This is a genomic window from Marinobacter sp. ATCH36 (assembly GCF_023555055.1).
Taxonomy (GTDB): Bacteria; Pseudomonadota; Gammaproteobacteria; order Pseudomonadales; family Oleiphilaceae; genus Marinobacter.
The window spans coordinates 1,209,396-1,440,081 of record NZ_JAMJPL010000001.1 but is presented as its reverse complement, the minus strand read 5'-3'; the positions used below and the strand labels follow the sequence as shown (position 1 = coordinate 1,440,081).

212 protein-coding genes, 1 tRNA gene and 1 pseudogene (2 of these 214 only partly in view) are annotated in these 230,686 nt (G+C 57.2%); 102 read left to right on the top strand and 112 right to left on the bottom strand.

The genetic code is table 11. The features are described from left to right. On the bottom strand, window positions 1-63 hold the start of the coding sequence (gene urtA / locus M8010_RS06460) for an urea ABC transporter substrate-binding protein (protein ID WP_250089742.1). The gene continues 1,239 nt to the left of window position 1, outside the view; 63 of the gene's 1,302 nt are visible here — the first part of the coding sequence; its start codon is at window positions 61-63; its stop codon lies beyond the left edge, outside the window. 351 nt (window positions 64-414) lie between these two features. Between urtA and atzF the strand changes: the two genes are divergently transcribed. The 8 genes from atzF to M8010_RS06420 all read left to right on the top strand — a co-directional run bounded on the left by atzF (window position 415) and on the right by M8010_RS06420 (window position 11,790). Next, entirely contained in the window at window positions 415-2,265 is a 1,851-nt protein-coding gene (atzF, locus tag M8010_RS06455; protein WP_250089741.1) for an allophanate hydrolase, read from the top strand. 209 nt (window positions 2,266-2,474) lie between these two features. Continuing rightward, window positions 2,475-6,107, top strand: coding sequence for an urea carboxylase (gene uca / locus M8010_RS06450; protein WP_250089739.1), 3,633 nt, complete (start codon window positions 2,475-2,477; stop codon window positions 6,105-6,107). Window positions 6,108-6,548: 441 nt separating this feature from the next. Further along, window positions 6,549-7,274, top strand: a complete 726-nt coding sequence (locus tag M8010_RS06445) for a GntR family transcriptional regulator (protein WP_250089738.1) — start codon at window positions 6,549-6,551, stop codon at window positions 7,272-7,274. 329 nt (window positions 7,275-7,603) lie between these two features. Further along, window positions 7,604-7,873: a ComEA family DNA-binding protein gene (locus M8010_RS06440; RefSeq protein WP_349666089.1), complete on the top strand. Its 270-nt coding sequence runs from the start codon at window positions 7,604-7,606 to the stop codon at window positions 7,871-7,873. A gap of 128 nt (window positions 7,874-8,001) precedes the next feature. Next, window positions 8,002-8,781: a (Fe-S)-binding protein gene (locus M8010_RS06435; protein WP_250089737.1), complete on the top strand. Its 780-nt coding sequence runs from the start codon at window positions 8,002-8,004 to the stop codon at window positions 8,779-8,781. Further along, the gene (locus M8010_RS06430; protein WP_250089736.1) at window positions 8,778-10,217 is read left to right on the top strand and encodes a LutB/LldF family L-lactate oxidation iron-sulfur protein; all 1,440 of its coding nucleotides are present in this window, start codon (window positions 8,778-8,780) and stop codon (window positions 10,215-10,217) included. Before M8010_RS06435 ends, M8010_RS06430 begins: the two co-directional genes overlap by 4 nt. Beyond that, window positions 10,214-10,873 (top strand): LutC/YkgG family protein, encoded by a 660-nt coding sequence (locus M8010_RS06425; RefSeq protein ID WP_250089735.1) that lies wholly within the window; start codon window positions 10,214-10,216, stop codon window positions 10,871-10,873. Before M8010_RS06430 ends, M8010_RS06425 begins: the two co-directional genes overlap by 4 nt. Further along, window positions 10,870-11,790 (top strand): DMT family transporter, encoded by a 921-nt coding sequence (locus M8010_RS06420; protein ID WP_250089734.1) that lies wholly within the window; start codon window positions 10,870-10,872, stop codon window positions 11,788-11,790. Before M8010_RS06425 ends, M8010_RS06420 begins: the two co-directional genes overlap by 4 nt. Before the next feature lie 6 nt (window positions 11,791-11,796). On the opposite strand, the gene gloA is transcribed toward M8010_RS06420, so the two are convergent. The 5 genes from gloA to M8010_RS06395 all read right to left on the bottom strand — a co-directional run bounded on the left by gloA (window position 11,797) and on the right by M8010_RS06395 (window position 17,204). Further along, a complete protein-coding gene (gene gloA, locus M8010_RS06415) occupies window positions 11,797-12,354 on the bottom strand; it encodes a lactoylglutathione lyase (protein WP_250089733.1) in 558 nt (185 codons plus the stop codon). Window positions 12,355-12,432: 78 nt separating this feature from the next. Further along, window positions 12,433-13,569, bottom strand: a complete 1,137-nt coding sequence (locus tag M8010_RS06410) for an alkane 1-monooxygenase (RefSeq protein WP_349666088.1) — start codon at window positions 13,567-13,569, stop codon at window positions 12,433-12,435. A 119-nt stretch (window positions 13,570-13,688) separates the two neighbouring features. Then, a complete protein-coding gene (locus M8010_RS06405; RefSeq protein WP_250089732.1) occupies window positions 13,689-15,713 on the bottom strand; it encodes a TRAP transporter permease in 2,025 nt (674 codons plus the stop codon). Continuing rightward, window positions 15,710-16,138, bottom strand: coding sequence for a DUF1850 domain-containing protein (locus M8010_RS06400; RefSeq protein ID WP_250089731.1), 429 nt, complete (start codon window positions 16,136-16,138; stop codon window positions 15,710-15,712). The genes M8010_RS06405 and M8010_RS06400 overlap by 4 nt, the downstream gene beginning before the upstream one ends. 106 nt (window positions 16,139-16,244) lie before the next feature. After that, window positions 16,245-17,204, bottom strand: a complete 960-nt coding sequence (locus tag M8010_RS06395; RefSeq protein ID WP_250089730.1) for a TAXI family TRAP transporter solute-binding subunit — start codon at window positions 17,202-17,204, stop codon at window positions 16,245-16,247. 173 nt (window positions 17,205-17,377) lie between these two features. Between M8010_RS06395 and M8010_RS06390 the strand changes: the two genes are divergently transcribed. From M8010_RS06390 to M8010_RS20025, 4 genes are all read left to right on the top strand, one after another. Continuing rightward, the gene (locus M8010_RS06390; RefSeq protein ID WP_250089729.1) at window positions 17,378-18,043 is read left to right on the top strand and encodes a GntR family transcriptional regulator; all 666 of its coding nucleotides are present in this window, start codon (window positions 17,378-17,380) and stop codon (window positions 18,041-18,043) included. After that, the gene (locus M8010_RS06385) at window positions 18,040-19,098 is read left to right on the top strand and encodes a lysylphosphatidylglycerol synthase transmembrane domain-containing protein (protein WP_250089728.1); all 1,059 of its coding nucleotides are present in this window, start codon (window positions 18,040-18,042) and stop codon (window positions 19,096-19,098) included. Before M8010_RS06390 ends, M8010_RS06385 begins: the two co-directional genes overlap by 4 nt. Next, window positions 19,095-21,311, top strand: coding sequence for a glycosyltransferase (locus tag M8010_RS06380; RefSeq protein ID WP_250089727.1), 2,217 nt, complete (start codon window positions 19,095-19,097; stop codon window positions 21,309-21,311). The genes M8010_RS06385 and M8010_RS06380 overlap by 4 nt, the downstream gene beginning before the upstream one ends. Window positions 21,312-21,417: 106 nt before the next feature. After that, window positions 21,418-22,365, top strand: coding sequence for a YbgA family protein (locus tag M8010_RS20025; RefSeq protein WP_250089726.1), 948 nt, complete (start codon window positions 21,418-21,420; stop codon window positions 22,363-22,365). 12 nt (window positions 22,366-22,377) lie between these two features. Here the strand turns inward: M8010_RS20025 and M8010_RS06370 are convergent, their stop codons facing one another. The 3 genes from M8010_RS06370 to M8010_RS06360 all read right to left on the bottom strand — a co-directional run bounded on the left by M8010_RS06370 (window position 22,378) and on the right by M8010_RS06360 (window position 24,987). Further along, on the bottom strand, window positions 22,378-23,109 hold the full coding sequence (locus M8010_RS06370) for a DUF481 domain-containing protein (RefSeq protein WP_250089725.1): 732 nt from the start codon (window positions 23,107-23,109) through the stop codon (window positions 22,378-22,380). A gap of 21 nt (window positions 23,110-23,130) precedes the next feature. Further along, window positions 23,131-24,141 (bottom strand): oxygen-dependent tRNA uridine(34) hydroxylase TrhO, encoded by a 1,011-nt coding sequence (trhO, locus tag M8010_RS06365; protein WP_250089724.1) that lies wholly within the window; start codon window positions 24,139-24,141, stop codon window positions 23,131-23,133. Window positions 24,142-24,264: 123 nt separating this feature from the next. Continuing rightward, entirely contained in the window at window positions 24,265-24,987 is a 723-nt protein-coding gene (locus M8010_RS06360; protein WP_250089723.1) for a DsbA family protein, read from the bottom strand. Between the two features lie 108 nt (window positions 24,988-25,095). Here M8010_RS06360 and M8010_RS06355 point away from each other — a divergent pair, with 108 nt between their 5' ends. Continuing rightward, on the top strand, window positions 25,096-26,061 hold the full coding sequence (locus M8010_RS06355) for an NAD(P)H-dependent flavin oxidoreductase (protein WP_250089722.1): 966 nt from the start codon (window positions 25,096-25,098) through the stop codon (window positions 26,059-26,061). Window positions 26,062-26,129: 68 nt separating this feature from the next. On the opposite strand, the gene M8010_RS06350 is transcribed toward M8010_RS06355, so the two are convergent. The 4 genes from M8010_RS06350 to M8010_RS06335 all read right to left on the bottom strand — a co-directional run bounded on the left by M8010_RS06350 (window position 26,130) and on the right by M8010_RS06335 (window position 30,532). Further along, window positions 26,130-27,704, bottom strand: a complete 1,575-nt coding sequence (locus M8010_RS06350; protein WP_250089721.1) for a DUF5666 domain-containing protein — start codon at window positions 27,702-27,704, stop codon at window positions 26,130-26,132. A 38-nt stretch (window positions 27,705-27,742) separates the two neighbouring features. Continuing rightward, on the bottom strand, window positions 27,743-28,138 hold the full coding sequence (locus tag M8010_RS06345; RefSeq protein ID WP_250089720.1) for a hypothetical protein: 396 nt from the start codon (window positions 28,136-28,138) through the stop codon (window positions 27,743-27,745). Continuing rightward, a complete protein-coding gene (locus M8010_RS06340) occupies window positions 28,135-28,992 on the bottom strand; it encodes a DUF6502 family protein (RefSeq protein ID WP_250089719.1) in 858 nt (285 codons plus the stop codon). Before M8010_RS06340 ends, M8010_RS06345 begins: the two co-directional genes overlap by 4 nt. Window positions 28,993-29,074: 82 nt before the next feature. Then, complete coding sequence (locus M8010_RS06335) at window positions 29,075-30,532, bottom strand: DUF5666 domain-containing protein (RefSeq protein WP_250089718.1); 1,458 nt, start codon at window positions 30,530-30,532, stop codon at window positions 29,075-29,077. Between the two features lie 214 nt (window positions 30,533-30,746). Between M8010_RS06335 and M8010_RS06330 the strand changes: the two genes are divergently transcribed. Continuing rightward, a complete protein-coding gene (locus M8010_RS06330; protein ID WP_250089717.1) occupies window positions 30,747-30,917 on the top strand; it encodes a DUF6435 family protein in 171 nt (56 codons plus the stop codon). A gap of 135 nt (window positions 30,918-31,052) precedes the next feature. Here the strand turns inward: M8010_RS06330 and M8010_RS06325 are convergent, their stop codons facing one another. Then, window positions 31,053-31,397, bottom strand: a complete 345-nt coding sequence (locus M8010_RS06325) for a chaperone modulator CbpM (protein ID WP_250089716.1) — start codon at window positions 31,395-31,397, stop codon at window positions 31,053-31,055. Between the two features lie 13 nt (window positions 31,398-31,410). Then, complete coding sequence (locus M8010_RS06320) at window positions 31,411-32,394, bottom strand: DnaJ C-terminal domain-containing protein (protein WP_250089715.1); 984 nt, start codon at window positions 32,392-32,394, stop codon at window positions 31,411-31,413. 233 nt (window positions 32,395-32,627) lie between these two features. On the opposite strand from M8010_RS06320, the gene M8010_RS06315 reads away from it, so the two are divergent. Together M8010_RS06315 and M8010_RS06310 are read left to right on the top strand one after the other, a co-directional pair. Beyond that, window positions 32,628-33,380, top strand: a complete 753-nt coding sequence (locus M8010_RS06315; protein WP_250089714.1) for a TVP38/TMEM64 family protein — start codon at window positions 32,628-32,630, stop codon at window positions 33,378-33,380. A gap of 5 nt (window positions 33,381-33,385) precedes the next feature. Next, window positions 33,386-35,605 (top strand): hypothetical protein, encoded by a 2,220-nt coding sequence (locus M8010_RS06310; RefSeq protein WP_250090144.1) that lies wholly within the window; start codon window positions 33,386-33,388, stop codon window positions 35,603-35,605. A gap of 183 nt (window positions 35,606-35,788) precedes the next feature. Here M8010_RS06310 and fba read toward each other — a convergent pair whose 3' ends face one another. The 4 genes from fba to tkt all read right to left on the bottom strand — a co-directional run bounded on the left by fba (window position 35,789) and on the right by tkt (window position 41,321). Beyond that, on the bottom strand, window positions 35,789-36,853 hold the full coding sequence (gene fba, locus M8010_RS06305; protein ID WP_250089713.1) for a class II fructose-bisphosphate aldolase: 1,065 nt from the start codon (window positions 36,851-36,853) through the stop codon (window positions 35,789-35,791). 184 nt (window positions 36,854-37,037) lie between these two features. Continuing rightward, a complete protein-coding gene (locus M8010_RS06300) occupies window positions 37,038-38,198 on the bottom strand; it encodes a phosphoglycerate kinase (protein WP_250089712.1) in 1,161 nt (386 codons plus the stop codon). Between the two features lie 88 nt (window positions 38,199-38,286). Next, on the bottom strand, window positions 38,287-39,321 hold the full coding sequence (gap, locus tag M8010_RS06295) for a type I glyceraldehyde-3-phosphate dehydrogenase (protein WP_250089710.1): 1,035 nt from the start codon (window positions 39,319-39,321) through the stop codon (window positions 38,287-38,289). Beyond that, window positions 39,321-41,321: a transketolase gene (gene tkt / locus M8010_RS06290; RefSeq protein ID WP_250089709.1), complete on the bottom strand. Its 2,001-nt coding sequence runs from the start codon at window positions 41,319-41,321 to the stop codon at window positions 39,321-39,323. Before tkt ends, gap begins: the two co-directional genes overlap by 1 nt. Before the next feature lie 234 nt (window positions 41,322-41,555). On the opposite strand from tkt, the gene M8010_RS06285 reads away from it, so the two are divergent. The 11 genes from M8010_RS06285 to M8010_RS06235 all read left to right on the top strand — a co-directional run bounded on the left by M8010_RS06285 (window position 41,556) and on the right by M8010_RS06235 (window position 53,497). Then, window positions 41,556-42,557, top strand: a complete 1,002-nt coding sequence (locus M8010_RS06285; RefSeq protein WP_250089707.1) for an ArsR/SmtB family transcription factor — start codon at window positions 41,556-41,558, stop codon at window positions 42,555-42,557. Window positions 42,558-42,706: 149 nt separating this feature from the next. Then, complete coding sequence (gene metK / locus M8010_RS06280; RefSeq protein WP_250089706.1) at window positions 42,707-43,897, top strand: methionine adenosyltransferase; 1,191 nt, start codon at window positions 42,707-42,709, stop codon at window positions 43,895-43,897. A 217-nt stretch (window positions 43,898-44,114) separates the two neighbouring features. After that, entirely contained in the window at window positions 44,115-45,509 is a 1,395-nt protein-coding gene (ahcY, locus tag M8010_RS06275; RefSeq protein WP_250089705.1) for an adenosylhomocysteinase, read from the top strand. A 12-nt stretch (window positions 45,510-45,521) separates the two neighbouring features. After that, window positions 45,522-46,391 carry a methylenetetrahydrofolate reductase [NAD(P)H] gene (gene metF, locus M8010_RS06270; RefSeq protein WP_250089704.1) on the top strand — a complete coding sequence of 290 codons (870 nt, stop codon included), beginning with the start codon at window positions 45,522-45,524 and terminating at the stop codon, window positions 46,389-46,391. 259 nt (window positions 46,392-46,650) lie between these two features. After that, a complete protein-coding gene (locus M8010_RS06265) occupies window positions 46,651-47,409 on the top strand; it encodes a transporter substrate-binding domain-containing protein (protein WP_250089703.1) in 759 nt (252 codons plus the stop codon). A gap of 69 nt (window positions 47,410-47,478) precedes the next feature. Beyond that, window positions 47,479-48,150, top strand: coding sequence for an amino acid ABC transporter permease (locus M8010_RS06260; RefSeq protein WP_250089702.1), 672 nt, complete (start codon window positions 47,479-47,481; stop codon window positions 48,148-48,150). A gap of 13 nt (window positions 48,151-48,163) precedes the next feature. Further along, complete coding sequence (locus M8010_RS06255; RefSeq protein WP_250089701.1) at window positions 48,164-48,910, top strand: amino acid ABC transporter ATP-binding protein; 747 nt, start codon at window positions 48,164-48,166, stop codon at window positions 48,908-48,910. 101 nt (window positions 48,911-49,011) lie between these two features. Continuing rightward, window positions 49,012-50,364, top strand: coding sequence for an adenosylmethionine--8-amino-7-oxononanoate transaminase (locus M8010_RS06250; protein WP_250089698.1), 1,353 nt, complete (start codon window positions 49,012-49,014; stop codon window positions 50,362-50,364). Between the two features lie 9 nt (window positions 50,365-50,373). Then, window positions 50,374-51,105, top strand: a complete 732-nt coding sequence (locus M8010_RS06245; RefSeq protein WP_250089697.1) for a 16S rRNA (uracil(1498)-N(3))-methyltransferase — start codon at window positions 50,374-50,376, stop codon at window positions 51,103-51,105. Beyond that, a complete protein-coding gene (locus tag M8010_RS06240) occupies window positions 51,102-52,331 on the top strand; it encodes a DUF445 domain-containing protein (RefSeq protein WP_250089695.1) in 1,230 nt (409 codons plus the stop codon). Before M8010_RS06245 ends, M8010_RS06240 begins: the two co-directional genes overlap by 4 nt. Before the next feature lie 125 nt (window positions 52,332-52,456). Beyond that, complete coding sequence (locus M8010_RS06235; RefSeq protein WP_250089694.1) at window positions 52,457-53,497, top strand: HDOD domain-containing protein; 1,041 nt, start codon at window positions 52,457-52,459, stop codon at window positions 53,495-53,497. On the opposite strand, the gene M8010_RS06230 is transcribed toward M8010_RS06235, so the two are convergent. Beyond that, entirely contained in the window at window positions 53,494-54,816 is a 1,323-nt protein-coding gene (locus M8010_RS06230) for a YihY/virulence factor BrkB family protein (protein ID WP_250089693.1), read from the bottom strand. The two genes, M8010_RS06235 and M8010_RS06230, sit on opposite strands and share 4 nt — an antisense overlap. Before the next feature lie 59 nt (window positions 54,817-54,875). Further along, window positions 54,876-55,808 carry a D-2-hydroxyacid dehydrogenase gene (locus tag M8010_RS06225; protein ID WP_250089692.1) on the bottom strand — a complete coding sequence of 311 codons (933 nt, stop codon included), beginning with the start codon at window positions 55,806-55,808 and terminating at the stop codon, window positions 54,876-54,878. 97 nt (window positions 55,809-55,905) lie between these two features. On the opposite strand from M8010_RS06225, the gene tmpT reads away from it, so the two are divergent. From tmpT to M8010_RS06205, 4 genes are all read left to right on the top strand, one after another. Continuing rightward, window positions 55,906-56,559, top strand: a complete 654-nt coding sequence (gene tmpT, locus M8010_RS06220) for a thiopurine S-methyltransferase (protein WP_250089691.1) — start codon at window positions 55,906-55,908, stop codon at window positions 56,557-56,559. Between the two features lie 235 nt (window positions 56,560-56,794). After that, window positions 56,795-58,717, top strand: a complete 1,923-nt coding sequence (locus M8010_RS06215) for a PrkA family serine protein kinase (RefSeq protein WP_250089690.1) — start codon at window positions 56,795-56,797, stop codon at window positions 58,715-58,717. 39 nt (window positions 58,718-58,756) lie between these two features. Further along, window positions 58,757-60,046, top strand: a complete 1,290-nt coding sequence (locus M8010_RS06210; RefSeq protein ID WP_250089689.1) for a YeaH/YhbH family protein — start codon at window positions 58,757-58,759, stop codon at window positions 60,044-60,046. Then, on the top strand, window positions 60,043-61,587 hold the full coding sequence (locus M8010_RS06205) for a SpoVR family protein (protein ID WP_250089688.1): 1,545 nt from the start codon (window positions 60,043-60,045) through the stop codon (window positions 61,585-61,587). The genes M8010_RS06210 and M8010_RS06205 overlap by 4 nt, the downstream gene beginning before the upstream one ends. A gap of 26 nt (window positions 61,588-61,613) precedes the next feature. Here the strand turns inward: M8010_RS06205 and M8010_RS06200 are convergent, their stop codons facing one another. The 5 genes from M8010_RS06200 to M8010_RS06180 all read right to left on the bottom strand — a co-directional run bounded on the left by M8010_RS06200 (window position 61,614) and on the right by M8010_RS06180 (window position 67,202). After that, window positions 61,614-62,972: a TrpB-like pyridoxal phosphate-dependent enzyme gene (locus M8010_RS06200; protein WP_250089687.1), complete on the bottom strand. Its 1,359-nt coding sequence runs from the start codon at window positions 62,970-62,972 to the stop codon at window positions 61,614-61,616. Between the two features lie 37 nt (window positions 62,973-63,009). Beyond that, window positions 63,010-65,058 (bottom strand): TonB-dependent receptor family protein, encoded by a 2,049-nt coding sequence (locus tag M8010_RS06195; RefSeq protein WP_250089686.1) that lies wholly within the window; start codon window positions 65,056-65,058, stop codon window positions 63,010-63,012. 149 nt (window positions 65,059-65,207) lie between these two features. Beyond that, the gene (locus M8010_RS06190) at window positions 65,208-65,933 is read right to left on the bottom strand and encodes an LrgB family protein (RefSeq protein WP_250089685.1); all 726 of its coding nucleotides are present in this window, start codon (window positions 65,931-65,933) and stop codon (window positions 65,208-65,210) included. Next, window positions 65,926-66,306, bottom strand: coding sequence for a CidA/LrgA family protein (locus tag M8010_RS06185; protein ID WP_250089683.1), 381 nt, complete (start codon window positions 66,304-66,306; stop codon window positions 65,926-65,928). The genes M8010_RS06190 and M8010_RS06185 overlap by 8 nt, the downstream gene beginning before the upstream one ends. 2 nt (window positions 66,307-66,308) lie before the next feature. After that, the gene (locus M8010_RS06180; RefSeq protein WP_250089682.1) at window positions 66,309-67,202 is read right to left on the bottom strand and encodes a bile acid:sodium symporter family protein; all 894 of its coding nucleotides are present in this window, start codon (window positions 67,200-67,202) and stop codon (window positions 66,309-66,311) included. 200 nt (window positions 67,203-67,402) lie between these two features. Here M8010_RS06180 and M8010_RS06175 point away from each other — a divergent pair, with 200 nt between their 5' ends. Next, window positions 67,403-68,887, top strand: a complete 1,485-nt coding sequence (locus tag M8010_RS06175; RefSeq protein ID WP_250089680.1) for a WS/DGAT/MGAT family O-acyltransferase — start codon at window positions 67,403-67,405, stop codon at window positions 68,885-68,887. Between the two features lie 28 nt (window positions 68,888-68,915). Here M8010_RS06175 and M8010_RS06170 read toward each other — a convergent pair whose 3' ends face one another. Further along, window positions 68,916-69,608, bottom strand: a complete 693-nt coding sequence (locus M8010_RS06170) for a Crp/Fnr family transcriptional regulator (protein WP_250089679.1) — start codon at window positions 69,606-69,608, stop codon at window positions 68,916-68,918. Between the two features lie 84 nt (window positions 69,609-69,692). On the opposite strand from M8010_RS06170, the gene M8010_RS06165 reads away from it, so the two are divergent. Further along, a complete protein-coding gene (locus tag M8010_RS06165) occupies window positions 69,693-70,286 on the top strand; it encodes an HD domain-containing protein (protein WP_250089677.1) in 594 nt (197 codons plus the stop codon). Window positions 70,287-70,324: 38 nt separating this feature from the next. Continuing rightward, the gene (locus M8010_RS06160; protein WP_250089675.1) at window positions 70,325-71,701 is read left to right on the top strand and encodes a GntP family permease; all 1,377 of its coding nucleotides are present in this window, start codon (window positions 70,325-70,327) and stop codon (window positions 71,699-71,701) included. A 21-nt stretch (window positions 71,702-71,722) separates the two neighbouring features. Here M8010_RS06160 and M8010_RS06155 read toward each other — a convergent pair whose 3' ends face one another. After that, a complete protein-coding gene (locus tag M8010_RS06155; RefSeq protein WP_250089674.1) occupies window positions 71,723-72,349 on the bottom strand; it encodes a TetR family transcriptional regulator in 627 nt (208 codons plus the stop codon). 182 nt (window positions 72,350-72,531) lie between these two features. On the opposite strand from M8010_RS06155, the gene M8010_RS06150 reads away from it, so the two are divergent. Further along, on the top strand, window positions 72,532-73,632 hold the full coding sequence (locus tag M8010_RS06150) for a ferredoxin reductase (protein WP_250089673.1): 1,101 nt from the start codon (window positions 72,532-72,534) through the stop codon (window positions 73,630-73,632). 69 nt (window positions 73,633-73,701) lie between these two features. After that, entirely contained in the window at window positions 73,702-74,799 is a 1,098-nt protein-coding gene (locus tag M8010_RS06145) for a fatty acid desaturase family protein (protein WP_250089671.1), read from the top strand. A 39-nt stretch (window positions 74,800-74,838) separates the two neighbouring features. Here the strand turns inward: M8010_RS06145 and M8010_RS06140 are convergent, their stop codons facing one another. From M8010_RS06140 to M8010_RS06130, 3 genes are all read right to left on the bottom strand, one after another. Next, on the bottom strand, window positions 74,839-75,276 hold the full coding sequence (locus tag M8010_RS06140) for an RrF2 family transcriptional regulator (protein WP_027833056.1): 438 nt from the start codon (window positions 75,274-75,276) through the stop codon (window positions 74,839-74,841). A 29-nt stretch (window positions 75,277-75,305) separates the two neighbouring features. After that, window positions 75,306-75,674, bottom strand: coding sequence for a YbaN family protein (locus M8010_RS06135; protein WP_250089670.1), 369 nt, complete (start codon window positions 75,672-75,674; stop codon window positions 75,306-75,308). Between the two features lie 74 nt (window positions 75,675-75,748). Further along, window positions 75,749-75,964 (bottom strand): hypothetical protein, encoded by a 216-nt coding sequence (locus M8010_RS06130; protein ID WP_250089668.1) that lies wholly within the window; start codon window positions 75,962-75,964, stop codon window positions 75,749-75,751. A 220-nt stretch (window positions 75,965-76,184) separates the two neighbouring features. On the opposite strand from M8010_RS06130, the gene M8010_RS06125 reads away from it, so the two are divergent. Together M8010_RS06125 and moaA are read left to right on the top strand one after the other, a co-directional pair. Beyond that, window positions 76,185-78,467 (top strand): nitric-oxide reductase large subunit, encoded by a 2,283-nt coding sequence (locus M8010_RS06125; protein ID WP_250089667.1) that lies wholly within the window; start codon window positions 76,185-76,187, stop codon window positions 78,465-78,467. A gap of 146 nt (window positions 78,468-78,613) precedes the next feature. Then, complete coding sequence (gene moaA, locus M8010_RS06120) at window positions 78,614-79,606, top strand: GTP 3',8-cyclase MoaA (protein WP_250089665.1); 993 nt, start codon at window positions 78,614-78,616, stop codon at window positions 79,604-79,606. A gap of 164 nt (window positions 79,607-79,770) precedes the next feature. Here the strand turns inward: moaA and M8010_RS06115 are convergent, their stop codons facing one another. The 14 genes from M8010_RS06115 to M8010_RS06050 all read right to left on the bottom strand — a co-directional run bounded on the left by M8010_RS06115 (window position 79,771) and on the right by M8010_RS06050 (window position 98,263). Continuing rightward, complete coding sequence (locus M8010_RS06115; RefSeq protein WP_250089664.1) at window positions 79,771-80,334, bottom strand: nitrous oxide reductase accessory protein NosL; 564 nt, start codon at window positions 80,332-80,334, stop codon at window positions 79,771-79,773. A gap of 13 nt (window positions 80,335-80,347) precedes the next feature. Further along, window positions 80,348-81,178: an ABC transporter permease gene (locus M8010_RS06110; RefSeq protein WP_250089663.1), complete on the bottom strand. Its 831-nt coding sequence runs from the start codon at window positions 81,176-81,178 to the stop codon at window positions 80,348-80,350. Then, on the bottom strand, window positions 81,175-82,107 hold the full coding sequence (locus tag M8010_RS06105; protein WP_250089662.1) for an ABC transporter ATP-binding protein: 933 nt from the start codon (window positions 82,105-82,107) through the stop codon (window positions 81,175-81,177). The genes M8010_RS06110 and M8010_RS06105 overlap by 4 nt, the downstream gene beginning before the upstream one ends. After that, entirely contained in the window at window positions 82,107-83,372 is a 1,266-nt protein-coding gene (locus tag M8010_RS06100; protein ID WP_250089661.1) for a nitrous oxide reductase family maturation protein NosD, read from the bottom strand. Before M8010_RS06100 ends, M8010_RS06105 begins: the two co-directional genes overlap by 1 nt. A gap of 222 nt (window positions 83,373-83,594) precedes the next feature. Then, window positions 83,595-85,484: a TAT-dependent nitrous-oxide reductase gene (gene nosZ / locus M8010_RS06095; protein WP_250089660.1), complete on the bottom strand. Its 1,890-nt coding sequence runs from the start codon at window positions 85,482-85,484 to the stop codon at window positions 83,595-83,597. A 56-nt stretch (window positions 85,485-85,540) separates the two neighbouring features. After that, window positions 85,541-87,625: a transcriptional regulator NosR gene (gene nosR / locus M8010_RS06090; protein ID WP_250090142.1), complete on the bottom strand. Its 2,085-nt coding sequence runs from the start codon at window positions 87,623-87,625 to the stop codon at window positions 85,541-85,543. A gap of 126 nt (window positions 87,626-87,751) precedes the next feature. Continuing rightward, window positions 87,752-88,153 (bottom strand): ribonucleotide reductase subunit alpha, encoded by a 402-nt coding sequence (locus M8010_RS06085; RefSeq protein WP_250089659.1) that lies wholly within the window; start codon window positions 88,151-88,153, stop codon window positions 87,752-87,754. Between the two features lie 22 nt (window positions 88,154-88,175). Continuing rightward, complete coding sequence (locus M8010_RS06080) at window positions 88,176-88,925, bottom strand: Crp/Fnr family transcriptional regulator (protein ID WP_250089658.1); 750 nt, start codon at window positions 88,923-88,925, stop codon at window positions 88,176-88,178. A gap of 348 nt (window positions 88,926-89,273) precedes the next feature. After that, on the bottom strand, window positions 89,274-90,080 hold the full coding sequence (locus M8010_RS06075) for a peptidylprolyl isomerase (protein ID WP_349666095.1): 807 nt from the start codon (window positions 90,078-90,080) through the stop codon (window positions 89,274-89,276). Between the two features lie 11 nt (window positions 90,081-90,091). Next, window positions 90,092-90,769, bottom strand: coding sequence for a respiratory nitrate reductase subunit gamma (narI, locus tag M8010_RS06070; protein ID WP_250089656.1), 678 nt, complete (start codon window positions 90,767-90,769; stop codon window positions 90,092-90,094). Between the two features lie 20 nt (window positions 90,770-90,789). Continuing rightward, entirely contained in the window at window positions 90,790-91,530 is a 741-nt protein-coding gene (gene narJ / locus M8010_RS06065) for a nitrate reductase molybdenum cofactor assembly chaperone (RefSeq protein ID WP_250089655.1), read from the bottom strand. A gap of 10 nt (window positions 91,531-91,540) precedes the next feature. Then, window positions 91,541-93,115 carry a nitrate reductase subunit beta gene (gene narH / locus M8010_RS06060; RefSeq protein WP_250089654.1) on the bottom strand — a complete coding sequence of 525 codons (1,575 nt, stop codon included), beginning with the start codon at window positions 93,113-93,115 and terminating at the stop codon, window positions 91,541-91,543. After that, window positions 93,112-96,855, bottom strand: a complete 3,744-nt coding sequence (locus M8010_RS06055) for a nitrate reductase subunit alpha (protein ID WP_250089653.1) — start codon at window positions 96,853-96,855, stop codon at window positions 93,112-93,114. The genes narH and M8010_RS06055 overlap by 4 nt, the downstream gene beginning before the upstream one ends. A 130-nt stretch (window positions 96,856-96,985) precedes the next feature. Further along, window positions 96,986-98,263: an MFS transporter gene (locus tag M8010_RS06050; RefSeq protein ID WP_250089652.1), complete on the bottom strand. Its 1,278-nt coding sequence runs from the start codon at window positions 98,261-98,263 to the stop codon at window positions 96,986-96,988. 155 nt (window positions 98,264-98,418) lie between these two features. Between M8010_RS06050 and M8010_RS06045 the strand changes: the two genes are divergently transcribed. From M8010_RS06045 to M8010_RS06010, 8 genes are all read left to right on the top strand, one after another. Further along, window positions 98,419-100,278, top strand: coding sequence for a histidine kinase (locus tag M8010_RS06045; protein WP_250089651.1), 1,860 nt, complete (start codon window positions 98,419-98,421; stop codon window positions 100,276-100,278). A 35-nt stretch (window positions 100,279-100,313) separates the two neighbouring features. Further along, window positions 100,314-100,973 carry a two-component system response regulator NarL gene (gene narL / locus M8010_RS06040; RefSeq protein WP_250089650.1) on the top strand — a complete coding sequence of 220 codons (660 nt, stop codon included), beginning with the start codon at window positions 100,314-100,316 and terminating at the stop codon, window positions 100,971-100,973. Window positions 100,974-101,042: 69 nt separating this feature from the next. Beyond that, window positions 101,043-101,519, top strand: a complete 477-nt coding sequence (ubiT, locus tag M8010_RS06035) for a ubiquinone anaerobic biosynthesis accessory factor UbiT (protein ID WP_250089648.1) — start codon at window positions 101,043-101,045, stop codon at window positions 101,517-101,519. Between the two features lie 327 nt (window positions 101,520-101,846). Beyond that, a complete protein-coding gene (locus M8010_RS06030; protein ID WP_250089647.1) occupies window positions 101,847-102,326 on the top strand; it encodes a hemerythrin domain-containing protein in 480 nt (159 codons plus the stop codon). Window positions 102,327-102,341: 15 nt separating this feature from the next. After that, window positions 102,342-102,800, top strand: coding sequence for a hypothetical protein (locus M8010_RS06025; protein ID WP_250089646.1), 459 nt, complete (start codon window positions 102,342-102,344; stop codon window positions 102,798-102,800). 189 nt (window positions 102,801-102,989) lie between these two features. After that, a complete protein-coding gene (locus M8010_RS06020; protein ID WP_250089645.1) occupies window positions 102,990-103,703 on the top strand; it encodes a succinate dehydrogenase iron-sulfur subunit in 714 nt (237 codons plus the stop codon). 120 nt (window positions 103,704-103,823) lie between these two features. Next, on the top strand, window positions 103,824-105,011 hold the full coding sequence (locus M8010_RS06015; protein WP_250089644.1) for a cytochrome P450: 1,188 nt from the start codon (window positions 103,824-103,826) through the stop codon (window positions 105,009-105,011). Window positions 105,012-105,094: 83 nt separating this feature from the next. Continuing rightward, a complete protein-coding gene (locus tag M8010_RS06010) occupies window positions 105,095-105,421 on the top strand; it encodes a carboxymuconolactone decarboxylase family protein (RefSeq protein ID WP_250089643.1) in 327 nt (108 codons plus the stop codon). Window positions 105,422-105,547: 126 nt separating this feature from the next. Here the strand turns inward: M8010_RS06010 and M8010_RS06005 are convergent, their stop codons facing one another. The 3 genes from M8010_RS06005 to ubiU form a co-directional block, all read right to left on the bottom strand. Next, window positions 105,548-105,862: a hexameric tyrosine-coordinated heme protein gene (locus M8010_RS06005; protein ID WP_250089642.1), complete on the bottom strand. Its 315-nt coding sequence runs from the start codon at window positions 105,860-105,862 to the stop codon at window positions 105,548-105,550. 156 nt (window positions 105,863-106,018) lie between these two features. Then, window positions 106,019-106,912, bottom strand: a complete 894-nt coding sequence (locus M8010_RS06000; RefSeq protein ID WP_250089641.1) for a U32 family peptidase — start codon at window positions 106,910-106,912, stop codon at window positions 106,019-106,021. A 13-nt stretch (window positions 106,913-106,925) separates the two neighbouring features. Continuing rightward, window positions 106,926-107,921, bottom strand: coding sequence for a ubiquinone anaerobic biosynthesis protein UbiU (ubiU, locus tag M8010_RS05995; protein ID WP_250089640.1), 996 nt, complete (start codon window positions 107,919-107,921; stop codon window positions 106,926-106,928). 286 nt (window positions 107,922-108,207) lie between these two features. Between ubiU and M8010_RS05990 the strand changes: the two genes are divergently transcribed. The 4 genes from M8010_RS05990 (at window position 108,208) to M8010_RS05975 (ending at window position 114,267) form a co-directional block, all read left to right on the top strand. Further along, window positions 108,208-110,235, top strand: a complete 2,028-nt coding sequence (locus M8010_RS05990; RefSeq protein ID WP_250089639.1) for a methyl-accepting chemotaxis protein — start codon at window positions 108,208-108,210, stop codon at window positions 110,233-110,235. A 48-nt stretch (window positions 110,236-110,283) separates the two neighbouring features. Next, window positions 110,284-111,069, top strand: coding sequence for a response regulator (locus M8010_RS05985; RefSeq protein ID WP_250089637.1), 786 nt, complete (start codon window positions 110,284-110,286; stop codon window positions 111,067-111,069). A gap of 17 nt (window positions 111,070-111,086) precedes the next feature. Further along, window positions 111,087-113,174 (top strand): hybrid sensor histidine kinase/response regulator, encoded by a 2,088-nt coding sequence (locus M8010_RS05980; RefSeq protein WP_250089636.1) that lies wholly within the window; start codon window positions 111,087-111,089, stop codon window positions 113,172-113,174. Window positions 113,175-113,334: 160 nt separating this feature from the next. Next, entirely contained in the window at window positions 113,335-114,267 is a 933-nt protein-coding gene (locus M8010_RS05975) for a hypothetical protein (RefSeq protein ID WP_250089635.1), read from the top strand. 79 nt (window positions 114,268-114,346) lie between these two features. Here the strand turns inward: M8010_RS05975 and hemN are convergent, their stop codons facing one another. Further along, window positions 114,347-115,765, bottom strand: a complete 1,419-nt coding sequence (gene hemN, locus M8010_RS05970) for an oxygen-independent coproporphyrinogen III oxidase (RefSeq protein ID WP_250089634.1) — start codon at window positions 115,763-115,765, stop codon at window positions 114,347-114,349. 351 nt (window positions 115,766-116,116) lie between these two features. Between hemN and M8010_RS05965 the strand changes: the two genes are divergently transcribed. Then, window positions 116,117-117,649 carry a cryptochrome/photolyase family protein gene (locus tag M8010_RS05965; protein WP_250089633.1) on the top strand — a complete coding sequence of 511 codons (1,533 nt, stop codon included), beginning with the start codon at window positions 116,117-116,119 and terminating at the stop codon, window positions 117,647-117,649. Between the two features lie 21 nt (window positions 117,650-117,670). Here M8010_RS05965 and M8010_RS05960 read toward each other — a convergent pair whose 3' ends face one another. The 8 genes from M8010_RS05960 to M8010_RS05925 all read right to left on the bottom strand — a co-directional run bounded on the left by M8010_RS05960 (window position 117,671) and on the right by M8010_RS05925 (window position 127,426). Further along, window positions 117,671-118,786 carry an ABC transporter ATP-binding protein gene (locus M8010_RS05960; protein WP_250089632.1) on the bottom strand — a complete coding sequence of 372 codons (1,116 nt, stop codon included), beginning with the start codon at window positions 118,784-118,786 and terminating at the stop codon, window positions 117,671-117,673. A 7-nt stretch (window positions 118,787-118,793) separates the two neighbouring features. Then, window positions 118,794-119,663 (bottom strand): carbohydrate ABC transporter permease, encoded by an 870-nt coding sequence (locus tag M8010_RS05955; protein WP_250089631.1) that lies wholly within the window; start codon window positions 119,661-119,663, stop codon window positions 118,794-118,796. After that, on the bottom strand, window positions 119,656-120,582 hold the full coding sequence (locus tag M8010_RS05950) for a carbohydrate ABC transporter permease (RefSeq protein ID WP_250089630.1): 927 nt from the start codon (window positions 120,580-120,582) through the stop codon (window positions 119,656-119,658). Before M8010_RS05950 ends, M8010_RS05955 begins: the two co-directional genes overlap by 8 nt. 54 nt (window positions 120,583-120,636) lie before the next feature. After that, entirely contained in the window at window positions 120,637-121,896 is a 1,260-nt protein-coding gene (locus tag M8010_RS05945) for an ABC transporter substrate-binding protein (RefSeq protein WP_250089628.1), read from the bottom strand. A gap of 39 nt (window positions 121,897-121,935) precedes the next feature. After that, window positions 121,936-123,369 carry a carbohydrate porin gene (locus M8010_RS05940; protein WP_250089627.1) on the bottom strand — a complete coding sequence of 478 codons (1,434 nt, stop codon included), beginning with the start codon at window positions 123,367-123,369 and terminating at the stop codon, window positions 121,936-121,938. 110 nt (window positions 123,370-123,479) lie between these two features. Beyond that, entirely contained in the window at window positions 123,480-124,949 is a 1,470-nt protein-coding gene (locus tag M8010_RS05935) for an ATP-binding protein (protein WP_284047944.1), read from the bottom strand. Beyond that, entirely contained in the window at window positions 124,936-125,652 is a 717-nt protein-coding gene (locus M8010_RS05930) for a response regulator (RefSeq protein ID WP_250089626.1), read from the bottom strand. Before M8010_RS05930 ends, M8010_RS05935 begins: the two co-directional genes overlap by 14 nt. Before the next feature lie 85 nt (window positions 125,653-125,737). Next, window positions 125,738-127,426, bottom strand: a complete 1,689-nt coding sequence (locus M8010_RS05925; RefSeq protein WP_250089625.1) for an HAD family hydrolase — start codon at window positions 127,424-127,426, stop codon at window positions 125,738-125,740. A 64-nt stretch (window positions 127,427-127,490) separates the two neighbouring features. Here M8010_RS05925 and M8010_RS20020 point away from each other — a divergent pair, with 64 nt between their 5' ends. Then, complete coding sequence (locus M8010_RS20020; protein ID WP_349666086.1) at window positions 127,491-127,634, top strand: DUF2256 domain-containing protein; 144 nt, start codon at window positions 127,491-127,493, stop codon at window positions 127,632-127,634. Beyond that, entirely contained in the window at window positions 127,631-129,148 is a 1,518-nt protein-coding gene (locus M8010_RS05915) for an FAD-binding domain-containing protein (protein ID WP_250089623.1), read from the top strand. Before M8010_RS20020 ends, M8010_RS05915 begins: the two co-directional genes overlap by 4 nt. Window positions 129,149-129,228: 80 nt before the next feature. Here M8010_RS05915 and M8010_RS05910 read toward each other — a convergent pair whose 3' ends face one another. The 10 genes from M8010_RS05910 to M8010_RS05865 form a co-directional block, all read right to left on the bottom strand. Then, window positions 129,229-130,083 carry a YihY/virulence factor BrkB family protein gene (locus M8010_RS05910; protein WP_250089622.1) on the bottom strand — a complete coding sequence of 285 codons (855 nt, stop codon included), beginning with the start codon at window positions 130,081-130,083 and terminating at the stop codon, window positions 129,229-129,231. Window positions 130,084-130,178: 95 nt separating this feature from the next. Continuing rightward, entirely contained in the window at window positions 130,179-131,666 is a 1,488-nt protein-coding gene (locus M8010_RS05905) for a complex I subunit 5 family protein (protein WP_250089621.1), read from the bottom strand. Further along, on the bottom strand, window positions 131,663-133,159 hold the full coding sequence (locus M8010_RS05900) for a complex I subunit 5 family protein (RefSeq protein ID WP_250089620.1): 1,497 nt from the start codon (window positions 133,157-133,159) through the stop codon (window positions 131,663-131,665). The genes M8010_RS05905 and M8010_RS05900 overlap by 4 nt, the downstream gene beginning before the upstream one ends. Continuing rightward, entirely contained in the window at window positions 133,156-134,625 is a 1,470-nt protein-coding gene (locus M8010_RS05895; RefSeq protein ID WP_250089619.1) for a complex I subunit 5 family protein, read from the bottom strand. The genes M8010_RS05900 and M8010_RS05895 overlap by 4 nt, the downstream gene beginning before the upstream one ends. Then, window positions 134,622-134,942, bottom strand: a complete 321-nt coding sequence (locus tag M8010_RS05890) for a cation:proton antiporter subunit C (RefSeq protein WP_250089618.1) — start codon at window positions 134,940-134,942, stop codon at window positions 134,622-134,624. Before M8010_RS05890 ends, M8010_RS05895 begins: the two co-directional genes overlap by 4 nt. Next, the gene (locus M8010_RS05885) at window positions 134,939-135,640 is read right to left on the bottom strand and encodes an MnhB domain-containing protein (RefSeq protein ID WP_250089617.1); all 702 of its coding nucleotides are present in this window, start codon (window positions 135,638-135,640) and stop codon (window positions 134,939-134,941) included. The genes M8010_RS05890 and M8010_RS05885 overlap by 4 nt, the downstream gene beginning before the upstream one ends. Beyond that, window positions 135,637-135,912: a Na(+)/H(+) antiporter subunit B gene (locus M8010_RS05880; RefSeq protein WP_250089616.1), complete on the bottom strand. Its 276-nt coding sequence runs from the start codon at window positions 135,910-135,912 to the stop codon at window positions 135,637-135,639. Before M8010_RS05880 ends, M8010_RS05885 begins: the two co-directional genes overlap by 4 nt. Continuing rightward, window positions 135,905-136,222 carry a cation:proton antiporter gene (locus tag M8010_RS05875; protein WP_250089615.1) on the bottom strand — a complete coding sequence of 106 codons (318 nt, stop codon included), beginning with the start codon at window positions 136,220-136,222 and terminating at the stop codon, window positions 135,905-135,907. The genes M8010_RS05880 and M8010_RS05875 overlap by 8 nt, the downstream gene beginning before the upstream one ends. Continuing rightward, window positions 136,219-136,488, bottom strand: a complete 270-nt coding sequence (locus M8010_RS05870; RefSeq protein ID WP_250089614.1) for an MrpF/PhaF family protein — start codon at window positions 136,486-136,488, stop codon at window positions 136,219-136,221. Before M8010_RS05870 ends, M8010_RS05875 begins: the two co-directional genes overlap by 4 nt. Beyond that, window positions 136,485-136,994 (bottom strand): Na+/H+ antiporter subunit E, encoded by a 510-nt coding sequence (locus M8010_RS05865; RefSeq protein WP_250089613.1) that lies wholly within the window; start codon window positions 136,992-136,994, stop codon window positions 136,485-136,487. Before M8010_RS05865 ends, M8010_RS05870 begins: the two co-directional genes overlap by 4 nt. A gap of 176 nt (window positions 136,995-137,170) precedes the next feature. On the opposite strand from M8010_RS05865, the gene thpD reads away from it, so the two are divergent. Next, window positions 137,171-138,076, top strand: a complete 906-nt coding sequence (gene thpD, locus M8010_RS05860; RefSeq protein ID WP_250089612.1) for an ectoine hydroxylase — start codon at window positions 137,171-137,173, stop codon at window positions 138,074-138,076. Window positions 138,077-138,113: 37 nt separating this feature from the next. On the opposite strand, the gene M8010_RS05855 is transcribed toward thpD, so the two are convergent. Next, window positions 138,114-138,596 carry a hypothetical protein gene (locus tag M8010_RS05855; protein WP_250089611.1) on the bottom strand — a complete coding sequence of 161 codons (483 nt, stop codon included), beginning with the start codon at window positions 138,594-138,596 and terminating at the stop codon, window positions 138,114-138,116. Between the two features lie 135 nt (window positions 138,597-138,731). Next, window positions 138,732-139,157 (bottom strand): copper resistance protein B, encoded by a 426-nt coding sequence (locus tag M8010_RS05850; protein WP_349666085.1) that lies wholly within the window; start codon window positions 139,155-139,157, stop codon window positions 138,732-138,734. A 25-nt stretch (window positions 139,158-139,182) separates the two neighbouring features. On the opposite strand from M8010_RS05850, the gene M8010_RS05845 reads away from it, so the two are divergent. The 5 genes from M8010_RS05845 to M8010_RS05825 all read left to right on the top strand — a co-directional run bounded on the left by M8010_RS05845 (window position 139,183) and on the right by M8010_RS05825 (window position 145,341). Next, window positions 139,183-139,443, top strand: a complete 261-nt coding sequence (locus M8010_RS05845; protein ID WP_250089610.1) for an ATP-binding protein — start codon at window positions 139,183-139,185, stop codon at window positions 139,441-139,443. Continuing rightward, complete coding sequence (gene cadR, locus M8010_RS05840; RefSeq protein WP_250089609.1) at window positions 139,440-139,898, top strand: Cd(II)/Pb(II)-responsive transcriptional regulator; 459 nt, start codon at window positions 139,440-139,442, stop codon at window positions 139,896-139,898. The genes M8010_RS05845 and cadR overlap by 4 nt, the downstream gene beginning before the upstream one ends. A 236-nt stretch (window positions 139,899-140,134) precedes the next feature. Next, window positions 140,135-142,393: a copper amine oxidase gene (locus M8010_RS05835; protein ID WP_250089608.1), complete on the top strand. Its 2,259-nt coding sequence runs from the start codon at window positions 140,135-140,137 to the stop codon at window positions 142,391-142,393. 90 nt (window positions 142,394-142,483) lie between these two features. After that, entirely contained in the window at window positions 142,484-143,824 is a 1,341-nt protein-coding gene (locus tag M8010_RS05830; protein ID WP_284047942.1) for an alginate export family protein, read from the top strand. A gap of 107 nt (window positions 143,825-143,931) precedes the next feature. Continuing rightward, window positions 143,932-145,341 (top strand): aldehyde dehydrogenase family protein, encoded by a 1,410-nt coding sequence (locus M8010_RS05825; protein WP_250089607.1) that lies wholly within the window; start codon window positions 143,932-143,934, stop codon window positions 145,339-145,341. Here M8010_RS05825 and feaR read toward each other — a convergent pair. Continuing rightward, window positions 145,331-146,254: a transcriptional regulator FeaR gene (gene feaR, locus M8010_RS05820; RefSeq protein WP_250089606.1), complete on the bottom strand. Its 924-nt coding sequence runs from the start codon at window positions 146,252-146,254 to the stop codon at window positions 145,331-145,333. The genes M8010_RS05825 and feaR overlap by 11 nt on opposite strands. A gap of 260 nt (window positions 146,255-146,514) precedes the next feature. On the opposite strand from feaR, the gene M8010_RS05815 reads away from it, so the two are divergent. Next, on the top strand, window positions 146,515-147,180 hold the full coding sequence (locus M8010_RS05815; protein ID WP_250089605.1) for a cation efflux transmembrane domain-containing protein: 666 nt from the start codon (window positions 146,515-146,517) through the stop codon (window positions 147,178-147,180). Here M8010_RS05815 and M8010_RS05810 read toward each other — a convergent pair. Next, complete coding sequence (locus tag M8010_RS05810; protein WP_250089604.1) at window positions 147,146-148,066, bottom strand: AEC family transporter; 921 nt, start codon at window positions 148,064-148,066, stop codon at window positions 147,146-147,148. The two genes, M8010_RS05815 and M8010_RS05810, sit on opposite strands and share 35 nt — an antisense overlap. Before the next feature lie 167 nt (window positions 148,067-148,233). Between M8010_RS05810 and M8010_RS05805 the strand changes: the two genes are divergently transcribed. Then, on the top strand, window positions 148,234-148,944 hold the full coding sequence (locus tag M8010_RS05805; RefSeq protein WP_250089603.1) for a Crp/Fnr family transcriptional regulator: 711 nt from the start codon (window positions 148,234-148,236) through the stop codon (window positions 148,942-148,944). A gap of 45 nt (window positions 148,945-148,989) precedes the next feature. Here M8010_RS05805 and wrbA read toward each other — a convergent pair whose 3' ends face one another. Further along, window positions 148,990-149,589 carry an NAD(P)H:quinone oxidoreductase gene (gene wrbA, locus M8010_RS05800; protein WP_250089601.1) on the bottom strand — a complete coding sequence of 200 codons (600 nt, stop codon included), beginning with the start codon at window positions 149,587-149,589 and terminating at the stop codon, window positions 148,990-148,992. 196 nt (window positions 149,590-149,785) lie between these two features. On the opposite strand from wrbA, the gene trhA reads away from it, so the two are divergent. Beyond that, window positions 149,786-150,451: a PAQR family membrane homeostasis protein TrhA gene (gene trhA, locus M8010_RS05795; RefSeq protein ID WP_250089600.1), complete on the top strand. Its 666-nt coding sequence runs from the start codon at window positions 149,786-149,788 to the stop codon at window positions 150,449-150,451. Here trhA and M8010_RS05790 read toward each other — a convergent pair whose 3' ends face one another. Next, entirely contained in the window at window positions 150,452-151,015 is a 564-nt protein-coding gene (locus tag M8010_RS05790) for a YIP1 family protein (protein ID WP_250089599.1), read from the bottom strand. It lies immediately after the preceding gene. Between the two features lie 73 nt (window positions 151,016-151,088). Here M8010_RS05790 and M8010_RS05785 point away from each other — a divergent pair, with 73 nt between their 5' ends. Both M8010_RS05785 and M8010_RS05780 read left to right on the top strand, forming a co-directional pair. After that, on the top strand, window positions 151,089-151,550 hold the full coding sequence (locus M8010_RS05785; protein WP_250089597.1) for an NnrS family protein: 462 nt from the start codon (window positions 151,089-151,091) through the stop codon (window positions 151,548-151,550). A gap of 412 nt (window positions 151,551-151,962) precedes the next feature. Next, window positions 151,963-153,555 (top strand): MFS transporter, encoded by a 1,593-nt coding sequence (locus M8010_RS05780; RefSeq protein ID WP_250089596.1) that lies wholly within the window; start codon window positions 151,963-151,965, stop codon window positions 153,553-153,555. A 52-nt stretch (window positions 153,556-153,607) separates the two neighbouring features. Here the strand turns inward: M8010_RS05780 and M8010_RS05775 are convergent, their stop codons facing one another. The 3 genes from M8010_RS05775 to M8010_RS05765 all read right to left on the bottom strand — a co-directional run bounded on the left by M8010_RS05775 (window position 153,608) and on the right by M8010_RS05765 (window position 156,043). Further along, window positions 153,608-153,976, bottom strand: coding sequence for an ankyrin repeat domain-containing protein (locus tag M8010_RS05775; RefSeq protein ID WP_349666094.1), 369 nt, complete (start codon window positions 153,974-153,976; stop codon window positions 153,608-153,610). A gap of 74 nt (window positions 153,977-154,050) precedes the next feature. Then, the gene (locus M8010_RS05770) at window positions 154,051-155,553 is read right to left on the bottom strand and encodes an MFS transporter (RefSeq protein WP_250089594.1); all 1,503 of its coding nucleotides are present in this window, start codon (window positions 155,551-155,553) and stop codon (window positions 154,051-154,053) included. A gap of 28 nt (window positions 155,554-155,581) precedes the next feature. Continuing rightward, a complete protein-coding gene (locus tag M8010_RS05765) occupies window positions 155,582-156,043 on the bottom strand; it encodes a universal stress protein (protein ID WP_250089593.1) in 462 nt (153 codons plus the stop codon). Between the two features lie 314 nt (window positions 156,044-156,357). On the opposite strand from M8010_RS05765, the gene M8010_RS05760 reads away from it, so the two are divergent. Further along, complete coding sequence (locus M8010_RS05760) at window positions 156,358-157,719, top strand: MFS transporter (RefSeq protein WP_250089592.1); 1,362 nt, start codon at window positions 156,358-156,360, stop codon at window positions 157,717-157,719. Between the two features lie 146 nt (window positions 157,720-157,865). Continuing rightward, the gene (locus M8010_RS05755) at window positions 157,866-158,696 is read left to right on the top strand and encodes an ion transporter (RefSeq protein ID WP_250089591.1); all 831 of its coding nucleotides are present in this window, start codon (window positions 157,866-157,868) and stop codon (window positions 158,694-158,696) included. Between the two features lie 18 nt (window positions 158,697-158,714). Here M8010_RS05755 and M8010_RS05750 read toward each other — a convergent pair whose 3' ends face one another. Next, complete coding sequence (locus M8010_RS05750; RefSeq protein WP_250089590.1) at window positions 158,715-159,086, bottom strand: SirB2 family protein; 372 nt, start codon at window positions 159,084-159,086, stop codon at window positions 158,715-158,717. A gap of 129 nt (window positions 159,087-159,215) precedes the next feature. Here M8010_RS05750 and M8010_RS05745 point away from each other — a divergent pair, with 129 nt between their 5' ends. The 3 genes from M8010_RS05745 (at window position 159,216) to fabB (ending at window position 162,251) form a co-directional block, all read left to right on the top strand. Then, complete coding sequence (locus M8010_RS05745) at window positions 159,216-160,400, top strand: NnrS family protein (protein ID WP_250089588.1); 1,185 nt, start codon at window positions 159,216-159,218, stop codon at window positions 160,398-160,400. Window positions 160,401-160,519: 119 nt separating this feature from the next. Continuing rightward, window positions 160,520-161,029: a bifunctional 3-hydroxydecanoyl-ACP dehydratase/trans-2-decenoyl-ACP isomerase gene (fabA, locus tag M8010_RS05740; protein ID WP_250089587.1), complete on the top strand. Its 510-nt coding sequence runs from the start codon at window positions 160,520-160,522 to the stop codon at window positions 161,027-161,029. 10 nt (window positions 161,030-161,039) lie between these two features. After that, a complete protein-coding gene (gene fabB / locus M8010_RS05735; RefSeq protein ID WP_250089586.1) occupies window positions 161,040-162,251 on the top strand; it encodes a beta-ketoacyl-ACP synthase I in 1,212 nt (403 codons plus the stop codon). A 61-nt stretch (window positions 162,252-162,312) separates the two neighbouring features. Here the strand turns inward: fabB and M8010_RS05730 are convergent, their stop codons facing one another. Beyond that, window positions 162,313-162,666 (bottom strand): helix-turn-helix transcriptional regulator, encoded by a 354-nt coding sequence (locus M8010_RS05730; RefSeq protein WP_250089585.1) that lies wholly within the window; start codon window positions 162,664-162,666, stop codon window positions 162,313-162,315. Window positions 162,667-162,844: 178 nt separating this feature from the next. Here M8010_RS05730 and trhP point away from each other — a divergent pair, with 178 nt between their 5' ends. The 8 genes from trhP (at window position 162,845) to M8010_RS05690 (ending at window position 171,354) form a co-directional block, all read left to right on the top strand. Then, entirely contained in the window at window positions 162,845-164,149 is a 1,305-nt protein-coding gene (gene trhP, locus M8010_RS05725) for a prephenate-dependent tRNA uridine(34) hydroxylase TrhP (RefSeq protein ID WP_250089584.1), read from the top strand. A 469-nt stretch (window positions 164,150-164,618) separates the two neighbouring features. Next, window positions 164,619-166,067, top strand: coding sequence for a Fe-S cluster assembly protein SufB (gene sufB / locus M8010_RS05720; protein ID WP_250089583.1), 1,449 nt, complete (start codon window positions 164,619-164,621; stop codon window positions 166,065-166,067). 400 nt (window positions 166,068-166,467) lie between these two features. Next, the gene (sufC, locus tag M8010_RS05715; RefSeq protein WP_250089582.1) at window positions 166,468-167,241 is read left to right on the top strand and encodes a Fe-S cluster assembly ATPase SufC; all 774 of its coding nucleotides are present in this window, start codon (window positions 166,468-166,470) and stop codon (window positions 167,239-167,241) included. A gap of 12 nt (window positions 167,242-167,253) precedes the next feature. After that, entirely contained in the window at window positions 167,254-168,540 is a 1,287-nt protein-coding gene (gene sufD, locus M8010_RS05710; protein WP_250089581.1) for a Fe-S cluster assembly protein SufD, read from the top strand. A 6-nt stretch (window positions 168,541-168,546) separates the two neighbouring features. Further along, window positions 168,547-169,800, top strand: coding sequence for an aminotransferase class V-fold PLP-dependent enzyme (locus M8010_RS05705; RefSeq protein ID WP_250089579.1), 1,254 nt, complete (start codon window positions 168,547-168,549; stop codon window positions 169,798-169,800). Between the two features lie 13 nt (window positions 169,801-169,813). Next, a complete protein-coding gene (locus M8010_RS05700) occupies window positions 169,814-170,167 on the top strand; it encodes a HesB/IscA family protein (RefSeq protein ID WP_250089578.1) in 354 nt (117 codons plus the stop codon). Between the two features lie 182 nt (window positions 170,168-170,349). After that, complete coding sequence (sufT, locus tag M8010_RS05695) at window positions 170,350-170,892, top strand: putative Fe-S cluster assembly protein SufT (protein ID WP_250089576.1); 543 nt, start codon at window positions 170,350-170,352, stop codon at window positions 170,890-170,892. Next, complete coding sequence (locus tag M8010_RS05690; RefSeq protein ID WP_250089574.1) at window positions 170,893-171,354, top strand: SufE family protein; 462 nt, start codon at window positions 170,893-170,895, stop codon at window positions 171,352-171,354. It begins immediately after the preceding gene. Window positions 171,355-171,372: 18 nt separating this feature from the next. Here M8010_RS05690 and M8010_RS05685 read toward each other — a convergent pair whose 3' ends face one another. Together M8010_RS05685 and M8010_RS05680 are read right to left on the bottom strand one after the other, a co-directional pair. Further along, window positions 171,373-172,563: a flagella assembly protein FlgT gene (locus M8010_RS05685; protein ID WP_250089572.1), complete on the bottom strand. Its 1,191-nt coding sequence runs from the start codon at window positions 172,561-172,563 to the stop codon at window positions 171,373-171,375. A 14-nt stretch (window positions 172,564-172,577) separates the two neighbouring features. Further along, window positions 172,578-173,120, bottom strand: a complete 543-nt coding sequence (locus tag M8010_RS05680) for an LPP20 family lipoprotein (protein ID WP_250089571.1) — start codon at window positions 173,118-173,120, stop codon at window positions 172,578-172,580. Between the two features lie 254 nt (window positions 173,121-173,374). On the opposite strand from M8010_RS05680, the gene traF reads away from it, so the two are divergent. From traF to M8010_RS05650, 6 genes are all read left to right on the top strand, one after another. Beyond that, window positions 173,375-174,634 carry a conjugal transfer protein TraF gene (traF, locus tag M8010_RS05675; protein WP_250089570.1) on the top strand — a complete coding sequence of 420 codons (1,260 nt, stop codon included), beginning with the start codon at window positions 173,375-173,377 and terminating at the stop codon, window positions 174,632-174,634. A gap of 133 nt (window positions 174,635-174,767) precedes the next feature. Beyond that, window positions 174,768-175,877 carry a tRNA nucleotidyltransferase/poly(A) polymerase-related protein gene (locus tag M8010_RS05670; RefSeq protein WP_250089569.1) on the top strand — a complete coding sequence of 370 codons (1,110 nt, stop codon included), beginning with the start codon at window positions 174,768-174,770 and terminating at the stop codon, window positions 175,875-175,877. Between the two features lie 8 nt (window positions 175,878-175,885). Beyond that, window positions 175,886-176,632: a pteridine reductase gene (locus M8010_RS05665; protein WP_250089568.1), complete on the top strand. Its 747-nt coding sequence runs from the start codon at window positions 175,886-175,888 to the stop codon at window positions 176,630-176,632. Window positions 176,633-176,721: 89 nt separating this feature from the next. Next, the gene (locus M8010_RS05660) at window positions 176,722-177,900 is read left to right on the top strand and encodes an acetyl-CoA C-acetyltransferase (RefSeq protein WP_250089567.1); all 1,179 of its coding nucleotides are present in this window, start codon (window positions 176,722-176,724) and stop codon (window positions 177,898-177,900) included. 7 nt (window positions 177,901-177,907) lie between these two features. Continuing rightward, entirely contained in the window at window positions 177,908-178,372 is a 465-nt protein-coding gene (trmL, locus tag M8010_RS05655; protein ID WP_250089566.1) for a tRNA (uridine(34)/cytosine(34)/5-carboxymethylaminomethyluridine(34)-2'-O)-methyltransferase TrmL, read from the top strand. Beyond that, the gene (locus M8010_RS05650) at window positions 178,350-179,111 is read left to right on the top strand and encodes a transporter substrate-binding domain-containing protein (protein WP_250089565.1); all 762 of its coding nucleotides are present in this window, start codon (window positions 178,350-178,352) and stop codon (window positions 179,109-179,111) included. The genes trmL and M8010_RS05650 overlap by 23 nt, the downstream gene beginning before the upstream one ends. A gap of 57 nt (window positions 179,112-179,168) precedes the next feature. Here M8010_RS05650 and secB read toward each other — a convergent pair whose 3' ends face one another. Continuing rightward, entirely contained in the window at window positions 179,169-179,669 is a 501-nt protein-coding gene (secB, locus tag M8010_RS05645; RefSeq protein WP_250089564.1) for a protein-export chaperone SecB, read from the bottom strand. A gap of 95 nt (window positions 179,670-179,764) precedes the next feature. Beyond that, window positions 179,765-180,181 (bottom strand): rhodanese-like domain-containing protein, encoded by a 417-nt coding sequence (locus M8010_RS05640; protein WP_250089563.1) that lies wholly within the window; start codon window positions 180,179-180,181, stop codon window positions 179,765-179,767. A gap of 146 nt (window positions 180,182-180,327) precedes the next feature. On the opposite strand from M8010_RS05640, the gene gpmM reads away from it, so the two are divergent. The 4 genes from gpmM to M8010_RS05620 all read left to right on the top strand — a co-directional run bounded on the left by gpmM (window position 180,328) and on the right by M8010_RS05620 (window position 185,329). Further along, a complete protein-coding gene (gene gpmM, locus M8010_RS05635) occupies window positions 180,328-181,875 on the top strand; it encodes a 2,3-bisphosphoglycerate-independent phosphoglycerate mutase (protein ID WP_250089561.1) in 1,548 nt (515 codons plus the stop codon). Further along, entirely contained in the window at window positions 181,875-183,014 is a 1,140-nt protein-coding gene (locus tag M8010_RS05630) for a murein hydrolase activator EnvC family protein (protein WP_250090134.1), read from the top strand. Before gpmM ends, M8010_RS05630 begins: the two co-directional genes overlap by 1 nt. Window positions 183,015-183,119: 105 nt before the next feature. Next, the gene (locus tag M8010_RS05625; RefSeq protein ID WP_250089560.1) at window positions 183,120-184,511 is read left to right on the top strand and encodes a S41 family peptidase; all 1,392 of its coding nucleotides are present in this window, start codon (window positions 183,120-183,122) and stop codon (window positions 184,509-184,511) included. Continuing rightward, a complete protein-coding gene (locus tag M8010_RS05620) occupies window positions 184,508-185,329 on the top strand; it encodes a divergent polysaccharide deacetylase family protein (protein WP_284047941.1) in 822 nt (273 codons plus the stop codon). The genes M8010_RS05625 and M8010_RS05620 overlap by 4 nt, the downstream gene beginning before the upstream one ends. Before the next feature lie 4 nt (window positions 185,330-185,333). On the opposite strand, the gene hisF is transcribed toward M8010_RS05620, so the two are convergent. From hisF to M8010_RS05595, 5 genes are all read right to left on the bottom strand, one after another. Next, window positions 185,334-186,107 carry an imidazole glycerol phosphate synthase subunit HisF gene (gene hisF / locus M8010_RS05615; RefSeq protein ID WP_250089559.1) on the bottom strand — a complete coding sequence of 258 codons (774 nt, stop codon included), beginning with the start codon at window positions 186,105-186,107 and terminating at the stop codon, window positions 185,334-185,336. A gap of 8 nt (window positions 186,108-186,115) precedes the next feature. Further along, window positions 186,116-186,853: a 1-(5-phosphoribosyl)-5-[(5-phosphoribosylamino)methylideneamino]imidazole-4-carboxamide isomerase gene (gene hisA / locus M8010_RS05610; protein ID WP_250089558.1), complete on the bottom strand. Its 738-nt coding sequence runs from the start codon at window positions 186,851-186,853 to the stop codon at window positions 186,116-186,118. Further along, the gene (gene hisH / locus M8010_RS05605; protein WP_250089557.1) at window positions 186,847-187,488 is read right to left on the bottom strand and encodes an imidazole glycerol phosphate synthase subunit HisH; all 642 of its coding nucleotides are present in this window, start codon (window positions 187,486-187,488) and stop codon (window positions 186,847-186,849) included. Before hisH ends, hisA begins: the two co-directional genes overlap by 7 nt. A 28-nt stretch (window positions 187,489-187,516) precedes the next feature. Next, a complete protein-coding gene (hisB, locus tag M8010_RS05600; RefSeq protein WP_250089556.1) occupies window positions 187,517-188,110 on the bottom strand; it encodes an imidazoleglycerol-phosphate dehydratase HisB in 594 nt (197 codons plus the stop codon). A 113-nt stretch (window positions 188,111-188,223) separates the two neighbouring features. Beyond that, the gene (locus M8010_RS05595; RefSeq protein WP_250089555.1) at window positions 188,224-188,685 is read right to left on the bottom strand and encodes an SRPBCC family protein; all 462 of its coding nucleotides are present in this window, start codon (window positions 188,683-188,685) and stop codon (window positions 188,224-188,226) included. A gap of 196 nt (window positions 188,686-188,881) precedes the next feature. Between M8010_RS05595 and M8010_RS05590 the strand changes: the two genes are divergently transcribed. From M8010_RS05590 to M8010_RS05575, 4 genes are all read left to right on the top strand, one after another. Then, the gene (locus M8010_RS05590; RefSeq protein WP_250089554.1) at window positions 188,882-191,065 is read left to right on the top strand and encodes an AsmA family protein; all 2,184 of its coding nucleotides are present in this window, start codon (window positions 188,882-188,884) and stop codon (window positions 191,063-191,065) included. Beyond that, complete coding sequence (gene mutY / locus M8010_RS05585) at window positions 191,062-192,126, top strand: A/G-specific adenine glycosylase (RefSeq protein WP_250089553.1); 1,065 nt, start codon at window positions 191,062-191,064, stop codon at window positions 192,124-192,126. Before M8010_RS05590 ends, mutY begins: the two co-directional genes overlap by 4 nt. An 88-nt stretch (window positions 192,127-192,214) precedes the next feature. Continuing rightward, window positions 192,215-192,487, top strand: coding sequence for an oxidative damage protection protein (locus tag M8010_RS05580; protein WP_250089552.1), 273 nt, complete (start codon window positions 192,215-192,217; stop codon window positions 192,485-192,487). Window positions 192,488-192,594: 107 nt separating this feature from the next. Then, a tRNA-Phe gene (locus tag M8010_RS05575) sits at window positions 192,595-192,670 on the top strand. A 143-nt stretch (window positions 192,671-192,813) separates the two neighbouring features. Here the strand turns inward: M8010_RS05575 and M8010_RS05570 are convergent. The 4 genes and pseudogenes from M8010_RS05570 to M8010_RS20100 form a co-directional block, all read right to left on the bottom strand. After that, window positions 192,814-193,161, bottom strand: coding sequence for a hypothetical protein (locus tag M8010_RS05570; protein WP_250089550.1), 348 nt, complete (start codon window positions 193,159-193,161; stop codon window positions 192,814-192,816). A 57-nt stretch (window positions 193,162-193,218) separates the two neighbouring features. Beyond that, complete coding sequence (locus tag M8010_RS05565) at window positions 193,219-193,503, bottom strand: BrnT family toxin (RefSeq protein WP_250089549.1); 285 nt, start codon at window positions 193,501-193,503, stop codon at window positions 193,219-193,221. A 244-nt stretch (window positions 193,504-193,747) separates the two neighbouring features. After that, window positions 193,748-194,005: an HNH endonuclease gene (locus M8010_RS05560; RefSeq protein ID WP_250090130.1), complete on the bottom strand. Its 258-nt coding sequence runs from the start codon at window positions 194,003-194,005 to the stop codon at window positions 193,748-193,750. A 554-nt stretch (window positions 194,006-194,559) separates the two neighbouring features. Further along, window positions 194,560-194,724: pseudogene (locus M8010_RS20100) on the bottom strand (NYN domain-containing protein); the annotation flags it as partial. A 169-nt stretch (window positions 194,725-194,893) separates the two neighbouring features. Between M8010_RS20100 and M8010_RS05550 the strand changes: the two are divergent. Both M8010_RS05550 and M8010_RS20095 read left to right on the top strand, forming a co-directional pair. Beyond that, window positions 194,894-195,547 (top strand): DUF4172 domain-containing protein, encoded by a 654-nt coding sequence (locus tag M8010_RS05550; protein WP_502846192.1) that lies wholly within the window; start codon window positions 194,894-194,896, stop codon window positions 195,545-195,547. Further along, window positions 195,501-195,719, top strand: coding sequence for a DeoR family transcriptional regulator (locus M8010_RS20095; protein ID WP_502846191.1), 219 nt, complete (start codon window positions 195,501-195,503; stop codon window positions 195,717-195,719). The genes M8010_RS05550 and M8010_RS20095 overlap by 47 nt, the downstream gene beginning before the upstream one ends. 111 nt (window positions 195,720-195,830) lie before the next feature. Here the strand turns inward: M8010_RS20095 and M8010_RS05545 are convergent, their stop codons facing one another. The 5 genes from M8010_RS05545 to M8010_RS05525 all read right to left on the bottom strand — a co-directional run bounded on the left by M8010_RS05545 (window position 195,831) and on the right by M8010_RS05525 (window position 202,208). Then, window positions 195,831-197,468: a BCCT family transporter gene (locus M8010_RS05545; RefSeq protein WP_250089548.1), complete on the bottom strand. Its 1,638-nt coding sequence runs from the start codon at window positions 197,466-197,468 to the stop codon at window positions 195,831-195,833. A gap of 87 nt (window positions 197,469-197,555) precedes the next feature. Then, a complete protein-coding gene (arcC, locus tag M8010_RS05540) occupies window positions 197,556-198,461 on the bottom strand; it encodes a carbamate kinase (RefSeq protein WP_250089546.1) in 906 nt (301 codons plus the stop codon). 15 nt (window positions 198,462-198,476) lie between these two features. Then, a complete protein-coding gene (gene argF / locus M8010_RS05535; RefSeq protein WP_250089545.1) occupies window positions 198,477-199,478 on the bottom strand; it encodes an ornithine carbamoyltransferase in 1,002 nt (333 codons plus the stop codon). A gap of 18 nt (window positions 199,479-199,496) precedes the next feature. Then, on the bottom strand, window positions 199,497-200,726 hold the full coding sequence (locus tag M8010_RS05530; RefSeq protein WP_250089544.1) for an arginine deiminase: 1,230 nt from the start codon (window positions 200,724-200,726) through the stop codon (window positions 199,497-199,499). Between the two features lie 36 nt (window positions 200,727-200,762). Next, on the bottom strand, window positions 200,763-202,208 hold the full coding sequence (locus tag M8010_RS05525) for a YfcC family protein (RefSeq protein ID WP_250089543.1): 1,446 nt from the start codon (window positions 202,206-202,208) through the stop codon (window positions 200,763-200,765). Window positions 202,209-202,409: 201 nt separating this feature from the next. Between M8010_RS05525 and M8010_RS05520 the strand changes: the two genes are divergently transcribed. Further along, complete coding sequence (locus M8010_RS05520) at window positions 202,410-203,381, top strand: calcium/sodium antiporter (protein WP_250089542.1); 972 nt, start codon at window positions 202,410-202,412, stop codon at window positions 203,379-203,381. 24 nt (window positions 203,382-203,405) lie between these two features. On the opposite strand, the gene M8010_RS05515 is transcribed toward M8010_RS05520, so the two are convergent. The 8 genes from M8010_RS05515 to dctP form a co-directional block, all read right to left on the bottom strand. After that, window positions 203,406-203,852: a DUF4124 domain-containing protein gene (locus M8010_RS05515; protein WP_250089540.1), complete on the bottom strand. Its 447-nt coding sequence runs from the start codon at window positions 203,850-203,852 to the stop codon at window positions 203,406-203,408. A gap of 83 nt (window positions 203,853-203,935) precedes the next feature. Further along, window positions 203,936-205,144, bottom strand: a complete 1,209-nt coding sequence (gene glcF, locus M8010_RS05510) for a glycolate oxidase subunit GlcF (RefSeq protein ID WP_250089539.1) — start codon at window positions 205,142-205,144, stop codon at window positions 203,936-203,938. 306 nt (window positions 205,145-205,450) lie between these two features. Next, entirely contained in the window at window positions 205,451-206,515 is a 1,065-nt protein-coding gene (gene glcE, locus M8010_RS05505; RefSeq protein ID WP_250089538.1) for a glycolate oxidase subunit GlcE, read from the bottom strand. After that, window positions 206,508-207,980, bottom strand: coding sequence for an FAD-linked oxidase C-terminal domain-containing protein (locus M8010_RS05500; RefSeq protein ID WP_250089537.1), 1,473 nt, complete (start codon window positions 207,978-207,980; stop codon window positions 206,508-206,510). Before M8010_RS05500 ends, glcE begins: the two co-directional genes overlap by 8 nt. Before the next feature lie 39 nt (window positions 207,981-208,019). Then, window positions 208,020-208,445 carry a GlcG/HbpS family heme-binding protein gene (locus M8010_RS05495; protein WP_250089536.1) on the bottom strand — a complete coding sequence of 142 codons (426 nt, stop codon included), beginning with the start codon at window positions 208,443-208,445 and terminating at the stop codon, window positions 208,020-208,022. 18 nt (window positions 208,446-208,463) lie between these two features. Next, window positions 208,464-210,002, bottom strand: a complete 1,539-nt coding sequence (locus tag M8010_RS05490; protein ID WP_250089535.1) for a TRAP transporter large permease — start codon at window positions 210,000-210,002, stop codon at window positions 208,464-208,466. After that, complete coding sequence (locus M8010_RS05485) at window positions 209,999-210,712, bottom strand: TRAP transporter small permease subunit (protein ID WP_250089534.1); 714 nt, start codon at window positions 210,710-210,712, stop codon at window positions 209,999-210,001. The genes M8010_RS05490 and M8010_RS05485 overlap by 4 nt, the downstream gene beginning before the upstream one ends. Window positions 210,713-210,810: 98 nt before the next feature. Continuing rightward, window positions 210,811-211,923 carry a TRAP transporter substrate-binding protein DctP gene (gene dctP, locus M8010_RS05480; protein WP_250089533.1) on the bottom strand — a complete coding sequence of 371 codons (1,113 nt, stop codon included), beginning with the start codon at window positions 211,921-211,923 and terminating at the stop codon, window positions 210,811-210,813. A gap of 249 nt (window positions 211,924-212,172) precedes the next feature. Here dctP and M8010_RS05475 point away from each other — a divergent pair, with 249 nt between their 5' ends. The 6 genes from M8010_RS05475 to astE all read left to right on the top strand — a co-directional run bounded on the left by M8010_RS05475 (window position 212,173) and on the right by astE (window position 217,200). Beyond that, window positions 212,173-212,931, top strand: coding sequence for an FCD domain-containing protein (locus M8010_RS05475; protein ID WP_250089532.1), 759 nt, complete (start codon window positions 212,173-212,175; stop codon window positions 212,929-212,931). Between the two features lie 113 nt (window positions 212,932-213,044). Beyond that, complete coding sequence (locus M8010_RS05470) at window positions 213,045-213,815, top strand: ABC transporter ATP-binding protein (RefSeq protein WP_250089531.1); 771 nt, start codon at window positions 213,045-213,047, stop codon at window positions 213,813-213,815. Window positions 213,816-213,894: 79 nt separating this feature from the next. Beyond that, window positions 213,895-214,647: a transporter substrate-binding domain-containing protein gene (locus M8010_RS05465; protein WP_250089530.1), complete on the top strand. Its 753-nt coding sequence runs from the start codon at window positions 213,895-213,897 to the stop codon at window positions 214,645-214,647. A 51-nt stretch (window positions 214,648-214,698) separates the two neighbouring features. Beyond that, a complete protein-coding gene (locus M8010_RS05460) occupies window positions 214,699-215,403 on the top strand; it encodes an ABC transporter permease (RefSeq protein ID WP_250089529.1) in 705 nt (234 codons plus the stop codon). 3 nt (window positions 215,404-215,406) lie between these two features. Beyond that, on the top strand, window positions 215,407-216,129 hold the full coding sequence (locus M8010_RS05455) for an ABC transporter permease (protein WP_250089528.1): 723 nt from the start codon (window positions 215,407-215,409) through the stop codon (window positions 216,127-216,129). Window positions 216,130-216,165: 36 nt separating this feature from the next. Then, window positions 216,166-217,200 (top strand): succinylglutamate desuccinylase, encoded by a 1,035-nt coding sequence (gene astE / locus M8010_RS05450; RefSeq protein WP_250089527.1) that lies wholly within the window; start codon window positions 216,166-216,168, stop codon window positions 217,198-217,200. On the opposite strand, the gene M8010_RS05445 is transcribed toward astE, so the two are convergent. Both M8010_RS05445 and M8010_RS05440 read right to left on the bottom strand, forming a co-directional pair. Next, a complete protein-coding gene (locus M8010_RS05445) occupies window positions 217,197-220,226 on the bottom strand; it encodes an efflux RND transporter permease subunit (RefSeq protein WP_250089526.1) in 3,030 nt (1,009 codons plus the stop codon). The two genes, astE and M8010_RS05445, sit on opposite strands and share 4 nt — an antisense overlap. Then, window positions 220,226-221,305 (bottom strand): efflux RND transporter periplasmic adaptor subunit, encoded by a 1,080-nt coding sequence (locus M8010_RS05440; protein ID WP_250089525.1) that lies wholly within the window; start codon window positions 221,303-221,305, stop codon window positions 220,226-220,228. Before M8010_RS05440 ends, M8010_RS05445 begins: the two co-directional genes overlap by 1 nt. 165 nt (window positions 221,306-221,470) lie before the next feature. Between M8010_RS05440 and M8010_RS05435 the strand changes: the two genes are divergently transcribed. Next, entirely contained in the window at window positions 221,471-222,112 is a 642-nt protein-coding gene (locus tag M8010_RS05435) for a TetR/AcrR family transcriptional regulator (protein WP_250089524.1), read from the top strand. A 14-nt stretch (window positions 222,113-222,126) separates the two neighbouring features. Here the strand turns inward: M8010_RS05435 and astB are convergent, their stop codons facing one another. Genes astB through M8010_RS05405 form a run of 6 tightly spaced genes read right to left on the bottom strand, consistent with a single transcriptional unit; the run spans window position 222,127 to window position 229,803 of the window. Continuing rightward, the gene (gene astB / locus M8010_RS05430; protein WP_250089523.1) at window positions 222,127-223,467 is read right to left on the bottom strand and encodes an N-succinylarginine dihydrolase; all 1,341 of its coding nucleotides are present in this window, start codon (window positions 223,465-223,467) and stop codon (window positions 222,127-222,129) included. 13 nt (window positions 223,468-223,480) lie between these two features. Beyond that, window positions 223,481-224,956 (bottom strand): succinylglutamate-semialdehyde dehydrogenase, encoded by a 1,476-nt coding sequence (gene astD / locus M8010_RS05425; RefSeq protein ID WP_250089522.1) that lies wholly within the window; start codon window positions 224,954-224,956, stop codon window positions 223,481-223,483. A 5-nt stretch (window positions 224,957-224,961) separates the two neighbouring features. Continuing rightward, window positions 224,962-226,008: an arginine N-succinyltransferase gene (gene astA, locus M8010_RS05420; RefSeq protein WP_250089521.1), complete on the bottom strand. Its 1,047-nt coding sequence runs from the start codon at window positions 226,006-226,008 to the stop codon at window positions 224,962-224,964. A 28-nt stretch (window positions 226,009-226,036) separates the two neighbouring features. After that, complete coding sequence (locus tag M8010_RS05415) at window positions 226,037-227,053, bottom strand: arginine N-succinyltransferase (protein WP_250089520.1); 1,017 nt, start codon at window positions 227,051-227,053, stop codon at window positions 226,037-226,039. A 31-nt stretch (window positions 227,054-227,084) separates the two neighbouring features. Continuing rightward, window positions 227,085-228,302, bottom strand: coding sequence for an aspartate aminotransferase family protein (locus M8010_RS05410; protein ID WP_250089519.1), 1,218 nt, complete (start codon window positions 228,300-228,302; stop codon window positions 227,085-227,087). Between the two features lie 49 nt (window positions 228,303-228,351). Beyond that, window positions 228,352-229,803 (bottom strand): exonuclease domain-containing protein, encoded by a 1,452-nt coding sequence (locus M8010_RS05405; RefSeq protein ID WP_250089516.1) that lies wholly within the window; start codon window positions 229,801-229,803, stop codon window positions 228,352-228,354. Between the two features lie 206 nt (window positions 229,804-230,009). Here M8010_RS05405 and M8010_RS05400 point away from each other — a divergent pair, with 206 nt between their 5' ends. Further along, window positions 230,010-230,686: the 5' portion of a DcaP family trimeric outer membrane transporter gene (locus M8010_RS05400; protein ID WP_250089515.1), read on the top strand. Its footprint extends 466 nt past the window's final position; the window shows 677 of its 1,143 coding nt (coding positions 1-677); its start codon is at window positions 230,010-230,012; the stop codon falls past the right edge of the window.

Genomic DNA, 230,686 nt, shown 5'->3' with positions numbered 1-230,686 from the left:
GTTAAGGGAGACAGAGAGGGCCAGCGCTGAGAGGCCAAGTTTCACGTGTTTTTTAATGGTCATGTTGTGCGTCCTTGTTTACGGGTTGGTTCGTGCCATTCGCTTTGAGTAAACGCACCCCTCCCATTGCATCTGCCGTTCCAGCTTCCATCAATTCCCAGTTAAAACAGCTATTTATCTAGTATACAAGCTGCCGGAACAGGCCTTTCCTGTGTCCCCGGGCCTGTTAATTCCGGCTTTCACGGCCTTTTTCTGGTGCGTATGCCCACCCATGGTGCGCACTGAAAATGTCCACTTCTTCGACATAGAATCCTATCTATCTGTTTATATTGATTATTTTTTATTGGTCGCCGAATGGCACGGGCATTGCCATTGCTCATGTATACAAGTTGACAACGCACATGAGGACGAACCATGCCCGCGACACTCGGATGGACCATTGAGGAATGGCAAAAGGCCTACCAATCGGGCGCTACGCCCGAGGACCTGCTTGGCGAACTGGTCGCCAGCCTGGATAAAACCGATAACGCCTGGATTGCACAAATAAGCAGCACGCAGCTTCATGCAGCCCTGTTCGATCTGGCGGGTTCCCTTAGCAAGGTAGGTGACGATATCAGCCGTTTACCGCTTTACGGCGTGCCGTTCGCCGTGAAGGACAACATTGATGCCACCGGGTTTGAGACCACCGCCGGTTGCCCTGCCTACGCCTACCAACCGAAACAGGACGCCAACACCGTCGCCCGGCTGAAGGCCGCCGGCGCTGTACTGATCGGCAAGACCAACCTGGACCAGTTCGCCACCGGGCTGGTGGGCACCCGCTCGCCTCACGGTGCGGTAGCGAACAGCTTCAAGCCGGAAGTGGTGAGCGGCGGTTCCAGCTCCGGCTCCGCCTCGGTGGTGGCCCGTGGCCTGGTGCCTTTTGCATTGGGTACGGACACGGCTGGCTCCGGCCGGGTGCCTGCCGGGCTGAACAATCTGGTGGGGCTGAAGCCCACCCGTGGGCTGTTCAGCATCCAGGGCGTGGTGCCGGCCTGCCGCTCCCTGGATTGCGTGTCCGTGTTTGCGCTGACCGTGAACGATGCCGGGCTGGTAGCCGATGCCATGGCTGGGTTTGATGCCGACGATGCGTTTTCCCGCAGGGCTCCCTATGCCCTGCCTTTGAACGGCCCTGCGATTCGGCGGCCGGGCCCGGTGAAACGCCTGGCCATTCCAGAGCACCCGCAATGGTTTGGTGACCAGCAGGCAGAAGCAGCCTGGAACACGGCCATCAGCCTGTGGCGGCAGCAGAATGTTGAGCTGGTAGCGCTGGATTTCAGCCCGATGCTGGAACTGGCGGCCCTGCTTTATGAAGGCCCCTGGGTGGCGGAACGCCACGCTGCGGTGGAATCCTTCATGGCCAGCCATGGCGACGACATGAATCCGGTGGTGAGAGGCATCATCGAAAAGGCCGGCAACTTCAGCGCCACCGACACCTTCAAGGCCCAGTACCGCAAGGAAGAGCTGCTGCGCCAGATTGATGAACTACTGGCCGATGTGGATGCCCTTCTGGTGCCCACCGCACCCACGGCGCCCACGATTGAAGCGGTCAATAATGACCCGGTCACCCTCAACAGCCAGTTGGGCACCTACACCAACTTTGTAAACCTGGCAGATTTCTGTGCCCTGGCTATTCCTGCCGGTTTCCGCGACGACGGCCTGCCCTTCGGCGTGACCCTGATCAGCGGCGCCTGGAAAGACACCGAGCTGCAACACTTGGCCTGCCAATGGCTTAATGCCCACCCCACCCCACTAGGCGCCACAGACAAGCCAAGGCCGGAAGACACGCCCGGCGCAGAAATTTCCACGCCCACGATTCAAGTGGCCGTGGTCGGCGCCCACCTCAGTGGCATGCCTTTAAACACCCAACTCACCGAGCGCTGCTCCGTTCTGCTGGAGCAGACCACCACCTCTGCCAACTACCGGCTATACGCCCTGCCCAACACCACACCGCCCAAACCCGGCCTGAAACGCGTCGGCTCTGGCGAAGGCCGCGAACTCATCGTGGAAGTCTGGGAAATGCCCGCCTCCGCATTTGGCTCGTTTGTGGACCTGATTCCCGCGCCGTTGGGTATTGGCAACGTCGAACTGGCGGATGGGCGTTGGGTTAATGGGTTTATTTGTGAGGGGTACGGGTTTGAGGGGGCCCGGGACGTGACTGAGTTTGGGGGTTGGCGGGCTTTTGTTCGCGGTCTGCAGGGGTCTGACCCTGCGGGTCTGACCCCATAAAAATTGACCGAGTTACATCTACCACGGGGCCAGACCCTGGAGCAAAACCGAGTTCTCGAGTTGACGCGGCCTGGTCAGAAATTTTGGGGTCAGACCCGCAGGGTCAGACCCCGGGGGCAGACCCCGGAGTTAGCCGCAAAGGTCAGCGCATCGGGGTCAGACCCGGCGGGTCTGACCCCACAAACTCCAGCTGAAGGAGACACAAGAACATGTTCACCAAAGTCCTAATCGCCAACCGAGGCGAAATCGCCGTCCGCACCATCCGCACGCTGAAAGCCATGGGCGTAGCCAGCGTGGCGGTGTATTCCCATGAAGACCGCCACAGCCTGCACGTTGAAAACGCCGACGAGGCGGTGGCGCTCACAGGCAATGGCGCCAGCGAAACCTATCTCGACAAGGCCCAGATCCTGGCGGCCGCCAAACAGACCGGCGCTGAGGCCATTATTCCGGGCTACGGTTTCCTTTCTGAAAACGCCGATTTTGCCGAGGCCTGTGAAGCAGAAGGCATCGTGTTCATCGGCCCCACGCCCACCCAGATGCGCGAGTTCGGCCTGAAGCACCGGGCGCGGGAACTGGCGGAAGCAGCTGGCGTGCCTCTCGCCCCGGGCAGTGGCTTGCTGGACAGTCTGGATGAAGCGGTGAGTACGGCCAATAAACTGGGCTACCCGGTGATGCTGAAAAGCACCGCCGGCGGTGGTGGCATTGGCCTGACCCGCTGCAACAGTGAGGCCGAGCTGCGGGATGCTTTTGAAACCGTGCGCCGTCAGGGCCAGAGCTTCTTTAACGACAGCGGCGTGTTCCTGGAGCGCTTCATCGCCCGGGCCCGCCATGTGGAAGTGCAGATGTTTGGCGACGGCGAGGGCAATGTGGTCGCCCTGGGCGAGCGGGACTGTTCGCTGCAGCGCCGCAACCAGAAGGTGGTGGAGGAAACCCCTGCCCCGAATCTGCCAACGGCCACACGGCAGAAGATGCTGGATGCTGCCGTCTCTCTGGGCGAGTCGGTAAACTACCGTTCCGCCGGCACCGTGGAATACATTTACGACGCCGACCGGGATGAATTCTACTTCCTGGAAGTGAATACCCGCTTACAGGTTGAGCACCCGGTGACCGAATCTGTCACCGGCCTGGACCTGATCGAGTGGATGCTGAAGATTGCCGCCGGCGAAAGCCCGGATCTGGCCAATTTCGTGCCGGAACTGAACGGCGCTTCTATGGAAGTGCGCATCTACGCCGAAGACCCCCTGAAAGACTTTCAACCGTCCCCCGGAGAACTGACCGATGTGTACTGGCCGGAAGACGACGTGCGCATCGATACCTGGGTGGAAAACGGCAGCGAAGTTTCCGCTCATTACGACCCGATGATCGCCAAGCTGATTGTGCACGGCGAAGACCGCGCCGATGCCCTGGCGAAACTGAAAGCCGCCCTCGGCGAAACCCGCTTGATGGGCATTGCCACCAACCTGGATTACCTGCGCCAGGTGGTAGCCCAACAGAGCTTTGCAGAGGGCAAGGTTTCCACTCGCGCACTGGAGAGCTTCGAGTTCAAACCGTCGGTGGCTGAAGTGGTGAAACCCGGCACTTACACCACCGTGCAGGATTATCCCGGCCGCGTGGGTTACTGGAATATCGGCGTTCCGCCCAGTGGCCCCATGGACGATTACGCTTTCCGCATTGCCAACCGCATTGTCGGCAACCACCAGGAAGCAGCCGGCCTGGAAGCCACCTTGATCGGCCCCAGCCTGAAGTTCCATAAGGATTCCGTGGTGGCGCTGACCGGTGCACTCACCGAAGCCACCCTGGACGACAAGGCGGTGGAATTCTGGAAGCCTATCCACGTGAAAGCAGGACAGGTGCTCGCCGTTGGCAAAGCCATTAAAGGCTGCCGCACCTACCTCGCCGTGCGCGGCGGATTTGATGTGCCGGTGTACCTGGGCAGCCGTTCCACCTTCGCGCTGGGTCAATTCGGCGGCCACGGCGGCCGGCCCTTGCGCCCCGGTGACATGCTGGGCATCAGCCAGATCAGCCTGCCCGCCTGCACCACCACCGCGCCGACCCACGACCCGGCCCCGGCCGACCCGGACCTGATCCCGGACTACCCCGATCATTGGGAAATCGGCGTGCTCTATGGGCCCCACGGCGCCCCGGATTTCTTCACGGAAAAGTCCATCGAGAAATTCTTCCAGCAGGACTGGGAGGTGCACTACAACTCCAACCGCCTGGGCATCCGCCTGAACGGCCCCAAGCCGGAATTCACCCGGGAAGACGGCGGCGAGGCCGGCCTGCATCCGTCCAACATTCACGACTGCGAATACGCCATTGGCTCCATCAACTTCACCGGCGACATGCCCGTGATTCTGACGAAGGATGGCCCCAGCCTGGGCGGCTTCGTATGCCCGGTCACCATCGCCAAGGCGGAGCTGTGGAAAGTCGGCCAGGTCAAACCCGGCGATACCATTCGTTTTGTGGCCATCGACAACGACACCGCCGTCAAACTTTCCAAACGCCAGGAACTGACCATCAACAGCCTGATGGCGCCACCGGTGCCAAAGCTGGTCGCACCGGACCTTGCGCCCCTGAACGGCCTGTCCGCCACTATCCTCGCCCATCTGGAAGAAACCGACGGTCGCCCGGAAGTGGCTTACCGCCAGGCCGGTGACCAGTACATCCTGCTGGAATACGGCCCCAACGTAATGGACCTGGGCGTACGTATGCGCATTCATGCGCTGATGGAAGCCATCGCCGACGTACAGCCCGCTGGCCTGCTGGAGCTGTCACCCGGCGTGCGCTCCCTGCAGCTGCGCTACGACGCCCGCATCCTGCCGCAGCAGGCGCTAATGGAATACCTGCTGGACCTGGAAGCCACCCTGCCGCCGACAGATGAACTGAAAGTCCGCAGCCGGGTTATCCACCTGCCCATGGCCTTCGAAGACACCGCCACCCTGGAAGCCGTGGACAAATACCGCCAGTCCGTGCGCGACACCGCGCCCTGGCTGCCAAACAACGTTGACTTCATGCAACGCATCAACGGCCTGCCCACGCGGGAAGAAGTGCGAGATATCCTGTTCTCGGCACGATACCTGGTACTGGGCCTGGGCGACGTCTACCTCGGCGCCCCCTGCGCCGTGCCCCTGGACCCACACCACCGGATGCTCACCTCCAAATACAACCCGGCCCGGACCTACACCGCCGAAGGCACCGTAGGCATTGGCGGCGTCTACATGTGCATCTACGGCATGGACTCCCCCGGCGGCTACCAGCTGGTGGGCCGCACGGTGCCCATCTGGAACAAATACCTAAAAAACAAACAGTTCGCCGAAGGCGCCCCCTGGCTGCTGCGGTTCTTCGACCAGGTGTGCTACTACCCGGTCACTGAAGACGAGCTGACCGAAATGCGGGACCAGTTCCGCGCTGGCAAGCTGGAAGTGAAAATCGAGGAAGAAACCTTCGACCTGAAATCCCATCAGGCGTTTCTTGATGCCAACGCCGACTCAATCGCTGAGTTCCGCAAAGCCCAGCAGGCGGCCTATGCGAAGGAAGTGGCCCTGTGGAAAGACAGCGAAGCAGCCGCCCTGGACGAACTCGCCAAAGCCCCGCCAGTACCGGATGCGTCAGACCTGGCAAAATTCGGCGAGCTGGTGAGTGCGGAGATTGCCGGTAACATCTGGAAGTGTCTGGTTAAAACCGGCGATACGGTATCCGAGGGTGATCCGTTGGTAATCGTCGAGGCCATGAAGATGGAGTTCGAGATCAATGCGACCCACAGCGGCGAGATCAGCGCTCTGCATGTTGAGCCCGGTAAGGCCGTTACTCCTGGGGAGCCTTTGTTGAGCATCAAGGTCTGAGGATTGGGAGTTTTCTTCCACTAGCCTCAGGCTTCGGAGTAACGCCGCTGGGGGAAGGGGTGTCCCAGACACGCCGTGAACCCATCCATGGGGGCTTGAGCGCAGCATCCTTGCTGTGCACAGTCTGGGACACCCCTTCCCCCAGCGGCTCCTCGGACTTGAGGTTAATGCGGTTTGAGAAAAACAAAGTGTTTGTTCCTGATAGAGACTGCAATCAAACCCGACTTCATCAGACCTTGCGCTCAGGCTTCCTCGCGGGCAGCGGGAGTCGGGGCCGGGTGTTGGGTGGGGCTATTCAAAAGTATGCGCAGCAGGGATGCTGCGCTCAAGTCCCCATGGATGGGTTCACGACGTCTTTTGAATAGCCCCACCCAACAGCCGGCCCCAGCGCCAAGCACCCAACCAAGAGGCCCCGTAACCAGAGGGAAACAGGGAAAAACGATGGCAACAAACACCAAAAGAAAAGAGTCCATGGCAGACAGGGTCTATGACGCCCTGAAGGACGACATCTTTGAGTTTCGGTTGATCCCCGGGGACAAGTTCAGCGAGGGGGATGTGGGAACGCGGCTGAATGCCAGCCGGACGCCGGTTCGGGAAGCCCTGTACCGGTTGCAGCGCGAAGGCTTTGTGGAGGTGCTGTTTCGCAGTGGCTGGCAGGTGAAGCCGTTTGATTTTCAGCAGGTCGAAGAGCTCTACGACCTGCGGATTACCCTGGAACGGGCCGCCATGCACAAGATCTGTCAGTTGCCCGAACAGCCCCAGGCCGTCCGAACCCTTACCGCCATCTGGAACCCCGACCACCCCTCCGAGCGCGCCGTCGGCAGTACCGTGCGGGCGCTGGATGAGAGTTTTCATTGTGATCTGGTCGCCGCGGCCGGCAACCGGGAGATGACGCGGATTCACCGGGAGATCACCGACCGCCTGCGGATAATCCGGCGGCTGGACTTTACCCGTGATGACCGGATAGACGCCACCTATCGGGAACACGCTGAGATACTCGAGGCCATTCGTGCCGGCCATGCCGTGGAGGCAGCGGACCGGTTAACGAATCATATCCGTATCAGCCAGAAGGCTGTTCGGGAAATCACCATGGAGAAGATTCGTGAGGCCGCTGAGGCTCATCAGCTAGCGCTCAGGACCAGCCTGGAAAGTTCTGCAAAAACATGAACCTATATTCAGTTATGACATGTCGGATCAGATTACAAAGCTGTAAGAGATGTCGCACAGATCACGGAGCGAATGTCCGATTTTTTGAGAACTGATCCCAAGTAAGATGGTGACCGTCAAGGATGAGAAGCCGGCAAGGACAGCTGGCTCAGGGAAGACGTGCACAGGATGGTGCGCAGCCTGAAGGATCAGGCATGGGGTCAGCCACGGACCTTGGAGCACATGGAATGTGTTCAGGTCCGTGCACTCTTCCACTCCAACCAGCTCCGCCGCTTTTACGTCCTGACGAATAATCAGAAACGTAAAACTACTTTCAGGAGCAAAAATCAATGAAGCGCACCCCTATAATGGCCATGATGGTCCTTTTGTTCAGCCTGTTCGCCGGTTTCGCACACGCTGAGCCCGCCGCCATCAACATCAATACCGCCAATATCGAAACCCTGGCCAACCTCGACGGTATCGGGCAAAGCAAGGCCGAAGCCATCGTGGCCTATCGCGATGCCAACGGCCCTTTCCAGTCCAGCGAGGACCTCGCCAACGTCAAGGGTATTGGTGAGCGCACGGTTGCAAAGAACGCCGAGCGTCTTACTGTGGAATAAGCCTGCCGGGCGGTGGCTGGCGCCGCTGCCCGACATACTCTCCCTTCCCATAAAGTCGTCTGGTAACAACTGGCTCGCCACCCTATTATTGTGAGTTACTAACAATGATAAGGATGAGTGGCAGCGCAATGGTTGATCCCATCAAGGTATATCCGGCCAAACCTTCCAAGGTCTATTTCTACGGCACCTGCCTGGTGGATATGTTTTTCCCGGACGCAGGTATGGCCGGCATTCAGTTACTGGAACGCGAAGGCATCGAGGTGATCTACCCCGAAGATCAGACCTGTTGCGGCCAGCCGGCCTATACCTCCGGTTACCATGACGAAGCCCGTGCGGTCGCGAAAGCCCAGCTTGGGCTGTTCCCGGAAGACTGGCCCATCGTGGTGCCCTCCGGTTCCTGTGGCGGCATGATGCGCAAACACTACCCCGCCCTGTTCAAAGACACGGTCAATGACGTGAAGGCCGCCGAAATTGCCGGGCGGATCTGGGAGCTGACGGATTTCCTGGTGAATGTCTGCCACATCAAGCTGGACGACCTGGGCGAGCCCACCACCGTGGCGATGCATACCTCCTGCTCTGCGCGCCGGGAAATGGGCGTGGCGGAAGTCGGCCCCAAGCTGCTGGGACAACTGAAGAACGTCAATCTGGTTGAACAGGTACGGGCCGAGGAATGCTGCGGTTTTGGCGGCACTTTTGCGGTGCGCCACCCGGAGATTTCCGGCGCCATGGTCAGTGAAAAAGTGGATACCCTGGTGAACACGGGCGCGAAAGAATTTGTCACCACGGATTGCGGCTGCCTGATGAATATTGACGGTTACGCCGAGAAAAACCACAAGCCCGTGACCGGGCAGCACATTCTCAGCTTCCTCTGGGAACGCACCAACGGCGATGGGGGCAAACGCTCATGAGCGAGACAGAACAACACCCAGCCCATCACATCGATGTAAAGGAATTCCACCCGCGCGCCAGGGCAGCCATACACAACCCGCAGATTCGCCAGAATTTCCGCAAGGCGATGGACGGGCTGATGACCAAGCGCAAGTCCGCGTTCGAGGGCTGGGAGCTGGAAACCCTGAGGGATCTGGGCGCCAACATTCGTCTGCGGGCACTGGCCAACCTTCCGGATTTGCTGGAGCAACTGGAACAGAAGCTGACCGAAAACGGCATCAAGGTGCACTGGGCAGACGATGGCGACGAGGCCTGCGAGATTGTGCGGGATATCTGTACAGCCCGGAACGCCAAAACCGTGATCAAGGGCAAGTCCATGGTGTCCGAGGAAATGGAGCTGAACCATTACCTCGAGGAACAGGGCATCGAGGCGCTGGAGTCGGACCTGGGCGAATACATCGTGCAACTGGCCGAGGAAACGCCGTCTCATATCATCATGCCGGCGATTCACAAGAACACCGAAGAGATTTCCCAGCTGCTGCACGACAAGACCGGCACCGACCTGTCCCACGACGTGGAATACCTGACCGCCAGCGCCCGTTTGCAGCTACGTGAAAAGTTCATGAATGCGGATGTAGGTGTATCCGGCGTGAATTTCGCTGTTGCTGAAACCGGCACCCTTTGCCTGGTGGAGAACGAAGGCAACGGGCGTATGACCACCACCGTGCCGCCCTGCCACATTGCCGTGACCGGTATCGAGAAAGTGGTGCCCAACCTGGAGGACGTAACCGCCCTGTTGGCGCTGCTGACCCGCTCCGCCACCGGCCAGCACATCACCACTTACTTCAACATGATTTCCGGCCCCCGCAAGACCAACGAGCTGGATGGCCCGGAGGAAGTCCATGTGGTGCTGGTCGACAATGGCCGCTCCACCATCTACCAGGACGACGAACTGCTGGACACATTGCGCTGCATCCGTTGCGGCGCCTGCATGAACCATTGCCCTGTGTATACCCGCGTGGGTGGCCATGCCTATGGCACCACCTACCCCGGCCCCATCGGCAAGATTCTGATGCCCCACATGGTGGGCCTGGATGAGGGGCGGCACCTGCCCACGGCCTCCAGTCTGTGCGGTGCCTGCGGCGAAGTCTGCCCGGTGAAGATTCCCATTCCGGACCTGCTGGTTCGCCTGCGCCAGGAAGCCGTGGACGGCGACAAGCTGCATCCGGCCAGGGTTCGTGGCCACGGGGCCAAGCGCGGCGCCGTGGAGGCCATGATCTGGAAGGGATGGAGCTGGATGCATGCACGGCCAGGGCTGTACCGAATGGGCACCGGCCTGGGCGCACGCTTCCGTAAACTACAGCCGGGTAAACTCGGCGGCTGGACACAGTACCGTACGGCTCCGAAACTGGCTGCCAAAACCCTCCACGAACGGATGAAGGAGCGTAACCAGTGAGTTCCCGGGACAAAATTCTCCAGCGCCTCCGCAACCGTAGCGGGGGCGAACTGACTGCTCCGGAATGCGATTTTTCGGTTCTCAACCGGCCCGAGTGGAGCACGGCTGAGAAGCTGGACATGTTCGAACAGACCATCGAATCGGTTCATGGCGAAGTTCACCGCACCACCGAGTCCGGCTGGATTGACCGGCTGGCGGAGATCCTGCAATCCCGGGGCGCCCAGACCCTGTTGATTGCGAAGGATCATCAGATCGGCAAAGCACTGCAAAGTGCCACCAAAGGCCGTGATGACCTGCCGCAACTACTGATCTACGACGAGCCAGTGGAAAGCTGGCAGGAAGCGCTATTTAGCGAAGTGGACGCCGGTATTACCTCCACCCGTGGCGGCATTGCTGAAACCGGGTCACTGATCCTGTGGCCCTCGGTGGATGAACCGCGGCTGATGAGCCTGGTGCCGCCCATTCACATCGCGGTGCTGAAAGCCAGCGAGCTTTACACCACCTTCCACGATGCCATGCAGTCCCAGAACTGGACCGCTGGCATGCCAACCAATGCGCTGTTAATCTCCGGTCCTTCGAAGACCGCTGATATCGAGCAGACCCTTGCCTACGGTGTTCACGGTCCCAAGGAACTGATCGTACTGGTAATTGAATGATCCGAGGCGCATTACTGATTGCCCTGGCTGCCCTGCTCTGGGCGACCACGGGTATTGTTGCAAAATTTCTGTTCACCGGTACCGACTTGCAGGCGGTCACCCTGGCCTTTCTGCGCCTGGCCGTTGCCCTGCCTTTTTTCTTTGTGCTGATGCGCAGGGAGCAGCGTACCCTCGCCCGTAGCGCTGCCCCGTTACCGAAGTTTACCCGCAAGGCATTGATTCCGCTGGTCGCCCTGGGTTTCTTCCAATCCGTGTACCAGGGCAGTTACCTGTTGGCGGTGGATATGACCGGTGCCGGAATTGCCACACTGATTGCCCTGTGCCTTGCGCCTGTTCTGGTCGCAATCATGGCGGCGCCGCTGTTGGGCGAAAAACCCGGACTGGTAACGGTGCTGGCCCTGGTTGCCGCCATAGCAGGGACCGCCATGCTGGTGGTCAGCGACATCGACAGTGCGGGCACACTGCGCCTTGGCGGTATTCTGATGGCGGTTCTGGCAGCCCTGGTGTATGCCGGCTTCACCCTGACCAGTCGCCATACCTCCACCGGCACCCCCGTGTTCACCACTGCTTTTATCTGCTTTTTTACCGCCGCACTGATCCTGCTGCCCGTTGTGGCCATTAGCGGTGGTTTCGAGGGGCTGCAAAGTCTCGGGTTCAGGCACTGGCTGATGGTGGCCTATGTTGGCGTCGTGCCCACGTGCCTGGGCTACCTGAGTTTCTTCACGGGCATGAAAACGACACCGGCAACGCTTTCCAGCATCATCGTGACTCTGGAGCCGCTGTTTGTTGCCTTACTGGCGTGGATGATTCTGGGGGAGCAACTCGGGGTTATCGGTATGGTGGGGGCGCTGATTCTGACAGCGGCTGTTATCGTGGCATCGCAGAGCAGTGCCGGGAAGAAACCCGGCACTGCCTGAGCCGGCTTACGCTTCTTCTGCTCCACGGCGCTGCTTTTCAAGCATGTCCGGCTGCAGGATTTCGATCCAGTAGCCGTCCGGGTCCCTGATAAACGCCAGGCCTTTCATCTTGCCATCGTCCGGTTTCTTGGCGAATTCCACACCCAGTTTTTCCAGGCGGTCACAGGCGCTGTAGACGTCTGGCACGGCCACACCAATATGGCCAAAGCCCTGGGGCTCGTCGTTACCGTTGTGGTAGCTGAAATCTTCCTCGTTTTCAGTGCCCCAGTTATGAGTGAGCTCCAGCATGGCTTCACGGCCGAAGGTGAACGTGGTGCGGTGAGCGTCGTCGTGGGGCACCATGTTGGCCTGGCGGTCATCAAGATAGGCCAGGAAGTAGAGAGTGAATTTCATTTCCGGGAAATCGAGTTTTCTGACCAGGCGCATGCCCATCACCCGGGTGTAGAAGTCCATGGAGCGCTCTGGGTCTTTGATGCGCATCATGGTCTGGTTGAAGACGTAGCCTTCGGTTTCGGGCACTGACGCTTCGTGCAGGCCAGGGGCTTGTTCGAAGTGCTTGGGCATGGGTTACTCCCTATTTTATGCGTTCAGGTATCAAACATTATACCTGAGTGCGTTGCAGGGAGATTTCAAGGTTCGACTTTAAACCAACTGATGCTCTTCGCCTTCGTAATACGCTTCCACTCTTGGATTCATGACCTTCTTCCACAGCGGCGGAATCATCGCCAGGACCACCATGGCAGCGTAGCCGGCGGGTAGTTGCGGGGCGACGTCGTGGTGGCGGAGCACCTGATAGCGGCGTTTGGCCCAGGCGTGGTGGTCGCTGTGGCGCTGGAGGTGGAAGAGGAACACGTTGGTGAGGAAGTAGTTGGAGTTCCAGCTGTGTTCCGGGCCGGTGCGTTCGTAGCGGCCGTTTTCGAGTTTGCGGCGGTGGAGGCCGTAATGCTCGAGGTAGTTGACGATTTCCAGCAGGTTGAGGGCGATGAAACTCTGGCCCAGGAAGAAGGCGGCGCCAAGCCAGCCGAAGGCGACGGTGAAGGCGGCCAGTGCCAGCGCGCTGATGCTATACCACCAGATGAGTTCGTTGCGCCAGTTGAAGGCTTTGTGGCCCTTTTTCCGCAGGCGCCTGGCTTCCAGCTTCCAGGCGTTCATGAAGTTGCGGGCGTAGGCCTGGGGCAGGAAGTTATACAGGGACTGGTTATAACGCGATGAGGAGGCGTCTTCCGGGGTGGAGACGTGAACGTGGTGACCACGCAGGTGTTCGACCTTGAAGCCGGCGTAGCACACCAGCGACAGCAGGAAGCCGCCAGCCCAGGTTTCCAGTTTGCCATCTTTGTGGATGAGCTCGTGGGCGACGTTGATGCCCAGGCCACCGACAATGCCGATGGAAAATATCCAGCCGATGCCGCCGGCCACACTGAACATGCCTGAGGCCAGCTCGAACATGCTCCAGACCAGTAGCACCGCAAAAGCGGCAACCCAGCCCAGAGTAATGAATTTGTAGAACACTTCGGTGTTCATGCGGGGCGTGTCCACTTCCTCATCGGGGTTGAGGGCGTCTTTGCCCAGTAGCAGATCGAGAATGGGGATGATGCCGAAAACGACGACAGGCACACCCCAGGCGAACAGGTTTACCCAGCCGGTGGCCTGCCCGGCCGCCAACAACAAGGGTGGCAGCGCCAGGGGCAGCATGGCGATCAGATAGCTGTATTTTTTGAGTGTCAGCAACACCTTTCGGCGTGCGGATTCAGTGCCCAGGGTCAATGGTTTGGTATTCACGGGTCTTACCTCATTGGCTGTTGCATTGGATCTTGGTGATCACTTATTGTCGACTGCATTATTGTTCGACAATATTTCAGTAGTCAATAGGGGAGAGACACTTTTTGATCAACACGGACTTACAGTCGGGAATCGCTCCCAGCTGATTCGCCGGCGCGACGCTGCATATAGTTCACTGCCAGCAGCAACAGCATGGTCAGGACACCCGCGACTTCCACGTAGACGTCGGGATAGAAAACCGCGATAACCCCGCCACACAGCAAGATTCGCATCCACGCCTTCATGCTGGTGAACAGGAAGCCTTCCAGTGCCGCTGCAAAGGCAGCCAGGGCGAGAATGGCGAGGAACCCGTTCCATAGCAGCACAGGCCACGGGCCGCCTTCTATGATTACGGGGTTGAACACCATGAACAGTGGAATGAGGTAAAGGCCCTTGGCGAACTTCCAGGCCTGGATACTGGTCTCCATGGTTTTGCTGCCTGCGATCGCCGCCCCCGCAAACGCAGCCAACGCCACCGGGGGCGTAACATTGGAGTCCTGCGAGTACCAGAACACCAGCAGGTGGGCCACCAACAGTGGGATACCAAACTCATTGGTCAACGCCGGCCCCACCAGCACAATCAACACGATGTAGCTGGCGGTGACCGGCAGCCCCAGCCCCAGGATCAGGCTTGCAATGACCACCAGAAGCAGCGCCAACAGGATGTTGCCGTCTGCGAACGCGATCATCATTGAGGAAAACTTGAGGCCCAGCCCGGTCAGACCGACAACCGCCACCACGATGCCGGCAATCGCGCAGGCAATGCTGACGGGCACCGCGTTGCGCGCGCCAAGCTCTAGCCCCTGCAAGAGTTTCACGACACCTTCACGCAGCGCATGCATCAACGCTTTGCCGAGCTGGTTCTCGGCACGCCCCTGTTTGTAGGCGAGGTAAAGGCCATTCAGCCCGGCGATGCCAATGATGCCGACCACGGCGTAGAACCCGACTCGCATGGGCGAGATCCCGATAACCAGCAGGTACACCAACATGATGATTGGCAACAGGAAGTACCAGCCTGCGGCCATAACATCCCTGAGCTGGGGAAGATCGCTGGCGGGCAGGCCCTTCATACCCTGCTTTACCGCACAGATGTGAACCAGCAGGTACACCGTGGCGAAGTAGAGCAGAGCCGGAAACACGCTCACCTTGACGATTTCCACATACGGAACCCGGGTGTACTCCGCAATCAGAAAGGCGCCAGCACCCATCAGGGGCGGCATTATCTGTCCACCCGTACTGGCGGCAGCCTCGATACCACCGGCCTGGGCAGGGCGGAAGCCCAGTTTTTTCATCAACGGGATCGTAAATGCGCCCGTGGTGACCACGTTGGCGATGGAACTGCCGGAGATGGACCCCATACTCGCCGACGCCAATACCGCAGCCTTGGCCGGGCCTCCGCGCTGGCGACCGGTCGCAGCAAAGGCCAGGTCGATAAAGAAGCGGCCAGCGCCGGTGACTTCCAGCATGGCGCCAAACAGCACGAAGATGAAGACGAACGTCGCCGCGACACCCAGTGGCAGGCCGAAAATGCCTTCCTGCCCGAGGTATAACTGGGCGCCGATTCGATCCAGGGAATAGCCGCGATGGTTGAGAATGCCGGGCAACCACTCACCCAGTTCCGACAGCGGCCCACGCTGGCCACTCATGGCGTAAAGGATGGCAACAACACCGATCACGGTCAGGCCGGCGCCCACTGCGCGGCGGCTGGCTTCAAGCAGAGCGATTGTGCAGACCCAGGCCATGACGATGTCGGTCTGGTTCCAGAATCCCGCCCGGCCGGTAATCTCATCCAGAAACCAGACCAGATAGAAGCCGGAGGCGGCGGAGGCAATCAGAAAAACGGTGTCGATCAGTGCCGTTATCGTGCCACGGGATTTGCCGGGGCGCGGCCCGAACAGCAGGAAACACAGCACCATCACCAACGCCAGGTGAATGCCTCGTTGATAGAATAATCCGAGCGGCTGGATGCCCGCAGTATAGAGCTGGAACAGCGAGAGAGCGATACCGACCAGGGCAATAAGCCAGAGCAGAGGCCGGGGCCCGCTCAGTCTGGTCGGCTGCCAATCGCCATTGGTTTTCAGAAAAAGGGCCGTTTGTTGACTCATTGAAGCTGGTTTCCTGTATCGCCTGCGGGCTGGACTCGAATCTCAACCAGCGTGTCTGCAGCCAGACGGCTGAGACTGACCACCTGCGATCCCGCCCTAATGCGGTGATTCACTGAAAGAGCGCCAACGCGCAACCAGAGATGATTACCGGAGATGGGAACCTGCATTTCAACGATGCGGTAACCGTGTTCGTCGTCAGACTCCAATGTTCCCCGCCCTTCCGTGTGGCCGAGGCCGGCGGCGAAGTCTGGTGTGTGACTGCTGTCCAGCATCAGTTGGCCGTCTTGCATCTGGAAGCAGTCGGTAACCGGGAACCCCTGCACCGAATGATTCCAGACCAGGCACCACCGCCCTCCCTCGGGCAGACTGATCTCGGCCAGCGAGGTTTGGTTAGCATCCGATACCGACAGTTGCCAGGCTGGCATGCCCTGCGAGCTGCCTGCTGTGGGCAATAACACCCACAGCAGTGATCCAGCCAGACAACAGGCCCGGTACGCAACGCGCCGAGACATGATGGCTGTCAGGGCCCGTTTACTGACGCAGTTTATCCGGCACTGTTGCGCCGACTTCCTCGTAATACCTGATGGCACCCGGATGGAGCGGAATGGGTGTGGACTCAAGACTGAACTCCACGGTGGTGTCGTCGGCAGCCGGGTGAATCGCCCGCAGAGCGTCCACTTTTTCAAACAGCAGCTTGGTGATCTGGTAGGCAAGCTCGTCCGACATGGCGTTGTTAACCGTGAGCACGTTTGGAATGCCAATCGTTGAAATGGCTGAATCAACACCCTCATAGGCACCGGCACGCAACTTGTAAGGTGCAAATACCGGAACTTCCGCCCTGGCATTGGCGATTTCGGTCTCTGAGAGTGATATCAGTGCGATATCGCGGGTGGTGGCAAGACTGACGATGGAGCTCGTTGGCGGGCCCACGCTCCAGAATCCGGCGTCGATGTCACCATCACGCAGGGCATCCGCAGTCTCGTTGAAGTTCAGGCGGCGAGCGTCGAAGTCGTCGAAGCTTATTCCGTTCGCCTCCAGCAAAGACTTGGCGTTGACTTCGGTACCGCTGCCGGGCGCCCCGACAGACACATTCTTACCCGCGAGATCAGCGAGCGACGTGATACCCGAGTCCGCCAACGTGACGATCTGAACCGCATTCGGGTAGAGAGAGGCAATGGCCAGCACATCCAGCTTATTGCCATTGAAGCGTTCGCCACCGTTGTGCGCTTGATGCACCGTATCAGCCAGCGCGATGGCCAGGTCGGAATCCTGGCGATGAACCAGCCCCATGTTTTCAACCGAGGCGCCCGTTACCTCCGCCACTGCGCTGTAGCCCTCAATATGATTACTGATTAATTCAGCAAGCCCGCCACCCAGGGGGTAGTAGGTACCGCCGGTGCCACCCGTGGCGATGGAGAGATTCGTATCCGCATGGGCGGAGGAGACACCGATCAGCGCGGTCGCGCTCAGTGCCAGAAATAACTTACGCATGTTAATCACCTCATTTTTGTTGGAATTGCGTCGGGACACGTGATTGCCGTGGACGTTTTAATAGGATAGCAGCCAATTGCCAACTACTGATTCTTCCTGCAAATAAGGTTAAGATCTGACAGGCATTTCCCAGAGCCATCATGGTTCTGAACGTTAAAAGCAGGCTTCAATCAATGGACTTCCAGGTTCCCAACACCCTTGCCGAGCAAATCGCCAACTACCTGGCCGAGCGCATCATGACGGGCCAGATCAGGCCTGGTGAACGGTTGCATGAGGCCACCACCGCCAATGAACTGAAGGTCAGCCGGGCTTCAGTGAAGGAGGCGCTGTACACACTCGAACGCTGGCACCTGGTCGAGATCACCCCACGCAAAGGCGCATCCGCCACCCAACTGGATGCTGCGCACGCTTCCGAGCTTTACGACGTTTACATGCACTTGCTGATCATGCTGGCGCGGCGACTGTGCGAGCGTTGGCAGGAGGCAGACAAGGCAGATTTGTTGCAGGCGGTAGAAACAGTGACCACCCGGATGCAACGGAAGAATGCCAATATCACGGCGATCGTGGAGGCCAGTTTCGGGGTGATGGAGGTATGCTGTAAGGTAGTGGCCAATCCTTACCTCACTGAGGCATTGACCAACTTCAAGCCGGCTGTCAGCCGGGCCTACTACCTCAGTGCAGATCGCTACCGGCAGGATCTGGACCGCACCGGGCTGTTCTTCAGCCGCCTGACCAAAGCTATCCTGGCGCGGGACGCCAATGAATCTGAGGCCCTGGTGGCTGAGTTTGGCGCCCACCAGAAAGCACTTATCCAGCAGGCGCTGGCGGTCAGTTCATGACCAATCCCCCGGATCAGGATTATCAACAGCGCGCGTCCTGGCGCAGGCTGACGGTTTTCAGCCTGATCTTCATTGCCATGACGGCAGCCGGGCTCTATGCCGTGTACGACCAGTTCGCCGGCCGCAGCGTTACTTTTGATCAGCGCCTGCTTGCGCCTCGAACCCTCGTTTCAGTCATTGCGCTGCTTGTGATTTACTTTGTCGCTGACGGTCTGAGGTTGCACTTCACCCTGCGGGCACTGGGACACCGTTTGTCCTTCCCGGTGATTTTCCGGCTGGTGTTCATTAATCTGTTTTTCTCCAATGTTACCCCCATGGCTACCGGCGGCGGCTTTGCGCAGATCTGGTACCTGCAGCATCATGGGGTACCGGTGGGCCGTGCCACGGCAGCGACCACCATCCGGACCGTGATCGCGGTGATCTTTATCTTCTCGCTCACCCCGGTTTTCCTACTGACGCTCGACGCCCTCGAGAATCAGCCCCTCGTGGGAGAACTGGGGCCGATACTGGCGGTGCTAATCCTCCTCTACCTCGGTTTTTTCATGGTCGTCCTGTTCCGCACCCGCTGGCTTATCGCACCCCTGGGGAGACTGCTGAGTGTGTTGCACCGTTTCCACCTTATCAGTGAGCGCAGGCACCATCGCTGGCAATTCAAGGCCAGGCGGGAAATGCTGCGGTTTTCCCACAGCTTCGGCGATTATCTCAACGGCCCGAAACGGTTCGTTGCGTTATCGGTACTGTTCACTTTTATATTCCTGCTAAGCCTGTTCAGCTTCCCGGCGCTGCTGATATCGGCACTGGATTACCAGGTAGACTACGTTGTGAGCACCGGCCTGCTGGTGGTGACCACGTTTGTGATGTATTTTTCACCAACACCCGGCGCGTCCGGCATATCGGAAGGGGTGTTCGGTAGTTTCTTCCGGGACATACTCACGGCCAATCACCTGGTTCTGGTAACTATCGCCTGGCGATTCATCACGATTTATCTGGGCATGCTGGCCGGTCTGGTAATCCTGCAGAGGGAACTGGTTAGGAACAGGAAGGAAGCCCCATGAAAAGCCGCCATCCGTTAAAACTGCTGTTCTACATCAACCTGTCGATTTTGTTGCTGCTGATTGGGTACAAGGGTTACCTCAACCTGTTCGCGCCCGAGTTCGAGGCCCTGCACACAGAGCAGGTAGCCCGGATCAGCGACAATCTGGCGGACTCCGGTGGTTTCAGTTTTGCGGTTGTGGGCAACATCAACAATTCCGTTGGTGTCTTCGAAGAACGGATGATCCCGGTACTCAACCAGTCTGGCCTGGACTTTGTAGTGTCCGCCGGAAACGCTGTCAGCGGGGGCGGCGAAGACAAGTACCGTGCCATTCAGGGCACCCTGTCCAATCTGGACATTCCCTACCTGCTGACCTTTGGCGACAACGAGTACGAGAATTTCGGCAGCTACCGGTTCTACGACCACTTCGGCCCACATTTTTTCAGTATCAAGGCCGGTGACGCACGGCTGATCTTTCTGGACAGTACCGGCAAAACCCCCTGGCAATGGCAGATCCGCTGGCTGAACGACCTGTTGAGCCAGGAGCCCAACAGAGTGCGTTTTCTGTTCGTCGGTCACCCGCTGCTGGAACCGGAACAGGATGCGCCCTTCGAGGAGGATGACGATTTCCTCGAGCCTCCGGAATTCCGTCAGGCCCTGCTTGAGGCCATTGCCAGGCACGATGTGGATATGGTGTTCTCGGCCAATCTGTCCCTGTATTCGGATCAGGTAGAGGGTAATACACGATTCATCACCACCGGTGGAGCCGGGGGACTGGTGCTCAATAATGACACCAGTTTTTACCATTACGTGCGGGTGAATGTGAGCGAAGATGGCGAGATCAGCCATTCAATGGAACGGCTGGAAGCCGGGCAGAACCCGATACTGAGTACCCTGGAATCCCTCTGGTTCTTTGTCTACTCCCTGTTCTATGTGGGCTACGTGAACTTCATCCTGCTGGTGGCCGTGTTTGTGCTGATCAGCATCAAGCTTTACACCGCCATTTTCGTGGAGAAAGACTACTATCCGGATTACGATCTGGACCCACAGCCCTGGCTTTCCCGACCGTTAAGGGTTGCCATGTTCACCAACAACTACCTGCCGTTCATTGGCGGTGTACCTATCTCCATCGAGCGCCTGAGAAAAGGCCTGGAAACTCTCGGCGACGTCATCCTGATTGTGTGCCCTCGATATCGTGACCAGCCCCGGCAGGAAAGCAACGTGGTGCGGGTGCCATCCCTTTTATCCATGGGCGAGAATCGGGAATTCCGGCTGGCCAACATATTCCTGCCGCGGATCCGCCAGCGGCTGCGAGCGTTCAAACCAGACATCATCCACCTGCACCACCCCATCTGGCTGGGTTCGCTGGGAATGTTCATCGCCCGGCGCCTGAAGGTGCCGGCGGTTTACACCTATCACACCCGCCTGGAACATTACGCGCACTTCGTACCCCTGCCGGGCAACCTGTTCCGCAACCTGATCTCTCATGAGCTGATCAAACGGTTTGCCAACAAGTGCGACGGCGTCATCGTGCCCACCTACTCCACCGAGGAGTACCTGCGGATGATTGGCGTCAAGAGCCCGGTGTTTGTTCAACCCACTGGTATCGAGTACCAGCGATTCCAGGAGGTTGACGATGAAGATGTCCGCAAGCTGCGGGAATCCCTGAATATTGGTGATGAGACCGTATTCGTCAGCGTGTCCCGGCTTTCCAACGAAAAGAATATCGATTTCATGATCGATGCCATTGATGAACTACGCAGGCGCACCGACCGCCCCTTCCGTTTCCTGATGATTGGTGAAGGCCACCAGCATGAGCGCCTGCAGCAGCGTATCGATGAGCTTGACTTACAAGATCACTTCACACTGGTCGGCTCCATCCCTCCGGATGATATGGCCACCTGGTATCACCTTGGCGATGCTTTCCTGTTCGCCTCCAAATCTGAAACCCAGGGCATGGTAATACTGGAAGCCATGGCCGCCGGGCTGCCGGTGGTTGCAGTACGCTCCAGTGGCATTGACGATGTGGTGCGCGACGGCTTCAACGGCTTCAAGACACCGGAAAAGCAGGACCAGTGGTGTGCACGGGTGCAACAGCTGCTGGAAGACGACGGGCTTCGTGAGGAACTGGCCGCCCACGCCCTGGAGTTTGCCGCGGATTATTCGGTGGAGCAGTTTGCCCGTGATATGCGTGAGATCTACGCCCTTACCCTGGTGCGATCGTCCTCCCGATAACCCGATCAACGGCACACCTCCAACGCATTACTTTCACCAACAGAGATGATCGGTTTAGACTGTGAAAACGTACCTATCAGGTACCTTTTCAATCCGGAGACAGACTGTGACAGGCATTCCCGTTGGTATCAGCACCTGCCTGCTGGGCAAGGAAGTTCGCCATGACGGCGGCCACAAACATTCCCGCTTCTGCACCCAGGTACTCTCCCGTCATTTTGATTTCCGCTCCATCTGCCCGGAACTGGAGGCGGGGCTCGGCGTGCCCAGGCCCGCTATCCACCTGCGCGAATACCAGGACGGGCTCAAACTGATCGAATCCAAAGGCACGGCGGACCATACCGATGCCATGCAGGAGTTCATCGACCAGGTAATGCCGACACTGGCAGACCTTCGGGGGTACATCCTGATGGCGAAGTCACCGAGTTGTGGCATGGAACGGATCAAGGTACACAACGCTGACGGCAATGTGATTCGCCGCGACGGCCGTGGCCTGTTTGCCGAGGCACTCATGCGCCAGTACCCGCTGATGCCGGTGGAGGAAGAGGGCCGGCTGAACGATGACACGCTGCGGGAGAATTTCATTGAACGCGTGTTTGCCTACGACGACTGGATGCAGAACGTCGCCGGTGAAAACCTCACTGCCCGCGCCCTGATCGAGTTCCACACCCGCCACAAATTCCAGCTGCTGGCTCACTCCGAGAGAATCTACCGCCAGCTCGGCCCGATGCTTGGGGATCTGAAATCGGAACCGTTGAAAGACATCGCCGACCGATACATCACTGCGTTCATGGAAGCAATGGCCCAGCGGGTCAGCCGTGGCTCACACGTCAATGCCATGCAGCATCTGATGGGCTACCTGCGGGATTCCATGGCGAATGAGGACCGCAAGGTACTGATGGAGCAGGTCGAGGCTTACCACCGGGGCGAAATACCGTTGGTCGTGCCGATGACGCTGCTGCGGATGGCCCAGCGGCGGGAGCCGGTGGACTACCTGCATACCCAGAAGTACCTGACGCCTTACCCGGACGAGCTGGGGCTCAGGAACCGGGTCTAGCGCCAGCCCACATCAGAAACCGTACAGCAGTGACAGCGAGATTTCGGTATCGGTGTCGTCTGAACCCTCAGGCTCATCCGATACATGCTGTACCAGGTAGGCCACTTTCATTGACAGGTTACCGACAACCGTCGCCTGAACAGAGGTTTCAGACTCTGTGACGGTGTTGTTTTCATCCAGGCCGATTTCAGTGCTCAGCTTCTGACGAAACAGGGCATTTTCAGACAGGCCATAGTCGAACTGGCCCGCCAGCCGGGCGATGGCTTCTTCTTCGTCCCGGTTGCCGTCTGAATCAGGCTCTTCCAATTTGTTGAACCGGTAACCAAGACCGGCTGAAAGATCGAGGAAGGAGCGGTCGCCGCGCTGCCATACCCGGTTACCGTAACCGGTGGTCAGGGTTGACTGAAAATCATACCCGGAGAAGCGATCATCCTCGTAGGCGCCCCGGACAAAAAGGTACTGGCTGCCCTCGAACTTGTAGTCGGATTGCAGATTACCCCGGTATTTCTCGGCCGTCGTCTCATCGTCTGATTCCGAATAGGCAGAGCGGAACTCGCCGGAGTGACGCCACTCGGCTTCCTCGTACATCAGCGCGAGACGGCTATTAATGTTGGTTTCCTCGGTGTTGCCGGAGGTTATCAGAACACCAGCTTCGCCTTCGCCTTCCCAGCCATCAAAATCCTCGGCGAACACCATCGGTGACAGGGCCAGCAATACAATCGCAGGGGTCGTTCTGAACCGCATGAAATCTCCCAGTTTTTATGATCAGGATTTGGCACCACGCTCGCCCATGGCGCTTTTTCGGGCCTGCTGTTCGCGCTCTGCCTTTTTTCGGGCCTTTCGCTCCGCAATGATCAGCGCAGCTTCGCCACCCACATGCGCTTCGCCCCGCTTCTCGGCCAGTCGCATCTGGCGCTCACGCTCGGCAAAGCGGGCTTTCTGCTCTGCCGTCAGCGAATCGATACAGCGATGGCAGCTCACGCCCTGCTCGTACTCCGGGCGCTGCTTATCTTCCTCGGTAATTGGCCGGCGGCAGGCATGGCACTGGTCGTACTCACCCCGCTCCAGCTTATGATTCACCGTTACCCGGTCATCAAACACGAAGCACTCACCGTGCCACAGGCTCTCTGCTTCCGGAACTTCTTCCAGGTACCGGAGGATGCCACCCCTGAGGTGATAAACCTCATCAAAGCCCTGCTCTTTCAGAAATGCCGTGGACTTTTCGCACCGGATGCCCCCGGTACAGAACATCGCCACTTTTCTGTGTTTTGACGGGTCCAGGTTTTCTTTCACGTATTCCGGGAACTCCCGGAACGTATCCGTGGCCGGGTTTCTGGCATTCCTGAATGTTCCGATTTCTACTTCATACTGGTTGCGGGTATCGACAACCATTACGTCCGGGTCGGAGATCAGATCATTCCACTCTTTCGGATCCACATAAGTGCCCACAATGCGCTTCGGATCAATGCCTTCCACGCCCATGGTGACAATCTCTTTTTTCAGCTTCACCTTGGTGCGCTTGAAAGGCTGGATATCCACGAAGGACTCCTTGTAATCAATACCCTCAAACCGCTCATCGGCATCCAGCCAATTCCTTATCGCATCCACACCCTCACGGCTGCCTGCGATAGTACCGTTGATGCCTTCGCGGGCCAGCAGCAAGGTGCCGTGCACGTCTTTCTCAAGCATCAGCTCCAGCAGCGGCTGGCGAAGGGTTTTGTAATCATTCAGAACTGCGAACTTGTATAGCGCGCAGACAACAACATCCTGGCTCATGTGTCTGGTTTCTCCAGCGGGCCGGACCGTAAATCCGGAGCATGGTTAATAATCGCCCAAAGGCGCGAGGCCGCCATTCTAACGAATTCGGCCCCGGGAGAGTATTACAGGGAGTTACTGCGCTTAATCGGACAGCTCACGCTCAACGACGGCTGACAACTGCCCCCAGCCCGGTCGGGTCAGGCGTATGTTATCGACGAGCACGGTTGGCGTGCTGGTGACACGGAGTTGCATGGCTACGCGCCGGCTCTGCTCGATGTCTTCAACGTGAAGGTCGGTAGTCATACAACGGCGGAACCTGCGCTCTTCCAGCCCCAGATCATTGGCGTAGCGGCTGAAGGTATCCACTGGGCTGCCGGACCCACTCCATTCTGTTTGCATATCAAACAGCTGGTCGTGCATTTCCCAGTAGGCGCCCTGGTCGCCGGCACAGCGGGCTGCCTGGGCTGCCGGGACGGCATTGTCATGTTGTTGCAGAGGCAGGTCGAAGTATACAAAGCGTACCTTTCCTGACTCGACGTACTCCTGTTTCAGTTGCTGGCTGGCGTCTGAGAATCGAGCACAGGCAGGACATTGGTAGTCTGCGAATTCCCGCACCACCACAGGGGCATCGTCGCTACCCACTGAGACACCAAAGCGATCCAGCTGCGCCGGAAAGGGATCGGCATTGGCTGCTGCAACCGGAAGCTCATCCGATGACGGATCCGGGCTTGCGGTCAGGAAAAAGACACCAACTGCAACGAAAACCAGAACAATAACGCCAATACCGGCATAAAGTGGCTTGCGATCTCTCTGCTTGCGGGGAGGTGGCGCACCGGTTTCCTTTCTTCTTTTTGCTTCACCCATGGTGGAGCTCCTTGTTGTTTATTCGTTTCTAATCATTTTCAGGCGGTAGTGAGCACGCTAAGATCCTTTATATCGTACAAAAGTTCCAACTAAAACTGAGGAATTCTCATGGCGTTACCTGAATCACTGAAGTCGTCGCTGAGTCTGCCACTGGTGGCAGCCCCCATGTTCCTGATCTCCGGGCCGGAGATGGCGCTTGCCTGCTGCAAGCAGGGCATCGTCGGCAGTTTCCCCGCCTTGAACCAGCGCACCAGTGAAGCGTTTGAAGAGTGGGTGATTCAGATGAACGAGGGACTGGAGGACCTCCGCCAGACCCACCCGGACCAGAAAATTGCACCCTACGCCGTAAACCTGATCGTTCACCGCACCAACCCACGTTGGGAAGCGGACCTGGAGCTTTGCGTGAAACACCAGGTGCCCATTGTGATCACTTCTCTCGGTGCTGCAACCCGCGTAACTGAAGCCGTGCACAGCTATGGCGGCCTGGTGTTCCACGACGTAACCAACCAGAAACACGCCCGCAAGGCGGCGGAAGCCGGAGTGGACGGCATTATCGCAGTTTCAGCGGGCGCAGGCGGCCACGCCGGCACCATCAACCCGTTCGTGTTGGTGCATGAAATTCGCGAAGTGTTCGACGGAGTTATCCTGCTTGCCGGCGGGCTCTCCAAAGGCGAAGACATTCTCGCCGCCCAGGCTATGGGTGCTGACCTGTGCTACATGGGCACCCGATTCATCAACACCACGGAATCCAAGGCGGAAGCGGCTTACCAGAACATGATTATTGAGGCGGTCTCCGGCGACATCATTCACACCCCGGCAGTTTCGGGCATACCCGCCAACTTCATGCGCCAGAGCCTGGAAGCGGCCGGCTACCCGATGGACAAGCTGAACGAGGCCGGCAAGCTCGACTACGGTGAAAAACTCAAGCCGGTGAATGACGAGGCAAAGGCCTGGAAGACGGTTTGGTCGGCTGGCCAGGGGGTGAGCCAGATTACGGACGTTGTTCCTGTCAATGAGCTAGTTGAGAGGATTACCAAGGAGTACAAGGAGGCGCGCTCCCGGCTTGATGTGTAGGGCGATTTTAGTCGGCATTTGCGCCGGCTGCCCCTTGGGGCAACCGGTGCATAGCTCTTTGATTACTATCAATCATCGTCATTTTCGTCGTCTTCTGTGAGTTCGATGTCCGTAGCTCTGTATGGATACGGTCCTACATTGGCTGGCTCATAGTCTACCTCAACAATCGGAAACTCATCGGTTAGTGGGTTAAATAATTCCTCGATTTTTGACCGGTCGTTGTCCTCAAATGCATTGCTCTCTGCGAACATCCTTACGCCGAGTACGGTGATTGAATTGAAATCGATGTCTCGAACTTTCCCTTTCAGCTCAAAACCATCGGACTCATCGCCATCACCCTCGTTGTCATCCTCTTCCTCACGCTCGATTCTGAGGGCTTCGAGAAACACATTCTCATTGTTGCTTCGCTCTATCCGCTCAATCCCTTCAATTTCCAACTCGTCACCGTCGAAGAGGTCGCCGAGCGTAATTCGTGGGTCGTCGTCATCATTTTCATCATCAGAAATAATCGTTAAAGGCGTCACCCGAATTTCTACACCGCCTACCTCAAAAGATCGCGTCATCAGGTTTATCGACCCATCCGTGATTACACCTTCCACTTCAGCATTGGCCTCACGCAGCTCAATTTCTTCTGCCACGACATTGCCGGCAGAATCGAACTGTCCCTCCACCTGCACAAGGATTCCCTCTGTAAGATCGCTGGGAGTGAGCCCATCCTCAAACTCAGTTTCATCGGAAACCTGAACCGTCAGGCCGCTGGCAGAGAACTCACCGATCTGATTTCCGCCTCCGGATGACACGAACGGTTGCTGAATCGTACCGGTAAACTCAATATCCCCCTCACTGCTACCCTGCTGGTACCGTCGAAAATCGTCTCTATCGATCTGTCGCGCCAGAAGGACTCCTGATGAGAAATCCCCCTCAACTTCAAAAAATACGCCTTCTTGGAGGTCATCCGGAGAGAGACCGCCTTCAAAATCAACAGCAGCATCGTAGTTTATTTCGACACCATTGATGGTAAAGCGGCCGTCCTCAATTGAGTTCTGGTCAATGGCTCCTTCGAGTTCAACATCTTCTGCCGTATCCGCAATAACACCGAGATAACTTGCACGGAATTTGCCGTCGACCTGGCGCCATGCACTGACCCTGATGCTGGTCTCTTCACCATTACCCTGAAGAAGCTGATCGAAAGTCATCCCCTCAATGACGGTTCGTCTTGTAACAACGACTGTCTGGGCAAGCACCGTTAATTCTACAAGTTCATCAGTGCTCGAGGTTCCCAAAGACACATCATCAATAACACCCCGAAGCGTATCGTCATACTCGACCTCGTCCGCCGTACCCTGATCATCCTCGCGCCATTCGCCCTCTATGCGCAGAATCATTCCCTCGCTGAGCTCATCTTCTATCGTGATGCCGTCATCGCTTGTGACGTTGCCATCCGTTTCAAACCGAACCCCATTCACAAACACACTACCAAACCCGGAAACCGGCCCAACGCTGGAACCAGTCCCGCGGATGCCGCCATCGGCGACACCAATGCTGTCCCCACTTCCACCGCCTCCGCCGCAGGCCGCAAGGACGCCAATCGCCAATGCGCTCAACGAGAATCGGGTAGCTGATTGGATGGATTTCGGGTTCATGTATGTTTCTCCCTGGCCAGCGACGGGGCCAACATTATTTATATTTGATCGTTACGGCGTCTGCGAGGAGCCACTTCCGGCTCTTCTGTCATTGCGAAGGCATCGCCCTTATATGGCAGGTCCGGAACATAGGCGCTGCGGCGTAGCAGAAGGCAGCCACTTTCATGCTGTTCGACAATTCCCTTACGAAGTAATTCATTAAAAATGACAGCCGGCGCAAGGTCACAATTCACCTGGTTGACGAGAGCCGTAAAACCAGTCTTTTCTGTACTTGCCGTGGACAGAAGCGTGGGTTCGTTATTGGCATCCAGAAACCGATTGCAGCTGATCCATTGTCGGACCACTTCTCTTGCGCTGGCGGATAGAAGCGTAATGACCAGCTCGGTTGGCTGCCAGCAGTGTCCGGTGTGTGAACAGACTCCGGAATTTGTCATTTCTGTTCTCCATCGATATCTGGCTGAACCGGTTCTTCAAAGTAGAAAATTCCCACTCCGGTTCTTACCGCATCCCCCTCGGACTTGCCTTCGCCATGGCTGGCGATGTCCCGGTCATGGGGACCAAGCCATTTGTCCATCTGCTCGAGCATGGACTGGGCCTGTTGCGCCGCGAAACGGCGCCAGCGTGCCATGACTTCCGGAGGTATGTTGTTGTATACCAGTGTTCTCTGAAACAGGGGCTGGCTGTCGGCTTCGCTCCCTGTGAGATTATGATCAATGGTCGCTATAAGATCGGATACGTCCTCGCCGAAGATCTGGAGCATTTCTTCGCTGTCACCGATCGGCACATAGGCCCTTTGGCGCAACTCCAGATGTCCCGAACCTTCCGTTGCCACAACACCTACCCGAAGTAGCTCTTCCAGAACCGCCCGTGGCGTCATATCTCCGCTGTAGCGTTTTACCAGTTCGCTGAAGCTCAGCGGGCCGTCAAACGGCAATTGTGCAGGCTGGCCATCACTGGTCTGGAATGCGGCGTCGTGAACCCAACCGGAAACCACCCGTGAAGCACGATTTTCATGCCTCGCACCACGATTACCTTCATGTTCACCTGCCAAAATCTCACGCTGTTTTTTCACTTCCTTGCGGGTAAGCCCCGTCATTACCGCTGCGCGGGAATCCGTCGGCTTTTTGCGCTGGTCAGAGAAATCTTCCATGGCGGCATCCACATACGCACGCTTGACCAGTTCCGCAAACTCGGCAAACGGAATGCCGTTGCGGAGCAGCAAGCGTGCCATGGGGCGCAGAATGCGATACAGCGCCCGATGCAGGGGATTGGTGTTGGACTTTGTCATATTTGGGATTGTATTCCCATAGCGACGTCAAAAGCCAGAAGGTCAGGCCGGAGTTTCCCGGCCTGACTCAACGGTTTAGTGATCAATTATCATCATCGTCGTCATCGTCGTCGCTATCATCATCGACATCGACGTTGTCGGTAAGCTCGTACTGGCCACCACTGGTTCCGCGGTACTCCACTTCCACTTCATCGCCAACCTTTGCACCCGAGGTGCTGTACCCATTCAGGAGGATCTCCAGGTTCATAATAGAGATGGAGTTTGAGCCAATTGCGCTCGCCCGGGCTTCGAGCTCGTACTCATCGTCATCGTCGTCGTCACGTTCAATGTTGAGCGCCTCAAGGAAGCCTCCGTTGGAACTCCGCTGGCGACCTTCAATTTCCAGGTAATCACCTACCCGCAAGTCCTGAATGTCCTCAGCCCGGCTGCGGCGATCATCGTCATCATCGTCCTCAATCAGGGTATTGGCATTGATCTGCACCCGAACGCCGCTGACTACCAGGGATTCATCAGTCAGATCAATGGATTCGATGCGGCCTTCCAATTCAGCGTCTGATTCGCGGCCCTCAATCTCTTCTGCCACCAGAATGCCATTACGGAAATTGCCCTCAACTTCGACATAAAGACCATCAGCCAGACTGCTTTCACGCAGGTCATCAAACTCGGTGCCACCAGTAATCTGAACCGTTACTCCATTGAGAGAGAACTGACGGTTTGACGAGTCGTAGTCGTAAATGCTGCCAGAAATCTCGACATCGTCATCGTCGTCATACCAGTCATCTTCGTCTTCAATTTCATCAGCGAGAATGACGCCGTTGCTCAGACGACCCTCAACTTCTACAACGATTCCGTTGGCCAGATCACTCAGAGAAAAGTCGTCATCTCCTACAGCACTGGTGTAGTCGATCTGGAATCCGTTGATGGTGAAGGTTTCTGCGCTTGTGTCCAGGTTGGCTACAACGCCCTCAATCTCGACCTCGTTGTCGTCATCAAATTCAACATCGATAGCCCGGGCACCAACGAAGCTGGCGCGGAAGCTGCCATCATCCAGTCGCCAGGCACTGACGCGCACGTGGTAGCCCTGAGGGTTGCTGGCAAGCTCGGCAGGCGTTGCACCACGAAAGACGGTGCGACCGTCCAACTCAATGTTCTGGCCAAGCATGGCAAGGGTTCCGGTACGGTCGGTCTCGTTCCAGCTCATGCCGGCAACAGGCCCACGGAGTGTGTCGTCATAGCTGACCTTGTCTGCTCGGCCCTCGCCCCGGTCATCCCAGTCGCCTTTGACCTGGAGAATCATGCCTTTTTCCAGCTGATCTTCCCGCTCAATGCCGTCGTCACTGTCGACATTGCCGCTGGTCTCGAACCGGGTGCCGTTTACAAACACACTGCCAAAACCGGTAACCGCACCGACGCTGGTACCAGTGGACGTAGAGTCACTACCAGACGAGCCAGAACCACCGCCGCCACAGGCAGCCAGGGACCCTGCAATCGCGCCGGTCAGGGCGAGTTTTACAGCGTTTGCCAAAGGATTGCGCTTCATCGTTGTTCTCCTTTCATTCTTTCCGGAATACCGGCCGCGGAGTGCAGCCGGTTGGTAATATTTTTCTTTATTGGGATTATTTTCCCAAACTGCTAATTGGGAATTTATTCCCATTTTTAAGATTTGTCCAGTTTTTGATCATGAAGTTTTTGTGAACTTTCCGGCCAGACAGGCGTAAGCTACTGAACACACGAACGAAAACAGGTGAGAAAAAATGCTGGGATTCTTGAAAGGTGATCCGAAGAAAAAACTTCAGAAAGAATATGAGGCTAAGTTGCAGAAAGCGCTGCACGCCCAGCGTAATGGCGACCTACGCACTCATGGGACGTTGATGGAAGAAGCAGAGAAGATTTATGCGGAACTGCAGAAAATCGGCAAGGAGTAGTTTTTAGCATGGCGGGTGGGTCGGCTGGCACACCCCTGCTCAAAACACGCCCGTAAACACGTCCCTGTAGGGCTCGGTCGCGCCATCCCTGGCGCTCCACGGTTTTGAGCAGGGGTGTGCCAACCGACCTTCTGACTATGTTTCGCCTAAGAACTGCCGGAGCTGCCGGTTTAACCGATCGACTTCACGTCGCATCTCCTGGACTTCATCAAGAAGTTCAAGAGACATGGCGAGGCCCGGTAGATTCATTTTCAGGTCGCGCTGCAAACGCTGGGCCTTGTGCAAACGTGCGAGAGCCTCGAGATCAAACTGCCATTGCCGGGTCTCCGGTGACTCTTCCACCGGCGCAATGACACCGTAGCTCACCAGTTTAATGACGAACTCGGCATGGCAATCCCCACGCTCGCAGATCTCCCGCAAGGTGAATGTAGCGGTTGGTTCCACCAGTTCGACGCTCAGAGCATGGTCTTTGTCAGTCATCCGTCACCCCCGCTCACACATGCAGCTTACTGCGTGGATTGAAGCCTTTTTCTGCCTCGGCCAGCTTCCTGTATAGCTCCTCGGCACCTTCAGAATGCCGTTCGGGCATCACGATCTGCAATACCACCAACTGGTCTCCCGGATGCTTGCCGGGCAGCCCCTTTCCTTTCAGCCGCAGTTTGCGACCACTGGAAGAGCCCTTGGGCACCTTTACGTTCACCTTCGAACCAACGGTGGGTACCGTGATAGAGGCACCAAGAGCGGCTTCCCAGGGTGCAATTGGAACCGTCACCATGATATCCCGGCCTTCAATCGTGAACAGGGGATGCGGTGCGTACTCCACCTCAATAAACAGGTCGCCGTTTTCCCCACCACCGATGCCGGGAGCACCCTGGCCTTTCAGGCGGATGTGCTGCCCTTCCTTCATACCGGCCGGTATCTTCACATTCAGGGTTTTCTGGCGCGGCATTATCCGGCCCTGAGCGTCGGCCTCCTGGACATTGAACGACACCTGCTTCTCGCAGCCGTGGAAGGCTTCCTCCAGGAACAACGCCAGCCGGGCATGAACGTCTTCACCCCGCATGCGCATGGAATTGCGCTGGCCACCGAAGCCACCAGAGAACCCGGCCCGGTGACCGGGCCCTTTGCGACGGTCGCCACCGAAAACCTCCTCAAAGAAGTCACTGAACTGCCGCGCATCGGCCTCGGTATATCCACCGCCACCAAAGCCGGACCCGCTCTGCCAGCCGGGAGGCGGCTGGAACGACCCGTCTTTCCGGGCGCCATACTTCTTGATTTCGTCGTATTCGGCGCGTTTTTCGGGGTCTTTCAGTACTTCATAAGCCTCGCCGACGTCTTTGAATTTGTTGTCGGCATTATCTTCCTTACTGACGTCCGGATGGTATTTCCGAGCCAGCTTGCGGTAGGCCTTTTTGATGTCCTCGGGGGAGGCAGACTCGCTCACACCGAGCACGGCGTAATAGTCTTTGAAGTCCATTCTTTCCCTCACACCTGTTCTTAACAATGGGCATTGTTGCCCGGTTATTACCTCTATATTTGATGAGGAAGCTCAAATTACAAGGTGTGGCTGCATCAGAATTGATGCGCATACCGGCACCCTTGTTTTCACCCCATGGCCTACCATAGTGTATGGAGGCTGATTTAAACGCCCAAATCAGGGTCGATCACCCGTTTTTATTGTAGCTGTCACGCAGGAGGACACTTCCAATTATGCAAGAAGGAGAGCTGGAACGAAGGGCCGGCTGGAAAAGCTCCCCGATTCTGGGAATGTTGGCCAGCATCACTTTCGTCGGCGTTATTCTTGCGATTCTCTTTTCTCTCGGCATCCATGAACGGGTTGTGGAGATGCTTCGCTGGTTTGAAGCTCAGGGAGCCTGGGCGGCCCTGCTGTTTATTGTGCTGATGACGGTTACGGTAGTCGCGTTGCTACCGGGCTTTCTGTTCACTACCGGCGCGGGTTTCGTATTCGGGGTATTCGAAGGCACCGTCTACGTGGTGACCGGCACCGTGATTGGCGCCTCCATGGCCTTTCTGATTGCCCGCTATCTTTTCGGCGAAAGGGCTAAAGACTTCGTGATGGCAAGATCGCGGCTGCGGCTGATGAGCGACGAACTGACGCCCCATGGCGGAAAGATCGTACTGCTGACCCGTCTGATCCCCTTTTTCCCCGGCAAGCTGTCCAATTATTTCTTCGGCCTGACCCGGTTTTCGTTTCGCGATTTCTTTGCCGGGTCTGTGTTCGGCTTCATTCCCTTCTCGCTCCACAATGTTTACCTGGGGTCGATCGCCGCCGATCTGACCGTTCTGGGTGTCCGCGAAACCGGTCGGTCTGCTCTTGAATGGGCGATATATGGCGCCGGATTTGCCGGCACCGTCGTGGCTGTTGTGTTTCTGAACATCCTCGCGCGCCGAGCTCTGGCCAAATACACCGATGAGGAACATGCCTTGGAGATCAGACAGTGACCTGGATGAATTGGCTTCCCTGGCGACTGTTGGTAAAAAGCGTCGCCCGCAAACACGGTTTTCTCGACCCGATTGCGCTTCTGGCCAAGCTTCACGGTTTCGCCCAGCCCTCCGAGGTTGGCGAACCTATTGAATTACTGCGCGCGGGTGCGGTTTTCCACGCCCGGGGACTGATCAACAGCCGGGTCATCCAGCACAACCTGGACTGGGTCTGGCCCTACTGGATCGAACGGCAGTTTGATCCGAAAGACCCATCGTTCATTCCCCGGGCATTTTCCATTACCCACATCAACCTCAGTAACCGCAATTGGACCGCTGTCGGCCACCCGGACTGTGACGAACTGCCAATAGTAGACCCCCGGGGTATGCTGACGCCGTTTTTCGACAGCTGGTCGCTGGATGGCTGGTTGCTGGCAGAAGACGGCCGCTGCCTGCTGCCTTCCCGGAGTAAAACAGCCCGGCAATGGCAGGACGTCGACGACGTTCGTGTGAATACGGAATCTTCCATGGACGGCCTGGAACTGAGCAGCCATGCCTGGGTGGAACTGGAACAGGGTGTTCCGATTTGCAAATTCCGGCTTAAGGCAAAATCAGAGGTCGCGGGTTCCATCGTGCTGGCCCTGCGACCCTCAAACCCGGAAGGGGTCAGTTTCATAAACCGCGTCAAGCTTTCCAAAAAACGGGATGTGTGGGCGGTGGACGGTAATCGCACAGTCACCTTCAGCGCCCCTGCCGAACGGCATCATGTGTCGGATTACCGGAACGGGGATGTCCACATTCACCTGATGGACCGGGACGATCAGAGCGACGGCGTGTGCGACGTGGGTATGGTAACGGCGGCGGCGCTGTTTTCCATCAAAGCGGGCAAGACGCGGGAAATCACCGCCAGCATCCCGCTGAGCGATAACCCGGCAAGCCTGCCGGCAAACGATGCCTGGCAGACAGAGCGGGAGGGCCACGCCCGGCTTGTGTGCCCGGAACCCCGGTACCAGTTCCTATACGATGCGGCCGTGGCCTCGTTGATCCTCCATTCGCCGGACGATGTCTATCCCGGCCCTTTTACTTACAAGCGCTTCTGGTTCCGCGATGCCGCGTTCATCATCAATGCACTGTTGGGCATTGGCCTCACCGACCGCGCCGAACGGGCCCTGTCCCGCTTTCCCCAGCGCCAGACCCGCAGTGGCTACTTCCGTTCACAGGAAGGCGAGTGGGATGCCAACGGCGAAGTGCTGTGGATACTCAAACGCTTCTTCGACCTGACCGGCCGCCGCCCGGAAAAGCATTGGCACGACCCCATCTGCCGTGGCGCCCAGTGGATCACCCACAAACGCCTGCGCAAGGAAACCGAAGCACCCCACGCCGGTTTGCTGCCAGCAGGCTTCAGTGCCGAGCACCTGGGCCCTAACGACTATTACTACTGGGACGACTTCTGGGGCATCTCCGGGCTCCAAGCCGCGGCAGACATGCTGGCCGAAGACAGCCCGGAAGAAAGCCAACTGTTCTGGAATGATGCCGTTGATTTCACCAAAGCCGTCGACCGCAGCCTCGAAGGTTGCCAGCAGCGCCTGAAACGGCCCGGCATGCCCGCCTCACCCTATCGGCGTCTGGATGCGGGCGCCATCGGCTCCCTGGCAATCGGATACCCGACCCAGCTCTGTAAGCCCGACGATCCGCGCCTGCTGGACTGCGTTGAATTCCTGCTGGAGCGCTGTTTCGTCGACGGCGCCTTCTACCAGGACATGATCCACTCCGGCCTGAATGCCTATCTGACCCTGCACGTGGCCCAGATACTGCTGCGTGCAGGCGACCCCCGCTATCTCGAGTTGATGGACGCCGTCGCAGACCTGGCCTCAACCACCGGCCAATGGCCCGAAGCCATCCACCCCGGCACCCGCGGCGGCTGCATGGGCGACGGCCACCACGTCTGGGCCTCTGCGGAATGGGTACTGATGGTGCGCAATTGTTTCGTGCGGGAGGAAGGTGACCGCCTGGTGCTGTGTGGAGGCATCCCTGAACGCTGGCGGGAAACGGGCGAAACCATCAGTTTCGGGCCAGCCCCTACAAGCTTCGGCACTGTGTCCGTCACCATAACGCCGAACGCCGAGGGATCTCCAAAAGTGGAGTGGACCGCCGACTGGCACAACGAAGAGCCGCCGATTGATGTGAAGTTGCCTGGTTATGACGCGGTAATAGCAAGCCCCGGAGCGGGCTTTGCCAAGATGTGAACAAGCAGGCGATATCGAGAGGTTTACCAAGCAGAGGTGGGCCGTCCTTCCGGGACCGTCAAAAACATGGATGTTTTTGTCGAGCGTACATGGACGTATTCACAGCGTGTCCCGGAAGGACGGCCCACCTCTGCGCCACCCCCGAAACAACCAGGCTACGACGGCAGCAAACTCCACAGTCAATTACTTGACCTTGGGATCAAGCTCCCCAGCAGCATACCGCTCGAACATACGCTCGAGGTTAACTGGTTTGATTTTGCTGGCGTTGCCGGCGGTTCCGAAGGCTTCGTAGCGGGCGATGCAGACTTCCGTCATCGCTTTCATGGTTTCCTTCAGGAACTTACGCGGGTCGAATTCGGCCGGGTTCTGGGCCAGGAAGCGGCGGGTTGCGCCAGTGCTGGCCAGACGCAGGTCGGTGTCGATGTTGACCTTGCGCACGCCGTGCTTGATACCTTCCACGATTTCCTCAACCGGAACACCGTAGGTTTCCGGGATCTCACCGCCGTACTGGTTGATGATTTCCAGCCACTCCTGAGGCACCGAGCTGGAGCCGTGCATGACCAGATGGGTGTCCGGGATGCGCTTGTGGATGGCTTTGATCTGCTCGATGGCAAGGATGTCACCGGTCGGCGGACGGGTGAACTTGTAGGCGCCATGGCTGGTGCCGATGGCGATGGCCAGAGCGTCCACGTGGGTTTTCTTGACGAAGTCTGCAGCTTCTTCCGGGTCCGTCAGCATCTGGCTGTGATCCAGGGTGCCTTCGGCGCCGATGCCGTCTTCTTCGCCGGCCTGGCCGGTTTCCAGGGAACCGAGACAACCCAGCTCACCTTCAACTGAAACACCACAGGCATGGGCCATTTCTACGGTGCGGCGGGTAACGTCGACGTTGTATTCATAGTCAGTCGGAGTCTTGCCATCTTCACCCAGAGAGCCGTCCATCATCACGGAGCTAAATCCCAGTTGGATGGAACGCTGACACACAGACGGACTGGTACCGTGGTCCTGGTGCATCACCACGGGTATATGGGGAAACTCCTCAATAGCCGCCAGAATCAGGTGCCGCAGAAAAGGAGCACCGGCGTATTTACGAGCGCCTGCAGAGGCCTGGACAATCACCGGGGAGTCGGTTTTGTCGGCCGCTTCCATAATGGCGCGCATCTGTTCCAGGTTATTCACGTTAAACGCCGGCACACCGTAACCATGCTCAGCGGCGTGGTCCAACATCTGCCGCATCGATATCAGGGCCATTCGGGTTGTCTCCTTGGTTTATTTAATGTCTTTGGCAGACTTTTAGGTTTGGAGTCTGCTACGGAGTGCCGAGAAGCTCTTCCGGGACACGCTGTGAATACGTCCGTGTACGCTCGACAAAAACATCCATGTTTTTGACGGTCCCGGAAGAGCTTCTCGGCCCTCCTTGCGATTCAAAACTGTGCTATTCGCCGCGTTCTTCCAATACAGCAACTGCCGGAAGAGTTTTGCCTTCCACGAATTCCAGGAAAGCACCACCACCGGTTGAGATGTACGAGATTTTGTCGCTCACACCATACTTGTCAACGGCGGCGACGGTATCACCTCCACCGGCCAGAGAGAAGGCATCGCTCTCGGCGATGGCTTGCGCCAGGGCCTTGGTGCCGTTGCCGAACTGGTCGTATTCGAATACACCCACCGGGCCGTTCCACAGGATGGTTTTGGAGGACTTCAGCAGGCCGGCGAATTTGGAGGCGGTTTCCGGGCCGACGTCGAGGATCATGTCGTCTTCGGTAACTTCGTCGATCTTCTTGACCGTCGCTTCTGCCGTTTCCGCGAATTCACTGGCAACCACCACATCCACCGGCAGCGGGATTTCGACGCGGGAGGCGATTTCACGGGCGGTGTCAATCAGGTCATGTTCGCAAAGGGATTTCCCCACCGGGTGGCCAGCGGCCGCCAGGAAGGTGTTGGCGATGCCGCCACCGACGATGATGGAGTCGCAGACTTGTTCCAGGGCGTTGAGTACGTCCAGCTTGGTGGATACTTTGGAGCCGCCGACAATCGCAACCACCGGCTTGGCGGGGTGATCCAGGGCCTTGCCGAGTGCTTCCAGCTCCGCGGCCAGTAGCGGGCCGGCGCAGGCTTCGGGGGCAAAGCGGGCAACGCCGTGAGTAGAGGCCTGGGCGCGGTGGGCGGTGCCGAAAGCGTCCATTACGTAAACATCGCACAGGGCGGCGTACTTTTTAGCGAGGGCTTCGTCGTCTTTCTTTTCGCCTTTATTGAAGCGGACGTTTTCAAACAGCACCACTTCGCCATCGGCTACTTCCACGCCGTCGAGATAGTCGGTAATCAGGCGTACTTCCTGGCCCAGTACCTTGCTGAGATGGTCGGCGACCGGCTTCATGGAGGAGGCTTCATCATAAACGCCTTCTTCCGGGCGGCCCAGGTGGGACATCAGCATGACTTTGGCACCGGCGTCTTTGGCGGCCTTGATGGTGGGCAGCGAGGCGCGGATTCGGGCGTCGCTGGAGACTGCGCCGTTTTTTACCGGTACGTTCAGGTCTTCACGGATCAGTACTCGCTTGCCTGCGAGGTTTAGGTCGGTCATTCGTTTGATAGCCATAATGTTCATCCCTAAGTTTGGTTGTCGGATTTCACTTCGTTCTATCCGACCTACCGTAGGTCGGTTCGAGCATAGCGAGAACCGACAGTCAGGTTTTGACTGTCTTCAACCAGCAATGGCTGACATCCAGCATCCGGTTGGCGAACCCCCACTCGTTATCAAACCAGCACAGCACCTTCACCATGGTGCCGCCGGTTACACGAGTCTGGCCTCCGTCCACGATTCCGGAATGGGCGTCATGGTTGAAGTCGGAGCTGGCCAAAAGCTCGTCGGTATAGCCCAGAATATGTTTCAGCGGGCCATGGGCGGCTTCTTTCAACAGATTATTGACCGCTTCCACCGACGTCTTTTTCCGGACGTTCACCACCATGTCGATCGCCGACACGTTCATGGTGGGCACGCGCATAGCCACGGAACTGAACCTTCCTTCCATGTGCGGAAGCAGGCGTTCGATGCCTTTGGCCAGGCCAGTGTCCACGGGAACGATGTTGTGCAGGGCGCTGCGGGTGCGGCGAAGATCCTGGTGGTGGTAGGCGTCGATGACAGGCTGGTCGTTCATGGCAGCGTGAATAGTGGTGGTGCTGCCCTGCTCCACGCCCAGAGCATCATCCAGTACCTGGATGACCGGTACCAGGCAGTTTGTGGTACAGGAGGCCGCAGCCACGATGCGATCAGCCCCGGTCAGTTGATCCTGATTCACACCATAAACCACGGTGCGGTCGACATCAGGTTCCGCCGGTTGTGAGAAGAGCAGGCGCTGAGCGCCAGACTTCAGATGCAGCTCCGCAGTGGCACGATCGGTAAAAGCACCCGAACATTCCAGCACCAGATCAACACCCAGCTCACCCCAGGGCAGCTCTGACGCATCTGCGTTGCGGACCACGCGGATGCGGTCTCCGTTCACGATCAGGGCATCGCCCGCTACCTCAATCTCCCCCTGGAAACGACCATGGGTGGAGTCGTACCGGGTCAGGTGGGCAATGGTATCTATATCCGCCAACTCATTGATCGCGACCACCTGCAGGTGATCGCGAAAACCGTTCTCGTATAGTGCGCGCAGAACGCACTGACCGATACGGCCGTATCCATTGATGGCGATGCGACACGGTGCAGCGTTGCTCATCAGGCTTCCAGCAACTCCGAGGCCACCGCAATGATGTTGTCCACGGTGAAGCCGAACTCCTTGAACAGGTCACCGGCAGGTGCGGATTCACCGAAGGTGCTCATGCCTACCACGCGGCCATCGAGGCCCACGTACTTGTACCAGTAGTCTTCGATGGCTGCTTCGACAGCTACGCGGTTGGTGACTTCCAGCGGCAGCACCTCCTGCTTGTAGGCAGCGCTCTGGGCGTCGAAGGTGTCGGTGGAGGGCATGGATACCACGCGAACCCTGGAGCCTTTGTCACGAAGCGCTGCAGCAGCGTCCTGAGCCAGCCCGAGTTCGCCACCGGTGGCGATCAGGATCAGGTCTGGTGTGCCTTCGCTGTCAGACAGAATGTAACCGCCTTTAGCCACGTTCTGTAGCTGGGTCGCGTCACGATCCTGATGTGGCAGCCCCTGACGGGAGAACACAAGGGCTGTCGGGCCGTCGGTACGCTCAAGTGCCGCTTTCCAGGCGACGGCGGACTCCACCGTGTCGGCCGGGCGCCAGGTGCTCATGTTGGGCGTGGTGCGAAGGCTGGCCAGTTGCTCGATAGGCTGGTGCGTGGGGCCGTCTTCACCCAGGCCGATGGAATCGTGGGTGAACACATAGATGGAGCGCTGTTTCATCAGTGCCGCCATGCGCACTGCGTTGCGGCAATATTCCATGAAGATCAGGAAGGTAGCGCCGTAGGGCACAAAGCCGCCGTGCAGGGCCACGCCGTTCATGATGGCCGCCATGCCGAATTCACGAACCCCGTAGTAGATGTAGTTACCACTGGCATCTTCTTTGGTGACCGGCTTGCTGCCGTTCCAGATGGTGAGGTTGGAGCCTGCCAGATCGGCGGAGCCGCCCAGCAGTTCCGGCAGCAGCGGGCCGTAGGCATTCAGGGTGTTCTGGGAAGCCTTGCGGCTGGCGACGGTCTCGCCCTTGTCCTGGCACTCCTGGATATAGGCCTGGGCTTTTTCCGAGAAGTCAGCCGGCAGTTCACCAGCCATACGGCGCTTGAACTCGGCGGCCAGTTCCGGCTCTGCCTTCTCATAAGCGGCAAAAGCCTGCTCCCACTCCGCTTGCGCGGCTGCACCCTTTTCGCGGGCATCCCAGGCGCCGTAAATTTCCGAGGGAACTTCGAACGGGGCATGGGCCCAACCCAGCTTCTCGCGGGTCAACGCCACTTCATCCTCGCCCAGGGCGGCGCCGTGGCAGGCTTCGGTGCCCTGCTTGTTCGGAGAACCGAAACCGATGATGGTCTTGCAGCAGATCATTGTGGGCTGGGTGGTGTTGGCCCGGGCCGCCTCGATCGCTGCGCGGACCGCTTCCGGATCATGGCCATCGACGGCGGGAATGACCTGCCAGCCGTAGGACTCGAAGCGCCGGGGTGTGTCGTCGGTGAACCAGCCTTCGACTTCGCCGTCGATGGAGATGCCGTTGTCGTCATAGAACATGATCAGCTTGCCCAGGCCCAGAGTGCCGGCCAGGGAAGACACTTCATGGGAGATGCCCTCCATCAGGCAGCCATCGCCCAGGAATGCGTAGGTGTAGTGATCAACAATGTTGTGGCCGGGACGGTTGAACTGTTCGCCAAGAGCTTTCTCTGCCAGCGCAAAACCTACGGCATTGGCAATACCCTGCCCCAGCGGACCGGTGGTGGTTTCGATACCGGGTGTATAGCCGTATTCCGGGTGCCCCGGGGTTTTGGAGTGCAGTTGACGGAAGTTCTTGATGTCATCGATGGAAACGTCATAGCCACTCAGGTGCAGCAGGGAGTACTGCAGCATCGAGCCGTGGCCATTGGACAGCACAAAACGGTCACGGTTGGCCCACTTGGGGTTGGCCGGGTTATGGCTGAGGAAATCATTCCAGAGTACCTCGGCGATGTCCGCCATACCCATGGGCGCGCCCGGGTGGCCGGATTTGGCTTTCTGAACCGCATCCATGCTCAGCGCGCGAATGGCGTTGGCGAGATCTGTGCGAGATGGCATTGACGTTTCTCCAGTTTTGGTCGGCTAAAAGGTGAACTGATAAAAAGAAGGCGCGTATTTTCGCCGATTAGTGACCACCGGGGCAAATCGTCATCATTCTTTTCTGGCTTCTTTTCGAGGGGGAGTTTTTGCAGCGAGAATTTTAGCTGATTTATCAAACAGATCTAAATCTATATCAATTTTTTTTGATATAGATATTGATTGCCTCGCCAGACATCCCTACACTTTATTGCCATGACATCAATGACCACGCACGCAAACAATCTGTCCTCCGTGGACGCTCTGGCCCCGATCTACAAGGCGAGCGGCGATCCGTTGCGCCTGGAGATTCTGCGTGTGTTGCGTCGGGATACTTTTGGCGTACTGGAACTGAGCCAGCTATTCGATATGCGCCAGTCGGGTATGAGCCACCACCTGAAAGTGATGCACAAGGCCGGGCTGCTGGAACCCCAGCGTGAGGGTAACGCCATTTTCTATCGCCGCCCCCTGAACCTGGAAAGCGACAAGCTCACCGACCAGACCATCCGCCAGGTCTTCGAAACCGTCGACCGCATTCCCCTGCCGGAACATCTGCAGGGCAAGATTGAGGCCATCCGCAACCAGCGCGCCGACCAGTCCCAGGCCTTCTTTGCCCGCTACGCGGAAAAGTTCCGCGAACAACAGGAACTGATCGCCGCGTTCGAGTTATACGCCGAGCCTGTGGCAAGCCTGATCCGCAACCGCTCTGTTCGTCATGACTGGAAAACCGCCCTGGAAATCGGGCCCGGCGAAGGCGCATTCCTGCCAGTGCTGTCGAAAATCTGTGAGCACGTGGTGGCGCTGGATAACTCTCGTGACATGTTGGCCAAAGCCACTCGCACCTGTATCGACGAAAGACTGAACAACGTCGACCTGATTGAAGGCGTGACTGACAACCTGCTGGCCCGGGGCGACGATTTCGACCTGGTGGTGGCCAACATGGTCCTGCATCACGTGCCCAGCCCTGCAGACATCTTCCTCGACGCCGCCGCCCTGATGAAAACCGGCGGTTGCCTGGTGATCAGCGACCTGTGCAGCCACGATCAGGACTGGGCCAAGGAAAACTGCGGCGACCTGTGGCTTGGTTTTGAACCGGAAGAACTCACCAGCTGGGCAACCGAAGCCGGCCTGACAACCGGTGAGTCTTTGTTTATTGGCCTGCGCAACGGATTTCAGGTGCAGGTAAGAGAATTCTGGAAAAGCCCGGAGCCTGCCTGATGGCAGAAATAAAAACTGTATCAATTTTTTTTGATATAGAATTATGCAGACTCTGAAAACTGATTTACGATACCGACATCAACACAGCCGGCCGGAACCTGCGATACGCCGTCGGCACGAATTTGCAACGCTCACAGAGGAGCAACCCTATGTCTGATTACAGCGTCTTTACCTCCGAATCGGTCTCTGAAGGCCACCCTGACAAACTGGCAGACCAGATTTCTGATGCCGTACTCGACGCCATCCTCGTGGACGACCCCCATGCACGGGTTGCCTGTGAAACCATGGTAAAAACCGGCGTTGCCATCATCGGCGGAGAAATCACCACCAGTTCCTGGGTTGACCTGGAAGACCTGGTCAGGGACGTCATCAAAGACATTGGCTACACCTCTTCAGACGTAGGCTACGATGGCGCCACCTGCGGCATCATTAACATCATCGGCAAACAGTCCGTGGACATCGCCCAGGGCGTTGACCGTAAAAAACCCGAAGACCAGGGCGCCGGAGACCAGGGCCTGATGTTCGGCTACGCCAGCAACGAAACCGACGTGCTGATGCCGGCGCCGATCACCTTCTCGCACCGCCTGGTGCAGCGCCAGGCCGAAGCCCGCAAGAGTGGCCTGCTGCCGTGGCTACGCCCGGATGCAAAAAGCCAGGTCACCTGCCGCTATGAAAACGGCAAGGTTTCCGGCATCGACGCGGTAGTGCTGTCGACCCAGCACGACCCTGACGTTTCCCAGGCTGACCTGAAAGAAGCCGTCATGGAACTGATCGTCAAAAATGCCCTGCCGGCAGAACTGCTTCATAAAGACACCCAGTTCCATATCAACCCGACCGGCAAGTTCGTCATCGGCGGCCCGGTTGGCGACTGTGGCCTGACCGGCCGCAAGATCATCGTTGACACCTACGGCGGCATGGCCCGCCACGGCGGCGGCGCCTTCTCCGGCAAGGACCCGTCCAAGGTTGACCGTTCGGCTGCTTATGCGGGCCGTTACGTCGCCAAGAACATCGTTGCAGCCGGCCTGGCCGAAAAGTGCGAGATCCAGGTGTCCTACGCCATCGGCGTGGCACAGCCAACGTCGATTTCCCTGAACACCTTCGGCACCGGCAAGATCAGCGACGACAAGATCATCCAGCTGGTCCGCGAGCATTTCGACCTGCGCCCGTATGCCATCACCAACATGCTGGACCTACTGCACCCGATGTACCGGGCCACAGCAGCCTACGGCCACTTCGGCCGCGAGCCGGCTGAGATGACGGTTGGCGGGAAAACCTTTACCTCGTTCCCATGGGAAAAGACCGACCGGGCAGACCTTTTGAAGGATGCCGCTGGCGTTTGATTTTGGGCCTGGCCTGGGTTAGCCCGCCACTTTGGGGGTGGCGGCGCTGAAGGACCCGGAGTTTCGGGACCCATTTATGAGTTTGTTGCGTATTCCTGACGGCATGCGTCAAAGATTCGAACGAGGTGGTGGGGGTCTCCCATCACCGATACACCAGAATTCAGAGGCACGGGAAGATAACTCCCAGGCCAACAGTTCAAAAACGGGAGAACACTATATGAGCACTCCAGCAGAAAAGCTGAACAACTTCGAAGACTACAAAGTCCGTGATATCTCACTCGCTGACTGGGGCCGCAAGGAAATCAGCATTGCTGAAGGCGAAATGCCCGCGCTGATCAAGCTCCGTGAAAAGTACAAAGCCGAGCAGCCGCTGAAGGGCGCCAATGTCATGGGCTGTATCCACATGACGATTCAGACCGCCGTGCTGATCGAAACACTGATCGAACTCGGCGCCAACGTACGCTGGTCGTCGTGCAACATCTTCTCAACCCAGGATCAGGCTGCGGCCGCTATCGCCGCGCAGGGTATTCCCGTGTTCGCGTGGAAAGGTGAAACCGACGAAGAATACGACTGGTGCCTCGAGCGCACTGTCGGTGCCGACGTCGACGGCTGGGAACCGAACATGATTCTGGATGACGGCGGCGACCTGACGGCGCTGTTGCATGAGAAGTTTCCTGAAATACTTGCCAACTGCCACGGCGTAACCGAGGAAACCACCACCGGTGTTCACCGCCTGCAGGAAATGATGCGGGACGGAACGCTGAAGGTTCCGGCCATCAACGTCAACGACGCGGTCACCAAGTCCAAGAACGACAACAAATACGGCTGTCGCCACAGCCTGAACGATGCCATCAAGCGTGCTACTGACCACCTGATGGCCGGCAAAAAGGCGCTGGTTATCGGCTATGGCGACGTAGGCAAGGGCTCCGCTGCCTCCCTGCGCCAGGAAGGCATGATTGTAAAAATCACCGAGGCTGATCCCATCTGTGCCATGCAGGCCTGCATGGACGGTTTTGAAGTGGTGTCTCCGTACCTCGACGGCGTGAACACCGGCACCGAGTCCGGCGTGGACAAGGCGCTGCTGCAGAACACCGACCTGTTGGTCACCACGACCGGCAACATGAACGTCTGTGACTCCAACATGCTGAAGGCCCTGAAGAGCGGCGCGGTTGTGTGCAATATCGGCCACTTCGACAACGAGATCGATACCGCCTTCATGCGCAAAAACTGGGAATGGGACGAGGTCAAGCCGCAGGTGCACGTGGTGTATCGCGACAAAGCGACCAATGACCACCTGATTCTGCTGTCCGAAGGCCGCCTGGTGAACCTGGGTAATGCCACTGGTCACCCGTCACGGATCATGGATGGCTCGTTTGCGAACCAGGTGCTGGCGCAAATGTACCTGTTTGAGCGCAAGTTCGCGGATCTTCCGGATGATGCACGCGCCAAGGGTGTCTACGTTCAGGTTCTGCCGAAAGAGCTGGACGAGGAAGTCGCCCGCGCCATGGTGGAAGGTTTTGGTGGCGTGATCACCAAAATGACCCCTGAACAGGCGCAATACATTGGTGTACCGGTCGAAGGCCCGTACAAGCCGGAAACCTACAAGTACTGATCAGGTAACAGCATGGAAACCCAGAAACAGTTCAAGCGCCGCTTCAGTTTTGAGTTTTTCCCGCCCAAGACCGATGCCGGATGGGAAAAGCTGCAGGGCGTTCGCAACACGCTGGCCGAGGTTGATCCGGATTTTTTCTCGGTCACCTTCGGTGCCGGCGGCTCCACCCGGGACCGCACCGTGCAAACAGTGCTGGACTTGCACAAGCGGGGCATTTCCACGGCACCGCACCTGTCCTGCGTGGGCGCCAGTCGCGACAGCATTGCTGAACTGCTGAATGTCTACCGTGAGAACGGTATCAACCGCATCGTCGCCCTGCGGGGCGACATGCCCTCCGGTATGGGCGCGGCCGGTGAACTGCGCTACGCGAACGAGCTGGTGAATTTCATCCGCGAGCACAGCGGCGATGCCTTCAATATCGAAGTGGCAGCTTATCCCGAGTTCCATCCCCAGGCGCGTACTGCGGAAGATGACCTGAAGAACTTCGCCCGCAAGGTCGAAGCCGGCGCCAACAGCGCTATTACTCAGTATTTCTTTAACGCAGACAGCTACTTCTACTTCATTGACCGGCTGGAAAAGATGGGCGTCACCATTCCGGTGGTGCCGGGCATCATGCCCATCGTCAACTTCTCCAACCTGACCCGCTTCTCGGATATGTGCGGCGCGGAGATCCCCCGCTGGATCCGCAAGCAGCTGGAAGCTTACGGCGACGACAGCGATAGCATTCGCCAGTTTGGTGAGGAAGTGGTTACCCGCATGTGCGAAAAGCTGCTTGCCGCCGGAGCGCCAGGGTTGCACTTCTATACCCTGAACCAGGCTGAGCCGAGTGTCAGTATCTGGAAAAACCTCGGTATTGGTGAGCGGGAGAAGATTGCTTTTTGATGGGCCTCGTTGTGTTGGATTACGGCTTCGCCTAATCCAACCTTCGCTCTTCATCATGCAATTCCGTCAGCTAACGGCCGTAATCCGACAAGTTCCTTCCCCCCAAGCATTTGATTTCCTGCATTTCTCCGGTTAATGGTCTAGAGTATAAACGTTGCAGTTCCATTAACTGCCCTCGAAAAGAACTGGCTTGATCAGCCCGCATTTTCGGAGCACTCCACCAGGTGCAAGGGCAACAAAAGTAGAAACAGGAGATTGTATGAGCACCAAATGGCTTAAGACGGTTGGCGCAACCCTGGCATTCACCGTTGCAGCAGGAACCGCCAGCGCAGAGACCCTGCGCGTTGTTACTGACCCCAGCTTCGTGCCTTTCGAAATGATGGACCAGGAAACCGGTGAGATGATCGGTTTCGACATGGAGATCATTCGTGAAGTGGCAGACCGTGCCGGCTTTGAGATTGATCTGAACACCATGGACTTCAACGGCATCATTCCCGCTCTGCAGACCGGCAACGTGGATATCGCCATCGCCGGTATCACCATTACCGAAGAGCGCCAGGAAATCGTTGATTTCTCTGACCCGTATTACGATTCCGGTCTGAGGATCCTGGTGCGTCAGGATAACGATGAGGTGCAAGAGATTTCCGACCTGGAAGGTAAGAAAATCGGCACCAAAATCGGCAGCACCAGTTACGACTTCCTGACCAAAACCCTGGATGAAAACGATGGTGTAACTCCTTATCCGGGCAGCTCCGACATGTACATGTCGCTTATGTCAGGTGCTGTTGATGCTGTTTTCTATGACGCACCCAACGTCGGCTACTTCGCCAGCACCAAGGGTGAAGGTAAAGTGAAAACCGTTGGCGAGCTGTACGAAGGCCAGCAATACGGCATCGCCCTGAAGAAAGGCAGTGAATGGGTGGACGATGTCAACGAAGCGCTGGCATCCATCAAGGAAGACGGCACTTACAAGGAAATCTACGAGAAGTGGTTCGGCCCGATGCCGGAAGACAAGTAAAACTGAAAACCACAGTCGGGGCGCACAACGCCCCGGCTGGCAACTCCCCACCCAACGGAGATACCCACTGTGGAATTCCAGTTTCAGTTTGACTGGCAGGCAGCCATTAATTCGATTCCTTTCCTGCTCAAAGGTATTCCCTACACCCTACTGATTTCTTTTGGCGGCCTTGCCATCGGCTTTTTACTCGGCATCTTTTTTGGGTTGCTGAGCATCAATAAAAAATGGTTCTTTCGCTGGCCCGCAACGGCGTATATCGAAATTTTTCGCGGCACCCCGATTCTGGTGCAGGTGCTGTTTATTTTCTACGGCCTGCCCGACCTTATTGGCGGTCCCATTGACCCGTTGACGGCCGGTATCGCAGCCATTGCGCTGAACTCCGGTGCCTATATCTCCGAAGTCGTCCGGGGCGGCGTGCAGTCCATCGACAAAGGCCAGAATGAAGCCGGCTTGTCCCTCGGGCTGTCACGATCCCAGACCTTCTGGTCGATCATCTGGCCCCAGGCCTTCCGCCGCATGATTCCGCCCCTGGGTAACCAGGCAATTGTGAGTATCAAGGACACCTCGCTGTTCTCGGTCATCGGTGTGGGTGAACTGGTTCGCCAGGGCCAGGTGTATATCGCCAATACCTTTACCGCTTTCGAGGTCTACTTCGTGGTGGCACTTATGTACCTCGCGATTACCCTCTCCCTCTCTCTCGTGCTCCGCCTCGTAGAGCGGCGCGGACTGGCTTCTGTCTGAAGGATAGGTACCCATGACACAGATCGTGCAAATGCAGGGCATGAACAAGTACTTCGGTACCTTGCATGTCCTCAAGGAAATTGACCTGAGCGTTGAAGCCGGCGAAGTGGTGGTGATCATCGGCGCCAGTGGTTCCGGGAAGTCCACGCTTATCCGCTGCGTCAACGGCCTGGAAGAATTTGAATCCGGTAAGCTGGTGGTCGACGGCAACGAACTTGCCCCGAAAAGCGGCAATCCGAAGGCCCTGGCGGAAATCCGCAAGGAAGTGGGCATGGTCTTCCAACAGTTCAATCTCTTCCCCCACCTCACAGTGAAGAAGAACATCATGCTGGCCCCCATGAAGGTCAAGGACACCCCCCAGACCATTGCCAACGCCACGGCCGAGCGACTACTAAGCAGGGTGGATATTGCCAGCCAGGCAGACAAGTATCCCAGCCATCTCTCCGGCGGCCAACAGCAACGGGTAGCAATTGCCCGCGCTCTGGCCATGGAACCCCGGCTGATGCTGTTCGACGAACCCACCTCGGCGCTAGACCCGGAAATGATCGGCGAAGTGCTCGATGTTATCCGGGAACTGGCAAAGGAAGGCATGACCATGATGGTCGTTACCCACGAAATGGGCTTCGCCCGGGAAGTGGCCGACCGCGTGATCTACATCCACGAAGGCCAGATTGTCGAAGAAGGCAAGCCGGCAGATGTGTTCGACAACCCGCAGAACGAACGTACACAGGCGTTCCTGAGCCGGGTGCTGTCGCACTGAGCAGTTGCGATCCCAGGTGGTCAGCAGGCGCTGTTAACTGTAGTATTCGCACAGGTTAACCGCCGAGAATTCACAACCTGAGCGTCTGACGGAGAACTATCATGCGCAATGCTGACCTCGTCGCCCGCGGCCTGAAGTCCGTGTGGCACCCCTGTACCCAGATGAAAGACCACGAAGGCACTTTGCCTCTGGTTCCGATCAAGCGGGGTGAAGGTGTCTGGCTTGAGGATTTCGAGAACAACCGTTACATAGATGCGGTGAGTTCCTGGTGGGTCAACCTGTTCGGTCATGCCAATCCGAGAATCAACGCCGCCATTGAGGAACAGATTGGCCAGCTGGAGCATGTGATTCTGGCCGGATTTACCCATGAGCCAGTGGTTAATCTTTCGGAACGGCTGATCGAAGTAACCCCTGAGGGCCTCAACAAATGCTTCTATGCTGACAACGGTTCTTCAGCCATCGAAGCGGCGCTCAAGATGAGCTTCCATTACTGGAAAAACCACGGCAAGCCGGACAAGAAAAACTTCGTCAACCTGAGCAACAGCTACCACGGAGAAACCCTGGGCGCCCTCGCTCTCGGCGATGTCTCTCTCTACAAGGACACCTACCAGCCGTTATTGATGGAAGTGCTGACCGCCCCCTCTCCGGACGCTTTCAATAAGGAGCCGGGTGAGACTGACGAGGAATACGCGCTACGCCAGTTCGAAGCCATGGAAGCGCTGCTGGCGGAAAAACACAACGAAATCTGCGCCGTGGTGGTGGAACCGCTGATCCAGTGCGCCGGCGGCATGCGCATGCATCACCCCATTTACCACACCAAACTGCGCGAAGCCTGCGACCACTATGGAGTGCACCTGATTGCAGACGAGATCGCCGTCGGCTTCGGCCGCACCGGCACCCTGTTTGCCTGCGAGCAGTCGGGTATCACTCCGGATTTCATGTGTCTGTCCAAGGGCCTGACCGCCGGTTACCTGCCACTGTCTGTAGTGCTCACCACCGACAATGTCTACAACGCTTTCTACGACGACTACGAAACCCTGAAGGCTTTCCTGCACAGCCACAGCTACACCGGCAATCCCATCGGCTGCGCTGTCGCCCTGGCAACCCTGGATATCTTTCGAGACGACAATGTCATCGAGAACAACAAGCGCCTGAGCACCTGCATGGCAGACTCTGTCGCTCACCTTGCAGACCACCCCAATGTCGGCGATATCCGCCAGCACGGCATGACACTGGCGGTGGAAATGGTGAAAAACAAAGCCACGAAAGAGCCGTTCCCCTGGCAGGAACGCCGCGGCATCCGCGTTTACCAGCATGCCCTCACCCGACAGTCGCTGTTGCGCCCACTGGGTAACGTAGTCTATTTTATGCCACCTTACGTGATCACCGAAGAACAGATCCGCCACTTGGCACAGGTAGCCACCGAAGGCATCGAAATCGCGGTACGGGACTGACAGAACCTTATGCGAATCCCCCGAATCTATACCAGCTCCCCCCTCACGGAGGGGGCCATTGCCAAGCTGGATGACAGCGCAGCACAGCATGTTGGACGTGTCCTGCGCATGCAGAATGGCCAGGAACTACAGCTGTTCAACGGCGACGGCAAGGACTACCCTGCCACCATCACCAACGCCGGTAAAAAACGGGTGGAAGCCGAGGTTGGAACACCCGTGGAAAACACCACCGAATCCCCACTGGACATCTTTCTAGGCCAGACCCTCTCCAAGGGTGACAGGATGGACTACGCCATCCAGAAAGCCGTAGAAATGGGCGTCACCCGCATCGTGCCTCTAACCACCGAACGCTGCGACGTAAAACTCAAAGGCGACCGCGAAGACAAACGCCTGAGACACTGGCAGTCCGTCGCAGTCAGCGCCGCCGAACAGTGCGGCCGCGCCCGGGTACCGGAAATACTGCCAGTGATGACCCTGGCAAACTGGTTCGACTTCACCAGCGATTGCGACCTGCGCCTGGTCCTCCACCACCGCACAGAGCAATCCCTGAACACCCTGGCCAAACCCGCCAGAATCGCGCTGATGATCGGCCCCGAAGGCGGCCTGAGTACAGACGAAATCACCGCCGCCGAAACCGCCGGCTTCCTCCCCGTCGCCCTCGGCCCGCGGGTACTGCGCACAGAAACCGCCCCGATTGCCGCCATGGCCCTGTGCCAGTGGCTGTGGGGAGACATCGGATGACAGGCCTGTTAAGTACCATAGAATTCTGGCAATACCTCAGCATCCCGGTTATTGCCGCCCTGATTGGCTGGACCACCAACTGGCTGGCCATCAAGATGACCTTCTACCCACTGGAATTCGTCGGCAAACCGCCACTGCTGGGCTGGCAAGGCATCATCCCCTCCAAAGCCCGCAAAATGGCCGCCATCAGCGTCGACGCCACTATCTCCAAAATCGGCACCGTGCAGGAAATCTTCCAACAGATTGATCCCGAGGTACTCGCCGCACACATCATCTACACCGTTGAACCCCGCACCGAAGAATACGTCGACGAACTGATGCTGAAAGAGTACCCCACCTTCTGGGAAAACCTGCCGGCCTCCGCCAGAAACATGGTCTATGAAAGAGTCCGTAAAGCCACACCACAACTGGTGGACAACCTGGTGGGCGACGTCTCCGACAACATTGAAGACCTGCTGGACATCAAAAGCATGGTCATCGAGCGGCTGGCGAACGACAAACAGCTGCTGAACCGGATATTCATCGAGTGTGGCGAGGTGGAATTCCGCTTTATCATCAATTCCGGCCTCTACTTCGGCTTCCTGTTCGGGCTTGTGCAGATGACCGTGTGGTATTTCTTTCAGGCCTGGTGGGTACTGCCCTTCTTTGGCCTGCTGGTTGGCTGGGCCACCAACTGGATCGCACTGAACGTGATTTTCCGGCCACTGCACGAGAAAAAAGTCGGACCTGTCCGGCTACAGGGCCTGTTCCTCAAACGCCAGCAGGAAGTGGCCGAGTCTTTCTGCCACATCGTAACCCATGAAATCCTCACCGTAGGCAACATCATCAATGCCATCCTCGAAGGCCCGAAGGGCGACCGCGCACGCAACATGGTCAAGAAACATATCAAGCCCCTGGTTGATGAAACTGCCGGTATGGGTAAGGCCCTGACTCAGGTGGCTTTCGGACCCACCGGATTTGCGACTCTGAAGAACCAGGTCGGGCAGAAAGCCATCGAGATCTCTCAAACCTCGTTCAACAATCCGGTTTTCGAAACCGACAGGGCGAGGGCGGTGGAAAGCATCATGGTTGAACGAATGATTGCCCTCTCCTCAGAGGAATTCCAGGATCTTCTGCGCCCCTGTTTCCAGGAGGACGAGATCAAACTGATACTGGTGGGCGCCTTCCTCGGGTTTGCGGCCGGTATCTGCCAACTGGTCTTTGTGTTCGGTGGTTCCATTCTCTGACATTTAATGCGATAAAACCGACGGTTATATCCCAGTTTGGGCTGGGAATAATCGCAACCGGCCTCTATACTCCGGACATGCGGGTGTGTATTTCCCGGCGACTATTTTTTTCCCGGAGGCATTGGATGCCAGGCTTCATTTCCTGGATTTCAGGATTATTTTCTTCCCAGAAACCAGCAACCTTAACAGCATCCGAATCCCGTCTGCTTAATCCGGCAGCTTCGATGGATGACGATTCAGCCACAGACCCTGCACTGATCGTCCAACTGGAAGAGCACCTGTTTTGCTGGCTGCTGGATTCACCGCCTACCGCCCTGCGGTCGGAAGCCGGGCAATGGGAACACATCCTGGAAACGCTGCGTACGCGAATTGCCAATCACGAGCTGGATGAACTGCCCCGCCAACCGATGACCCTGCCAATGTTGATGCGGGCTCTGTCCAATGAAAAATCGGACCGTCACCAACTAACCGAGATAATCCTCAACGATCCGGCACTGACCGACCAGCTGCTGCAGATTGCCAACAGCCCCTATTTCCGGCCCAGCGACCAGCACATCGACTCCGTGGATCAGGCTGTTTTCCTGTTGGGAATGGACGGTATTCGCAACGTCATTGCCGCTGCAATCATGCGCCCGATGATGGCAGCACGTAACAGCCGCGAGGCGCTTTTTGCGCAGAGAGTTTGGCGCTGGGGTCTTACCTGTGCCCGAAGCGCAGAACTCATTGCCAAGATTCAGGGTCAGGATACCAGCGTCTATTTCATGGCAGGATTACTGCCCGCACTATCCTATATAACCCTGAGGCGGGAGTTGCAGCGAATCTGCCGAGCGGAGTCGGGACTGGCAGAGGCGCCACCCTCTCTGGTTCATGCCGCCCTGTCGCGCTACCAGTGGGCTGCGTCGCAAATGCTGGCCAACGAGTGGAACCTTCCGCCCAAATACCATGCGCAACTGTTGGCTGCGGAACGGCCGGTTCCAGGGCAGACACATTCCCCACTGAACGACGGTATCATTATCGGAACCCGGGAAGTGTTACGCCATGCCCACCAGCGCAACATGCCGGAGGAAGACATCCTGCGTATTATCCACATCTCCGGGGAACAGTTTACCCGGGTGCGCAAAGTCATCCTTGATGTTCTGGAGGCCGGGGTCCGGGGTCGCGCCTAGCCGCCTTTTCTGTCTTCTTTTTCCTGGCGCAATAATTCGGCAAAGGTAACTGATTCGTCTTCAGGAGCCTGGGCCAGAAGACGTCGAGGCACCCGATACGGCAGTCGATCAACCACGCGATCCTCATCGTGGCGAATGGCCTCCAAAACCCCTCCGATGGTGATTCTGTCCAGCGACTGCCCCGGGACCAGACAGTCACCATTACGCCCGGCCAGCGCCAGCAAGCGCGCGCGAATGAGTTTGTCGCTGACTCCGCGGGTCACTTCGCCGGGCACTCGCAGGCTCTGCTCAACTTCCTCTTGCTGGGGGGCTGGCCGCCCTTCACTGAACGGCTTGGCGACCAGCCACATCAGTGCCAGTCCGGTATTCTCTACCAGTTCCGGGGATAACCTTACCTGGCTACGCTTGGCGACCGCCCCGGGGTTCTGCAGATAGAACGCGATACTGGAGCCCAATAACAGGATGATCCAGTTCAGGTACAGCCAGATCAGCAGGATGATACCGATGGCGAAACTGGAGTAAATGGCTGCGTACTTCGCCGAACCTGCCACAAATGAAGCAAACAGCATCCCCGCCGCCTGCCAGGATATACCCGCCACCAGGCCACCGATCAAGGCATAACGAACCTTCACTCTGGTATTTGGAATAAACACATACACAAAGGTGAAGGCCCCGACCACCAGCAGGAACGGAGCAAAGCGGGTGGCGAAGATAATCACTGAACCCAGGGGCTCAACTGCCATCAGAGCCTGGACAAACGCCGACGAAAAAATCGTGGCACTGATGCCGATGGCCGACACCATCAGCAAGGGACCAATCATGATCACGCTGAGGTAGTTGCTGAAGCGTTGAGCCATGGAGCGCATGTCTGGCACCCGCCAGATCATGTTGAAGGAACGCTCGATTTTCTGCACCAGTGAAATCACGGTATAGACCAGCAGCGCCAGGCCCACGGAGCCCAGCACACCGACTTTCATATTATCCACGAACCCCAGAATCTGTTCGGCAATCTCAATGCCCTGTGGACCCATGGGCTCAAAGAACTGGTACAGAAACGGCTCCATACGCTGGTGTACGCCCAGCGCCTTGAGTACCGAAAAACTCAACGCCAGCAGCGGCACAATACTCAGCAAAGTGGTGTACACCAGACTCATGGCATGCAGGGTCAGGTTACCGGCGATGATATCCCGCACCAGTGCATAGGCTGTGCGGCCGGTTTTATAGAGCCATGTCCATGGCCAGCTTTGCGGCGGGTTGGGATTGGCCAGAATCCAGGTTTCGGCTTCCTGGAGCCTGTCTTTGAATTGGAAAGAAGCCACACATCGTCCTGCTTGCAAAAGGTATGTAAAGGTTACAACTCAGGAGAGTAACCGTTAAATCAGATAGATGACAGATTCCGGGCCGTTATCTCCACGATCCGCTGCCGGGCTTCCCGACTGGCCCAGGCGGAATGCGGGGTCACGATCAGGTTGGGAATGTCGTCTGCCAGCAGCGGATTGCCATTGCGCGGTGGCTCCTCGGTCAGTACGTCAAAGCCCGCACCACCAATCGTTCCTTCCCGCAGGGCATCGGCCAGTGCCTGCTCATCCACCAGGCCCCCACGACTGGTGTTGATCAGCAGCGCGTCCTTTTTCATCATCTTCAGCTCACGGGAACCGATCATGTTCCGGGTTTCGTCCGATAGCAGGCAATGCAGCGACAATACGTCTACCCTTGGCAGCAACTCATCCATGGGGATCCTGGGGTAACCATCCACCTCTCCCGCGGCCTGACCGGGCCTTGCGCCGAGCAGGATATTCATCCCGAAGGCCTTTGCACGTTCAACAACGCCCTGCCCGAGATCGCCATAACCGACGACGCCCAGTGTGCGTCCTTCCAGTTCCATGATCGGGTGGTCCATCAGACAGAACATCGGGCTATTGCCCCAACGCCCGGCCCGCACATCCCGGTCGTAATCCAGCAAACGCGTGGCCAGTGCCAGCATAAGCGCCATGGTGTGCTGTGCCACGGTCGAACGCCCATAGTTGGTCACATTCATCACCTTGATGTCATGCGCCCTTGCTGCCTCCTGATCGATGTTATTCAACCCGGTGGCCACCACCGCAATCGTTTTCAGCTCCGGGCAGGCCTCAAAATGCGCCTGTTTCAGTAACACCTTGTTCACCAGTACCGTATCAAATCCCCGGATACGCTCCACCACATACTCCGGTGAGGTTTGCGGGTGCATCACCATCTTGCCGGTTACCGCCTCAATCGGCGAAAGGTCGACGTCGTTACCCAGTGTGTCTGCATCCAGAAATACGGCTTTCATTAATCAGTCCTTATTCGTGATGTTTTCGATCAACCAACAGTTCCCAAGATTAAGTTAGACTGAATAAAACCTCCAACCGCTAAAAAGGGGAACGCACATGGAACACGAATTCTGGCATGAGCGCTGGGCCAAGAAAGAGATCGGCTTCCACGAGGGTACCGTCAATCAATACCTCTACGACCACTGGCCTGAGCTGGCCGGTCAGGGCACTGGGGCTGTTTTCGTCCCCCTGTGCGGAAAAGCCCACGACATGTGGTGGCTTAACGACCGTGGCCATCCTGTCATCGGCGTGGAACTCAGCGAAATTGCCTGCAAGGATTTCTTCGAGGAGGGCGGCGAAAAAGCCAAAGTTCACCCTGGCGAGCCCTTTACCACCTTCAAACACGGTGACCTGGAGCTCTGGTGCGGCGACTTCTTCCAGCTGGTACCGGAAGACCTGAAACACGTAAGGCTCGTTTACGACCGCGCCGCTCTGATTGCCTTGCCACCGCACATGCGCAAGGACTATGTCGACCACCTGTCGGCGATTATCCCGGACGACACACGAATTTTGCTGATTACCCTGGACTACGACACCGAAATCAAGGGGCCTCCGTTCAATGTCAGCGATAAAGAAGTCCGGGAACTTTACTCCGGCGATTACGAAATCGAACATGTCCTCACCAATACACTGGCGAAGGATCACCCCTTTACCAAGCGTAAAGGCCTTGCCGGAGCGACTGAGAGCGTGTTCCTGCTGCGGAAACTCTGATACACAATTTAATGAACCTTAACGCTTCTCCCCCTGTCCAAGTCCCGAAGCTTGAACTAAGCTCAAAGTAACCAGACCGACATAAGCGCCACAGCGTAAATCGGTCTGGTACTCCCTATACTTCCACCCATAACCATAACCACCGCCCAAAAAAGGCGGAGCCAATAGCAACGGGGAATTTACGTGAATCGAGATTAGTCTTTTCACAGTTAAGCGAGCAAGCGAGGGGCCATCTATGAGCATCATGCAGCACTTCAAAGACCGGTATGAAGCAACTCAGGAGGAGGAATACACTCTTGAGGAATACCTGGAGATCTGCAAAAAGGACCCAACGGCATATGCCACCGCCGCGGAACGAATATTGTTGGCCATCGGCGAGCCGGAACATGTCGACACATCCCGTGATTCCAGATTGTCACGTATATTTTCCAACAAAGTGATCAAACGTTACCCGGAATTTTCCGAGTTTTACGGCATGGAAGAAGCCGTGGAAAATATCGTGTCATTCTTCCGACATGCCGCTCAGGGCCTGGAAGAGAAGAAACAGATCCTTTACCTGCTTGGTCCTGTTGGTGGTGGTAAATCCTCGCTGGCTGAAAAACTCAAGTCACTGATGCAGAAAGTCCCTTTCTACGCCATCAAAGGCTCACCAGTGAATGAATCCCCGCTGGGCCTGTTCGACCCGGCAGAAGACGCTGAGATTCTGGAAGAGGAATACGGCATTCCGCCGCGCTATCTCAAGTCCATCATGTCGCCATGGGCGGTGAAGCGTCTGCACGAATATGGTGGTGATATCAGCCAGTTCCGCGTGGTGAAGATGTACCCGTCGGTGCTGGACCAGATTGGTGTGTCCAAAACCGAACCAGGGGACGACAACAACCAGGATATTTCCGCGCTGGTGGGCAAGGTCAACATCCGCATGCTGGAAGACTATTCCCAGGACGATCCGGACGCCTACAGCTTCAGCGGAGGCCTGTGCAAGGCCAACCAGGGCCTGATGGAATTCGTGGAAATGTTCAAGGCCCCCATCAAGGTTCTGCATCCGCTGCTGACCGCCACCCAGGAAGGCAACTACAACACCACTGAAGGTATGGGATCGGTGCCGTTCGACGGCATTATCCTTGCCCACTCCAACGAGTCGGAGTGGCAGACATTCCGTAACAACAAGCACAACGAGGCCTTCCTTGACCGGGTTTACATCGTCAAGGTGCCCTACTGTGTGCGCGTTACCGAAGAGATTGATATCTATCGCAAACTGTTGCGGGACAGCTCCCTTGCAGGCGCTCCCTGTGCTCCGGACACCCTGGATATGCTGGCGCAGTTTTCCATACTGTCGCGCATCAAGGAGCCGGAAAACTCCAGTATTTTCTCCAAAATGCGGGTATACGATGGCCAGAACATCAAGGACACCGACCCCAAAGCCAAGTCGATGCAGGAATACCGGGACGCGGCCGGGGTGAACGAGGGTATGGACGGACTTTCCACCCGCTTCGCCTTCAAGATTCTGTCCAAGGTTTTCAACTTTGATACGACGGAAGTAGCTGCCAATCCGGTCCACCTGCTCTATGTGCTTGAAAAACAGATAGAACAGGAACAGTTCCAGGTTGAAACCCAGGACCGTTACCTGCGTTTCATCAAAGAATTCCTGGCACCTCATTATGTGGAATTCATCGGCAAGGAAATCCAGACCGCTTACCTGGAGAGCTACAGCGAGTATGGCCAGAATCTGTTCGACCGCTACGTGACCTATGCCGATTTCTGGATACAGGACCAGGAGTACCGCGATCCGGAAACCGGGGAAATTCTCGACCGCTCGTCCATCAACGACGAACTGGAGAAGATAGAGAAACCCGCGGGCATCAGCAATCCGAAAGACTTCCGCAATGAGGTAGTCAACTTCGTATTGCGGGCACGGGCGAACAACCAGGGTCGCAACCCGTCCTGGCTGAGCTATGAAAAACTGCGCAGCGTGATCGAGAAGAAGATGTTCTCCAACACCGAGGACCTGCTGCCGGTTATTTCCTTTAATCCGAAAGCAAGCCAGGAAGATCAGAACAAACACAAGCAGTTCGTCGAGCGTATGGTCGATCGAGGCTACACGGAAAAACAGGTCCGGCTCCTTGCGGAATGGTACCTGCGGGTTCGTAAGTCTCAATAAGTCAGCCGTCATCAGCGGAACTGGAGTGAAACTATGGGCATGACCCACGTAGTCGATCGGCGACTGAACGGGAAGAATAAAAGCGCGGTAAACAGGGAAAGGTTCCTGCGCCGTTACCGCCACCACATCAAGAAGGCGGTGGCGGATGCGGTTCACCGTCGCTCCATCACGGATATCGAACGAGGCGAAAGCGTCAGCATCCCTTCCAGGGATACCGATGAACCGATTTTTCATCACGGCCAGGGCGGCAAACGTGAGGTAATCCACCCCGGCAACAAGGAGTTTGTAACTGGCGATACCGTGCCCAAACCTCCGGGCGGGGGTGGTGGAGGCCAGGGTCAGGGCCAGGCCAGCCCGGATGGCGAGGGTATGGACGAATTTGCCTTCCAGATTACTCAGGAAGAGTTCCTGGATTTTCTGTTTGATGACCTGGAGTTACCCAATCTCGCCCGCAAAAAGCTGAAAGATACCGAAGCGTTCAAGTATGTTCGCTCCGGCTTCTCCACCCAGGGCGTTCCAGCCAAGCTGGACGTGGTGCGTTCCCTTAGAGGCGCGCACGCGCGGCGGCTGGGCCTCGGTGGTGCCCGCAAGAAGAAAATCCGGGACCTGGAGAAGGAATTGGCAGCTCTGAAAGAAGCACCGAATGATCTGGATGCGGCATTTAGCCATGAAGATCAGATCAAGGCCCTGGAGGAGGAAATTGCAGAACTTAAGGCCAATGTCCGCCGTATTCCCTTCATCGACGAGATCGACCTGCGGTACCGCCAGCACCTGAAGAAGCCACAACCGGCCACCAGTGCTGTGATGTTCTGCCTGATGGACGTGTCCGGGTCGATGACCCAGATGCACAAGGACATCGCCAAACGTTTCTTTATCCTGCTCTACCTGTTCCTGAAGAAGAACTACAAAAAAATCGAAGTGGTCTTCATTCGCCACCACACCAGCGCCAAAGAAGTGGATGAGCAGGAATTCTTCTACTCACGGGAGACCGGCGGCACCATCGTCTCCAGTGCCCTCAAACTGATGCACAAAATCATCGAGTCCCGTTATTCTCCGGCTGAATGGAACATTTACGCAGCCCAGGCCTCGGATGGCGATAACTGGAATGATGACTCGCCCATCTGCAGCAAGTTGCTGGCTGACAGCATCCTGCCGCTGGTTCAGTATTACGCCTATGTGGAGATCACACCCCAGGATCACCAGATGCTGTGGTACGAGTACGAGAAGATCCAGGAACGATTCCCCCAGAGTTTCGCCCTGCAGCAGATCGCCGACCCCGGTGAGATCTACCCGGTCTTCCGCCAGTTGTTCGAGAGGAAAGCCGCATGACCGACACCATGGACAGACCCAACGAGCCGAGAACCCGGGAGCCGATTTCCACCAGCTCCGAGTGGACCTTTCCACTGCTGGAAAAGTACGACGAGGAAATCGCCAAATGCGCGGCAGAGTTCGGGCTGGACACCTACCCCAACCAGGTTGAGGTGATCAGCGCTGAGCAGATGATGGATGCCTACAGTTCCGTAGGCATGCCGGTTGGCTACCACCACTGGTCCTTTGGCAAGCAGTTCCTGTCGACCTCCAAGGGTTATCAACGGGGCCAGATGGGGCTGGCGTATGAGATTGTCATTAATTCAAATCCCTGCATAGCCTACCTGATGGAAGAGAACACCCTACCTATGCAGGCGCTGGTAATTGCCCATGCCTCCTATGGCCACAACTCATTCTTCAAGGGCAATTACCTGTTCCGTACCTGGACCGATGCCAGCGCCATTATCGACTACCTGGTCTTCGCACGGGACTACGTGGCTGAATGCGAGGAGCGCCACGGAGTGGACGCTGTTGAACAGATCCTGGACTCCTGCCACGCGCTGATGAATTACGGCGTGGATCGTTACAAGCGCCCCGCCCCCATTTCCGCCGCCGAAGAAGCACGCCGGCAGAAGGAGCGCGAAGAATACCAGCAGCGCAGGCTCAACGACCTCTGGCGAACCATTCCAAAACTGGACGACGACGAAGACCCGGTCAGACGCAAGCAGCGGTATCCAGAGGAGCCCCAGGAAAACATTCTTTACTTCATTGAAAAAAATGCGCCGTTGCTGGAAACCTGGCAACGGGAAATCATCCGTATCGTCCGCAAGCTGGCGCAGTATTTCTACCCCCAGCGCCAGACCCAGGTGATGAACGAAGGCTGGGCTACCTTCTGGCACTATACCCTGTTACACCGCATGTACGACAAGGGTCTGGTCAACGACGGCTTCATGCTGGAGTTCCTGCAGAGTCATTCCGCGGTGGTCTACCAACCGCCGTTCGACAGCCCCTGGTATTCGGGCATCAACCCTTACACCCTGGGTTTTTCCATGTTCACCGACCTGCGGCGCATCTGCGAAAATCCGACCGATGAGGACCGGGAATGGTTTCCGGATATTGCGGGTACGGACTGGGTACAAACCTTGCATTTCGCCATGAAGAACTTCAAGGATGAAAGCTTTATTCAGCAGTTCCTGTCGCCCAAGGTGATGCGGGACCTGAAGTTCTTCGCCATCCAGAACGACGATGAAGAGGATGTCTACCGTATCACCGCGATCCACGACGACCCGGGATACCGCGTCCTCAGGGAAAAGCTGGCACGGCAGTACAACCTCAGCTACCGCGAGCCCAATATTCAGGTGTGGAACGTGGATGTGCGGGGTGACCGCTCACTGACCCTGCGGCACATTCCTGTAGACCGGGTGCCATTGGGTGAAGATACCGAGGAAGTACTGCGCCATGTCCACCGGCTGTGGGGCTTCGATGTGCACCTGGAGAGTGTCGACGACGGCCAGGTGGTGGACGAAGCACACTGCCCGCCAAAGGATCTGGATGATGAGTGACCGCAAGGTCACTCATCAGGCCTGATTTACGCCGGAACAGAAGGCAAACCCGACAGGGCCATGGCCAGTTCCTGATCATCGTATTCGTGGTCGCTCAGTTCACCAGCGAAATACGATGTATAGGCCGCCATATCAAAATGGCCGTGACCGCAGAGGTTGAACAGGATGACCTCTTCCTTGCCTTCGCGCTTGCAGCGCATGGCCTCGTCAATAGCACCCTTTACCGCATGATTGGCTTCCGGCGCCGGCACAATGCCTTCGTTACGTGCGAACAGCACACCCGCCTCAAAGCATTCACGCTGCGTATAGGACACTGCCTCAAACAGCCCCAGCTCCTTGGCATGGGACACCATGGGCGCCATACCATGGTAGCGCAGACCGCCAGCATGGAAGCCCGGCGGGGTGAAGCCGGACCCCAGGGTATGCATCTTGGTAAGCGGCGTCATGTGGGCAGTATCACCGTAATCGTAGGCGTATTTACCTCGGGTCAGGGTCGGGCAGGCGGAGGGTTCTACGGCCACAATCCGTGATTTCTGCCCGCCGCGAAGCGCATGGCCCATGAACGGGAATGCGATGCCGGCGAAATTGGACCCACCACCGGTACAACCTACGATGACATCCGGCCAGCAATCCGCCATTTCCATCTGCTGCATGGACTCCAGGCCAATAATGCTCTGATGCAGCAACACATGGTTCAGAACTGACCCCAGTGCGTACTTGGTATTCGGATCCTGCACCGCCAGCTCCACGGCCTCGGAAATGGCAATGCCAAGGCTGCCGGTATGGTCCGGATTGTCCGCAAGCACCTTGCGCCCGAATTCTGTCAGCTCCGATGGTGATGCCACACATCTGGCGCCGTAGGTTTCCATCACCGCACGGCGGTAGGGCTTCTGATCATAGGAAACCCGCACCTGGAAAACGGTCACGTCCATGTCGAACAGCGACCCGGCAAACGACAGTGACGTGCCCCACTGGCCCGCGCCTGTTTCCGTGGTAAGGGTACGAATTCCGGCTTCGCGGTTATAGAAAGCCTGGGGAATGGCGGTGTTGGGCTTGTGGCTACCAGCCGGGCTAACCCCTTCGTACTTATAGAAAATTTTGGCTGGTGTTCCCAGTGCCTTCTCAAGGCCGTGGGCCCGGTATAAGGGGGCTGGTCGCCAGAGCTTGTAAACATCCCGCACGGGTTCGGGAATTTCAACTTCCCGTTCAGTGGTCACTTCCTGCTCAATGAGCGACATGGGAAACAACGGCTCAAGATCAGAAGGCCCAACCGGCTGCTGTGTCCCGGGATGAAGTACCGCGGGCAGAGGCTCCGGAAAATCTGCCTGCAGGTTGTACCAGTACTTCGGCATCTGGCTTTCTTCGAGAAGAAACTTGGTTTGCATGATTATCAATACCTGGGGTTCGTGTTGTTATCAGGCCTCAGAATACCCATTCCACGCCAGCATAAAAAGTTCTTCCCGGGGCGGGCTCGAAATAGCCCCTGTCTTCCACCGGCCGGTCAGCGTTGGCATTGATACGAATATTGCTGAAGTAGTCCTCATCCAACACGTTACGGACGCCACCGTAGACGTTCAGGCTCTGAGTACCGAAACGAACGGTATCGCCGGCCCGGACGCCCAGCAACCAATAGCCGGGGACGTTTGTCTGGTTGCTGTTTTCAGCATACAGGTCGCCAACGTACTGCCATTCCAACGCCGCAAAGCGCTGGCCATCGCCGCGCCATTCCACTTCCGTCACCCACTGCTCACGGGGCAGGCCGGGCAGGCGGTTGCCGTCGGCGTCGTTACCCTGTTCGCCGGTGAAATCCCTGAGCTCGTAATCGGCAAGGGTCAGTGCGCTGGTTATCCGCCAGGCGTATGAAATATCCCAGCTCAGGCCGAGTTCGATGCCGTTGCGTTCCGTGCGCCCGGCATTTTCGTAGAAGGTGCGGCTGTCTATTTCATAGGGAAGAATTTCATCGTCCACCCGTATTGAAAACAGTGCCAGATCATAGCTCACCCCCTGCCCAAAACTGCCGCGCACCCCTACTTCCCGGTTGAGGGCCTGTTGCGGCTCGATATCGGGGTTGAACCCACCGCTGCCATCGGGGTTGGCAAATTCAGTAAAGGTGGGAGACTCGAACGCCGTGCCAATCGTTGCATACAATTGTTGGCGAGGAGCAAGCCGGTAACTGATACCGGTAAACCCGCTGAACTCATCATAGGTGCGGCTGCCGGAATCATCCCCGTCATCCAGCTTATCGTCATCCACGGACAGCCTGAGACGGTCAAACCGGGTGCCGATCGACACATTCAAACGCTCGGTTATGGCCAGATCGCCCTGCGCAAATATCGCCGCTGTTGTCGCATTCTGGGTTTCCTCCTGGGTCTGCCCGGTGACATCCCCGTTAAATGAAACCGAATAGCGGCGGCGTTCGTCAACCTGGCGATGCAGGTCTGCCCCCACCACCCAGGTCAGCGGACGCCCTGCCACTTCACTGCCCTGTTGGTAATCCGAGCTGATACCGTAAAACTGACGATCATACGCAATCAGACTGGGGCCAGGAAAGGGCAGTTGCTGTCTGAAATCACGGCGTGTAAAAAAGGTGCTGACGGTTAAATCCCCGGCACCGGCGGTCGGTGTTTCATACAGCAGACCGAACGTCTGCTGGTCAACATCCTGCCCCGAATCCAGCCTTTTCGCATTGTCGGTGGCCTGGCGCCGGTCTTCGGCGACCTGTTCAGCGGTAAGGCCCGCGGGATCCCCCGCCTTTGGCGTGTGCAGGGCATTGAGCGTGGCGGTTAACCGCTGCCCTTCGCCCCATTCATGAGACAAGCGGCCGTTGAACAGGCCCTTCTCCACCTCACTCTGTTCACGATAGCCGTTATAGTTAAGCCAGGACATGGTGGCAATGCCGCTGGTGTTACCCCGGGTGCCGTTGGCCTGAGCGGTGGTCTTGTAATAGTCGTTGCTGCCGACATCCTGGCGCAGCCGAGTACCCGGCGGCTGGTCGTCTCCCCGGGCGGTGGTGATGTCAATCACGCCGCCGGAGGCATTGCCGTACTGAACCGATGACGGCCCCCGAATGACCTCGATGCGCTGGGCGGAATCCAGGTCCACCGCATCAATCTGGGATTGGCCATCCGGCAGGGTGTAGGGAATGCCATCAACCTGGATACGAATACCCCGAATGCCGAACGGCGACCGGGCCCCAAAACCACGGGTGGACAGTCGAAGGTTCTGCGCGAAGTTATAGCGGTTCTGGAAAAACAGGCCGGGGACCGTATCCAGCGATTCATCCAGCTGCAGGCGCTGCTGGCCCTCCTGAATGTCGGGCGTATCTGTAACGGAAACGGCAGCAGGCGTTTCGTACAGATCCCTCACCAACCGGGGGGACGTAACCTCAATGACGGTTTCATCCGACTCACTGGTTTCCTGTGCGTTGGCCACTGCTGATGCACCAGCGGCCACCATAACTGAACAGGCCACAACCGACGTCCTTATACCAATCACTCTTCCCCCTGATTCTTATTCAATGATTACCCTGTGAATTGAATACGAGGTTACTACGGGTTTGTATGAGATCTTTAACCTCCCGGGGTCACACTTTGGTGTTGCACCAAAAGTACGCTCTCTCACTAGATTCCAATCAGATCCACCAGCCAGGGAACGACAAGGGCTGTCGCGAATGCAGAAAGAGCCATCGCCAGGCCGGAAAAAGCACCCATCTGGGAGCTGACCTGAAACGCTCGCGCCGTGCCAATGCCGTGGGAGGCCACACCCATGGCAATGCCTTTAACACTGTCGTCGGTGATTCGCATCCACTCAAACAGCTTGGTGCCGAGTACCGCACCGACGATGCCGGTAGCCACCACCAAAACAGCGGTCAATGAAGGGATACCACCGATGGTTTCGGCAATACCCATGGCCACCGGTGCGGTCGCGGATTTGGGCGCCAGTGACATCTGGATTTCCCGGGATCCGCCAAGTAACCATGCCAGGGCGATGGAGCTGCCAGCCGCAATGACCACGCCGCTGACCAGGGAGATGGTAACCGGCAACCAGAGCTGGCGCAGCCGGGAAAATTGCTGATACAGGGGAACGGCCAGTGCAACAGTGGCCGGCCCCAGCAGAAAGTGAACAAACTGCCCGCCTTCAAAGTACTCATCATAGGCCGTCCCGGTGGCCAGAAGAAATGCAATCAGCAGCGCCACCGACGTTACCACGGGATTCACCAGCGGATTCGAGCCGGTCTTCAGATACAGGCGATAGGCCAGCCCATAGGCCACCAGCGTTATGGTCAGCCCCAGTAACGGTGACGCGGAAAGATAAACCCAGATATCCCTGATGGCCGGTTCATTCACCCGCTTGCCCTCCTCCATTTCCTGGCCGGACAAACCATCGCGTGGTCACCTGCATGATGCCGGCGGTGGCGACCATGGTAATAATGGTGGAGAGAAACAGGGTCAGTGCAATCGGCAGCCATTCTTCGGCGATTCGGCCAAAATGGGCCATCATGCCCACGCCGGCGGGCACGAACAGCAATGACAAGTGGCTGAGCAAGGCAGTTGAAGCGTTCTGCAACGGTTCCGGCGTCTTGCCACGAATCATCAGCGTTAAAAACAGCATCACCATCCCCAGTACCGGGCCGGGGATGGGAACAGCCAACAGGCGAACAGTGATCTCCCCTGCCAATTGATAGACCAACAGCAGGGTGATTCCGTTGAGGAAATTCATGGTCAGGTCTCGTGTACCGGTTTGGTGATCACCGTAGCCGGAATAATTTTCCGGCCATAGGCCGCCAACAGAAAACCGATGGGGAACATCAACACGCCGTAGACCGCTGCGGGAATCGACATGGTGCTGGACTCCAGTAGCGTCAGGGTCACCAGCAAGGCAATGGTGCTGTTCTTTATGCCCAGCTCTACAGCAACTGCGATGGACTCACGCTGGGTTAACCCGGCCGCCCTGCCTGCCAGAAGACCGAGAAAAATACCCGCCAGGTTCAACAACATAGTCGCAGGGCCCGCCTGGCGAAGCAGATCCCAGATCTGGTCCCGCACTCCCCAGACCAGCCCGACCACCAGCAGCGCCAGAACCACGCCCCCGAATACGCTCACCGCACTCTCAGCGCGACGTGACAGATCGGGTGCGCGGGTGCGAAAAACCATACCGACAGCAACCGGAAACAACACAATACCAATCAGCATGCCCACCGTGCGCCCTACCGGCAGAGTGATGGATTCCTCCGTTCCCGCGTACAACTGCAGCGCATAATTTGTGAGGATTGGCAGAGTAACAATGGTGATGAGGCTGGCAGTGACTGTCAGCACAATCGACAGGGCGATATTGCCCCGCGCCAGTAACACAAACAGGTTGGAGGTCGTTCCGCCCGGACAGGCCGCAATAATCACAAGACCCACAGCAATGGCGGGAGGCAGATTGAGCATGGAGGCCAAAGCAAAGGCAATCAGGGGCATCAGCAGGATCTGGGCAATCGTGCCCACAATCATGCCTTTGGGATAGACCGCTACCTGACGAAAATCCCTGACGGACAGGGTCATGCCGATACCGATCATGATGATAAACAGGGCGATCGGTAACCCTGCAGAAATCAGCGGACTGGACTCCACAGTGCCTCCATGGATTATTGTTTTAAGGAAGTTAGCCAGCTAAAGAAAATAGCACAAGCGAAGCAAAAAAGTTGAAAGCTTTCACTTCGTTCATCGTGTGATTATCCCTGTTGTTGCGTATACTTGCGAACAACAATTAAGTGAACGGAAAGGCTGAGTGTCGCTCACCGTTCAGCAGAACAAAGGCAAGAGGACGATTGATGAAACGCCTGGGAACACTGGACGCATCCTGGCTGGCTGTGGAGTCGGAAGACACTCCGATGCACGTTGGCAATCTGCAGATTTTTTCGCTTCCGGAAGATGCCCCGGAAACCTTTCTGAGGGACATGCTTGCCCGAATGAAGGCAGATGCCGATATTGCTCCCCCCTGGTGCTACAGGCTGGCGTTTCCCGGATTTCTTGGCCGCCTGGTGGCTCCCTCCTGGAAGGTCGACAAAAAGCTCGACCTGGATTACCACGTTCGCCATTCAGCGCTGCCCCGCCCCGGCAGCGAGCGCGAGCTGGGCATCCTGGTGTCACGGTTACATTCCAACCCGCTGGATTTTTCCCGCCCCCTCTGGGAATGCCACATTATCGAAGGGCTGGAGAACAACCGCTTTGCACTCTACACCAAGATGCACCACTCGATGATCGACGGCATTAGCGGTGTCCGGCTGATGCAGCGAGTGCTGAGCAAGGACCCGGGTGAAATCAATATGCTGCCTCCCTGGTCGGTGCGCCCGGACCGCACCCGCGGCAGTAAAACCGACGATGAAGCCAGCGTTCCCGCCGCATTTTCACAGGCAATGGATGCTCTGAAACTGCAGGCCGATATGGCCCCGCGCCTGTGGGACGCCATGAACCGACTGATCAAGTCAGCGCGGCACCCGGAAGACGGGCTTACCGCGCCATTTGCGGGCCCACTGTCGGCGCTCAATCATCGGGTTACCGGCCAACGGCGCTTTGCTACCCAGCACTATCAACTGGAGCGCATCAAAAAGGTCAGCCAGGCCACCAATGGCTCCCTGAACGATATCGTGCTTTACCTCTGTGGTACCGCCCTGCGACGCTTTCTTCTGGAACAGGACGGCTTGCCGGAGACACCACTGACTGCGGGTATCCCTGTTAATATCCGCCCCTCTGACGACCAGGGTACGGGGACGCAGATCAGTTTCATGATTGCCTCACTGGCAACCAATGAAGCGGACCCGTTGACACGGCTGTCGCATATCAAGCAATCCACCCGGCGGGCAAAACAACACCTGCAAAAGCTGCCCCGCAAGGCACTGACCCAGTACACCATGCTGCTGATGTCGCCCTATATCCTGCAATTGATGTCGGGTATGGGCGGGCGCATGCGGCCGGTTTTCAACGTGACCATTTCCAATGTGCCGGGCCCGGAAGAAACGCTGTATTACGAAGGCGCGCGACTGGAAGCCATGTATCCCGTGTCACTGATTGCCCACGGTGGAGCTCTCAACATCACCTGCCTTAGCTACGCAGGCTCACTGAACTTTGGCTTCACAGGCTGCCGCGACACGCTGCCCAGTATGCAGAAACTCGCGGTCTATACCGGCGAGGCTCTGGATGAACTGGAAAGCCTGGTTTTGCCTCCGCCTGGTAAATCCGAACCTGCGGCAGGAAAAGCGAAGTCGGCCACCAGGGCTCGAAGGGCGCCGCGCAAAAAAGCCACACCCAAGACCTGATGCAATGCCGGCCCTGCGGGGCCGGGCGTTAATCAATGGTATCGAGGTGGCGCTGCAATACGACAGGGTCCGTTAACGTGATCCTGCCATAAGCCAGTTGCACCAGCCCCCGCCGCTCAAAATCCTTGATCCATTTATGCACGCCCTGACGCGTCATCCCCATCATATTGGCCAGGTGCTCCCGGGTGATCCAGATAGTCACCGGGTCCGTCCCGACAACATCGTTACCCTGGATCTGTGCCAGGAACAGCAGCCGCCGGCCAACTCTTGCAGCAATGCCCCTCAGAGCGTCGTCTTCGATGATCGACATCGCCGCCCATAACCGGCGGCTGACCATATCAACAATCACCGGGTAGCACTCCGGATACCGCGCCATAAGCTCTCGAAACAGATCCCCCGGGAACTCGACCAATGTTGCAGCTTCGTGAGCGGTGGCACCATAGACCCGCCGCATCCCGGGAGAAAACACCGAATCTCCGAACCAGGTTCCGGCACTGAACATCACCAGAGTGGCTTCCCTCCCTGCCGGATTGACTGAACTTATCCGCACCACGCCACTGGCTATTACATTGAGGGTTGAGGTGGCGGAACCTTTGCTATGGATAAGCTCATCGGCCTCGAAACGGCGAATGCGGGCAATGGCCGCCAGATCGCGAAACGCGGTTTCGGGGAAGCCGGCGAATAAAGGGCACTGGGCGAGGACAGCCTTGATATCGGTCATGACCTGAATTGTAAACGAATTGACAGTCTTCGCCGATCACTCTTACCTACACTCGGCAGTTTCCGAGTATAACTGGAGAACAAGATGAGCCAACGATCAGAAAACCAGGCCACGTTCACCCACATGAAAGATGGCAAACCAGAGGACTGGCAGATTATCGCTTCGTCCTTCGGTGAATTTGCCAAAGGTTTGCCAGAGCGAATTCTGGCGCATCTCAAACTCCTGGAAGGGGATTTCGGCGGGTTTCCCATCGACCGGCTGACCCACTGCCTGCAAACGGCCACCCTCGCCCACCGGGACGGAAAAGACGACGAATACGTGGTGTGTGCCCTGCTGCACGACATTGGCGACACTCTTGGCTCCTATAACCATGCCGATGTCGCTGCGGTGCTGCTGGAACCCTTTGTCAGCGAAGCCAATCACTGGATGGTAAAACACCATGCCATTTTCCAGGGCTATTTCTTCTTCCACTACCTCGGCATGGACCGGGATATGAGGGACCGGTACCAGGACCACCCTCACTTTGAGCGCACCATCGAATTCGTTCACAAGTACGACTCACCGGCATTCGACCCGGATGCTGAAACCCTGCCACTGTCCTATTTCGAACCCATGGTCCGGCAGGTTTTCGCCCGACCAGTGCGGTCACTGTACAAGAAAGCTGAAGGGGTCATGTGACCCCAGCCCCCTGAATAACAACTATCGGATTCACCTTCATGCTTGCAAATCTGGGCCTTCTGGCCGGTCTTGTTCTGTTGATTGTCATGGCCCTGCGCGGGGTCAATATTCTGGTCGCGGCACTGGTGTCAAGCCTGATCGTTGCGGTGACCAACGGTTTGGGAGTCGCGCCGGCTCTTCTCGACCATTTTCCTTTTGGACCACTGGGCGCTTTCAGCTTCGCCGGTAAGTTTTTTATCCTTTTCCTGACCGGTGCCATTTTCGGCAAGATGATGGCTTCCAGCGGGGCAGCCGGGTCCATTGCCAGTGCCATCACCCGGGGCCTTGGGGCCAAACGCACCATTCTTGTGACCATGCTGGTGTGTGCGTTGCTGACCTACGGTGGCGTAGTGGTGTTTGTGGTGATTTTCACCATGTACCCGCTGGGCGTGGCGCTGATGAGGGAAGCCAATCTCCCCAAACGACTGTTCTGCGGTGCGACCGCTCTGGGCGCCGGCACCTTTACCATGACGGCGCTACCGGGCACCCCTTCCATTCATAACGTCATCGCTGCCTCGGCATTGGGCACCGATCTGTTTGCCGGCGCACTCATCGGCCTGACCGCTGCTGCGGTGATGTTTGTGCTGGGCATGGTTTACCTGGAGCGGCAGTGGACCAAGGCCCGTGCGGCCGGAGAAGGCTACGTGGTCAATGCCCAGGATGAATATATGGAAAACATGGCGCCGGCGCTGCAGCATGGCCCGAAATGGCAACTGAGCATTATTCCGCTACTGCTGGTACTGGGCACCATCATCGTGCCGAGGCTGCTGACCGCTCTTGGCATTGCCGATGGCGAAACGCCAGTGCTCGGACCATTGATTGCCTTTGCCGGAAATGAGCCGATCGTGTGGCCCAGCTTTGCTCTGCTGATCGGCGCTGCGAGCTGCCCGGTACTGTTTCCCGGTTTCCGCAGCAAAGCCATGGAAAGCCTGGGCATCGGCGCCAATGATGCCATCATGCCGTTGCTGAACACCGCGGCGGTAATCGGCTTCGGCAGCGTGGTGACCCAGACCACCGGCTTCAACAGCTTTGCCCAGTGGGTATTGGAACTGCCGCTGCCACCGTTGCTGTCCGTATTCGCTTCGGTCAGTGTGGTCTCGGCCATTGTGGGGTCGGGGTCAGGCGGGCTGCAGATTTTCATGCAGACGTTTGCCGAAAAATATCTCTCGCTCGGCGTGGAGCCTGAGGCCCTGCACCGGATTGCCACACTCGGTTCCGGCGGCATCGACTCACTACCACACTGCGGCGCGGTTATTGCGATGCTGACCATCATGGGCCTCAAGCACAAAGAAGCCTATAAAGACATCTTTGTCGTGACGGTAGCCATTCCAGTCGTTGCGACGCTTGTGGCCATTGGCATGGTGACGGTGATTTAAGCAACAGTGCGCGTGCGGCGCTCAGGGATGACTGTTCCAGTTGGCCGCGCCGACAAAAATCAATTGCAGGAAGCGGGCCGTGCGCTTCCTCACCTGTTCTTCCTGATAGGTGTCCTCGGGTGAGATCCCGAGAATGTCGGTAAGGCTGAAGGCAACGCTGCGCACCACCAGGTCACAGGTCAGATCCAGGTCGGCATCGCTGAGATGCTCCGCCAGTTTCATCCGGCGAAGGTCGTTGGCCAACTCACTGGCAAAATAACGCATTTCGCTGCGAATGCCTTCCTGCACCGCCCTGCTCTCCCCCGCCAGGCCCTGGGCCATGAACATAAAGAAGGCGCGGTTGTTCTGGGCGTGGGTGATGAAAATCCCCACCGATTCATCAATCAGCTTGTCCGCCTGGGACACATTGGCGCGGGCCTCCCGCATCATACGCCGCAGTACCAGCCCCAGCTCGTCCACCAGCTGCAGACCCAGATCGTCCATATTGCGGAAATGCCGGTAGAAAGATGTGGGCACCACGCCAGCCTGGCGGGTGACTTCCCGAATACCCAGGCTGGCAAAGTGCCGGCCTTTACCTACCAGAGTCAGTGCTGCATTCATCAGCTTTTCACGGGTTTCCCCCGGTTTGGGTCGTTTCCTGTCTGCCATGGCCCCGCTACAGCTCACTGGTTGATTACAAGATAACAAGTGTACACATCCAAAATCCGAAAATAACCCAAACTTGTCATTTTGCGCCATCATGAAATGACTGATTGCCCGCCCAGAGCACTAAGTGTACAGTCGTACACATTAGTGAACACTTGTACACATCAGTACATAGGAGCGCGATCATGACAGCCCTACTGGAAAAGTCATCAACATTGCACTGGCTGGGCAGGCAGCTTTTTAACCGGGATGACCCGGCTGCCTTTTTTGACCCCCTGCTGGAGCGGATTAATCCCATGTGGGTGCAGCAGTACACGCCCGCCAGGGTAGCGGCGATCTTCAATGAAACCTCCGACACCAAAACCTTTGTGCTGGCGCCGGCCGGGCGCTGGAAAGGGTTCGAAGCCGGTCAGCATGTCAATATCGGTGTTGAGGTTGATGGTGTGCGCCGTAACCGGACCTTCAGCCTGTCCAGCTCGCCATTGCAATGGCGAGCTGACGGTAAGGCAACCCTGACCATCAAGCGCCTGCCCGGGGGGTTGGTGACCAACTGGATGCACGACCACCTTGAGCCTGGTGCCGTCGTTGGCCTTGGCGAAGCCTTCGGAGATTTCCGGATACCAGATCCTCAGGAACCGGCCCTGTACATTGCCGGGGGCAGTGGTATCACACCCGTCCTGAGTCAACTTGAAACCATGGCGGCGTCAGGTTATCGGGCACCGATTACCCTGCTCTACTACGTACGCACCCAGGCAGATGTCATTGCCGCAGAAAAACTGCGGGCACTGGCCGTTCGCTGGCCTGCTTTCACGTTGAAAATCTTTACCACCAACGAATCCGAGCCACAGTTACTCTGCGAAAAGCACCTGGGTGACGTGCCCGGCCTGCCGGCAAGGCGCTGTTATCTCTGCGGCCCCAAGGGGCTGATGGACCTGGCCAACGACCTTCTGTACCGCAGGGGCATTGCTGAAGACCGGGTTCACAGCACCTTTTTCTCGGCGCCTGCAGCGAATCTGGATACCAGCACACTTGGTGGTGCCGTGCGCTTCGAACGCAGCGATCTGGACGTATCGTCCGAGGGCGACGCGGTTCTGCTGGAGATTGCCGAGGCCGCCAAGCTGTCGCCCCGTTACGGTTGCCGCATGGGTATTTGCCACCAGTGCAGCTGCCGCAAGACCAGCGGGACCGTAGTCAATCGTCTTACCGGAAAAGCATCCGGGCCAGGCGACGAAACCATTCAGCTTTGTATCTCGGTACCCAGCGGGCCGGTGTCTATCGATATCTGACCGGCCTCCTCGCAGAGCCTGAACCCATTATTCGCGGAACTGTCCTGACGATTTCGCAAGGAGTACACCATGAAAACGATGAACGAAACACAGCTTAAAGAACTGGAACAGGACCTGGACACCATTCGTGACCAGGTGATTGCTGACCTCGGTGAACGGGACGCCCGCTACATCCGCAAGATTGTCCGCCTTCACCGTTCTCTGGAAGTGGGCGGCCGGGCACTGATGCCTCTCGGATTCATTCCGCCGGTCTTTATCGCCGCCACAACAGCACTGGGCCTGTCCAAGATCATCGAAAATATGGAGATCGGCCATAACGTGATGCATGGCCAGTACGACTGGATGAACGACCCGTCGCTACACTCCCAGACCTACGAGTGGGACACTGCATGCTCAGGCGACTCCTGGCGCCGTACCCACAACTATGAGCACCACACCTACACCAACATCATCGGCAAGGACCGGGACTACGGCTACGCCCTGCTGCGCCTGAGCGATGATGACAAATGGAAGCCTGCCCACAGCCTGCAGTTCATGAATTACGTGCTGTTGAGCGTGTTTTTCCAGTGGGGCGTGGGGCTTCATGAGCTGGAATTCGAGCGACTGCGCCGCCGCGAAATTTCCGTGCGGGAGAAGATTCCATTCCTGAAAGAGTTCTTCCGCAAGGGTGGGCGCCAGGCCTTCAAGGACTACGTGTTCTTTCCCCTGGTGACTTTCCCGGTCGCGCCGGTGGTACTGGCCGGTAACATTGGAGCCAACCTGATCCGCAACCTCTGGTCCTCCACGGTAATTTTCTGCGGGCACTTCACTCAGGATGCGGAAACCTTCAGCGAAGAAGAGTGTGAAGGTGAGAGTAAGGGCCACTGGTACCTGCGCCAACTTACCGGCTCCAGCAACTTTACCGGAGGAAAGTGGGTGCATGTCCTGAGCGGCCACCTGAGCTATCAGGTGGAACACCATATCTTTCCGGACCTCCCCGCCCACCGTTACCCGGAGATCTCGGAACAGGTGCAGGCGGTGTGCCAAAAACATGGCATCCCATACAACACCGGAACCTTTGCGAAGCAATACTCCACGGTGCTGAAACGGATAATCGGGTATTCGCTGCCGGACCGGATGCGGAGCAGACTGCTGCCGGAATTCAGTAATCCGGCACCTCAGTCCTGATCGGGAGACACCATCCTGGCAATGGCGTCTGGGAGGAATTCAGGCAATCTGTAAAAGTCTTAGCAACTGCGGCCGATGCTGATCCTGAATCACATCGGCCAGGGTGTACTTGTCCAGGGTTTCGAGGAACGCGGTCAGTGCTTCACCAAGCATGGATTTCAGGCCACACACAGGGGTGATTCGACAGGCATTCTTTGACGAGAAGCATTCGACAATATTCAGATCCTGCTCGGTTTCCCGCACCAGAATTCCGATGTTGATATCTGCCGGCGCCCTGTGTAACCGCATGCCACCTTTTTTGCCACGAACGGTCTCTATGTAACCCTTTTTGTTGAGCTGGTGCACCACCTTCATCAGGTGATTCTTGGAGATATCGTAGCTGTCGGCAATTTCCTGGATAGTTGCCAATTCGTCACCCTGCACCGCCAAATAGATCAGAACACGCAGGGAATAATCGGTGTAACGGGTGATATGCATTTACCAACTCCAATACTTCAGATACATCGTTAGCACGATGCACGTGTTAAGAGATAACAGGCTAGGACAGAAAACATCAGACCTGTCGCTACCAGCACCACCGGTGCTGCACCGCCTACAAGCAGCACGGACCAACTTGCACACAGCATCACCAAAGCCAGCCACTTTCCCTTTAACGGAATCGCGCGTCTTCGGCGCCAGTTGTCTATCGCCGGGCCGAACGTCTGGTGGCTTTCAAGCCATTCGGAAAAAGCTGGCGAACCTTTGCTGGCCGACCAGGCCGCCAACAAAACAAACGGTGTGGTCGGCAACAAAGGCAGGACAACACCGATAGCAGCCAATGCGATACTTGTATACGCAAGGATTTTGAAACCGGTTCTTCCGGACAAGGAATTCATTGGCATCTTCTCTCAAAGGTCTCACCAAAATCTGTCGCTATTCTACCTATTATCAGTCGCTTTTCTACCTGTTATCAGTGTACCGGTCTTCCCAGTTGCTTCAGCGACACCAGACGGGCGACGTAGGAAATCTTGATTCCGGTTGCAAATATCAGTGTTCCGATATGAGCCACTATCTGCCCGGCTATGGGTAGGGCACTGGCAAACGGATAGGCGAGCAGAATTGTGGCTACCAGCCCGACGGCCGATGCAAGCAGAGTGCTGTTGGCAAATCCGAGTAGCTTTTCCATTCCCCATTTCCCCTTTATATAATATGTTAAATACATCTTAAATATATTCCCAACTGATCACAATTTCAACAGACAGCGCAGAATTATGCATGACAGCCTTTTGAAACATGTTCCAGGCAATAGCACCTTATGGGTACCCCCACAAAAAGACTCAAACCAGTTACTTTTTATTTTTATACATGTATTATTAGTACATCTTTAAACCTGAGAGGAGCTGACCATGGCCAAATACCGTCGCCTATGGTTTCTACTGATTGCCATCGTAGGGGTTACCTTCACGTTGCTGGGGTACTTCGGTGCAGACGTCTACCGAGAAGCACCACCAATTCCGGATAAGGTTGTGTCTGCCAATGGCGACCTGCTGATGACCGAGGAAAGCATTCTTGACGGCCAGACTGCCTGGCAGTCCGTCGGCGGCATGCAGCTTGGTTCGATCTGGGGCCACGGCGCCTACCAGGCGCCGGATTGGACCGCCGACTGGCTGCACCGCGAACTGGAAACCTGGCTGGAAATCGCCGCCCGGGAAGAGTACGAGCAGGACTGGCACAGCCTCAGCGGGCAGCAACAGAATGCCCTGCAGTACGACCTGAAGACCGAGTACCGCAACAATACCTACGATGCTGCCACCAGCACCCTTCACCTGTCCGAGCGCAGGACCGCGGCTATTGCCGAAACCGCCGACTACTACAGCCGGCTGTTCAGCAACGCTCCGGAGCTGCAGTCCACCCGTGAAAACTACGCCATGAAGGAAAACACACTGCCCAGCGCCGAGCGCCGTGAGCGGATGACCGAGTTTTTCTTCTGGACCGCCTGGGCCGCTGCCACAGAGCGCCCGGACAGCGATGTCACCTACACCAATAACTGGCCCCACGAGCCGCTGATTGATAACAGACCAAGTGCGGAAAACGTGGTCTGGTCGATCATCAGTGTCATTCTGCTGATCGCCGGTGTCGGCGGTCTGATCTGGGCCTGGGCCTTCCTGCGCAAAGAGGATGAGGAGCCGGAAGCCCCGCTCAGGGATCCACTCAGTTCCGTTGGGCTCACACCCTCCCAGAAGGCATTGGGAAAATACCTGATCCTGGTGGTTGGCCTGTTTACCTTTCAGGTCATGCTTGGCGGCTTTACCGCCCACTACACGGTTGAAGGCCAGAGCTTTTACGGCATTAACACCTCTGAGTGGTTCCCCTACTCGCTGATGCGCACCTGGCATATCCAGGCCGCCATGTTCTGGATTGCCACCGGTTTTCTGGCCGCAGGCCTGTTCCTCGCCCCTATCATTAATGGCGGCAAGGATCCGAAATTCCAGAAACTGGGTGTCGACGTGCTGTTCTGGGCGCTGGTGGCGGTGGTTGGCGGCTCCTTCATCGGCAACTTCTTTGCTATCAACCAGATCATGCCTGCCCATCTCAGTTTCATGCTGGGCCACCAGGGTTACGAATACGTGGACCTTGGCCGTCTCTGGCAGATTGGCAAGTTCCTGGGCATCGTGTTCTGGCTGGTATTGATGCTTCGCGGTATTGTTCCCGCCCTGCGCCAGCCCGGTGACAAGAATCTGCTGGCACTGCTGACCGCTTCGGTGGTTGCTATCGGCCTGTTCTATGGCGCCGGCTTCTTCTACGGTGAGCGCACCCACATTTCCATTATGGAGTACTGGCGCTGGTGGATTGTCCACCTGTGGGTAGAGGGCTTCTTTGAAGTGTTCGCCACCACTGCGCTGGCCTTCATCTTCTGCAGCATGGGCCTGGTGTCCCGCACCGTGGCGACGTCCGCCAGCCTGGCCTCTGCCAGCCTGTTCATGCTCGGTGGCGTGCCGGGAACCTTCCACCACCTGTACTTTTCAGGCACCACCACGCCGGTGATGGCAGTGGGTGCGACCTTCAGTGCGCTGGAGGTAGTGCCGCTGGTGGTGCTCGGTTACGAAGCCTGGGAAAACTGGCGCCTCAAGTCCCGTGCATCGTGGATGGAAAACATCCGCTGGCCGCTGACTTTCTTCGTAGCAGTTGCCTTCTGGAACATGCTGGGCGCGGGCGTTCTCGGGTTCATGATCAACCCACCGATTGCGCTGTATTACATCCAGGGCCTGAACACCACGCCCACCCATGCCCACGCAGCCTTGTTCGGAGTCTATGGCTTCCTGGCTCTGGGCTTCGCCCTGCTGATCCTGCGCTACATCCGGCCCCGCATCGTCTTTGACGAGCGGCTGATGAAGGTAGGCTTCTGGTGGCTGAATATTGGCCTGGTGCTGATGCTGTTCACCAGCCTGCTACCCGTCGGCATCATCCAGTTCGTGGCCAGTGCCAGTGAGGGTCTGTGGTACGCCCGCAGCGAGGCCTTCATGCAGAGCGATATCCTGCAAACCCTGCGCTGGGTCAGAACCATTGGCGACGTGGTATTCATCGTTGGTGCACTGGCAGTATCCTGGCAGGTAGTAAAGGGAGTGCTCTTCCCGGATCTCAGGGCCATCGAGGAAATGCCGGAAGGAGCAGTGACCGAGCAGGCGTGATACCTTCTGCTTGCAACGGGGCCATCATTGGCCCCGTTTCTGTTTTCGGCCAGGGATTACCCCCCGAGAGGTATCGGATTGATTTTGGTAATCTGCGATACTTTGGCTATCCTTTAAACACATGAACCAGCCAGGGAAACCTGCCAATGTCCAAAGCCAAGTTGACCGACCGTTTTGGCCGCACTGTTAACTACGTGCGCCTGTCCGTCACTGACCGCTGCGATTTTCGCTGTGTTTACTGCATGGCTGAGGAGATGACCTTCCTGCCCCGTCAGCAAGTGCTGACATTGGAAGAGATCGCCCGCGTGGCAAGAACGTTCGTTTCCCTGGGCACCGAGAAAATCCGCCTGACCGGCGGCGAGCCGCTTGTGCGCAAGGACATTCTGGAATTGGTAAAGGAAATCGGCAGCTACGGCTTGCGGGACTTTGCCATGACCACCAATGGCAGCCAGTTACCGACTATGGCGGAGGACTTGCGCAAAGCCGGGCTGAAGCGGCTGAATATCAGCCTGGATTCTCTGGATGCTGACAAGTTTCACCGGATCACCCGCACCGGCCGCTTGAGCCAGGTACTGGATGGCATTGATGCCGCCAGGGACGCCGGGTTTGAGGGTATCAAGCTCAATACGGTGGTGATGAAAGGTGGCAACGATCACGAGGTACCGGACCTTGTTGAGTTCGCCCGCAAGAAGAACGTGGACATCACCTTTATCGAGGAAATGCCGCTGGGTGAGATCTCTGACCATGATCGCGGCGAGGTGCTGTGCACCAGCGACGAAGTGAGGGATATAATCTCCCAACACCATGAGCTGGTTCCCACTCCCGAGGACTCCGGCGGGCCTGCCCGCTATTACCGCATGCCGGACAGCAATACCCGGGTCGGGTTTATTTCACCCCATTCCCACAACTTCTGCTCTACCTGTAACCGCGTGCGTGTAACGGTGGAAGGCCGCTTACTGCTTTGTCTTGGCAATGAGCACTCGGTGGATTTGCGCCGGGTTCTGCGCGGCCATCCCGTGACCAATGAGAAGCTGCGGGAAACCATCATTAACGCCATGGACCTGAAGCCGGAGCGTCATCACTTTTCGAGCGACGGTGATGTTCAGATTCTTCGGTTTATGAATATGACTGGGGGCTGAGGCTCCCCTGAGCTGGCGCGCCGGGGACCGCTATTTCGGAGTTAACGCCCGGAGGTGGATGAACCTTCCGGGATACGCTGTGAATACATCCCTGTACGCTCGACAAAATCATCCATGATTTTGACGATCCCGGAAGGTTCATCCACCTCCGGGCTTATGCGACTTTAGTGCTCTCCGCCGTGTTCACTCTTCTCTTTGCCCATCTCCATATTCTGATGTGACATGTCCTGTGTCAGATGCTGCATGGTTACATCTTTGAACTGGACGACGTCTCCCCCGAACTCGTTGGCAAAGTCTTTCGCCGCCTCCTCGCTGGCAAACGAGGCCAGGGTTGGTCCCATTGCACCGGTGCGTTCTGATCCTACTACGAAGAAGGCCTCCCTCGCGTTGATGAGGGCAGTGTCGTCGGGGTGCTCCCACTCGGTCTGGGCCATGTCGTGAACGTAGAGTGTGTGGTCACGCTTGGCGTTTTCGGGCTGTAATGCCCAGGAGAACATGTCGCGGGTTGAACAGAATTTGTGCACAGCCTGCTCACGGGCTGTTATGGCTTCGCCTTTAGGCCCCGGGAAGCGGGTGATGACCATGCCGCAGACGTGGCATTCGTCACCGGATTCGAAATGCACAGGGTTGGGCATTTGAGTGACCTGCTCTTCGGACTCAGAGCAGCCGGCCAGGAGTACGGCAAAAACCAAAGCCGCAGAGAACACTTTAAGACTGGCAATACGCATGGAATTCTCCAGATTAGATGCGGCGGCGACGGAACAGGGCCCAGGCGCCGGTAATGGGGATAACAAACCAGAGCACCAGGGCAAACCACAACCCTGCCGCGCCAATGGGCAGGTCCGCCCCCAGGCTCAGTACACCGCTTAACTGGGCACCCTCGCCAAAGGCGACGATGTTGAGCAGGCGGTAGATGTCGGTGGGGTTGAGCATTAGCAGCCAGGGCAGCAGTTCGGGGTTCAGTTTGCCTTCGCTGGCCACCAGTGTGCCGAGGAGCATCAGGTCGAAGATCAGTACAAAGAAGAACCAGATTCCGAGGGCCAGGCCGGCGGCTACGGGTTTTTCGCTGACGCGGACGCTGATCACGTAGGCCAGCGCAATGAAACCCCAACCCAGCAGGATGGTGGAGACAATAAACCGGAACATGGCGGCAGCGAGAGCGCCAACAGCTACGTCGTCCACCAGCAGGGCGATGGCCACACCGGCGACGCCAAAACCGATCAGAGTGGCAAATGCCAGGGTGAGGCCATGGCCGAGGAATTTGCCGAACAATAGCTGGCCACGGCTCAGGGGATAGGTCATCAGCAGGAGCAGTGTGCCGCCTTCTTCTTCGCCTACGATGGCGTCGTAAGCCAGTAGTAGCGCAATCAGCGGGATCAGGAAAATACCCAGGCTGGCGAGGCTGGCAATGGTTGCGGGCGTGGAAGCATAGCCAACCTGCCCCGATGCCGCTGCGCCAAACCAGGCAATACCGAGGGCCAGCACGGCAAACACCAGCGCGATGGCGATCAGCCAGCGGTTGCGCAGGCTGTCACTGAGCTCTTTACGTGCAATGGTCCAGATGCTGTTCATTGGGCACCTCCACGATGGGCAAGACCACCGGAGCCAATAAAGTGCACGTATACGTCCTCCAGGGTGGGTTGATGAATACCCAGGTCCTGAACTTCACCGGAGTTCAGCAGGGCCTGAATCATCGCCATTTTCTCCGATGGGCGTACGTCTACCTGCAGTTTTCCATTATCTTTCTTGATCATCAGGCCATTGCCCGCTGAGGCATCGGCAATGACTTTTTCCAGCGCCGACGTGCCATTGGCCGGTTCAATGGAGAGAGTCACCGGCATATTCGCCTGGCGACGCAGGGAGGCCAGGTCGCCCACGGCCTTCACGGCACCATCGGTAAGGATCGCAGCCCGGTCTATGTAGGGTTCTACACCGGGAAGCACATGGGAACACAGCACGATGCCCGTGCCTTCATCCCGCAATTTGCGCAACAGCCGGTACAGATCCGCGGTTGCCACCGGGTCCAGCCCCACCGTGGGTTCGTCCAGCATCAGAAGTTTCGGCTTGCCGAGAAGCGCCTGGGCAAGCCCCAGGCGCTGTCGCATGCCTTTGGAATAGGTCTTCACCCGCGCATTCATGGCGTCACCGAGCCCCACCTGCTCCAGCAATTGCGGCACCTGCTTCAGGGGTGCCCCTTTCAGTCGCGCGAAATGGTTCAGAATCTCCCGACCGGTCAGCTGCGGATAGAACATCACATTCTCTGGCAGGTAACCGATGTGCTGAGTAACGTGGGGATCTCCCGCCTCGCCGTCGAGCACCGACAGTTTGCCCTGAGTCGGCGTCATCAACCCCAGGATCAGCTTGATACAGGTGGTTTTGCCAGCTCCGTTGTGCCCGAACAGCCCGAGGATTTCCCCGGGCTCCAGGCGCAGATCAACACCGTTGAGCACAAGGGCCTTGTCGTAGCGGTAACTCACATTCTCGAGACGGAAACAGCTCATCACGACTCCGGTTGTAGAGATTCGGGCTGGCGCATCAGCGGATGGGAGTCACTCACGCCAGCGGCTTTGACCACGGGAAACGCATCCTGCACCCAGCGCAGGGTATCCACCGCCGGGCTGAACATCAGCACCTTGGCTTCCGGATATTTCCACAGCAGCCGGTCCACATTGTCATTGGGCTCATAGGCGACATCGCCAATGCCATCCTGGTTGCGATCCCACCCCAGATAATCGCTCCAGTAATTGCCACGCCCTTCCTTTGACCATTCCTGGGTGCGGGTGGCCACATACTTCACCTGGCGCTGGTTATTCACAAACGCGTTGCTGAACATCTCGTTCTCCTCCGAGCCCGCCGTCAGATGGATACCAATGTTGCTATCACGGAACACATTATCTTCGAAGGTGTTGTACAGCGAGTTATAGATAAACACCGCCTTACCCTCGGCACCGGAAATCGAAACACCGGCCGTATGCCCCTGGGACACCCCCGTCACCACATTGCCACGCAGCTCGGAATTGGTGATGAAGTTCATCAGAATGCCGTAGTTCTCGTCATTCTCGGACCGATTGTTGAACACCTTCAGGTACTTACTCTGCATCAACGCATACCCGGTTCGCGTGCCCCGGGTGACATTGCCTTCCAGCAGATTGTGCATCGAATACATGTAATGAATGCCATAACGCAGATCCGTCATCACATTGTTGCGGATCTCGTTGTTATTGGCGGTCTCAATATAAATGGCATCCCGGGTCTGACTGATATCATTCCCCTCAATCAGCGCCCCAGTCGTATTGAACAGATGAATCCCATTGCCCCGGTCCTGGGAACGAATAGACGCATCCCCGCGAATGCGATTATTACGAACCGTCACATCGGGGGTCGCATCCAACCAGACACCAAACGCCGGCCCCCGCAAACGATTATTCTCAATCACCGCCCCCCGAGCCTCCGGCGCCACAAAAATCCCCGCATCCAGCTCGTTCAGGTCACCACCCCAGTTACGCACCTCACAACCGGAAAACGTCACCTCCTCCGCCAGGATATCGATGGCGTTACCATCACCTTTCCCGTCGATGACCGTCTCGGCATGACACGAAACCGTCACACCAGGCACCCGAAAATCCAGCGACGAAAGTTGCTCGGGAGGCAGCTCGAAAACCGCACCGGGTTCCAGTGCATCAAGCTCGTCCTGAAGGTCCGCATTCGCGGTCAGCGATAACAGGGCGACGGCCAGGGCCACCCCATAACGCATGATTTTTTGCATCAATACATCTCACAAAGTTGAAACAGACAGCGGCCTGCTTCCAAGTGCGGCAAGCCGAGAGGAAAGCCCTTTCCAAAACTGTGCGGAGCCATGGATGGCGGAGCCCAAGCGTCACATGGATGTGCCGAAGGAGCGTGTTTTGGAAAGGGCTTTCCTCTTGGATTGCTTCTCCCAAGCCAGGCCTCCCGAAGGAGCCCCAGCCAAGGATCGGACAAGAGAAGATCAGGCCTTCTCTACCAACATGCGACCACCCATCTCCATGTGCAACGCATGACAGAACCAACTGCAGTAGTACCAGTAAACCCCCGGCTTACCCGCCGTAAAGGTCACAGAAGCCGTCTGCTGCGGACTGATCTCCATACTCACACCATGGTTTACCATAACGAACCCGTGAGACACGTCTTCAATGGAGTCCAGGTTGGTCACATACACCGTAACCTCATCACCCTCCTTGACCTTGAACTCCGTAGTGCCGAACTGCGGCGCCACAGAGGTCATGTAGACGCGAACTTTGTTGCCATCACGGACCATCTCGTTGGCAGCTTCCAGAGTAATCCCGTCCTTCTCTGCCTGCTCACGAGCGCTGGCAAAGAACGGATCGTCACGTGTGTAGATCTTCTTGGTCTTGATCTGATCACGACGAATGAGGATACAGTCGTGTGGCTCCGCAAAGGCCGGACCATCGTGAACCAGTTTCATTTCCTCACCGGAAATATCAATCAGCTGATCATTCTCCGGATGCAGCGGGCCTACCGGCAGGAAGCGGTCCTTGGAGAACTTCGACAGTACCACCAGCCATTTGCCATCCGCATCGCGGGACTCGGTCAGGGACGCGTGGTTGTGTCCCGGCTGGTAGTGAACATCCAGCTTCTGGCGGATGTAATTGGTCTTCTCTCCGTTATAGTTCTTGATGGCATCGGCGATGTTCCACTTACACACTTGACTATCAATAAACAGCGTAGTGTAGGCGTTGCCACGACCATCAAAGGTGGTATGCAGAGGCCCGAGGCCAAGCTCCGGCTCGGCAACAATGGCATCACGCAGCTCGATCTTATTGTCGAACAGGTCATCCAGCTTGTCGATCTGGATAACAGAGCAGGTCGGTGACAGCTTACCGTTGGCAATGAAATACTTGCCATCCGGTGAGGTATTCAGACCATGCGGGTTCTTCGCCACCGGAATGTAACGGGTAACCTCGGATTCACCGCGGCCGTCCACTACGGGGACCTCGGAATCGCCAACGGTCTTGAAGTTGCCAGCTTTGATGGCCGCCTCAATACGTTCAACGTTGAACACCACCACCCAGTCACGGTCGTTACGCATGGTGCCAGCCAGGTCTGCTGCTTTTTCCGAGTTGTAGCAGGTGGATGCGGCGTACTTGCCGGTATAGTCGGCATCGGTGTTATCCAGGTTGCCGTCCACAATCACCTGCCAGGCTACTTCCATGGTATCCGCGTCAATAGCGTTGAACATGGTGTAGCTGTTCTCAAGGCTGTATTCGCTGCCATCGTTCGGATGTGGAATCACGAACTCGGCATTGCAGAACACGTACTTGGTACGGGGCACTTTCTGCAGCCGCAGGCCGTGAATGGCCTGGACGTTCGGTATGTGTGTGATCTTGTCCGTCTTCATAATATCGAGACGAATACGAGCTACCCGGGTGTTGGCCTTGTCGTTGATAAACAGATACTTGCCGTCGTAACGCCCGTCTTCCATCGAGATGTGGGGGTGGTGGCAGTCACCGTTCAGGTAGGTATTGTCGTGACCCAGCACGTCCTTGCTCTCGTTGGTGATACCCCAGCCGGTCGCCGAGTCCACGTTGAACACCGGGATACGCATCAACTCGCGCATTGACGGTATGCCAAGCACACGAACCTCACCCTGGTGGCCACCACTCCAGAAGCCGTAGTATTCGTCGAGCTCGCCGGGACCTACATGAACCTTGCTCCTGGCGTCCTTGACGGCCGCAGCCCAGGACTCCCGAGTCATTACAGCCCCACCCAGGCCGGTTGCGCCTACGGCACCAGCCATTGCAGTAGCACCAAGGAATTTACGGCGACTCAGGCCGCTCTCGTCCAGTGCATTGTTGTCGATATCTTCTCTCTTTTTCATAGCGTCCAACTCCGTTGTTGGTCATGGCGGTATTGCATTTGGTTTAACTGCTTTTTTTATGTCACCTGGGTGACCGGAATCTGTTCCGGATGGCCCGGTGCGTTATGGCCCCGGCGTTTGCCGCGGCGTTTGACTATCAATGGCGGGCACTTGTTGTCGTCGAAATAGGTCATCTGGCAGTCCAGGCAGTAGTGGCATTCCTGGTAATTGATGGTGCCGTCGGGATGAATTGCCTGAACTTCGCATTCGTGGTCGCATAACCGACAGGGGTTCCCGCACTCTTTACGACGTTTCAGCCAATCGAAAACTCGCAGTTTGGTGGGCAGAGCCAGCGCCGCTCCGAGGGGGCACATGTACCGGCAAAAGACTTTGCGGGTGAACATGTTTATAACCACCAACAGCACAGCGTAGGTAACGAAGGGCCAGCTACGGTCAAAGCGCAGGGTTATGGCTGTCTTGAACGGCTCTATCTCGGCCATTTTCTCGGCGGTAGCCAGGGAATCCAGGGAGACGCCGAACAGCACCAGCAGGATGATGTACTTGATCGCCCACAGGCGTTCGTGAATAGCGAACGGTACCGTGTACTGGGGCACCTTGAGCTTGCGGGCAATTTCGTTCACCAGCTCCTGCAAGGCACCGAACGGGCACAGCCAGCCACAGTAAACAGCCCTGCCCCACAGCAGAACAATACCGGCGACCGTGGCCCAGAGAATGAAGATCACCGGGTCAACCAGGAAGGTTTCCCACTTGAATCCGCTGATCAGGCTGTTCACGAACGTCAGCACGTTGACGATGGACAGTTGCCCCAGGGCATACCAACCAATAAAGAACAGGGTATAGGTCAGAAATGCATGGCGTATCCAACGAGTCACCTTGGGCTTCTTAACCAGCCAGTCCTGTAAGAACAGTATGAACATCAGGACACCGATACCGATGCCCAGAACAACGACCTGGAACTGGCGCTGATACCAGACCTGCACCCACAAGGGCTGGGTTTCCAGCCATTCCTCCTCGGTCAGCTCGACCTCCGGACGGGTGAAATACTTGTCCGGCAACTGGTATTCCAGCGGGAATACCGCAAACTCGCTGTCCAGGGGACCGGTCTGGCGCTTGACGGAAAGCTCCAGCGACCAGGGTGTACCCGGGTCGAAATTGTACTGCTGGCGAATGATGAAGATCGCCATTTCGGAGAAGCCAGGAATACCGTCGACATAAACATCACTCAGGCGGTGAAAGTCCAGATCACGGAAATTGAAGGTATCGCCGAACTGGCGAATCTGGATGCGGTCGAAGATACCGCCACGCACATAGCCAGAGCCTTTGAAAGAGTATTCCCCGCTCGCCATCACCGCGATGGCGTGCTCACCTTCCTTCAGTTCGGACATAAGCCACTGATACTGGCTTTCACCCAGCAGGTTCTCGCCGATCGTGGGAACGTTGAGGTAGCCGGTGTAGAGATCTATCAGTGCCTCGTCACGCTCGGCCGGAGCGGCTTCATCAACGCCTTCTGCCTCGGTACCCTTGAACGAATCATCCACTTGCCCCCGTGAAAGCAACAGACGGCGAACAGAGCCATCACCGGTCAGCTCTTCCCAGCTTCTTTCCGTGAAGTCACCGGTCCGAAGCTCTGCTTTTGGCGGCCTGGCGTCACCTCCACCCTCAACAAGTCCAAGCTCGGCGCCAACACGGTGAGCTGTTTTCATGATGACTTCGTTGATCACCATCACCGTAACCGTGGCGCCTGACAGGCCGTCCACGGCAACGCGGCGCTCGGACGATTTACCGCCAACTGTGACTCTCTGGTCTGCCTTGAGTCCGACGTACTGGTCAGTAAATTCGTGCATCTTGATTTCGGGAATACCGATCAGAAGAATCGGCTCATCGTGGTGTATCACTCGCGCGCCCTTGATCTCGCCCTCGGTATCGAGCACCACAATGGCGTTTAGGGGTTTGCCGGAATAAGCAGGCGTCTGAACAAAGTCCAGGGTCTGATAGGCGTAACCCAGAAGCTCTTCATGACGGCGAAGCTCCTGGATGGCGCGGTTATCCTTCCGCGGAGAGATGTCGTTGACAGCGGGGAACGCTTTCTTGATTACCTGACGGGCTGCCGCTGGCTCATACTCTCTGGGAGCCGCTGCCATGGCCGTCGTAAATGTAGTCAGGACAAGACATAAAATCCCGACAATCAATATGGCAGCACGTTGAATAAAACTCACAACACCCCCCTGGCACAAATTAAGAACATCTAGAACACTTATTTAAAGCGACTAACCCAAAGCAACCGCCTGGCCATTTTTGTCCAATGGCAGGTAATTGCCCACGTGGCCCAGGCGGATCGATTCCACCATCATTGTGAGAGGCTGTTGTGCTTCGTCGGAGGACGGTTTCATACCGCCACGGCCAGACATTGCAGCAACAAAAACCACATCCCACGCTTGTCCGGTCTCCCGCGACTCCTCTACAAGCGCGTCGAAATCACTGACTTCATCAAGCGCCTTGTCGACGCAAACGACGGGCGTCAGGGCACCGCCCTCTCCGTTGGCAAAGGCGGCCTTTTCGGCTTTGGATGCGTCGTCCGGCAGTTCGGCGCGGCAGAACACGAACAAAAGGCGCTGGGGATCAGCTTCCGCATCAGCGGCTCTGAGCAAATCGGTGTAACTTGAGATCATTTAAGGTTCCTGCCTTGGGTCTTTACTGGCTGATCTGGATGAGTCGGGCCGGGTTGGAGATAAACAACCGGCTGCGGTTAACCCGCACAAGTCCGTTTGATTTCAGCTCTGCCAGAATCCGCGAGAAAGTTTCCGGCTGCATGGCCAGGCGGGATGCGACGAGGCATTTCGGTAAGGGCAGTTCTACTTCACTCCCCTCCTCAACGCCGCTGGGCAAAAGGTCGATCAGGTAACGGATCAGGCGGTCACGGGCGCTCTGGACAGTCATGATTTCCAGGTCGTGAAATCGTGCAATAGCGCGCTTGGCGTAATGGCGCAGGGCTGCCTGGGTGTATTCGGGCTTCCTTTCCAGCAAATCCTGGTAAACCTTGACGGGTATCATCAATACTTCGCTGGATTTGAGCGCTTCGGCGTAACAGGCGTACCTGGCCGGGTCTGCGTAGATCATCACTTCGGCGAAGCAGTCGCCGGGGGCTATGCTGTCCAGTGTGCGGTCTATGCCAGAGGCATCAAGGCGATAGAGGCGAAGCCGGCCGGATACCACAAAGAAGAAATGGTGGGCTGGCATGTCCTGACGATACAGCAGTTGGTGATGGCCAAGGCGCAGGCGTCTGGACTGTTGCATCAATGCGGTCAGGTCGTCGTCGGTCAGCGATGAGAAGAGAGCATGCTGGCGCATTGGGGCCAGGGTGTCGTCCTCTTCTATAGATTTGTTGACGGCAACCAGTACCGGTTTGCTGTAGCGTGTTTCGGCGGTTTGTATCAGTGCCATTGTGTTTGCCCTCTGCATTAATAATGCATTTCATATCTGGTTTTATAGTAGAGGGGCTTGGGGGGAAAATCGCTCCCCCTATGGGGGTAGATGGGGGGTTATTACTGAGTAATTGACTTACCTCAAAGATGGTCTTTGGTGCATAGGCTGGCGGGGAACCCCTGTCCAAAACACGCTCAAGCCCATCCACGTGGCGCTTGGTCTCTGGCGCGCAGACTGGCGGGGGCCTCCTTTCCGAAACACGCTCCTTCGGCACGTCCATGTGACGCTTGAGCTCCGCCATCCATGGCTCCGCACAGTTTTGGAAAGGAGGCCCCCGCCAGTCTCCAGAGTTTTCGGGTGGACGCTTTACTGCATCAACGGCGAATCAGGTATTTCCAGATCGACACCTTCGACACCGGTTTCCGCTGCCAGTACCTGCAGGTATTGCCGGAAGGCCCGTCTGGTCACGCTTTCGCTCAGGTACTGCCGGATCTGGGGCTTAACGTGCTCGTAAGGTAACTGCTCACCGTCAATGCGCTGGTCGATGCGGACCAGGTGCCAGCCGTAGCGGGTTTCGATCAGTTCCGGGTTCAGGCCTTCCTGGAGGGAGAGGACCGGGCGTTCGAATTCTTCGACGGTCTGGCCTTTGCTGATCTGGCCGAGGCTGCCGCCCTGGTGGCGGGATTCGCAGGCTGAGTATTGTTTGGCCAGTTCTGCGAATTGGGCACGGCCATCGAGTAGGGACGAAAGCAGTTGTCGGCCGGCTTCTTCCTGGCGCATGCGTTCCTGGACGTCGTCCGGGGCTGCCGCCAGGAGGATGTGGCTGACAGCCATCAGGGTCGGGCTGCGGAAGCGGCCGGGGTTGGCGGCGTAGAAGCGTTCACAGTCCTGTTCGCTGGGGTCGGGTACGTTGAGTTCCAGTTCCAGCACGCGGGCGATGCGGTCTTCTTCGTCGGCGATATCATCCAGGTTCAGGCGGCTGGCCTGTTGCAAGAGGAGTTCGCGGATGACGAGGCTTTTGGCGGCTTCGTGCCAGGCTTCGGCGACTTCTTCGGCCGGGTGGTGTTGCAGTTCCCGGGCGATGTCGTCTTCGCCGATCAGAGTGTCGCCCACAGTCACCGGCGGGAACTGGTTTCTGGGCTTTTCAGCGTTGCCAACAGGGATAAGTTGCATCATGTTTCTCCTTAAGCGCGCTTGCGCACCACCTGGTATTTGCGTCCGAAATACTCCACCGGCACGCTTAGCATGTGTACCAGGCGGGTGAACGGGAACAGCACGAAGATGGTCAGGCCCAGGAAGATGTGGGTCTTGTAGATCCAGTGCACGTCGGCGATGTAGTCTGCCACGCCACCCTGCAGGGTGAAGATACCCTGGGCCCAGGCGGAGAACTTGAGCATGGTGCTGCCATCCAGGTGGCCCATGGTGGGCAGGATGGTGAGCATGCCCAGCACCAACTGAACCACCAGAATGATGATGATCGCATTGTCAGCGAAGGTGCTGCTGGCTTTTACGCGGGGGTCGGTCAACCGGCGCCAGGCCAGCATGCCACCACCAACAATGGCCATTGCGCCGGCAATCCCGCCCACCACGATCGCCAAGATCTGTTTGGTGCCGGGTGTCATGAACGGCTCATATAGTGCATGAGGCGTCAGCAGGCCCACCAGATGGCCGAAGAAGATCACCAGTACGCCGACATGGAACAGCACGCTGGCCATTACCATGTTTTTCTTGCTCAGTATCTGGCTGGAATGGGCCTTCCAGGTGAATTGCCCATGATCGTACCGGGCCCAGGTGCCGATCACGAGCACGGCAAGGGCGATGTACGGGTAGATTCCGAATAACAGTGTGTTCAGGTAAGACATTGTCGTTTCCTCCTGCGCCGTCAGGCGCGCCCCGCCTGACGGGGTGTTGCGTCCGTCATCAGCTGATCACTCAGGTGGATGGTCTGGGTCTGTTCCAGTTCGCGGCGGCGCTGGCCTACAACGCCACCGGTTGCGCAGGAACTGCCCTGATCGTCCACAAACTTAACCATTTCTTCTTCCCAGACCTTGTCCAGGGCCTCCGGCGTGTCATCGCGCTCTTCCGAAGCCACGATCTGCGCCAGCTCCTGACGGTTCGCCTCACGACCAGACAGCACCAGCAGTGAATCCATAATTACGTGATAGAGACTTTCACGCTGGTAAAGTCTTTCGCCTAACAGTCCAAGGATATGATGGATGTCTTCCAGCCAGTTCCTGATCTCATCCCACGGCCGGGTAGAGAGATACTCCAGGAACAGCGGCAGGTAATCCGGCAGCTCCTTGGCATCGATTTCCAGGCCGTTGGCGCGATACTGCTCCATCAGGTCCACCATGGCCTGGCCACGATCACGGGACTCGCCGTGCACGTGCTCAAACAGCAGCAGGGACGTTGCCCTGCCCTTATCGAACGTGCCCACGTAGTTTTCCTGCATATCCAGCAGGTCACCGTCGCACACCAGGTCGATGCACCGGAGGAGCTGTTCTTTGTTCTTCCGTGGCAGCCGGTTATCTTCCAGGACTGCGGCTACCAGCGCGTCTTTGGAGGCCTGAAGTTCGTCGGTGGGGTACTCGAGCACCCGCGCTATTACTTTTAAAAGTTGCATTTTGGCCTCCTTATTCCTGCAGCTGCTTCGGATCTACCTGCTTAACGGTAGACAGTTTCTGGACCATGCTTGTGGTCTGCTTGCGGCCACCAAACATGTTGAACTCACTATCGCCATTGCAGCCGTCGCCGAAGCTGAAACCGCAACCGTTGCGCTCACCGTAGGCGTCAGCATCCGGGAAGGCTTCCTTGGCCAGCTCACGATGGCTGGTGGGAATCACGAAGCGGTCCTCGTAGTTGGCGATGGCCAGGTAACGGTACATTTCGTCAGCCTGGGCCTTGGTCAACCCGGCTTCCTGCAGTGCCCGCAAGTCTTCCTTGCCTTCCACGGTTTCCGCCCGCTTGTAAAGGCGCATGGCCATGATCCGCTTGAGGGCACGGACAATCGGCTTCTCGTCACCGGCGGTGAGCAGGTTGGCCAGGTATTTCACCGGAATTCGCAGGCTTTCGATCTTCGGCAAAATGCCGTCAAACTCAACCTTGCCGGCTTCCGCAGCAGACTGGATCGGGCTCAGGGGCGGCACGTACCAGACCATGGGCAGGGTGCGGTATTCCGGATGCAGCGGCAGGGCCAGTTTCCAGTCCACCGCCATCTTGTAGACCGGGCTCTGCTGGGCGGCTTCGATGACATTCATCGGGATGCCGTCTTTCTTCGCCTGCTCGATGACTTTCGGATCGTTCGGGTCCAGGAAGATTTCCAGCTGCTTCTCGTACAGCTCATGCTCGCCCGGGGTGCTGGCCACTTCCTCGATACGGTCGGCGTCGTAAAGCAGCACGCCCAGGTAGCGAATCCGGCCGACGCAGGTTTCGGAGCACACGGTCGGCAGCCCGGCTTCAATACGCGGATAGCAGAAGATGCACTTCTCGGACTTGCCGGTCTTCCAGTTGAAGTAGATTTTCTTGTACGGGCAGCCGGATACACACATCCGCCAGCCGCGGCACTTGTCCTGGTCGATCAGTACAATACCGTCTTCCTCACGCTTGTAGATGGCGCCACTCGGGCAGCTGGCTACGCAGGTGGGGTTGAGACAGTGCTCGCACAGACGCGGCAGGTACATCATGAAAGTGTTTTCGAACTGGCCGTAAATGTCCGCCTGCACCTGGTCAAAGTTCTTGTCCTTGCGGCGCTTGGCAAACTCGGTGCCCAGGATTTCCTCCCAGTTCGGGCCCCATTCGATTTTCTGCATGCGCTGGCCGGATATCAGCGAGCGGGGCCGGGCGACCGGCTGGTGCTTGCTGTCACCGGCGGTGTGCAGATGCTGGTAGTCGAAATCAAACGGCTCGTAGTAGTCGTCGATCTGGGGCAGATCCGGGTTGGCGAAGATGTTCGCCAGGATCCGGAAGCGGCCACCGATCTTCGGGCGGATTTTGCCGGAGCTGTCACGCATCCAGCCGCCCTTCCACTTGTCCTGGTTCTCCCACTCTTTGGGGTAGCCGATACCGGGCTTGGTCTCGACGTTGTTGAACCAGGCGTATTCCATGCCTTCACGGCTGGTCCATACGTTTTTGCAGGTGACGGAACAGGTGTGGCATCCGATGCACTTGTCCAGGTTCAGTACCATGCCAACTTGGGAACGGATTTTCATTTTACAGCCTCCTGAACAGTGTCATTGCCTTCGCCGTCGAGCCAGTCGACGTTGTGCATTTTGCGCACCACCACGAACTCGTCACGGTTGGAGCCCACGGTGCCGTAGTAGTTGAAGCCGTAGGAATACTGGGCATAACCACCGATCATATGGGTCGGTTTCGGGCAGACCCGGGTAACCGAGTTGTGGATACCACCCCGGGTGCCGGTGATCTCGGAGCCCGGAATGTTCACCACCCGTTCCTGGGCGTGATACATCATCACCATGCCAGGCATAACCCGTTGGCTGACCACCGCCCGGGCCGCGATAGCGCCGTTGGCATTGAATACCTCAATCCAGTCGTTGTCTTCCACGCCGATCTCGTTCGCGTCGTCTTCACTCAGCCAGACAATCGGGCCACCGCGGGACAGGGTCAGCATCAGCAGGTTGTCGCTGTAGGTGCTGTGGATACCCCATTTCTGGTGTGGCGTCAGGAAGTTCAGTGCCTTCTCGGGGTTTCCGTTAGGCTTCTTGCCCAACATGGGTGCCATTGCCTTGGTGTTGATGGGCGGACGGTAGACCAGCAGGCTTTCACCGAAGGCGCGCATCCACTCATGGTCCTGGTAGAACTGCTGACGACCGGTCAGGGTGCGCCAGGGGATCAGCTCGTGAACGTTGGTGTAACCGGCGTTGTAGGACACATGTTCATCTTCCAGGCCAGACCAGGTCGGGCTTGAGATAATCTTGCGCGGCTGCGCCACGATGTCCCGGAAGCGGATCTTTTCCTCTTCCTTGTTCTTCGCCAGGTGGGTGTGGTCCAGGCCGGTCATTTCTGACAGCGCAGCCCAGGCCTTCACCGCCACCTGCCCGTTGGTTTCCGGGGCCAGGGTCAGAATCACTTCGGCGGCATCAATCGCGCTTTCGATCTTCGGCCGGCCTGCGTTGGCGCCGTCGATATGTTTGAAGTTCAGGTCGCCGAGGAACTTCACTTCTTTCTCGGTGTTCCAGTTGATGCCCTTACCGCCGTTACCCAGCTTGTCCATCAGAGGCCCAAGGGAGGTGAACCGTGCGTAGGTGTTCGGATAGTCCCGCTCAACGGTGATGAAGCTGGGCGCGGTCTTGCCCGGGATCAGGTCGCATTCGCCCCGCTTCCAGTCCTTCACATCGAAGGGCTGGCCCAATTCCGCCGGCGCATCGTGCAGCAACGGCAGGGTGACCACGTCTTTTTCGACGCCCAGGTGGCCTTCGGTAGCTTTCGAGAACGCCTTGGCGATGCCCTTGTAGATTTCCCAGTCACTGCGCGCTTCCCAGGCCGGGTCGGTGGCGGCGGTCAGCGGGTGGATGAACGGGTGCATGTCCGAGGTGTTCAGGTCGTTCTTCTCGTACCAGGTGGCCGTTGGCAGAACGATGTCTGAATACAGACAGGTGGTGGACATGCGGAAGTCCAGGGTGACCAGCAGGTCAAGCTTGCCTTCCGGCGCCTCGTCGTGCCACTTGACCTCTGTCGGTTTGGCACCACCCTGGTGGCCAAGGTCCTTACCCTGCAGTCCACTCTTGGTACCCAGCAGGTACTTGAGCATGTATTCGTGGCCCTTACCGGATGAACCCAGGAGGTTGGAGCGCCAGACAAACAGGTTGCGCGGGCAATTCTGCTTCGCTTCCGGGTCTTCACTGGCAAAGGCCAGGGAGCCGTCTTTCATGGACTGGGCCACGTAATCCGCCACTTCCATGCCTGCCTTCTCGGCTTCTGCGGCAATGCCCAGCGGGTTTCGGTTCAGCTGCGGTGCAGACGGCAGCCAGCCCATGCGCTCGGCACGTACGTTGTAGTCGATCAGGCTGCCACTGAATTTGGACTTGTCCGCCAGCGGCGACAGGATTTCGTCCACACCCAGCTTCTCATAGCGCCACTGGCCGGAGTGGGCGTAGAAGAAGGACGTAGAGTTCATGTGGCGCGGCGGACGCTGCCAGTCCAGACCAAAGGCCAATGGCTGCCAGCCGGTCTGCGGGCGCAGTTTTTCCTGGCCGACATAGTGGGCCCAGCCACCACCGCTCTGGCCGATACAGCCACACATGATCAGCATGTTGATCAGGCCACGGTAGTTCATGTCCATGTGGTACCAGTGGTTCATACCGGCACCGACGATGACCATGGAGCGACCCTTGGTTTTATCGGCGTTGTCGGCGAATTCACGGGCAATGCGGATCACTTTGTCGGCGGGAACACCGGTAATTTTTTCCTGCCAGGCCGGGGTGTAGGGCTTCACCTCGTCATAGGAAGTGGCGCCATCATCGTCACCCAGGTTGCGGCTGATGCCGTAGTTGGCCACCATCAGGTCATAAACGGTGACCACTCGGCCCTCGCTGCCATCGGCCAGCTGTACTTTGCGGCTGCCCAATTTGTGGGTCAGGGTGTCGGAGATCTCCACGCTCTTGAAATGGTCGTGCTCGATACCGCCGAAGTACGGGAAGGCCACATCGACGACGTCGTCATGCTTCTCGACCATGGACAACTGCAGTTCCACATCGTTGCTGTCTGCTGTTTGCTTCAGGTTCCACTTACCCTTCTGGCCCCAGCGATATCCGATGGAGCCGTTGGGCGCAGTCAGCTGGTTGGTCTTCTCGTCGATGGCAATGGTTTTCCACTCAGGGTTGTTCTCTTCCCCGAGGCCGTCCACCAGATCACTGGCGCGCAGGAAGCGGCCCGGCACATAGCGGCCATCCTCACGCTGATCCAGCATGACCAGATACGGCATGTCGGTGTAGCGGCGTACGTAGTCGGTGAAATACTCGCTGGGCTTGTCGACGTGGAATTCTTTCAGGATTACGTGGCCCATGGCCATGCCCAGAGCGGCGTCGGTGCCCTGCTTGGGGTTCAGCCACTCGTCGGAAAGCTTGGAGACTTCCGCGTAGTCCGGCGTAATGGCAACGGTCTTGGTGCCCTTGTAACGCACTTCGGTGAAGAAGTGGGCATCCGGGGTACGGGTCTGGGGCACGTTGGAGCCCCAGGCGATAATGTAGCCGGAGTTGTACCAGTCCGCGGATTCCGGCACGTCGGTCTGCTCACCCCAGGTTTGCGGAGAGGCCGGCGGCAGGTCGCAGTACCAATCGTAGAAGCTCATGCATACGCCACCGATCATCGACAGGTAACGGCTGCCGGCAGCGTAGGACACCATGGACATGGCCGGAATCGGCGAGAAGCCGATAATACGATCCGGGCCGTACTGTTTGGCGGTGTAGACGTTGGAGGCGGCAATCAGTTCGTTAACCTCGTCCCAGCTGGAACGCACGAAGCCACCCATGCCACGACGGGGCTTGTACTCGGCGGTTTTCTTGGGGTCTTCCACGATCGAAGCCCAGGCATCCACCGGGTCGCCGTGTTCTGTTTTCGCTGCGCGCCAGAGCTTCATCAGATGCTTGCGCATCAGCGGGTACTTCAGGCGGTTGGCGCTGTACATGTACCAGGAATAACTGGCACCACGGGGGCAGCCGCGGGGCTCGTGGTTGGGCAGATCCGGGCGGGTACGGGGGTAGTCGGTCTGCTGGGTTTCCCAGGTGACCAGGCCGTTCTTGACGTAGATTTTCCAGCTGCAGGAGCCAGTGCAGTTTACCCCGTGGGTGGAACGCACGATCTTGTCGTGCTGCCAGCGCTGGCGGTAGCTGTCTTCCCACTCGCGGCTGACCTCGTGGGTTTCACCGTGTCCGTTTGCGAATGGCTCGCGCTTCTTCCTGAAGTAATTCAGTTTGTCGATCAAATGACTCATGGTCTCTCTCTCCATCAACCCGTCTGCTGGATCGTGCTTCCGATTTGAGACCATTGTGTGTGAGAAAAACCCTGAAATCTGCGTGGTTACTACCACATAACTCACCTCTACCACCCAGGTGGTAGGGTCGCTATACACCCTTGCGGAACAATGCCCAACGCTCCTCGCGACGAAAGTCCCGGGCAAACAGAAACAGGCAGCCGGCAAGAAGCACGAACAGAATCATGAACATGGCCGTGCCAACACCAAGCCAATGGATCACAGCGCCAAAAAGCACAGGCAGCAGGAAAGCCATCAGGCAGGCACTGAAAAGCAACAGGCCGGCAGCAAAAGCAGCTGCCTTCCGGTTTTCCCCGATGACCAACCGTTGAAGGCCTCCCATGGCAGAGCCCAGTGCCATACCAAGTAACACAATGAAGAAGGCTTCCAGAAAGAGCGGCAGGGCAATCTCCACAGCGATTACAGACTCGACTCCCTGAACAAACAATGTCATCGGCGGATAAGACAGCACGAATAAAGCGACCAGAGATGCTGCCAGCGAGCGTACCACCACCCGGCCGGATCCATAGTGATCTGAAAGCCCCCCTCCCGCGATCTGGGCGAGAGCACCCGGAATCACAAACCATAGTGCCAACCGGGCGCTGGTCTCCATGGTCAGCAGGAAACGGGACGATATAAAGTCCGGCAACCACAATGCCAGAGAAAAGAAACTTCCGGCAGCCACGCCAAAGAAGAGGTATTGTCGCCATACCCTGAAGCTTTCAAGGCCGCGCAATAACCCAAGGGCACTGGTTTCACCATCGGGATCACACCGCGCGTCCGAATCCTCTGTCAGCAACACCAACAAGGCCGCGACCAATAAAAGTACAACGAGGTACGCAAGCGGCACGCCTTTCCAGGAGAACGCCTGCATAATCAGGGGAACGAGATAGTAGTTCAATCCGGCACCGGTCACCCCTGCACCGAATATGCCCAGCACCAGCCCCATATGTCGGGGCGGTGCATGGCAGGTCACGAACTGAAGGCCTGCGCTGTAGAATCCGCCAGCGAGGCCCAAGCCAGCAGCAACCAGCAGGTAACCGGCCCAGGAGTCCACCAGCAACAGCAGCGCCATGCAGACAGCAAGGCCGAGCAGGCAGGCAACCATTACCCGTCTCGCCCCTACCTTTTGGGCAGCGATGCCAGCCGGCACCGCCAACAACGCACCCGCCGCCATTGGCATTGCCAATAACAGGCCAAATTCCAGGCTGCCCAGTGCCAGAGCATTTCTCAGATGAGCGCCCGCCACGGCAAAGATGGTCCAGCAGCCAGCAGAAATAACAAAGCCAACGACCGCCAATGGAAGAACCACCGCCAGCGAGGTCAGTTTATCGTTATCGTCGTCATCACCAACGGAGAACTGCTGCATGACAATACCCATCAGAAGCCAACTTTCAGTTTCATGTTTTGCCCTGTACAGGGTCAAAGACTATGATGGGGGACCGCCTATCGGGGTAGTCACGGGCGCCCGACTATCCTCAAGGGGGTAGCTGCCATATTCGCCGTTCCCAACGAAGAGACCAGATGACACGTAACAGCCCCCTCGTTAAACGCATCGCCATTGTCGTCAGCGCTGTCGTACTGACCGCCCTCGTCAGCATGGCGACTACCCTCGGCGTATCACGAAGCATCGAGGGCAATGCAACCGCAATCAACATTGCCGGTTCATTGCGTATGGGCGCCTATGAATTACTGGCCCGCACCGCGGTCGACCCGGCAGAAGATCATGCCAACACATTCATGGCCAGGCTGGACACCTATCAGGAACGCATGGCCCACCCAGGTTTCAACCGGGCCATTCCCGGAGCCGACGACCATCCCCTGAAGAGGCAGCACCAGGCCATGGAATCCCTCTGGCAGGATGAGCTCCGGCCGGCACTGGTTGCCAATGCACCAAACAGCACTCGCGTGACGGAAGACCTGATTGCTGTAACGGAGCGCTATGTGGCTGAAGTAGATGAATTGGTGAGCATGCTGGAGCACCGGACCGAAGCCCGCGTCGATCTGTTGCACCTGATCCAGATCATCAGCCTGGTGTTCTCGATACTTATCATTTTCGGGCTATTCCTGGATATCAAAAAGCGGGTACTACGCCCTCTACGCAAACTGATGGATATCGCCGTCGCGGTAGGCGAACAGGATTTCTCCCATAAGGCCAACCTGAAAGGGTCGGATGAGCTGTCCCAGCTTGGGGCTGCCTTTGATCAGATGACCAGCGAACTGGCCCTGAGCTATAACGAGCTAAAAGAAGATGCGATGGCAAAAACCCGTGAGCTGGAGAAAAGCCACGCGGCCCTGGAACTGCTCCACTCCGCCAGTCGTTCCCTGTTCGCCAATCACGACCTTTGCAGCGGTGCCATCCCCATGCTCCAGGATCTGGAGCAGTTGCTGGGCATTGGCCCCATCCGCTTGTTCCTGCATGACAAGAACTCCAGCGAACCGGTAGAAGCCATTACCACCTCCACGAAAGAGCGCCCCTTCTACTGCAAGGACCATCATTGCAATGCCTGCCTGGTAACCCCGGAAGTATTTGATGACCTGCCATCCGACGACAACGATGGCCGAAGGTTGCTGTTACCGATTCGCACGCCAGGGCAACTTCTGGGCACTCTGGAGGTCTGGTATCCGGCCAGCAAGGGTCTTTCCGAGACCTCCCGTCGTTTACTTGAAACACTGAGCGATCAACTTGCCACAGCCATCTTCCTGGAGCGCCAGATTACTGAAGAGCAGCAGCTAACACTTGTTGAAGAGCGCACGGTGATCGCGCGGGAGCTCCACGATTCCCTGGCCCAGTCTCTGTCCTATCTGAAAATGCAGGTCGCCCGACTCCGCCGTCTTAATATCGCGGGTGAGCATGAACAGACTCACCACGACATTCTCGAAGAACTGAGTACCGGCCTGAACAGCGCTTACCGTCAGCTGCGAGAGCTACTGACCACTTTCCGGCTGAAACTGGACACGCCGGACCTGGCGACGGCCTTGCGGCAGACCGTAGAGGAGTTCTCCGAGCGTCTGGGCAGTAAAGTCCAGCTGGAATACGGCCTACCGCCGCAGACACTGTCTCCCAACGAGGAAATCCACACCCTGCAGATCGTCCGCGAGGGACTGGCCAATGCCGTTAAACATTCCGAGGCATCGGAGATTCTGGTGCAGGTGCTGTTTGAATCTCCGCGGGTAAAGGTCAGAATACTTGATAATGGTAAAGGGCTGCCAGCGGGTGACCAGCCGGCACAGCACTATGGCCTGATTATAATGCAGGACCGGGCCCGCACCCTGGGCGGGAAGGTCAACGTCCTGAACCGTGATAATGGCGGTGTGGAAGTGGCGCTGAGCTTTGTACCCAAGAGCAGGCACCTGATTACATCCGAAGCCACTGGCGCCTGAGCGTTGCAACACAACTTCAAATACTGAGAGGAACCATGTCCGACTCACCAGCAAGCATTCTGTTGATTGATGATCACCCTTTACTTCGTCAGGGCATAAAACAACTGATTGAGATGGAAGACGACATGCAGGTGGTCGGCGAAGCCAGCAATGCTGCTGACGGTATCCGACTGGCACAGGAGCTGGAACCCGACCTGGTACTGATGGACCTCAACATGCCGGAAATGAATGGCATTGAGGCGCTGAAAAAACTGCGTGAAGAGAGCATCAGCTCCCGCATTATCATGTTCACGGTGTCTGACCATGAAGACGATGTGGTCGCCGCGCTGAGGGCCGGTGCCGACGGCTACCTGCTCAAGGACATGGAACCGGAAGACATGATCAAGCAGCTGCACCAGGCTGCAGTAGGCAAGATGGTCATCAGCGACCGCCTGACCGCTCTGCTGGCCCAGGCATTGCGTTCCCAGAAACCGCAACAGGCGTCACGCCCGGACTTTGACAGCCTCACACCACGTGAGAAGGATATCCTGCGGCTGATTGCCGAGGGGCTTTCCAACAAGATGATTGGTCGCAAGCTGGACATCAGTGACGGCACCGTAAAGGTTCACGTCAAACATCTGCTCAAGAAGCTGAACCTGCGTTCCCGCGTGGAAGTCGCCGTCTGGGCGGTGGAGGAAGGCCTTCACAAGAGCTGAGTTATATCAAATTAGTCAGGCATGGTTTCCGTTACTCTGGGCCGGTTTTCTGGCCGCCCGGAGTGACCCATGGCTTTCTCATTACCCGCGTTTTTACCTGCCAACAGCGCACTGCTTGATCAATCTTTTGCAGTCCTGAAAGAGTACCTGCCCTCACCTGCGCCAATGCTGGATATTATTGATCGTAGGGCTCCGGCCCCGCTCAAACAACTGGTCGCCGAAGCGCCGCTCAATTACCTGTTTGCAGAAGCAATCGCTGACGGTGAATTCGACGATTTCGAGGGCCGCCGCATACGGCTGGAAATCACCGGTGGGCAGCCTGGCATCACCATCGGTTTCTGGGCCGGCCGGCTGCGGGTTATCGATGGACCGGGGGAGGCCACCATTCGTGGTTCTCTAGCGGCATTCAAAACTCTTGCGGAACGACGGCAGGATCCGGATCAACTCTTCTTTCAGCGGCGCCTGGTTATTGAGGGCGACACGGAACTCGGGTTGGGGCTGAAAAATCTGCTGGACAGCCTGGAATGGAGCTTCACGCTATTTTAACCCCGCGCCACCATCCCGGGCACTTCCTGCTTTGTCAGCAGAGTGACCAGCCAGTCACGGGCTTCTGGTGTCACTTCAGCGTTGATGTTCACGAGCGACCTCACCTTTTCTGCGTTTTTCACGGTCCCGCTTAAGCTGGTTGGCTTTACACTCATTACTGACAAGATCCAGCCATCTCAAGTGCTGATCCCAGACCTTGTCTTTTATTTGCTCCGGCTTGTTGCAAGTCATCGTTACCTCCCGGCGTGCCGAGAAAATGAGAACAGTTCTTGACACCAATATTAATGTATTCTATATATATCTTATAGCAAAAGAGGAGGGTCAGCAATGAACGAGCAACAACCACCGATTGAAGAATTGGACACAGACGTGCTGCTGGAGCTCATATCGAGGGGCTACGATGCCAGCCATCTTCAGCAATTGCCCAAGCTGCACCGGCTCGCTCGCAAAATCGAGGCAGTGCACAGGGGCAACCCGGAGACACCCCGGGGCATAACGCTGGCCATCAAAAAGCTGGAGCACATTCTGGTTGATCACATAGAGCGGGAGAACGCTTACGTTCTGAAACGGATGGAACATGACCAGCCACCCAACCCGGACACACCGATCGCCCAGATGAATGAGGAGCATTCCGTCATCAAGCGACAACTGAAAAAGCTACGCAAAATGACCAAGGACTATCGGGCTCCGGATTCCGCATGCCGGTCCTGGAAACGGTTTTACCGGGAACTGAAAGCTCTGGACTTCAGGTTGTCTGAGCAAATTTACCTGGAACGGGACGTGTTATTCCCGAGGTTCCAGTTCTGAAGGGAGTGCAGGATCATGGCATTCAAACAACTGAAAGACCTTATTGAATGGATAACCGATTACCACGAAATGCTGGAAAAACAGTATGAAACCCTGGCCAGTAGCCAGGCTGATGAACGCATGCAAATGGCGCTCAGCTTTCTGGCCAGCCGTGAGCATCATCTTGCGGAAATGATGGAGGATTTTCTTCAGGATGCCGATGATGATCTGATGGACAGCTGGCTGGTGGATTCACAGGAATTCGACAGCCGAAAGATTCCGTCCCATATACCCGAGTGTACCGGCTGCGAGGACATTCACGATGTTCACAAGAATATCATGCAGGCCCACAAAACTCTGACCGACATGTACGACTTACGGTCCATGCTGGCCCAGAACAGCCGGGAGGCTGACCTCTTTCGGGAGCTGGCAGATAATCAGCAAGCTGAAGCGCGTTTACAGTCCAGAGACATAGGAAGACTGGAAATGTATTAGCACCCGACAGGATGAATGTGCCTGTCTGCGAAGCCACTGGTTTTTTCAAAGGCTTTTTCCAACTGACTATGCTGGCCACACTATTCATATCCACCGATTGACCTATGTGAAGCGAGGGTGATGGCGAAACGTAAATACCCTGCTAAGGTTCATCTTACACTCCTTTTTTTCAGCAAAAAAGGCGCCATCATGTCCAGCTTCACAGTTCGACTCTACCGGTACCACCCGGAACAGGATGAAGTACCTCACAGTCAGGATGTTGAGGTTGGCGACGAGTACCGGAACCGCATGGTGCTGGATGTACTGGAACACCTGAAAACCCGGGACCCTACCCTGACGTTCCGCCGATCCTGTCGGGAAGGCGTTTGTGGCTCCGACGGGCTGAGCATTAATGGCCGCAATGGACTGGGTTGTATTACCAACGTAGCGGATGCCCTGGGTAAAAAGAATGTCCTGGAGATTCGGCCACTTCCGGGCATGCCTGTGATCCGGGACCTGGTGGTTGACCAGTCACTGTTTTTCAAGCAGTACGAACGGGTTATGCCCTGGCTGATCAACGATACGCCAGATCCCGCAATCGAGAGACTACAAAGCCCGGAAGACCGCGCAAAGCTGGACGGTTTATACGAGTGCATTCTCTGTGCCTGCTGCACCTCCGCCTGCCCATCCTGGTGGTGGAACCCCGAGAAGTATATCGGGCCCTCGGGCCTGTTGCAGGCTTACCGGTTTCTGTCCGACTCCCGGGATACCGCCACACGCGAGCGCCTGGAAAAACTGGAAGACTCCTTCAGCGTGTTTCGGTGCCGCGGCATAAGCAACTGCACAGCTTACTGCCCCAAAGGTCTCAACCCCATGAAGGCAATCGGTCACATCAAAACCATGCTGCTGCGGGACCGGGTCTGACCAGCGACGGCGACTTATTTAATTTGGGTCCTTGAACAGACACCAATTGATTTATCTTCAAGAAAGTAAATTGGGCCCCTGATACTCTGGAAGAATCTATTTTCTTCCCGAGGATTAGCAATGGTCGACGCCCTCCACAAGCCTGACTGGAACCCCCGAGCTGACGAGGTTTTAGGAAATCAGATACAGGCCTATGACACCATGCGCGCAGAATGCCCGGTGGCCTGGAGTGATTACCAGCACTGGACGTTATTCAGGCATGGCAATGTCATGCAAGTTCTGGAAGATCACCAGACATTCAGCAGTGCGGCATCCAGCCATCTTTCGGTCCCCAATGGCATGGACCCACCTGAACACACCCCCTATCGACAGGTAATCGAGCCCTATTTCTCTCAGCAAGCAATGAGCGAATTCGAGCCAACCTGTCGCAGCATTGCCCGCAACCTTGTCAATAACCTGCCGGATGGTCGGCCGTTCGATGTTGTTGAAGAGTTCAGCAGGGACTTTGCCCTGCAGATACAGTGCGCGTTTATGGGGTGGCCCGACGCCCTTCACGAACCTTTGCGGGAATGGGTTCTGAAAAACCACCAGGCAACCCTGGCCCGTGACCGGGAGGCCCTGGCTGACGTTGCCCATGAGTTCGACGGTTACATTCACGACCTGCTGGAAACCAGACGCCGGGCTGGAGCCAACGCCCTCAGAGACGTCACCACCTCACTGATGGAAGAGACCGTCAATGGCCGAACCATGACCGATGAAGAGCTCACCAGCCTTCTGCGGAACTGGACTGTGGGTGAACTGGGCACAATCAGCTCCAGTGTATCCATTCTTGTAAGCTACCTGGCTGAACATCCGGACCTGAGACAGAGCCTGGCCAATGATTCCGTCGCGCTGCCGGAGGCGATCGATGAGATACTGCGGATGGACGCGCCGCTGATGTCCAACCGCCGGGTAACAACCCGGGATGTGGAAATTGGCGGAAGAAAGGTTCCCGCCGGTGAGAAAATCACCATCCTGTGGGCGTCGGCCAATCGCGACGAGAGAGTTTTCGGTGATCCCGATGCGTTTTGCCCACACAAGAACCGTGACCACAACCTGCTTTACGGCGCGGGCGTTCACGTCTGCCCGGGGGCACCACTGGCCAGGATGGAGCTCAGAGTTCTGATGGAGGAATTTCTTGCTGCTGTCGAAACGCTGGAGCCTGCTCCTGACCAGCGACCTGAGCGGGCGGTTTTCCCGACGGGTGGTTTCAGTTTTCTACCGATGGTTATTGGAAAATCACAGGAAGGTTCCCTCAATGTGAGGTAAGGTTTCTGTTCCAGATCAAAATCTGTCCACCTGTTTCGAACCGACCTTGGAGACGGGGCGGAACCCACAAACGAGGAAATCTAATGGATAAACATGACAGCGAACTCCCCAAAACCTTCGTTGCCTTCAGCGAACGGTTTCCAGAGCTTCAAGAAGCACACAAACAGCTCGGTAAAACCCTTGCCGATGCCGGACCTCTGGATGAAAAAATGCGGGCTTTGGTAAAGCTGGGCATTTGCGTAGGTGCCGGGCGCAAATCAGCGTTACAATCCCACATTCGCCGCAGTCTGGAATTAGGCCTCACACGCGAGGAAATTGAGCACGCGCTGGTTCTGGGTATGAACACATTAGGCTTTCCGGCAACAGTCGCTGCTTGGCAGTGGGCTCAGGAAGCACTCAGCCAGGAATAATAAGGTTGCGCTGAGGGACCAGGCAGTCCGAGATCACCTGGTCTTCACCACACGCGCTTAGACTTTCTGACTCGTAATCTATCGCGCACTACTGCTGGGACAGCCTCTGAAAAATCGATACCCCATTTATTTCCAGTAGTCGTTGGCCGCGGCCACCGTCTGAAAATGCACTGCAATTACCTCGGATGCATGAATCAGGGCCTCACCATCCTGCGAATATTTTTCTCGCTCACGAAACAGAACCTCCTTGCTGGACTGAGTGCTTTTAACCCCCATGCGAGACAGCTTGATGGCAAGCTCAAAGCCTTCCTGTGGCGTTTCAGTCTGAAGGCTGGGAAGCCAGTTCTCGGACTTGTCGCCCTCCTCGGCCAGGACAGACATGGGCAGCGCAATGGCCAGCACCGCCAGAATTATCAGCATCTTGTTTTTTACCGCGTTCATTGTGATCTCCTTGGTTCCCATCAGGTAATGTCTTGCAAACCTTGTGCAAGAGCCCTTTCATTTAGAACCATTATACAATTATTTTCAATACATCTTTAAAAGGAGAATCAACAAACAACGTGCCCGGTCCCCTCGGTAAGCTCCATTAAGCCAGCATCATGCCGTTACCAGCTCCATCCCCGGCTTGCCGTACCAGTATCCGTTGCAGGGTGGTGCCTCAACCAACTGCAGCGGATCGGTTGCCGGTATTTCGTCATGGCGAACCTGATCAAACCGCCTGACTACTTCATCCATGCCCTGATGTTCCGGGCTCAGGCGCACGGTAGACACTCCCATGCGCGCCATATCCGGCAGCTCCCGCATCAGGTCGTAGCGCGAGCCAGAGAGGGTCGAAATACCGTTCAGCCGGAACAGCTCCTGGCTTTCACGAGAACGCAGTTCCATGCCGTCCGGATGCTCCAGGCAGCGGAACTCGCAGTTGTCTTTGGGCAGATTGTAATGGCGGGCGGTAAAACAGCGTGACGACCAGGCCAGCGGCAGGAAGCCCCAGGCAAATACCTCGGCGGGCAAGTCCAGACCCTCCTCCTGCAAGCCTTTGATGAGCTCACCCAGAGTTTCCCGGCCCAGTTCCACGGGGAGGTTCCAGCCCTTTAGCCCCTGTTTTGCCAGTACTTTAAGGGTCGCCACATTATAGATGTTCATCGACGGGCCGGTGACAAACGGAATATCGTTCTGAATGGCCACCTGCAGGGCGCTCTGGTCGTTTGTCTCTACCATGAATTCACCCTGGTCACAGATCCTGCGCAGGCGTCGCAGGTCGGCTTCGGATTCAATCAGCGTCTGGGTAGATAGCACCACCTGCTTGCCACAGGCTTTCAGGTCACGGGCCAGATCAAACCAGTCATCGGGCTTCAGTTCCCGCCTGCGGGAGCAAACGGCTTCACCCAGGTAGATGGTGTCCACCGGCCACTCAGCAGCATTGGCATAGAAATCGAAAACGGTTTGTTTGGACCAGAACCACAGGATTGGCCCCAGAGATAGCTTCATCATGGATACTGAAACCTTATTTCCATTTGCGATGATAGGCACCGAGGGTAGTCAGACCACCCTCGGAAAGACCAGACAGAGTATTTCGCCATTCAGGCTCAACACTGAAGTTGTCCGGATGAGCTGTCAGGTTGTCCAGAGCCTGACGCCAGGTGCGCGCAACGTCGGCAATGTAGGCAGGGCTGCGCTGACGGCCCTCGATTTTCACAGCACTGATGCCCAGCGCCTGAAGTTCCGGCACCAGGTCCAGGGTGTTCAGGCTGACCGGCTCTTCAATGGCATGGTAGACATTGCCTTCCACCTCGAACCGGCCTTTACAGAGGGTTGGATAACCGGCGGATTCCCCCTGCCCGTAACGGTCAATCAATACCTCGTTCAACCGCGATTCCAGACCCTGCGGTGTTTCCTGCCAGCGCACCGCTTTGGCCGGTGAACAGGCGCCCCGGGTATTGGGTGATTCGTCGGTTAGGTAGGAAGACAGATAGCACCGCCCCTCCGCCATGATGCAGAGGCTGCCAAAGGCAAACACCTCCAGCTCTACCGGGCTGTGCTTTGCCACGCCACGCACCTGGTCCAGGGACAATACCCGGGGCAATACTGCACGGCGGATATCAAAGGTGTTCTTGTAGAAAGACAGGGCCTCGTAACTGGTAGCGGAGCCCTGGACGGAAAGGTGACGGGGAATATCGGGGTGGCGGCTGGCGGCGTAATCCAGCAGGCCCATATCGGCCAGGATGATGGCATCCACGCCCAGGCTTGCGGCGCGGTCGACAGCGCCTTTCCATAGCTCCCAGCCACTGGGCTGAGGGTAGGTATTGATGGCACAGAAAACGCGGGCGCCCCGCTGGTGGGCATAGTCGATGCCCTCTGCAGCGCGCTTATCGTTGAAGTTGAGGCCGGCAAACTGGCGGGCGTTGGTGCTGTCACGGAACCCCAGATAGACCGCATCGGCGCCATTATCCACGGCGGTTTTCAGGGCCGGGAGGCTACCGGCCGGGCAGACAAGTTCCATGAAATTCTCCGTTTGGCATAGTGAAGGCGACGATAGCGGGAAGCACCGGCCACTGCCTTGACCTTTGTCACCAGCCCTGCCTGCAACCTCTTCATACCTCTGCAGTAGTACTCTACGCACTACTACCGACGGGACTGTTTTCCGGATAGTTATCAGCGCCATAACAATCGCTTACAGCCGCTTACCGAACAGAAACTACCTCCACGCCTACTCCCTCACGCCGATACAACCCACCGCATACGCACGGCGATAATGGACACAGATTCCAATCAGAAAAGGCAATGCCATGAACCTCATCAACAACCTTTCCATGCGGGGCAAGCTCATCACTCTGGTGGTGCCGGCCCTGCTGGTTATTCTCTATTTCGCGGCCGAGAGCATTGTGCTGAATTACGGCAAGCTCGGTGACATGCAGCAACTCCGCGCGATGGTAGAGGTTGCTGAAACCGGAGATCCCCTGGCAGAAGCGCTGCAGAAAGAACGTGGCAGAAGTGCGGTTTTCTTTGCCAGCCAACCGGGCACGGATGCGGCGCGCGAGGCTCAAAGGGAACTGTCAGACCAGCGACGGCAGACTGACGCACGCATCTCCGACTATCAGTCCGGAATCAGTACCCTCATTGCTGAGAACACATTTGATTCCAGCGTCGAGCAAAGCTTCCAGTCTGTCGGCCAGGGACTGAACAATCTCGCCTCCCTGCGCAATTCCGTGGACAACCGTGGCATTGCCGCAAGTGACTCGGCTGAGCGTTACACCGCTCTGGTCATGGGCCTGCTTGACCGCATACCCCTCATCATCCGCCGTTCGACTGACCCCGAGCTGACCCGGGACGTCAATGCATATTATGCCCTCGCTGAAGCTGCAGAAATGGCGGGCCGGGAGCGGGCTACCGGCGCCTCACTGATTCGCAGCGGCGATTTTGATCTGCCCACTGTGCGCCAGATCGCTGAACTTGGTGGGCAGCAACGGGCCTACTTCAACCTGGCACTGGCAATGCTGCCTTCCGATTCCTCGTTACGTAAAACCCTTGAGAGACAGTCGGGAACGACGTCCAGCCGGGCCCTGCAGGAACAGCGTGCAACCCTGTTCAGCAGCCCTTCCGGTATGTACGCGCTGGATGCCCCGAACTGGTTCGCCACAGCAACCGGTCGAATCGGTAACCTAAACGAGGTTCGCGGGTCGATTCTGAGAGAAACCCGCACACTGGCTGCAAATAGCGTCAACCAAGCCCGCAATGAGCTGATCACCGCTTCCACGGTGTCCGCTGGTGCCATTCTGGCTGTGTTGGTTCTCATGCTATTCATTATTCGGACGATCAACCTGCAGGTTGGCAATCTTTTGAGCGGCGTGCGGTTTGCCATGGATAACAAGGACCTGACCCGTCAGATCGATATTTCCAGCAACGATGAAGTTGGCACTGTCGGCAAAGCCATCAATGACCTGTTCGGGCACTTCGGCAAGGCCTTGCTAAAGATCGACCAGTCCAGTATCCAGTTGGCGACAGCCACCGAAGAAACCAGCTCCACCGCTGGACAGAACTCGCACCAGGTAAAAAACCAGCAGCAACAGATCGAGCAGGTTGCGGCAGCCACGGAAGAGATGTCTGCCACCTCCGAGGAGATTTCCCGCAATACCCAACAAGTGGCTGATGCCGCAAAAAGTGCCATGGAAAAGAGCCACACCGGCGAGCAGGTACTGCACGGCAGCGTCCGCAGCATTCGCTCTCTGGCTGACTCGGTTCAAAAAGTGAATGACGTCATTGGGGAACTGGAAACCCGCAGCGTGTCGATCAGCGATGTGGTAGATGTGATTCGCAAGGTAGCGGATCAGACCAACCTGCTGGCACTTAATGCGGCCATTGAGGCGGCCCGCGCCGGTGAACACGGGCGTGGATTTGCGGTGGTTGCCGACGAGGTCCGGACTCTGGCGCAACAGACCCATGAATCCACAACCCAGATTGAAAACATCATCAACGGCTTCCGGGACATTACCGATAACGCCAGCCGCTCGATTTCCGAAAGCCACAAGCTGGCGAATGCCACCAGCGAACAGGCTTCTGATCTGGAGCAGACCTTTGCAGGCATCCTCACGGATGTGAACAGCATTGCCGATATGGCCAGCCAGATTGCCACCGCCTCGGAAGAACAGGTGGCGGTAACGCGGGAACTGGCGGGCAACATGGAGTCCGTCAGCGAAGCTGCCATTCTGACGCTGACCGGCTCACAGGAGATCAGCCAGGTAACCGGAGAACAGGCGAGGCTGGCGAGAGTGCTGCAGGATCTTGCCAATGAGTTCCGGGTGCCAGCGTACAGCTAACCCCGGATTTTACAGGATCAGATATTTTCAGGCCTACTCCGGCAAGCTTTGCTAAAATTAGAAGACATGCCGGCAGACTATTTCTGCCGGCAGCAGATGGCTGGGCCCATCGCCATGAATACCATCCTCGTTGTCGACGACGACCCGGATATCCGGGGCATGCTGGCGGAATATCTGCCATCCCATGGCTTTTCCGTTTTACAGGCGGGAAACGGCACGGAAATGAAAGCTTTCCTCCGGGAATCGTCCCCTCGGCTTGTCTTGCTGGACGTTGCCCTGCCCGGCGAAGACGGACTGTCTCTTGCCCGTCACCTTCGGGAGCATTACAACGTCGGAATCATTATGGTTTCCGGCGCCGGTGACACTGTTGACCGCATCATCGGCCTCGAAGTCGGAGCGGACGATTACATCGCCAAACCGTTTGACCTGCGAGAACTGCTGGCCCGAGTAAAAAGCGTTACCCGTCGCTATTCTGTTGTTCCTCCCGGTCAGCCGGCTACACCAGCCTCCGGCAGCACCATCTGGCATCGCTTTGGCCAATGCCGGGTAGATCTGGAGAGCCATAGGGCGCTCGACAGCAACGGGAACGAGGTAGAGTTCACCAGCATGGAGTTCAAGCTGTTGAGAATCTTCCTTGAGCGGCCCAACCGGGTGCTCAGCCGCGACCATTTACTGAATCTGACACAAAATCGCGAATGGGACCCGTACGACCGCAGCATCGATATCCGCGTCGCCCGCCTGCGCAAGAAAATCGAGTGCACTCCAGGCAAACCACAGTTTATCAAAACTGTTCGAGGCGCAGGTTACCGCTACGTGCCCTCGGGCCCGGCTTGAGCCCGGAGAATCCCTCCATGCATCCCGCCAATGCTTCAACCAGCCCGGACAAACGCATCATCGAAGCTCTGCGACTGGCAGCGGAGGCCCCCAGCAACCCTGGTGATAACAATATCTTCCGGGAACTGGCGCTGAATATTACCCGCGCTCTCGAAGTGGCTCACGCTTTCGTGGGAGAACTGCATGCCGGTATGGAAACGGAGGTGGTGCACGTCATTGGCGGCTATTTCAATGGCCAGTGCAACGACGGCTTTGATTACTCTCTGGATGGCACTCCCTGCAGGAATGTCGTTGGTCAGTGCTACCGCTACTACAGCAATAACGTGCAAGCGCTATTTCCTGATCTGCATTTACGCGAGGTGGGTGCAATTGGCTACGCCGCCATTCCCCTGTTTGCCTCCACCGGCCGGCCCATCGGCATTATGGCTATCCTTGATACCAAGCCGCTTACCCAGCCCGAGCTGACCGAGTCACTTCTCAAAATATTTGCCGTGCGCGCGGCACTTGAGTTGGAACAGCGTTACGTGCTGGCCGCCAAGCAACGCTCCGATGCCAACTTCAAGGTGCTGTTCGAGGCCACGGACGATGCCGTCTTCATCCACGATTTGCACTCCGGCGCTATACTGGATGTAAATCCCCGCGCAACCGAAATCTACGGCCACACCAGGGAACAGTTCCGCGAGCTATCCATCGGCCAGCTGAGTGCAGGTTACCCTCCGTACACCGAAACCGAAGCACTCAGATACATAGAGCAGGCGCGGCAGGGCAAGCCAACCCGTTTCGAATGGCGCTCCCGTAACCGGGATGGCACCCTGCGCTGGGAAGAGGTCAAGCTCAAGCGCTTTACGCGGGGCGATACCGACCGCATCATCGCGTTTACCCGCGACATCACCGAGCGTAAAGAACACGAAGAAGCAATGCGCAAAAGCGAAGACCAGATGCGCCAGGCCCAGAAAATGGAGGCCATTGGCCACCTGACCGGGGGCATCGCCCACGATTTCAATAACATTCTGACCACGATATTGGGCTATACCGCCATGGCCCGCGAAAAAGTGGATGGGGCACCGGACAACGCGCTGGCCAAGTATCTGGATCACGTACAAACGGCCGGGCAGAAAGCCCAGAACCTGATCCAGCAGATGCTGACCTTCAGCCGCGGCCAGCATGGCCACCCCAGGGCTTTGGACCTTGCTGACCTGATACCCGAAGTTGTTGCCCTGATTCGCGGAACCTTCCCCTCCACCATAGAACTGAGCACACGCATCCCGGGCAACTGCGCACAGATACTGGTGGACCCGATCCAGACCGAGCAGGTCTTACTCAACCTGTGTATCAATGCGCGCGATGCTATGCCTGCAGGTGGCCGCCTCACCATCGCGGTAGCCCAGACCCGGCATCCGGACGACCTGCACTGCCGTTCGTGCCATCAGCCGGTCAACGGCACCTGGGTTGGGATAGAGGTCAGTGATCAGGGGGAAGGTATCCCGGAATCGGTGCTTGAACGTATATTTGAGCCATTTTTCACGACCAAAAAATCCGGCCATGGCAGTGGCATGGGGCTGGCAATGGTCCACGGAATCGTTCACGACCATGGTGGCCATATCCTGGTGGACTCCTCTCCTGGCAGTGGAACACGGTTCCGGATTCTGTTGCCACCGGTGAAATCCGGAGTCTCCAAACCCCAGTCCAGTGGCGACCAGTCAACGGCCTCAACTCCAGTTTCCCATCACGCTCTGGCTGGCAGGGTACTCGTGGTCGATGACGAACCCATGGTTGCTGAATACATGGGGGATCTTCTAAAAGGCTGGGGGCTTGATACAACGATCACCTCCTCCGGTGCGGAAGCTCTTGAGCAGATAACCTCTCCGACACAGAGCTTCAATCTGGTCATCACCGACCAGACCATGCCCCGAATGACAGGGCTGCAGCTGTGCCAACAGCTGCAGCATACCCATCCCAACCTTCCGGTGGTCCTGTATACCGGATTCAGTGAGCAGCTCACGGAAACCGAAGCGAGCGAAGCGGGGGCTGTCGGGCTGCTACGCAAACCCGTCGAGCTGACTACCCTTTACGAACTCCTGGCCCGGCATCTTTCAAACCGCTGAAAATAGCTCTTGCTGAAACATTTTGATTACAAACCCGCGAATTCCAGACACACCCCGGATACGTTGCCGCCCTAATCTGGAACCGTCGCTTCCACCAGGCAAAAGCCGTGTAACGCGACACCATTGACCAATGACGACAACTGAAAACGGGAATATAACCATGACCGCCATGCTCCAACCCACAACCATTGACCGTTACGCCCGCTGCATCGAAGTTTCCAAACGAGTCCGCTGGGACATCGACCAGGATGTTATCCGTGGCCGGCAATTTGATTTCGGAAAGACCTTTATTCCTGCCGGCCTGTCCGGTGTGGACGACCTGCCGTTCCTCAGCGAGAGCGACCGGCGCCTGTACAGCCATGTTCAGGGCCGCACCTACGCCAACATGTTTGGTCTGGTAGAGCGCTTTATCTGCGCCAAGATCCTGGAACTGAGCCATGAACATTTCATGGGAGACCAGGTTGCCCTTGAAGCCCTGGTTCGCTTCAGCGATGAGGAACTCAAACACCAGGAACTGTTCCGCCGCATTGAGAAGATGATCGCCCGTCACATGCCCTGGGGATATGAGTTCGCCCCCAAACCCAACGACGTAGCCAGGGTTGTACTTGGCAAATCAACCTGGGCGGTGCTTGGGCTCACGCTTCACATCGAGCTGTTCACCCAGGCCCATTACCGGCAGAGCATTGCTCCCGAGCAGGATCTTGATCCGCTTTACAAGGACGTACTGCTTTATCATTGGAAGGAAGAATCCCAGCACGCGATTATGGATGAGCTCGAGTGGCTGCGTGAGGATGCCAGGCTGAACGAAGCGGAACGCGACCAGGCAGTGACCGACCTGATTGAACTGGTCGCTGCTGTCGATGGCATCATCCAGGCTCAAGCACAGGCCGACGCAACCTACTTCCAGAAGATGAGACCGACCTATTCAGAAGCACAGATGGCCAAGGTTCACCAGGCGTTTCTGGACGCATACCGCTGGCAGTTCATCGTATCCGGGGTTCAGGAGCCGAGATTCGTGCAGGTGCTGGGTCAGGTGATTTCTGAGGATCAGGGCAAGCGCATTAATGCCGCTCTGGCGCCTTTGATGGCCTGAGACCAGGTTTGATTCGGTACCCCATCAGCAGGGGTACCGAATCCATTTTAACCTGGCGACCAGAGCACGATTGTCAGCGTCAGATAATCCGCGAGAACCGCTTGCTTGCACCTTCCTTTCGATACAGATCAAAGATCTGACAAATGGCACGAATCAGCAGCCGGCCAGCGGGCTGGACCTGCAGAGTCCGGCCGTCATCGGCAACCAGCTCATCGCGCTCCATCGGTTTCAGTCGGCTGAGCTCATCCGCAAAGTAGCGATCCAGATCTTCCTGCCATACGTTCGCAAACAGCTTGCGATCCAGCCGGAACTGGCAGATCAACTGGCCGATCACCCAGCGGCGGATCTGGTCGTCCCGGGTCAGGTTCACGCCTTTGGTGATGGCGAGCTGGCCGGCATCAATGGCGGCTTCCCAGGACGGCAGGTCATGGTTGTTCTGGAAATAGGCATCATCGGTCTGACCTATCGCGGAAACACCGAGAGAAACCAGATCGCACTCGGAGTGGGTGGTGTAACCCTGGAAATTCCGGTGCAGCCGGCCTTCGCGCTGGGCCACCGCCAGGCTGTCGTCCGGCTTGGCAAAGTGGTCCATGCCGATGTATTCGTACCCTGCTTCCAGCAACCGGTTGATGGTGTTATGCAGGATGGTCAGCTTCTGCTGCGGCGTGGGCAGGGTATCTGCCAGAATCCGGGTTTGCGGATAGAAACGGTCCGGCAGGTGGGCGTAGCTGAATACCGACAATCGGTCCGGGGACATCTCGATAACAGCTTCGAGTGTTTCCGCAAAGCTCTCCGGGGTCTGGTGCGGCAGGCCGTAGATCAGGTCCAGATTGATGGACCGGAAACCGAGCCGGCGGGCCTCGTTCAGCACGGCCTCGGTCATTTCCCGGGGCTGGATCCGGTTAACGGCTTTCTGCACCTGGGGATTCAAGTCCTGCACACCAAGGCTGATGCGGTTGAAGCCCAGATCCCATAGCGTCGGTAGGGTGTCCTGATCCACTTCCCGGGGGTCGATCTCCACGCTGTAATCCCGGTCATCGCCGGTCTGCAGGTTGAACAGTTCGCCATACCCGGCCATCAGATGTTCCATGACATCTTTCGGCAGGAACGTCGGTGTGCCGCCACCCCAGTGCAGTTGCGTCACAGGCCGGTCGGAGCCGAACAGTTTTGCCTGGATGGCCGCTTCTTTCAGTAACCGCTCAACATAGGGCATGGCCTTGTCGCGCTTCTTGGTGATGACCTTGTTACAGGCGCAGTAGTAACAGAGGTGCGCGCAGAAAGGCAGGTGGGTATACAGTGACAGTGGGCGGTCACTGGCCTTGCTGCGGGCCGCTGCCTTGACCATTTCTTCTATCGGGTAGTTCTGGTTGAACTCAATGGCCGTTGGATAGGAGGTATAGCGCGGGCCACTGAGATCGTATCGGCGGATCAGCGCTTCGTCCCAGATAAATTCCGGCAGTGTGGATTCGGCAGTTTTCATTGCGGGGGTGGCAGTCATATCGGAAACTCTGGGTTCGGAAACTGGGGTCATCAGGGATGGCCAACATTCTAGGGCATACCGGCATCCCACATTTTGATGCGGGTCATCTGACCAATAATTTCAGTTTACCAGCACCAGACATGAACCACCCTTGAGCTGATGGCGTATCCCTGCTACCCCTTTTGGGGAGTATCTGGTGCCTGGCACCCGGTAGGCGGAGGGGGTGCCCTGCCAAAATACGCTGTGAATACTTCCCTGTACGCTCGGCTCCGCCATCCATGGCTCCGCACGATTTTGGCAGGACACCCCCTCCGCCCACCTCACCTCATTGCAGGACCGCCTGCTCAAAAATGGAGTACAACGTCTGTCATGGCTAATCTGATTCTGATTCTAGGCGACCAATTGACAACTGACATCAGCGCTCTCAAACACGCTGACCAAAAGCAGGATCGGATAGTCATGGCGGAGGTCCATGACGAAGCGAGCTACACCAACCATCACAAAAAGAAAATCGTGCTGCTATTCAGCGCCATGCGACATTTTGCAAAGCGCCTTGAAGAGGATGGCTGGCAGGTTCACTACCAGGCTTACCACCCGGACAATGAAGCCAGGAGCCTGGAAGCGGTTGTTGCCGGTCAACTCAAACAAAACGGCGCGGACAGGATCATTACTACCGAATGTGGGGAGTGGCGGCTGCATGAGCAGATCAGCCAGTGGCATGAACGGCTGGGTGTTCCGGTGGAGGTCCGTCCTGATACCCGTTTTATTGCCAGTAAGCAGGAGTTCGCGGACTGGGCCGAGGGGCGAAAACAGTTGCGGATGGAGTTCTTTTACCGGGAAATGCGGCGGAAAACCGGTTTGTTGATGACACCGGATGGCAAGCCCGAGGGTGGGGAATGGAATTTCGATGCTGACAACCGGCGCAAGTGGACGGGTAAACCGGCGGCGCCGGCGCCGTTTCGGGTTGAACCCGATGAGGTGACCCGGGAGGTGATTGACCTGGTTGACGAGCACTTCGCCAATCATTTTGGCACCACAGAGGACTTTCATTTCGCCGTGACGCCAGAGGATGCAGAGCACGCTCTGGATTACTTTATCGATTTCGCGCTGCCGTGTTTTGGCGATTTCCAGGATGCAATGTCGGACGACGAGGACTGGCTGTTCCATTCTATCCTCTCGCCCTACATCAACAGCGGCCTGCTGGACCCGTTGGCCGTTTGCGAAGCCGCCGCCCAGGCCTGGTATGCCGGGCGTGCTCCTATCAATGCGGTGGAGGGGTTTGTCCGTCAGATTCTGGGATGGCGGGAGTTCGTGCGGGGTATCTACTGGATGAATATGCCTGCGTATGCCCAGGAAAACCGACTTGGCAATACCCGCGCTCTGCCCTGGTTCTACTGGACCGGCGACACAAAAATGCGCTGCATGCACAAGGCCATCGATGCCACTAGACGCAACGCCTACGCCCACCACATCCAGCGGCTGATGGTTACCGGCAATTTCGCACTGTTGGCCGGCGTCAAACCGGAGGAGATCTGTGACTGGTACCTGGCAGTGTATGCCGATGCCTATGACTGGGTGGAACTGCCGAATGTACTCGGCATGGTGATGCATGCTGACGGTGGGTACCTGGGCTCAAAACCCTATGCAGCCAGTGGCAAGTATATCCAGCGCATGTCTGACCACTGCAGCAACTGCCACTACAAGGTGAACAAATCCACGGAAGAGGATGCCTGCCCGTTTAACTCTCTGTACTGGCATTTCATCAATCGTCACCGGGAAGATTTTGCCAGTAACCCGCGTATGGGCATGATGTACCGCAACTGGGACAAACAGAAACCTGATAGGCGGGAAGCGCTGCTCCAGCGTGCCGACAACCTGCTGGCGCGACTGGAGGAGCTCTGAGGAACAGCTTTAGCGGGCCATTTACGGCCGAATGCGTTTCTCGCTTTCCGGGTCAAAAAAGACCACTTTTCTCATGTCGAACATCAGTTCGGCTTCTTCGCCCCATTCCACCGGGTGTTCCGCATCAAGCCGGCACTGCACATCCGTGTCATTGAGGCGGATCACCGCAAGCACGTCCGGCCCGGTCGGCTCGGTCACTTCCACGGTGAAGCGGCCCTCGGTCACCATCGGGTTGTCCCTCTTCTGTTCGTCAGGCTGACTAACATGCTCCGGGCGGATGCCAAGAATCACCCGCTTACCGGCCCAGTTCTCCAGATAATCCGGCACTGGCAGGGTCAGCGTTCTGCCGTCGCTGCCTTCCACCGAGACAGACAGGCCCGTTTCCGTCCGCTCAACGTCGACGTCAATAAAACTCATGGAGGGCGAGCCCATAAAGCCGGCAACAAACAGGTTTTCCGGCGTGTCGTACACTTCCTTTGGTGTGCCTAACTGCTGCAATTCGCCATCCTTGAGCACGGCAATCCTGTCCGCCAGGGTCATGGCCTCGATCTGGTCATGGGTGACGTACACGATGGTTGTTTTCAGGCGCTGGTGCAGCTTCTTGATCTCGGTACGCATTTCCACCCGCAGCTTGGCGTCCAGGTTGGAAAGCGGTTCGTCGAACAGGTAGATCTTCGGCCTGCGGGCGAGCGCCCGCCCCATGGCCACCCGCTGTTGCTGCCCGCCGGAAAGCAGAGAGGGCTTTTTGTTCAACAGTGCGGATATCTGCAGCAGGTCAGCCACCCGCTCCACTTCCTGGCGGATTTCCTCTTTAGGCATGCCACGAATCTTGAGGCCAAAGGCAATGTTCTCGCGCACCGACATGGTGGGATAGAGCGCGTAGGACTGAAACACCATGGCAATGTCCCGATCCTTGGGCTCCATGCCCGATATGTCCTTGCCATCCACCACGATCGACCCGCCGGTAATGGTTTCCAGGCCGGCAATGCTGTTCATCAGGGTGGATTTGCCGCAGCCCGACGGCCCGACCAGGGTCAGGAACTCACCGGACGCGATGTCTATGTTGATGCCCTTGAGAGTCTCGTCCAGGGCGCCTGCGTAGGTCTTGCGGATGTCCCGCAGTTCAAGTTGTGCCATTGTTGTTCTACCCTTTAACCGAGCCGGCCGTCAGGCCGCGTATGAAGTACTTGCCTGCCACGATGTACACCACCAGTGTTGGCAGCGCGGCGATCATGGCGGCGGCCATATCCACGTTGTATTCCTTCACCCCGGTACTGGTGTTCACCAGATTGTTCAGGGCCACCGTTATGGGCTGGCTGTCACCGCTGGCAAAGACCACACCAAACAGGAAGTCGTTCCAGATCTGGGTGAACTGCCAGATCAGTGACACCATGAAAATCGGTGTGGACAGGGGCAGCAGGATGCGAAAGAAAATAGTGAAGAAGCCGGCACCGTCCAGCCGGGCAGCTTTCACCAGGGCATCGGGTATGGCCACGTAATAGTTACGGAAGAACAGTGTGGTAAAAGCCACCCCGTAGATCACATGGACCAGCACCAACCCGGTGGTTGTGTTGGCCAGCCCAAGCTTGCCAAGGGTCGCAGCCATGGGCAGCAAAACAACCTGGAATGGCACAAAACAGCCAAACAGCAGCATGCCAAACATCAGGTCAGAACCCTTGAATTTCCATTTCGATAACACGTAGCCGTTGAAGGCGCCGAGCAGCGTGGAAATCAGTACCGCTGGCACGGTCATCTTGAACGAGTTCCAGAAGTACCCTTTCACTCCTTCGCACTGCACCCCGGTGCAGGCCGTGGACCACGCCTTGGTCCATCCCATAACCGTCCAGTCGGTTGGCAGGGCCAGCAGGTTGCCGGTACGTATATCCATGGGCGTCTTAAAACTGGTGATCAGCATGATGATCAGCGGAATCAGGTACACCAGGCACGCGAGTAACAACACTCCGTATATGGCAATGCGGCTGGGGCGGAAGCCGGTACGAACCACATCAGTCATGGCGCTTCTCCCTCAGTTCGGAATACAGGTAGGGCACCAGCAACGCGAGAATGGCACCCAGCATCAGCATGGCGCTGGCGGAGCCCAGGCCCATCTGGCCACGGGTAAAGGTATGGGCATACATGAACACTGCAGGTAAGTCGGTGGAATAGCCCGGACCGCCAGAGGTCATTGCCATCACCAGATCAAAACTCTTGATGGCAATGTGGGCCAGTACCATCACGGAACTGAAGAACACCGGCCGCAGGGAAGGCAGGATGATTTTCCAGTAGATCATCGGCAGGCTGGCACCATCCACCCTTGCAGCCCGCATGATGGATGAATCTACACCTCGCAGGCCTGCCAGAAACAGGGCCATCACGAAACCGGACGCTTGCCATACTGCGGCCATCACGATGGTGTAGATGGCAAAATCGGAATCCACCAGCCAGTCAAAGCTGAACGACGTCCAGCCCCAGTCATGCATCAGCTTTTCCAGCCCAAGGCTCGGATTCAGAATCCATCGCCAAACCGTGCCCGTCACGATCATGGACAGTGCCATGGGGTAGAGATAGATCGTTCGGATAGCACCTTCCTGACGGATACGCTGGTCCAGGAAAATCGCCAGTACCACACCGATCAGCAGGCAAATGCCAATGAACAGGCCCCCGAAGATCGCAAGATTCCAGGACGCGACCAGCCAGCGCTCACTCTCCATCAGCTTGGCGTATTGCTCGAGACCGACGAATTCGTAACTGGGCAGAAAGCTGGAATTGGTAAACGACAGCACGCCTGTCCACAGCATGTAGCCATAGATTCCGATGCCAACCAGCAGGAAAGTTGGCGCCACTACCAACTTGGGCAACCAGCGCTGCAGGCCGTCCATCAGGCCAGACGATGCCCTGGCCACCCCGGCAGGGCGACGTTGAGTGTGTTCCATGAGGAATCTCCTGAAAAAACCCGAAGGCCGCCCAATGGGCGGCCTGGTACGGCATTACATGGCGGACTTGATGGCGGCTGCCAACTGGTCCGTGGTTTTTACCGGATCCGGGTTATTGGAGTTAACGAAGTTGGTGACCACATCGAAGATCTGACCCTGGATGTAGCTGGTGGTTGCCAGGCCATGGGAGAAGCTTGGCACCAGACCACCATCGTCGGCGCTGGACTTGAACGTCTCCATCGACGCCTGGGCACAGGTATCGAAGTCACTCATGTCCATGTCGGTGCGAACCGGGATGGAGCCCTTGTTCTGGTTGAACAGGGTCTGGAATTCCGGTTCCAGGATGGTGCGCGCCAGATCTTTCTGGGCCTTGATATCATCTTCTTCGGTGAGACTGAACATGGCGAAGGAGTCCACGTTAAAGGTGAACTGGCCCGTGGTGCCCGGAGCTGGCGCGCACAGGTAATCCTCACCCGGTGTCAGGTCAGCGGCGGTGAATTCGCCCTTGGCCCAGTCACCCATGATCTGCATCGCCGCCTCACCACGAATAACCATGCCAGTGGCAGTGTTCCAGTCACGGCCAGCAGCATCGTCATCGACATAGCTCATGACCTTGGCGAACTGTGCGAACACCTCTTCCATTTTTTCGCTATTGATCACATCCATGTCATGGTCGACGAAGGCCTTGCGGTAGTCATCCGGGCCCAGTTCAGCGAGTGCCACGGCATCGAACACGGTTGCGTCCTGCCAGGGCTGGCCACCGTGCGCCAGGGGAATGTACCCCTCCGCCTTGAGCTTGTCGGCGACTTCGAAGAACTCGTCCAGAGTGGTGGGGACCTCAACGCCAACATTTTCCATGACATCCGGGTTCACCCACAGCCAGTTCACCCGGTGTACGTTTACCGGCACGGCCACGTACTCACCTTCGTACTTCATAACATCGGAAATTCTTGGCGGAATGAGCTGATCCCAGTTCTCAGCCTCGGCGACACTGTCCAGGCTGGTCAGAAAACCAAGCTTTGCCCATTCTCGAATGTCGAGGCCCTTGATCTGGGCCGCTGCGGGGGGATTACCGGAGACAGCACGGGTTTTCAGCACAGTCATGGCGGCTTCACCACCGCCGCCGGCCACGGCAAAGTCTTTCCAGGTATGGCCCTGCTCTTCCATCATTTGTTTCAGGGCAGCCGCTGCGCGCGCCTCCCCACCGGCGGTCCACCAGTGCAAGACTTCGACTTCACCGGCGTGAACGGCCGCTGTTGGCATCAGGGCGGCAGAAACCGCCAGGGCAGTGAGATGACGTTTAAAGTGATTCATATAAGCTCCTTGTTTTTGTAATGAAGACGCCTGTCAGTATCAGAACCAGATTTCCATCTGGGTACCAAAGGTCCACTGGCTGCCGCCAAAATCTTCCTGCCCCAGGGCATCGCCACCGTCATAGCGGTTGAGCTCGTCGTCCCAGGTGGAGTAGCTGGCAAAAACACGGATCTCCGGGCGGTTCCAGAACCCGCCCACTTGCGGCTTAAAGGTCGGAGCAATGGTGAAGCGGGCGTAGTCGCCATCCACGTCACCCCGGTCGTCGTAGCCTTCGGTGTTCAGGTCCATCACCTGCCAGGAGGCCTCGTACTGCATCTCGAAGTTGGCGCCCAGTTCGTTGGCCAGGCGGGTGTTGAAGGTGAGCCACTGGTACTCATCGCCTTCCACATACCGGTCCGTGCTGGTTTCGGCCATGATCATCGGGGCAATCCGCCAGCTGTCGCTCAGCCGGGTAGTGCCATAGACGGCGGCCCGGGTACTGGCGGCGTCTTCATGCAGGTTGCCATCGGCGCCGATGTTCTTGACCTCCGCGCCCAGGCCCTGGCCGTGCAGAAGTGCGACCTTGAAGTTGCCATCGGCGATCCCGAAGAAGCTGTCACCGTGGTAGGCCAACATGGTGTTCACACCGGTGTCGGCCGCTTCGGTGACTCCTTCTACAACGCGCTCATCATTGTCTGCAGCCGACATGCCGTTGATCATCCACTGCAGGTTACCGAAGTAGTTGTTGGCGGTAAGAATCAGGTTGTCGGTGTCCGAGGTCTCATCGGTGCTGTCCGGATCGGACGGGAAGTCCTGGAAGCTGCGGCCATAGAGAGAGAAGTTGGACTTCACTGACTCACTGAAGGTCACGTCGTAGAGACCGGCACCGGTGCCCGCCAGGAACACAAAGTCACTGTCGAGCCAGTGGATGTCGAAGTTGTCCCGGTCGAAGCGTTTGCCGGCCCAGATGGAGGCGTCCTCGAAAACCCCGGTGAAGCCGGCCAGGTTGCTGAACTCCACATAGGCCTGGCGCACATTGAGGGCGCCGTCGCCAGCAGTCCAGTCGTTGCTGGAGGTGGTGGAGTCGGCAATCATCAGGCGGTAATGGGCCTTGGTGCCGTTATCGGCCACGCTTTTGTAATTGAGGATGGCTTCCAGGTAGGTGTCCGGCTCGTTACCCAGCCGGCCCACGGCACCACCGACCGAACCGGCGGGTGTCAGGTAGGGGCCGCCGGGGGCGCTCTTGCCGTCACTGTTGAGCAGCAGTCCGGAACGGGCGTAGGTGTTGAAGGAGAAGCCCTGGTCGCCCCGGGCATGGGGCTCGACCTCTGCCAGCTGTTGCTCCAGGGCAGACAGGCGGTCTTCCACGCTTTCCTGCGCCTGTGCCTGGCTAACAACCAGACCCAATGAAGCCACGCTCACGGCAAGCGCCAGTCGGCGACCGGCAATAGCGTCATGGGTGCTGTTAGTACGATACGGTTTACAGGTATTCATTATGACTCCTTGTTTTTGTTGTATTGGCAACATCAGAGTCTATGGCAATACCCGGAAGGGGAACGTATCAAACTGAAAGGCCCATGTAACAAGGTCGTTACATGGCAAGCTCAGTGTCGGGGCAGCGAAAGAGTGACGTCCAGGCCGCCGCCCGACCAGTTGGCTATTTCAAGATCACCACCATGGCTTTGCGCAATGTTGCGGGCAATTCCAAGACCAAGACCGTGGCCCCGCCGATGCTTCCCACCAAGGCGGTAGTAAGGTTCGAAAATCCGACCAAGCTTCTCTTTGGGAATGCCCGGCCCCTGATCCCTGACATGAATGGTTACCTGCTCGGGAGAATCCTCCACAGTGATGGTCGCCGACTCTCCGTACTTGACCGCATTATCCACCAGGTTACCCAGGCAGCGCTTCAGTGCCAGCGGTTTGCCGCGGTATGGTGCACAGGTGCCCTCCACCACAACCCGAGGGTTGTCACCCATGTAGGCCTCCGCCATTCGGCGCAACATGCCATCGATATCGACAAGTTCGACATTCTCGTGAATGTCCGTGTCTTTCATGCTTTGCAGGGCACCTTTGACCAGTAGCTCCAGCTCCTGCAGATCGCTCTCGAGCTTTTCACGGATATTTTCATCATCGATCAGGTCGGCCCGGAGGCGCAGCCTTGTGATTGGAGTTTTCAGGTCGTGGGAGATTGCCCGGAACAGTTCGTCCCGGTCGCTGATATAACTTTGCAGCCGCCGGTGCATGGTGTTGAAACCACGGGTAACCGCGATGATTTCAGCGCTTCCCTGTTCCTGCAGTGGCGGCTGGCCCTCATCCAGTGGCAGGTCACGTGCCGCTCTCGCCAACTTGTGCAGCGGCCGGGTCTGGCGACGCACCAGCCATGCCAGCACAGGAAAAAGCACGCCGATCATCACCAGAATAAAAACAATCTGCTGGCCGGGTATGCTTTCGTCGTCCAGTGACACATAGGGCGCCGGCAACAAAGAGGCCAGATACAACCACTCCCCTGTTGCCACTTCCACCTGGGTGACCAGCACAGGGGGCTTGATAGGTTCAAGGGTGAGTGCGTGGTGAGCCCAGGATTTCGGTAATGCATCCAGCGGCAACTGAGTATTAAGGATTCGCAGGTCATCAGGGTGAACGAACTCAACATACAGATTGGTAGATTTGCCGAGCCTGCTCTTGAGCACCGCCTCGACTTCCTCTGTGACCAACTGTTTACGCTCACTATCCGGTAGCGAACGCATTTCAATTCGCTTGTCATTCAGGGAGACAAAGAACCGCGACCCTCCCATGTCCCGCAGCTGATCAAGCACAATATGCCGGTATTCCAGCGGCAGGGATTTGAAAAACTGCGTGGTTGCCGCTGCTGAAGTGGCGAGATTGCGGGTGGTATTAACCAGCCCCTCTACCTGCTGTGCACGAAAAGTCCCTACCCAGATCACACTTGATACCACCTGGGCAACGCCCATGGCAAGCAGCGTCAGCAGCAGAATTCGGCCAAGAAGCGACGCCGGCACAAGTCGCCAGACCTTGCGCCCGGTGTCGATTACCCCGCCATCATTCTGCGGCATGAGTCACCGTTGCCGCCAACAGGTACCCTGCCCCACGCACCGTCTTGATCAACCTGGGATGGCGCCCCTGATCCCCCAGGCGCTGACGCAGGCGGCTAACTGCAACATCCACAACACGGTCCAGCGGCATGCACTCGCGGCCGCGGGTAACGCCGGAGATAGTGTCACGGTCCAGCACTTCGTTGGGATGAGCGAGAAATAGCTGCAACAGCGCAAAGTCTGCACCAGACAATGGGGTAGCACTGCCCTGCTCCGGGATGAGTTCGTGGGCCAGAGTGTCCAGCCTCCAACGATCAAATCGGACAAATCTGGGATTGTCTGCTCGCGTGAAGCTTGAACGGCGCAACAGAGCCTTAACCCTGGCCTGCAATTCGCGGGCACTGAACGGTTTGGCCAGGTAATCGTCGGCGCCGATTTCCAGGCCAACCACCCGGTCCGTCTCATCGGAGCTCGCTGTCAGCATGATGATAGGTATCTGCGAATACTCGCGGATTTCCCGGCAAAGCGTAAAGCCATCATCTCCAGGCATCATGACGTCGAGCACAATCAGGTCCACCCTTGATTGCTCCAGCTGTTGGCGCATGGCATCACCTTCGGCTGCCGTCATCACGTCGTAACCAACGCGGGACAGATGTTCGTGCAACAGCTCGCGTATAGCCAGATCGTCATCCACAACAAGAATCGACGCTTTTACATCAGACATTCAAAAACCTTTATTGTTGTTCGCATCTGCAAGCATATGTCGAAAAGTCCTGAGGCAAAAGCCCCGAATGAGTGCCAGGCATGGCTCACGGCGGCCCGATCTCACAGGCCAGCACCAGGGCCCAGAACTCCGAGAAGTCGTTAACGACCACGTCTGGTTTATCCGGGTGTTTGTGGGTGCCCGGGAAAATTCGGTTCAGCCATGGTAAATCCCACTGAGCGCCGTTGAAGAACACCGCTGTCATGCCCGCCCGCTTGGCGGCAATCACATCCGTGGTGCTGTCACCGACATACCACACGCTCGGGTCCGGCGGATAATCCAGCTTTTGCACCGCCAGGTAAAGCTGGTCCGGGTTAGGTTTCCTCAGCGGCGTGTCATCGCCGCAAACATCGACATCAAACAGGTGCGTCCAGCCGGTATCCTCCACCGCTGCCAGCTCGTGCTCGAAGAACTCGCGGTCACGGTTTGTAATCACGCCAACCTGTATGTCCATTCGCCGCAGCCCCTCCAGTACCGCCCTCACTTTAGGTTCAAAGGCTTTCACTGTGCCGTAATGTTCCCTGTAATGACGGTTGAACACCTTGTGGGCAATCTGTTTCGCTTCCTGGTCTTCACCAAACAACACTTCGAAAATATCCGTGCGTGAAATCTTGCGGTCTGCCCGCACCTTGGGATGCAGTTTGGCGAACTCCCGTACATAAGCCACCAGACGGGCGTCTTCCGGAGTTTTGCTGTCTTCTGGTGCCAGCATGCGATCTGTCAGCCCCAGTTTTTCGAACTCCGGGAACATGTCATCCACGGCGTGATACATGGCATCCAGGGTATCCACGAGGGTGGCGTGCCAGTCGAACAGCACGACCGACGGCCGGATCAGGCTGACAACAGCCGGATGCCAGTCCGGCTCAATGCGGGGCTGCGGAGGTTCCGGGCGTGGATAGGGCCGGGGCCGGACTTCAGCAGGCGTCGCCTGGAAGGATTTCGGCTCCTGCCGCTCCAGCAACGCCAGCAGGTTGATCAGGTCCTCGAAACTGTCAAGAATCGCCGCAGGCGCATCGCGGTGGCTGAACCAGCTGTCAATTCGCCCGGACTCCCAGCAGGCGCCGTTATAGAAAACACCGGAGACACCGGCGCGGTTGGCGGTGAGCATGTCCACATAGCTGTCACCCACGTACCAGGCACGCTCGTCTGCCGGTAAATCCAGCTTTTCCAGGACGCGGGTGATTACCTCAGGATCGGGCTTGTACTCGGTCACGTCGTCGGCACAGACCGTAGCGTCAAAGAGGTTCCGCCAGCGCCCTTCATCCACCATATCCAGTTCCTTGTCCAGGAACTCCCGGTTGCGATTGGTGGAGACCGCCAGCCGGATGCCCATTTCCTTAAGGGCAGTGAGATATTCGTAGGCGCCCTGCTGAAACGGCCTTACCTTCCCGAAATACTTTCGGTAGCAGTTGTTGTAGGCGTTGTGGGCAATCAGCTTGGCGTCTTTGTCATCTCCAAAAATGGCATTGAAAATGTCAGTACGGGAGACTCGGCGTTCCGCCAGAATGCGTGGATGAAGGCGGCGAAAAATACGGATGTAACGTACCAGGCGGGCGTCATCGGACGTGCGGCATTTATCTTCAGGCAACAGCCTTTCCACCAGCCCCAGATCTTCCAGTTGCGGCAGCATGTCTTCCATGGCACTGAACATGGCGTCATGAGTGTCCACCAGAGTGCCGTGCCAGTCGAACATCAGTACAGACGGTGCGGGTAGTCCGTCGCTGAATCTGGCCATCAACAATCCCCCCTGACATTCGAAACGTAAGACACCTACACCCAGTAAAAACGATTTGAGCCGGATGCACAAAAAAACCCATTTACCCGAAAAAACCTGCCCCGTCTGCCAGCGGCCTTTTGCCTGGCGCAAGAAATGGGCAAAAGACTGGGACAACGTTCGATACTGCAGTGAACGCTGCCGCCGATCCGGGAGACCCGCCCAATGACAACCGTCGTCTGGTTCAAACGGGACCTCAGAACACGCGACCACGAGCCGCTGGCAGCAGCCGCCAGGTTCGGTGAGCCGGTGATACCCTTATATGTTGTTGAGGACGACTACTGGCAGCTGCCCGACACCAGCGAACGTCAGTGGGCATTTATTCAGGAATCCCTCGGGGATCTTGACCAGCAACTGAGGCGGGCCGGCAATTGCCTGATCGTCCGAAAAGGATCGGTTACGGAGGTACTCCGGCAACTGCAAGCCAGTCACAACGTACAGCGGGTATTCTGCCATCAGGAAACCGGAGGCCAGTGGACGTTTGAGCGTGATCGGGCAATCATCAACTGGTGCAATGAAAACAACGTTGAATTCCGGGAGTGGAACCAGTTCGGAGTGGTCCGCCGCCTGCGCAACCGGGATGTCTGGGATAAAGCGTGGACGGAGCTGATGCGCCAGCCGGTTCAGGCCTCTCCTGCGTCCATTCCCGCCAGCACACTGGTGCAGGCAACCCGGCCCGATGACAGGGTACCGGCATTCAGCCAAGGGGGTCCCTGCCCTGACAGACAGGCCGGTGGCAGCGCCCGTGGTGACAAACTGCTGGCCTCGTTTCTCGAACGACGCTGTATTGGCTACCAGTACAATATCTCCAGCCCGCTGAGCGCTGTGAAGGCCTGTTCACGCCTGAGCCCCCATATCGCCTATGGCACGGTCAGCCTGCGGGAAATTTATCAGTGGTGCAAAACGACGGGCGACCACCGCAACACTCTGCCCCGGAAAAAGAAAAGTCTCACCAGCTTCCGCTCCCGCCTGCACTGGCATTGCCACTTTATCCAGAAACTGGAAGACGAACCGGAGCTGGAATTTCGCGCCATGCACCGTGAGCTCGAAGGCCTGAAATCCGGCCCCAATGATTCCGAGCGACTGCAACGCTGGCAGGAAGGCCTGACCGGCTGGCCGTTGGTGGACGCCTGCATGCGGGCCCTTCACCACACCGGCTGGATCAACTTCCGCATGCGGGCGATGCTGATGGCGGTGGCAAGTTACCAGCTCTGGCTGCACTGGCGCGACCCGGCTCTGCACCTGGCACGGATGTTCACGGACTTCGAGCCCGGCATTCACTACTCCCAGGCCCAGATGCAATCCGGCCTGACCGGCATCAATGCCCTGCGAATCTACAACCCGGTGCTGCAAAGCCAGAAACTGGACCCGAACGGCGAATTCATCCGCCGCTGGATTCCGGAACTGGCCGGGGTGCCCGCGGAGATGATTCACACTCCCTGGCTGATGACGCCGGCCCAGAAAGAACGGTTTGGCGGGAACACCTACATTGCCCCGGTGTGCGACCATGAACAGGCCGCCCGGGTAGCCCGCAAGGCCGTCGGGGATTTTCGCAAACAGCACGTCAGCCGGGAAGAGACCGGCCGGGTTCTGGAACGCCATGGCAGCCGTAAGGGGCCAGTGCAGAGGCGGCCGAAATTACAACCGGCAAAAAGTTCGGGCCAGATGTCGTTGTTTGATTGAACTCTTCGCGACCTCGCTGATTCGGCTTCAATCCGCTGATCAAGGTCAGCGAGCCGTGCGCGGCACCGGTGATACCAACCTCAGTTCAGATTAACATGCCATGGCAAACCCGCCCGTTCACTCCGCTCTAGTTCTGCAATAACCTGGGCGCCCAGCAAAAGAATGATGGAGCCCACCTCCAGGCTGATCAGCAGGACAATGATGGTTGCCAGGGACCCGTAGATCACATTGACGAATGAGATGTTGAGGAAATAGTACATCATCACCAGCCGTGTGGCCTCCCACAGGATGGCCGCCACCAGTCCCCCGACCAGGGCCCTGCGCGGTGATATACGCATGATGGGCAACACCTTGTAGATAGTACTGAACATCAGAAAGACGCTGACAAAGCTGAGCAGGTAAAGGATGAGCCCTGGTTCCTCGTACAAGGTATTGACGAAAGCAAACACCAGGGTCAGCGTAAGCAGGCCTATACCCAGCACCAGCATGAACGCGTAGGGCAACACGGCGGAAAACCAGAAACTCCGGCGGGGATTTTCCGGCCGGTGAAAGATAATGGCAATCGAGTCTTCCAGCATCCTGAACGCAAAGGAACTGAAAAACAGCAGAACCGGAATACCCGCAATGCCAATGACATCCCGAGATTCCATAAAGGCCCGAACCGCATCCAGCCAGATGTCAGCATGGGCGGGAGCAAAATGCTGGGCCTGGATCGCCATGACCTCAAGCAGTTGCTCTTCTTCCACCACGCGGGTCAGCAGAACCCCTAGCAGCGCCAGCAGAGGTACCGCTGACAGCAAGACATTGTAACCCACGCCCCCTGCCAGAAGGACGCCATGGTTACGGATGAAGTTTCGCATCACCCGCCGTGAAAACATCCAGAGTCGCCGGAGGAAAACCGCAGGGGAACCGTCACTTTCCGTCGTGTCAGTCATGAATATCGGATACTTTTGACAGTGATACCAGCTACCTGTCTCCAAGCATGGCCCCATTCAGAAATGTTTCAAGGGCCCGCCGGGAGTCTGTGCGGTTATCGCTGCTTGATCGATCGCGCCGCCAACACCACAGAGGCCAGCAGCGTTGCCGCCAATGCCGGCCACAATAATCCCCAGGACTGGTTGACCATCGCATCCAGCCCTGGGGTTGGCGGCAAACCACCAGGTTGCGGTAACAGCCAGAACACTCCCAAGCTGGACACCGTGGCCATACCCCATCCAAGCCAAATCATCGCAGAATTACCACCGTAACTGGCGTTTGCGCGTTGCACCCAGAGAAACCGCCAGACCAGCAGCATGGTCGCTATCCCGCCAGCACTGATAAGCATGGGCAAATAGGCAGCCATCGCGAACTCCAGGTTGTCGGGTTCAAGCAACTCTTTCATGACAAGTTTGCTGGCGGCACCGCTGGTAAACGGCAAACCCGCCAGCGACAGACCTGGCAGCGCAATCAGCACCCACATCAGCCAACGACCGCCCGGAGCCAAAGGTATTGCCACAGCGGTTGATAGAAACAAACTGCCTTTAGCCAAACCATGATGCAATGCGAAAAGCGCCATGCCCGCAATCAGCGGCTGTGCAACATCAGAATTTGCCAGGGCGGCGCCCATCATCAGCACCATCAGCCCCATCTGGCTGATACTGGAATAGGCCAACACGGTCTTGGGCCGCTGCTGGCAGACACCCAGCGCTGCGGCACCGAGCGACGCCACAGCGCCGGCCACCACCATCAAAGCTCCCCACATCGGTAACGACGTTTCACCGAACGGCAGGGTGACCAGCCAGCCCAGCAAGCCAGCCTTGATCATCGCCCCACTGAGCACGGCACTGGCCGGCGTGGGCGCCACTGGATGCGCCAGCGGTAACCAGAAATGCAATAGCGGCAAACCCGCCTTCACCCCGAAACCGGCAATCAGCAGCCCGATCATCAGATCCCGTTGCGGCGCCTCGGCAATGGCCGCCGGCAGGTCCGGCAGCATCTGGCTGTCGGCGGCGGCCGAGGCCAGCAACAGGCCCGCCAGAATCGCCATTTCGCCCACCACCGCCATGGCCAGATAAACACGGCCGGCGCGATTGGCTTCAGCGGTGCCCTCGTGCACCACCAGGCCATAACCGGCGAAGGTCATCAGCGCGAAGAAACTGTAGAAGCTGGCAATGTCCACCGCCACGGTCAGGCCCAGATTGCCCGCCAGGGTCAGACCCCAGAATACACAGAACCGTTGCAGGTGATGCGCCTTCAGATAACCCACGGCAAAGACACCGGCTAGGGTCCAGAGGATTGCGGTCAGCAGGAGGAACAGCCGCCGCAATTCATCCATGCCCCACAAGCCACCGTTAAGCAGCCAGGGCAATTCAAGCTGCCAGCCAGGTGCCGTTCCCAGCGCCAGCATCAGCGCAGGCAGAGGCAACAGCGGCAATGCGTAGCGCATGGCTTTCTCGTACCCGGCTGCCACCGCCATAGCCGGATACAGCAATGGCAGGCACACCGCCAGCAGAACCAGAACCACGTCAAAAGCCGTCATGATGAGTAGGCCCGTAATACAACCAGTTCCGCCCAGGACAACGGGCTGAACGGAAAGGATGCCAACACACCCACCAGTACCGTCATGACCGCCGTCAGCACCGGTGGCCAGAACAGCCAGGCACTGGTCTCCAGCCGCCCCCAGTAGCGTTCATGGGGCCATTTTCCGCTCTGTTCACGGAACCAGAGCCGGTGCAGTATCGGCAGGAAATACGCGGCATTGAGCACACTGCTCAGCACCAGTACCGCAATCACCCAATCCATATCGGCGGCCAGGGCGCCGGTGCCCATGGTCCACTTGGTGATAAAGCCGGCCAGGGGTGGCGCGCCGATCATACCGAAGGCGCCTAGAGTGAACGCCAGTGAGGTGCCGGGCATCCGCCGACCGGCGCCGTCCATCTCGTCGATGCGGTGAATACCGAGGGTTTCGGCGTAGTTGCCGGCACAAAAGAACAGGGTGATTTTCATGATGCCCTGATGCAACAGATGCACCAGCCCGCCGGTCGCCCCCACCGGGCCGAACAGGCAGATCCCCAGGATAATGTAGGACACCTGGCTTACCGTGGAAAACGCCAGCCGGCGTTTCAGATCCATCTGAAACAGCGCCCGCACGGAACCATAGAGCATGGTGAAAGCCGCCAGCCAGGCCAGCGGCTCCAGCAGCCCAAGAGCCGATGACGCTTCAATGCCATAGATGTCGTAGACCACTCGCACAATACCGAAAGCACCCGCTTTCACCACCGCCACCGCGTGCAACAGAGCGCTTACCGGCGCAGGCGCCACCATTGCCTGTGGCAGCCAGCCGTGAAGCGGGAAAATCGCCGCCTTTACCCCCAACCCGGCAATCAGCAGCACAAATATCAAGGTCAACGAGCCGTGCATGGCAGGATCGGCACCGCCAAAGTGCCCCCCTTCCTGAAAGTGCAGATCACCCGCCAGCCCCTGCAACCAGGCAATCGCCAGGAGCAACACAGCGCCACCGGTCAGGGTATAGATCACGTAAGTGCGGCCAGCTTTCAGAGCCCGTTCGGTGCCGCGATGCACCACCAGCGGGTAGGTGGCCAGAGTGAGCATTTCGTAGAACAGGAAGAAGGTAAACAGGTTTCCTGCCAGAGCAATACCCATAGTGCTGGCCACACACAGGCTGAAAAACCCGAAGAAACGGCTACGGTTGGGGGAGTCTTCCAGGTAGCCCACGGCATAGATAGTGGTCAGGAACCAGAGCACAGCCGACAGGCCCGCAAACATCATCGAAAGCGCGTCCGCCTTGAGGACAAAATCGACCCCCGGCACCATGGTAAAGCTTACGCCATACTCCACGCCCTGAAACACACCCCAGACCATCACCGCCACCAGAGCGAGTTTGAACACCGCGGCACCCAGGTTTACGGCCGTTCGCAGGCGATACCCTCTTTCCGGCAGGGCAAAAATCACCAACGACGCTACCAGCGATGTCATCAGGGCAAACACGGGCAGCCATGCGTTCAGTGTCATGGCGCGCCCTCCCCTGCAAACGGCAAAGCCATTACCGACAACACCTGATCAGACACCAGCCCCATGCCCAGGGCCAGGATTGCCAGAATCATGGGAATCACTTCAAGGCTACGGGAAGGATGGAAAAACTGATCCGTTCCGGAACTCTCCAGAAAGGACGCACGGTAGATGCGAAACACATAGGCAGCCGACAACAGACCACCCGCCAGCAGAACCAGTACCCACCACCACTGGCCACTGCCCAGACTGGCCTGCAACAGCAGCCACTTGGCGGCGAATCCGCCGGTCGGCGGCAAGCTCATCAGCGACACGCCGGCCAGGCCGAAAGAGAACAGTGAAAACGGCAGAAAGCGACTGACACCACCCAGTGCATCTATGCGGTTGCTTCCAACAGACAGAATCAGATTGCCCGCCGCAAGAAACATCGCCGCCTTGGCCAGGGCATGGCTGATCACCTGCAGGGTCATGCCCTGCTGGGCCTGCAACGAGACGGTTTCAGACACTGAAAACGTCAGCGGGAACAACAGAAACAGATAACCAATCTGGGCCACCGAGGAATAGGCCACCACCTGTTTCAATCGCTGTTGCCGGCACGCCAGCCAACTGCCCCACACCACCGCCGCACTGCCCAGCAGGCCGATCAGCTGCGCCGCGGCCAGACTGCCGAGGGGTTGCCCCAGTTCCAGCCATAATCGTGCGGCAATATAGAACGATGCCTTGACCACAAGCGCTGACAACAGTGCACTGACCGGTGACTTGGCTATGCCATGGGCCGGGGGCAGCCAGCGGTGCAGAGGAAACAGCGCCGTTTTCAGCGCCAACCCAGCAATCATCAGGGCTAGCGCCATGCCGGAGCCCGCCGGTACCGGATGATCAGACAGCCAGGTGGCGACACCCGCAATAGACAGGGTGCCGAACTGGCCATACATCAGCGCCACGCCCAGCAGATACGCCAGCGATCCCAAAAGCGCCGCCAGCAGGTACCGCAACGAAGCCCGTAACGCCCCGGCCTGACCGCCGAGGGCCACGAGGCCGACCGCAGACAGGCTGATCAGCTCCAGCCCGACATAGAGGTTGAACAGATCGCCCCCAAGCCAGACCGCGTTCAGCCCGGACCAGAGGAACCAGAACAGTGGCCAGAAATACCGGTGCCAGGGCTTGTCGGGATCGATATAGACTCCGGCATGCAAACCACACGCACCCGCGACCACCGCCGTCAGCAGAACAAAGGTCACGGCAAGCCCGTCAACACGAAGCTCGATCCCCAGCGGTGCATCCCAGCCCCCCAGGCCGTAATAGAACCCGCCATCACGGTTGACCGCCAGCCATAATCCCAGCGACACCAGCGCCTGGACCAGAATGCCCACCCAACTGACCAGCCGGCCCCGCGAAAAATCCGTCAGCAGCGTCAGTACCGCCCAGGCCAGTGGGGTGAACAGCAACCCGGCCATCAACCACAGCGTCATTCCGGACCACCCTCCCGGAAAGCAGGCTCCTCGTCCAGGGTTGTCAGGCCCGACAGATGGTAATAACGCCGAATCAGCACCACGGCCAGCGCGGTGGCGGCAATGGCGACCACGATGCCGGTGAGGACCAGTGCCTGGGGCACCGGATCAGGCCCGCCCTGGTTTTGGGGCAGGCCCACCAGCACCAGAAACACCCCGGAGCCCATGATGTTGAAGGCCAGCAGCTTGCGAAGCAGGTGCGACAGCCACAGCATTCCGAATAACCCGATGCCGCACAAAAGGGTGCCGGCCAACGCATACAACAGAGACGACGTCATGAGGGCGAACCCTCTTCGGGATCCTCGGCATCATTAACTGGGGCGGATACGAACAACGCCAGCAACACCATGGCAATGGACAGGGTCAATACCGATTCGATAACCACAATGAGGATTTTGGCCATACCCGGGGGATAGGCCAGAAAGGCATCGCCGCCGATGGCACTGGCCACCGCCACTAGCAGAAACACCATAAACCCCAGCGCCAGCCCCAATCGCAACAGCAGGCCGGGGCGGAGAAATTCCATAGGAACGCCTCCCAGCCGCATCAAAACACCCGTGGCGGCCAGCACAGCGCCGGCCTGAAATGCGCCCCCGGGCCTGTCGGCACCGGCCCACAGCAGGTATCCGGCAAGCACCAGCATCAACGGTATGAACCAGCGCTGCAGAGCGTAAAGCAACGCATCCGAGGTGCGCAGTTCCGGATCTTCCAGCGAAGCGGTTTTTGCCATGGAGATTCCGGCAATACCGGCAATCACGAGAACGCCAATCTCCAGCAGGGTGTCGTAACTGCGAAAATTCAGCAGTACCGCGGTGACCGGATGCTCCACCCCGCTGCGGTCCAGGTTTTCAGACAGCAGTTGCGGCAGGTTGACCGGGCTGGGGTTGCCGGCGATGGCCCAGATGCTGGCTGCCAAAGCCGCTGTAAGCGCAAGGCATGCCACAGCAAGAATAAGCAATCGAACAACCCGGATCATTGTTTGCCGCCTCTTTGCCTGCCCTCTCGAGGCCACTTGCTACCCAGATGGCTCACCGCGTCCAGCAGGAGCACACCCGTGAGTCCACCTCCGATAGCCGCCTCCGCCAGGGCAATATCCGGGGCCTCCAGCCTCACCCACGCGACTGCCATCAGCAGACCAAAAGCAATGAACACCACAACGGCCCGGAACAGGTCGCGGGACAGCAGTGCCGCGACAGCCGTTGCCAGAAGTGCTGCCACCAGCAGACCGTCCAGCAACCACTCAGTCATGGTGCTCACTCCCTGCGGAACGCCCGCGTTCCTGCGAACGCACAGCCCTGGCAATCAGGTGAGCAGACGTCGCGCTGGCCACCAGAGCCACCAGCCAGATCAGGACCACTTTCATTCCTGAGGCCAATGACGGCATTCCCGGTAGCAGAGCCAACACAACGAACCCCAGCCCTAAATTATCAACTTTGGTGAGGGCATGAATCCGTGTAAGAGTCTCTGAAAAGCGAAATAGTCCCAGGGTGCCGATAGCGAAGAACACGCACCCGGCGATCAGCAGAACCCCCTGAACCATTTGTACGATCTCCGTCATGACTCCCTCCGGTCGATACGCACCACCCGCGTCACGAAACCGACAATGGCAAGTACCGACAGCAACGCCAGAACCAGTGCCACGTCCCACAATGCCGGTGCAGCCTGGGCCTCGGCCAGAACCAGCAGCAACGCTACTCCGGTGGTACCGAATAGCTGCGAAGCCAGCATACGGTCAGAGGGTGTCGGGCCCATCCATATCCGCACCAGCGCCACCAGCAGTGTCAGTAACAGGAATGCGGCAACCGCATTCAACAGCAGCGTCATTCATTACCCCCCGCCCGCCAGGCCCCGTCATGGAGAGAAAGGCCAAACACCCGTGCTATTTTTTGTTCCACGGCTTTCAAATCCGCCTCGACCGGATCGCGGGTATCCAGGCAGTGCAGGTCGAGCCGCGTTCCGTCGAGGCTGACGCTTAACGTACCAGGCATCAACGACATTGTATTGGCCAGCAGCCAGCAAGGGCTGCCTTCGGGCAGACTGAGATAAAAAGTCAGGTAACCGGGATTAACCGGCAATGAAGGCGACAACAAACGACGGGCAACATCGATGCCCGCAACCACGGACCGGCCAATAAAGAAAAGCATGAAGAGCAGGAATGGAAGCGGACGGACCCTTGCTGTCCCTGGCGGGAAAAGCCGCAGAGAAATAAAGCTGGCCAATATAACGATCACCAACCCGAATCCGATACCGGACCGATCTCCCTCGGTAAAAGCCCACCACACCAGCAGAAGCAGAATCATCCGTGACAGAATCGTTATGACTGTGCTCATTAATGCTCCATGCTCTGATCTGTAAGCTTCTGCCGTGAACTCCCATCCACGCTGAAAAGACTACCACATCAACAGCTAATGCGAATCCACTCGCAGGCGCTAAGCTGATTGCCGGGTTGAAAACCCTCATTTCATCTATACGTCTTGTACGACTGAGGCAACACAGGAGGACATTCATGTCACGTAAACAAGACCTTTTTCCCACCCGGCTCGAGCGCAAGCTGGGCATGTTCGAGAGACTTGATCCCGTTGTCCATACTCCTGAAGACCGGCTTTCTGATGGTCCGCTTTCCGAAGATCAGGTCCGCGAATTCGATGAACGGGGCTTTTTATTTTTTGATTCCTTTTTCTCCAAAGACGAGATGGACGGGTTCATTAAAGAACTCCAGGATTACGAAGAAGACGAAGATCTAAAACTCTCTGAAGGGACGATTCTCGAGCCCGGAAAGGAAGAAATCCGTTCCATCTTCGGCATTCATGAAATATCCGAGCGCTTTGACCGGCTGACCCGGGACCCGCACCTGCTGAAGATTACCCAACAACTGCTGGACAGCGAGGTCTATATCCATCAGTCCCGGATCAACTACAAACCCGGTTTCAAGGGCAAAGGCTTCAACTGGCACTCTGATTTCGAGACCTGGCACAGCGAAGATGGCATGCCACGGATGCGCTGCCTGAGCTGTTCCATCGTGATGACCGACAACAATGAGTTCAACGGCCCGCTGATGCTCATTCCTGGCTCTCACAAGTACTTTATTCCCTGCGTCGGCCGGACACCCGAAGACAACTACAAAGAGTCACTGAAGATTCAGGATCTGGGCGTGCCCGATGGTGCCAGCCTGACCCAACTGATGGATAATAACTTCATTGAGGCGCCGAAAGGCCCGGCCGGTTCGCTGATTATTTTCGAATGCAATACTCTGCATGGTTCCAATGCCAACATGTCGTGCTGGCCGCGCAGTAACCTTTTTTTTGTCTACAACAGCGTGGAAAACACTTTGGCAGAGCCGTTCTGTGGCAACAAGCCAAGACCGGAATTCCTCGCCAACCGGAAAGACTGGTCTCCCCTGACACCAGTCTGACCAACTGCCGCCCTGCCAACTGGATGCGGGACAGAAATCAGTTCCGGTTCTGTTGGCGCTGGTGCTCCAGCATCTGCTCCATCATGAGTTGCATCTGATTCATGCGGTTCTCCATCATCTCCAGACGCTGCTGATTGTCCATTCCGGCACCACCGGCACGGTTGCCCTGGCCATTGCCGGACTGTTTGTTGCCCTGATTATTCATCATTCCCTGGCCCTGGCCTCCCTGGCCCATCATGCCTTGACCGTTGCCCATCATTCCGCCACGCATCATGCCCATGTGCTCCTGCATCGACTCCATGTGCTTTTGCCGGATTTGCTCACGCTCAGCATCTGACTTAGCGTTGCGCATTTCCTGCATCATGCTCTGCATTCGTGACATGTTTTCCTGCATTTGCTGCATTTGTTCCTGGTCCATCATGCCTCCACGTTGCATCTGCCCGGAATTGCCCTGAGCAAAGGCCAACGCGGGTGCTGCCACCAGAACGGAACAAACAATCAAACGGCTGAATCTGTTCATGAGATCCTCCTTAACTTGCATAAACTGCATCATCTTCAGTAAAGACCATAAAGCTGAATCTAAACTGAATGAATCGAGAATAGCGGAACAGTTCGAATCATCCTTGACCTGGGTCATCGAATGCCTGTCAGAACATTACCCGTGCACCACACCCACGTAAGGCGAGAAGGCCACCAGGGTTTCAAAGCCGGCAGACAGGATCCAGTAGTTGGTGACCAGCAGCGCGTACTCGGCCTCGAAATCCACCGAGGCATCGCCTTCATCGCTGACATACAGGTTGGTGTCTATCTCGAACCAGTATGGCGCCAGGCCGGCAAGGCCAAGCACCCCATAGACCCGATCCGGGCCTTCGGGTGTGTCAATCCGGATACCCGCCTTGGCATCCCATAAGTCATCCACCGGTATCTGGCCAACGAACTGGTTCTCCAGAGTTTCCCAGGCGTTGTGGGCTTCTTCCCACTCGCCCGAGAAGAGCCAGTGGAACTCGAGTCCATCGCTGCCGTAAAAAGCGCCGCCCTCGATCACCGCCAACTCCTCATCGGAATCGCTGTAACGATTCACCTCCCTGTTCGCCCAAAGCGCTGTGTTGTCCCTCGCAGAAACCGAGGACCAATTGCTCATTGCTGTTGAAGACGACGGCCCGGGAGTTAATTCCGAGGCACTTCCGACACTGGGTACTCGAGGCATGCGACTCGATGAACAAACCCCGGGGCATGGTCTCGGACTGGCCATCGCAAGGGAGATCACCGAGCGCTATGATGGTAGCCTTTCATTCAGTATCGGTTCACACGGAGGGCTCAAAGCCATGGCTTGCTTTCCGGGGGGCGACATAGGCAACTCACAGTGAAGATAGGCGAAATATCAAAAGCAACCGGCATTCCGGTGGAAACCATTCGCTACTACGAGAAAATCGGTCTGGTGCCTGAACCTGAGAGGCAGGCCAGCGGCTATCGGCACTACCGCCAAAGCCATCTGGACCGTCTGCAGTTTATCAAACGCTGCCGCAATCTGGACATGGCCCAGGATGAAATCCGCGAACTGATCCGTCTTGCCGACCAGCCAGATGCCGACTGCAGCGAAGTGGATGCCCTGCTGGCACGCCATCTGAATCATGTTCGTGAGAGACTGAATGAATTGGCGAGCCTGAAAGATACACTCGAGCAACTTCAGGAAGCCTGCTCCGATGGCCGCACGGTGCGGGAATGTGGCATTCTAGGCGGATTGAGCGCGGAGCTTGAAACTCCGGAACCGGAGGATCGCCACAATCACATTCCCGGCACCCATGGCCCAGGTAACCACTGAAACTTTTCCAACCATCCAATAACTCGTCCTCCGCTGAAGCATAAACCCTATCTCAGCTCCATCCGGCACGATTCGAAAAAACTCTGGCAGTCATTCAAAAGCCTCCGCGCCGCTGAAATGATATTCCTATGTCTTACAGATGCACGGTTAGGTCCGCCCCTGGAACAGCCAGGATGGCATTGCCAGCTCGGCTGAACTGTTTCTAATGCACAAAGTAAACATTGTCAGGAGTCATTATGTATAAAAATAAACTCGCACTCTCGGTCGCACTGGCCTCGTCGTTGCTCGTTGCCAGCCCAATGGCACTGGCGCACGGTGGTTCGGCGGATTATATGCCCATTTCTCAAGCACTGAATTCATCGGGTGCCAGCCATCAACTCAGTGAAGACAAAAGCGAACTGATAATTATGTCCGGAGACACGAAAATCCGGGTCCCACTTGGAGAGACAAGGGCGTATTTCAATGGTGATGAGATTGAGCTGTCAGCACCCGCGAAACTGCACGACGGCGAAGTACTCGTAGAGCGAAGCTTTGCCCACGACCTGTTCTCAGGTCAGGTTTCCCAAAATATTAGCATTGGCAATAAAACCCACCCGCTGGACCCACTAACGGCTGAGGAAATGACCAGGGCTGCGAATGTGGTCAAGGCTTCCAAGCACTGGAAAGACACAACCCGCTTTACACAAATCAGACTCGCCGACCCCAGCAAAGAAAAAGTCTGGGAGTGGTCTTTTGGCGAAGACCATGAATTTACCCGCCAGGCTGTTTTTACAGTTGTCGATGGCCGGAAAGTCTTCGAGGGTATGGTTGATCTGGATTCGGAATCAGTGGTCCATTGGGAGCATATCGAAGATGCCCACGGCATGGTGACTTTTGATGACTTTTTAGCGGTTCAAGAAATCGTCTCAAACAGTGAAGCCTACAAAAAAGCATTGAAAAAGCGCGGTATCGATGATGTAGAAAACGTGGTTGCAACGCCGCTTACCGTCGGCTACTTCGGTGGGGACGATCATCTGAAGCACGAGTTAAAGCTTCTGAAAGTTGTCTCTTACCTCGATATCGGTGACGGCAACTACTGGGCGCACCCGATTGAAAATCTCGTAGCCGTCGTGGATCTTGAAAAAAAGAGCATTCTCAAGATTGAGGACGATGGCGTCATCCCGGTACCTATGACGCCCCGCCCCTACGACGGGCGCGACCAGGAAAAAATGGCCGATGTGAAGCCCCTGATGGTGGTGCAGCCTGAAGGCCCTAGCGTTTCCATGTCTGGCAATACCGTTCAGTGGCAAAACTGGGACTTCCACCTCAAGTTGAACTCGCGCGTTGGCCCGGTGATTTCGACATTGACTTACAACGACCAGGGTGAGAAACGCAAAGTCATGTACGAGGGATCCCTGGGCGGGATGATCGTACCCTACGGCGATCCCGATGTTGGCTGGTATTTTAAAGCCTATCTGGACTCCGGTGACTATGGCATGGGAAATCTTACCTCTCCTCTGGAGGGGGGCGTGGATACCCCGAATAACGCCACGTTAATGCCTGCCACACTGGTAGATAACGGGGGCGAACCCTTCACCATTCCAAATGCGGTAGCCATTTTTGAACGTTACGCCGGGCCGGAATTCAAGCACACCGAAATGCTGGGCAGCAGCCCCGGCAACGAGAGCCGGCAGCGGCGGGAACTGGTTGTGCGCTGGGTCAGCACAATTGGCAACTATGACTACATGTTTGACTGGATTTTCATGGCCAACGGCAATATTCAGCTGACCGTCGGAGCATCGGGAGTCGAAGCCGTCAAAGCCGTGAAATCCCGCACAATCCATGACGAAACGGCAGAGGAAGATACCCGCTACGGAACCCTCATTGACCACAACATCGTGGGTACCACTCACCAGCATATTTACAACTTCCGGCTGGACCTGGATGTTGACGGCGCTCGGAACAGCCTGCAGGAAATCGACCCCGTTGTTGCGGAAAACACTGCCGGCGGCCCACGCAAGAGCGTCATGATTACCAAAGAGCGCACGGTAGCTACAGAGCAGGAGTCGGTTCAGAAGTTTGATCCATCGACCATCCGTTTAATGACCAACCCCAATAAAGAGAACCGCATGGGCTACCCGGTTGGCTACCAGATTATCCCCTTTGCCGGTGGCACACACCCCATCGCCAAGGGCGCTTTATTCAGCGAGGACGAGTGGCTGTATAAACGAGTCAGTTTTATGGATAAGCAGATCTGGGTCACGAAGTACAAACCCGAGGAGCGCTTTCCGGAGGGCAAGTACCCTAACCGGGCGAAAACCGATACGGGGCTGCAAACCTTTATCGCGGACAACGAGTCCATTGAGAACGTCGACACGGTGCTCTGGATGACCACCGGCGCGACTCACGTAGCGCGGGCGGAGGAGTGGCCGATTATGCCCACCGAGTATGTCCACTCAATGCTGAAACCCTGGAACTTCTTCGACCAGACTCCCACTTTGAATCTGCCCAAGTAACGGAAGCCGGGGAACTGATTCGTACGGAACGGGAAATAATTCAGGCAGGGAAGCCTGGTCACAATAAACAGATTTACGGGAATCAGAAAAATGAAAAATCAGCGTTTCATAAAAAGCATTATCGCTCTGGCCGTGGCCGGATTATCGGCACCCGCTTCGGCCTACAATTTTTACGACAAGAACGGCACGGAACTAAACGTAGATATTGAAGCAGCTCTGGGTGTTTTTTCCAGTTCAGAGACCTACAACATTGGCGCAAAATCGCAAGCCGGTGATTCAGAGTGGCAGGAAGGTTACGTCAAGTACGGGCTGTCGGGAAGCCAGAGTTTCGGCTCGGACAGCCGTGTTTACGGTGCGGTTAATCTGGTCTCCTCTGGCACCTGGGGCGATGGCGATGCCGGGGGCATTACGTCCGGTAATGAGCGGGAAACCAAACTGGAAGATGCCTACCTTGGCTGGCGCTCCGGCAATCTGATTCCTGCGCTCGGAGAGAACGGCCTCGATCTTTCCGTTGGGCGTCAGCAGTTTACTATTGGCGACGGTTTCCTGATCAATAGTGATGCCCTGAACTTTGGCGATGCTCTGAATGGTGGGGGACTGGACTTTGACCGGGGCGGCGCCTACTGGCTCGCAGCCCGCAAGGCGTTTGACGAGACGGCCATCGCCCGTGTTGGAGGCTCGGAGGGCCTGCGCGCCGACCTGTTCTGGCTGGCCTCTGACAATAAAGCCCAGGCGGAAATGGAGCTGGCAGGCTTAAATACCGAGTATGTGACCTCTCAAGGTACCTTTGGTCTGGCTTATATCGAAGGGCTGGACGTTGATGACACCTTCGCTCCCATCCTGGGGTATGGCTCAAGAGACGGGCAACAAACCACGAGCCTCCGCTATCAGGGCAATGCGGGTGTCGAGAACCTGTTCCTGTCTGCTGAATTTGTCAATCAGGAAGCCGGAGAAGGCTCTGATAAGAATGCCAAGGCGTGGTACGCCGAAGCCGGCTGGACCTTCAGCGAGATTAACTGGTCACCCAGCGTCAACTATCGATATTCGAGCTTTGATGAGGGTTTCGATCCGCTGTTCTTCGGTTTCAACCGTGGCTATGGCACCTGGTTCCAGGGTGAGGTCGCTGCTAACTACGCGGGGCCATTCAACTCCGACGCCTCCGTGCATCACCTGGGCCTGAAGGCAAACCCCTCAGAAACACTCAGTATCGGCGCTCTCTTCTTTGACTTCACCGATACCGCAGGCGGTACCGGAAACCTGAACGCTCAGGAAGTGGATCTTTATGCCGAGTGGGTGGCAGCGCCGCATCTGATTATCAGTCCTCTGGTTGGCTTCTATATGCCAGACAACAGTGACGCCGAGGGTGGCAGCCAGATCGGCGGCAACGACACCAATACGTACGCTCAGATCATTGCCATCGTTCCGTTCTGATCCGACTCCATAAGTCCCTAAAAGCGAAGCTGCCCAGGTACAGAACCGTGGGCAGCTTCAGGGGCTATTCACTTTAGCTCAAAGAATACTCTCGGGAGAGCATTGTCATGCAAACCTACACTAATCTGGTGAACGGCAAAGCGGTTGAAGCAACCGATCACCAGGAAATTTTCAATCCTGCCACTGGCGACTCTCTGGGGTTAGCACCTCTGAGCAGAGAGCAGGATGTGAACGACGCCGTCACAGCTGCCCGCAACGCACAGAAAGTCTGGGCGAGGGCCAGTGATCAGGAGCGTCAGGAAACAGTCACCCGCATTGCCCAGGTACTTCAGGACAACTCGGAATACCTGGCCGAACTAATCACCCGGGAGCAGGGCAAACCCCTCTCTGGCCCCGGTTCCCGCTTCGAGATGCAGGCCTGCGTGGGTTGGACACAGGTACCAGCAGCACTGGCACTGCCCCCGGAAACCGTCCACGAGGACGAAGAACGCAAGGACGTTTTGCACCGGGTGCCACTGGGCGTTGTGGCAGCGATTGCCCCCTGGAACTGGCCTCTGATGATCGCCATCTGGCAAATCATTCCTGCCATCCGCATGGGCAACACGGTGGTTCTCAAACCCTCCGAATATACGCCGATTGCGACCCTGGAAATGGTTCGGCTGATCAATCAGGTACTGCCCGCGGGTGTTCTGAACACCATTTCTGGGGACGGTCGTATCGGGGCCGCGCTGACCAGCCATCCCGACATCGACAAGATCATGTTCACGGGCAGCGAGGCGACAGGCCGGCGTATCATCGAAGCCTCGTCGCGAAACCTCGCGCCGATCACGCTGGAACTTGGCGGCAATGATGCTGCCATCGTGGTTCCCGGCACGGACGCCACGGCCATTGCGGAAGGTCTTTTCTGGGGTGCCTTCCTGAACATGGGACAGACCTGCGCGTGCATCAAGCGGTTGTATGTCCACGATAATGACTACGACTCGGTGGTTGCCGCCCTCAGCAATCTTGCCCGCCAGATGCCCATTGGTGACGGCATGAACGAGAACAACCTGGTCGGTCCGCTTCAGAACGAGATGCAGTACAACAAGGTGAAAGAGCTGGTCGACGATGCCCGGGCCAATGGCTGCGATGTCATGGAATTCGGTGATGTTCCTGACACCGGCTACTTTCTGCCTGTGACACTGGTGGGCAATGTCAAGGATGGTCACAGGCTGGTGGATGAGGAGCAGTTCGGCCCGGCTCTGCCCATCATCCGTTACAAAAACCTGGACGAAGCGGTCGCTTCCGCGAACGGCTTGTCAGCTGCCCTCGGCGCCTCGGTCTGGGCCAACAGCCCGGAGGAAGCCGAGCCGGTTGCCATGAGAATGGAAGCCGGAACCGTCTGGATCAACCAGCACGGGGCAATCCACCCAATGGTGCCCTTCGGCGGCAATAAAGCTTCCGGCTATGGGGTAGAGTTTGGTCTGGAAGGGCTGAAAGCGGTGACCCAGCCCAGAGTTATCAGCATCAAGAAATAAAGCGTTGGCGGTCCTGGCAGAAGCTGGAGGGTGTCACACCGAAGTACTGCCTGAAGGCAGTCGAAAATGCACTGGGACTGGCGAAGCCGAAACGGTATCCGACTTCCGTCAGGTTCACCTTGCCCTTCGACGTTTTCAGGTAATCGGCGCACATCTCCAGCCGCTGGGTTCTGATATACCCCGACACGGTCAGCGAACGGGCGGAAAACGCCCGGTAGAGTCCCCGAACCGAGGTTCCCGTGTTGTCTGCCACCATCCGCGCGCTCAGTTCAGACTCACCGATGTTTTCCCGGATAAAGGAAGCAGCTTGAAGGAACACGCGCTCACTGGGGCTGTGCTGTCCCACACTGCGGATGACCGAGGGTTTGATCAGCATGATCAGCGAGTCAACGATCGCGGCGCCTTCCTCCTTGTCAAGATTGTCGTAATCGGCTGCTCCGCCAATCAACAGGTTTGCCACATGTGCAATATGGCTATCGGAGGGAATTCGGACACCAAGCTCGATTCCTGACAGATTCAGCGTTCGCTCTATGATTGGGCGGGGGAGGATCAACGAAATCTGCTCCGACTCGTTGTCATAGGTAAAGCTGAACGGAAGAGCCGAATCAACCAGAACAATATCCCCTGCCTGGAGAATAGACCCGTTCCCAGCCTGCTCTACCCGCGACTTTCCCCGAAGCTGAAACACGCAGAAAAACTCAGGCGCGACACAGCGGCGGATTTCGCTTCGGCCACGAACAAGCTGAGCGCCACGAATGGTAACCCGGGACATATCCAGGGCGCTGGATCCCATCTTGCTTATGTTTCCGGAGAATTCCTCTTTGAGAGGTTCTGCCGAAAAAGGTCCACAGATCTGATTAACATCACTGATCCAGCGGTCGAATCCTGCCGTTGAAAAGGTGTTTCCAAGCATAACTGACCCACCGAAATCGGCTTTTATGATAATTTGTACAGAGATTGGCCAGTTCCCTCGTATATGTCAAGCTCCTGTAAACAGCAGCCCTGAGAGCGCACATAAACGAATACGACACCCAACTAAAACTCACAATATTTTTTTTGAATCGCATTTCTTCAATTCCAGAGCCAATTTCTTCCGCAAAAAGTCTCGAAGAGAGTTGACCCTGTAGTGACTACAGGGTTTTCAATAAGACCATCCGAACAAAGGAGGTCTTTATGGCGTGCAGTTGCTCCGCCCCCGAACCCAAATCACCCGCGCCGGGCTTCCGAAAAGCCCTGTGGATTGCATTGTGGGTCAATCTTGCGATGTTCCTGGTGGAGGGTTATGCCAGCCTTCAGTCCGGGTCCGTATCGCTGATGGCGGATGCCATCGACTTCTTTGGTGACAGCGCCAACTACCTGCTATCGCTGTCGGTACTTTCCATGGGCATGCTCTGGCGTGGCCGGGCCGCGATGGTGAAAGGCATCACCATGACAGTCTTCGGTATTGCGGTGCTGGGCCGCGCGATTTGGGTAATGCAAAGCGGCATTACGCCGGAACCCATGACAATGGGGGCGGTTGGCTTATTGGCTCTGGCTGCCAACATGAGCGTTGCAGCCATGCTGTTCAAATTCCGGGAAGGTGACTCGGATATGCGCTCGGTGTGGTTGTGCAGCCGTAACGATGCCATCGGCAATATTGCGGTTATGATAGCCGCGCTGGGGGTGTTCGGCACGGGCACCGCCTGGCCGGATCTGGCGGTTGCGACTGTGATGGGAGGCCTGGCGATTACTGCGGGCATCAGCGTGGTGCGTCATGCCCGCAGGGATATCCAGGGAGCGCAGGCGGCACTCGACAGTCAGGCATTTATGGCAGAACCAACGCCACCATCACAGGAATAAACGCCAACGCAAACAGCGTACTGAGCAACGCCGTTCCCGCCGCCTGTTTCGGTGCGGTATCCAGCAGGGTAGCAATTACCACGGTGTTGGCTGCAATCGGGGTGATCGAAATCAGGAATATGGCCTGGTAGACCGCCAGGTCGTAGACACCGAAAAAGCTGGCATCCAGCCACCAGAAAACCAGAGCCACCAACGGCCAGGAAATGAACTTTCCGAAGAACGCCAAACCGGTGAAACGCAGGTTACCCGCCAGCCCGCGAAAACTCAGAATGCCCATGCCGATAATCATCATCCCGAGAATGCTGTAGGCACCGCGCAGGTTATCAAACAGCGGGGTAAACACATCCGGAATGGTGAAGCCTGAAAGGTTCAGTACAACCGCCAGCCCGAAGGCATACACCGAAGGCAGCTTCGCCACTCGTACCAGAGAATCTTTAAGACTGTATCGGCCCCGGGCAGCCAGGTAAAAGCCAACCGAATTCTCGAACAGGGTGGTGCCCAGCATGCAGACAATGTACAGCGCCAACCCCTCCTGCCCGAACAGTAACAGTGCCACCGGGATGCCAAAGTAGCCGGTATTGCCAGTGCCGACTGACAGCGGCATCAGGCTGGCACTGCCATCGGTAATGAAACGCCTGGCCAGCCAGAGATGCGCCACGCCAAGAGCCGTACACAAGCCGAACGTCAGCACCGGCAGCAGGATCACTTCCGGGGAAAGCGGCGCTGCCATCACGCCCGAGAACACCACCGAGGGCGTCATGATGTAGAGCATGATCCCGGCGATGTGCTTGCCACTGGCTTCCAGGTAGCGGCCGGCAATCCAGCCCAGCCCTACCGTTACATAGAGGGGAAGCAATTTATAGAGCAAGGCCAGTGCAGCCACCATGAAAGCTCCATCATAACAATCGGATAGGCTAAAACTGGAAAGTTTACCATCACTTGAGGCGCTTCGCTTTTATTGATCAGCCCTATAACCTTTAATGATTTAAGTCATTTCAAAAGATGCTTTTTTGATACCATAATTGGCTGAACACTCATAGATGAGTTAATGCCATGAACAGCATCTTCAGGACGGATGTGTCCTCAGCTCCCTGCATGCTGGGCGACAACAACCCCGAAATTATTCAGCAACAGAGCGCCTCAACCGAAGTCGCGCTGCTCAACGGCCTGAGCCGGGTATTCGGTATCCGGCTCGACAACGAGCAGAAAAGCCCTGAAGCCCGTTTCCTCAGCGATCTCGCCCGCCTGTTTCACCAGCGTCGGGTGGACGCGGAATCCAACCTGGAAAAACACGACACTCCCTGGGCCAATGTCTATCTCATTCAATATGGCATCATGCGGCTATTCCGGGAAGCGCCTAGCGGCAAGGTCTCCGTGCACCATTTCTTTTCCGAGGGTGATATGGTTTGGCCGGTGTTTGGCCGTAGCCGGACGGTTAGAAACACCCTGTGCCTTACCAGTGTGACACCAGTCACTGCCTGGGTAGCCGACTTTGCAGCGTTCCGGTCCGCTATCCAGTCCCATGGCGAGGGATTGTGGCCGAGCTTTGCCCTTGCGCTGACCGAGGAGATGGCGGAACTGGCCAGCATGCGGGAGTTCCGGAAACACACCATGTCCGCCCGGGAGCGATATCTCTTATTACTTGAGGAATATCCGGAGTTGATCAAGCGCGTTCCGGACAATCAGCTGGCGTCTTGGCTGGGTGTTGTACCTGCAACCTTCTCGCGGCTGAAAACGGGCACAAAAAAGGGCAGCAAGCTGTAGCCTGCTGCCCTGAAAAACGCTCAACGCTCTCGAAGTCGTTTGCTTTTAGCCGTGTAGTCTGACGGCCAATTCGGCCACGTGTTTGCCTTGATAACGTGCAATGGTCAGCTCTTTCTCGCTGGGCTGACGGGAGCCGTCGCCACCGGCGATGGTTGAGGCACCATAAGGTGTGCCACCGTTCATTTCTGAAATATCAAAGAATTCCGGGATACCATACCCCAGTGGCACAATCACCATGCCGTGATGAGCGAGCGTGGTCCAGAAGGAGCTGATGGTGTGCTCCTGGCCGCCGCCGGTTCCGGTTGAGGTGAACACGCTGGCAACCTTGCCATGGAGTTTGCCCTCTGCCCAAAGGCCGCCGGTCTGATCCAGAAAGGTGCGCATCTGGCCAGCCATGTTGCCAAATCGTGTCGGCGTGCCAAAGATCACAGCGTCATATTCCGCCAGCTCTTTCGGATCTGCTATCGGGGCGCCCTGGTCGGTTTTCCCGCCCGCGCCCTTGAATGCGTCTTCCGGCATGGTTTCCGGAACACGCTTGACCGTCACCTCAGTGCCAGCGACACCCCTTGCCCCCTCGGCAACCGTGTTTGCCATGGTCTCGATGTGACCGTACATGGAGTAATAGAGAACAAGTACCTTTGCCATCGTGTAGAGCCTCCTGCCTGTTGCAGTTGAATGGTGGCTCCACACTACCTCTCGGACAGGTATCGAAAAACCGGAAGATTTCATCCAGCTTGTTCAGAATTTCTGATCAATCTCAGAGGCCTGTCACATTTCCGCCATTGCGTACACGTGTACGCTGAAGTACCGTAGCGGCACGACTGATAAGGGAAAGACTTCAATGAAAGCTACCGGCTCTGCCAAAGCCTCTGATCACCACCGTATCGAAGAATGGCTGAACAGTGCCAGCCACGGGCTGGGGGCCGTTCTCAGCGTCATTGGAACTGTTGCTCTGATTGTTGCCGCCAGCCAGCTGGGTGACGGGTGGAAGATTGTAAGTTTCAGCATTTTCGGTGCTTCACTGATCCTGCTCTACCTGTCATCGGCGCTGTACCACGGTGCCCGCCACCCACGGTTGAGGGCGACCTTCAAAACCCTGGACCACTGCGCGATCTTCCTGCTCATTGCCGGCACTTACACACCATTCCTGCTGGTTAACATGCGTGGCACCACAGGCTGGACACTTTTTGCCATCATTTGGTCGCTGGCCATTGCCGGCGTGGTGCTGAAGGTTATCTTCAGGAATCGGTTCAAACTTGCAAGGGTAGGTATTTACATTGCTATGGGCTGGCTGATCACTTTTGCCTCGTCGGACCTGGTGGCCAGTCTGAGTGAACCAGCGCTGTATCTGACCATTGCCGGCGGTGTGGTTTACACCGCCGGGGTGATTTTCTATCTGGCCGACCGTATTCCCTACATGCATGCCATCTGGCACATGTTCGTAATAGGCGGCAGCGCCCTGCACTTCAGTGCCATCTACTATGGCGTGCTTCCCTACACCGCCTGATCAGAATGCCCAGACCACGCCCATCAGAACACCCCACGCCAGCACGGAAGCAGCCATGACCGTGTAGGTGGCTGACATGGCCACCACATCATTTTCGCTGAGGTGACACAGGGAGCGCACTCCCTGGTACACCAGTGCGCAAGACAGGAACAGGCCGGCAAACACCGCTACCACACTTACTGCCAGCACCGGCAACAGCAAAGCCAGCGACGACAACCACAGCGGCAGCGGTGCAATGGCCGCCAGCAGATAGGCATCCTGGTAACTGATTTTAAGTTTGTGGCCATCCAGCACTGCCTGAATCAGCCACCCCATGACAAAGAAGGTAAGCAATTCAGCCAGGAACAGGATCGTGGTAATAAACCTCCATTCCTTGTCACCAAATCCTTGTATGAAACTGTCTCCGTAATGCGTACCTGCGTAATAGAGCAGCACCGGTGGCAGGAAGGACATTGGGACCACGATTACCCAGGCCAGAAACGGGATAGACAGGTTATGGCGACGCAATTCCTCCCAGGCACCATTACCGGAAAACGGCAGACGGGCAAGCTTTGCAATATTCATAATGCACCTTTAAAGTGTACCCCATGTATTTCTTATTGATAGCCCCGGGACAGTCGAGGGTCAAGAACACGAGATGACTTCAGACAACCCGGCCAGGCCCCGCAAAAACATCCATTCGTTCTGGCTGTTCTTTCCTGCCGCTTCGCTTCTGGCGGCCCTTGCAGTGCCCTTATCCATTTACAGCACTCTGTCGGGAGCAGGCCATGGCCATGAACTGATCTTCGGTTTTGGCCTTGCCCTGATCGCCGGTTATACCCTCGGCCCACAGCCATGGCGCGTGCTGGCCCCATTATTCCTGCTATGGCTGGTCGCCCGTCTTGGCTGGGCATGGGCACCGGATAACCTCGTACCCCAGCTGTTGAGCCCGGCATTCCTGCTGTCCGTGGCTTACTGGTTAGTAGCTGGCGCCCCCGCCAGTATCAGCCTGACAACTCCCGACACGCGTCGTATCATGATCGCTGCCATTATCGGCCTGTTACTGCTTATGACCTTTATGGGCAGCAGAATCATAGCTCCCGGCACTGCATGTCATTAGCAGCGGCGGTGCTGGCTCGACTTCAGGCCGGCAGCGCGGCTTTTGCGCATCCGGAATTGCTCTGGATATCAGCAGTGTGTTGGTCAGCGGCCTTCAGCCTGGTTGCAGTTCAACTTGTCGTGCTGTTTCAACACGACCTACAGCGCCGGAAATGATTGGCTACCTCTACTGCGCCAGAGGGTCTGGCCGACTACTCCCTCAGTTGTATTACCATTGCAACTTATTGTTTTAGAACGATTATAAACAGCCGGTCACAGGCCGCCAAATCGCCTGAGAGCCAGCACAGGAGCGAGCGCCTCTGTCCTTGATATTAATCATGATTACTTAGTGCCTCCCGTTTGCAGAATAGCGGCCATAGCCCAAACGCCACCGTTTTCGTGGCTCCGGGTCAGCAACCATAGGAGCAGTTATCATGGCCAAAACTAACGCCGACATCGAACACTGGGATGTCGAAAACGAGGAGTTCTGGGAAAAGGAAGGCAAACGCATCGCCTCCCGCAACCTGTGGATTTCCATCCCCAGCCTGCTGATAGGCTTCGCCGTTTGGTTGATGTGGGGGATGATCACCACACAGATGCAGAACCTCGGCTTTCCGTTCACCATTGAACAATTGTTCACCCTGAGCGCTATTGCCGGGCTTTCCGGTGCCACCCTGCGGATTCCGGCATCGTTCATGATCAAGATTGCCGGTGGTCGAAATACCGTCTTCCTGACCACAGCATTGCTGATGCTTCCCGCCCTGGGAACCGGTATTGCACTGACCAATCCAGACACTCCGTTCATCGTCTTCCAGGCGCTGGCACTGCTATCCGGCATCGGCGGCGGCAACTTTGCCTGCTCCATGAGCAACATCAGCTCCTTCTATCCGAAAAGCAAGCAGGGCTACGGCCTGGGAATGAACGCCGGGCTGGGTAACTTCGGTGTTACCACCATGCAGGTTCTGATCCCACTGGCAATGACCGTCGGTATCTTCGGAGCCGTCGCGGGCGGCCCCATGGAGCTGCAAAGCGCAAGCGGCACCCTGATCGGCCGTATCGAAGCCGGAACCGAGACCTGGATCCAGAACGCGGGCTTTATCTGGCTGGTGTTTCTCATTCCCCTGGCCTTCGCGGGCTGGTTCGGCATGAACAACCTGCGCACCATTACCCCGAATCCGGGCAGCCCGGTCTCAGCCTTCGGCAAGATTCTTGGCCTCTACGGGGTGGGGCTTGCCACTTCCCTGGTCGGTGTTTACGCCCTGGGCATACTGAATATGTGGGTGGCGCTGCCCCTCACCATCATCCTGACGCTGGTTCTGTTGCGCCTGATCCCTGGCGACATCAAACCCAATATCCAGAAGCAGTTTGCCATCTTCAGTAACAAGCACACCTGGTCCATGACCGTGCTGTACATTCTCACCTTTGGCTCGTTCATCGGCTTCTCCGCGGCACTGCCCCTGTCCATTAGCGTTATCTTCGGCAACATGATGGAAGTGGCAGCCGACGGCACCGTAACGCGCGTCACCAATCCGGATGCTCCCAGCGCTCTTACCTGGGCCTGGATGGGGCCCTTCGTTGGCGCGCTGATCCGCCCGGTAGGTGGCTGGATTTCCGACAAGATGGGCGGCTCCATCGTCACCCAGATCATCTCGGTCATCATGGTGGTGGCATCCGTGGCAACCGGTTACGTGATGATGCTGGCCTACAACTCAACAGATCCGAACAGCTACTTCGCACTGTTCTTGATTCTGTTCATCGTGCTGTTCGCCGCCAGCGGCATCGGCAACGGCTCCACCTTCCGCAGCATTGGTGTGATCTTTGACCAGCAGCAGAAAGGTCCGGTGCTTGGCTGGACCTCTGCGGTTGCCGCCTACGGTGCTTTCATCGCACCCCGGGTGATGGGCCAGGAAATCCAGGCCGGTACCCCGGAACTGGCCATGTACGGATTTGCGGTCTTCTACGCAGTGTGCCTGGTGGTGAACTGGTGGTTCTACCTGCGCAAGAATGCCTACATCAAGAATCCCTGATGAAACCGTAAGACGATCAGATACAACTTGCCGGCCCCAGGGGCCGGTTTTTTTAGTCCTGATTCTCCCGTCCCTCCTCCGGCTCATCGCCACATCCGAGAGCTTCCCGGACACGCTTTACCCCTTCTCCCTCTTCCTCTGTACTGGCCAACAGGGCGAGATCTTTTGCCGTCTGTCCCTCCCTGTTCTCAACGTCGGCATCTGCCCCTGCCGACAACAGTAACCTCACTATCTCCGGGTTCCGGTTTCTGACCGCCCATATGAGTGCTGTCTGGCCGTTCTCTTTCTCCTGGATATCCAGCTCAGCCTCACGCGAGATCAGAACCCTGACCGCCTCAGGGCGGTTGTTCACTGCCGCTGCCATCAGCGGCGTACGGCCGCGTATATCACGAGCTTCCAGGCTGTCGTCCTGCCAGAGGATCTGACACAGAATACAAAAAACCCGCCGGGATTGCTCCGGGCGGGTTCTGACGAAGGTCTGCTGGCCGGCGGCGGCTAACCAGTCGCAGCAGCCTGCTTCCGGCGTTCCTCCTCTTCGATCTGAAGGTCAACAGACGATACCTGGTACTCTTCAGCGAATCCGGACTCAGGTTCTTTCAACCACAGCAGGCACAATACCCAGCTGACAAAGGCCCCTGCGGCAATGATGTAGAAGAACTGCGTAGGGGTAACGAAGGTAAAGATAGTCAGATAGACCACCGCTCCGACGTTACCGTAAGCACCGGCCATGCCGGAAATCTGGCCGGTAAGCCGGCGCTTGATGGAGGGAATGATACCGAAGGTGGCGCCCTCGGCACCCTGTACGAAGAATGAGGTGAATACGGTGATCGCGACGGCGATGATCAACGGCCAGTTCGAATTCATCAGCCCCATCAGCGCAAAGCCGATGGAAATACCGAACATGTAGGCGAGCATGACAAATCGGCGATTTCCCATCCGGTCAGAGACCATGCCACCCATCGGGCGCGCCAACAGGTTCACGAAGGCAAAGGAGGCCGCGATCATGCCCGCAGCGGCAGCGTTCAGGCTCCAGGTTTCTTCAAAGAACATCGGCAGCATCGACACCACCGCCAGCTCCGCGCCGAAGTTGGCGAAATAGGTGCTGTTCAGGGCCGCCACGCTGTTGAACGGGTACTTGTCGTCCTCCGGCACGCCTTGCTTGAGAATGGGAACGTTCACCCGCAGGATCTGGATGACCTGGTAGATCACAATGGCAGTGATGGCGCCATAACAGACCAGTGCACCAGTCGTGCCAATATACCCCATGCTCTGGATACGCCAGACCAGAATAGCCAGCACCCCGACCAGCGGAATGGTCCACAGGATAAGCTTGATCATGTCACCCCAGCTGCTGACTTCCAGTGCAATCGCCTTGCGGGGCTTGCGGTGAACGGAACCCTCAGGACCGTCGGTGATGGCAAACCAGTAGTACACACCGTATGCCGCCATGAAGATTGCACTCTGGGCAATGGCCCAACGCCAGCCGTCCTCACCCCCATACATGTGCAGGGCAATTGTGGGCAGAGAGATGGCCGCAGCCGCGGAACCGAAGTTACCCCAGCCAGCGTAGAAGCCCTCGGCGAAACCGATATCCCTTGGCTTGAACCACATCGCAGTCATGTGAATACCGACGACGAAGCTGGCGCCAATGGAGCTCAGAACCAGACGGCTGACCAGCAGTTGCATCATGGTGGTGCCGAAGGCAAACACCAGTGCCGGAATAGCCATCAATACCATCAGCACCGAGAACACACGACGTGGACCAAAACGATCAAGTGCCATACCGACAATAATGCGGGCGGGGATGGTCAGGGCCACGTTACAGATGGCAAACAGGCGGATGTCGTCCTTGGTCAGCCAGTCAACGCTTTTCAGCATGCTGGACGCCAAGGGTGCCATATTGAACCAGACATAAAAGGTAATAAAGAAGGCAATCCAGGTCAGGTGCAGTGCCCTGATCTCCGGATTACGGACGCGGAATACGTCTGCGACTTTCATTTCAGCCTCCGGGGCTATTAAGGGGTGATTAAAGGCTGGGGAGAATGAGCAGCGGGCACTGCACCCGGCGCGCGAGGAACGAACTCACGCTGCCGAAGGTCATGTAATCCAGCTCATCCACGAAATAGGTCAGGGATCGGGCAATGAAGCCGCCATCAGGCTCGTGGCTGTGGCGTGCTATTACCAGCATGTCGGGGCGAATTTTTTTCTCTGCCGCAAACAGCAGCATTTTCCGGGCGTCGCCTTCCAGCATCATGTTTTCAGCAGTGATCTGCTCGTTCTGGCAGACCTCCATGGCCTCTGCCAAATGCTGTTTGAGCTCGTCCACTTCCTGCTGGAAGAAATCTTCATTTCCCGAGGTGATGTCGCGTGGGTTTTCTGCTACCGCCACGAGAGTGATTTGCGGCTTCAGATCCCGAAACATCGTGATCGTTTGTGCCAGGGCCAACCTGGCATTTCTCGAACCGTCGTAGGCAATCATGATTTTCATCGTAGGCTCCAGACCTGTTGTGCCAGCGCGCACGCGTGGCGGGCTTAATATTTGTCAGCATTAGCCCACAACCGCCTGATGACAGCACTTGATATGCATCAATTACGCCTCCTGGTACCCCACCAGAGACACAGCCTTGATATCCCCAAACAGGTTTCATGCCTTAAATACCTACCCCCACCTGCCTTTAAGGGGGTACCTCCAATGCCACACCGGCCCAGTGAGCATTCTTGACATTGTTCAAGTGCCGACACGGGGCGGGCGGGATAAAGTCGAAACCATCTATTTGCAGTTCGCAGTGGGAGGGAAACATCATGCAATACAGCGTTTCGAAGCCTGAACAATACCGCGCGCTGGGCATATCCACTTTTGCCTTCACCCTGTGCTTTGCGGTCTGGACCATCTTTTCCATTATCGGTATCAAAATTCGCCAGGACTTCGGGCTGTCGGATACCCAGTTGGGGTTGTTGATGGCGACACCAATACTCACCGGTTCCATCAGCCGCCTGTTTCTGGGCATCTGGACGGACCGCTATGGTGGCCGCTGGGTGTTCGGCGTGCTGATGCTGACTACAGCTGCGTGTGTATACCTGCTCACCTTCGCCAACAGCTACCTGATGTTGCTGGTGGGAGCTCTTGGGGTTGGCCTCGCCGGTGGCTCATTTATCGTTGGCGTAACCTATACCGCTGCCTGGTTCGAGCGGGAACGCCAGGGCACCGCATTGGGTATTTTCGGTGCAGGTAATGTGGGCGCGGCAGTGACCAATTTCGGCGCTCCTTTCCTGCTTGTGGCGCTGGGCTGGCAAGGTACGGCCCAGGTCTATGCCACGGTACTGGCTATCATGGGGGTGCTTTTCATCCTCCTTGCCAAAGAGGACCCCAAGGCAAAGGAGCGCGCCAGCAAGCAATCCCAGTCCTTCCTGGAGCAGATGGCACCACTGAAAGAGCTAAGGGTATGGCGCTTCGCGCTCTACTATTTTTTCGTGTTCGGCGCATTTGTCGCTCTCGCTCTCTGGCTGCCCCACTACCTCATCGGAGTTTATGGGCTGAATATCAAAACCGCTGGCATGATTGCCGCGCTTTATACCATCCCCGCCTCCCTGTTCCGTATTCTTGGTGGCTGGATGTCGGATCGCTACGGTGCCCGACGGGTCATGTACTGGACATTCATTGCCTCTGTGATCTGTACCTTCCTGCTCAGTTATCCACCAACTGAATACGTGGTGCACGGCATCGACGGCGACCTCCGGTTCTTCCTGGAAGTAGGGCTGGTTCCATTCGTGGTCCTTACCTTCATACTCGGCTTTTTCATGTCACTGGGAAAGGCGGCTGTGTACAAGCATATTCCGGTGTACTACCCCAGCCATGTTGGCGCTGTGGGGGGCGTTGTCGGCATGATCGGTGGTCTTGGAGGTTTCCTGCTACCTCTGATGTTCGGTGCACTCAACGATCTTACCGGAGTCTGGCAAAGCAGCTTCATGCTGATGTTCGTCATCGTGGCCGCCGCACTGGCCTGGATGCACTACGCCATCCGCTCCGCGGAACGAGTGGAATGGGCCGCTCAGGAGACCAAGACCGACCTGCCGGAGCTGGCTTCGCCGCAGCTGTTTTATCCGCTGAACCGTGCAGCCCGGGACGACGACCCCTTGGCCAATCGCCAGCCGCCCCTGAGGTGAGGTCCTCACAACCTCTTGCCCTTGTAGCCTCGACCTGTGCTACGACCGCCCCCGCCTCCGGGGGCTTTTTTTCGTTCGGTGTATCCAACCCGCCCCACTCGCTTTAGAATTCAGGCTCCACGAACTGACTGGAGTTGTTGTTTCCCATGTCCCCTCAGTCGAGTCCTGCTAACGGTTTCGAGCAACTGCGCCGGATTGAGTCCAGCCGGATATTCCAGAGTGTTGTGATTGGCATCATCATTCTGTCTGCGCTGACCATTGGTGCCAAGACGTATGAACTCCCGCCGCTGGTGGAAGGCTCGCTGGTCGTGATGGACAACGCCATCACCATTTTCTTCCTGCTGGAAATCCTGTTCCGCTTCGCCGCCTGCCCCAACAAGAAGCGCTTCCTGATGGATGGATGGAACCTTTTCGACACCCTGGTGGTGGTTGGCAGTCTGATCCCACTGGATAATTCCGACGCGGTGCTGCTGGGCAGGCTACTGCGGGTTTTCCGGGTATTGCGGCTGATTTCCGTCGTGCCGGAGCTGCGGTTTCTGATCAACTCGCTGCTCAAAGCCATTCCCCGCATGGGCTACATTGCCCTGCTGATGTTTATCATCTTCTATATCTACGCGGCCATGGGCTCGATGTTCTTTGCCAACGTTGACGAGGAACTCTGGGGGGATGTCGCCATCGCAATGCTCACGCTGTTTCGTGTGGCGACGTTTGAGGACTGGACAGACGTGATGTACGCCACCATGGAGCAGTACCCGCTGAGCTGGATCTACTACCTGACCTTTATATTCCTGACAGCCTTCGTATTCCTGAACATGATGATTGGCGCCATTCTGGAAGTCATGAGTGAGGAACAGAACGCCAAACAGCAGAAGCAGGCTCATGACGAGAGGGATGAGATTGCCCGCCAGCTGCAAGCAGTTCAGGAACAGTTGCAGGAGTTGACGAAGCAGGTCTCAGAAAGGTCCGGGAGTCGCTGACCCCCGGTTTTGAAGAGATCAGAAGGGTTTGGCGAGAGCCAGGTGGAAAATGGCCATAATCTGAACCAGCGCCAGTACAGAGGCAATCAGCCGCACCTGCAGGCTACGGGTCTCTTTCAAGGCAAACACGCCAGCGACAATGTAGCCGACCAGCAGAAAGATCTTCGCCGTCAGCCAGCCGTGCACAAACGGCATCCAGGGCGTTACGAACAGCAGGCTGATGGCAGCCACCAGCAAAACCGTATCGTTGGCGTGGGGAATCCAGCGCAGCGGTGTCTTACGCCAGTTGGGCTTGCCCACGGCATCCAGCAGCAGACGCAAAGCAAACAGCACCACCGTCAGGTAGGCCGCTATCATGTGGACACTCTTTAAAATCAGGTAACCGCTCATAAATTAATCCATTGGGAATCAGATCGATAGCCGCATTGTACGCAAAACTACCGCCTGATGGGTATGTTAATTCTAAAAACATTTATCTAATATACAGGTTATATTCAGACAGCCAGTGGAGTTATTGTCATGCAGGCTATTCCCACAACCGAAGCCGCAGAGGGTGCAAGCATCCGCCAGCTGTTCGGCTACCCGTTCCGCATTTTCTTCCTCTCCATGACCGTACTGGCCATGCTGACAATCCCGGTTTGGGTACTGCAGGTCAGTGGGGCGATACAACTTCCCCTGGCCATGCCGGGCCTGTTCTGGCACCAGCATGAAATGCTGTTCGGCTTCTTGTCCGCCGCCATCGCCGGCTTCCTGCTCACTGCTGTGTGCGTATGGACCCAGACCGAGCGGACCCATGGCTTGCGCCTGGCACTGTTATGGGGTGTCTGGCTCGCCGGGCGGCTGTTACTGGCATTCGGCGCAGGCCTGCCGGAATGGCTGATTCATGGCGTAAACCTCGCTTTCCTGCCCCTGGTGATGCTGGACGCCGGCTGGCGCGTTGTGCATGCCAAACAGAAGCGACAACTGATGATTCTGGTCGTTCTGGGACTGCTCTGGTTGATGCAGATCGGCTTTGTGACCAGACTTGACCCGGCATTCAGCTACGGCGCCCTGATCATGGCAATGGCGTTGATAAGTATTATCGGCGGTCGCATTACCCCGGCCTTTTCTGCCGGCTGGCTCCGTCAACGGGGGCTGGATGCCACCCAGGTCAAGATGATTCCCGCTCTGGACATGGCGGTCCTGTTCAACATGGTACTGCTGATGGCGTCACTGGTGTCCGGCTGGCAAATGATTACGGCCGTTCTGGCCCTGACTGCCGCCCTGCTGATGCTGGTACGCCTGGCTGGCTGGAAGGGATGGCTGTTCCTCAAGGAGCCGTTACTCTGGGTGCTGCACCTGTCCATCCTGTGGGTGCCAGTTGCGCTGATTCTGCTCGCGGGCTCTATTCTTGCAGACTGGCCCACCAACGCCTGGACCCATGCCGCAGGTACCGGAGCTGTTGGCTGCCTGATTCTGGGTGTTATCGCCAGGGTATCCCTGGGTCACACCGGTCGTCCCCTTGTTCTGCCCCGTGGCATGGTCACCGCTTTTGTAATGATTCACCTGGCAGCACTGGTGCGGGTAGTTACTGCTTTCGATGCCATGCCCTGGCACGTGGGGGTCGGGATCAGTTCCCTGTTATGGGTGCTGGCATTCGGCATCTTCCTGGCCCGCTACGCTCGGATACTGGCATCAGTCCGGCCCGACGGGAAGGAAGGATAAGCCTTCAGAAAAAACCATACCCAGCCACTTCCCTGAAAACTGCAACCAATGGTCAATAGCCATCTGAGGAATAACAGCTAAAGTATAAGAAACCATTTTGTAACAGGAACAATGGCATTATGACCCCCGATCACTTTGACAAGGCAGACTTGGAAGCCTGTGGGCAAGGCACGCTTTTTCCAGGCAAGATGCGGTTACCGATCAACGAAATGCTGATGATGGACCGCGTAACCCATTTCAGCGAAACCGACGGGCCTTACGGCAAGGGCAGCATTGTTGCCGAACTGGATATCAATCCGGACCTGTGGTTCTTCAAGGTTCATTTTGTCGACGACCCCGTCATGCCCGGCTGCCTGGGCCTGGATGCCATGTGGCAACTTGTGGGCTTTTTCCTGGCGGCAACCGGCGGCGAGGGCAAAGGCCGCGCTCTTGGCGCTGGTGAAGTGAAGTTTACCGGTCAGGTGCTGCCAACCAACAAATTGGTGCGCTACCACCTGGATATCAAGCGGGTGGTTCGCCGTAAGCTGACCATGGCAATCGCCGATGCCAGCATGGAAGTGGATGGCCGCGAGATATACACTGCCAAAGATCTCAAGGTTGGCATGTTCAATTCTACGGATGACTTTTAGGAGCCATTAAATGCGTCGTGTTGTCATTACAGGAATGGGGATTGTCTCCAGCCTCGGAACCAATCAAGACGAAGTGACCCGGTCTTTGCGGGAGTCAATACCCGGCATCGGTTTCAGCCAGGAAGCCAAGGACAACGGTCTTCGCAGCCATGTCTGCGGCCAGATCGACCTGAACCTGCCGGATCTCATCGACCGCAAGCTGATGCGCTTCATGTGCCCGGCCTCTGGCTACACCTATCTGGCGATGAAGGAAGCCATCGCTCAGGCAGGGCTCACCGATGAACATATCCGCGCCAACTCAACCGGTGTTATTACCGGCGCGGGTGGTGCCTCTACCGTGGAATTGATGGACGCGATCGATACCCATCGTGCCAAAGGCATCCGCCGCGTTGGCCCATACCGCGTACCGCGCACCATGGGCAGCGCTATTAACGCCTCCCTGGCTACGGCATTCGGTATTACTGGCGTCAACTACGGCATTACCTCTGCCTGTGCCACTAGCGCCCACTCCATAGGCCACGCCGGCGACCTGATTGCCCTTGGTCGCCAGGACGTGATGTTTGCCGGTGGCGGTGAAGACATTCACTGGACCCTGAGCCTGATGTTTGATGCGATGGGTGCACTTTCCACCAAGTACAACGACACCCCCGGAACCGCTTCCCGCACCTACGACAAAGACCGGGACGGCTTTGTTATCTCCGGTGGCGGCGGTGTATTGGTACTGGAAGCCCTGGAGCACGCGGAAGCGCGCGGCGCCACTATCCTGGCCGAACTGGTCGGCTTCGGTGCAACGTCAGATGGCGCTGATATGGTGGCTCCGAGCGGTGAAGGCGCAATTCGCTGCATGCAGCAGGCCATGAAGAATGTGGACGGCGAGATCAGTTACATCAACACCCACGGCACCAGTACGCCCGCGGGTGATGTCACCGAGCTGAAAGCACTGAAGGAAACCTTTGGTGACAAGATACCGCCACTAAGCTCAACCAAGCCACTGTGCGGCCATGCCCTGGGCGCTGCCGGTGTTCACGAAGCCATCTACAGCCTGATCATGCAGCGAGGGAACTTCATTGCCCCGTCTGCCAATATCGAAAATCTGGACGAAGGCGCCGAGGGCTACCCCATCGTGCGGGAACGGCAGGACAACGTTGAACTGCCCCTGGTGATGAGCAACAGCTTCGGCTTTGGCGGTACCAACGGTACCCTGATCTTCAAGAAAGCCTGACACCTTAAGAAAGCAGGCGCCGGGGCATGCGATTTTGCTGCCACGGCGGCCTGAGCCCACATCATGCCACCATTGAGCGGTAGGCCCCCGGAGACTTGCCCATCCAGCGCTTGAACGCGCGACTGAATGCGCTGAGTTCCGAAAACCCCAGCTGTTCGGCGATTTCCACGAGGGACTTGCTACGGTCATTCAGATAAGCCAGCGCACGCTCGCGCCGGATTTCCTCCAACAACGCTGCGAAAGTCAGATTTTCCTGCTTCAGCCTTTTATGAAGTGTATGCCGGCTCATGTGCAGCTGGGAGGCAATGGCTTCGACCCCCACCCGACCACGTTCCAGATGCCCGGCAATCAACGAAGTTACCCGCGCACTGAACGGCGCCTTATTCGCAAGGGGCTCCATCGATTCTGATTGCATGTCTCTTACTCCTGAAATCTCAATGCAGGGAATAGTCGCCCGCGGACGTCAGCGTACACATGTTAGCCGAAAATAACCACATCCACCCTTGAGCCGCATCAAGGGAAAAAATCATTCCATAAGGCAAGATGACCCGCTTTCAGAGTCCGACAAACCGATGGCCTTACCCGGAGCACCGATGCATACCCCAGAACTGCTCGCCCCTGCAGGCACTGCCGAACATCTTGAAACCGCCTTTGCCTACGGCGCAGATGCCGTTTATGCCGGCCAGCCGCGATATTCACTAAGGGTAAGAAACAACAGCTTCAAAAACATTACAGCCCTGGGCGCAGGCATTACCCGCGCCCACGAGCTGGACAAGCAGTTCTATCTGGTTTCCAACATCGCGCCCCACAATGACAAGGTTCGCAGCTATCTTCGGGATCTCGAACCGGTACTGGAATACAAGCCGGATGCCCTGATCATGTCCGACCCGGGGCTGATCATGCTGGTACGGGAAAAGTGGCCGGACCAACCTATCCACCTGTCGGTACAGGCCAACGCCGTCAACTGGGCAACCGTTGAATTCTGGCGCAGACAAGGCATTAGTCGGGTCATCCTCTCCCGGGAACTGGCCCTCGACGAAATCCGCGACATCCGCGAGAAGGTGCCGGAGATGGAACTGGAAGTCTTCGTACACGGCGCCCTCTGCATGGCCTACTCCGGCCGCTGCCTGCTCTCCGGCTATATGAACCATCGCGACGCCAACCAGGGCGCCTGCACCAACGCCTGCCGCTGGAACTACAAGGAAGTCGCCCACAGCCACGACCAGACCGGTGACCTCATCGCCAAGTCAGCCACTGGCGAACCCCGGGAAATCCTGCTGGAAGAACCCAACCGCTCCGGCAGCCATATCCCCGCCTACGAGGATGAGCACGGCACCTACATCATGAACTCAAAAGACCTCCGCGCCGTCCAGCACGTGGCAGAACTGACAAAAATGGGCATCCACTCACTGAAAATCGAAGGCCGCACCAAAAGCACCTATTACGTAGCCCGAACCACCCAGGCCTACCGCCGCGCCATCGACGACGCCGCACAGGGCAAAGCCTTCGACATGAACCTCATGGACCAACTGGAGGCCCTCTCCAACCGCGGCTACACCGAAGGCTTCCTGCGCCGGCACGTTCCACAGGAATACCAGAACTATGAACAGGGCTCCTCTTTGAACGGCAGCCAGCAAGTAGTCGGCACTATTACTGACATGGATGACCGGTGGCTGACCATCGACGTAAAGAACAAATTTGCCCCTGGGGACCCGCTGGAACTGATCACACCGGCTGGCAATCTGCGGTTCTCGGCGGAAACCATGGAAAATCGGAACGGTGAATCAATGGCCTATGCCCCCGGAAGCGGCCATATCGTTCGCATCCCAAAACCCCACTCGCTGCCCGATTCGCTCGATTTCAGTTACCTGACCAGAATCCTGCCAGGCGGCGAATAGCAATTAGTCGAAGGCCTCAGGCGGGTCTGGCTCCCAAAACCGTGCATTGCCAGGGATGGCAATGCCGAGCCCCCATGGATGGGTTCACGGCGTGTTTTGGGAGCCAGACCCGCCTGAGGCCCACACCAAAGCATCCAGTCTTACAAAGGCCAGGCTATCAACCCGATTGGCACCCTCTTAGTGCCCCAACGCCCGATTAAGGTATAATCTCGACACGTGACATTTAATACCTGACTATTTTACTCTGGTATTGTATACTCACTCACCAGAAGAAACGGAAATTGCCCTTGGTTATCAACAGGGCGACACCCAATCCGTCATCCAAAAACCGATTGCAGGGCGTATCCATAGCGAGGACGACCACTGCAACGTCTGACACATTTACATCCGCAAGGTGGCCACCCAAGCAAGGCGACCGGCGACACCAGGGGCTCAAGAGCCCGAGATGAGAGAATACGGAGCGACGATCATGGCGACCACCGATAAAGAGGTGAACGAGCTCATCAAACGGGAATACGAACACGGTTTCGTGACAGACATCGAATCCGACACGTTCGAGCCCGGCCTGAATGAGGACGTGATTGCCCGCCTTTCCGGCATCAAGAAAGAGCCGGAATGGATGCTGGAATGGCGCCTGAAAGCCTACCGTCGCTGGCTGGAAATGGACGAGCCCGATTGGGCCCATGTGGGTTACCCGAAAATCGACTACAACTCGATTTCTTACTACTCCGCACCCAAGCGCCCGGAAGACATGCCCCAGAGCCTGGATGAAGTCGATCCGGAGCTGCTCAGAACCTACGAGAAGCTGGGCATCCCCCTGCACGAGCGAGAAAAGCTGGCAGGTGTGGCCGTTGACGCCGTCTTTGATTCCGTGTCAGTAGCTACCACCTTCAAGGAGCCGCTGGCTAAGGCCGGCGTGATCTTCTGTTCTATTTCCGAAGCCATTCAGGACTACCCTGAGTTGGTCAGGAAGTACCTGGGCTCCGTGGTTCCTGCTGGCGACAATTTCTTCGCCGGCCTGAACTCCGCGGTGTTCTCCGACGGCACCTTTGTTTATGTGCCAAAGGGTGTGCGTTGCCCCATGGAGCTGTCCACCTACTTCCGCATTAACGCGGCCAACACCGGGCAGTTCGAGCGTACCCTGATCATTGCCGAGGACAGCAGCTACGTAAGCTACCTGGAAGGTTGCACCGCGCCCATGCGGGACGAAAACCAGCTGCACGCGGCCGTGGTTGAACTGGTTGCGCTGGACGATGCGCAGATCAAATACTCCACGGTTCAGAACTGGTATCCGGGCGACGAGAACGGCAAAGGCGGCATTTTCAACTTCGTCACCAAGCGCGGCGCCGCCATTGGCAAGAACTCCAAGATTTCGTGGACCCAGGTTGAGACCGGTTCCGCGGTTACCTGGAAGTACCCGAGCTGCGTGCTGCGCGGTGACAACAGCGTGGGCGAGTTCTACTCGGTGGCGCTGACCAACAATTATCAGCAGGCCGATACCGGCACCAAGATGATTCATCTGGGCAAGAATACTTCCAGCACCATTATCTCCAAGGGTATTTCTGCCGGTAGGAGCTCCAACGCCTATCGCGGCCTAGTGAAGTTCGGCCCCGGTGCGGAGGGTGCGCGTAACTACACCCAGTGCGATTCGCTGCTGATCGGCGACCGCTGCGGCGCCCACACGTTCCCGTACATCGAGAGCAAGAACAAATCGGCCATCGTCGAGCACGAGGCCACCACCTCCAAGGTCAGCGACGAACAGATGTTCCTCTGCCGCCAGCGCGGTATCGACCCGGAGCAGGCCGTTTCCATGATTGTGAACGGCTTCTGTAAAGAGGTGTTCAAAGAGCTGCCGATGGAGTTTGCTGTCGAAGCCGGCAAGTTGCTCGAGGTTAGTCTTGAGGGGTCCGTTGGGTGAGGCCTGCTTGCCCCGCTGAGTAGGGTGGAGGTCAGTGAGCAGGTTGGGCCTTCCGAAACACGCCGTGAATACGTCCATGTAGGCTCCTAAAAAACATCCTTGTTTTTTAGGGTTTCGGAAGGCCCAACCTGCCCACTGACCCAGACTTTGGGCGGGCACTAGCAGAAATCAGTCCGCCGAAATGAAGTTGTTTCACCTCGGACGGCAAACACAAAAGTATGCGGAAGCCATCGGACAGGCCCTTCCGGGATCGTAAAAATCAGGGATGATTTTTCCGAGCGTACATGGACGTATTCACAGCGTATCCCGGAAGGGCCTGTCCGAGGGCTGACTCCCTCTCAGTTGGAAGTCAGTCCAAGGCACAAGAATTCAGACGGTTAAAACAGAGAGAAGCCTACTAATGCTGAGCATCAAGAACCTGCACGCATCCGTTGAGGGCGAAGAGATCCTCAAGGGCATCAACCTGGAAATCAAAGCCGGGGAAGTTCATGCCATCATGGGGCCAAATGGCTCTGGCAAGAGCACACTTTCCCAGGTGCTTGCAGGCAATGAGACGTTTGAGGTGACCGAAGGCGAGGTTACCCTCAATGGCGAGAACCTGCTGGATCTGGAAACCGAAGAGCGCGCTCGCGAAGGCATTTTCCTGGCGTTCCAGTATCCGGTGGAGATCCCGGGTGTCAGCAACCTGCAGTTCCTGCGCACCGCCGTTAACGCCATGCGTACGCACCGTGGCGAGCCGGAGATGAATGCGGCTGAGTTCATGAAGCTGGCCCGGGAGGTTTCCAAGCAGGTAGACCTGGACCCGGCGTTCCTGAAGCGGGGTGTCAACGAAGGCTTCTCCGGCGGTGAGAAGAAGCGCAACGAGATCCTTCAGGCCCTGCTGCTTCAGCCCAAGCTGGCGATTCTGGATGAGACCGATTCGGGGCTCGATATCGACGCCCTGCAGGTTGTCTCCAAAGGCGTGAACGCGCTGCGTGCAGAAGACCGCGCCATTCTGATGGTGACCCATTACCAGCGTCTGCTGAATCACATCGTGCCTGACTACGTGCACGTTCTGGCCGGTGGCAAGATCGTTAAATCCGGCGGTCGTGAACTGGCCCTGGAACTGGAAGAGCGCGGTTACGGCTGGCTCGGCGTGAAAGACGAAGAAGCCACACCCAGTGCAGCCAGCTAAGGAGGCCGTTGAATGAAACCAGCACCAACGCTTTCAAACGCCTTTCTTGAGCCGGGCGGACAGTCACTGCCGACGCCATTGCTAGAGCTGCGTAAACAACGGGGTACGGCACTGGTGGACATGCCATTGCCCACCCGTAAAACCGAGAACTGGAAATACTCCAGTCGGCACCTGAAGCTGACGGACGGGCTGGCCGCTACCCTGCCCGCGACAGGCAAAGATGGCCTGAGCCTTTCACTGCCTGGTTACCGGGTGGTCTTCCGTAACGGCGTGATGATTCCCGAGGCCTCGGACTTCCCCGATCTCGACGGTATCCTTATTCAGCGTTTCGGTGATCTTGACGACGCCGATGCAGCTGCCCTTGCCGAGCGTCTGGACAACACTCTGGATAGTCGTGCAGTGCAGATGGCGCGACTCAACTCGGCCCGTTTTGAAGATGGCCTGTACATCCGTCTGGACAAAGAAGCGGTGCTCGACCAGCCACTTTTCGTCGTGCACGAAGTAACCGGCACAGCTTCCGGATCAGCCTATCCACGCATCTATGTGGATGCAGCCCGTCACAGCCAGATTACTCTGGTGGAAGAATACCTCTCCAGCGGTGAGGAGCCGGTGATGGTCGATTCGGTCACCGAATTCATGCTGGCAGACGGTGCCAATGTCACCAGCGTTCGCTTGGTAATGGAAGGTGAAAACGTCCAGCATATCGGCGCTACCGGTGTTCGTCAGGCTGCCAATTCCCGCTTTGAAAGCCATTGTGTCGGCTTCGGTGGACCTCTGCGCCGCCATGACCTGATGGTGCGCCTGGAAGGCGAAGGCGGTGAATGCAAGCTCAATGGCGTGGTCGTTACCCAGGGCAAACAGCACTACGACAACCACACCTCCATTGAACACGTGGCCGCCCACTGCAACAGCGAAGAAACCTATCGCAACATTGCGGCAGACGAGTCCCACGCGGTGTTCAACGGCCGCATCCATATTCACCAGGATGCCCAGAAGTCGAGCGCCAACATGAACAACAAGAACCTGTTGCTCTCAACTGGCGCGGAAATCGACACCAAGCCGGAGCTGGAAATCTACGCGGACGACGTCAAGTGTGCCCATGGCGCCACTATCGGCCAATTGGACAAGATATCCCTGTTTTACCTGGTGTCCCGCGGCATCGGGCGCCGTGAGGCCAATACCCTGTTGACTATGGCCTTCATTAACGAACTCGTTGAACAGATTCCGGTTCAGGCAGTCAAAGATGCTGCACAGCTCCGTCTGAACGAGTTTTTTGACCAGACATTTGAGGAGGCCTGACCGGTTATGACAGACCTTTCCGTGGCAAAAAAGGTTGGCAAAGCGGCGTTTGACGCCGATGCCATCCGCCGGGACTTCCCGATTCTTGATCAGCAGATCAACGGCAAGCCCCTCGTGTATCTGGATAACGGCGCCTCGGCCCAGAAGCCAATCGCCGTGCTGGACGCCATGGATCGCTATTACCGGGAAATGCACTCCAACGTACACCGGGGTGCCCACACCCTGGGTGACCGGGCCACCAGTGCGTTTGAAGGAGCACGGGAGACCGTTCGCGGGTTCCTGAACGCTGACAGCACGCGCGAAATAATATGGACACGGGGAACCACCGAAGCCATTAACGTAGTGGCCAACGGTCTCGCCGGAAAGCTGAAGCCGGGTGACGAAATCCTGGTCAGCCAGATGGAACACCACGCCAACATCGTGCCCTGGCAAATGCTTGCCGAACGCACCGGTGCCAAAGTGGTTCCCATACAGGTCACACCGCAAGGAGAGCTGGACCTGGACTCGTTCAACAGCCTGCTGGGCGACCGCACCCGGATACTGGCACTGACCCACGTTTCCAACGTGCTGGGCACCATCAACCCGGTCACCCCGCTGATCGAACAGGCCAGAGCTCGCGGCGTTATCACCGTGATCGATGGCGCCCAGGCCGTGCCCCACTTCCAACCGGATGTGCAGGCGCTGGGCTGCGATTTTTACATGTTTTCCGCCCACAAACTGTTTGGCCCCACCGGTATCGGTGTGCTTTATGGGAAGGCCGAGTTACTGGAGGAAATGCCTCCGTACCAAGGCGGCGGCGAGATGATCGAGCGGGTGTCCTTCGAGCGCACCACCTGGAACACCCTGCCCTACAAATTCGAAGCCGGCACACCCGCCATTGCTGAAGCCGTTGGCCTGGGTGCCGCGATCGATTATCTCGGCAGCCTGGACCGCGCGGGCATGGAAGCGGCAGAAGCGGCATTGCTCACCCGTGCCAACGCGCTGGTGGAAACCGTTCCGGGCATGGAGATCATCGGTACTGCCAATTACAAAGTACCTGTCATGTCCTTTAAAATCGCCGGCCTGCACCCCAGTGATATAGGCACGCTGCTGGACCAGCAGGGCATCGCGATCCGCACCGGCCACCACTGCGCCATGCCGCTGATGGACTTTTACGGGGTTCCCGGTACAGCCCGTGCATCCTTTGCGTTTTACAATACACTGGAAGAAGTGGAACAATTATTCACTGCCCTGCAGAAAATCCAGCGCCTGTTTGCCTGATGGAGGTGGAAACATGACAGCCGAAGTCTACACACCAACCGTAGCCGTCACCATGACGCCCACAGCGGTGAAACACGTACGCAAACAACTGGACAAGCGGCCTGAGGCGAAAGGTATCCGCCTGGCCATCAAGAAAAGCGGCTGTTCCGGCTTCAAGTACGAAACCCAATGGGTGGAAGAAGCTGGCACGGATGACAAGGTGTTTCACATTGACGGTGTGGATCTTTTCGTCAAGGAAGAGCACCTGCCGCTGGTGAACGGTATTGAGATTGATTTTGTGACGGAGGGGGTCAATTCCCTGTTCCAGTTCCGGAATCCGAATGCGACTGCTGAATGTGGTTGTGGGGAGAGTTTTACGGTTGCCTGAATAAAACAGGCTTGCTCCTGCTGAATCCACGGGAGTCAGAGGGGAAGAGTGAGCCACCTTTCGGGACCGTCAAAAACATGGATGTTTTTGTCGAGCGTACAGGGACGTATTCACAGCGTGTCCCGAAAGGTGGCTCACTCTTCCCCGAGATCAAATGAACAGATAGCGAGGCCCCAGAAGGCATGCAAGAACGGGAAGTGGTCCTGACCAAACGCGAAGTAGAGGCACGCCTGGTGCCCACCGGCACGGAAATCATGATTCCGTCGGACACCTTCGTGACCATCACACAGTCACTGGGCGGCAGTTTTACCGTGGCCGTGAATGGTAACCTCGCCCGCATAGAAGGCCACAATGCCGATGCCCTGGGCAAAAAGCCCCTGGAAAGCAGCTTCGACACTCCCGAAGACGGCACCGTGAACGAAAACCAGGTCTGGGAAGCCATGCAGAATTGCTACGACCCGGAGATTCCGGTGAATGTGGTGGACCTGGGGCTCATCTACGACTGCAAGATCGAGAACGGTACCGAAGATGGCAACCATGTCTACGTGCTGATGACTCTGACCGCCGCCGGCTGCGGCATGGGCCCGGTGATCACTGAGGACGTCAAGACCAAGCTTGAGCATGTGCCCAATGTGGACAAGGTAACGGTTGAGCTGACCTTCGACCCGCCCTGGAACAACGACATGCTCACCGATGAAGCCAAGCTTGAACTGGGGATGCTGTAAATGACCGCCTCTGCACAGGAATTTATCGACAACCCGCTGGGAAAAGACACCACCCTGGAAGACGTGCTGGATGGCTTTGAATTCCTGGATGACTGGGAAGAGCGTTACGCGTTCATTATTGATCTGGGCAAGCAATTACCGGCCTTTCCGGATGACGAACGCACTGAAGAGAATTACGTGCATGGCTGTCAGAGCCAGGTGTGGCTTATCCATCATTACGATGAGGATAGCGGCAAGCTGTTCCTGCTGATCGATTCAGACGCCATCATCGTTCGCGGCCTTGCTGCCATTATCCTGGTGGCACTGAACGGCAAAACCCCGAGGGATATGCTGGCAACGGATATTGACGAGCTGTTCGAGCAACTGGACCTGTTCCGACATATCTCCCCGACTCGGGGCAACGGCCTTCGGGCCATGGTTGGCAAGATCCGCGATATCGCCGCCGAAACCGAGGCAGCCTGAAAAACCTAGCCAGCGCGCCTACCAGACGATGGCCACGTCATCCCGCTGGATATTGATCAGCCCGCCGGACACCGGTATCTCGCCATTACTAAAATCAGGATGGACGTTATTCAGCGTCATGGTTGTGCGGCTGTCCTGCAGTTCCGGAGTAGCGCCTGGCGAGTCGAAGAAACTGGCACTGCGATAGAGTTTCAGTTCGTCACCCGGCCTTAGCCCTGCCGTGGCTCCGGAATCCAGCGTTACCTTGCGGCCGTCCACACGGGTTACCCGGGTTATGAATGGCTGGCACGCCAGGGCATGACTCACTGCAGACACCATATCCCCCATAAGCCCGTTAACAGCCCGGCCATAGCTGGTTTCCTGAAATCCTGCAGAACCGAACCCGTCGGAGGAACCCGGGCCGGCATCCCAGCGCGCTTCGGTGGCAAACCGTTCCTGGTAGACGGGCGCACCACTGAAACCGTCGTAAATCATCAGGTCCGCCACAAACCGCCGGTTCTGGTTGACAGCACCAATACCCCTTTGCATGCGGTCGATAATGGAACTGCCCCAGGCGTCCGGGTCAGATACACTCACATCGCGGATCACACCGGAAACGACGAACTGCACACCCAGCTCCCGCGCAACCTGAATCACGTTGGTCAGACGGTTGTTGAATTTCTGCTGTGTCGGCGCGTTCAGCAGATCGCTGAACAGGCGCTGGGTGGTGGCACCAAATACCTGGAAATTGCCGGTACTGCGCAGATCTGCCTGCAGCAATTGCGGCAATATTTCGCCGGCGTCATCAATTCGGCCAATACGCGCCTGATCCGGGTAAACCATCGGAAAACCGGTCACTGCGACACGTTTTCTAAGCCCACTGGCCTCGCCAGCACTACAACTTCCGCTTTCAGACATATCGGCCCGCACGGTGACGCGCAAGAGATTGTCCCGGCGATACTCGTCGACCACTTTCACCGACCGGGCTCTTGACGACGACGCCACCTGCAGGTGGGACTCGGTCACAACCCCATTTTCCATGGTATCGCGGCTACTGATCCTGGCTTCGTATTGCAGGGATACATCCCGCAGCGCGGCCTTTTTCGCCTCCTGTCTGGCGCTATCCACGTCACCATTGTGAATGGTGGCATGGCCGACGCCCTCGAGCACGACAGCCTCAACATTGGCGGCAAGCATCAGCGCAGCAATTAGCAGAGTGGCCAGTTTCATGAAGAATTGATCTCTCAGTCGAGGTAGTAAAGGGAGTCCACGCCCCGGCTCTGCACATCGCCGACGCTGTCATTGTCCCTGGGCATGGGAATCGGGCACAGATCCTGAACTTCGCGATCTGAGACCCGGGAGACGCAGGCGCGGAACCTGGGTTCCAGCTTCAACTCCATCACCGTTTCCACAACCCCGTCACTGTGCTCGTTCACCGCCACCATCTTGGCGCCACGTATGTAACTGTCCACATAGGTACGGAACATATCGTTCTGCAACACAAAATCATTCACCGTGGAGCTGCCATAAATCACCGTGCCATAGACGCGCTCGGCCAGATTACGGTAGGCATCCAGCTGCGACGCCCGGCGCGCCAACAGGCGCTTGCGGGTATTCAGGCGGTCCTTCGACACGTCCTCGTAGGTGCCAAAGCCGCTGACGCGCACGGTAATCGGGTCCAGTTCCGTCTGTTGCTGCGAGGTGCCCGAGCCCCGGTGCTGTCCAACCGGGGCACAGCCCATTAATGTCACCACCATCGCAGGTATCAGTATCCACCGCAGGGTCATTTTGATTCTCCGAAAAAACACCAGTTCACCGCTTCCATGAAAATTTCACGCCAACCTTTGTAACTGGCTGAAATTCATAACTCCTGACCCACCATCGCCGGATTGCTCCCGCCAAAGCGGCAAAAAACCACCGCCATTTACATTTGGAAAACAAACCGTTACCGCATCACCGGTGTGTCACCAAATGAACTGGATTAGTCTGAACATCGCGTAATCTTTTAACCGACACTACAGATACATCATCAGGATCCATCATGACCGAAAACCGTCTGACCAAGCTTTCCCTGGCCATCGGGCTTTCCATCGCGACCACTTCTGCCATGGCCAGCCCGCAAACATTTATGTCGTCGCGCTCTTTTGCCATGGGTGGCACCGGTGTTGCCATTGCGCACCCGGCTGCGGCAGGCGCTTCCAACCCGGCCATGATGGCGGCGGAACACCACGACTGGTCCGACGATTTTGGCCTGATCCTTCCCTCCGTCAACGCGCGTTTTGCTGATGAGGAAGAGACTATTGACCAGATTGATGACATTCAGGACACCATTGATCGCTTTCAGGAACTGGATAAAACCTCCAACGAAGAAGAGGCGAGGCAAACGGCTGGGGATCTCAGACAGCAACTGAACGACTTCGATCGTGATACCGTGAGAATCGATGCCGGCCTTGGCATTGCGCTGGCCGTGCCAACGGATTCAATATCTCTCGGCTTCTTCACTAACGGCAACCTGCGAGCCACCGTACGGGGCGAATTTGATCAGGACGATGATCAATTCCTGGCGGATCTGGAGACAGCATCAACTGCCGAACTGCTGGCTGCCGATCTGGATCGGGACCTCGAGTCCCGGGGCAGCATTCTGGCCTCGGCGGTTACAGAGATTGGTATTTCTCTCGCCACCACGATTGATCTGCAGAATGACTCGCAACTCCAGATCGGGGTGTCGCCGAAGTACGTTCAACTGCGCACCTACCAATACACCGAGACCGTATCAGGCTTCGAAGATGACGACTTTGACAGTGACGAGAACGAAACCGACAAAAGCGGCTTCAACCTCGATGTCGGCGCCGCCTATGCCTTTGGCTCACGAAACCAGTGGAACGCTGGCGTAGTGGTCAAGAATCTCATCCCCATGGAACTGGACTCCGCGGCGAACCGTCCTACTGAAGAAGAGCGAACCCTGGAGCTGAACCCCATGGTCACCGCCGGCATCGCCCACAAAGGTGATTTCCATGTAGTGACTGCGGAAATGGATCTGACCAAGAAGGAAGCTTTCGGCTACGAGGATGACACCCAGTGGCTTGCCCTCGGCGCGGAATTCGATGCGTTCCGTTACGCTCAACTCCGCCTGGGTGTGCGCCAGAACCTGGCCAGTAACGACGACAACGACGGTATCGAGGAAGACACCCAGTTTACGGCTGGTATTGGCCTTTCGCCGTTCGGCGCCCGCCTGGACATCGGCGCGCTGGTCAGCGACGCAGACATTGGTGCTGCCATTGAGCTAGGCGCTGCGTTCTGATCGCATCCCGAAAATAACTTTTCTGAAGCCCGGCCACCATGCCGGGCTTTTTTGTGGTCTGGCGGTTTGCCAGCACCCGGCCTTACCCTGATAATCCCCTGACCAGCATCCCGAAAGGAGCAATATCCGATTCATGAAAACCTACCTGGTTGGCGGCGCAGTACGTGACGAACTTCTTGGCCTGCCGGTAAAAGACCGGGACTGGGTGGTTACCGGCGCCACGCCAGAGGAGATGCGCCAAAGGGGTTTCAAGCAGGTAGGCGCGGACTTCCCGGTATTCCTTCACCCGGATACCCGGGAAGAATACGCACTGGCGCGAACCGAACGAAAACAGGGGCGGGGCTATCACGGCTTTACCGTCTACAGCGCACCGGACGTCACCCTGGAGGACGATCTCAAGCGGCGGGATCTCACTATCAATGCCATGGCAAAAACCACGCACGGCGAACTGGTGGACCCGTTCGGGGGCCGCGAAGACATCCAGACACTCAGCCTGCGCCATGTGTCCGAAGCCTTTGCTGAAGATCCCTTGCGGATTCTTCGCACCGCCCGTTTTGCCGCCCGCCTCCAGCCACTCGGTTTCACTGTGGCGGAACCGACCATGGCTCTGATGCGGCACATGGTGAAAGAGGGGGAAGTCGAGCACCTTGTGGCGGAACGGGTCTGGCAGGAAATCCAGCGGGCACTGCATGAAAACGAACCGGGCACTTTTTTCGAGGTTCTCCGGGACTGCGGAGCGCTGACACGCATTGTTCCGGAACTGGACGGGGGCGACACCTTTTCCGCTGCATTGTCTGCACTGCGCTGCGCTCACCACAATGAAGGTGAAACCAGCACCCGCTTCGCCGCGCTGGTATCCCCGCTCACGCCAGCCGAGGCACGTAGTCGCACCAAAAAACTGAAAGCCCCAAATGACTGTCAGGATCTGGCGCGCCTCACCACCAGCCTGATGCCACAGATTCGCACCATGACCAGCTACCGGGCGGATACGCTGCTTGAAGTTCTGGATGAAGCCGATGTCTGGCGCCGTGCCGCTCGGTTTACAGAACTATTGAAGGCACTGAACTGTGCCCTGCCCGACGCCGAGCAGATAAAACTGGGCTGGCTGGAATCGGCACGGCATGCGGCCATGAGCGTTCAGGCAAAGGAATTGATGGCGCAAGGGTACAAGGGCAAGGAGTTGGGCCAGGCAATCCATAAGCAGCGATTGCAGCGTATTTCTGAATCCCAACAGCGACAGTGAGAAATACCATGGAATCACCAACCCCTGTAGTGCTAATTACCGGAGCGGCACACCGGCTGGGCGCCCACACTGCCAGACACCTCCACCAGCGCGGCTGGAACCTGGCGATCCATTACCGCTCGCGGGAAGCCGAAGCCAACAGGCTTTGTGAAGAACTGAATGAGATCAGAGCTGGGTCGGCGATTGTCATCCAGGCAGACCTCACCCGCCCTGGCCAGACCGAGCTTCTGGCAAACAAAGCCGTCGCCGCCTGGGGCCGGCTTGATGGCCTGGTGAACAACGCATCGGTGTTCTATCCGAACCCCACGCCGGAGGCCGGAGCCGACGACTGGGACACGATTATGAACACCAACCTGCGTGCGCCCTTCTTTTTGGGCCAGGCCTGCCTGCCAGCGCTGAAGGCGTCTCGGGGCGCAATCGTCAACTTGATCGATATATACAGTCAGCGCCCGCTGGCTGACCATCCGCTGTACTGCGCCAGTAAATCCGGCCTGAGTTCACTCACCCTGTCCTGGGCAAAAGATCTTGCACCTGAAGTACGGGTTAATGGTGTCTCACCGGGCGCCATTCTCTGGCCTGAAGGCGATGCAGCCATCGACGAGACTTACCAGGAAAGCATTCTGGCAAAAACGCCTCTTGCCCGCACCGGCTCACCGGACGACATCGCAGGCGCCATTGCGTTCTTGTTGTGTGATGCACCTTTTATAACCGGTCAGATCCTGGCAGTGGATGGCGGCCGCAGCCTCAATATGTGAGCCCGCTGCACCTCATGCTTTGGCCTACTCCGGCTTTCCGATACAATGTATGCAGCTTTTAAATCCTGCCCCAGAACCGGAGAGAACCCATGCGTGATGTTGTTATCGTAGCCGCCAAACGTACCGCCGTCGGCAGCTTCGGCGGCGGGCTATCCAGCCTTCGCGCCGACCAGCTCGGCAGTGCCGTTATCAAAGCCCTGCTGGAAGAGTCCGGCGTTGCCGCCGATCAGGTCAATGAAGTGGTCCTGGGCCAGGTTCTGACAGCTGGCTGTGGCCAGAACCCGGCACGACAGGCATCCATCAATGCCGGCATTCCCGCCTCCGTGCCCGCCATGACCATCAACAAAGTGTGTGGCTCCGGCCTCAAGGCCGTGCACATGGCCGTCCAGGCGATTCGTTGCGGCGATGCCGAGCTGATGATTGCCGGTGGCCAGGAAAGCATGAGCCAGGCACCCCACGTACTCCCGAACAGCCGTAACGGTCAGCGCATGGGCAACTGGAACATGGTGGACACCATGATTTCCGATGGCCTGTGGGACGCTTTCAACGATTACCATATGGGCGTAACCGCAGAAAACATCGTGGAAAAATACGGGATCAGCCGTGAAGAACAGGACGAGTTCGCCGTCGCCTCCCAGCAAAAAGCATCCGCAGCAATGGACGCCGGTTATTTCGATAGCCAGATTGTTCCTGTCAGCATCCCCCAGCGCAAAGGCGACCCGCTGGTTGTGGACAAGGATGAAAACCCGCGCGCCGGTGTTACCGCAGAAGGCCTGGGTAAACTTCGCCCGGCGTTCAAGAAGGACGGAACCGTCACGGCCGGAAATGCGTCTTCCCTGAACGACGGCGCGGCTGCCGTTATTGTTTGCAGTGCTGACAAAGCCAAAGAATTGGGGCTTACGCCACTGGCCACCATCAGAGCCCACGCCAATGCGGGTGTTGATCCCACCATTATGGGCACGGGCCCGATTCCGGCCAGCCAACGATGCCTGAAACTGGCCGGTTGGACGGTGGACGACCTGGATCTGGTGGAAGCGAATGAAGCTTTTGCGGCCCAGGCCATTTCCGTTAATCGCGACCTGGGCTGGGATACGACAAAAGTGAATGTAAACGGCGGCGCCATCGCGCTGGGCCACCCGATCGGAGCCTCTGGCTGCCGCATCCTGGTCAGCCTGCTGCACGAAATGGCGCGTCGGGATGCGAAGAAGGGTCTGGCCACCCTGTGCATTGGTGGCGGTATGGGCGTTGCCCTCGCCGTGGAGCGCTGATCACTCAATGCTGAATGTGGTGTTGTACGAACCCGAGATACCGCCGAATACCGGCAACATTATCAGGCTTTGTGCCAACACGGGCTGCCGCCTGCATCTGATTGAACCCCTGGGTTTCACCCTGGAAGACAAGCAGATGCGGCGCGCCGGTCTGGACTACAGCGAATATGCGACGGTCACGGTTCACCGGGACTACAAGAGCTTTCTGGACAGCGAACAGCCACGCCGGTTATTCGGGCTGACCACCAAGGGCTCCCGTGGATATCATGAAGTGACGTACCAGGAAGGCGATTACCTGATGTTCGGCCCTGAAACCCGGGGTTTGCCAGCAGATATTCGCCAGGCACTTCCGCAAACGCATTGCCTGCGAGTACCAATGCGCCCGGAAAGCCGCAGCCTCAACCTGTCAAACACGGTTGCACTGGTGGTCTATGAAGCATGGAGACAGCTTGATTTTGAAGGAGCTCAATAGTCAGTTCCGGCCGGTGGTTCTGGCCTTTGCCGCCATTGTGGTGCTGTTCACACTCGGTGGCTTGCCGAGACAGGGCGCCGCTGATCAGTCGGACACCCGCACGCGGGTAATAACCACCCCCTCGACCACGTCCGAAGTATCGGTTGTATTTGGCAAAAATATCGTCCGGCAACTTTATAACGGCTGTGGACTCACCATCCGCTACCTGGATGCGCCCGCAGCCCGCGCCGTGATGATGGCAGAAAAAAGCCAATCCGACGGCGAACTTGCACGAATCCCCATGGCCGTCAAAGAAAATGCACCGCTGATACCCCTGCATATTCCTATTGAAGTGGCCCGGCTGGTGCCGCTTTTTCTTGACCGCGAATCCGCCTCCGCCCACTCTGGGCTGACTGGTAAGCGAATCGGGTTTCTCAATGGCTACCGGATGATTGCCGCCGTTTTGCCGGAAGATGCTACGCAAGTCGCCACGACTGATACCTTTCAACTGGTCAGCCTGCTTAAACGCGAGCGGATTGATGTAGCTCTGACACTGGAGTGGGACGCATTGGCCGCCAGCCGTCATAATCCAGACATGGTGATAGGTGAGCCACTACTGGAATCGCCGATCTACCACTGGGTGCACGAATCCCGGGAAAAAGACATCCCATGCCTCAGCGAGACACTTGACGACATGAAGACAGACGGAGAAGTTCATCGGTTGATCCGGGAAGGCATCGAATCGAGCTCGCCAAAATAAAAAACCCTAGCGGCGCATACGCCGGTGGGGTTTTCTTGCTGACAGGGAAACCCAGTGTCAGTGGGTCTGCTCTTCCTTGTTTTCGCCCGCCGCTTCCTCCTGCTTGCGCTTCAACGCCTGGGCGTAGATGGCATCGAAGTTAACCGGTGCCAGCATCAGCGCCGGGAAGCTGCCCTTATTAACTATGCCGTCAATCGCTTCGCGGGCATAAGGGAACAGGATATTCGGACAATAGGCTCCCAGCATCTGTCCGAGCTGCGGCCCTTCGATACCTTTCACCAGGAACACACCCGCCTGCTGAATCTCGACGATGTAAGCGACCTTGTCCTCAACCTTGGCCGTGACCGTCAAAGACAGAACCACTTCATACTGATTATCGCTGACCTTGTTATGGGAGGTATTCAGATCCAGATTAACCTGCGGCTTCCACTGATCCTGGAAGACGGTCGGAGAGTTGGGTGACTCGAAAGACAGATCCTTCACATAAATGCGCTGGAGCGCGAACTGTGGTTGCGCCTGGTTTTCGTTGCCTGCTGCGGCCTGGTCATTTTCAGCCATGTTCAATCCTTTCTTCGATTAAGGGGGCCATCAAGGCCCATTGTTCTATTAACAGTGCGACAGTTTAGCGTTCAGTTCAAGGCCCCGATACCCTGTCATTTCTTGACCAGCGGCAGGTTGCTGCCTTTCCAGTCAGCGATACCGCCATTCAGACGAACTACATTCTCGTAGCCTTCAGCTTTCAGCTGTTTGACGGCCATGGCGGAATGCTGCCCCATCTTGTCGGCCACGATGATCTGCTTGTCCTTGAACTTCTTCAGCTCCGAGGCGCGGCTTTTGATACTATTGAGGGGAATATTGATTGCACCGGTAATCCGGCCCTCGTTAAAATCCTTACGGTCACGGATGTCGACGACTACAGCTTCATCGCGGTTGATCAGGTTTACAGCGCCCTGAGCCGATATTTTTGCTCCACCACGGCGGGATTCCAGCACCAGTATGGCAAGCAGGAAGGCGAAAAACAGAGACACCAGAATGTAATGGTTAACCGCGAATTCGAACACCCTTTCCATGAAAACACCTTGCTGAATAGTTTGTGGCGGGATTATACACACCCTGCCCCATCGACAGAAGATAACCAGGGTGGCCGAGGGGTGCGAAACTGTTTAGAATCAATGTTCGTTTTAGTAAATTTACCAAACTACCATCGGATTAAGTGATGACTGCCACGCGTAAGCCTACTGCACTGATTATTCTTGACGGCTGGGGTCACCGTGACCCAGCTGACGATAATGCCATCAGCAACGCCAATACGCCATTCTGGGATAAACTCTGGAAAAATCAGCCAAAAACACTAATCAACACGTCTGGAATGTTCGTTGGCCTGCCCCAGGGACAGATGGGCAATTCCGAAGTCGGCCACATGAATCTTGGCGCCGGGCGAGTGGTTTATCAGAGCCTGACGCGCATCGACAAAGACGTGGAAGAAGGTACTTTTACGCAAAATCCCAGCCTCTGCGGCGCCATGGACAAGGCCATCAACAATGGCCGTGCCGTTCACCTGATGGGGCTGCTTTCTCCCGGCGGTGTACACAGCCATGAGGACCACATCCTGGCTGCGGCTGAGATGGCAGCCGAACGCGGCGCAAAAGAGGTCTATATCCACGCCTTCCTGGATGGCCGCGACATGCCTCCCCGCAGTGCCAAAGCATCACTGGAAAAAGCCGCCACCAAACTGAAGAACCTAGGCATTGGCCGGGTGGCCTCTATCGTCGGCCGCTACTATGCAATGGACCGGGACAACCGCTGGGACCGGGTCGAAGAAGCCTACAATGTAATGACCCTTGGCGAGGCCGAGCTCACCTCGGCCGATCCGGTAACCGCGCTGGAACAGGCCTACGAGCGGGGCGAGAACGACGAGTTCGTCAAGGCAACCCGTATCAAGGCCAGCGGCGATACGCCAGGCACTATCAACGATGGCGATACGGTTATCTTCATGAACTTCCGCGCCGACCGCGCACGTGAAATGACTCGCTGCTTTGTGGAAAAGGACTTTGACGGCTTCGACCGCCGCAAACACCCGGAGTTGGCCGAGTTTGTCATGCTTACCGAATACGCCGCCGACATCAAAGCCTCCTGCGCCTATCCGCCGGAGCAATTGACCAACGGCCTGGGCGAGTATGTATCCAACCAGGGCAAGACCCAGCTGCGGATTGCCGAGACTGAAAAATATGCCCATGTTACCTTCTTCTTCAATGGCGGCATGGAAGCCCCCTTCGAGGGAGAGGATCGCATCCTGGTGCCTTCACCCAAAGTTGCCACCTACGACCTGCAGCCCGAGATGAGCGCACCAGAGGTGACTGACAAACTGGTGGAAGCCATCAAGAGCGGCAAGTACGACCTGGTGGTGTGCAACTACGCCAACGGCGACATGGTCGGCCACACCGGCAAGCTTGATGCCGCCATAAAAGCCGCCGAGTGCATTGACCGCTGCGTCTCCCGCATTGCTGAAGCACTTGAGGAAGTCGGTGGCGAAGCACTGATTACGGCAGACCACGGCAACTGTGAACAGATGACAGACCCCAGTTCCGGCCAGGTCCACACCGCCCATACCATTGGCCCCGTGCCTCTGGTGTATGTTGGCCCCCGTAAAGTATCCCTCAAGAATGACGGCAGCCTGAGCGATGTGGCACCCACCCTTCTCAGCCTGATGGGGCTGGAGCAACCTGCAGAAATGTCAGGCCACAGCCTGGTGGAGATCGATTGATTTCACGTTTGTGGCTGGTGCTGGCATTGATTGCAGTTGCAACTGCCACGCCAGCACTGGCAGATCAACAGGTCACACCTGGCCAGATCAAAGCGCTCAGGGAAGAAATCGCCGACATCGACGATTGGCTGGCCGATGCCGAAGAGGATCGCTCATCACTGGAGCGTCAGCTTTCGGGGCTGGAACAGGAAATAGGCCGTCTCACGCGCGAGCGCAGGGAATTGCGCGAACAGGCCCGGGACCAGCAACAGCGCCTCAATCAGCTTGGCGAGGAAAAAGCGGAGCTGGCCCGCACCCTGGAGAGCCAGCGCGACAGCCTGAAAAAACAGATTCGCGCCGCCTGGATGGAGGGTGACGCGCCTGCCGTGAAAGTCCTGCTCAACGAGATTGACCCGGACAAGATTGCCCGCACCATGACCTATTATGAATACCTCAGCCGCGACACCCTCGACCGGCTCGAGGCATTCGCCGCCAACCTCCGCCAGTTGAAAGAAACCCAGAAACAGGTCAAGGCCGGGCGATTGCGGCTGGCCGAGCTTGAGCAGGATGTTGCCGACCGCCAGCAAAAGCTCAACACCAGTAAAAGCGAACGCGAACAGACCCTGGCAGCCCTCAAGTCAGATATCAGTGACCGCAGGAATGAACGCCAGGAACTGGAATCTGATCGAAAACGGCTGGAGAAACTGCTGAGAGAGGTGGAAGAGGCTATCGCCAACATTCCTACCCCCAACGAATCAGACCCGTTCGGGTCGCTCAGAAACAAACTGCCCTGGCCGGCAGACGGCAAGGTTGCCAGCAGCTTCGGAGACAGCTACGCCGATGGCAAGCTTCGCTATAACGGACTGCTGATCAATACCGCAGAGGAAGGTGACGTCAAAGCAGTGCACTATGGCCGTGTTGTGTTTGCCAACTGGCTCAGAGGTTTTGGCCTGATGACGATTCTGGACCACGGCGACGGCTACATGACTCTTTACGGTCACAGTAGCAGCCTTTTCACCAGTCCCGGAGATTGGGTGGAAGCCGGCGAGGCTATTGCCCAGGCGGGCCGCACCGGTGGCACTGACGACCCCGCCGTGTACTTCGAAATCCGCCATAATGGGAAACCGGACAACCCAAGGCGCTGGCTCGGTAACCGCTGAGACTGTTCGTGGTACCCTAAAGGCTGACAAATCAGTCTGGTAAAGCCATACTGTCCGGCAATACACAGGAACCAACCAGTCATCGGAATAACACAGGATACGTGAATGAGACGGGTAAGACGTTTTAACCACGCCGCAACCATGAGCGCACTCGCCCTTGGCGCCTGCCTCACCGCCCTGCCCGGCCTGATTCACGCCCAGGAAACCGATGAAGAAACCCGGCGCCTGCTGGAAGGCATCCAGCACGGCGAGCAGGTTGAAATAGAACTTCCGGATCCGGAAGAACAACTGCCTCTTGATGACCTGCGCAAGTTTGCCGAAGTATTCGGTCGCATCAAGGACGCCTATGTGGAAGAGGTGGACGACCGGCAGCTTCTCGAAAGTGCTATCAAAGGCATGCTGTCAGACCTGGACCCTCACTCTACCTACCTGGCCCCGAAGGATTACGAACAGCTGGAAGAAAGCACTTCCGGGGAGTTCGGCGGCCTCGGCATTGAAGTTGGCATGGAAGACGGGTTCGTGAAGGTCATATCTCCCATTGATGACACACCGGCCCAGAAAGCCGGCGTACAGGCAGGCGACCTGATCATCAAACTGGGCGACCAGCCGGTCAAGGGCATGTCGCTGGAAGAAGCCGTAAAGCTGATGCGCGGCAAACCCGGCACCGTGCTCACACTCACCATTATGCGTGAAGGTGAGTCCGCCCCTATCGAAATCGACGTCGAGCGCGACGTAATCAAGGTTACCAGCATTAAATCCCGCATCATTGAAAACGGGTATGGTTATGTCCGGATAACCCAGTTCCAGGCGGATACCGGCGCCCAGTTCACCACTGCTCTGGAAGACCTTGAAAAAGAGCACGGTAGCGACCTGGATGGCCTGATCATTGATTTGCGAAACAATCCGGGCGGCATCCTGCAGGCAGCCGTTGAAGCAGCAGACGCTTTGCTTGACGAAGGTCTGATTGTCTATACCGAAGGCCGCATCCAAAGCTCCCGCCTGCGTTTCAACGCCAAGCCGGGCGATGTAATGCCGGACACTCCCATTGTGGTTCTGATCAACGGCGGCTCCGCGTCGGCTTCGGAAATCCTTGCCGGCGCACTCCAGGACCACCAACGCGCTGTTGTCATGGGCACTCAATCATTCGGCAAGGGCAGCGTACAGACAGTCATTCCGCTGGATGAGACCCACGCCATCAAAATGACCACTGCCCGCTACTACACGCCCGATGGCCGCTCTATTCAGGCCAAGGGCATCAAACCGGACATCGAAGTGAAGCCGGCGCAGCTCACCGAGCTGGATAGCCAGCCATTCTTTACAGAGGCTGACCTCAGCGGCCATCTTGAAGGCCAGGACGAAAATCAGGAAGCAGCGGAAGAGGAAACCCAGGGCACTCCCGCAAGCAGGGACTTCCAGCTACGTTCAGCACTTAACCTGCTGAAAGGCCTGGGCATTCTCAACAAGCAGAACAAGCCAGAACAGGAAAGCGCGGATTGAAAGTTGCAGCAACATTGATTGCCGCTATCCTCGCGGCGGTATCGCCGGTCAGCTCAGGCGAAGAGCAGGACAGTTCGCGGCAGGTGCCCCCGACCATCGCCATCATCATTGATGATATGGGGCACAACCTGGCAGAGGGCCGCCGGCTGATAGGGCTGGATCAGCCTATCACCCTGGCCTTTCTGCCTTACCGCAGACACACAACGGAACTGGCGGAGCATGCTCACCGAAACCGGAAAGAAATCATGCTGCATGCTCCCATGGCCAATACCCGCAATATCGGTCTCGGCCCCGGCGGACTGAGCCCGGGTATGGACAAAAACAGCATGGCAACCACCCTGCGCCGCGCGTTACAGTCCGTCCCTCATGTCCGAGGCGTGAACAATCACATGGGGAGCCTGCTCACCCAGCAACTGGAAGCCATGGACTGGGTGATGTCGGAGCTGGACCACTACCCGGTCTACTTCGTCGACAGCCGCACTATTGCTTCGTCCATTGCCGGCGAAGTGGCGGCCGCCTATCGCATCCCCACCCTCACCCGCGATGTGTTTCTTGACCACGAACAGAACGAAGAATTCGTGGACCAGCAATTCCGCTTGCTGATCAAACGGGCAAAGGAAAACGGCAGTGCCATTGGTATTGGGCATCCCCACAAGGTCACGGTGGATTACCTTGAAAAACGCTTGCCCGAGCTGGACGAGGAAGGCATTGCAGTCGCCACCGTCAGCGGCGTCTGGGCCATGAGAAATGGTAATCGGCCAATGTTTGCAGAAGGAGAAAAGCGGGAGATAAGGCCGGCCCTGGCAAAGCAGGAATGATTTCTCAGTCCCGGACCACAATCCCCTGCGCTTTCATAAACGCTTTGGCCTCAGGAATTGTGTGCTGCCCGAAGTGAAAAATGGAAGCCGCCAATACGGCATCCGCATGCCCTTCGATCACACCATCCGCCAGATGCTGGAGCTCACCCACGCCACCTGACGCAATCACCGGCACCGAAACCGCATCACTGACTGCTCGCGTCAGCCCCAGGTTAAAGCCGGCCTTGGTTCCGTCCCGGTCCATACTCGTCAGCAACAGTTCACCAGCACCCATGGCGGTCATCTTGCGAGCCCACTCCACAGCATCCAGCCCGGTTGGCTTGCGGCCGCCATGGGTGAAAATTTCCCAGCGCGGCTCTTCACCCTCAGCACTGACACCCTTGGCATCAATGGCTACCACAATGCATTGGCTGCCGAAGCGGTCAGCGGCTTCGCGAACAAATTCCGGATTAAAAACCGCAGCCGTATTGATGGAAACCTTGTCGGCGCCTGCGTTCAGCAGCTTGCGGATATCTTCAACAGTGCGCACACCACCACCGACTGTGAGCGGTATGAAGACTTCCGCCGCCATACGCTCGACGGTTTCGTAGGTGGTATCGCGGCTTTCGTGGCTGGCAGTAATATCGAGGAAGGTGATTTCGTCGGCACCCTGCTCGTTGTACTTGCGGGCCACTTCCACCGGGTCACCGGCATCGCGGATGTCGACGAAATTCACGCCTTTTACAACGCGGCCTTTGTCGACATCGAGACAGGGAATGATACGTTTTGCCAGAGCCATGATGCGTCTTACCCCTTCAGGCTGTCACAGAAGGCCTGGGCCTCGGCCACGTCTAACGTGCCCTCATAGATGGCCCGGCCGGTGATGGCGCCCAGTATGCCCTTGTCGGCAACGGTTGCCAGACGCTTGAGGTCATCCATGTTGGTAACGCCACCAGAGGCGATGACGGGAATACCGCCTTCTTCCGCCAGCGCGGCAGTAGCTTCCACATTAACGCCCCGCATCATGCCGTCGCGGCTGATATCGGTGTAGACGATGGCTTCCACGCCGTCGTTGGCAAAGCGTTTGGCCAGATCTGTGGCCATCACTTCGGAGACTTCCGCCCAGCCGTCGGTGGCAACTCGGCCGTCTTTGGCATCCAGGCCGACAATGATATGGCCCGGAAATTTCTTGCACATTTCGGTGACGAATTCGGGCTCTTTCACCGCTTTGGTGCCGATAATCACCCACTGGACGCCGGCCTTCAGATAGGCCTCAATGGTGTCCGCGGAACGGATGCCGCCGCCAATCTGGATGGGAAGATCCGGGTATTTGCGGGCGATGGCCTGGACAATTTCACCATTGACGGGCTCACCAGCGAAGGCGCCGTTCAGGTCCACCAGATGCAGGCGACGGGCGCCTGCGTCTACCCAGCGGGTAGCCATGTCGACGGGATCGTCACCGAACACGGTGGAGTCGTCCATACGGCCCTGGCGCAGTCTTACGCACTTACCGTCTTTGAGGTCTATGGCCGGGATAATCAGCATGTTCCAGTCCAGTTGGTGAAATTTTTCAGTAACTGCAGTCCTGCCCTCGCGCTTTTTTCCGGGTGGAACTGCACCGCAAAAATGTTGTCTCTCGCCACTGCTGCCGCCAGGTCAACGCCGTAATGGGTTCGGCCGGCGATGTCAGGGTTGCCGGCGGCTTCAGCGTAGTAGCTGTGTACGAAGTAGAAGCGGTCGCCGTCGGGGATGTCCTGCCACAGCGGGTGGTCCATGGTCTGGTGAACCTGGTTCCAGCCCATGTGAGGCACTTTCAGGCGTTCGCTGTTTTCGGTGAGGTTGTCGCCGAAATACCGCACTTCTGATGGAAATAAGCCAATGCAGTCAACGCCGCCGTTTTCTTCGCTGCGGGACATAAGCGCCTGCATACCGACACAAATGCCCAGGAACGGACGATCCTGCGAAACCTCGCGCACCAGGGTGTCGATACCCAGGCGGCGAATTTCCGCCATGCAGTCACGGATTGCACCCACACCGGGCAGGATCACCCGGTCAGCTTCACGGATTTTGTCAGCGTTGTCGGTGACCAGCACGGTGGTATCCGGGGCTACGTGCTCTACCGCTTTTTTGGCAGAGTGAAGATTGCCCATGCCGTAGTCGATAATGGCAACGGTTTTCATGGTTGTTGCGGTGTCCTTCAAAGACAGATTAAAGCGAACCTTTGGTAGACGGTGTGATACCCGCCATGCGCTCGTCCATTTCAATGGCCATACGCAGGGCGCGACCGAAAGCCTTGAACACGGTTTCAATCTGGTGATGGGTGTTCTTGCCCTTCAGGTTATCGATGTGCAGTGTGACCATGGAGTGGTTCACAAAGCCCTGAAAGAACTCCGCAAACAGGTCCACGTCGAATCCACCCACCGCTCCCCGTGTATAGGGCACGTCCATGATCAGGCCAGGGCGGCCGGACAGGTCGATGACCACACGGGACAACGCTTCATCAAGTGGCACGTAGGCGTGGCCATAACGGCGGATGCCCTTCTTGTCGCCCACAGCCTGTTTGAAGGCCTGGCCAAGAGTGATGCCAATGTCTTCCACGGTATGGTGGTCGTCGATGTGCAAATCGCCCTTTGAGACGATATTCAGATCCACCAACCCGTGGCGGGCGATCTGATCCATCATGTGCTCAAGAAAGGGCACGCCGGTGTCGAAACCGGACTTACCGGTACCGTCGAGGTCAATCTCGACGGTGATCTGAGTTTCCAGGGTATTTCTCTCTACCCGAGCCTTGCGTTCGGCCATGGGGACTCCAAAGTCATCAATCGGCAGATGCCGGAAAAGTGTCTGGGAGCATTATACCTTTTATGATTACCTGCGTCCCGCAATCCCCTTTATGGCGACGATAGATGCGACCGTCAGAATGCCTTTTTCAGGTTTTTCATGTAGGTGTCCACCAGGCTGTTGAACTCGTGCTTGATCACCGGGCTGATCGCCAGTTTCAGCAGGCTCGGCAGCGGCACAGTCAGCTCGGCGCTGGTCTGGAATTTTACCGAGGTGGTGTTGTCGTCTTTTGCCTTCAAGGTCCAGGAACCTTTTACAACGCCGTTACCCTCACCTTTAACGGGCTCCCAGGTAATTTTGCCATTGTCTTTGTCAGCGAAATACTTGCAGGCGTAAATGGACTGGATAGCATGCTTGTCCACACCTACTTTTTCCATTTCCCAGCGATAGGTGTTGTCACCCAGGTCCACCAGCTTGTGAACCTTGGGAAAATGGCTTGCTGATTCCGGAACATCTGCCAGAAGCTCAAAAACCTTGTCATATCCCGCCGGCAGATCCAGAACACGGTTCAGCTCAATAGAAACAGTAATAGCCACTGCTTGCTCCTTTTTATCGTTGTAAGACGCGCATTACATTGGTGTAAAAAAGTCATGTAAAAATAAGGTGCCCATTTTGGCTGATCACTAACGTATTGTCATACATCCAGGCTTTTATTTTGTTACCCCTGGGTTATGCTTGGGCTATCAAACTGCCCTGTAACCGGACATGAATTAACGGAAGGACGCCAGAATCATGAAAGCTGTTCGCTATGTGGCATACGCCATTGTCGGCCTGGTCATCCTGGCCATTGCGGCCGTAGCTGTCGCCATTGCTGTCATTGATCCCAACACCTACAAGCCACAGATCGAAAAAGTGGTTGAGGACACCACCAACCTCGACCTGATTCTTGCAGGCGATATTGGCTGGTCTTTCATTCCTCTGGGGCTGGAGCTCAATGACGTTGAAGCAACCCTGGAAGACGAGCGCCTTGTTCGCCTTGACCAGCTGGTGGCACAAGTCAGCTTCTGGTCGCTCGTGACCATGTCACCCCGAGTCGACACCTTTGTGCTGAACGGCCTGGACGCCAACCTGTCTGTTGACGAGGATGGCACCGGCAACTGGACACTGATCATGCCCGAAGGCGAAGCCGAGACAGAACAGCAACAGGAAGAGCCTGCGCAAGAGGATACTGCAGAGGAAAGCACCGGTGACAGCGAACCACTGAACTTCAATGTGGAAAGCGTGGAAATCGGCAACGCCCGGATTCACTACGAGGACAAGGGCACCGGCCAGGCTTTCACCCTGGAAGACTTCACCGTCAGCGCCAGCGAAATCACCCTGGGTTCCAGCTTCCCGCTGAACGTGGCTTTCCGCTTTGCCACCAATCAGCCCGAATTTGAGGTAGAGGGCGATATCAGCGCTCGCCTGGCGGCCAACGAAGCGTTGAACGAATTTGGCGTTTCCGATCTCAAGGCTGTCTTTGACATGAACGGTGAACCATTGGGTGGAGAATCCGTTCGTGCCGAGCTTGCCGGCTCGCTGGAAGCCAACCTGGAGAACGAAACCGCTACCCTCAGTGGCTTCACCGCGAGCCTGGCTGACTTGACGCTGAATACTGACCTGTCTGTAAACGGTTTCGGCGACCAGCCCAAACTTGAAGGCAGCCTGAGCATTGATGAGTTCTCCCTGAAAGCCCTGCTTGCCGCCTTGGGCCAACCAGCCATCGAAACCGAGGATCCGGACGTGATGAAGTCCGTCGCGTTCTCCACCAACATTGGTGGTCCCGCAGGGACCGTGGAGCTCAGTGACCTGGCAATCACCCTGGACGACACCACGTTCACAGGGAACGCCAGTTATGGTTTTGCCAACAGTGCCATCGGCCTGAAACTGCAGGGTGACGCCATCAATGCCGACCGCTACCTCCCGCCCGCAAGCGATGAGGAAGCTGCCACTCAGGAAGCACCACAAGGAGGCGGCTCGGCGGAAGAAGGCGACCTGCTGCCACTGGAGACCATTCGGTCGCTGGTACTGGATATCAACCTTGGGCTGGGTGAGTTGATTGTCAGCAACCTCACTATCAATGAGATCAAGTCTGTCATCACCGCACGCAATGGTGTGCTGAAAGTAGAGGACTTCAGCGGCCAACTCTATTACGGCTCGTTTGCCTCCAATATCACCCTCGATGCCCGCTCTGATAACCCACAATGGACCATTAACAAGGACGTCAGCAATGTGCAGACACTGCCCCTGCTGTCAGACCTGGCCGATATGGACATGCTGTCCGGCGCCGCGAATATGGATGTGAACGTTAAAACCACCGGCAACCGCATCTCTGCCCTGCGCGAAAACGCCAACGGCGAAATCAACTTCAACCTGGCCGAGGGCGAGTTCACCCGGATGAACCTGACCCGAATGGCCTGCCAGGGAATAGCCTTGGTGAACCAGGAACAACTGGGCACCTCTGACTGGGGCACCAGCACCCCCTTCAACGATATGAAGGGCACCCTCAAGATCGACGGCAACACTCTGAACAACACCGACCTGGTTGCTGCTCTCGCCGGCATGAGGCTGGAGGGTGATGGCACCGTGGACCTGGCGGTATCCGAGCTGGACTACGAAATCGGTCTGCGCGTAGTGGGTGAGATCCATCGAGACGAAGCCTGCCGTGTGACCGAGTACGTGGAAGACGTAGTCATTCCCGTTGAGTGCCGTGGCAACTTCAGTGAGGATCCGGCCGGCCTGTGCTCCTTCGACGGTTCCCGCTTCCGCGACACCCTGAAAACCATTGCTGCCAACGCTGCCCGCAAGAAAGTCAGCGAGGAAACCGACCGGGCAAAAGAAAAAGCCGCAGAAAAGGCAAGTGAAGAAATTGACAAGCGTCTGGGCGAAGACGGCGAAAAGGTCAAAGACGCGCTCAAAGGCATTTTCGGTCGATGAGCGACGGTTTTGCCCATAAGCTTCTGGCCTGGTACGACGAAAACGGCAGGCACACCCTGCCCTGGCACCATGACCGAAACCCATACCGCGTGTGGGTTTCGGAAATCATGCTGCAGCAGACCCAGGTCACCACTGTCATTCCCTATTTCGAAGCCTTCATGCAGCGCTTTCCGGACGTGAAAGCGCTGGCTATGGCGCCGGTGGACGATGTGCTCAGCCACTGGTCCGGCCTTGGTTACTATGCCCGCGCCCGCAACCTGCAAAAGGCTGCTCAGCAAGTCGTCGAGGAACACGGCGGGGAATTTCCCAGAGACCAGGAGCAACTGCAGGCCCTGCCCGGCATTGGTCGATCCACCGCAGCCGCCATTCTAGCCCAGGCGTACCAGCAGCGAGCGGCAATCCTGGATGGCAATGTAAAGCGTGTTCTGGCGCGCTACCACGCCATAGCCGGCTGGCCCGGCAAAACCGCCGTACTGAACCAGTTGTGGGAGCGTGCCGAAGAGCACACGCCCGACGAACGCATCCGCGACTACACCCAGGCCATCATGGACCTGGGCGCTATGGTGTGCACCCGCAGCCGCCCGGCCTGCGACAGCTGCCCGCTGCAATCCGGGTGCGAGGCCTACGCCACAGGCGAAGCCAGCCTCTACCCGGGCTCCAAACCAAAAAAGGCCAAGCCCGAGAAAACCACCTGGATGGTGATACTGGAAGATCACCGGGGGCGCATCCTGCTGGAGCGCAGACCACCGAGCGGCATCTGGGGTGGGTTATGGAGCCTGCCCGAGCTGGACCCCGCCTACAGCCCTGAAGAACTGGCTGACGCCTGTGAACAGGCCTTCGGCTTTAACTGCAGCGAGCCGGAAATCACCGCCGGTTTCCGCCACACCTTCAGCCACTACCACCTGCACATTCAGCCCGCACGCCTGACTGTTCAAAACTCCACGCGAATCAATGACGCAGACAACCACCAATGGATTCACCGGGACGAAGCCCTGGCCCTGGGTTTGCCTGCGCCGATACGCACATTGCTGACCTCGCCGGAACAGACGGTCCTGCTCTGAACCGACCTGGCGTCCATCAATGTCATTGCGTTCTGATCTGTTATCATCCGTGCAGATTCTGCAAGATCATCTTCCAACAGGAGCAGACATGAGCCGCACCGTATTCTGTCGTAAATACCAGGAAGAGCTCGAAGGCCTGGAGTTCCCGCCGATGCCGGGTAAAAAAGGCGAAGACCTCTACGAGAACATCAGCAAGAAAGCCTGGGAAGAATGGCAGGCCCAGCAAACCATGCTGATCAACGAAAAGCATCTGAGCCTGATGGACCCCAACACCCGCAAGTACCTGCAGGCACAAATGGAACGCTTCTTTAATAACGAGCCATTCGACAAAGCCGAAGGGTACGTGCCGCCAGAGAAGTAAGCGCACCCAACTTGTGGAAGCGCCTATTAAAATTTTCCCGGAACGGCCTTGACTCAAGCAACCTAAACCGGTTTAATAGCGCCCCGTTGCACGCAGCACCGCAACGCGCCCGGATAGCTCAGTTGGTAGAGCAGGGGATTGAAAATCCCCGTGTCGGTGGTTCGATTCCGCCTCCGGGCACCATTAAGAATTCTGACAAAGTCCGCCTTGTGCGGGCTTTGTTGTTTTTGGTGTCCACCGAATGTCCATAAGTAGGTCCTAGACTAGTGGGTAGTCGATTACGTTGTAGCGACCGCACATAACTCCCCCTAGCCGTTAGTTCACGATCAACCGTAAGCCCTTTTGTTATCTCCGTTATCAGGATCATGGTGATTGTCGTCATCCTGGACACGCATGTCATCAGATTTCTCACGCAGAATCCGGCGCTTTTCTGAATCCGCAAACCGCTTGAGCACCTGGCGAATGAGGGGCTGATAACCAATGCCGTTGATTTCAGCAATCATCTTGAAGTCCTCAATGAGAGACTTTTGCAGACGAATGGAAATCGGCTGCAAGCCAGCTGCTTCATCCAATGCTGCGTCATCTACGTTTTTTGATACGCGAACGAACTCTTCTTCCCGTCCCAGGGAACCGTCTTCCCAGGCTTCCGGGGTACCTTCAATTTTCTTTACCATTTTACGTCTCCCCGTCGCTTTTCGTTCTTTTCGTTCTGTCTCTGCGACTTGTCTCAATTAAAATCCGTGTTTGGTATAGATACGTTCTTCTACTGGGTTTGGGCTGTAAGCCGTTTTCAGCAGTATGTCCCCATTCTTGAGGACAAAAACTATCTTGAGGCGCCGACCATAGTCCGTTTCAGCAATGAACCACTGAGTTGGAGGATCTGTTTTGTGCTCTTCCCGAGTGTCTTCCAGAAGGCGACCCTCTCTATTTGCAAAACACTGCTGGACTTCCTCCGGGCTAACACCGTGTTTTTCAGCCAGCTTCTGCTTCACTGCAGATGAATATTTCAGCGCCATCGTGTTCCTCACCGATTTTGTATATACAAAGTATATACCTAAGATAAATTAGAACCAACCGGGCTAAATGTCAACGAAGTGTCCACGGGGCTGGGTTTTTGTGTGGTTCCCTGTGGAACTGGGTTTTCGGAAGTCTCTGTTTTTCCGAGAATTGTGTTTACTGTGTAGCGTTGAAAGGATGCGGCGTCGGGTTCAATTCCCACAGCCCCCGATGAACCGGCTGGACACGGCTTCTGAGCCTCTTCTACAACAAATGACTATTCCAAGCCCCCCTTTCCAAGCGTTTCTGAACTAGGTTCACGTATTCAGAGGGGCCAGGTGGATTCTTTCTTTTATGCCTGCCCTGATTGCAGAACAAACACGCCGCGACAATGTTCTTATCGGATGCAGAACCGCCTTCGCTGTGTGCAACCAGATGTTCACCGGTGCATTGGAAGAACCTAGCACGGGCAAGCGAAATGCCATGCTTGCGTGCGTACTGCCCAATATTGTTTTGCCACATCGGTTTCTTGCAGTAGTAGCACATACCCTTCTGGCGTGAAAAGGCTGCGGAGCGAGGCTTTTTAAGGTTGGATCTTTTTTTGGGCACAACGTATTCCGGCTCAAGAACGGTTCCCCACACTCCGCAAACGCGAAAATGAAGGAACCAGCCGAAATACTTCGAACTGGCAGGTTACAGGCAATCGAAAATCATTCGAGCTGCCCGAAGAGTACTATTACAAGATAAGGAGATTTGATTGCCATGTAAACAGAAGGTGTCAACAAATTGTCCACGCGTTTGAGGTTTTCTGTGGGTTTCCGTGGCCTTTTAATTTCGTAACCTATTGATTATGCAGGACTGTGTCCCAGTGAGGTGCTTGTGATATGGATTGAAAATCCCCGTGTCGGTGGTTCGATTCCGCCTCCGGGCACCATCAGATTCAATGACTTAGCCCGCCTTGTGCGGGCTTTGTTGTTTCTGGTGTCCTACTGTTGATCACGGGCTTGTAGGCCCGATACCTCTGGTCGTCCTGGGTTTGCTCCCAGGCCCTTCTTAACAACACTACTACCTCGGGGTCTTTTCTCGCCGAATCCGAACACATATATCTCGGACTCCCTCAGTCGTGAGGCAAGTTTGGTGAAATCACTGTCACTAGAGACCAGGGCGAACGCGTCTAACTTCGAGGGATAGAGCAGATCCTTCGCGTCAACGATCATCGATGCATCAATGGCGTTCTTGCCTTATCGGCATCGATTAAAACGGCGATTTTCTTGTGTTGTTCAAGGCCGGCAACTACCAATGGGACAATCATGGGACTCTATTCAGGAAAACGCTACATGACTGGCCTCTGAGCCGAATATCACCCATAATCGGCTCATTATCTGATCCAAAAAGCGGTTTATTCGGCTCATGTATATCTGGGAACAAGAAAACTGGCCCCACTTTCATTGGGAGGAGGCAACGCTCCGGCCCAAGCTGGACTCTGTGCGCCTGCTTCAGGGCCGCCTATTGGGCCGTACGGAGACCGCACCTGAGCAGGCCGACCTGGAGGTGGAGATGGACGCTCTGATCCAGAACGCCATCCGCACCAGCGAGATTGAAGGCGAGCATCTGGATGTAGGCTCGGTGCGTTCTTCCGTTGCCCGGCAACTTGGCCTGGAACGCGCAGGTGTATCCGGCAGACCAACACCGGAATCTGATTCGCTGGTTGAGCTATTGTTTGAGGCCACCCATCAGCCGGATGAGCCTCTGTCCCGCAAGCGGCTGTGCCAATGGCAAGCCATGCTCTTTCCGGAGGGCTCTGGCCTGCTGTCCCGGGTCCGTGTCGGTGATTTGCGGGGAGACGAGCCGATGCAGGTGGTGTCGGGACGACTGGACACACCAAAGGTTCACTTTGAGGCGCCGCCCCGGGCTTGCCTGGTTTCTGGACACACTGGAAGAAGCACTGGAACGGGCTCTTTCGAGAGTCGACCGGGTATTGGTCAAAACGAAGTTCTGGCAACGTTACGCGACAACGGTGCTGAACGAAAGGCAGGTCAAGGTTCTGAATCGGTTGCTGAATAAAGCGGGGGAAGAATTTAACCAGGGCATCAATGCTCGAAAGTATCAGTCTCTGACCAAAGTCAGTAAGGCCACAGCAACAAGGGATCTGGCAGAGCTTCAGGAGAAAGGCTGCCTTCGCAGGTTACCTGGTGGTGGCCGTAGCACCCGATATGCGCTGGACTGGGAAGATTAGACAGTACAAACCGAAGACTTCCGCAAAACTACCCATCACACGCACTTCTGAACCAGACCGGTGTCTTTTTTCTTCGAATCCGACTACGAATGGACTCCCTCAGTCGTGAGGTCAGGTTCTGTCCTCCGGCATTGCCTCATTCTCGCCGTACTCGATCTCTGGCTCAATGAGGCCCGCTTCCGCCAGTTGTTCGGCTTTTGCTCTGTCGTGCTCTTCCAGTAACTGCATCATGCGACCACGGGTAATCGCCTCGTGGAGCTCTAGCTGGCGCTGTTCATTGCGCAGCGATCTGAGCAGGGAGACGGCCATGAAGATCATCAGCACCATGAACGGGAACGCTGCCAGAATGGAAATCGTCTGTAGCGCGGCCAGGCCGCCACTGATCAGGAGTACCCCGGCAACCAGTACCTGAACCAGCCCCCAGGTGACTCGCAACCAGCGTTTGGGTGTAAGCGTGCCTTTACTGGTAAACATTCCCAGAACAAAGGTGGCGGAGTTGGCAGAGGTGATGACGAACAGAACGATTAACACCAGCATCAGGGCGCTGATGATGGAGGTTCCTGGCAGGAAGTCCAGGGTGGCAAAGAGAGCGGAACTCATCTCCCGGGTAACGGCCTCACCAAGGGCCGCCCCTTCAAACAATTCGAAATAGAGCGCCGAGCCGCCAAAGGTGGAAAACCAGAAGATGCTCAACAGCACCGGTGTGCCGATCACTCCGAAGACAAACTCGCGAATGGTTCTACCGCGGGAGATACGCGCGATGAAACTACCCACAAACGGTGCCCAGGATAATCCCCAGGCCCAGTAGAAAATGGTCCAGCGCTCAACCCAGTCATCGCCGGTGTAAGGCGTCATCACCAGGCTCATGCCCATCATATTGGCGAAATAGTCACCGATGGCGTTGGTCATGGCAGCGGTAATGAAGTCGGTGGGACCGAAAAAGAATACGAATGCCAGCAGGAACGCTGCCAGCACCATGTTTGCATCACTGACGTAACGCACGCCACTTTCCAGCGGAGCAAGGGCGCAGAGCAGGAAAACCACTGCTATGGCCGCCAGAATATACAGTTGCTGATTGGCGCCAAAGCCGATATCGCTCACCGACACCAGCCCGCTGTTGATCTGTATTACCCCGAGCCCGAGCGTGGTTGCTACGCCAAATACGGTAGAAATGACGGCCAGGGTATTGATGCTATGGCCAATGCTGCCGTCTACGCGGTGACCGATGGAAGAGCGGAAGGTCTCGCTGATCAGCCCCGGGCGTTGCATACGAAAGCGCACGTAGGCAATAGCAAGCCCCACCACTGCGAAGTTGGCCCACTGATGAAAACCCCAATGGAACAGGGAATAGCGCATGGCAAGACTGGCAGCGTGAGGACTTTCAGGCTCGGCGTTGCCGAACGGGGGTGCCATGAAGTGGCTCATGGGTTCCGCTACCGCCCAGAATACAAGGCCCACCCCCATACCGGAGGAAAAGATCATGCCCAGCCAGGTAAGATAGGGGAACTCCGGTGCCTCACCGTCCGCGCCCAGGCGAATGTGGCCATAGTCACTGGCGGCTACGGCAATACAGAACACCAGAAAACCCGTGGTGGCGAACAGATAGAGCCAGCCGAAATGCACCGTAGTGAATTCAAGGCCGGTATCGGCCCAACTGGCAAGCTGTTCGGGGAGGAGAATCCCTGCGCCGACAAAAATGGCCAGCAGTAAAATCGAGGTGTAAAAAACCCAGCCTGGGCGATTATTCATGCTCAGGATATCCATGGTTCGGTCAGTTTAATAGCAGAGATCCAAGGACGGCATTCAGTCTACGACGAGTACCTTCCCCCTGACACCCTAGCTTACAACACTTGTTCCCGCCCTGCGCTCAAGAATCGCCAGCGCATCCTCCAGCTTACCAATTCCACTAATGCCTCCGCTTTCCGCAAAATTACCTGCTGCAGCCATTTTGGGCCCCATGGAGCCGGCTGGCAGATCCAGCTTGCGGGCTTCATCGAGGGTCAACTGATGGATTGGTGCGGCAGTATCCTTGCCGAAATCGCGGTAGATGGCGTCTACATCTGTGAGAAGCAGCAGGGCATCAGCACCCAGTTGGCTGGCCAGCAGCGCGCTGGCGGCGTCCTTGTCGATCACGGCTTCCACTCCGACCATGCTGCCATCATCCCGGCGAAGAATGGGGATGCCACCCCCTCCGGCGCAAATCACCACGACGCCCTGCTCCAGCAGCAGTTTGAGAACCCTCATATCAGGAATTTCCAGGGGTTTTGGCGAGGGCACTACCCGCCGCCACTTGTCGCCATCCTGGGCGATATGCCAACCGGCGGCTTCAGCCTTGGTCTCGGCCTCCTTCTTGTCATACACCGGCCCGACAAATTTCGTGGGTTTTTTGAAGGCAGGGTCGTCTTTATCCACCAGAACCTGGGTCAGCAATGTTGCTACGGGCCGATCGTGATCCAGAGCGTTTTCCAGTTCCTGCTCGATGATATAACCGATCATGCCTTCGGTTTCGGCGCCCAGTACGTCCAGTGGGTAGGCTTCGTCCGGCTTGTAGGCGGCGCCCTGAAGCGCCAGCAAACCTACTTGCGGGCCATTGCCATGGGTGACAACCAGTTGGTGACCGGCCCGGACGATTTCGGCCAGTGATTCAGCGGCAATTTTCACGTTTGCGCGCTGTGCCTGAGCTGTCAGGGGTTCACCGCGCCGCAACAGGGCGTTGCCCCCGAGTGCTGCTACCACGAGCATGTCATCCTCCTTATGTCAGCTTCCCAGCGTGGCGACAAGCACCGCCTTGATGGTGTGCATCCGGTTCTCCGCCTGATCAAACACAATAGAGGCGGGGCTTTCAAAGACGTCTTCGGTCACTTCCATGGCGTCAATGCCGAACTCTGCCTGCATCTCTTTGCCAACGGTGGTTTCGGTGTTGTGAAACGCCGGCAGACAGTGCATGAACCTGGCGCGGGGATTTCCAGTTTTCTCCATCAGGGCAGCGTTAACCTGGTAGGGCTGCAACAGTTTGATCCGTTCCGCCCATTTTTCCTTGGGCTCGCCCATGGACACCCATACGTCGGTGTAGACAAAATCCACGCCTGACACGGCGGCGCCTGTGTCTTCAGTGATCATGATCCGTGCACCGGTTTCACTGGCAATGGACTCGGCTTCCTGTTGAATTGCCTCGCTGGGCCAGCAGGCCTTTGGGGCGCACAGACGCACATCCATACCCATCTTGGCACCGCCGATCAGCAGGCTGTCCCCCATGTTGTTGGCGGCGTCCCCGATAAATACAAACGCAACATCCCTCAGTGGCTTCTCCACGTTTTCCTGCATGGTCAGAAAGTCAGCCAGTATCTGAGTGGGATGGAACTCATTGGTCAGCCCGTTGTAAACGGGCACACCGGCATACTTTGCCAACTCCTCAACAATTGCCTGGCCAAAGCCCCGATACTCGATGGCGTCGTATACACGCCCCAGCACTCGGGCAGTGTCCTTCACCGACTCCTTGTGGCCGATATGAGTGCCCGTCGGGCCCAGGTAGGTTACCCGGGCGCCCTGATCAAATGCGGCGACTTCAAATCCCACCCGGGTTCGGGTGGAGTTCTTTTCGAAGATCAGCGCGATGTCTTTGCCCTGTAACTGCGGTACTTCGGTGCCTGCGTATTTGGCAGTTTTCAGGTCGGCAGAGAGCTTGAGCAGAAAACTGATTTCCCGTGGGGTGAAATCCCTCAGGGTCAGGAAATGACGGTTCTTGAGATTAAAAGCCATAGCGTTGCTCCTTGCTTGTCAGACAGCGTCTCGTATGGTCGGGCAACTCATGCAGCGCCCTCCGCCCCGGCCACGGCCCAGTTCGGCACCGGGGATGGCCAGCACTTCAATGCCAGCAGCTTCCAGGGCGGCGTTGGTGTCGTCATTGCGGTCGTAGCCAATAACCACGCCCGGGCTTAATGCCAGCACGTTATTGCCATCGTTCCACTGCTCACGCTCCCTTTCTGCTGGTGTGTCGCCGCCTGTTGCAACCACTTCCAGCGAGTCATAGCCAAGTACATCCGCCACCACATCAAACAGAGGCCGCGGGTCCTGCTGAAACGACAGGTGCTTGCCGTCCTTTCCCGGACGCAGGTCGTAACAGACCATTTCGTCAGCCACTTCCTTGAAGCTGGTTACTACATTGCCGCCACAGAAGGTGAACACGGTATCCAGGTGCATGGCGGAACGGGTTTTGGGAATCTGGCAGGCGACCACCCGCTCTGCGGTGCCGTTGGCAAACAGCGCCCGGGCCAACTGGCCGATAGCCTGGGGAGAAGAGCGTTCACCCATTCCCACCAGCACCGCACCATTACCCACCGGCATGATGTCGCCGCCTTCCAGGGTGGCCAGGGCATGATCTTCTAGGGGGTCACCCCAATGCACGTTGACCTTGCCGGCGAACTTCGGATGGAACCGGTAGATCGCGCTCATCAGCAGGGTTTCCGGTTTGCGCGCCGCCCAGTACATCGGGTTCAGGGTGACGCCGCCATAGATCCAGGCACTGTTGTCGCGGGTGAAAAGGAAGTTTGGCAGCGGCGGCAACACAAACCCATAGGGCCCCAGATGATTGCCAAACAGCCCTGTCGGGTCGAAAGGCAGGTCGCCTACCTCAAGACCTCCGATGAGGAATTCCGCCAGAGTCTGGCCCGGCAGTTCGTCCATCCAGGCACGGAGATCAGACACCATGCCCACACCGATGTGGTTCCAGGTAATCCGGTTGTCCAGAATCCAGGCCCGTGCATCGGGAATGTCCAGGGTTTCCGCCAGCAGTTCGTTGACGTCAAGCACATCAACGCCACGTTCCCGCATCAGCCCGGCGAATACGTCGTGGTCTTTCTGGGCCTGCTTGACCCAGAACACGTCGTCAAACAACAGGGCATCGCAGTTGGAGGGTGTCAGCCGCCTATGGGCAAGCCCCGGACGGCAGACAATCACCTGCCGCAGGGTGCCGGTTTCGGAGTGGACACCAAGGGTGTGTTCAGTCATCTCGCATTCTCCTTTGCCTGGGGTTAATTGAAGGGCTTACAGAAACGCGCCGATACTGATCACCACAGTGATGAATACGGTGAGGATCAGTAACAGGGGCCAGATAAACGCCAGCCAGCGGTCGTAGGAAACACGGCCGATGGCCAGGCCGCCAACCACCACGGCAAAGGTCGGATTAATCAGGTTAACCAGGCCATTGGCTGACTGGAAGGCCGTAACCACCAGATCACGCCCCACGTTGGCAAAGTCCGCCAGTGGCGCAAGGATCGGCATCGACAGCACGGCAAGGCCGGATGACGACGGCACGAAGAAACTCATACCCACTTCGATCCAGAACATCAGGTTGATAAACGCCAGCTCCGGCAGTCCTCCCAGGGTGGTTTCGGCACTGTGCAGGATAGTGTCGGCAATCATGCCTTGCTCCATGATCACCACAATGCCCCGGGCCAGCCCAACGACCAGGGCCACACCGAGCAGATCACGGGCACCGTCCACAAAACTGCTGGTCAGTTTTTTCTCACCCAGCCGGGCGATAAGGCCAATCACGATAGCGGAACCAAAGAAGAGCGCGCCCATTCTGGCCATCCACCATCCCTGCGACGAAACACCCCAGATCATGACAATGAAGGTAAGCGCGAAAATGATCAGGGCAATTTTCTGGGTACCCGTGAGCTCGAAATCTTCCAGCTCATCGTGCCCCTGGAGGAACAGCTTGCGGTGAGCTTCTCTCTGTTTGGCGACCACGGAGCGGGATGGATCCGCCTTTACCCGCTGGGCATAACGCATAACATACGCAGCACAAATGACAAGGCCACCCAAAAGCAGCACAAACCTGAGAACGATGCCATCAGTAAAGGGAATATTGGCGGCATTGGCAGCAATAACCGTTGCAAAAGGGTTGATGGTAGAGCCCAGCACACCGATACCAGCACCCACGAGAATGACCGCTACCCCCGTAACGGCGTCATACCCCGCCGAAATAATCACCGGAATAAGAATGGCATAGAAAGCCAGGGTCTCCTCTGCCATGCCGTAGGTTGTGCCCCCGAGCGCAAACAGCGTCATGAGTATCGGAATCATCCATATCTCCCGCCCCTCCAGCCGGTGCATGGCACTGCGGATGCCGGTATCGATGGCGCCGGTGGCGTTCATTACCCCCAGAAAACCGCCGAGAAACAGCACGAACAGGGCCACATCAATGGCATTGGCTGCGTAGCTGTCCGGGTCGTAGAAGCCCGCCGTGGGCGCCAGCATCACATCAACGAAGCCCTGGGGATTAGGGTCGACGGTTTCATAGGTGCCCGGCACCGCAACTTCACGACCGACTTCTTCATTCATGGAGCGTTCATACTGCCCTGCCGGTATAATCCAGGTCAGCGCGGCTACCAGAATGATAAGCAGGAACAGGATGGTATAAGCTGTGGGAAATCGTGTTGCCAGATCTTCTTCAGGATTCGAGGAAGAGGTCTTTTCATCAGTCACGTGGCGTCTCCTTTGCACAGTGGCTTGCTGACGGTGCAGCCCATCGTTCTGAGTATGGACCTCACGACCTGTACAAATCCTGATCAGGGTCAAGTCTGACGCAGTCGCCGGATACCCGTATAAGCCCTGAGATCACAAAGCACAGTTTCAGCTCTAATATCCGCTTCGCTGTTTTCAGCCTCTTTCAAACAAGGAACATCTATGCTGCTTTCGTTTCTGGCTATTGCTTTCGGCCTTGTGCTTCTGGTCTGGAGTGCTGGCAGGTTTGTCGAGGGTTCCGCTGCAACCGCCGGGTATTTTGGTATGCCGCCGTTGCTGATCGGCATGGTCGTGGTTGGCTTCGGCACATCGGCGCCCGAGATGGTGGTGTCGGCATTGGCGGCCACGCAGGGCAACCCGGGGCTGGCACTGGGAAACGCCTACGGCTCGAACATCACTAACATTGCCCTGATCCTTGGTATCACAGCATTGATCAGCCCGATTGCGGTTCACTCCCAGGTGATGCGCAAGGAACTGCCAATTCTTACGGCGGTGACGGCCCTGGCCGCCTGGCAGGTATGGGACGGTGAGCTGACGTTTATCGACGCGCTGGTGCTACTGGGCGTGTTTTTCATGCTGATAGCCTGGTCCATTCGCCAGGGCATGACCCAGAAGTCCGACGCCCTCGGTGCCGAGATTGCAGAGGAAATGAGCCACCGTTCCATGCCGCTTCGCAACGCGGTGATGTGGTTGATTGCAGGCCTGCTGGTCCTGATTGTCAGCTCGCGCATCCTGGTGTGGGGTGCGGTAGAGATTGCCCACGGCTTTGGGGTGAGTGACCTGATCATCGGGCTGACGATTGTGGCTGTGGGTACGTCCCTGCCAGAACTGGCGTCTTCGGTGATTGCAGCCCGCAAGGGTGAACATGACATTGCCCTCGGCAACATTCTGGGCTCCAACCTGTTCAACACCCTGGCCGTGGTGGGTATTGCCGGCACCATCAGCCCGATGGCGGTAGCACCAGAAGTGTTCTACCGGGATATCGCGGTGATGTCTGCGCTGACATTGTCACTGTTCATACTCGGCTATGGTTTCCGCGGCCCGGGGCGAATCAACCGGGTTGAGGGTGGCTTGCAGCTGGCCTGCTTCGTTGGCTACACCACCTACCTGATATCAACCACCTTTAGCACGTAAGACCCTCAAACCACCCGGGACAGCTCAGCCGAGGATACACTCCCGCGACAATCTCTGGCTGACTTCCCGGCGCTGACGTCGCAGCCGGTTACCCTGGTCGGTGGAGTAGCCGGCCCGCAACTTCTGCTGGATGCGCTCGAGCCGCTCACGGTATCCGGCACACCGGGCATTTTTGCGCTCGAGCTCGCGGGCCTTCTGCTCCACGGAAGCTTTTCGTTTGCTGCCATCGTTGGCTTCCAGGCTGCGACTGACCTGGCGGTTGATGGTGGTGACCCTCTTGCCCCGCGTAATGTTCTCCCTCATGGGAATCAAAGAGGGGCGCCTGAGCTCCACCTGCTCGTGTTCGCGTTCACTGGGTTTGATGTCGGTGAAATGAGCAACACCCTGATCGTCAATCCAGGTGTACATTTCGGCTGCTGAAACGGCGGGGATAAAAAGCACTACAAATACTGCGGCCTGCCTCCATGGCATTGTTTTCCACTCCCTGTGGTTTTGTTTGATAGCAGCGACAGTATAAACAAAACCACAGGCCAGTGAGAGGCCCAGGCCACAGATCAGGCGTCCAGCAATTCAATCCAGTGCTGAACCGGTACTTTCGCCCTGGTTTCCAGGTGCATCTGGCAACCAATGTTGGCGGTGACAATCCTGTCCGGATTATCCACGGTCAGGGCCTTGAGCTTATTCAGCAGCAGGCGCTGGCTGAGTTCCGGCTGAAGAATGGAGTAGGTACCGGCAGAACCGCAACACAAGTGCTTTTCTTTGGTTTCCGCCAGTTCTATACCGGCCTTGCGCAACACCTGGTCCACTACGCCGCTTTGCTGCATGGCATGCTGAAGGGTGCAGGGGCAGTGGAACGCAACCTTTCCGGTGGTTTTGGGGACGTTCAATTTTTCCAGATCCTGTTTGAGCAGGAAGGCACCCAGGTCGACACTCATGTCGCTGACTTTCCGCGCCTTGACGGCATAGACCGGATCGTCCCGCAGCAGGTGGCCGTATTCCTGAACCATGGCGCCGCAGCCCGAGGCCGTCATGACGATGGCTTCGGCGCCGGCCTCGATGGCGGGCCACCAGGCGTCGATGTTGCGGCGCATGGCTTCCAGGGCTTTTTCGTGTTCAGACAGGTGATGATTCACGGCGCCGCAACAGCCGGCTTCAGGCGCTTCCACCATGCTGATACCAAGTCTGTCGAGCACCCGGGCAGCGGCGGCGTTGGTGTTCGGCGTGGCGGATGGCTGAACGCAACCGGCCAGGGCAAGCACAATGCGTTCGTGGCTTGCTGTCGGCCAGGGGCTGGCCTGTTTTCTGGGTGGCACCTTGGTACGCAGTTTTCCTGGCAGTACCGGGCGAAAGAGCTGGCCCATACGCAGCAGCAGGCCAAACAACCGCCGATTGGGAAGTACGCGGGCCAGTGACCAGCGCATCCACCTTTGCTGGGGTGGCCGGGGCATTTCCTGTTCCATCAGGCCACGGCTGATGTCGATCAGGCGGCCATACTTGACGCCGGAGGGACAGGTGGTTTCGCAGCTGCGGCAGGTGAGGCAGCGGTCGAGGTGTTCGCGGGATTTTTCGGTGACTTCTTCGCCTTCCAGGAACATTTTCATCAGGTAGATGCGGCCGCGGGGGCCATCGCGTTCGTCGTTCAGTTCCTGGTACGTCGGGCAGGTAGCGGTGCAGAAGCCGCAGTGTACGCAGGCTCGCAGGATGGACTCGGCTTCCTGGCCTTCTGCTGTGTTGGCGAATTGCTGTACTAGATTGGTTTGCATGGGTTACCTGCTATTAAACTCGGTGCTTTAGCGAGCGGGTAGGGGTACCTGAAATACGCTCAAGCCCTCCATGGGCGCTTGGGCTCCGCCATCCATGGCTCCGCACAATTTCAGATACCCCTACCCCGCTCGCTTTCAAATTTTGTGCTGGCCGCCTGACTGGAGTTTCGACGCGGAGCGGCTGGGACACCCCTTCCGAAACTGTGCGTAGCCATGGATGGCGGAGCTCAAGCGTCACAGGGATGTGCCGAAGGAGCGTGTTTCGGAAGGGGTGTCCCAGCCGCTCTGCCAACTCCGTTGTTTTTCTCATAGCCAGCTATATAAACGCCCGGGGTTGAAAATACCGTCGGGGTCGAACGAATGTTTCAGCCGGCGCTGGATTTCTTTCAAGGCCCGGGGCTGGTGATGCATTACTTCATCCGTGCGGTCGCCGCCGCGGAACAGGCTTACCTGGCCACCCGCTCGCTGGGCCAGGGATTCCAGTCGGGTTATGTCGGCTTCGCCGCGGTACCAGCGTTGGGAGCCGGCCCAGTCGATCAGCCAGGGGCCGTCCAGGTCCGGGTTGGTGGCGGTAGAGCCGACAGAGAAGCGCCACAGCGGTTGGTCACCGGCAAAAAATTCATGCTGCATATGCTGCAGCTGTCGCCAGAAATCGTCCCCCTGCTCCATCACTTCACCGGACCACTTTTCGGCGGTGGCTTCCACGGCGGACCTGGCGCCGGCCAGGCGCAGGTACACTTTACCGTCTACCCAGGCAGCGCCGGTGATGGGTTTGGGTTCTTTGGCGCGGCTGTTCATGTATTGGATGACGTCGTCCAGGGCCATGTCCTGCACCAGGGTCAGGGACGTGGCTGGTTTGGGCATTACTTTGAGGCTGATTTCGGTGATGGCGCCCAGGGTGCCCATGGCGCCTGCCTGCAGCCGGGAGGTGTCATAGCCGGCCACGTTTTTCATTACCTGACCGCCAAAGCGCAGGTGTTCACCCTTACCGTTTAGAAGGCGAATGCCCAGCACCTGGTCCCTTACCGAGCCGGACCAGGGTCTTGCCGGGCCGGAGAGGTTACAGGCCAGGGTGCCGCCCAGGGTGGAACCCTCACCGAATCTGGGCGGCTCGAAGTGGAGGCACTGGCCTTCTTCGGCAAGGGTGGCTTCGATATCCGCCAGTGGGGTGCCGGCGCGGGCGGTAAGTACGAGCTCTACCGGATGGTATTCGACGATTCCGGTGTGTTCACCCAGTTTCAGTGTGCCTGCATCGGTATCTGCGGCCCGGCCCATAAAGGCTTTGGTGCCGCCGCCTTCGATATTGAGTTTCTGGCCCACTTGTTGAGCCTGGAGAATCTGCTCCTTCAGCTTTTGCGAGATATCAGCCATGGGCAGCGTCCACCGTGTTGTGCTTGTGTTGTTTGTGTTCCAGAGATCGGTACTCCTGGCAGAAGCGAAGGGCAGGAACGCCCTTGCCGGGATTGAGGATACCGGCCGGGTCGAAGGCGGCCTTTACGTCGTGGAACTGCTGCAGCTCCTCATCGTTGAACTGCACCGCCATCTGGCGAATTTTTTCCACACCCACGCCGTGCTCGCCGGTAATGCATCCACCTACTTCCACACAGAGGTTGAGGATGCGGCCACCGAAGGCTTCAGTGCGCTCAAACTCGCCAGCAACATTGGCATCGAACAGGATCAGGGGGTGCAGATTACCATCACCGGCGTGGAACACATTCGCCACTCGCAGCCCGAATTCTTCGGACATTTTTTCCATTTCCAGCAGCACATGGGCCAGATACCGGCGCGGGATCGTGCCGTCCATGCAGTAATAATCGGGTGAGATACGGCCTACCGCCGGAAAGGCGGACTTGCGGCCTTTCCACAGCAGGGCCCGCTCTTCTTCGCTCTGGGAAGTTTTTACCGAGGTGGCACCCAGCTCGCGGAACAATGCTTCTGCCTGGGCGATATGCTCGTGGACTTCCTCTTCGGTGCCGTCTACTTCGCACAACAACAACGCCTTGGCTTCCCTGGGGTAGCCCGCCTGTGCGAAATCATCGGCGGCAATGATGGCGTGGCCGTCCATCATTTCCAGTCCGCCTGGAATAATACCGCGGGAAATAATACCACCGACCGCATCGCCGGCTTTCTGAACGCTGTCGAAGCCGGCCATCACCACCTGGGCTACTTCCGGTTTGGGTAGCAGTTTCACCTTTACTTCAGTCACGATGCCCAGCAAGCCTTCAGAGCCGGTCATCAGCGCCAGCAGGTCCATGCCACACACATCCAGGGCGTCGCTGCCGATGGTTACCCGCTCACCCTCAGCGGTGATCATCTCCACGCTGAGGATATTGTGAACCGTCAAACCATACTTGAGGCAATGCACACCCCCGGAGTTTTCCGCCACGTTGCCACCGATGGTACAGGCAATCTGGGATGAGGGGTCAGGCCCGTAGTAAAGGCCAAACTGGGCAGCCTCTTCGCTGATGGCGAGGTTACGAACACCCGGTTGCAGCCGCGCCGTCCGCGCCAGCGGGTCAATGTCCAGAATGCGGTTGAACTTGGCCAGCGACAATACCACGCCTTCTTTGTGAGGCATGGCACCGGCGCTCAGTCCGGTTCCGGCACCGCGGGCCACCACGGGCACCTCATGCTCGTTGCAGATGCGCATGATCCGCTGCACCTGCTGGGCGGTTTCCGGCAGCACCACGAGCATTGGCATCTCGCAGTACATGGACATGCCGTCGCACTCATAGGGCTTCATGGTTTCGTCATCGGTGATGACAAAGTCCGGGTCTATAAACGCGCGGAACTTTTCCGCCAGCTCCGCCTGGCTGACTTTCGGCTTGGTGTTCATAGGGTTCTCTGGAGTGATTGGCTTCAGGTGTGACAGCCCTCAACCACGTTTAGTTTCGAAATAGTCGATACCGGCCTGGGCGCAGTCCATGTCCTGCTGGGGCGTACCCGAGCTGAGGCCAATTCCGCCTACAACCTCACCATCCACAATGACCGGCAGACCACCACCCACAGAGCTGATACGGCCACCTACCTCGGTGTGGATTCCGAATGCCAGCTTGCCGGGTACGTTGACAGCGTTGTAGTCATGCGTCGCTTTCTTCGCAGCCGATGCGGTAAACGACTTGTCCTGGGCAATGGTCACACTGGTGATCTTGCCGCCGTCCATACGCTCGAACGCAATCAGGTTGCCGGATTCATCGGTAATGGCGATACACATCGGCACGCCGATTTCCCGCGCTTTTTCAGCAGCGCCTTCGATCAATATTCTGGCGTCCGCCAGATCAAGCCGTTTAACCGTCAACATAAGTGATTACTCCTCGTTTTAGCCATAAACCAGGTTGGGCAGCCAGGTAACGACGCCCGGGATGAGCACACAGATAAACAAACCGAATGCCTGAATGGCAAGGAATACCAGAGACGACTTGAAAATAGTGCCCATGGTGATATCCGGCGGGCACACACCCCGAATGTAGAAGAGTGCGTAACCGAAAGGTGGACTTAGGAACGACATCTGCATATTCACCAGATACAGCACACCGAACCAGAGCACCACATCGGCTCCGTCCACGCCAGGCATTCCGAACAAACCCGGGAATTCCAGTGCTTCCACAATCGGAATGAAAATGGGCACCGCCAGCAACAGGATACCCACCCAGTCCAGGAACATACCCAGTACCACCAGCAGAACCATCAACAGCAACAGGACTGCGTAGGGTGACAGGCCAATGCCCAGGATGGACTCGGTAATAAAGTCCTGACCGCCCTGCAGGATGTAGAACCCGACAAACACCGACGCACCGAACATGATCCACAGCACCATGGCCGAGGCCTTGGCGGTCGTTACCGACGCATCGCGCAACGTGGCAATGGTAAACACCTTGTGCTTCATGGCCACGAGGATTGCACCGAAAGAACCAATACCTGCCGCTTCCACCGGGGTGGCAATGCCACCGAACAACAGTCCGAGCACCAGAAAGACCAGCACCAGCGGTGCGATCAGGTCTTTTAGCAGCAGCAGTTTCTCTTTTAGGCCAATCCGCTCGTCCTCAGGCACCGGCGGACCGAGCTTCGGGTTCAGCCAGGAGCGAATTCCCACGTAGAGGATGTACAGCGAGGACAGAATCAAACCCGGAATCACCGAGCCAAGATACAGTTCACCGACCGACTGCTGCGCCACCACAGCGTAAAGGATGGCCAGAATGGAGGGTGGAATTAGAATGCCCAGGGTTCCCCCGGCCATAATCGAGCCCAACGCAATCTTCTGGTCGTAGCCGCGTTTAAGCATCGCTGGAAGCGCAATGATACCCATGGTGACTACCGCTGCGCCGATAACCCCGACCATCGCAGCCAGAATCGTTGATGCCACGATGGTTGCTATGGCCAGACCGCCGCCAAGGCCGCCCATCCATTTATACACCACATTGAACATCTCTTCGATCAGCCCTGCCCTTTCCAGCATTGACGCCATGAAAATGAACAAGGGAATCGCCGCGAGGTCCGAGTTGGTCATCATCGGGAAGATCCGGCTGGGAATGATGTTCAGCATCATCGAATCCCCCACCAGATAGATAAAGGCCACACCAAGACCGCCAGTGACGAATGCCAGCGGCAGCCCCATCATCAACAACACGGCCAGGGAGCCGAACATGATGTAGGTCAGCGGGCCGATCCTGATATCCGACATAATGCCGGAAAGCTTGAAAAGGAATTTGTCATCACTCCAGGGGTCATAGAAAAGGATGTTGATGACTTCCACCAGCATCACGAACGCAAGGACAGCCGTAGCGATGATCATTAGCAAGGTGCCGAGCTTACCAGTCAGGGAGCTATTCCCCTGTGTGCTTGCAATATCGGAATTCATGCGTGCTGCTCCCGGCCAAGTTTGATAAACACTGAGATGTCCTTCATCAGCTTGGACAGGCCAGCCAGGAAGAGCAGTGTCGATCCAAGCAGCATCACGGCCTTCACCGGCCAGTATTGAATGCCCCAGGTTTCAACAGTTCGTTCATCCATCGAATAGGAGTTCTCGAAGAACGTCCAGGAAGTGATCATCAACGCGATGGCGAACATGAAAAAGAACATGGACGTGAATATATCCATGCCCACGCGACCACGCAGGGGCAGGAAGTTATAGACCACGTCCACCCGCACATGGGCTCCATGGAGCAGCGCAAACGCGCCAGCCAGAAGGTATTGCATGCCGAACAGCAGAAAGCTGGCCTCGTGTACCCAGATGGTGGGCTGGTTGAATGCGTAGCGCATGACCACTTCAAAGAAGTAAAACACCACCGCATTCACGGTCCAGAAGGAAATGAACACACCGGATTTTTCGCTGATCCAGTCCACCGACTTGGTAAACCAGTTACCGACGTCGCTGTAGTCAGCACTTTTTTTCAGTTCTGCTTCGATCTGCTGAAGCTTTTCGTTGGCCTCGGCATTTTTGTCGATGGCCTCGACCCCGCGCTGGGACAGCCAACGGTCAAGTGCCATCATGATCAGCGGCATCAACGCCAGCCAGCCCCAGTAAAACCAGTGAGGCATCACAAAGCCAAACGCACTCAGGTCAGACATGTTTTATCACCTTTAATCACAGAGCGGGGAAGGCAGCGAGCGTGCCATCGACGCACTCCCTGCCTTCCCCGTGATCGGTTTATTATGGTTATGCAGGCTTACATGCCTTTGATGTCTTCCTCGTTGAGATAGCCAACAGTCTCGTTCATCATGTACTCAAGCTGGATGTCCAGAATTGCCCTGGCATCCTCGTTCTTGCCGGCCCAGTTGAACCAGATCGGGATCGCAGCCTTCCGGAACTCTTCCAGGTCTTCCTGGCTCAGACGAGTCACCTTGGAGCCATCTGCCTTAAACTTCTTCATCGCTTCAATATTGCGCTTTTGAATGGTCAGATAGTGCTTCTGGGAGTAGATGCGAACCTCGTCCTCAACCAACTTCTGAAGCTCCGGATCCAGCGCATTCCAGGCACGCAGATTAATGGTCAGGTCCATCAGATCCACTGGCTGGTAGATGGACATCACACCTGGAGGACCGAACATGATGTAGTCCGTTACCTGTGAGAAGCCCAGCTCATAGTTCACCGCAGGACCGACGTAATCAGCCGCATCGATGGTGCCCTTCTCCAGCGCGGGGAAAATATCCGAACCCGGCAGACTCACAGTTGATACACCGAACTGCTGGAAGACTTCGGCTACCATGCCACCCGGCACTCGCATCTTCATGCCTTCCATATCGGCCAGGCTGTTAACCGGCTTCTTTGAGTGGATGATGTTGGCATCGTGTTGAATTGGACCTACATAAAACAGACCGAACTTCTCGTAGATTTCACGGGTTTTTTCCAGCATGCCCATGGAGTAGAACATGATGTCCCACTGGTGCGGCTGATCGGGGCCCGCCGGGTAGGATGACAGGAAAACCGAGGCCGGAATCTTTCCGGACCAGTAGAGAGTGAATGGGTTCATGCCCTGCAGAACGCCGTTACGAACCGCCTCGAAGAGCGCATTGTTGTCCGCCGCGACTGACTTCGCCGGATAAGGCTTGATGATCAGTTCGCCACTGGACTTCTCTTCCATACTGTCGGCCCATTCCTCGAACAGGTCATAGCCAACGGTGCCGGCGTCCCATACGGACTGGACTTTCCAGGTGGTTGCAGCGTGGGCCTGGCTCGCGCCCATGAAGGTTGCACCGCAGAATGCAGTGGCCAGTGCGACTGTTTTGAGAAAGCTGCGCCTTGGTGCGACGGTTTGCTCAATGTTGTTTTTGGTATTCATCGACACATCTCCGTTGACGTTGTTGTTATCTGCGTCAGGTAAACGCCGACAAATGCCGGCATTCAATCGATATTCGTAGCCCAGCCGGTGTTAGTCCAGAAGAATGCCCGGTGGTCAGACCAGTTTTGTCAATGCCCAATGGACGAATGTCCCGGAATGAGCCATATTTACTGATCCCGGAAGAAATTTTGCGATTAACCGGCTAACAAAAATAACTGGTCAGACCAGTAGGCAATTACAGGTACAACCATGGCGATCGCTCAGGACATTTCCTATCGACTCGAACGGCTGATTCTCGATGGTGGCCTGGCCCCCGGGCAAAAAATGCCCTCGGAGCGACAGCTTGCGACACGGCTTGGTGTATCCCGCGCCATCATCCGGGAAGCATTGCATGAACTGCAGGGCCGGGGCGTTATCGAGACAAAACACGGCAAGGGTTCTTTCGTGGCGAGAATCGTCCCCGGTGGTGAAGAGGATGGAGATGACAGCCCATTGCTGCAGATGTTCAACGGCCATGCCCGCACCCTCTATGACCTGCTGGAAATAAGGGAGCAACTGGAGGGCCAGGCTGCGTACCTGGCAGCGAAGCGCGCGACAACCCTGGATCTTCACCGCATCACCAAGGCTTATGCCTCACTGGAACAGACTGACCCGCTCACCAACGCCAGGCCAGACCACAACTTTCATCAGGCCATTGTGGAAGCTTCCCACAACCCGGTATTGGTGCATGTTCTCAACGGCCTCAAAAACCTGATGTTATTGACCGTGCAGGCGTCGGTGGCCAACCTGAACCCGCGGGAAGAAATGCGCAACAAAATCGCGCGGCAGCACAAACGCATCTACCAGGCAGTAATGGCCAAAAAACCGGAGGCAGCGAAACGCATTGCAACGGCTCACGTGCGTTTTGTCAGCGACGCCATGCGCGACATCGAGCAACAGGGTGTCACCATTATCCGGGTGCCCGTTAATGCGCCGACTGCAAAGACAGTCGTCTCACAGAACGCATAGTTGGCGAAAAGCTTGCATCATGGCCTGAGTCATCCACAATTAACCAGTATTGATTTTCGGGACCACTGTCCGTAAAACTTGCGCCTTTATTCAGACAGCCTCAGGAGCCATCTATGGCGGAAACTTCGCCTTTGATCTGCAGGGATATCTATAAGACCTTTGATCAGCTTGAAGTACTCAAGGGTATTTCGCTGGAAACCAAGAAGGGCGATGTTATATCCCTGATCGGCAGCTCCGGCTCCGGTAAAAGCACTTTTTTGCGCTGCATCAACATGCTGGAAACGCCCACTTCGGGCGACATTATCGTGCACGGCGACCCGATTCGGTTCACAACCAACCGTAAAGGAGAGCGCATTCCTGCCGACAACAAACAGGTTGAGCTTATTCGCGCCCGGCTATCCATGGTGTTCCAGAGCTTCAATCTGTGGTCCCATATGACGGTTCTGGAAAACATTGTTGAAGCCCCGATTCACGTTCTGAAGGTTCCGAAAAAAGAAGCCATCGAAAGAGCCGAAGCCTACCTCAACAAGGTTGGCATTTATGAACGCAAGGATTATTACCCCGCCCAGATGTCTGGCGGGCAGCAGCAGCGTGCAGCCATCGCCCGGGCACTTGCCATGGAGCCGGAGGTCATGCTGTTTGACGAACCGACCTCGGCACTGGACCCTGAGCTGGTTGGCGAAGTGCTGCGGGTTATGCAGAATCTCGCCGAGGAAGGCAGAACGATGATCGTGGTCACCCACGAGATGTCTTTTGCCCGGGATGTATCATCCCAGGTCCTGTTCTTGCATCAGGGCGTAATCGAGGAGCAGGGCACACCGGATAAGGTCTTCGACAATCCGGATTCAGAACGAATGAAGCAGTTTCTGGCTCCCAACTTCTGACGTGCATGCTATCTTGCAAAATAAGGCAGACCACTGCCGATAATAAAGCCCACAAGGCTGACTACTGGAGAAGTGACTCATGAGAAAACTGATTGTTGCAGCAAGCGTTGTCCTGGCCATGATGGCAGGCGTCGCCCACGCCCAGGAACGAAATCTTCGCATCGCATTCGACGTGCCCTACGAGCCGTTCGAATACAAGGATGAAAACGGTGAACTGACCGGTTTTGAAGTGGAACTGGCAGAAGCCATGTGTGAAGAGATGAACGCCAATTGCGAGTTCGTCATCCAGGCCTGGGACGGCATGATCCCGGGCCTGATGGCACGCAAGTTCGATCTGATCATGTCTTCCATGTCGATCACCCCGGAGCGTGCGGAGCGTGTTCTGTTTTCTGAGCCTTACTACAACACCCCGGGTGGCTGGTTTGCTCGTGAAGACTTCGATACCGACGTCACCGACATGGAAGCCATGGAAGGTATGACCGTTGGCGTGCAGCGCGGCACCACCATGGACACCTATGTGACCGAGGAAATGGGCGGCGTAGTCTCCATCAAGCGTTACACCACCGCAGATGACATGGTTCTCGACCTGGAAGGCCAGCGCCTGGACGTGGTGTTTCTGGATTACCCGGTTGGCGAACAGACCGTAATGAGCAAGGATGGCTTCAAGGAAGTCGGTGAGCAGGTCAAGCTCGGCGAGGGTGTCGGCGTAGCCATGCGCAAGCGTGACGAAGACCTGGCCAAAGAAGTGAACGCGGCTCTGGCCACCCTGAAGGAAGATGGTACCTACGACACCATCATGGACAAGTACTTCGCTTACGACATCAAGATGTAAAACTGGCTCGGGGGCAGCCTTTGTGGTTGCCCCTGCTAACCGGATATTCCCATGATCGACTTGAAAGGCTATGGGCCGGCCCTGCTGGATGGGGCCGTAGTCACCATCGAACTGGCCCTCCTTTCCCTTGCCCTCGCGGTGATCCTAGGGCTGATCGGCGCTTCTGCCAAACTGTCCAAAAGCCGCGTGGCCATTGGAGTAGCCACTACCTACACCACCCTGATTCGTGGCGTACCGGATCTGGTGATGATGTTGCTGTTTTACTACGGTGGTCAGGTGGCCGTTAACAACCTGTCAGATTATCTGTATGACGCCTATGGCGTGGATTTCTTCTTCCAGTTTGATCCGTTTATCGCCGGCGTTCTGACTATCGGGCTTATTTTCGGCGCCTACATGGCAGAAACCTTTCGTGGTGCCTTTCTGGCGGTTGAAAATGGCCAGATTGAAGCCGCCCGCGCCTATGGCTTCAGCCGCTGGCGCACATTCCACAGAATCATATTCCCGCAAATGCTGCGCCATGCCCTGCCCGGTATTGGTAATAACTGGCAGGTGTTGCTGAAAACCACCGCACTGGTATCCATTATCGGCCTGACGGATATGGTGCGGGTTGCGGAAGAGGCGGCCAAGGCAGAGCGCATGCCGTTCCACTTTTTCATTCCAGTGGCGTTTGTCTACCTCAGCCTGACGGCGGTTTCCGAGCTGTTTATAAAGTGGCTCACCAAACGCGCCAATGTTGGCGTGGTGCAAGGGAGCTGATGTATGCCAGACTTTATCGCTGAACTGCTCAACCGAAACGATATCTTTACCGCGTCGACCATCATGGAATACTGGGGCGGCATGGTTACCACGGTGCAACTGGTCTTCCTGTCACTGATTCTCGGTCTGGTGCTGGCCGTTCCGCTGGCAATCATGCGCACGTCGAAAAACCCGCTGATTAATGGCCCTGTGTGGTTCTACACTTACCTGTTCCGGGGCACCCCACTGCTGATTCAGCTCTACATCATCTACTACGGCCTGGCCCAGATTCACGGTATACAGCAAACGTTCTGGTGGGACATCTTCCGGGAGGCCTTTTACCCCGCCCTTCTGGCGTTCACCCTGAACACCGCGGCCTACACCGCGGAAATCATTCGCGGTGCCATCGTGGCAACACCCAGCGGCGAGATTGAGGCGGCGAAGGCCTACGGCATGAGCTGGGCAATGCGGATGCGCCGGATTATTCTGCCCAGCGCTGCTCGTCGGGCGGTGCAAGCGTACTCTAATGAGGTCATTTTCATGCTTCATTCCAGTGCGATTGCCAGCGTTGTCACGCTGGTGGATCTAACCGGGGCTGCAAGGAATATCTATTCCCGGTTCTATGCGCCATTTGATGCCTTTATTTTCGTGGCGCTGCTGTATATGGCGCTCACCTTTTTACTGGTATTCGCGTTCCGCAAACTGGAAAATTATTTATTGCAGCATCAACGGCCAGTCAGCGGCTGACATGGCGTAAGGTGCAAAGGAGGCCGGGAGAATCACATGAGTGTACGTGAGTTGCTTTTCGGTCCTGGTCGCGACTGGCTTGCCCACACCCTGTCTACCGCCAAACATGCGGCATCCGAAACCGTTGTCGTGCTGAACGATGGTACCGGGCTGCAGCTGCAGGACAGTGGGCTGCTGTATCTGGAGCCGCCGGCAGGCCGCTCCAACCCCAATAATGAGTCGCTGATTGTTTCCGCCGGTGTTCATGGTAATGAAACAGCACCCATTGAGGTTCTGAACAATCTGCTGAATGAATTGTTTGATGGCCAATGGCAACTGGCCTGCCCGGTGTTACTGATTCTGGGCAACCCACCCGCGATGGACGTCGGCAAGCGGTTTATCGATGTGAATCTCAACCGGCTGTTCGGTGGTGCTCACCGCAAACCCGAATACCGCGACTGTCCCGAGGCGGAACGGGCGCGAGCGCTGGAGCGGGCTTGCGACGCTTTTGCCGCAAGGCATCCCACCAACCTCTGTCACTACGACTTACACACCGCCATCCGCCCTTCCCTGCGGGAAAAGTTTGCGCTTTACCCATTTGTTGACGGGCGGGATGTCCCCCGGGCGCAAGTTGAGTTCCTGTTGGAGGCAGAGGTAGACACCCTGCTGCTACAACACCGCGAGGGAACCACGTTTGCGTCGTTTTCCTCAACCACACTCGGTGCGGAAAGCTTTACTGTAGAACTGGGTAAAGTACGGCCTTTCGGGCAAAACGATCTCATCCGGTTTACAGGCATCAGCAACGCCTTACGGCGGCGGATGAAAGGGGAAAAGCCACCGCACCTAGATCTGGCATCGGGGCAGATAACGGTGTTCGAGGTGGTACATGAAATCATCAATACCGGCGACAGCTTCCGCTTTCATGTACCCGATGATGTGGCCAATTTCACCATGTACGACCCGGGCACGGTGATCTGGGAAGACAACACCACCTGCCACATGGTGGGCGATTCACCCGAAGGCATTATCTTCCCGAACCGCCACGTGCCGGTGGGCCAGCGAGCCGGCCTGATGGTAAAGCACCGCAACTAGGCCGGTGCATTCTCCGGCTCCGCCACCTTGCAGCTGATCACACGGGTGCAGACAGACGGCACAACCAGCAGTGTCAGTACCGTGGAGGCCAGCAACCCCGAAATGATGGCCCATGCCATGGGCGGCCACAATGTCGAACTGGAGAATGCCAGAGGCAGCAGGCCCGCAACCGTGGTGCCGGTTGTCAGCAAAATGGGCCGTGTGCGTTGCTCTACAGCCTTGCGAACCGCATCACGAATAGCTTCCCCTTTTTCCAGTTCCCGGTCCATGACGTCCAGCAGAACGATGGCGTTGTTCACGACGATGCCTACCAGCGCAATCACACCCAGTAACGACTGAAAGCCGAACGGCGATCCAGAGAACACCAGCCCCGGAAAGATACCCACCGTCGCCAGCGGCACCGTCAGCAAAATGACACCAACACGACGGAAGGAGTTGAACTGTATCAGCAGGAAGAACAGCAACAGCAGCACACCGATCGGGGCCGTGGTCAGCAGGGCATTGTTGGCATCGCCAGAGCCCTCGGCATCACCGCCCATTTCCAGCCGGGTTCCCGGCGGTAACGGGTTCTCTTCAAGAGCTGCATCCAGCCCCTGAAGCGCCTGACTGAAACTGTAACCGGTATGCAGGTTGGACCAGACCGTGTTCATCCGGGTGCCGTTGCGCTGATACCGGGCAGCGGACTGCCAGGAGGTTTCCACCGAGGCAATAGCCGACAAGGGCACTGCGTCACCCTGATCGTTGTAAATGTTCACTGACAGCAATCTTGGCAGCGACAGGCTGGTGCCCTCGCGGGATCGTAGCACCAGAGGGATCGGATCCTGCTCCTGCCGGTATTGCTCCGCGACCACGCCAAAGCTCTGGCCATACAGGCTCTGGGCCACATCAGACCGGTTCAGGCCGAAACGGGCGGCACTGGCGTCGTCCACATTGATGGCAATGCTGGGAACCCCCATATCCAGGTTATGGCGCACATCCACGGTGCCCTCAACACCACGAAGAGCGGCAAACAACTGTTCCACTGCCTGGGCGCGGGTTTCGTCGTTGGCATGGTAGACCCTTACCTCCACCGGCGCTGCCCGTGGTGGCCCCTGGCCAAGGATGCCAGCGGTTACCTGCAGCTCGGGCATTTCCTGGGCCGCGTGGTTCCGTATCCACTGCACCAGGCCGGTGGTGTCCTCCAGGGTGGGTGTCGATACTACAATCCGGCCGCGATTCGGCGCCTGGGGTTCGCGCTGAAGGTTGTAGTAGAAGCTGGGGCCGGTAAACCCGGTAAACCGATGCACCTGGAGCGCCTCCGGGCGAGTGCGGATGGCCCGCTCAAGATCTGCCGCAACACTGGAAGTGCGTTCCTGGTCGGTGCCTTCCGGCATATACAACTCTACCACCACCTGGGGGCGGTCCGCGTTGGGGAAAAACTGTTGCTTCATGAACGGCGTCAGGGAAAGGCTGAAAACCACAAGTGCGGCACCCGCTAATATCAGTGTGCCCGGCCGCCTGGCCACCAGCCCCCCGAGGAAACGGGAAAGCCCAATCAGCCTGTCTTCCCTTGCATCTACTTTACGCGGTTTAAGAAACCGGGCCGCCAGCAGGGGCACGGCAGAGATCGCCAGCAAGTAGCTTACCGACAGGGTAAGCATGATCATCACCGGCACACCGCGGGTAAAGTCTGCAGTTCCACCCTTGGAAAGCAGCAACGGCATAAATGCCGCTATGGTAGTGCCCGTCGAGGCCCCCAGCGGGCCAGCAAGTTCACGCACGGACCGTTTCAGGGCGTCCAGCCGGCGCATGCCGCTATCCAGGTATCCCTGGATGCTTTCCACAATCACAATGGCGTTATCGATCAGGATGCCCAGGGAAATCACCATGCCGATCACTGCAATCTGGTGCAGCACCCCACCGCCAAGGTCATATAATCCGATACTGATCAACGCCACCATCGGCAGGATCGACGCCACCAGAATACCCATGCGGATACCCATGCCGGTGAAGACCACCGCCACAATAATAATGGCCGACAGAACCAGGCTCCAGGCCAGGTTATCAAGCCGCTCTTCCACTTTGTCAGGTTGAAAGAACATCTCGCGGATCTGGTAAGGCGCGAATTCATCGCGAACCACTGACAACCTTTCTCGCACTCGCTCGCCAAATCGGATGGCGTCGGTGCTGCCCTCCTCCATGATCATGGAGACCAGCACCACCCGTTCGCCGTCGTACCAGGCCTCGGGCTGCCGGGGTTCAGTTGGCCCCCGCCAGACTTCCGCTGCCGCGGCCAGGGGGACCTGGGAGCCGTCCGGCAGCTCAATGGGTGTGGCGCGAATGGCTTCGACACTGGTGAATTCACTGTTGGGCAAAACCGACAGGCGGCGACCGTCCGCCACGATAAAACCACCGGGCGTGGTCTGATTACGACGTGCAAGAGTATCCAGCACCCGTGCCGGTGATATACCCAGCCGGTACATGGCGGCATCGTCCAGCGCCAGGGTGATCTGCTCGTCCGCATCACCGTCCAGCTCAATACGGGAAACTCCGGGAATATCCGCCAGATTCTGCTTCAGTCGCTCGGCTACCTCGCTAAGCTCTGTTACCGAACCGGAACCACTGACCGCCAGGATGATGGCGGGGATATCAATCATACGGTCATCGAGTACCATCTGGCCGACGTCGTCAGGGAAATCCAGGCGCGCCCGGTCCATGGCCTGGCGTACCCGATCCCAGGCGGAATCGGTATCGTAGATGGTGTCGTTCAGGCGAACATTGAAAACCGCCACTCCGGTGCGGGCAGTGGCCTGGGAGAAATCCACCTCCTCAACCTGGCGAAGCTCGTCTGAGAGCGGTTGCAAGACCAGGCGCTCCACCGCCTCAGCACTGGCACCCGGATAGTTGATGGTGATCAGGCCGGCACGGTACGGGAAGGAAGGGTCTTCCTGGCGGGGCATCGTGCTGTAGGCGGCGATACCCAGAAGGCAGAGCATGGTTACAACCATCCCCAGCAGGCGTTGGAAGTTCAGCAGGCGCACTGACATTAGCGCACCTCCACTGCATCGCCGTCGGAAATCCGGGTCATACCGGCATATACCACCTTGTCACCGGCACTAAGATCATTGGCATCCACCACAACGCGTTCACCAATGATTCGCTGAACAGTGACCGGCACCCGGCGGACTACGCCATCGGAGACGCGAAACACACTGGCACCGCCGTTGGATTTCATCACCGACAACAGGGGCACAGTTGTGGCGACTGTCTCGCGGGGAGTGATTCCCACTTCTACCGGCTCGCCGGGCTCAAGGGTATCTACTGGCAGGCTCACCAGCACCGGGTGAAGTTCACCGCGAACGCCACCGGACTGGGCAATTTCCACAATCGATCCGGTTTCCGGCGCGCGGTCGCGTTCCTGCACCGACCAGACCGGCAGCAACTGCCCCAGCGATACATGGTTGAGCATATACGCGGGCACCCGCACTTCCACCTCCCGACCGTCGGGGGATGACAGCCGCATTACCGGCTGTCCGGCCGCCACAAACTCGTCCCGCTCTACCAGCAACGCCTCAACCCGGCCATCGAATGGCGCTCTCAGCTCGCTCTCCTGCAGCAAGCGGGTGGCTTCTGCGAGAGACGCCTGCGCCGTTGCCATACTGGCCTTCAGGCTGTCACGCCGGGACGCCAGTTGTTCAAGCCCCTGCTCCGATACCACGCCACGTTCATGCAACTGACGGGAGCGCTCCCACTCACGTTTGGCCTGGTCGTGTTGGGTTCTGAGCTCTTCCAGCCGCGCCGCAGCTGAATCCCGTGCCGGCTCCAGTGCCGGGTTGTACACCCGGGCCAGTTGATCACCGGTTTTCACAGTCTGCCCCAATTCAACCGCCCGCTCACGAAGGGTGCCGCTGACCTGGAATGTCAGCGTCGCTCGCTGGGCCGCCCGCACGATGCCGGAAAACCGCAGCGACACACCTTCCGTCTGGCCGCCGGTAACCTCGGCGACACGCACAGTAACGGGGACTGCCCCCTGTTCCGGAGCCGGCTCACTGGATTTACAGCCACTGACAAACAGGAGAACGACAGCTAGAAGCGATACGATGGCGGGGTGCCGGAAGGTGTTCATTGAGAGGCCCTCTCTTCCATGTTGATGATGTTTTGTTGCTCGTCCATCCGATGGACAAAAATTTATTATCAGACATAATGTCATTCTTTGACAATTTGTCAATAATCGGCTTTCATCCCTAACCATGTATCATGAGAATGCTGTCTCAATAATCCGGAATCCCCTATGAGTGAGCCGTTAAAAACCCGTAGAGAGAAAGAAAAGCAGGCCAGATACGAGGCCATTCTGGATGCTGCGGAACTGGTGTTTTCTGAAAAAGGCTACGAGCGCACGTCCATGGATGACATTGCGCGCACGGCTGCCCTCAGCCGCGCATTGCTGTACGTATACTTCAAGGACAAAGCGGCGATCCAGCGGGGGATAATGCTACGCGCCGGCCACAGCCTGTGCCGCCGCTTCGAGGAAGCCCGCCAGACGGCGGATACAGGACTTGCCCAGATCAGCGCCATGGGGGTGGCTTACTATCAGTTCTACCGTGACCAGCCGGATTATTTCTCTGCCCTGACGACAGCCTCCACGGCGATGGCGGAGGCAGACGACGAGTTGGCCGGTGAGATGTTCTGCTGCAAGGTACAGACCATGGACCTGATGGTGGGTGCCATCAACCTGGGCCTGGAAGACGGCACCATGAACCGCGACCGCATCCATGATCCGGCGGAAACGGCGTTATACCTGCGCGGAGCGCTCCATGGTGTCATCATGTTGTGCCAGAGCGAAATGGCCGAAAGCGGCCAGGAAGAGAACTTCCCTGCAGAGTCCCTGATCCGTCACACCATGGAGATGCTGACTTCTTCGATTGCTTCTTGAGCCTGGGCCAGGATTTAACGCTGGAAGTCGTAAACAGACCCAAGCCCGAGTATGCCCGTAAGCTCATCAAGCGCCTTGCGAACTTCATCAAGCAACATCGGGTCACTCAGATCTTCCTGGGTCAACTCTTCCCGGTAATGCGCCTCTACCCAGGTGGTCAGGCGTTCGTAAAGCGCATCGGTGAGCATTACCCCCTGATGCATGGCCTTAAGTTCGTCGTCGGTCAGTACCACTCGCAAACGCAAACACGCCGGCCCGCCGCCGTTGCGCATGGACTGTTTGACGTCGAAGACCTCCACCGAGGTAATCGGGCCCGAGCCGTCCACCAGCTCGTCCAGGTAACGGCTGACCGACTCAACCTCGCGACACTCCCCCGGTACCGCCAACATCATGCCATCCGGGGTGTTCAGTAGCTGGCTGTTGAACAGGTACGACGCCACGGCGTCTTCCAGTGGCACCTGCTCGCTGCTCACCCGCACCGCTTCCAGCTTCGTTCCGGTCAGGCGCGAGCGGATGTCGGCCAGCACACTGTCTTCATCGAGAAACGCCAGTTCGTGGTAGAACAGGGTGTTGCCGTTGCCCACCGCGATGACATCGTTGTGAAACACCCCGGCATCGATTGCATCCGGATTCTGCTGGGCAAAGACCACGTGGCTGTCTTTGAGGCCGTGCAGCCGGGCAATCGCCTGGGAGGCCTCCAGGGTCTGGCGGGCAGGGTAAAGCCTGGGGGCCGGGGCCTGTTCATTGAAGGCGATCTGGCCGTAGACGAATAACTCCACACCCGGTTCGCCGTAGCCGCCGCACAGGCGGGTGTGATTGGCCGCGCCTTCGTCGCCGAACTGGCTGACCGACGGCAACGCGGGATGGTGGGCAAACCAGGATTCGTCCGCGAAGATAGATTTCAGCGCCCTGCCCGTCACGACATGTTCAATGGACCGGTGGAACTTGGCGCTCAGATTGGCCGGGGTGAAGTGCACGCGGTGGTCGGCAGTGTCTGCACTCGGCGAGACGGTTGCCGCGTTGGCCGTCCACATGGCGGACGCGGAAGATGCTGACGCCAGAACGGACGGGCTCTGTTCGGCGACCGCCCTGAGTATCTCACCGTCTGAACCACTGAAACCCAATGCCTGCAAGGTAGGGATATGGGGGCGCTCGTGGGGCGGAAGCACGCCCTGAATGTAACCCCGGTCCGCCAGCCGTTTCATCTTTGCCAACCCCTGCAAGGCTGCTTCCCTGGGGTTGGATACGGAGCGAACGTTGGATTTCGACGCCACGTTGCCCCAGGACAGCCCGGCATAGTTGTGGGTTGGCCCCACCAGGCCATCAAAGTTGGCTTCTACCGCATGCTTGGCCATGTGTGATTGTCCGTCAGTCGAAATTTAGTCCGGGGGCAAGGCTTTCCGGCACTTCACTCTTTTTCGCTTCCAGCGAGGCCATGGGCCAGGCGCAGTAATCGGCAGCGTAATAGGCACTGGGGCGATGGTTACCACTGGCGCCAACACCGCCAAACGGCGCCGCACTGCTGGCGCCGGTCAATGGCCGGTTCCAGTTTACGATGCCGGCGCGGACCTCATCCGCCAGCCGTTCGTAGAGTTTGTGATCATCGGTCAGGATACCGGCAGACAACCCGTAACGGGTATTGTTGGCCAGCTCCAGAGCCTCGTCAAAACTCTTGTAGCGATAAACCGTCAGCAATGGGCCGAAGAATTCTTCGTCCGCCAGGTCCATGCCGGTGGTATCCACAATACCGGGGGACAGCAGGCCAGTGCCTTCCTGCAGCCGCTGCATTTCAAGTAGCGACTTGCCGCCGTGCGTCACCAGGTCATTCTGGGCTGCCAGCAGCTTATCGGCGGCTTCCGAGGAAATGACCGAACCCATAAACGGTTGTGGGTCGGCATCAAACTCTCCCACTTTTATGCGACTGACCACTTCCACGAAACGCTCCAGAAACTGGTCCCCCTTGGTACCCTTGGGAACCAGCAGCCGACGGGCACAGGTGCAACGCTGGCCGGCGGACAGAAAGGCCGACTGCAGCGCGTGGTGAACAGCGCCATCAATATCGTGAACATGCTGCACGATCAGCGGGTTGTTACCGCCCATTTCCAAAGCCAGGATTTTTTCCGGTTGCCCCCCAAACTGTTTGTGCAGCAAGTGCCCCACGGTGGAGCTGCCGGTAAAGAAAAGCCCGTCCACGCCTGGGTGGGACGAAAGCGATTTACCGGTTGGTGCGGCGCCGTGAACCAGGTTGATCACACCGTTGGGAATGCCGGCCTTCTCCCAGAGTTTCACGGTCATCTCGGCAACACCGGGGGTAAGTTCACTGGGCTTGAACACCACGGTATTACCCGCCAGCAGGGCCGGCACGATATGGCCATTAGGCAGGTGCCCGGGGAAATTGTAGGGGCCGAACACCGCCACCACGCCATGGGGCCGATGCCGCAACACGGCGTGGCCGCCAGCCACATCGGATTCGGAATGGCCAGTGCGATCATGGTAGGCATTGACCGATATCCCGATCTTGCCAATCATCGCCGCCACTTCGGTGCGGGATTCCCAAAGCGGTTTGCCGGTTTCCGATCCGATCTGGTAAGCCAGTTCCTCCTTGTGCTCTTCCAGCAGTTTGCCGAATTTTTCCACCACGGCCTGGCGCTCCGCAAACGTACGCTTGCGCCAGTCAACAAAGGCATTACGGGCTTCACGCACCGCGGCGTCCACGTCCTCAATGCTCGCGCTGACGCCATCCCACACCGTTTCGCCGGTGACCGGCTGGAGGGATTCGAAAAAATCGCCATGGCCCTCAAGCCAAAGCCCGTCAATATAGAGTTGGCCTGTCAGGTTTGCCATAGTCATTACCTCCTTCCGGTATCTTTGAGCGGTGCAAGCCGTACACGGTCGCCGGACTCTACCTCCAGAGCCTCTGCCACATCGGCCGGTATACTGACAGTATCGAACTCAATACAGCCAGCCGGTATGGTGGTTACCCGAAAGTCCCGGAATGACCGGTTGGATATCATCACCTGCTCTTCCGCCGGCACGTTCATATCCAGCGGCTTCTTGCGGATCATGACGTGGCGATCGATGCTTTCACGCACGGTACGAATATTGTGGATAAACGCCTCAACGACCGGACCGCCATCGAAAATGTCCACCATGCCATTAAAGTTGAACCCTTCTGCCTGCAGCATATTCAATGCCGGCGCCGTATTGTCGTGGACGCGGCCAATCACCGCCCGAGCGGCATCCGGCAACATCGGCAGGTAAATGGGGTATTTGGGCATCAGTTCAGCGATAAACGCCTTGTTGCCCAGGCCAGAGAGCATGTCTGCCTGGCTGAACTCCATATCGAAAAATTTGCTACCCAGGGCGTCCCACAGAGGGCTCTGGCCGTTGCCGTCTGACACACCCCGCATTTCCGCAAACACCTTCTCGGAGAAATGACCTCTGAAGTCGTCCAGGTACATAAACCGGCAGCGGGACAGCAGCAGGCCGGTGCCGCCACCCCGGTGGGAACCCGACAGCAGCAGCGAACAGATCTCGGTGGTGTCGGTCATGTCGTTGGACAGGTGCAGGGTTGGCGTGCGCACGTGCACCCCGAGCTCGCGGGAGGCATTCACAGTAACGCTGAGCCGGTAGTTATAGAACACCTCATCCAGGCCAACCCGCGCCTGAATGCCACTAATGCCGACGCACTGCTTCAGTTCGGTGTCTTCAAGGGCAAACAGGTACAGCCCCGCTTCCGGGGCACAGCGCTGTTTGAAGGTTTCGCGGGTATGGTCGATTTTCTTTTGCAGCAACTCCCGGTCTGCCGGCAGGGTGGTCAGCCCCTTCCCGGCCCCCTGGGCCATGGCATAGAGGGCGTCGAGATCGTATTCCTGTAGCGGTCGGATCAGTAACATACCGGCCTCCTGCGTGCGATCGCCCTGCTCATAACGGTGTAATCCTTACGTCGTCACCGGAGCTTCTGCCCAGGCATTTCCAGGTTTTCAGCGGCACCTTGATCTCATCACCCAGGCTTTCAGTCAGTGACGTCAACGTGCTGCGAAAACCTGCACCCTCGCCACCGGAGATCAGGCACAGCTCCCCGTCATCGGTATTCGCGGCATGCAATGTTTTCGGGTGGCTGGTGACAACGGATTTGAGCGCGTCGGTGCGGGCTTCAAGCACCGGGCCGGCGTCAAAAATATCCAGGTAGCAGCCGCTGCGGAAGCCCTCATGCTGAAGCAATTCAAACGTTGCCCGGGTCTGGTCATGTGGCTGCCCCAATGCTTTTCTGGCCGCCTCACTGAGCAAGGTGACGTAGATCGGATTGGGCGGCATCAGTTCAGCAATAAACGTTTTACTCAGCTCACCGGAATACTGGTCCGCGGTTTCAAAATCCATATTGAAGAAATGCCGACCCAGGCTGTCCCAGAAGGGAACCTCGCCGTTCTGTGTCTGAACACCCTGTATTTCCACAACGGTGTGGTCGGTGAACAGATGACGGTGGGCCGCAATGAACAGCATCCTTGCCCGCGACAGCAGTTCAAAGGCATCCGTGCCGCGCAGCTCCGGCTTGATGGTGAAGGAACACAGCAAGGTGTGGTCAGTCAGCGCATGGGACGGATACAGAACCTCCACCCGGCGCGAAATGCCCAGCTCGTGGGACGCGTGAATAAGTGCGTCCATGCGGTAGTTATAGAAAGGCTGCCCATTTCCCGCCCGGGCATCAATGCCGGAGACACCATGAACCTTTCCGGTGCTGGTGTCTTCCAGTACGAACAGGAACCGCCTCGCCTCATCAGCCTTGTTCTTGCCCGCAAAAGAGCGTGCAGACTGGTCAATCTTGAGCGCAAGTGCCTCTTCCTTTTTGGGCAGGGTGGATGACATCCGTGGGCCCTGGCCCCCGGCGATGTCGAGTATGTCTTTCAGGTCACCCGGCAGAGCCGGACGTACCAGCCACATAGGCGGATCTCCTGGTTTTAGTCCGCAAATTTTATTGCCCGCAAACCTTTTTCACGCCAGCTTCAAAGCGCGCCAGCGCTTCGTCAATATCCGGCTCGGGAATAATCAGCGACGGCGCCAGCCGTATAACATCGGGGCCTGCAATCAACACCATTACACCCTCAGCCAGGCCGGCGTTGAGAAATTCCTTGGCCTTGCCTTTCCACTTCTCGGTTAACACGCAGCCCAGCAACAACCCGGAGCCGCGAACTTCGCTGAAAATGCCATAGCGCTCGCCAATATCCATCATGCCTTTGCGCAGGTGCTCTGAGCGGGCAGCAACACCCTTGAGAATCTCTGGCTGGCTGACGGTGTCGATCACCCGCTGGGCAACGGCACAGGCCAGAGCGTTACCGCCATAAGTGCTGCCGTGAGTGCCAACGCCGAGGCTTGTAGCAACTTTTTCAGTGGTAAGCATGGCCGCCACCGGGAAACCACCACCAAGACCCTTGGCCGTGGAGAGAATGTCCGGGGTAACGCCGTACATCTGGTAAGCGTACAAGTGGCCGGTACGGCCAACACCGGACTGGACCTCATCGAACACCAACAGGGCATCGTTTTCATCGCAGAGCTGGCGCAGCCCCTTCAGAAACTCAGCGTCGCCGGGCATAACGCCACCTTCACCCTGAATGGGCTCCACCACCACGGCGCAGGTTTTGTCTTTGGAAATCAGCTTTCTGACTGATTCCAGATCATTGAAATCTGCGTGGTGAATACCGCCGGGTGCTGGCTGAAAACCCTCCAGATACTTTGGCTGACCACCGACACTGACGGTAAACAGCGTGCGACCGTGGAATGAGTTCTTAAAGGCAATGATTTCGTTTTTTTCCGGGCCGAAGTGTTCCCAGGCATAACGGCGCGCCAGCTTGAACGCGGCTTCGTTGGCCTCGCCACCGGAGTTTGCGAAGAACACCCGCTCGGCGAAGGTAAGGTCGCACAAGGTTTTGGCCAGGCGCAGCGCCGGCTCATTGGTCATCACGTTGGACAGGTGCCAGATTTTCTCGGCCTGCTCTGTCAGCGCGCTCACCAGGCCGGGGTGGGAATGCCCCAGACAGGTCACCGCAATGCCACCCGCCAGATCGATATACTCCTTTCCCTCCTGGTCCCACACGTGGGAGCCTTCCCCCCTGACAGGAATCACAGACCCTGGCGCGTAGTTGGGTACCATTACCTCATCGAATAGTTCACGGCTGACGGGTTCTCTGTTCATCGGTGTCTCTCAAACAAAACGTGAAGAATTAAATTTAATCATACGCCACTCAGGGCATGAGCACATCCGGTGCACCCACCGCATCCAGTTGCACAACCTTTGGCGACCGCCCATCTCGCCCCATAAGGGCCTTGACCAGCAACTTGTAGGAGTCCAGGTCAAAATTGACGGCCTGACCCCGCAACGACAGGTTATGCAGGTCATCCATACTGTCCAGCGTGGCCACGTGCATCCAGTTATAGACCACCAGGATATCCGTCCTTCCGGTTCTATCGTTGTGTTCCACAACTCCCACTGGGCCCTTCCAGGGCCAGGTTTTCAGGCGCAGGGCGTGAAAAGCAATCTGCACCCTCAGGTTGTACTTCACCACGTCCTCGCCACCATCACAGGCTCCTTTACAGCGCCCCAATGTGCGCTGAAAGCAGGGCCCCTCATGTTCCGGCTCCAGGCCCAGCAGCTTGTTGCAGAGATCATTTTTCGCCGCAATGCCGCTCAGGGCTTTTTCAGCATCTTTTTTGCTGCGAAACAGCCCGAAATAACCGCCCAACCGGTGAGGTTCGATTTCCCGAACCAGCCGGGCCTGAAGGTAGCCGCTGTCATTATTCGCAAGCTCGATACTCACAAGGTTCTTCGCGGCCCTGGAGCGACGGTTGAACAGCGGCTTCAACTGTTTTATCTGCTTTAATTCAAGCAGTAACGCGCCCAGCTCGCCAGCGGTTTCTGTCCAGTCCACCCTCCGCAGGCTTTCTGACATGCGCACACCCCGGCTGGAATTGTGGTCGCCGGAGAAGTGGGAGGCCACCCGTTGCGCAATATTAGTACTTTTACCTACGTACAGAAGGACGTCATTTTCACCATAGAACCGATAGACCCCCGGCCCACGCGGAAGGTCCTGAAGCACATCGACGGGCAGATTGGAGGGAATGCTCGGCCGCTGCAGCAGTTCACCTATGGCTGCATCCATTAATTCTGCACCCTTTTCCGCCAACGCATGCTCAAAAAAAGCCAGCATGGCGGACACGTCCCCCAGGGCCCGATGCCGCTGAACCTGGTCAAGGCCGTGGCGTTCAATCAGCGCGTCCATGTTATGGCGCCGGAAGCCGGGATAGAGTTTGCGGGACAGCTTGACGGTACAAAGCACTTTTGCAGAAAACAGCAAACCCAGCCGTCGGAATTCAGCCTTTATAAAGCCATAATCGAAGCGTGCGTTGTGGGCGACAAAAATGGTGTCTTTCAGTTCCAATTCCAGCTCTGCAGCAATATCCGCGAACAGCGGAGCGTCTGCGACCATCTCATTGGTAATTCCGGTAAGGCTCTGAATAAAGGAAGAGATACGCGTTTCGGGGTTGATCAACGTCTGCCACTCGCCAACCACCTGGCCTGAGCGCCAGAAACGGATGCCAATCTCCGTAATACGATCGTGTGAGTTATTGCCGCCCGTTGTCTCGATATCGAGAAATGCGAAAGTGGCAGAGTCGAGAATACGGTTGTTTTTCATCATGGGAAATAGGTACGCTGAACCCGAAATAGTCGATTTTCTGCCCTACTGGCAGAGGGAAATAAACACAATTCTCAAAAAGTTCCCCTAACCCGGCGATTTCGTTACATAGACATTCGTCTAATTAATGCAAAAATTTATTTGAAATGTCACAGTTTCGTAACTACCTTGAAGTGGGTCCAACAAAAATAAGTGTGGAGACAACAAAGATGCAAAGCAACAAATTGAGAATGGCAATTCGTGCGACTGCAGCAGCGGCAGTATTTGGCGTAGCTGGTCAGGCTGGCGCGGTAGAATTGAGCACTGGTGACTATGAGACAAATCTCTACGGATTTGCTCGAATAGTTGCGGCCTATGACATAGACGAAGATATTTCTAACGGCGGCCGAGCCGGTAACTTCGGTGCAATCACAAAAGGCGATGCAGATACAGCCGACGGCCATTTCGGTATGGACGCGAATACCAGCCGTGTTGGTCTTTCTGTAGTCAACCCGCAAGGCGTAAAAGCTGTTATCGAGTACGACTTCGACAATAGCGCCAACATTGATGCGCGCCTACGCCACGCCTATGGCGAGTATAAGGGTGTAAGAATTGGCCGATACTGGTCTAACTATAACTCTTGGGTCGGTAACACCGCGAATGTGGACTTTGATGGCGTTCCGGGTGTTGCTGGTACACAAGACCGGACCGAACAAATCACCTACATGACCGGCCCCCTCTCCTTCTCACTCGAGAATCCGATCGACTATGGAGGAGTAGCAAACTCAGGCGGCACTGCCAAGACAAGCACTCCTGCACTGACTGCAAAGCTTGAAGATTCACAGGGTGGATTTTCTTACGCGGCAGCCGTCATGGCCAAGCAAACAAGTTACGACACAGGTACAGC

What these genes read in the sequence shown, in the direction of transcription:
- atzF (WP_250089741.1), top strand. Translation starts at nt 415, where the DNA reads ATGCCCGCGACACTCGGATGGACCATTGAGGAATGGCAAAAGGCCTAC.
- uca (WP_250089739.1), top strand. Translation starts at nt 2,475, where the DNA reads ATGTTCACCAAAGTCCTAATCGCCAACCGAGGCGAAATCGCCGTCCGC.
- M8010_RS06445 (WP_250089738.1), top strand. Translation starts at nt 6,549, where the DNA reads ATGGCAACAAACACCAAAAGAAAAGAGTCCATGGCAGACAGGGTCTAT.
- M8010_RS06440 (WP_349666089.1), top strand. Translation starts at nt 7,604, where the DNA reads ATGAAGCGCACCCCTATAATGGCCATGATGGTCCTTTTGTTCAGCCTG.
- M8010_RS06435 (WP_250089737.1), top strand. Translation starts at nt 8,002, where the DNA reads ATGGTTGATCCCATCAAGGTATATCCGGCCAAACCTTCCAAGGTCTAT.
- M8010_RS06430 (WP_250089736.1), top strand. Translation starts at nt 8,778, where the DNA reads ATGAGCGAGACAGAACAACACCCAGCCCATCACATCGATGTAAAGGAA.
- M8010_RS06420 (WP_250089734.1), top strand. Translation starts at nt 10,870, where the DNA reads ATGATCCGAGGCGCATTACTGATTGCCCTGGCTGCCCTGCTCTGGGCG.
- gloA (WP_250089733.1), bottom strand. Translation starts at nt 12,354, where the DNA reads ATGCCCAAGCACTTCGAACAAGCCCCTGGCCTGCACGAAGCGTCAGTG.
- M8010_RS06405 (WP_250089732.1), bottom strand. Translation starts at nt 15,713, where the DNA reads ATGAGTCAACAAACGGCCCTTTTTCTGAAAACCAATGGCGATTGGCAG.
- M8010_RS06400 (WP_250089731.1), bottom strand. Translation starts at nt 16,138, where the DNA reads ATGCCAGCCTGGCAACTGTCGGTATCGGATGCTAACCAAACCTCGCTG.
- M8010_RS06395 (WP_250089730.1), bottom strand. Translation starts at nt 17,204, where the DNA reads ATGCGTAAGTTATTTCTGGCACTGAGCGCGACCGCGCTGATCGGTGTC.
- M8010_RS06390 (WP_250089729.1), top strand. Translation starts at nt 17,378, where the DNA reads ATGGACTTCCAGGTTCCCAACACCCTTGCCGAGCAAATCGCCAACTAC.
- M8010_RS06385 (WP_250089728.1), top strand. Translation starts at nt 18,040, where the DNA reads ATGACCAATCCCCCGGATCAGGATTATCAACAGCGCGCGTCCTGGCGC.
- M8010_RS06380 (WP_250089727.1), top strand. Translation starts at nt 19,095, where the DNA reads ATGAAAAGCCGCCATCCGTTAAAACTGCTGTTCTACATCAACCTGTCG.
- M8010_RS06370 (WP_250089725.1), bottom strand. Translation starts at nt 23,109, where the DNA reads ATGCGGTTCAGAACGACCCCTGCGATTGTATTGCTGGCCCTGTCACCG.
- trhO (WP_250089724.1), bottom strand. Translation starts at nt 24,141, where the DNA reads ATGAGCCAGGATGTTGTTGTCTGCGCGCTATACAAGTTCGCAGTTCTG.
- M8010_RS06360 (WP_250089723.1), bottom strand. Translation starts at nt 24,987, where the DNA reads ATGGGTGAAGCAAAAAGAAGAAAGGAAACCGGTGCGCCACCTCCCCGC.
- M8010_RS06355 (WP_250089722.1), top strand. Translation starts at nt 25,096, where the DNA reads ATGGCGTTACCTGAATCACTGAAGTCGTCGCTGAGTCTGCCACTGGTG.
- M8010_RS06350 (WP_250089721.1), bottom strand. Translation starts at nt 27,704, where the DNA reads ATGAACCCGAAATCCATCCAATCAGCTACCCGATTCTCGTTGAGCGCA.
- M8010_RS06345 (WP_250089720.1), bottom strand. Translation starts at nt 28,138, where the DNA reads ATGACAAATTCCGGAGTCTGTTCACACACCGGACACTGCTGGCAGCCA.
- M8010_RS06340 (WP_250089719.1), bottom strand. Translation starts at nt 28,992, where the DNA reads ATGACAAAGTCCAACACCAATCCCCTGCATCGGGCGCTGTATCGCATT.
- M8010_RS06335 (WP_250089718.1), bottom strand. Translation starts at nt 30,532, where the DNA reads ATGAAGCGCAATCCTTTGGCAAACGCTGTAAAACTCGCCCTGACCGGC.
- M8010_RS06330 (WP_250089717.1), top strand. Translation starts at nt 30,747, where the DNA reads ATGCTGGGATTCTTGAAAGGTGATCCGAAGAAAAAACTTCAGAAAGAA.
- M8010_RS06325 (WP_250089716.1), bottom strand. Translation starts at nt 31,397, where the DNA reads ATGACTGACAAAGACCATGCTCTGAGCGTCGAACTGGTGGAACCAACC.
- M8010_RS06320 (WP_250089715.1), bottom strand. Translation starts at nt 32,394, where the DNA reads ATGGACTTCAAAGACTATTACGCCGTGCTCGGTGTGAGCGAGTCTGCC.
- M8010_RS06315 (WP_250089714.1), top strand. Translation starts at nt 32,628, where the DNA reads ATGCAAGAAGGAGAGCTGGAACGAAGGGCCGGCTGGAAAAGCTCCCCG.
- M8010_RS06310 (WP_250090144.1), top strand. Translation starts at nt 33,386, where the DNA reads ATGAATTGGCTTCCCTGGCGACTGTTGGTAAAAAGCGTCGCCCGCAAA.
- fba (WP_250089713.1), bottom strand. Translation starts at nt 36,853, where the DNA reads ATGGCCCTGATATCGATGCGGCAGATGTTGGACCACGCCGCTGAGCAT.
- M8010_RS06300 (WP_250089712.1), bottom strand. Translation starts at nt 38,198, where the DNA reads ATGGCTATCAAACGAATGACCGACCTAAACCTCGCAGGCAAGCGAGTA.
- gap (WP_250089710.1), bottom strand. Translation starts at nt 39,321, where the DNA reads ATGAGCAACGCTGCACCGTGTCGCATCGCCATCAATGGATACGGCCGT.
- tkt (WP_250089709.1), bottom strand. Translation starts at nt 41,321, where the DNA reads ATGCCATCTCGCACAGATCTCGCCAACGCCATTCGCGCGCTGAGCATG.
- M8010_RS06285 (WP_250089707.1), top strand. Translation starts at nt 41,556, where the DNA reads ATGACATCAATGACCACGCACGCAAACAATCTGTCCTCCGTGGACGCT.
- metK (WP_250089706.1), top strand. Translation starts at nt 42,707, where the DNA reads ATGTCTGATTACAGCGTCTTTACCTCCGAATCGGTCTCTGAAGGCCAC.
- ahcY (WP_250089705.1), top strand. Translation starts at nt 44,115, where the DNA reads ATGAGCACTCCAGCAGAAAAGCTGAACAACTTCGAAGACTACAAAGTC.
- metF (WP_250089704.1), top strand. Translation starts at nt 45,522, where the DNA reads ATGGAAACCCAGAAACAGTTCAAGCGCCGCTTCAGTTTTGAGTTTTTC.
- M8010_RS06265 (WP_250089703.1), top strand. Translation starts at nt 46,651, where the DNA reads ATGAGCACCAAATGGCTTAAGACGGTTGGCGCAACCCTGGCATTCACC.
- M8010_RS06255 (WP_250089701.1), top strand. Translation starts at nt 48,164, where the DNA reads ATGACACAGATCGTGCAAATGCAGGGCATGAACAAGTACTTCGGTACC.
- M8010_RS06250 (WP_250089698.1), top strand. Translation starts at nt 49,012, where the DNA reads ATGCGCAATGCTGACCTCGTCGCCCGCGGCCTGAAGTCCGTGTGGCAC.
- M8010_RS06245 (WP_250089697.1), top strand. Translation starts at nt 50,374, where the DNA reads ATGCGAATCCCCCGAATCTATACCAGCTCCCCCCTCACGGAGGGGGCC.
- M8010_RS06240 (WP_250089695.1), top strand. Translation starts at nt 51,102, where the DNA reads ATGACAGGCCTGTTAAGTACCATAGAATTCTGGCAATACCTCAGCATC.
- M8010_RS06235 (WP_250089694.1), top strand. Translation starts at nt 52,457, where the DNA reads ATGCCAGGCTTCATTTCCTGGATTTCAGGATTATTTTCTTCCCAGAAA.
- M8010_RS06225 (WP_250089692.1), bottom strand. Translation starts at nt 55,808, where the DNA reads ATGAAAGCCGTATTTCTGGATGCAGACACACTGGGTAACGACGTCGAC.
- tmpT (WP_250089691.1), top strand. Translation starts at nt 55,906, where the DNA reads ATGGAACACGAATTCTGGCATGAGCGCTGGGCCAAGAAAGAGATCGGC.
- M8010_RS06215 (WP_250089690.1), top strand. Translation starts at nt 56,795, where the DNA reads ATGAGCATCATGCAGCACTTCAAAGACCGGTATGAAGCAACTCAGGAG.
- M8010_RS06210 (WP_250089689.1), top strand. Translation starts at nt 58,757, where the DNA reads ATGACCCACGTAGTCGATCGGCGACTGAACGGGAAGAATAAAAGCGCG.
- M8010_RS06205 (WP_250089688.1), top strand. Translation starts at nt 60,043, where the DNA reads ATGACCGACACCATGGACAGACCCAACGAGCCGAGAACCCGGGAGCCG.
- M8010_RS06200 (WP_250089687.1), bottom strand. Translation starts at nt 62,972, where the DNA reads ATGCAAACCAAGTTTCTTCTCGAAGAAAGCCAGATGCCGAAGTACTGG.
- M8010_RS06185 (WP_250089683.1), bottom strand. Translation starts at nt 66,306, where the DNA reads ATGAATTTCCTCAACGGAATCACCCTGCTGTTGGTCTATCAATTGGCA.
- M8010_RS06175 (WP_250089680.1), top strand. Translation starts at nt 67,403, where the DNA reads ATGAAACGCCTGGGAACACTGGACGCATCCTGGCTGGCTGTGGAGTCG.
- M8010_RS06170 (WP_250089679.1), bottom strand. Translation starts at nt 69,608, where the DNA reads ATGACCGATATCAAGGCTGTCCTCGCCCAGTGCCCTTTATTCGCCGGC.
- M8010_RS06165 (WP_250089677.1), top strand. Translation starts at nt 69,693, where the DNA reads ATGAGCCAACGATCAGAAAACCAGGCCACGTTCACCCACATGAAAGAT.
- M8010_RS06160 (WP_250089675.1), top strand. Translation starts at nt 70,325, where the DNA reads ATGCTTGCAAATCTGGGCCTTCTGGCCGGTCTTGTTCTGTTGATTGTC.
- M8010_RS06155 (WP_250089674.1), bottom strand. Translation starts at nt 72,349, where the DNA reads ATGGCAGACAGGAAACGACCCAAACCGGGGGAAACCCGTGAAAAGCTG.
- M8010_RS06150 (WP_250089673.1), top strand. Translation starts at nt 72,532, where the DNA reads ATGACAGCCCTACTGGAAAAGTCATCAACATTGCACTGGCTGGGCAGG.
- M8010_RS06145 (WP_250089671.1), top strand. Translation starts at nt 73,702, where the DNA reads ATGAAAACGATGAACGAAACACAGCTTAAAGAACTGGAACAGGACCTG.
- M8010_RS06140 (WP_027833056.1), bottom strand. Translation starts at nt 75,276, where the DNA reads ATGCATATCACCCGTTACACCGATTATTCCCTGCGTGTTCTGATCTAT.
- M8010_RS06135 (WP_250089670.1), bottom strand. Translation starts at nt 75,674, where the DNA reads ATGAATTCCTTGTCCGGAAGAACCGGTTTCAAAATCCTTGCGTATACA.
- M8010_RS06130 (WP_250089668.1), bottom strand. Translation starts at nt 75,964, where the DNA reads ATGGAAAAGCTACTCGGATTTGCCAACAGCACTCTGCTTGCATCGGCC.
- M8010_RS06125 (WP_250089667.1), top strand. Translation starts at nt 76,185, where the DNA reads ATGGCCAAATACCGTCGCCTATGGTTTCTACTGATTGCCATCGTAGGG.
- moaA (WP_250089665.1), top strand. Translation starts at nt 78,614, where the DNA reads ATGTCCAAAGCCAAGTTGACCGACCGTTTTGGCCGCACTGTTAACTAC.
- M8010_RS06115 (WP_250089664.1), bottom strand. Translation starts at nt 80,334, where the DNA reads ATGCGTATTGCCAGTCTTAAAGTGTTCTCTGCGGCTTTGGTTTTTGCC.
- M8010_RS06110 (WP_250089663.1), bottom strand. Translation starts at nt 81,178, where the DNA reads ATGAACAGCATCTGGACCATTGCACGTAAAGAGCTCAGTGACAGCCTG.
- M8010_RS06105 (WP_250089662.1), bottom strand. Translation starts at nt 82,107, where the DNA reads ATGAGCTGTTTCCGTCTCGAGAATGTGAGTTACCGCTACGACAAGGCC.
- M8010_RS06100 (WP_250089661.1), bottom strand. Translation starts at nt 83,372, where the DNA reads ATGCAAAAAATCATGCGTTATGGGGTGGCCCTGGCCGTCGCCCTGTTA.
- nosZ (WP_250089660.1), bottom strand. Translation starts at nt 85,484, where the DNA reads ATGAAAAAGAGAGAAGATATCGACAACAATGCACTGGACGAGAGCGGC.
- nosR (WP_250090142.1), bottom strand. Translation starts at nt 87,625, where the DNA reads ATGGCAGCGGCTCCCAGAGAGTATGAGCCAGCGGCAGCCCGTCAGGTA.
- M8010_RS06085 (WP_250089659.1), bottom strand. Translation starts at nt 88,153, where the DNA reads ATGATCTCAAGTTACACCGATTTGCTCAGAGCCGCTGATGCGGAAGCT.
- M8010_RS06080 (WP_250089658.1), bottom strand. Translation starts at nt 88,925, where the DNA reads ATGGCACTGATACAAACCGCCGAAACACGCTACAGCAAACCGGTACTG.
- M8010_RS06075 (WP_349666095.1), bottom strand. Translation starts at nt 90,080, where the DNA reads ATGCAACTTATCCCTGTTGGCAACGCTGAAAAGCCCAGAAACCAGTTC.
- narI (WP_250089656.1), bottom strand. Translation starts at nt 90,769, where the DNA reads ATGTCTTACCTGAACACACTGTTATTCGGAATCTACCCGTACATCGCC.
- narJ (WP_250089655.1), bottom strand. Translation starts at nt 91,530, where the DNA reads ATGCAACTTTTAAAAGTAATAGCGCGGGTGCTCGAGTACCCCACCGAC.
- narH (WP_250089654.1), bottom strand. Translation starts at nt 93,115, where the DNA reads ATGAAAATCCGTTCCCAAGTTGGCATGGTACTGAACCTGGACAAGTGC.
- M8010_RS06055 (WP_250089653.1), bottom strand. Translation starts at nt 96,855, where the DNA reads ATGAGTCATTTGATCGACAAACTGAATTACTTCAGGAAGAAGCGCGAG.
- M8010_RS06050 (WP_250089652.1), bottom strand. Translation starts at nt 98,263, where the DNA reads ATGCAGCAGTTCTCCGTTGGTGATGACGACGATAACGATAAACTGACC.
- M8010_RS06045 (WP_250089651.1), top strand. Translation starts at nt 98,419, where the DNA reads ATGACACGTAACAGCCCCCTCGTTAAACGCATCGCCATTGTCGTCAGC.
- narL (WP_250089650.1), top strand. Translation starts at nt 100,314, where the DNA reads ATGTCCGACTCACCAGCAAGCATTCTGTTGATTGATGATCACCCTTTA.
- ubiT (WP_250089648.1), top strand. Translation starts at nt 101,043, where the DNA reads ATGGCTTTCTCATTACCCGCGTTTTTACCTGCCAACAGCGCACTGCTT.
- M8010_RS06030 (WP_250089647.1), top strand. Translation starts at nt 101,847, where the DNA reads ATGAACGAGCAACAACCACCGATTGAAGAATTGGACACAGACGTGCTG.
- M8010_RS06025 (WP_250089646.1), top strand. Translation starts at nt 102,342, where the DNA reads ATGGCATTCAAACAACTGAAAGACCTTATTGAATGGATAACCGATTAC.
- M8010_RS06020 (WP_250089645.1), top strand. Translation starts at nt 102,990, where the DNA reads ATGTCCAGCTTCACAGTTCGACTCTACCGGTACCACCCGGAACAGGAT.
- M8010_RS06015 (WP_250089644.1), top strand. Translation starts at nt 103,824, where the DNA reads ATGGTCGACGCCCTCCACAAGCCTGACTGGAACCCCCGAGCTGACGAG.
- M8010_RS06010 (WP_250089643.1), top strand. Translation starts at nt 105,095, where the DNA reads ATGGATAAACATGACAGCGAACTCCCCAAAACCTTCGTTGCCTTCAGC.
- M8010_RS06005 (WP_250089642.1), bottom strand. Translation starts at nt 105,862, where the DNA reads ATGAACGCGGTAAAAAACAAGATGCTGATAATTCTGGCGGTGCTGGCC.
- M8010_RS06000 (WP_250089641.1), bottom strand. Translation starts at nt 106,912, where the DNA reads ATGATGAAGCTATCTCTGGGGCCAATCCTGTGGTTCTGGTCCAAACAA.
- ubiU (WP_250089640.1), bottom strand. Translation starts at nt 107,921, where the DNA reads ATGGAACTTGTCTGCCCGGCCGGTAGCCTCCCGGCCCTGAAAACCGCC.
- M8010_RS05990 (WP_250089639.1), top strand. Translation starts at nt 108,208, where the DNA reads ATGAACCTCATCAACAACCTTTCCATGCGGGGCAAGCTCATCACTCTG.
- M8010_RS05980 (WP_250089636.1), top strand. Translation starts at nt 111,087, where the DNA reads ATGCATCCCGCCAATGCTTCAACCAGCCCGGACAAACGCATCATCGAA.
- M8010_RS05975 (WP_250089635.1), top strand. Translation starts at nt 113,335, where the DNA reads ATGACCGCCATGCTCCAACCCACAACCATTGACCGTTACGCCCGCTGC.
- hemN (WP_250089634.1), bottom strand. Translation starts at nt 115,765, where the DNA reads ATGACTGCCACCCCCGCAATGAAAACTGCCGAATCCACACTGCCGGAA.
- M8010_RS05965 (WP_250089633.1), top strand. Translation starts at nt 116,117, where the DNA reads ATGGCTAATCTGATTCTGATTCTAGGCGACCAATTGACAACTGACATC.
- M8010_RS05960 (WP_250089632.1), bottom strand. Translation starts at nt 118,786, where the DNA reads ATGGCACAACTTGAACTGCGGGACATCCGCAAGACCTACGCAGGCGCC.
- M8010_RS05955 (WP_250089631.1), bottom strand. Translation starts at nt 119,663, where the DNA reads ATGACTGATGTGGTTCGTACCGGCTTCCGCCCCAGCCGCATTGCCATA.
- M8010_RS05950 (WP_250089630.1), bottom strand. Translation starts at nt 120,582, where the DNA reads ATGGAACACACTCAACGTCGCCCTGCCGGGGTGGCCAGGGCATCGTCT.
- M8010_RS05945 (WP_250089628.1), bottom strand. Translation starts at nt 121,896, where the DNA reads ATGAATCACTTTAAACGTCATCTCACTGCCCTGGCGGTTTCTGCCGCC.
- M8010_RS05940 (WP_250089627.1), bottom strand. Translation starts at nt 123,369, where the DNA reads ATGAATACCTGTAAACCGTATCGTACTAACAGCACCCATGACGCTATT.
- M8010_RS05935 (WP_284047944.1), bottom strand. Translation starts at nt 124,949, where the DNA reads ATGCCGCAGAATGATGGCGGGGTAATCGACACCGGGCGCAAGGTCTGG.
- M8010_RS05930 (WP_250089626.1), bottom strand. Translation starts at nt 125,652, where the DNA reads ATGTCTGATGTAAAAGCGTCGATTCTTGTTGTGGATGACGATCTGGCT.
- M8010_RS05925 (WP_250089625.1), bottom strand. Translation starts at nt 127,426, where the DNA reads ATGGCCAGATTCAGCGACGGACTACCCGCACCGTCTGTACTGATGTTC.
- M8010_RS20020 (WP_349666086.1), top strand. Translation starts at nt 127,491, where the DNA reads ATGCACAAAAAAACCCATTTACCCGAAAAAACCTGCCCCGTCTGCCAG.
- M8010_RS05915 (WP_250089623.1), top strand. Translation starts at nt 127,631, where the DNA reads ATGACAACCGTCGTCTGGTTCAAACGGGACCTCAGAACACGCGACCAC.
- M8010_RS05910 (WP_250089622.1), bottom strand. Translation starts at nt 130,083, where the DNA reads ATGACTGACACGACGGAAAGTGACGGTTCCCCTGCGGTTTTCCTCCGG.
- M8010_RS05905 (WP_250089621.1), bottom strand. Translation starts at nt 131,666, where the DNA reads ATGACGGCTTTTGACGTGGTTCTGGTTCTGCTGGCGGTGTGCCTGCCA.
- M8010_RS05900 (WP_250089620.1), bottom strand. Translation starts at nt 133,159, where the DNA reads ATGACACTGAACGCATGGCTGCCCGTGTTTGCCCTGATGACATCGCTG.
- M8010_RS05895 (WP_250089619.1), bottom strand. Translation starts at nt 134,625, where the DNA reads ATGACGCTGTGGTTGATGGCCGGGTTGCTGTTCACCCCACTGGCCTGG.
- M8010_RS05890 (WP_250089618.1), bottom strand. Translation starts at nt 134,942, where the DNA reads ATGACGTCGTCTCTGTTGTATGCGTTGGCCGGCACCCTTTTGTGCGGC.
- M8010_RS05885 (WP_250089617.1), bottom strand. Translation starts at nt 135,640, where the DNA reads ATGATCCGGGTTGTTCGATTGCTTATTCTTGCTGTGGCATGCCTTGCG.
- M8010_RS05880 (WP_250089616.1), bottom strand. Translation starts at nt 135,912, where the DNA reads ATGACTGAGTGGTTGCTGGACGGTCTGCTGGTGGCAGCACTTCTGGCA.
- M8010_RS05875 (WP_250089615.1), bottom strand. Translation starts at nt 136,222, where the DNA reads ATGACGGAGATCGTACAAATGGTTCAGGGGGTTCTGCTGATCGCCGGG.
- M8010_RS05870 (WP_250089614.1), bottom strand. Translation starts at nt 136,488, where the DNA reads ATGACGCTGCTGTTGAATGCGGTTGCCGCATTCCTGTTACTGACACTG.
- M8010_RS05865 (WP_250089613.1), bottom strand. Translation starts at nt 136,994, where the DNA reads ATGAGCACAGTCATAACGATTCTGTCACGGATGATTCTGCTTCTGCTG.
- thpD (WP_250089612.1), top strand. Translation starts at nt 137,171, where the DNA reads ATGTCACGTAAACAAGACCTTTTTCCCACCCGGCTCGAGCGCAAGCTG.
- M8010_RS05855 (WP_250089611.1), bottom strand. Translation starts at nt 138,596, where the DNA reads ATGAACAGATTCAGCCGTTTGATTGTTTGTTCCGTTCTGGTGGCAGCA.
- M8010_RS05835 (WP_250089608.1), top strand. Translation starts at nt 140,135, where the DNA reads ATGTATAAAAATAAACTCGCACTCTCGGTCGCACTGGCCTCGTCGTTG.
- M8010_RS05830 (WP_284047942.1), top strand. Translation starts at nt 142,484, where the DNA reads ATGAAAAATCAGCGTTTCATAAAAAGCATTATCGCTCTGGCCGTGGCC.
- M8010_RS05825 (WP_250089607.1), top strand. Translation starts at nt 143,932, where the DNA reads ATGCAAACCTACACTAATCTGGTGAACGGCAAAGCGGTTGAAGCAACC.
- feaR (WP_250089606.1), bottom strand. Translation starts at nt 146,254, where the DNA reads ATGCTTGGAAACACCTTTTCAACGGCAGGATTCGACCGCTGGATCAGT.
- M8010_RS05815 (WP_250089605.1), top strand. Translation starts at nt 146,515, where the DNA reads ATGGCGTGCAGTTGCTCCGCCCCCGAACCCAAATCACCCGCGCCGGGC.
- M8010_RS05810 (WP_250089604.1), bottom strand. Translation starts at nt 148,066, where the DNA reads ATGGTGGCTGCACTGGCCTTGCTCTATAAATTGCTTCCCCTCTATGTA.
- M8010_RS05805 (WP_250089603.1), top strand. Translation starts at nt 148,234, where the DNA reads ATGAACAGCATCTTCAGGACGGATGTGTCCTCAGCTCCCTGCATGCTG.
- wrbA (WP_250089601.1), bottom strand. Translation starts at nt 149,589, where the DNA reads ATGGCAAAGGTACTTGTTCTCTATTACTCCATGTACGGTCACATCGAG.
- trhA (WP_250089600.1), top strand. Translation starts at nt 149,786, where the DNA reads ATGAAAGCTACCGGCTCTGCCAAAGCCTCTGATCACCACCGTATCGAA.
- M8010_RS05790 (WP_250089599.1), bottom strand. Translation starts at nt 151,015, where the DNA reads ATGAATATTGCAAAGCTTGCCCGTCTGCCGTTTTCCGGTAATGGTGCC.
- M8010_RS05785 (WP_250089597.1), top strand. Translation starts at nt 151,089, where the DNA reads ATGACTTCAGACAACCCGGCCAGGCCCCGCAAAAACATCCATTCGTTC.
- M8010_RS05780 (WP_250089596.1), top strand. Translation starts at nt 151,963, where the DNA reads ATGGCCAAAACTAACGCCGACATCGAACACTGGGATGTCGAAAACGAG.
- M8010_RS05770 (WP_250089594.1), bottom strand. Translation starts at nt 155,553, where the DNA reads ATGAAAGTCGCAGACGTATTCCGCGTCCGTAATCCGGAGATCAGGGCA.
- M8010_RS05765 (WP_250089593.1), bottom strand. Translation starts at nt 156,043, where the DNA reads ATGAAAATCATGATTGCCTACGACGGTTCGAGAAATGCCAGGTTGGCC.
- M8010_RS05760 (WP_250089592.1), top strand. Translation starts at nt 156,358, where the DNA reads ATGCAATACAGCGTTTCGAAGCCTGAACAATACCGCGCGCTGGGCATA.
- M8010_RS05755 (WP_250089591.1), top strand. Translation starts at nt 157,866, where the DNA reads ATGTCCCCTCAGTCGAGTCCTGCTAACGGTTTCGAGCAACTGCGCCGG.
- M8010_RS05750 (WP_250089590.1), bottom strand. Translation starts at nt 159,086, where the DNA reads ATGAGCGGTTACCTGATTTTAAAGAGTGTCCACATGATAGCGGCCTAC.
- M8010_RS05745 (WP_250089588.1), top strand. Translation starts at nt 159,216, where the DNA reads ATGCAGGCTATTCCCACAACCGAAGCCGCAGAGGGTGCAAGCATCCGC.
- fabA (WP_250089587.1), top strand. Translation starts at nt 160,520, where the DNA reads ATGACCCCCGATCACTTTGACAAGGCAGACTTGGAAGCCTGTGGGCAA.
- fabB (WP_250089586.1), top strand. Translation starts at nt 161,040, where the DNA reads ATGCGTCGTGTTGTCATTACAGGAATGGGGATTGTCTCCAGCCTCGGA.
- M8010_RS05730 (WP_250089585.1), bottom strand. Translation starts at nt 162,666, where the DNA reads ATGCAATCAGAATCGATGGAGCCCCTTGCGAATAAGGCGCCGTTCAGT.
- trhP (WP_250089584.1), top strand. Translation starts at nt 162,845, where the DNA reads ATGCATACCCCAGAACTGCTCGCCCCTGCAGGCACTGCCGAACATCTT.
- sufB (WP_250089583.1), top strand. Translation starts at nt 164,619, where the DNA reads ATGGCGACCACCGATAAAGAGGTGAACGAGCTCATCAAACGGGAATAC.
- sufC (WP_250089582.1), top strand. Translation starts at nt 166,468, where the DNA reads ATGCTGAGCATCAAGAACCTGCACGCATCCGTTGAGGGCGAAGAGATC.
- sufD (WP_250089581.1), top strand. Translation starts at nt 167,254, where the DNA reads ATGAAACCAGCACCAACGCTTTCAAACGCCTTTCTTGAGCCGGGCGGA.
- M8010_RS05705 (WP_250089579.1), top strand. Translation starts at nt 168,547, where the DNA reads ATGACAGACCTTTCCGTGGCAAAAAAGGTTGGCAAAGCGGCGTTTGAC.
- M8010_RS05700 (WP_250089578.1), top strand. Translation starts at nt 169,814, where the DNA reads ATGACAGCCGAAGTCTACACACCAACCGTAGCCGTCACCATGACGCCC.
- sufT (WP_250089576.1), top strand. Translation starts at nt 170,350, where the DNA reads ATGCAAGAACGGGAAGTGGTCCTGACCAAACGCGAAGTAGAGGCACGC.
- M8010_RS05690 (WP_250089574.1), top strand. Translation starts at nt 170,893, where the DNA reads ATGACCGCCTCTGCACAGGAATTTATCGACAACCCGCTGGGAAAAGAC.
- M8010_RS05685 (WP_250089572.1), bottom strand. Translation starts at nt 172,563, where the DNA reads ATGAAACTGGCCACTCTGCTAATTGCTGCGCTGATGCTTGCCGCCAAT.
- M8010_RS05680 (WP_250089571.1), bottom strand. Translation starts at nt 173,120, where the DNA reads ATGACCCTGCGGTGGATACTGATACCTGCGATGGTGGTGACATTAATG.
- traF (WP_250089570.1), top strand. Translation starts at nt 173,375, where the DNA reads ATGACCGAAAACCGTCTGACCAAGCTTTCCCTGGCCATCGGGCTTTCC.
- M8010_RS05670 (WP_250089569.1), top strand. Translation starts at nt 174,768, where the DNA reads ATGAAAACCTACCTGGTTGGCGGCGCAGTACGTGACGAACTTCTTGGC.
- M8010_RS05665 (WP_250089568.1), top strand. Translation starts at nt 175,886, where the DNA reads ATGGAATCACCAACCCCTGTAGTGCTAATTACCGGAGCGGCACACCGG.
- M8010_RS05660 (WP_250089567.1), top strand. Translation starts at nt 176,722, where the DNA reads ATGCGTGATGTTGTTATCGTAGCCGCCAAACGTACCGCCGTCGGCAGC.
- trmL (WP_250089566.1), top strand. Translation starts at nt 177,908, where the DNA reads ATGCTGAATGTGGTGTTGTACGAACCCGAGATACCGCCGAATACCGGC.
- secB (WP_250089564.1), bottom strand. Translation starts at nt 179,669, where the DNA reads ATGGCTGAAAATGACCAGGCCGCAGCAGGCAACGAAAACCAGGCGCAA.
- M8010_RS05640 (WP_250089563.1), bottom strand. Translation starts at nt 180,181, where the DNA reads ATGGAAAGGGTGTTCGAATTCGCGGTTAACCATTACATTCTGGTGTCT.
- gpmM (WP_250089561.1), top strand. Translation starts at nt 180,328, where the DNA reads ATGACTGCCACGCGTAAGCCTACTGCACTGATTATTCTTGACGGCTGG.
- M8010_RS05625 (WP_250089560.1), top strand. Translation starts at nt 183,120, where the DNA reads ATGAGACGGGTAAGACGTTTTAACCACGCCGCAACCATGAGCGCACTC.
- hisF (WP_250089559.1), bottom strand. Translation starts at nt 186,107, where the DNA reads ATGGCTCTGGCAAAACGTATCATTCCCTGTCTCGATGTCGACAAAGGC.
- hisA (WP_250089558.1), bottom strand. Translation starts at nt 186,853, where the DNA reads ATGCTGATTATCCCGGCCATAGACCTCAAAGACGGTAAGTGCGTAAGA.
- hisH (WP_250089557.1), bottom strand. Translation starts at nt 187,488, where the DNA reads ATGAAAACCGTTGCCATTATCGACTACGGCATGGGCAATCTTCACTCT.
- hisB (WP_250089556.1), bottom strand. Translation starts at nt 188,110, where the DNA reads ATGGCCGAACGCAAGGCTCGGGTAGAGAGAAATACCCTGGAAACTCAG.
- M8010_RS05590 (WP_250089554.1), top strand. Translation starts at nt 188,882, where the DNA reads ATGAAAGCTGTTCGCTATGTGGCATACGCCATTGTCGGCCTGGTCATC.
- mutY (WP_250089553.1), top strand. Translation starts at nt 191,062, where the DNA reads ATGAGCGACGGTTTTGCCCATAAGCTTCTGGCCTGGTACGACGAAAAC.
- M8010_RS05580 (WP_250089552.1), top strand. Translation starts at nt 192,215, where the DNA reads ATGAGCCGCACCGTATTCTGTCGTAAATACCAGGAAGAGCTCGAAGGC.
- M8010_RS05570 (WP_250089550.1), bottom strand. Translation starts at nt 193,161, where the DNA reads ATGGTAAAGAAAATTGAAGGTACCCCGGAAGCCTGGGAAGACGGTTCC.
- M8010_RS05565 (WP_250089549.1), bottom strand. Translation starts at nt 193,503, where the DNA reads ATGGCGCTGAAATATTCATCTGCAGTGAAGCAGAAGCTGGCTGAAAAA.
- M8010_RS05560 (WP_250090130.1), bottom strand. Translation starts at nt 194,005, where the DNA reads ATGTGGCAAAACAATATTGGGCAGTACGCACGCAAGCATGGCATTTCG.
- M8010_RS05550 (WP_502846192.1), top strand. Translation starts at nt 194,894, where the DNA reads ATGTATATCTGGGAACAAGAAAACTGGCCCCACTTTCATTGGGAGGAG.
- M8010_RS05545 (WP_250089548.1), bottom strand. Translation starts at nt 197,468, where the DNA reads ATGAATAATCGCCCAGGCTGGGTTTTTTACACCTCGATTTTACTGCTG.
- arcC (WP_250089546.1), bottom strand. Translation starts at nt 198,461, where the DNA reads ATGCTCGTGGTAGCAGCACTCGGGGGCAACGCCCTGTTGCGGCGCGGT.
- argF (WP_250089545.1), bottom strand. Translation starts at nt 199,478, where the DNA reads ATGGCTTTTAATCTCAAGAACCGTCATTTCCTGACCCTGAGGGATTTC.
- M8010_RS05530 (WP_250089544.1), bottom strand. Translation starts at nt 200,726, where the DNA reads ATGACTGAACACACCCTTGGTGTCCACTCCGAAACCGGCACCCTGCGG.
- M8010_RS05520 (WP_250089542.1), top strand. Translation starts at nt 202,410, where the DNA reads ATGCTGCTTTCGTTTCTGGCTATTGCTTTCGGCCTTGTGCTTCTGGTC.
- M8010_RS05515 (WP_250089540.1), bottom strand. Translation starts at nt 203,852, where the DNA reads ATGCCATGGAGGCAGGCCGCAGTATTTGTAGTGCTTTTTATCCCCGCC.
- glcF (WP_250089539.1), bottom strand. Translation starts at nt 205,144, where the DNA reads ATGCAAACCAATCTAGTACAGCAATTCGCCAACACAGCAGAAGGCCAG.
- glcE (WP_250089538.1), bottom strand. Translation starts at nt 206,515, where the DNA reads ATGGCTGATATCTCGCAAAAGCTGAAGGAGCAGATTCTCCAGGCTCAA.
- M8010_RS05500 (WP_250089537.1), bottom strand. Translation starts at nt 207,980, where the DNA reads ATGAACACCAAGCCGAAAGTCAGCCAGGCGGAGCTGGCGGAAAAGTTC.
- M8010_RS05495 (WP_250089536.1), bottom strand. Translation starts at nt 208,445, where the DNA reads ATGTTGACGGTTAAACGGCTTGATCTGGCGGACGCCAGAATATTGATC.
- M8010_RS05490 (WP_250089535.1), bottom strand. Translation starts at nt 210,002, where the DNA reads ATGAATTCCGATATTGCAAGCACACAGGGGAATAGCTCCCTGACTGGT.
- M8010_RS05485 (WP_250089534.1), bottom strand. Translation starts at nt 210,712, where the DNA reads ATGTCTGACCTGAGTGCGTTTGGCTTTGTGATGCCTCACTGGTTTTAC.
- dctP (WP_250089533.1), bottom strand. Translation starts at nt 211,923, where the DNA reads ATGAATACCAAAAACAACATTGAGCAAACCGTCGCACCAAGGCGCAGC.
- M8010_RS05475 (WP_250089532.1), top strand. Translation starts at nt 212,173, where the DNA reads ATGGCGATCGCTCAGGACATTTCCTATCGACTCGAACGGCTGATTCTC.
- M8010_RS05470 (WP_250089531.1), top strand. Translation starts at nt 213,045, where the DNA reads ATGGCGGAAACTTCGCCTTTGATCTGCAGGGATATCTATAAGACCTTT.
- M8010_RS05465 (WP_250089530.1), top strand. Translation starts at nt 213,895, where the DNA reads ATGAGAAAACTGATTGTTGCAGCAAGCGTTGTCCTGGCCATGATGGCA.
- M8010_RS05460 (WP_250089529.1), top strand. Translation starts at nt 214,699, where the DNA reads ATGATCGACTTGAAAGGCTATGGGCCGGCCCTGCTGGATGGGGCCGTA.
- M8010_RS05455 (WP_250089528.1), top strand. Translation starts at nt 215,407, where the DNA reads ATGCCAGACTTTATCGCTGAACTGCTCAACCGAAACGATATCTTTACC.
- astE (WP_250089527.1), top strand. Translation starts at nt 216,166, where the DNA reads ATGAGTGTACGTGAGTTGCTTTTCGGTCCTGGTCGCGACTGGCTTGCC.
- M8010_RS05445 (WP_250089526.1), bottom strand. Translation starts at nt 220,226, where the DNA reads ATGTCAGTGCGCCTGCTGAACTTCCAACGCCTGCTGGGGATGGTTGTA.
- M8010_RS05440 (WP_250089525.1), bottom strand. Translation starts at nt 221,305, where the DNA reads ATGAACACCTTCCGGCACCCCGCCATCGTATCGCTTCTAGCTGTCGTT.
- M8010_RS05435 (WP_250089524.1), top strand. Translation starts at nt 221,471, where the DNA reads ATGAGTGAGCCGTTAAAAACCCGTAGAGAGAAAGAAAAGCAGGCCAGA.
- astB (WP_250089523.1), bottom strand. Translation starts at nt 223,467, where the DNA reads ATGGCCAAGCATGCGGTAGAAGCCAACTTTGATGGCCTGGTGGGGCCA.
- astD (WP_250089522.1), bottom strand. Translation starts at nt 224,956, where the DNA reads ATGGCAAACCTGACAGGCCAACTCTATATTGACGGGCTTTGGCTTGAG.
- astA (WP_250089521.1), bottom strand. Translation starts at nt 226,008, where the DNA reads ATGTTACTGATCCGACCGCTACAGGAATACGATCTCGACGCCCTCTAT.
- M8010_RS05415 (WP_250089520.1), bottom strand. Translation starts at nt 227,053, where the DNA reads ATGTGGCTGGTACGTCCGGCTCTGCCGGGTGACCTGAAAGACATACTC.
- M8010_RS05410 (WP_250089519.1), bottom strand. Translation starts at nt 228,302, where the DNA reads ATGAACAGAGAACCCGTCAGCCGTGAACTATTCGATGAGGTAATGGTA.
- M8010_RS05405 (WP_250089516.1), bottom strand. Translation starts at nt 229,803, where the DNA reads ATGATGAAAAACAACCGTATTCTCGACTCTGCCACTTTCGCATTTCTC.